This window comes from Mitsuokella multacida DSM 20544, from assembly GCF_000155955.1.
GTDB classification, from domain to species: Bacteria; Bacillota; Negativicutes; order Selenomonadales; family Selenomonadaceae; genus Mitsuokella; species Mitsuokella multacida.
This window is the reverse complement of the sequence record NZ_GG697141.2, coordinates 1-230,686: the sequence shown is the minus strand read 5'-3', so window position 1 is coordinate 230,686 and position 230,686 is coordinate 1. Positions and strand designations below refer to the sequence as shown.

General features: G+C 53.1%; 228 protein-coding genes, 7 tRNA genes, 1 rRNA gene and 1 pseudogene (1 of these 237 cut by a window edge). 35 read left to right on the top strand and 202 right to left on the bottom strand.

What is annotated here, in order from left to right; all coding sequences use genetic code 11:
- The 5 genes from addA to MITSMUL_RS01170 form a co-directional block, all read right to left on the bottom strand.
- A protein-coding gene (addA, locus tag MITSMUL_RS01190; RefSeq protein ID WP_005839186.1) for a helicase-exonuclease AddAB subunit AddA crosses the window boundary here: on the bottom strand, positions 1-2,380 show its 5' portion. Its footprint begins 1,472 nt before the window's first position; only the first 2,380 of its 3,852 coding nucleotides appear in the window; the start codon lies at positions 2,378-2,380; its stop codon lies off the left edge, out of view.
- Positions 2,346-5,978 (bottom strand): PD-(D/E)XK nuclease family protein, encoded by a 3,633-nt coding sequence (locus tag MITSMUL_RS01185; protein ID WP_005839185.1) that lies wholly within the window; start codon positions 5,976-5,978, stop codon positions 2,346-2,348. Before MITSMUL_RS01185 ends, addA begins: the two co-directional genes overlap by 35 nt.
- A gap of 7 nt (positions 5,979-5,985) precedes the next feature.
- A complete protein-coding gene (locus tag MITSMUL_RS01180) occupies positions 5,986-9,057 on the bottom strand; it encodes an AAA family ATPase (RefSeq protein ID WP_005839183.1) in 3,072 nt (1,023 codons plus the stop codon).
- Entirely contained in the window at positions 9,054-10,208 is a 1,155-nt protein-coding gene (locus MITSMUL_RS01175; RefSeq protein ID WP_040635243.1) for an exonuclease SbcCD subunit D, read from the bottom strand. The genes MITSMUL_RS01180 and MITSMUL_RS01175 overlap by 4 nt, the downstream gene beginning before the upstream one ends.
- Before the next feature lie 130 nt (positions 10,209-10,338).
- Positions 10,339-10,414: transfer RNA gene (locus MITSMUL_RS01170), tRNA-Ala, on the bottom strand.
- 165 nt (positions 10,415-10,579) lie between these two features.
- Between MITSMUL_RS01170 and MITSMUL_RS01165 the strand changes: the two genes are divergently transcribed.
- Positions 10,580-10,867, top strand: coding sequence for a hypothetical protein (locus MITSMUL_RS01165; RefSeq protein ID WP_040635241.1), 288 nt, complete (start codon positions 10,580-10,582; stop codon positions 10,865-10,867).
- A 107-nt stretch (positions 10,868-10,974) separates the two neighbouring features.
- Here MITSMUL_RS01165 and rfbB read toward each other — a convergent pair whose 3' ends face one another.
- From rfbB to MITSMUL_RS13155, 11 genes and pseudogenes are all read right to left on the bottom strand, one after another.
- Entirely contained in the window at positions 10,975-12,018 is a 1,044-nt protein-coding gene (rfbB, locus tag MITSMUL_RS01160; protein ID WP_005839177.1) for a dTDP-glucose 4,6-dehydratase, read from the bottom strand.
- Positions 12,019-12,140: 122 nt separating this feature from the next.
- On the bottom strand, positions 12,141-14,306 hold the full coding sequence (locus tag MITSMUL_RS01155; RefSeq protein WP_005839175.1) for a DUF262 domain-containing protein: 2,166 nt from the start codon (positions 14,304-14,306) through the stop codon (positions 12,141-12,143).
- 20 nt (positions 14,307-14,326) lie between these two features.
- Complete coding sequence (locus MITSMUL_RS01150) at positions 14,327-14,866, bottom strand: hypothetical protein (RefSeq protein ID WP_005839173.1); 540 nt, start codon at positions 14,864-14,866, stop codon at positions 14,327-14,329.
- Complete coding sequence (locus MITSMUL_RS01145; protein WP_211205201.1) at positions 14,866-16,863, bottom strand: AAA family ATPase; 1,998 nt, start codon at positions 16,861-16,863, stop codon at positions 14,866-14,868. The genes MITSMUL_RS01150 and MITSMUL_RS01145 overlap by 1 nt, the downstream gene beginning before the upstream one ends.
- A 20-nt stretch (positions 16,864-16,883) precedes the next feature.
- On the bottom strand, positions 16,884-17,057 hold the full coding sequence (locus MITSMUL_RS12645; RefSeq protein ID WP_005839169.1) for a hypothetical protein: 174 nt from the start codon (positions 17,055-17,057) through the stop codon (positions 16,884-16,886).
- A gap of 4 nt (positions 17,058-17,061) precedes the next feature.
- The gene (locus tag MITSMUL_RS01140) at positions 17,062-19,257 is read right to left on the bottom strand and encodes a DEAD/DEAH box helicase family protein (protein ID WP_005839168.1); all 2,196 of its coding nucleotides are present in this window, start codon (positions 19,255-19,257) and stop codon (positions 17,062-17,064) included.
- 10 nt (positions 19,258-19,267) lie between these two features.
- Positions 19,268-20,413, bottom strand: coding sequence for an aminotransferase class V-fold PLP-dependent enzyme (locus MITSMUL_RS01135; RefSeq protein WP_040635239.1), 1,146 nt, complete (start codon positions 20,411-20,413; stop codon positions 19,268-19,270).
- Positions 20,414-20,424: 11 nt separating this feature from the next.
- Entirely contained in the window at positions 20,425-24,030 is a 3,606-nt protein-coding gene (locus MITSMUL_RS01130; RefSeq protein ID WP_005839164.1) for a hypothetical protein, read from the bottom strand.
- Positions 24,031-24,040: 10 nt separating this feature from the next.
- A complete protein-coding gene (locus MITSMUL_RS01125; RefSeq protein WP_005839161.1) occupies positions 24,041-24,928 on the bottom strand; it encodes a DUF4007 family protein in 888 nt (295 codons plus the stop codon).
- Positions 24,929-24,971: 43 nt separating this feature from the next.
- Positions 24,972-26,618 carry a phosphoadenosine phosphosulfate reductase domain-containing protein gene (locus MITSMUL_RS01120; protein ID WP_248614800.1) on the bottom strand — a complete coding sequence of 549 codons (1,647 nt, stop codon included), beginning with the start codon at positions 26,616-26,618 and terminating at the stop codon, positions 24,972-24,974.
- 281 nt (positions 26,619-26,899) lie between these two features.
- Positions 26,900-28,248: pseudogene (locus MITSMUL_RS13155) on the bottom strand (IS701 family transposase).
- A 132-nt stretch (positions 28,249-28,380) separates the two neighbouring features.
- Here MITSMUL_RS13155 and MITSMUL_RS01110 point away from each other — a divergent pair.
- Entirely contained in the window at positions 28,381-28,779 is a 399-nt protein-coding gene (locus MITSMUL_RS01110) for a helix-turn-helix domain-containing protein (protein ID WP_040635236.1), read from the top strand.
- A 73-nt stretch (positions 28,780-28,852) separates the two neighbouring features.
- Here the strand turns inward: MITSMUL_RS01110 and ilvB are convergent, their stop codons facing one another.
- The 6 genes from ilvB to ilvN form a co-directional block, all read right to left on the bottom strand.
- Complete coding sequence (ilvB, locus tag MITSMUL_RS01105) at positions 28,853-30,517, bottom strand: biosynthetic-type acetolactate synthase large subunit (RefSeq protein WP_005839153.1); 1,665 nt, start codon at positions 30,515-30,517, stop codon at positions 28,853-28,855.
- A 42-nt stretch (positions 30,518-30,559) separates the two neighbouring features.
- Entirely contained in the window at positions 30,560-31,627 is a 1,068-nt protein-coding gene (gene leuB / locus MITSMUL_RS01100) for a 3-isopropylmalate dehydrogenase (protein ID WP_005839152.1), read from the bottom strand.
- Positions 31,628-31,667: 40 nt separating this feature from the next.
- The gene (locus MITSMUL_RS01095) at positions 31,668-32,159 is read right to left on the bottom strand and encodes a 3-isopropylmalate dehydratase small subunit (protein WP_005839151.1); all 492 of its coding nucleotides are present in this window, start codon (positions 32,157-32,159) and stop codon (positions 31,668-31,670) included.
- A gap of 1 nt (position 32,160) precedes the next feature.
- Complete coding sequence (gene leuC, locus MITSMUL_RS01090) at positions 32,161-33,423, bottom strand: 3-isopropylmalate dehydratase large subunit (RefSeq protein ID WP_005839150.1); 1,263 nt, start codon at positions 33,421-33,423, stop codon at positions 32,161-32,163.
- Between the two features lie 116 nt (positions 33,424-33,539).
- Positions 33,540-34,556, bottom strand: a complete 1,017-nt coding sequence (gene ilvC / locus MITSMUL_RS01085; protein ID WP_005839149.1) for a ketol-acid reductoisomerase — start codon at positions 34,554-34,556, stop codon at positions 33,540-33,542.
- Complete coding sequence (gene ilvN, locus MITSMUL_RS01080) at positions 34,537-35,067, bottom strand: acetolactate synthase small subunit (protein WP_005839148.1); 531 nt, start codon at positions 35,065-35,067, stop codon at positions 34,537-34,539. The genes ilvC and ilvN overlap by 20 nt, the downstream gene beginning before the upstream one ends.
- Positions 35,068-35,464: 397 nt before the next feature.
- Here ilvN and MITSMUL_RS01075 point away from each other — a divergent pair, with 397 nt between their 5' ends.
- The gene (locus MITSMUL_RS01075; RefSeq protein ID WP_005839147.1) at positions 35,465-36,577 is read left to right on the top strand and encodes an A/G-specific adenine glycosylase; all 1,113 of its coding nucleotides are present in this window, start codon (positions 35,465-35,467) and stop codon (positions 36,575-36,577) included.
- 66 nt (positions 36,578-36,643) lie between these two features.
- Here the strand turns inward: MITSMUL_RS01075 and MITSMUL_RS01070 are convergent, their stop codons facing one another.
- The 9 genes from MITSMUL_RS01070 to MITSMUL_RS01030 all read right to left on the bottom strand — a co-directional run bounded on the left by MITSMUL_RS01070 (position 36,644) and on the right by MITSMUL_RS01030 (position 50,666).
- Entirely contained in the window at positions 36,644-37,951 is a 1,308-nt protein-coding gene (locus MITSMUL_RS01070; RefSeq protein ID WP_005839146.1) for a DUF445 domain-containing protein, read from the bottom strand.
- Positions 37,948-39,186 carry a DUF445 domain-containing protein gene (locus MITSMUL_RS01065; protein WP_005839144.1) on the bottom strand — a complete coding sequence of 413 codons (1,239 nt, stop codon included), beginning with the start codon at positions 39,184-39,186 and terminating at the stop codon, positions 37,948-37,950. The genes MITSMUL_RS01070 and MITSMUL_RS01065 overlap by 4 nt, the downstream gene beginning before the upstream one ends.
- Before the next feature lie 10 nt (positions 39,187-39,196).
- Positions 39,197-40,072: a UTP--glucose-1-phosphate uridylyltransferase GalU gene (galU, locus tag MITSMUL_RS01060; RefSeq protein ID WP_040635235.1), complete on the bottom strand. Its 876-nt coding sequence runs from the start codon at positions 40,070-40,072 to the stop codon at positions 39,197-39,199.
- Positions 40,073-40,227: 155 nt separating this feature from the next.
- A complete protein-coding gene (locus tag MITSMUL_RS01055) occupies positions 40,228-42,477 on the bottom strand; it encodes an alpha-galactosidase (protein ID WP_005839140.1) in 2,250 nt (749 codons plus the stop codon).
- A gap of 29 nt (positions 42,478-42,506) precedes the next feature.
- Positions 42,507-45,656, bottom strand: a complete 3,150-nt coding sequence (gene lacZ, locus MITSMUL_RS01050; protein ID WP_005839139.1) for a beta-galactosidase, LacZ type — start codon at positions 45,654-45,656, stop codon at positions 42,507-42,509.
- Positions 45,657-45,839: 183 nt separating this feature from the next.
- Entirely contained in the window at positions 45,840-47,252 is a 1,413-nt protein-coding gene (locus tag MITSMUL_RS01045; protein WP_005839138.1) for a glycoside-pentoside-hexuronide (GPH):cation symporter, read from the bottom strand.
- 45 nt (positions 47,253-47,297) lie between these two features.
- Positions 47,298-47,903, bottom strand: a complete 606-nt coding sequence (locus MITSMUL_RS01040) for a cytidylate kinase-like family protein (RefSeq protein ID WP_005839137.1) — start codon at positions 47,901-47,903, stop codon at positions 47,298-47,300.
- Between the two features lie 324 nt (positions 47,904-48,227).
- A complete protein-coding gene (htpG, locus tag MITSMUL_RS01035; protein ID WP_005839136.1) occupies positions 48,228-50,183 on the bottom strand; it encodes a molecular chaperone HtpG in 1,956 nt (651 codons plus the stop codon).
- 198 nt (positions 50,184-50,381) lie between these two features.
- The gene (locus tag MITSMUL_RS01030) at positions 50,382-50,666 is read right to left on the bottom strand and encodes a diaminopimelate epimerase (RefSeq protein ID WP_248614795.1); all 285 of its coding nucleotides are present in this window, start codon (positions 50,664-50,666) and stop codon (positions 50,382-50,384) included.
- Between the two features lie 176 nt (positions 50,667-50,842).
- On the opposite strand from MITSMUL_RS01030, the gene MITSMUL_RS01025 reads away from it, so the two are divergent.
- Positions 50,843-51,730, top strand: coding sequence for an AraC family transcriptional regulator (locus MITSMUL_RS01025; protein WP_050751612.1), 888 nt, complete (start codon positions 50,843-50,845; stop codon positions 51,728-51,730).
- On the opposite strand, the gene MITSMUL_RS01020 is transcribed toward MITSMUL_RS01025, so the two are convergent.
- The 17 genes from MITSMUL_RS01020 to map form a co-directional block, all read right to left on the bottom strand.
- Entirely contained in the window at positions 51,691-52,536 is an 846-nt protein-coding gene (locus MITSMUL_RS01020) for an Mrp/NBP35 family ATP-binding protein (RefSeq protein ID WP_005839133.1), read from the bottom strand. The two genes, MITSMUL_RS01025 and MITSMUL_RS01020, sit on opposite strands and share 40 nt — an antisense overlap.
- Positions 52,537-52,649: 113 nt before the next feature.
- Positions 52,650-56,687: a DNA-directed RNA polymerase subunit beta' gene (gene rpoC / locus MITSMUL_RS01015; RefSeq protein WP_040635233.1), complete on the bottom strand. Its 4,038-nt coding sequence runs from the start codon at positions 56,685-56,687 to the stop codon at positions 52,650-52,652.
- A gap of 18 nt (positions 56,688-56,705) precedes the next feature.
- The gene (gene rpoB, locus MITSMUL_RS01010) at positions 56,706-60,428 is read right to left on the bottom strand and encodes a DNA-directed RNA polymerase subunit beta (protein ID WP_005839130.1); all 3,723 of its coding nucleotides are present in this window, start codon (positions 60,426-60,428) and stop codon (positions 56,706-56,708) included.
- A gap of 271 nt (positions 60,429-60,699) precedes the next feature.
- On the bottom strand, positions 60,700-61,068 hold the full coding sequence (rplL, locus tag MITSMUL_RS01005; protein WP_005839128.1) for a 50S ribosomal protein L7/L12: 369 nt from the start codon (positions 61,066-61,068) through the stop codon (positions 60,700-60,702).
- A gap of 91 nt (positions 61,069-61,159) precedes the next feature.
- A complete protein-coding gene (rplJ, locus tag MITSMUL_RS01000; RefSeq protein WP_005839126.1) occupies positions 61,160-61,699 on the bottom strand; it encodes a 50S ribosomal protein L10 in 540 nt (179 codons plus the stop codon).
- A 205-nt stretch (positions 61,700-61,904) separates the two neighbouring features.
- Positions 61,905-62,585, bottom strand: a complete 681-nt coding sequence (gene rplA / locus MITSMUL_RS00995; protein ID WP_005839125.1) for a 50S ribosomal protein L1 — start codon at positions 62,583-62,585, stop codon at positions 61,905-61,907.
- 64 nt (positions 62,586-62,649) lie between these two features.
- The gene (rplK, locus tag MITSMUL_RS00990; protein WP_005839123.1) at positions 62,650-63,075 is read right to left on the bottom strand and encodes a 50S ribosomal protein L11; all 426 of its coding nucleotides are present in this window, start codon (positions 63,073-63,075) and stop codon (positions 62,650-62,652) included.
- Positions 63,076-63,117: 42 nt separating this feature from the next.
- Complete coding sequence (gene nusG, locus MITSMUL_RS00985; protein WP_005839121.1) at positions 63,118-63,672, bottom strand: transcription termination/antitermination protein NusG; 555 nt, start codon at positions 63,670-63,672, stop codon at positions 63,118-63,120.
- Positions 63,673-63,688: 16 nt separating this feature from the next.
- Positions 63,689-63,868 (bottom strand): preprotein translocase subunit SecE, encoded by a 180-nt coding sequence (secE, locus tag MITSMUL_RS00980; RefSeq protein WP_005839120.1) that lies wholly within the window; start codon positions 63,866-63,868, stop codon positions 63,689-63,691.
- Positions 63,869-63,900: 32 nt separating this feature from the next.
- Positions 63,901-64,050, bottom strand: coding sequence for a 50S ribosomal protein L33 (gene rpmG, locus MITSMUL_RS00975; protein WP_005839118.1), 150 nt, complete (start codon positions 64,048-64,050; stop codon positions 63,901-63,903).
- Between the two features lie 181 nt (positions 64,051-64,231).
- Positions 64,232-64,308 (bottom strand) — tRNA-Met (locus tag MITSMUL_RS00970).
- A 9-nt stretch (positions 64,309-64,317) separates the two neighbouring features.
- Positions 64,318-64,393, bottom strand: a tRNA-Thr gene (locus tag MITSMUL_RS00965).
- 11 nt (positions 64,394-64,404) lie between these two features.
- Positions 64,405-64,480, bottom strand: a tRNA-Met gene (locus MITSMUL_RS00960).
- Positions 64,481-64,513: 33 nt separating this feature from the next.
- A tRNA-Met gene (locus MITSMUL_RS00955) sits at positions 64,514-64,589 on the bottom strand.
- 180 nt (positions 64,590-64,769) lie between these two features.
- Entirely contained in the window at positions 64,770-66,071 is a 1,302-nt protein-coding gene (gene pfp, locus MITSMUL_RS00950; RefSeq protein ID WP_005839116.1) for a diphosphate--fructose-6-phosphate 1-phosphotransferase, read from the bottom strand.
- 237 nt (positions 66,072-66,308) lie between these two features.
- Positions 66,309-67,634, bottom strand: a complete 1,326-nt coding sequence (locus MITSMUL_RS00945; RefSeq protein WP_005839113.1) for a DEAD/DEAH box helicase — start codon at positions 67,632-67,634, stop codon at positions 66,309-66,311.
- Between the two features lie 37 nt (positions 67,635-67,671).
- Positions 67,672-68,544 carry a type I methionyl aminopeptidase gene (gene map, locus MITSMUL_RS00940; protein ID WP_040635232.1) on the bottom strand — a complete coding sequence of 291 codons (873 nt, stop codon included), beginning with the start codon at positions 68,542-68,544 and terminating at the stop codon, positions 67,672-67,674.
- Between the two features lie 262 nt (positions 68,545-68,806).
- Here map and MITSMUL_RS00935 point away from each other — a divergent pair, with 262 nt between their 5' ends.
- Positions 68,807-69,652, top strand: a complete 846-nt coding sequence (locus MITSMUL_RS00935) for a polysaccharide deacetylase family protein (protein WP_005839109.1) — start codon at positions 68,807-68,809, stop codon at positions 69,650-69,652.
- A 77-nt stretch (positions 69,653-69,729) separates the two neighbouring features.
- Here the strand turns inward: MITSMUL_RS00935 and clpB are convergent, their stop codons facing one another.
- The 63 genes from clpB to MITSMUL_RS12000 form a co-directional block, all read right to left on the bottom strand.
- Positions 69,730-72,330 (bottom strand): ATP-dependent chaperone ClpB, encoded by a 2,601-nt coding sequence (gene clpB, locus MITSMUL_RS00930; protein WP_050751611.1) that lies wholly within the window; start codon positions 72,328-72,330, stop codon positions 69,730-69,732.
- Positions 72,331-72,463: 133 nt separating this feature from the next.
- Complete coding sequence (locus tag MITSMUL_RS00925) at positions 72,464-73,039, bottom strand: UbiX family flavin prenyltransferase (protein WP_118176470.1); 576 nt, start codon at positions 73,037-73,039, stop codon at positions 72,464-72,466.
- Between the two features lie 123 nt (positions 73,040-73,162).
- Complete coding sequence (locus MITSMUL_RS00920; protein WP_005839103.1) at positions 73,163-73,867, bottom strand: thiamine phosphate synthase; 705 nt, start codon at positions 73,865-73,867, stop codon at positions 73,163-73,165.
- Complete coding sequence (locus tag MITSMUL_RS00915) at positions 73,864-74,202, bottom strand: MTH1187 family thiamine-binding protein (RefSeq protein WP_005839101.1); 339 nt, start codon at positions 74,200-74,202, stop codon at positions 73,864-73,866. Before MITSMUL_RS00915 ends, MITSMUL_RS00920 begins: the two co-directional genes overlap by 4 nt.
- 75 nt (positions 74,203-74,277) lie before the next feature.
- Positions 74,278-75,105, bottom strand: a complete 828-nt coding sequence (gene thiM, locus MITSMUL_RS00910; RefSeq protein ID WP_235269285.1) for a hydroxyethylthiazole kinase — start codon at positions 75,103-75,105, stop codon at positions 74,278-74,280.
- 173 nt (positions 75,106-75,278) lie between these two features.
- Positions 75,279-76,373, bottom strand: coding sequence for a hypothetical protein (locus MITSMUL_RS00905; RefSeq protein ID WP_005839097.1), 1,095 nt, complete (start codon positions 76,371-76,373; stop codon positions 75,279-75,281).
- A 141-nt stretch (positions 76,374-76,514) separates the two neighbouring features.
- A complete protein-coding gene (locus MITSMUL_RS00900) occupies positions 76,515-77,087 on the bottom strand; it encodes an anthranilate synthase component II (RefSeq protein WP_005839095.1) in 573 nt (190 codons plus the stop codon).
- 63 nt (positions 77,088-77,150) lie between these two features.
- Entirely contained in the window at positions 77,151-77,312 is a 162-nt protein-coding gene (locus tag MITSMUL_RS13150; protein ID WP_005839093.1) for a helix-turn-helix domain-containing protein, read from the bottom strand.
- A gap of 3 nt (positions 77,313-77,315) precedes the next feature.
- Positions 77,316-79,796, bottom strand: coding sequence for a helix-hairpin-helix domain-containing protein (locus MITSMUL_RS00890; RefSeq protein ID WP_005839091.1), 2,481 nt, complete (start codon positions 79,794-79,796; stop codon positions 77,316-77,318).
- Positions 79,797-79,883: 87 nt separating this feature from the next.
- The gene (locus MITSMUL_RS13145) at positions 79,884-80,384 is read right to left on the bottom strand and encodes an HNH endonuclease (RefSeq protein ID WP_419537978.1); all 501 of its coding nucleotides are present in this window, start codon (positions 80,382-80,384) and stop codon (positions 79,884-79,886) included.
- 382 nt (positions 80,385-80,766) lie between these two features.
- Positions 80,767-83,064, bottom strand: a complete 2,298-nt coding sequence (locus MITSMUL_RS00880; protein WP_005839085.1) for a PHP domain-containing protein — start codon at positions 83,062-83,064, stop codon at positions 80,767-80,769.
- Positions 83,065-83,414: 350 nt separating this feature from the next.
- Positions 83,415-83,714: a hypothetical protein gene (locus tag MITSMUL_RS00870; protein WP_040635230.1), complete on the bottom strand. Its 300-nt coding sequence runs from the start codon at positions 83,712-83,714 to the stop codon at positions 83,415-83,417.
- A 294-nt stretch (positions 83,715-84,008) separates the two neighbouring features.
- The gene (locus MITSMUL_RS00860; RefSeq protein WP_040635228.1) at positions 84,009-84,524 is read right to left on the bottom strand and encodes a hypothetical protein; all 516 of its coding nucleotides are present in this window, start codon (positions 84,522-84,524) and stop codon (positions 84,009-84,011) included.
- A 108-nt stretch (positions 84,525-84,632) separates the two neighbouring features.
- The gene (locus tag MITSMUL_RS12925) at positions 84,633-84,902 is read right to left on the bottom strand and encodes a hypothetical protein (protein WP_005839073.1); all 270 of its coding nucleotides are present in this window, start codon (positions 84,900-84,902) and stop codon (positions 84,633-84,635) included.
- Positions 84,903-85,225: 323 nt separating this feature from the next.
- Positions 85,226-85,495 (bottom strand): hypothetical protein, encoded by a 270-nt coding sequence (locus tag MITSMUL_RS00845; RefSeq protein ID WP_005839069.1) that lies wholly within the window; start codon positions 85,493-85,495, stop codon positions 85,226-85,228.
- Positions 85,492-85,800: a hypothetical protein gene (locus MITSMUL_RS00840; protein ID WP_040635227.1), complete on the bottom strand. Its 309-nt coding sequence runs from the start codon at positions 85,798-85,800 to the stop codon at positions 85,492-85,494. Before MITSMUL_RS00840 ends, MITSMUL_RS00845 begins: the two co-directional genes overlap by 4 nt.
- A gap of 13 nt (positions 85,801-85,813) precedes the next feature.
- On the bottom strand, positions 85,814-86,038 hold the full coding sequence (locus MITSMUL_RS00835) for a hypothetical protein (RefSeq protein ID WP_040635226.1): 225 nt from the start codon (positions 86,036-86,038) through the stop codon (positions 85,814-85,816).
- 14 nt (positions 86,039-86,052) lie between these two features.
- Positions 86,053-86,319 carry a hypothetical protein gene (locus MITSMUL_RS00830; RefSeq protein WP_005839064.1) on the bottom strand — a complete coding sequence of 89 codons (267 nt, stop codon included), beginning with the start codon at positions 86,317-86,319 and terminating at the stop codon, positions 86,053-86,055.
- 38 nt (positions 86,320-86,357) lie between these two features.
- The gene (locus MITSMUL_RS13005) at positions 86,358-87,029 is read right to left on the bottom strand and encodes a DUF3310 domain-containing protein (RefSeq protein ID WP_005839063.1); all 672 of its coding nucleotides are present in this window, start codon (positions 87,027-87,029) and stop codon (positions 86,358-86,360) included.
- A complete protein-coding gene (locus tag MITSMUL_RS00820) occupies positions 87,026-87,238 on the bottom strand; it encodes a hypothetical protein (protein WP_040635224.1) in 213 nt (70 codons plus the stop codon). The genes MITSMUL_RS13005 and MITSMUL_RS00820 overlap by 4 nt, the downstream gene beginning before the upstream one ends.
- Positions 87,235-87,585: a hypothetical protein gene (locus tag MITSMUL_RS00815; protein ID WP_005839061.1), complete on the bottom strand. Its 351-nt coding sequence runs from the start codon at positions 87,583-87,585 to the stop codon at positions 87,235-87,237. The genes MITSMUL_RS00820 and MITSMUL_RS00815 overlap by 4 nt, the downstream gene beginning before the upstream one ends.
- Positions 87,582-87,923 carry a hypothetical protein gene (locus tag MITSMUL_RS00810; RefSeq protein WP_005839059.1) on the bottom strand — a complete coding sequence of 114 codons (342 nt, stop codon included), beginning with the start codon at positions 87,921-87,923 and terminating at the stop codon, positions 87,582-87,584. The genes MITSMUL_RS00815 and MITSMUL_RS00810 overlap by 4 nt, the downstream gene beginning before the upstream one ends.
- A 570-nt stretch (positions 87,924-88,493) precedes the next feature.
- Complete coding sequence (locus tag MITSMUL_RS00805; RefSeq protein ID WP_040635222.1) at positions 88,494-88,784, bottom strand: hypothetical protein; 291 nt, start codon at positions 88,782-88,784, stop codon at positions 88,494-88,496.
- A gap of 99 nt (positions 88,785-88,883) precedes the next feature.
- On the bottom strand, positions 88,884-89,030 hold the full coding sequence (locus MITSMUL_RS12920) for a hypothetical protein (protein ID WP_005839055.1): 147 nt from the start codon (positions 89,028-89,030) through the stop codon (positions 88,884-88,886).
- Positions 89,011-89,538, bottom strand: a complete 528-nt coding sequence (locus MITSMUL_RS00800; protein WP_005839053.1) for a hypothetical protein — start codon at positions 89,536-89,538, stop codon at positions 89,011-89,013. Before MITSMUL_RS00800 ends, MITSMUL_RS12920 begins: the two co-directional genes overlap by 20 nt.
- 219 nt (positions 89,539-89,757) lie before the next feature.
- Positions 89,758-89,991, bottom strand: coding sequence for a hypothetical protein (locus MITSMUL_RS12635; RefSeq protein WP_005839052.1), 234 nt, complete (start codon positions 89,989-89,991; stop codon positions 89,758-89,760).
- Positions 89,992-90,121: 130 nt separating this feature from the next.
- Complete coding sequence (locus tag MITSMUL_RS00790; RefSeq protein WP_040635219.1) at positions 90,122-90,679, bottom strand: hypothetical protein; 558 nt, start codon at positions 90,677-90,679, stop codon at positions 90,122-90,124.
- A gap of 2 nt (positions 90,680-90,681) precedes the next feature.
- A complete protein-coding gene (locus MITSMUL_RS00785; RefSeq protein WP_050751649.1) occupies positions 90,682-91,239 on the bottom strand; it encodes an N-acetylmuramoyl-L-alanine amidase in 558 nt (185 codons plus the stop codon).
- A gap of 29 nt (positions 91,240-91,268) precedes the next feature.
- Positions 91,269-91,580, bottom strand: a complete 312-nt coding sequence (locus tag MITSMUL_RS00780; protein ID WP_005839046.1) for a hypothetical protein — start codon at positions 91,578-91,580, stop codon at positions 91,269-91,271.
- Positions 91,577-91,822 (bottom strand): hypothetical protein, encoded by a 246-nt coding sequence (locus tag MITSMUL_RS00775; RefSeq protein WP_005839044.1) that lies wholly within the window; start codon positions 91,820-91,822, stop codon positions 91,577-91,579. The genes MITSMUL_RS00780 and MITSMUL_RS00775 overlap by 4 nt, the downstream gene beginning before the upstream one ends.
- Positions 91,823-91,999: 177 nt before the next feature.
- Positions 92,000-92,380, bottom strand: coding sequence for a hypothetical protein (locus MITSMUL_RS00770; protein ID WP_005839043.1), 381 nt, complete (start codon positions 92,378-92,380; stop codon positions 92,000-92,002).
- Between the two features lie 14 nt (positions 92,381-92,394).
- Positions 92,395-95,193, bottom strand: coding sequence for a phage baseplate protein (locus MITSMUL_RS12010; RefSeq protein ID WP_005839041.1), 2,799 nt, complete (start codon positions 95,191-95,193; stop codon positions 92,395-92,397).
- Between the two features lie 17 nt (positions 95,194-95,210).
- Positions 95,211-99,818 (bottom strand): phage tail protein, encoded by a 4,608-nt coding sequence (locus tag MITSMUL_RS00755; RefSeq protein WP_005839039.1) that lies wholly within the window; start codon positions 99,816-99,818, stop codon positions 95,211-95,213.
- A gap of 12 nt (positions 99,819-99,830) precedes the next feature.
- Positions 99,831-100,601, bottom strand: a complete 771-nt coding sequence (locus tag MITSMUL_RS00750) for a baseplate hub domain-containing protein (RefSeq protein ID WP_005839038.1) — start codon at positions 100,599-100,601, stop codon at positions 99,831-99,833.
- A 17-nt stretch (positions 100,602-100,618) separates the two neighbouring features.
- Entirely contained in the window at positions 100,619-101,035 is a 417-nt protein-coding gene (locus MITSMUL_RS00745) for an NlpC/P60 family protein (protein WP_005839037.1), read from the bottom strand.
- The gene (locus tag MITSMUL_RS00740; protein ID WP_005839035.1) at positions 101,035-101,727 is read right to left on the bottom strand and encodes a hypothetical protein; all 693 of its coding nucleotides are present in this window, start codon (positions 101,725-101,727) and stop codon (positions 101,035-101,037) included. Before MITSMUL_RS00740 ends, MITSMUL_RS00745 begins: the two co-directional genes overlap by 1 nt.
- A 764-nt stretch (positions 101,728-102,491) precedes the next feature.
- On the bottom strand, positions 102,492-107,402 hold the full coding sequence (locus MITSMUL_RS00735) for a CHAP domain-containing protein (RefSeq protein ID WP_040635216.1): 4,911 nt from the start codon (positions 107,400-107,402) through the stop codon (positions 102,492-102,494).
- 251 nt (positions 107,403-107,653) lie between these two features.
- Positions 107,654-109,771 carry a phage tail tape measure protein gene (locus MITSMUL_RS00730; protein WP_005839030.1) on the bottom strand — a complete coding sequence of 706 codons (2,118 nt, stop codon included), beginning with the start codon at positions 109,769-109,771 and terminating at the stop codon, positions 107,654-107,656.
- Between the two features lie 77 nt (positions 109,772-109,848).
- The gene (locus MITSMUL_RS00725; RefSeq protein ID WP_005839029.1) at positions 109,849-110,229 is read right to left on the bottom strand and encodes a hypothetical protein; all 381 of its coding nucleotides are present in this window, start codon (positions 110,227-110,229) and stop codon (positions 109,849-109,851) included.
- Between the two features lie 269 nt (positions 110,230-110,498).
- Entirely contained in the window at positions 110,499-110,915 is a 417-nt protein-coding gene (locus tag MITSMUL_RS00720) for a hypothetical protein (protein WP_005839025.1), read from the bottom strand.
- A gap of 79 nt (positions 110,916-110,994) precedes the next feature.
- Positions 110,995-111,738 (bottom strand): hypothetical protein, encoded by a 744-nt coding sequence (locus MITSMUL_RS00715; RefSeq protein ID WP_005839024.1) that lies wholly within the window; start codon positions 111,736-111,738, stop codon positions 110,995-110,997.
- A 17-nt stretch (positions 111,739-111,755) separates the two neighbouring features.
- Positions 111,756-112,157 carry a hypothetical protein gene (locus MITSMUL_RS00710; protein ID WP_005839022.1) on the bottom strand — a complete coding sequence of 134 codons (402 nt, stop codon included), beginning with the start codon at positions 112,155-112,157 and terminating at the stop codon, positions 111,756-111,758.
- Entirely contained in the window at positions 112,154-112,711 is a 558-nt protein-coding gene (locus tag MITSMUL_RS00705) for a hypothetical protein (protein WP_005839020.1), read from the bottom strand. Before MITSMUL_RS00705 ends, MITSMUL_RS00710 begins: the two co-directional genes overlap by 4 nt.
- A complete protein-coding gene (locus MITSMUL_RS00700) occupies positions 112,708-113,238 on the bottom strand; it encodes a hypothetical protein (RefSeq protein WP_156779526.1) in 531 nt (176 codons plus the stop codon). The genes MITSMUL_RS00705 and MITSMUL_RS00700 overlap by 4 nt, the downstream gene beginning before the upstream one ends.
- A 26-nt stretch (positions 113,239-113,264) precedes the next feature.
- Positions 113,265-113,834 carry a hypothetical protein gene (locus MITSMUL_RS00695; protein ID WP_005839016.1) on the bottom strand — a complete coding sequence of 190 codons (570 nt, stop codon included), beginning with the start codon at positions 113,832-113,834 and terminating at the stop codon, positions 113,265-113,267.
- Positions 113,831-114,037 carry a hypothetical protein gene (locus MITSMUL_RS00690; RefSeq protein WP_005839015.1) on the bottom strand — a complete coding sequence of 69 codons (207 nt, stop codon included), beginning with the start codon at positions 114,035-114,037 and terminating at the stop codon, positions 113,831-113,833. Before MITSMUL_RS00690 ends, MITSMUL_RS00695 begins: the two co-directional genes overlap by 4 nt.
- 75 nt (positions 114,038-114,112) lie before the next feature.
- Positions 114,113-115,087 (bottom strand): hypothetical protein, encoded by a 975-nt coding sequence (locus MITSMUL_RS00685; protein WP_244944605.1) that lies wholly within the window; start codon positions 115,085-115,087, stop codon positions 114,113-114,115.
- 170 nt (positions 115,088-115,257) lie between these two features.
- Entirely contained in the window at positions 115,258-116,136 is an 879-nt protein-coding gene (locus tag MITSMUL_RS00680; protein ID WP_248614793.1) for an ATP synthase subunit B family protein, read from the bottom strand.
- A gap of 38 nt (positions 116,137-116,174) precedes the next feature.
- Positions 116,175-117,443: a phage portal protein gene (locus MITSMUL_RS00675; RefSeq protein WP_005839010.1), complete on the bottom strand. Its 1,269-nt coding sequence runs from the start codon at positions 117,441-117,443 to the stop codon at positions 116,175-116,177.
- 34 nt (positions 117,444-117,477) lie between these two features.
- Positions 117,478-119,118, bottom strand: coding sequence for a phage terminase large subunit (gene terL / locus MITSMUL_RS00670; protein WP_005839008.1), 1,641 nt, complete (start codon positions 119,116-119,118; stop codon positions 117,478-117,480).
- A gap of 30 nt (positions 119,119-119,148) precedes the next feature.
- Positions 119,149-120,054, bottom strand: coding sequence for a Rha family transcriptional regulator (locus MITSMUL_RS00665; RefSeq protein WP_147653055.1), 906 nt, complete (start codon positions 120,052-120,054; stop codon positions 119,149-119,151).
- A complete protein-coding gene (locus MITSMUL_RS13090; RefSeq protein ID WP_005839004.1) occupies positions 120,015-120,143 on the bottom strand; it encodes a hypothetical protein in 129 nt (42 codons plus the stop codon). Before MITSMUL_RS13090 ends, MITSMUL_RS00665 begins: the two co-directional genes overlap by 40 nt.
- Before the next feature lie 11 nt (positions 120,144-120,154).
- Positions 120,155-120,802 carry a hypothetical protein gene (locus MITSMUL_RS00660; RefSeq protein ID WP_040635210.1) on the bottom strand — a complete coding sequence of 216 codons (648 nt, stop codon included), beginning with the start codon at positions 120,800-120,802 and terminating at the stop codon, positions 120,155-120,157.
- A gap of 103 nt (positions 120,803-120,905) precedes the next feature.
- Complete coding sequence (locus MITSMUL_RS00655; protein ID WP_040635209.1) at positions 120,906-121,199, bottom strand: hypothetical protein; 294 nt, start codon at positions 121,197-121,199, stop codon at positions 120,906-120,908.
- Between the two features lie 32 nt (positions 121,200-121,231).
- Positions 121,232-121,306, bottom strand: a tRNA-Thr gene (locus tag MITSMUL_RS00650).
- A 6-nt stretch (positions 121,307-121,312) separates the two neighbouring features.
- Positions 121,313-121,429 (bottom strand) — tRNA-OTHER (locus MITSMUL_RS12630).
- 460 nt (positions 121,430-121,889) lie between these two features.
- Entirely contained in the window at positions 121,890-122,501 is a 612-nt protein-coding gene (locus MITSMUL_RS12625) for an HNH endonuclease signature motif containing protein (protein WP_005839002.1), read from the bottom strand.
- Positions 122,502-122,755: 254 nt separating this feature from the next.
- Positions 122,756-123,346, bottom strand: a complete 591-nt coding sequence (locus tag MITSMUL_RS00635; RefSeq protein WP_040635208.1) for a phage antirepressor KilAC domain-containing protein — start codon at positions 123,344-123,346, stop codon at positions 122,756-122,758.
- A 292-nt stretch (positions 123,347-123,638) separates the two neighbouring features.
- Positions 123,639-123,839 carry a hypothetical protein gene (locus MITSMUL_RS00630; protein WP_040635207.1) on the bottom strand — a complete coding sequence of 67 codons (201 nt, stop codon included), beginning with the start codon at positions 123,837-123,839 and terminating at the stop codon, positions 123,639-123,641.
- Positions 123,832-124,488: a phosphoadenosine phosphosulfate reductase domain-containing protein gene (locus tag MITSMUL_RS12260; RefSeq protein WP_084778520.1), complete on the bottom strand. Its 657-nt coding sequence runs from the start codon at positions 124,486-124,488 to the stop codon at positions 123,832-123,834. Before MITSMUL_RS12260 ends, MITSMUL_RS00630 begins: the two co-directional genes overlap by 8 nt.
- Before the next feature lie 286 nt (positions 124,489-124,774).
- Positions 124,775-124,963, bottom strand: a complete 189-nt coding sequence (locus MITSMUL_RS00620) for a hypothetical protein (protein WP_005838997.1) — start codon at positions 124,961-124,963, stop codon at positions 124,775-124,777.
- Positions 124,956-125,129 carry a hypothetical protein gene (locus tag MITSMUL_RS12620; RefSeq protein WP_005838996.1) on the bottom strand — a complete coding sequence of 58 codons (174 nt, stop codon included), beginning with the start codon at positions 125,127-125,129 and terminating at the stop codon, positions 124,956-124,958. The genes MITSMUL_RS00620 and MITSMUL_RS12620 overlap by 8 nt, the downstream gene beginning before the upstream one ends.
- 19 nt (positions 125,130-125,148) lie before the next feature.
- Positions 125,149-125,811 (bottom strand): PhoH family protein, encoded by a 663-nt coding sequence (locus MITSMUL_RS12000; RefSeq protein ID WP_005838995.1) that lies wholly within the window; start codon positions 125,809-125,811, stop codon positions 125,149-125,151.
- A 2,396-nt stretch (positions 125,812-128,207) separates the two neighbouring features.
- Here MITSMUL_RS12000 and MITSMUL_RS00605 point away from each other — a divergent pair.
- The 20 genes from MITSMUL_RS00605 to MITSMUL_RS00520 all read left to right on the top strand — a co-directional run bounded on the left by MITSMUL_RS00605 (position 128,208) and on the right by MITSMUL_RS00520 (position 137,200).
- Complete coding sequence (locus MITSMUL_RS00605; RefSeq protein ID WP_005838992.1) at positions 128,208-128,666, top strand: hypothetical protein; 459 nt, start codon at positions 128,208-128,210, stop codon at positions 128,664-128,666.
- Positions 128,667-128,682: 16 nt separating this feature from the next.
- Positions 128,683-128,943: a hypothetical protein gene (locus tag MITSMUL_RS00600; protein ID WP_005838990.1), complete on the top strand. Its 261-nt coding sequence runs from the start codon at positions 128,683-128,685 to the stop codon at positions 128,941-128,943.
- A 5-nt stretch (positions 128,944-128,948) separates the two neighbouring features.
- Positions 128,949-129,197 carry a hypothetical protein gene (locus tag MITSMUL_RS00595; RefSeq protein ID WP_005838988.1) on the top strand — a complete coding sequence of 83 codons (249 nt, stop codon included), beginning with the start codon at positions 128,949-128,951 and terminating at the stop codon, positions 129,195-129,197.
- Position 129,198: 1 nt separating this feature from the next.
- Positions 129,199-129,666 carry a JAB domain-containing protein gene (locus MITSMUL_RS00590; RefSeq protein WP_147653053.1) on the top strand — a complete coding sequence of 156 codons (468 nt, stop codon included), beginning with the start codon at positions 129,199-129,201 and terminating at the stop codon, positions 129,664-129,666.
- A gap of 5 nt (positions 129,667-129,671) precedes the next feature.
- The gene (locus MITSMUL_RS00585; protein ID WP_156779525.1) at positions 129,672-130,328 is read left to right on the top strand and encodes a DUF7227 family protein; all 657 of its coding nucleotides are present in this window, start codon (positions 129,672-129,674) and stop codon (positions 130,326-130,328) included.
- 68 nt (positions 130,329-130,396) lie between these two features.
- A complete protein-coding gene (locus MITSMUL_RS12615; protein WP_005838983.1) occupies positions 130,397-130,564 on the top strand; it encodes a hypothetical protein in 168 nt (55 codons plus the stop codon).
- A 6-nt stretch (positions 130,565-130,570) separates the two neighbouring features.
- A complete protein-coding gene (locus MITSMUL_RS00580) occupies positions 130,571-131,011 on the top strand; it encodes a hypothetical protein (RefSeq protein ID WP_005838981.1) in 441 nt (146 codons plus the stop codon).
- Positions 131,012-131,095: 84 nt separating this feature from the next.
- Positions 131,096-131,395, top strand: a complete 300-nt coding sequence (locus MITSMUL_RS00575; protein ID WP_005838980.1) for a hypothetical protein — start codon at positions 131,096-131,098, stop codon at positions 131,393-131,395.
- 3 nt (positions 131,396-131,398) lie between these two features.
- Positions 131,399-131,743, top strand: coding sequence for a hypothetical protein (locus MITSMUL_RS00570; protein WP_005838978.1), 345 nt, complete (start codon positions 131,399-131,401; stop codon positions 131,741-131,743).
- Between the two features lie 12 nt (positions 131,744-131,755).
- Positions 131,756-131,926, top strand: coding sequence for a hypothetical protein (locus MITSMUL_RS12610; RefSeq protein ID WP_005838976.1), 171 nt, complete (start codon positions 131,756-131,758; stop codon positions 131,924-131,926).
- 4 nt (positions 131,927-131,930) lie between these two features.
- Complete coding sequence (locus MITSMUL_RS00565; protein WP_005838974.1) at positions 131,931-132,110, top strand: hypothetical protein; 180 nt, start codon at positions 131,931-131,933, stop codon at positions 132,108-132,110.
- A 195-nt stretch (positions 132,111-132,305) separates the two neighbouring features.
- Positions 132,306-133,103 carry a tyrosine-type recombinase/integrase gene (locus MITSMUL_RS00560; protein ID WP_005838972.1) on the top strand — a complete coding sequence of 266 codons (798 nt, stop codon included), beginning with the start codon at positions 132,306-132,308 and terminating at the stop codon, positions 133,101-133,103.
- Positions 133,104-133,122: 19 nt separating this feature from the next.
- Positions 133,123-134,025, top strand: a complete 903-nt coding sequence (locus tag MITSMUL_RS13130) for a BRO-N domain-containing protein (protein WP_187115569.1) — start codon at positions 133,123-133,125, stop codon at positions 134,023-134,025.
- A gap of 614 nt (positions 134,026-134,639) precedes the next feature.
- Positions 134,640-134,912 carry a hypothetical protein gene (locus MITSMUL_RS00550; RefSeq protein WP_005838969.1) on the top strand — a complete coding sequence of 91 codons (273 nt, stop codon included), beginning with the start codon at positions 134,640-134,642 and terminating at the stop codon, positions 134,910-134,912.
- 209 nt (positions 134,913-135,121) lie between these two features.
- Positions 135,122-135,328: a hypothetical protein gene (locus tag MITSMUL_RS00545; protein ID WP_040635203.1), complete on the top strand. Its 207-nt coding sequence runs from the start codon at positions 135,122-135,124 to the stop codon at positions 135,326-135,328.
- A gap of 2 nt (positions 135,329-135,330) precedes the next feature.
- Complete coding sequence (locus MITSMUL_RS00540) at positions 135,331-135,591, top strand: hypothetical protein (protein WP_005838965.1); 261 nt, start codon at positions 135,331-135,333, stop codon at positions 135,589-135,591.
- Between the two features lies 1 nt (position 135,592).
- Positions 135,593-135,877: a hypothetical protein gene (locus tag MITSMUL_RS00535; protein ID WP_005838963.1), complete on the top strand. Its 285-nt coding sequence runs from the start codon at positions 135,593-135,595 to the stop codon at positions 135,875-135,877.
- Between the two features lie 84 nt (positions 135,878-135,961).
- Positions 135,962-136,342, top strand: a complete 381-nt coding sequence (locus tag MITSMUL_RS11990; protein WP_147653049.1) for a zinc ribbon domain-containing protein — start codon at positions 135,962-135,964, stop codon at positions 136,340-136,342.
- A 15-nt stretch (positions 136,343-136,357) separates the two neighbouring features.
- Positions 136,358-136,900 (top strand): hypothetical protein, encoded by a 543-nt coding sequence (locus MITSMUL_RS00525; protein ID WP_040635201.1) that lies wholly within the window; start codon positions 136,358-136,360, stop codon positions 136,898-136,900.
- Between the two features lie 24 nt (positions 136,901-136,924).
- Positions 136,925-137,200 (top strand): hypothetical protein, encoded by a 276-nt coding sequence (locus MITSMUL_RS00520; protein WP_005838959.1) that lies wholly within the window; start codon positions 136,925-136,927, stop codon positions 137,198-137,200.
- Between the two features lie 36 nt (positions 137,201-137,236).
- On the opposite strand, the gene thyX is transcribed toward MITSMUL_RS00520, so the two are convergent.
- The 23 genes from thyX to MITSMUL_RS00395 all read right to left on the bottom strand — a co-directional run bounded on the left by thyX (position 137,237) and on the right by MITSMUL_RS00395 (position 153,472).
- Positions 137,237-137,938, bottom strand: coding sequence for an FAD-dependent thymidylate synthase (gene thyX / locus MITSMUL_RS00515; RefSeq protein ID WP_040635199.1), 702 nt, complete (start codon positions 137,936-137,938; stop codon positions 137,237-137,239).
- A gap of 62 nt (positions 137,939-138,000) precedes the next feature.
- Entirely contained in the window at positions 138,001-138,561 is a 561-nt protein-coding gene (locus tag MITSMUL_RS00510) for a sigma-70 RNA polymerase sigma factor region 4 domain-containing protein (protein WP_005838957.1), read from the bottom strand.
- The gene (locus tag MITSMUL_RS00505; RefSeq protein ID WP_040635197.1) at positions 138,558-138,872 is read right to left on the bottom strand and encodes a hypothetical protein; all 315 of its coding nucleotides are present in this window, start codon (positions 138,870-138,872) and stop codon (positions 138,558-138,560) included. The genes MITSMUL_RS00510 and MITSMUL_RS00505 overlap by 4 nt, the downstream gene beginning before the upstream one ends.
- Positions 138,869-139,915 carry a dUTP diphosphatase gene (locus tag MITSMUL_RS13085; RefSeq protein WP_005838955.1) on the bottom strand — a complete coding sequence of 349 codons (1,047 nt, stop codon included), beginning with the start codon at positions 139,913-139,915 and terminating at the stop codon, positions 138,869-138,871. Before MITSMUL_RS13085 ends, MITSMUL_RS00505 begins: the two co-directional genes overlap by 4 nt.
- A gap of 392 nt (positions 139,916-140,307) precedes the next feature.
- Positions 140,308-141,297 carry an RNA ligase family protein gene (locus MITSMUL_RS00485; RefSeq protein ID WP_005838952.1) on the bottom strand — a complete coding sequence of 330 codons (990 nt, stop codon included), beginning with the start codon at positions 141,295-141,297 and terminating at the stop codon, positions 140,308-140,310.
- A complete protein-coding gene (locus tag MITSMUL_RS00480; RefSeq protein ID WP_005838951.1) occupies positions 141,294-141,536 on the bottom strand; it encodes a hypothetical protein in 243 nt (80 codons plus the stop codon). Before MITSMUL_RS00480 ends, MITSMUL_RS00485 begins: the two co-directional genes overlap by 4 nt.
- A 2-nt stretch (positions 141,537-141,538) precedes the next feature.
- On the bottom strand, positions 141,539-142,003 hold the full coding sequence (gene nrdG, locus MITSMUL_RS00475) for an anaerobic ribonucleoside-triphosphate reductase activating protein (protein WP_005838950.1): 465 nt from the start codon (positions 142,001-142,003) through the stop codon (positions 141,539-141,541).
- Positions 142,000-144,183: an anaerobic ribonucleoside-triphosphate reductase gene (gene nrdD, locus MITSMUL_RS00470; RefSeq protein WP_005838949.1), complete on the bottom strand. Its 2,184-nt coding sequence runs from the start codon at positions 144,181-144,183 to the stop codon at positions 142,000-142,002. The genes nrdG and nrdD overlap by 4 nt, the downstream gene beginning before the upstream one ends.
- An 11-nt stretch (positions 144,184-144,194) precedes the next feature.
- Complete coding sequence (locus MITSMUL_RS00465; RefSeq protein ID WP_005838948.1) at positions 144,195-144,581, bottom strand: hypothetical protein; 387 nt, start codon at positions 144,579-144,581, stop codon at positions 144,195-144,197.
- Entirely contained in the window at positions 144,574-144,951 is a 378-nt protein-coding gene (locus tag MITSMUL_RS11985; protein WP_005838947.1) for a RusA family crossover junction endodeoxyribonuclease, read from the bottom strand. The genes MITSMUL_RS00465 and MITSMUL_RS11985 overlap by 8 nt, the downstream gene beginning before the upstream one ends.
- Positions 144,944-145,312: a hypothetical protein gene (locus MITSMUL_RS00455; protein WP_005838946.1), complete on the bottom strand. Its 369-nt coding sequence runs from the start codon at positions 145,310-145,312 to the stop codon at positions 144,944-144,946. The genes MITSMUL_RS11985 and MITSMUL_RS00455 overlap by 8 nt, the downstream gene beginning before the upstream one ends.
- Positions 145,309-145,500 carry a hypothetical protein gene (locus tag MITSMUL_RS12910; protein ID WP_147653046.1) on the bottom strand — a complete coding sequence of 64 codons (192 nt, stop codon included), beginning with the start codon at positions 145,498-145,500 and terminating at the stop codon, positions 145,309-145,311. The genes MITSMUL_RS00455 and MITSMUL_RS12910 overlap by 4 nt, the downstream gene beginning before the upstream one ends.
- A gap of 415 nt (positions 145,501-145,915) precedes the next feature.
- A complete protein-coding gene (locus tag MITSMUL_RS00445; RefSeq protein WP_040635191.1) occupies positions 145,916-146,815 on the bottom strand; it encodes a hypothetical protein in 900 nt (299 codons plus the stop codon).
- Between the two features lie 241 nt (positions 146,816-147,056).
- On the bottom strand, positions 147,057-149,078 hold the full coding sequence (locus MITSMUL_RS00440) for a DnaB-like helicase C-terminal domain-containing protein (RefSeq protein ID WP_040635189.1): 2,022 nt from the start codon (positions 149,076-149,078) through the stop codon (positions 147,057-147,059).
- Positions 149,071-149,478 carry a hypothetical protein gene (locus tag MITSMUL_RS00435; protein ID WP_005838939.1) on the bottom strand — a complete coding sequence of 136 codons (408 nt, stop codon included), beginning with the start codon at positions 149,476-149,478 and terminating at the stop codon, positions 149,071-149,073. The genes MITSMUL_RS00440 and MITSMUL_RS00435 overlap by 8 nt, the downstream gene beginning before the upstream one ends.
- Positions 149,479-149,694 (bottom strand): 3D domain-containing protein, encoded by a 216-nt coding sequence (locus tag MITSMUL_RS00430; protein ID WP_040635188.1) that lies wholly within the window; start codon positions 149,692-149,694, stop codon positions 149,479-149,481. It abuts the gene before it with no gap.
- Positions 149,695-149,891: 197 nt separating this feature from the next.
- Positions 149,892-150,182, bottom strand: coding sequence for a hypothetical protein (locus MITSMUL_RS00425; RefSeq protein ID WP_005838935.1), 291 nt, complete (start codon positions 150,180-150,182; stop codon positions 149,892-149,894).
- Positions 150,175-150,345 carry a hypothetical protein gene (locus MITSMUL_RS12600; RefSeq protein WP_005838933.1) on the bottom strand — a complete coding sequence of 57 codons (171 nt, stop codon included), beginning with the start codon at positions 150,343-150,345 and terminating at the stop codon, positions 150,175-150,177. Before MITSMUL_RS12600 ends, MITSMUL_RS00425 begins: the two co-directional genes overlap by 8 nt.
- Before the next feature lie 292 nt (positions 150,346-150,637).
- On the bottom strand, positions 150,638-151,387 hold the full coding sequence (locus MITSMUL_RS00415; protein ID WP_005838930.1) for a phage antirepressor KilAC domain-containing protein: 750 nt from the start codon (positions 151,385-151,387) through the stop codon (positions 150,638-150,640).
- Positions 151,388-151,400: 13 nt separating this feature from the next.
- A complete protein-coding gene (locus tag MITSMUL_RS00410; protein ID WP_040635186.1) occupies positions 151,401-151,874 on the bottom strand; it encodes a helix-turn-helix transcriptional regulator in 474 nt (157 codons plus the stop codon).
- 212 nt (positions 151,875-152,086) lie between these two features.
- Entirely contained in the window at positions 152,087-152,251 is a 165-nt protein-coding gene (locus tag MITSMUL_RS12595) for a hypothetical protein (protein ID WP_005838924.1), read from the bottom strand.
- Positions 152,248-152,850: a BRO-N domain-containing protein gene (locus MITSMUL_RS00400; RefSeq protein ID WP_084778519.1), complete on the bottom strand. Its 603-nt coding sequence runs from the start codon at positions 152,848-152,850 to the stop codon at positions 152,248-152,250. The genes MITSMUL_RS12595 and MITSMUL_RS00400 overlap by 4 nt, the downstream gene beginning before the upstream one ends.
- Positions 152,851-152,866: 16 nt before the next feature.
- Positions 152,867-153,472 carry a DUF2815 family protein gene (locus MITSMUL_RS00395; protein WP_005838920.1) on the bottom strand — a complete coding sequence of 202 codons (606 nt, stop codon included), beginning with the start codon at positions 153,470-153,472 and terminating at the stop codon, positions 152,867-152,869.
- 168 nt (positions 153,473-153,640) lie between these two features.
- On the opposite strand from MITSMUL_RS00395, the gene MITSMUL_RS11980 reads away from it, so the two are divergent.
- The 3 genes from MITSMUL_RS11980 to MITSMUL_RS00380 are packed head-to-tail and all read left to right on the top strand — an operon-like array spanning position 153,641 to position 155,449.
- A complete protein-coding gene (locus MITSMUL_RS11980) occupies positions 153,641-153,967 on the top strand; it encodes a helix-turn-helix domain-containing protein (protein ID WP_005838918.1) in 327 nt (108 codons plus the stop codon).
- The gene (locus MITSMUL_RS00385) at positions 153,936-154,343 is read left to right on the top strand and encodes an ImmA/IrrE family metallo-endopeptidase (protein WP_084778517.1); all 408 of its coding nucleotides are present in this window, start codon (positions 153,936-153,938) and stop codon (positions 154,341-154,343) included. Before MITSMUL_RS11980 ends, MITSMUL_RS00385 begins: the two co-directional genes overlap by 32 nt.
- 2 nt (positions 154,344-154,345) lie before the next feature.
- Positions 154,346-155,449, top strand: coding sequence for a tyrosine-type recombinase/integrase (locus MITSMUL_RS00380; protein WP_040635184.1), 1,104 nt, complete (start codon positions 154,346-154,348; stop codon positions 155,447-155,449).
- A gap of 90 nt (positions 155,450-155,539) precedes the next feature.
- Here the strand turns inward: MITSMUL_RS00380 and MITSMUL_RS00375 are convergent, their stop codons facing one another.
- The 6 genes from MITSMUL_RS00375 to MITSMUL_RS00350 form a co-directional block, all read right to left on the bottom strand.
- A complete protein-coding gene (locus tag MITSMUL_RS00375) occupies positions 155,540-157,042 on the bottom strand; it encodes an anthranilate synthase component I family protein (protein WP_040635182.1) in 1,503 nt (500 codons plus the stop codon).
- Between the two features lie 49 nt (positions 157,043-157,091).
- Complete coding sequence (trpA, locus tag MITSMUL_RS00370; protein WP_005838911.1) at positions 157,092-157,895, bottom strand: tryptophan synthase subunit alpha; 804 nt, start codon at positions 157,893-157,895, stop codon at positions 157,092-157,094.
- Complete coding sequence (gene trpB / locus MITSMUL_RS00365; RefSeq protein ID WP_005838909.1) at positions 157,895-159,082, bottom strand: tryptophan synthase subunit beta; 1,188 nt, start codon at positions 159,080-159,082, stop codon at positions 157,895-157,897. The genes trpA and trpB overlap by 1 nt, the downstream gene beginning before the upstream one ends.
- Before the next feature lie 55 nt (positions 159,083-159,137).
- Positions 159,138-159,935 (bottom strand): indole-3-glycerol phosphate synthase TrpC, encoded by a 798-nt coding sequence (trpC, locus tag MITSMUL_RS00360; protein WP_040635181.1) that lies wholly within the window; start codon positions 159,933-159,935, stop codon positions 159,138-159,140.
- 2 nt (positions 159,936-159,937) lie between these two features.
- Positions 159,938-160,561 (bottom strand): phosphoribosylanthranilate isomerase, encoded by a 624-nt coding sequence (locus tag MITSMUL_RS00355; protein ID WP_040635180.1) that lies wholly within the window; start codon positions 160,559-160,561, stop codon positions 159,938-159,940.
- A gap of 431 nt (positions 160,562-160,992) precedes the next feature.
- On the bottom strand, positions 160,993-161,700 hold the full coding sequence (locus MITSMUL_RS00350; RefSeq protein WP_005838903.1) for a hypothetical protein: 708 nt from the start codon (positions 161,698-161,700) through the stop codon (positions 160,993-160,995).
- Positions 161,701-161,913: 213 nt separating this feature from the next.
- Between MITSMUL_RS00350 and MITSMUL_RS00345 the strand changes: the two genes are divergently transcribed.
- On the top strand, positions 161,914-162,120 hold the full coding sequence (locus MITSMUL_RS00345) for a hypothetical protein (protein ID WP_040635179.1): 207 nt from the start codon (positions 161,914-161,916) through the stop codon (positions 162,118-162,120).
- Positions 162,121-162,182: 62 nt separating this feature from the next.
- On the opposite strand, the gene MITSMUL_RS00340 is transcribed toward MITSMUL_RS00345, so the two are convergent.
- The 7 genes from MITSMUL_RS00340 to MITSMUL_RS00310 form a co-directional block, all read right to left on the bottom strand.
- On the bottom strand, positions 162,183-164,240 hold the full coding sequence (locus MITSMUL_RS00340) for a beta-galactosidase (RefSeq protein WP_005838900.1): 2,058 nt from the start codon (positions 164,238-164,240) through the stop codon (positions 162,183-162,185).
- A 17-nt stretch (positions 164,241-164,257) separates the two neighbouring features.
- Positions 164,258-165,502: an MFS transporter gene (locus tag MITSMUL_RS00335; protein WP_005838898.1), complete on the bottom strand. Its 1,245-nt coding sequence runs from the start codon at positions 165,500-165,502 to the stop codon at positions 164,258-164,260.
- Positions 165,503-165,526: 24 nt separating this feature from the next.
- Positions 165,527-167,197: a glycoside hydrolase family 43 protein gene (locus MITSMUL_RS00330; protein WP_005838896.1), complete on the bottom strand. Its 1,671-nt coding sequence runs from the start codon at positions 167,195-167,197 to the stop codon at positions 165,527-165,529.
- Between the two features lie 154 nt (positions 167,198-167,351).
- Complete coding sequence (locus MITSMUL_RS00325; RefSeq protein ID WP_005838894.1) at positions 167,352-168,119, bottom strand: helix-turn-helix domain-containing protein; 768 nt, start codon at positions 168,117-168,119, stop codon at positions 167,352-167,354.
- A 35-nt stretch (positions 168,120-168,154) separates the two neighbouring features.
- Positions 168,155-169,309, bottom strand: a complete 1,155-nt coding sequence (locus MITSMUL_RS00320; RefSeq protein ID WP_040635664.1) for a PP-loop family protein — start codon at positions 169,307-169,309, stop codon at positions 168,155-168,157.
- Positions 169,310-169,363: 54 nt separating this feature from the next.
- The gene (locus MITSMUL_RS00315; RefSeq protein ID WP_040635178.1) at positions 169,364-170,356 is read right to left on the bottom strand and encodes a GGDEF domain-containing protein; all 993 of its coding nucleotides are present in this window, start codon (positions 170,354-170,356) and stop codon (positions 169,364-169,366) included.
- A gap of 214 nt (positions 170,357-170,570) precedes the next feature.
- On the bottom strand, positions 170,571-171,365 hold the full coding sequence (locus tag MITSMUL_RS00310) for an MBL fold metallo-hydrolase (protein WP_040635177.1): 795 nt from the start codon (positions 171,363-171,365) through the stop codon (positions 170,571-170,573).
- A 126-nt stretch (positions 171,366-171,491) separates the two neighbouring features.
- Between MITSMUL_RS00310 and MITSMUL_RS00305 the strand changes: the two genes are divergently transcribed.
- Positions 171,492-172,391, top strand: a complete 900-nt coding sequence (locus MITSMUL_RS00305) for a LysR family transcriptional regulator (RefSeq protein ID WP_005838883.1) — start codon at positions 171,492-171,494, stop codon at positions 172,389-172,391.
- Positions 172,392-172,571: 180 nt separating this feature from the next.
- Here MITSMUL_RS00305 and MITSMUL_RS00300 read toward each other — a convergent pair whose 3' ends face one another.
- Together MITSMUL_RS00300 and MITSMUL_RS00295 are read right to left on the bottom strand one after the other, a co-directional pair.
- Positions 172,572-173,087 (bottom strand): nitroreductase family protein, encoded by a 516-nt coding sequence (locus MITSMUL_RS00300; RefSeq protein ID WP_040635176.1) that lies wholly within the window; start codon positions 173,085-173,087, stop codon positions 172,572-172,574.
- A gap of 44 nt (positions 173,088-173,131) precedes the next feature.
- Positions 173,132-174,094, bottom strand: a complete 963-nt coding sequence (locus tag MITSMUL_RS00295) for a metallophosphoesterase family protein (RefSeq protein ID WP_211205200.1) — start codon at positions 174,092-174,094, stop codon at positions 173,132-173,134.
- Positions 174,095-174,316: 222 nt separating this feature from the next.
- Here MITSMUL_RS00295 and MITSMUL_RS00290 point away from each other — a divergent pair, with 222 nt between their 5' ends.
- Positions 174,317-175,237 (top strand): C45 family autoproteolytic acyltransferase/hydrolase, encoded by a 921-nt coding sequence (locus MITSMUL_RS00290; RefSeq protein ID WP_040635174.1) that lies wholly within the window; start codon positions 174,317-174,319, stop codon positions 175,235-175,237.
- Between the two features lie 61 nt (positions 175,238-175,298).
- Here MITSMUL_RS00290 and rpsI read toward each other — a convergent pair whose 3' ends face one another.
- From rpsI to MITSMUL_RS00110, 36 genes are all read right to left on the bottom strand, one after another.
- Entirely contained in the window at positions 175,299-175,691 is a 393-nt protein-coding gene (rpsI, locus tag MITSMUL_RS00285) for a 30S ribosomal protein S9 (protein WP_005838873.1), read from the bottom strand.
- A gap of 24 nt (positions 175,692-175,715) precedes the next feature.
- Positions 175,716-176,156: a 50S ribosomal protein L13 gene (gene rplM / locus MITSMUL_RS00280; protein ID WP_005838871.1), complete on the bottom strand. Its 441-nt coding sequence runs from the start codon at positions 176,154-176,156 to the stop codon at positions 175,716-175,718.
- A gap of 163 nt (positions 176,157-176,319) precedes the next feature.
- Positions 176,320-176,946 carry a histidine phosphatase family protein gene (locus tag MITSMUL_RS00275; RefSeq protein ID WP_005838869.1) on the bottom strand — a complete coding sequence of 209 codons (627 nt, stop codon included), beginning with the start codon at positions 176,944-176,946 and terminating at the stop codon, positions 176,320-176,322.
- 29 nt (positions 176,947-176,975) lie between these two features.
- Entirely contained in the window at positions 176,976-178,070 is a 1,095-nt protein-coding gene (gene cobD, locus MITSMUL_RS00270; RefSeq protein WP_147653044.1) for a threonine-phosphate decarboxylase CobD, read from the bottom strand.
- Positions 178,071-178,081: 11 nt separating this feature from the next.
- Entirely contained in the window at positions 178,082-178,936 is an 855-nt protein-coding gene (locus MITSMUL_RS00265) for a GHMP family kinase ATP-binding protein (protein WP_005838865.1), read from the bottom strand.
- Between the two features lie 4 nt (positions 178,937-178,940).
- A complete protein-coding gene (gene cobS, locus MITSMUL_RS00260; protein ID WP_005838863.1) occupies positions 178,941-179,717 on the bottom strand; it encodes an adenosylcobinamide-GDP ribazoletransferase in 777 nt (258 codons plus the stop codon).
- A gap of 12 nt (positions 179,718-179,729) precedes the next feature.
- Positions 179,730-180,680 (bottom strand): adenosylcobinamide-phosphate synthase CbiB, encoded by a 951-nt coding sequence (gene cbiB / locus MITSMUL_RS00255; protein ID WP_005838861.1) that lies wholly within the window; start codon positions 180,678-180,680, stop codon positions 179,730-179,732.
- Positions 180,677-182,215 (bottom strand): cobyric acid synthase, encoded by a 1,539-nt coding sequence (locus MITSMUL_RS00250; protein WP_005838859.1) that lies wholly within the window; start codon positions 182,213-182,215, stop codon positions 180,677-180,679. The genes cbiB and MITSMUL_RS00250 overlap by 4 nt, the downstream gene beginning before the upstream one ends.
- A gap of 48 nt (positions 182,216-182,263) precedes the next feature.
- Positions 182,264-182,809, bottom strand: a complete 546-nt coding sequence (gene cobU, locus MITSMUL_RS00245) for a bifunctional adenosylcobinamide kinase/adenosylcobinamide-phosphate guanylyltransferase (protein WP_005838857.1) — start codon at positions 182,807-182,809, stop codon at positions 182,264-182,266.
- Complete coding sequence (locus tag MITSMUL_RS00240; RefSeq protein WP_040635173.1) at positions 182,797-184,152, bottom strand: cobyrinic acid a,c-diamide synthase CobB; 1,356 nt, start codon at positions 184,150-184,152, stop codon at positions 182,797-182,799. Before MITSMUL_RS00240 ends, cobU begins: the two co-directional genes overlap by 13 nt.
- A gap of 65 nt (positions 184,153-184,217) precedes the next feature.
- Complete coding sequence (locus MITSMUL_RS00235; protein ID WP_040635172.1) at positions 184,218-184,853, bottom strand: precorrin-8X methylmutase; 636 nt, start codon at positions 184,851-184,853, stop codon at positions 184,218-184,220.
- Positions 184,853-185,644, bottom strand: a complete 792-nt coding sequence (gene cobK, locus MITSMUL_RS00230) for a precorrin-6A reductase (RefSeq protein ID WP_005838851.1) — start codon at positions 185,642-185,644, stop codon at positions 184,853-184,855. Before cobK ends, MITSMUL_RS00235 begins: the two co-directional genes overlap by 1 nt.
- A complete protein-coding gene (cobJ, locus tag MITSMUL_RS00225) occupies positions 185,641-186,396 on the bottom strand; it encodes a precorrin-3B C(17)-methyltransferase (protein WP_005838849.1) in 756 nt (251 codons plus the stop codon). Before cobJ ends, cobK begins: the two co-directional genes overlap by 4 nt.
- On the bottom strand, positions 186,378-187,448 hold the full coding sequence (locus tag MITSMUL_RS00220) for a cobalt-precorrin 5A hydrolase (protein WP_005838847.1): 1,071 nt from the start codon (positions 187,446-187,448) through the stop codon (positions 186,378-186,380). The genes cobJ and MITSMUL_RS00220 overlap by 19 nt, the downstream gene beginning before the upstream one ends.
- The gene (gene cobM, locus MITSMUL_RS00215; protein WP_005838845.1) at positions 187,445-188,200 is read right to left on the bottom strand and encodes a precorrin-4 C(11)-methyltransferase; all 756 of its coding nucleotides are present in this window, start codon (positions 188,198-188,200) and stop codon (positions 187,445-187,447) included. The genes MITSMUL_RS00220 and cobM overlap by 4 nt, the downstream gene beginning before the upstream one ends.
- A 3-nt stretch (positions 188,201-188,203) precedes the next feature.
- Positions 188,204-188,782, bottom strand: coding sequence for a precorrin-6Y C5,15-methyltransferase (decarboxylating) subunit CbiT (gene cbiT / locus MITSMUL_RS00210; protein WP_040635663.1), 579 nt, complete (start codon positions 188,780-188,782; stop codon positions 188,204-188,206).
- Positions 188,779-189,438, bottom strand: a complete 660-nt coding sequence (gene cbiE / locus MITSMUL_RS00205; RefSeq protein ID WP_005838841.1) for a precorrin-6y C5,15-methyltransferase (decarboxylating) subunit CbiE — start codon at positions 189,436-189,438, stop codon at positions 188,779-188,781. The genes cbiT and cbiE overlap by 4 nt, the downstream gene beginning before the upstream one ends.
- Entirely contained in the window at positions 189,431-190,540 is a 1,110-nt protein-coding gene (gene cbiD, locus MITSMUL_RS00200) for a cobalt-precorrin-5B (C(1))-methyltransferase CbiD (protein WP_005838839.1), read from the bottom strand. Before cbiD ends, cbiE begins: the two co-directional genes overlap by 8 nt.
- 10 nt (positions 190,541-190,550) lie before the next feature.
- Entirely contained in the window at positions 190,551-191,537 is a 987-nt protein-coding gene (locus MITSMUL_RS00195) for a lysylphosphatidylglycerol synthase transmembrane domain-containing protein (protein ID WP_005838837.1), read from the bottom strand.
- A 35-nt stretch (positions 191,538-191,572) separates the two neighbouring features.
- On the bottom strand, positions 191,573-192,361 hold the full coding sequence (gene folE2 / locus MITSMUL_RS00190; RefSeq protein ID WP_005838835.1) for a GTP cyclohydrolase FolE2: 789 nt from the start codon (positions 192,359-192,361) through the stop codon (positions 191,573-191,575).
- Positions 192,361-193,044 (bottom strand): 7-cyano-7-deazaguanine synthase QueC, encoded by a 684-nt coding sequence (gene queC / locus MITSMUL_RS00185; protein ID WP_040635169.1) that lies wholly within the window; start codon positions 193,042-193,044, stop codon positions 192,361-192,363. Before queC ends, folE2 begins: the two co-directional genes overlap by 1 nt.
- Positions 193,045-193,076: 32 nt before the next feature.
- The gene (gene rpe, locus MITSMUL_RS00180; protein ID WP_005838831.1) at positions 193,077-193,721 is read right to left on the bottom strand and encodes a ribulose-phosphate 3-epimerase; all 645 of its coding nucleotides are present in this window, start codon (positions 193,719-193,721) and stop codon (positions 193,077-193,079) included.
- Positions 193,718-194,614 carry a ribosome small subunit-dependent GTPase A gene (rsgA, locus tag MITSMUL_RS00175; protein ID WP_005838829.1) on the bottom strand — a complete coding sequence of 299 codons (897 nt, stop codon included), beginning with the start codon at positions 194,612-194,614 and terminating at the stop codon, positions 193,718-193,720. Before rsgA ends, rpe begins: the two co-directional genes overlap by 4 nt.
- A 55-nt stretch (positions 194,615-194,669) precedes the next feature.
- Positions 194,670-196,454: a Stk1 family PASTA domain-containing Ser/Thr kinase gene (gene pknB / locus MITSMUL_RS00170; protein ID WP_005838827.1), complete on the bottom strand. Its 1,785-nt coding sequence runs from the start codon at positions 196,452-196,454 to the stop codon at positions 194,670-194,672.
- A gap of 66 nt (positions 196,455-196,520) precedes the next feature.
- Positions 196,521-197,915, bottom strand: coding sequence for a peptidoglycan D,D-transpeptidase FtsI family protein (locus MITSMUL_RS00165; RefSeq protein ID WP_005838824.1), 1,395 nt, complete (start codon positions 197,913-197,915; stop codon positions 196,521-196,523).
- Positions 197,908-199,176 (bottom strand): FtsW/RodA/SpoVE family cell cycle protein, encoded by a 1,269-nt coding sequence (locus tag MITSMUL_RS00160; protein WP_005838822.1) that lies wholly within the window; start codon positions 199,174-199,176, stop codon positions 197,908-197,910. The genes MITSMUL_RS00165 and MITSMUL_RS00160 overlap by 8 nt, the downstream gene beginning before the upstream one ends.
- Positions 199,173-199,877 carry a Stp1/IreP family PP2C-type Ser/Thr phosphatase gene (locus tag MITSMUL_RS00155; protein ID WP_040635165.1) on the bottom strand — a complete coding sequence of 235 codons (705 nt, stop codon included), beginning with the start codon at positions 199,875-199,877 and terminating at the stop codon, positions 199,173-199,175. Before MITSMUL_RS00155 ends, MITSMUL_RS00160 begins: the two co-directional genes overlap by 4 nt.
- Before the next feature lie 5 nt (positions 199,878-199,882).
- A complete protein-coding gene (locus MITSMUL_RS00150; RefSeq protein WP_005838818.1) occupies positions 199,883-200,335 on the bottom strand; it encodes an FHA domain-containing protein in 453 nt (150 codons plus the stop codon).
- Positions 200,336-201,070, bottom strand: a complete 735-nt coding sequence (locus MITSMUL_RS00145) for an FhaA domain-containing protein (protein WP_040635163.1) — start codon at positions 201,068-201,070, stop codon at positions 200,336-200,338.
- A 90-nt stretch (positions 201,071-201,160) separates the two neighbouring features.
- Positions 201,161-202,204: a dual-specificity RNA methyltransferase RlmN gene (gene rlmN / locus MITSMUL_RS00140; RefSeq protein WP_005838814.1), complete on the bottom strand. Its 1,044-nt coding sequence runs from the start codon at positions 202,202-202,204 to the stop codon at positions 201,161-201,163.
- Between the two features lie 4 nt (positions 202,205-202,208).
- Positions 202,209-203,567, bottom strand: a complete 1,359-nt coding sequence (gene rsmB / locus MITSMUL_RS00135) for a 16S rRNA (cytosine(967)-C(5))-methyltransferase RsmB (protein WP_005838812.1) — start codon at positions 203,565-203,567, stop codon at positions 202,209-202,211.
- Positions 203,568-203,613: 46 nt separating this feature from the next.
- Positions 203,614-204,414 carry a DUF116 domain-containing protein gene (locus MITSMUL_RS00130; RefSeq protein ID WP_005838809.1) on the bottom strand — a complete coding sequence of 267 codons (801 nt, stop codon included), beginning with the start codon at positions 204,412-204,414 and terminating at the stop codon, positions 203,614-203,616.
- Positions 204,415-204,417: 3 nt separating this feature from the next.
- On the bottom strand, positions 204,418-205,356 hold the full coding sequence (gene fmt, locus MITSMUL_RS00125) for a methionyl-tRNA formyltransferase (protein ID WP_005838808.1): 939 nt from the start codon (positions 205,354-205,356) through the stop codon (positions 204,418-204,420).
- A complete protein-coding gene (gene def / locus MITSMUL_RS00120) occupies positions 205,353-205,820 on the bottom strand; it encodes a peptide deformylase (RefSeq protein ID WP_005838806.1) in 468 nt (155 codons plus the stop codon). Before def ends, fmt begins: the two co-directional genes overlap by 4 nt.
- Positions 205,821-205,901: 81 nt before the next feature.
- Positions 205,902-207,167 (bottom strand): peptidase T, encoded by a 1,266-nt coding sequence (gene pepT / locus MITSMUL_RS00115; protein ID WP_005838804.1) that lies wholly within the window; start codon positions 207,165-207,167, stop codon positions 205,902-205,904.
- A 63-nt stretch (positions 207,168-207,230) separates the two neighbouring features.
- Entirely contained in the window at positions 207,231-208,154 is a 924-nt protein-coding gene (locus MITSMUL_RS00110; RefSeq protein ID WP_005838802.1) for a LysR family transcriptional regulator, read from the bottom strand.
- Between the two features lie 489 nt (positions 208,155-208,643).
- On the opposite strand from MITSMUL_RS00110, the gene MITSMUL_RS00105 reads away from it, so the two are divergent.
- A complete protein-coding gene (locus tag MITSMUL_RS00105; RefSeq protein WP_005838798.1) occupies positions 208,644-209,924 on the top strand; it encodes an MFS transporter in 1,281 nt (426 codons plus the stop codon).
- Between the two features lie 91 nt (positions 209,925-210,015).
- On the opposite strand, the gene MITSMUL_RS00100 is transcribed toward MITSMUL_RS00105, so the two are convergent.
- The 12 genes from MITSMUL_RS00100 to MITSMUL_RS00045 form a co-directional block, all read right to left on the bottom strand.
- Positions 210,016-210,849, bottom strand: coding sequence for an amidohydrolase family protein (locus MITSMUL_RS00100; RefSeq protein WP_005838796.1), 834 nt, complete (start codon positions 210,847-210,849; stop codon positions 210,016-210,018).
- A 29-nt stretch (positions 210,850-210,878) separates the two neighbouring features.
- Positions 210,879-212,012, bottom strand: coding sequence for an amidohydrolase (locus MITSMUL_RS00095; protein WP_005838795.1), 1,134 nt, complete (start codon positions 212,010-212,012; stop codon positions 210,879-210,881).
- A gap of 157 nt (positions 212,013-212,169) precedes the next feature.
- Positions 212,170-213,690 carry a lysine--tRNA ligase gene (gene lysS / locus MITSMUL_RS00090; protein WP_005838794.1) on the bottom strand — a complete coding sequence of 507 codons (1,521 nt, stop codon included), beginning with the start codon at positions 213,688-213,690 and terminating at the stop codon, positions 212,170-212,172.
- 26 nt (positions 213,691-213,716) lie between these two features.
- Positions 213,717-214,187: a transcription elongation factor GreA gene (greA, locus tag MITSMUL_RS00085; protein WP_005838792.1), complete on the bottom strand. Its 471-nt coding sequence runs from the start codon at positions 214,185-214,187 to the stop codon at positions 213,717-213,719.
- Between the two features lie 38 nt (positions 214,188-214,225).
- Positions 214,226-214,489 (bottom strand): GIY-YIG nuclease family protein, encoded by a 264-nt coding sequence (locus MITSMUL_RS00080; RefSeq protein ID WP_005838790.1) that lies wholly within the window; start codon positions 214,487-214,489, stop codon positions 214,226-214,228.
- Positions 214,489-215,124 carry a peptidylprolyl isomerase gene (locus MITSMUL_RS00075; protein WP_005838788.1) on the bottom strand — a complete coding sequence of 212 codons (636 nt, stop codon included), beginning with the start codon at positions 215,122-215,124 and terminating at the stop codon, positions 214,489-214,491. The genes MITSMUL_RS00080 and MITSMUL_RS00075 overlap by 1 nt, the downstream gene beginning before the upstream one ends.
- 19 nt (positions 215,125-215,143) lie before the next feature.
- Complete coding sequence (locus MITSMUL_RS00070; protein ID WP_005838787.1) at positions 215,144-215,878, bottom strand: MBL fold metallo-hydrolase; 735 nt, start codon at positions 215,876-215,878, stop codon at positions 215,144-215,146.
- A 28-nt stretch (positions 215,879-215,906) separates the two neighbouring features.
- Positions 215,907-216,839, bottom strand: coding sequence for a YitT family protein (locus MITSMUL_RS00065; protein WP_005838785.1), 933 nt, complete (start codon positions 216,837-216,839; stop codon positions 215,907-215,909).
- Positions 216,836-217,471, bottom strand: a complete 636-nt coding sequence (locus MITSMUL_RS00060; RefSeq protein WP_005838783.1) for a hypothetical protein — start codon at positions 217,469-217,471, stop codon at positions 216,836-216,838. Before MITSMUL_RS00060 ends, MITSMUL_RS00065 begins: the two co-directional genes overlap by 4 nt.
- A gap of 32 nt (positions 217,472-217,503) precedes the next feature.
- Entirely contained in the window at positions 217,504-218,733 is a 1,230-nt protein-coding gene (locus tag MITSMUL_RS00055; RefSeq protein ID WP_005838782.1) for an aminopeptidase, read from the bottom strand.
- A gap of 22 nt (positions 218,734-218,755) precedes the next feature.
- A complete protein-coding gene (dtd, locus tag MITSMUL_RS00050; protein WP_005838780.1) occupies positions 218,756-219,199 on the bottom strand; it encodes a D-aminoacyl-tRNA deacylase in 444 nt (147 codons plus the stop codon).
- Positions 219,196-220,155 carry an alpha/beta hydrolase gene (locus tag MITSMUL_RS00045; protein WP_005838779.1) on the bottom strand — a complete coding sequence of 320 codons (960 nt, stop codon included), beginning with the start codon at positions 220,153-220,155 and terminating at the stop codon, positions 219,196-219,198. The genes dtd and MITSMUL_RS00045 overlap by 4 nt, the downstream gene beginning before the upstream one ends.
- A 206-nt stretch (positions 220,156-220,361) precedes the next feature.
- Between MITSMUL_RS00045 and MITSMUL_RS00040 the strand changes: the two genes are divergently transcribed.
- Positions 220,362-222,047, top strand: a complete 1,686-nt coding sequence (locus tag MITSMUL_RS00040; protein WP_005838777.1) for a glycoside hydrolase family 13 protein — start codon at positions 220,362-220,364, stop codon at positions 222,045-222,047.
- Positions 222,048-222,229: 182 nt separating this feature from the next.
- Here MITSMUL_RS00040 and MITSMUL_RS00035 read toward each other — a convergent pair whose 3' ends face one another.
- The 4 genes from MITSMUL_RS00035 to ileS form a co-directional block, all read right to left on the bottom strand.
- A complete protein-coding gene (locus MITSMUL_RS00035; RefSeq protein ID WP_040635657.1) occupies positions 222,230-223,897 on the bottom strand; it encodes a 2-isopropylmalate synthase in 1,668 nt (555 codons plus the stop codon).
- Between the two features lie 389 nt (positions 223,898-224,286).
- The gene (locus MITSMUL_RS00030) at positions 224,287-224,808 is read right to left on the bottom strand and encodes an acyl-CoA thioesterase (protein WP_005838772.1); all 522 of its coding nucleotides are present in this window, start codon (positions 224,806-224,808) and stop codon (positions 224,287-224,289) included.
- Positions 224,809-224,948: 140 nt separating this feature from the next.
- The gene (locus tag MITSMUL_RS00025; RefSeq protein ID WP_040635154.1) at positions 224,949-225,299 is read right to left on the bottom strand and encodes a metal-sensing transcriptional repressor; all 351 of its coding nucleotides are present in this window, start codon (positions 225,297-225,299) and stop codon (positions 224,949-224,951) included.
- A gap of 139 nt (positions 225,300-225,438) precedes the next feature.
- Positions 225,439-228,570 carry an isoleucine--tRNA ligase gene (gene ileS, locus MITSMUL_RS00020; protein WP_005838768.1) on the bottom strand — a complete coding sequence of 1,044 codons (3,132 nt, stop codon included), beginning with the start codon at positions 228,568-228,570 and terminating at the stop codon, positions 225,439-225,441.
- A gap of 414 nt (positions 228,571-228,984) precedes the next feature.
- Here ileS and lgt point away from each other — a divergent pair, with 414 nt between their 5' ends.
- The gene (lgt, locus tag MITSMUL_RS00015) at positions 228,985-229,794 is read left to right on the top strand and encodes a prolipoprotein diacylglyceryl transferase (protein WP_005838766.1); all 810 of its coding nucleotides are present in this window, start codon (positions 228,985-228,987) and stop codon (positions 229,792-229,794) included.
- A gap of 69 nt (positions 229,795-229,863) precedes the next feature.
- Positions 229,864-230,322: an S-adenosylmethionine decarboxylase family protein gene (locus MITSMUL_RS00010; RefSeq protein WP_005838764.1), complete on the top strand. Its 459-nt coding sequence runs from the start codon at positions 229,864-229,866 to the stop codon at positions 230,320-230,322.
- Positions 230,323-230,457: 135 nt separating this feature from the next.
- Here MITSMUL_RS00010 and rrf read toward each other — a convergent pair.
- Positions 230,458-230,574: ribosomal RNA gene (rrf, locus tag MITSMUL_RS00005) — 5S ribosomal RNA — on the bottom strand.
- Between the last annotated feature and the right edge of the window lie 112 nt (positions 230,575-230,686).

Here is a 230,686-nt window from a genome sequence, read left to right as displayed (position 1 = left end):
GCATGCGCAGATTGGCCTGGCGCAGCAGGCCGCCCTTGAGGCCGCCGACGTAGTCGTAGTAGCCCGTCTCGCGGTAGAGCTTCCAGATGAGCTCCGGCACGCTGTGGCTCACAGCGTAGCTGCGCCAGCGGTTGAGGGAGGCGCAGAAGTCGGCCGCGCGGTCGGCGAGCCCCTCCTCGAGCGGCGTCTCCGGCGAGTGGCTACGCAGCAGGGCGCCGAAGAGGTCTTCATCGGGGACGGACATGCGCAGGCGCGCGAGCTCCTCCATCGTGAAGCCGCCAATCGGTGAGACGAGCACGGCCGCCAGTGGGATTTCCTGCCGCGCATTGTCGATGGTCTTCAGCAGGGCGAGCACGAGCCGCACCTCATTGGCCTCGAAATAGCCGCCATCGACGTCGGCATAGGCCGGGATGCTGTTCTTGCGCAGCAGTTCGAGCAGGGTATTCGCCTTGCCCTTGACGGCGCGCAGCAGCACGGCGATATCGCGGTACGCGAGCGGACGGTAGCCGCCCGCATCCTTGTCGAAGACGCGGTAGCCCGACTCCATGAGACCTGCGATGCGGTCCGCGATGTGCTGGGCCTCGAGCTCGAAGCCCTCAAGCTCCTCGCCGCCCGTCTCATCTCCCGCATCTGCCGCCTGACTGAGTCCCTCTACGGGCTGCTCCGGCTCGCCGCGCAGGATGATGTCAAGCTCCATGGGCCCCTTGAGCGTATGCTCGGCCTCTGGATACGAAGCGCCCGGATAGAGCCGGCTCTTCTCGTCGTACTCAATCTCCATGGCCTCGCGCGTCATGACCTGGTCGAAGATGAAGTTGATCGGCGCGAGGACCTCGGCGCGGCTGCGGAAGTTCTGCTTCATCGTGATGAGCTGGTCCATGTCCTCTGCGCCCGGGTTCTCGGGATAGGCGTCGTACTTCGCCTGGAAGAGGTATGGGTCGGCGAGGCGGAAGCGGTAGATGCTCTGCTTGACATCGCCGACGGTGAAGCGGTTGTCCGCGCGCGCGATGAGGTTCAGGATGGCCTCCTGGACACCATTCGTATCCTGGTACTCGTCGACCATGATGACGGCATACTTCTCGCGCAGGTCCTCCGCCGCATCCGTGCGCAGTGCCTTGCCCCGCTCGCCGCGGAAATCTGCCTCAGAAGCTCCAGCAAGCGCCTCCGAGTCGCGGCAGAGCACGGCGAGCGCGAAGTGCTCGAGGTCGCTGAAATCGAGGACATTGCGCTCCTTCTTGGCCGCCTGCAGTGCGTCGATGAAGGCTGTCGTCAGGTCGACGTAGCGACGCACGGTCGCGCTGCACGCCCTGATATCTTCCAGCACGGATGCCTCCATCTCGGCCAGATAGCGGTCGCGGGCATCCGTGAAGATCTTCTTGGCCTCGTCACGGCTCTTCTCGAAGGCCTTGCGGATGTCCGGGAAAGCATCGCGCAGCGCCTCATACTTCTTGCCGCGCAGCACGGGCTGCTTCCATCCCTTAGCCGCGGCGCAGAGCGCATCCCAGCCGCCCGCCTTTTTCTCGGCAAGCGCCGTGCGGTAGACTGTCTGCACCTCTTCGAGCTTCTCGATGCAGCTCTGCAGGTATTCGACATACGGCTGCCAGGCCGCGAGCAGAGCCGCCTCTTCCGCCTCAGGGCGGCCACCCGTGCGGACAAGCGCGCAGGCCGCCTCATAGGCATGGATGCTGCGCTCAATCTCCCGGCCCACCGCCTCCACGATGGTCGCGGTCCATGGCGTCTGCCAGAAGTCCGCCGCCTCTGCCTCATAGCGCTCCTGTTGCTGGCGCAGCCACGCCTTCGGGAACGGCTGGCTCTGGCAGAAGTGGTAGAGCTTGAGCACGGCTTCGTAGACGGCCTCATCGCCGTGGTCGTCACCGTAGTCGTCGACGAACTCGAGGAAATCCTGCCACTTCGCCTTCCCCGCCTCGTCTTCTGGCATCTTATAGGAGCTCTCGAGCAGTTCCTCGAGCACATCGCGGCGCATCAGGACCATCTCCTGGTCGCTGGCCAGCCGGAACTGCGGGTCGACGTCGATGGCGTCGATGTTCTGGCGGATGACCTTCTGGCAGAACGCGTGGAACGTGCAGATAGAGGCGCCGGACAGCAGGACAATCTGGCGCTCGAGCCAGGCAGCTGTCTCGCGGTCATCCGTCTCCAAGAGCTTCTTCTGCAGGGCCTTGTCGATGCGCTCGCGCATCTCCGTCGCCGCCGCATTCGTGAACGTCACGACGAGCATCTCGTCGACGCTGCACTCGCGCGCCAGGAGCTGCGCGATGATGCGGTCGACGAGCACGCGGGTCTTGCCGGAACCGGCCGCCGCTGCGACGAGGATGTTGCGGTGGCGCGCCTCAATCGCTTTCTTCTGATCCTCTGTGTATTGCATCGAGCAAATCTTCCTTTCCTGTACACGAAGCCATCTTCTCTTCCAGCACCGCATCGTCCTCCGGACCGATGTCGCGGTACGCATAGCCCTCGATGTCGGGGTCGAAGCCGCAGACATCGCGGTATTCGCAGTAGGTGCAGGCCGTCTGTTCCTTCTTCGCCTTGAGGCGGTACGGGCTCGCGCTGATATCGCCGCCGAGGATGGCCCGGCCCGTATCGCGCAGGATGTAGTCGACGTACGCGAGCATGAGCTCGAACTCCTCCGGCTTGCGGATGTAGCCGCGCTTCCTGCTGTTGCTGTCGAAATCCATGACGGGCTTGCCATCAGGGCCGATGACGTCCTTCTTCTTCTCGTCCTTGACCTTGCTGAGTCCCGGCTTGATGAAGGAGAAGCTCGCGTCAATGGCCTTGGCGACGTCGAGGTCGGCCAGCACCCAGCCCGGCATGCGCAGTTCGGCATTGATGCGCTTCTCGAGCTCTGCCTGCGTGTACTTCTGCCGCGTCTGCAGCAAAGGATTCTGCAGGAACGCGTAGAGGATGCCGGCCGGCAGGCGCTTCTCCCCCTTCTCCTTCAGGAGCTCGCGCCCAACCATCATGTAGACGAGCAGCTGCAGCCTGAGGCCGTAGTAGACCTCGAAGAGATTGATGGCGACATGGCCCGTCTTGTAGTCGAGGATCAGGTAGTACGGCGCGCACTCGTGCAGGTCGAGGCGGTCGATCTGCCCCTTGAACGAGAGGGCGTAGCCGTCGCCGAGCGGCAGTGGCTTCAGGTGGACCTCGTCGTCCGGATGGCCGAACGCCTCCTCGAAGAAGGCCGGCTGGAAGGCCGAGACGGCCGCCCAGGCCGACAGATGGCCGACGGCCTGCTCCGCCGTCTTCTCGATGCGCTTCTTGAGGTGGCGGTAGTTGTCGCGGCTCAACAGGATCTCGCTCTGCAGACGCGGCGCCAGCGTGTTGACGAGCTCCTCGCAGAGCGCGGCGCGCTTTTCTTCTGGCACATCCTGCCAGCGATTCGCGTAGTCGCGCTTGACGATACTGCCGTACTCCTTGAGCACGGCATGCAGCAGCTGCCCGAGGTCCATTGAGCGGAACTGGTATTCGCGGCGCTCCTGCAGCTTCAGGCCGTAGGCCGCGAAGTGCGCAAAGGGGCACTGGCGGAACTTCTCGAACTGCGTCACGCTGCCGCGCAGGACCGTGCCTTTGGCAAAGATTTGCTCCGCCAGTTCCTTCGGTATCCTGCCCGCGCCCGACCGCGCAAAGAGGCCTGCGAGGGCGAGCTGCAGCGGACGCTGCCACTCCTTTTGCCCCATGGCCCAGTTGTAGACATCGCGCCAGCAGGGCTGCATCGCCTGGTGCTCGCGCTCGCCGCGCAGGGCATTGGCGAGGCCAGAGAGAGCCGGACGCGGTGCCGCCAGCAAGAGATCGTCATCGCGCCGCACGGTCTCCAGCGGGATGGAGAGGAACGCGGCCTTCGGGAAGAGCTCGCGCATCTTCTTGACGAGCGGCGACGGCTGCAGGCCATTGCCCTCGGCATCGGCCAGCGCATAGGATATCCAGAGGTAGTCGCGCGCCTCGGTGAAGCCGCGGTAGAGCAGGAATTTCTCGCCGAAGCTCTTCTCGTGACCGCCGCGCGAGATCGTGTGCTCCTCCTCACCCTCTTTCTGGAAGGCGGCCAGTGTCTCCGCGATGTGCAGGCGGTCGGCATCCGAGAAGATGCCCTGCTCGCGCACGCGGCGCGGCATCGTCGCGGCGTCCGCGCCGAGGATGTAGAGGCCGCGCATGTTGTCGAGGCTGTTCTGATCGAAAGAGGCCAGTGTCACGTAGTCGAGTCCCGGCGGGATCAGCGAAATCTGCAGGGCATCGAGGCCGTCGCTGAGGACAGCCTCGTAGTCGGACAGCGTCATCTTCTCTGTGCCACTGACCTCGACGAGCTGGTCGAAGAGCGCCATGCTGTCGTCCCAGAGCTGGCGGTGTTCCGCCGCGTCGGCGAGTCTTCCCTCCCGCTCGGCGACCTCCGCCCACTCCTGCAGGCGGGCCGGCACCTCGAGCTGCACGAGGAAATCGTAGAGCGCCAGCGTGTAGCCGCGGACATCATCGGCCGCGCGCAGGGCGTCCTCCAGCGCGGAGAGCGCCTCGACGGACTGGCGGCGCAGCGAGTCGATGAGCGCGAGCGTCGAGGCCGTATCCTCGTCGACCTGCTCGCCGTCGTCTAGGCTGTAGCGGCGGTGCCAGTCCCAGGGCTCCTGCTGCTGCCAGCGCTTGCGGCCGCGAATGCCAAACTCGAGCACGTAGTTCTCGAGCCGGTCAATGTCCTCGCGCACCGGCGGGAAGAAGCCCGTGCGCAGGCAGCGGAAGACCGTCTCATAGCGCCAGTCGCGCGCGACGACCTCGATGGCCGACCGCATGAGCTCCGCCAAGGGGTGGTGGATGCTCGGCCGCTTCGCATCCTCGAAGAACGGGATGCCGTAATCCTCGAAGACGAGGCGCACGAGGTCGCCGTACGCTTCGCCATCGCGCACGAGCAGGCCTATCTCGCGGTAATGCCAGCCCTCGTCGCGCACGAGGCGCAGGATATCCGCCGCCGCGCTCTCGACTTCAAGCCTCCTGTTGGCGGCCTCGACGAGCTGCACGCCCTGCTCCTCCGACTGAGCCGAGCCGCCGTAGCGGAAGAGCTCCTGCTCCATGCCGTGCAAGATGCTCTGCGGTGCAAAGCGGTGCTGCTCAGCGAGCAGGTGGATGGGCATTGGGCCGCGATAGGCGAGCTCCTCGCGCGCCATGCGGCGGATGGCCTGCAGCGTCCGGTACGGCCGGTTGAAGAGCGCCGTCTCCTGCAGGTTCTCCGGCAGGTCGAGCCGGACGCGGCCATCGCCTTCTGCAAGGCCGGTCATCGGCAGGGCGACGTGGACCTTGGCGGCCGTCATGATGAGGGCACGCAGCACGGCCATTTCCTGCGGATTGAAGAAGATGAAGCCGTCGAGCCAGACCTCCGCCCCCTTTATGAGCGGCGCTTCGGGGATGGCTTCGGCGAGCTGGTTCATCATGTCCTCCGCATCGTTGGCCTTGCCCTGCATCTCTGCCGCGAACTCATCCGTCAGGAGTGCCATCTCCTGCAGCTTGCCCGCCAGACGCTCATTGCCTTTAGCAAGCTCGTCCGCCGCTTCACGCAGCACATCCGTCGTCAGCCGGTAGCTCTTGAATTCCTGTATCACATCCGAGAGGCTCTCAGTAAAGCCGCGCTGGCGCACAGCGCGCGCGAAGACCTGCAGGTCTTTCTCCTTCTGGTGATGCACGAGGATCTTGCGCAGGAGCAGGCGCCGCCCGACCTCGCTGATGCGCGGCACCTTCATGTGCCCCGTCTCCAAGAGCACGTGGCGCGCAAAGCGGCGGAAGCCAAAGACGTAGCTCCTGAGGAAGCCCTGCCCCTTCGGGATGCTCGCGGCGAGCTCGCGCTCCACCTTGAAGGTCATGTGCTCCGGCAGGAGCAGGATGAGCGCGGGGCCCATCGGGGCCTCAGCCATGCGCTGCCGCATGGCCGCAAGGCAGGCGTGCGTCTTGCCCGTCCCCGCCCTGCCGATCGTGAAATCAAGTTCTGCTGTCATATCGTCCTCAACTTTCTGCTGTGCCCAGCTCGAAGTGAGCCGTGCTGCCGCCGCTCTTCGTCTTCGTGACCTCAAGCCGCGCCGGGATGCGGCTGCGGAGCTCCTCGACATGCGAGATGATGCCGATGAGCCGCCCGCTTTTCTGCAATTCAAACAGGGCCTTGAGCGCGACGTCGAGCGTCTCGCTGTCGAGCGTGCCAAAGCCCTCGTCGATGAACATCGTATCGAGGCGCACGCCGCCCGCGCACGCCTGCACGACATCAGCGAGGCCGAGCGCCAGCGCGAGCGAGGCGAGGAAGGACTCGCCTCCCGAGAGCGTCGCCAAGGGCCGCGCGTAGCCGGAGTAATGGTCGAAGATCTCCATGTCGAGGCCGCCCTGCTGATTGGCGCGCTGCCGCTGGCCGGCGTGGAGCTCGTACTGGCCGCGGCTCATGATGAGCAGGCGCTGGTTGGCCATCTCCATGACATCGTCCAAGAGCGAGTGCAGCACGTACGTCTGGAACGAGACGCGGCTGCCCGTCTTGCCGCTCGCGAGCTCCGAGAGCCCCGTGATGCGCGCATACGTCTGCGTGAGCTCGCCGCTCTGCTCGCGCAAAGCATCGAGAGCCTTCTGGCGCTTCTGCCACGAGCGCAGCACTGTCTCGGCCGCAGATGACTCGCGCAGGGCCTGCTGCCATGCCGCCTGCGCCGCACTTGCGGCATCTTCCGCCGCTGCAAGGTCCGGCTTTTCCAACTTCTCGATTGTCTTCTGGCAATCGGTGAGATTGGTCCGCGCCGTGTGCAGGGCCTGCTCGTGCGAAAGGAGCTCGCGGCGCACCTTGTCGCGGTAGTCAGATGCGCGCCAGCTGCCCTGCAGGGCCGCCTCATAGGCCGCCTCATCTGCAAAGCCCGCCTGCACCAGGCGCCCGGCAAAACTCTGCTGCAGCGCTGCGGCCTGCTGCTGGCTGCGCAGCAGCTCTTCGCGCTTCGTCTTCCAGGCCGACTGGGCTGCATGGTAGCGCGTATCGAGACTGTGGTAATCCTGCTCAGCTGCGACGGCCGCCTTTTCCGCGGCCTGCCAGGCCGCCTCGCGCTGCTGGTACTGGTGCGCGAGCTCCTTAGGCTCTGCCGGCAGTTCCCTGCCCGCGAGCTGCGCCTGCTTATCCTGCACAAGGGCCTTGGCGGCGGCTGCCTCGGCTGCACTAGCCGCTGCTTTCTGCTCGAGGGCAGCGGCTTTTTCCTGCAGCTGCGCCTGTTCCTGCTGCTTGCGCTCGATGGCCTTCATGAGGCTGCCGTATTCCTCAGCGGCTTTCTGCGCGCCCTGCAGGGCAGTCTTGACCTTGGCGAGCTCTGCGGCCAGCTCGGCCGGCTCTCTGCCCGCGAGCTGCTTCACGAGTGCTTCGGCCTCTGCCTTGGCGGCGGCGAGCATGCCGGACTTTTCCTGCGCTCTGGCAGCAGCGGCCTGATGCCGCTGCTCGAAGCCGCTGACGTCCGCTTCCTTTGCCTTGAGCATCTCGTCCGTGACGATCTCCGTCACGGCCTCGGCGAGCTTTGGATGGTGCGTCGCGCCGCAGACGGGGCAGGGCTCGCCTTCCTCGAGATGTTCGGCCAGCAGCACGGCGCGGGCCTCCTTGGCCAGTTCGCGCAGATGCGCGAGCTCTGCGCGGGCCGCCTGCCACTCCGTCTCTGCCTTCTTAGCAGCCTGCTCCGCCTGCTCATAGCCGGCCGCAGCTTCTCGGACAAGAGCCTCGCTCCTGGCGGCAGCCGCCGCCTTTTCCTGCTCCGCCAGGAGATTCTGCTGGCGGAGTTTCAGCGCGTCAACATTGAGCGCTTCCTTCTGCAGGGCTTCGACCTCCTGCTGCAGCGCCTTGAACTCCTGTTCTGCTGCCAAGAGCTGCTGCTTGGCAGCGGCGGCCTCCTGCTGACCTTTCTCACTGGCAGTCTGCTTGGCTACCGCATCTCTTTTAGCCTGCTCGAGTTCTCTTGCGACCTTCAGCAGCCCCTGCAGCACGATGAGCTCTTCTCGTTCAGCGGCATGGGCCGGCTTCTGCTGCTGGACCATGACAAAGCGTTCCTCTGCCTGCTTGTAGGCTGTGGCGAGCTTTTTCCCCTGCTGCTTCAAAGCCTCGAGGCCCTGCCCGCGCTTGGCTGCATCCTGCCGGGCCGCCTGCAGCTGATTGGCGAGGTCCATGAGCGCCGCGGCACGGTCCGCGCGGTCGAGCATGGCCTTTGCTTCTTCGTCCTCAGGCACGATGCGCTCCCACTTCTGGAGCTCTTCCGCGGCTTTGTCCACCTGCGTGAATTTCGCCATCGTCTCGCGAGCCGCATCGCGCTCTTTCTCGCACGCCTCCTTGCGGGACTGCAGAGCCGCTGTCCGCTTGACGAGCGCCGCCGTCTGTTGCTCGCGCGCCGCGAGCAATGCAGCGAACTCCGCCTCATCTTTGGCATTGGCCTCTGCGAGGTACATCCTCTGCTTCTCGGCGATGCCATCGTACGATTTGCTGACTTCCGTGGCCTTCTCCTTCAGCTTGTCCTCGAGCTTCTGGTAGATTTCCGTGTTAAAGAGGACCTTCATGATCTCCTTGCGCGCGCTCGTGTCGGCCATGAGGAAGCGGCGGAACTCGCCCTGCGGCAAGAGGACGACCTGGCGGAACTGCTTGCACTGGAAGCCGAGCAGCCGCACGATGCGCGCCTGCACCTCGCCGTCGCGCGTCCAGGATTCTGCGACCCTGCCATCTTCCAGTCGCTCGAGCACGACTTCCGGCGCCTGGCGCGCGAGCCCCGTGCCGCGCTTGGCCTTGCGCATGTACTCTGGATTGCGCCGGATGTGCCAGTGCGTGTCGCGCACGCAGAACGTCAGGTCGACATATGTATCGACCTCCGGCCCCGCCTCGCGGTTGCGCAGCATGCGCGGCGTGCGCGCCTCCGTCGCCGCCTCGCCGTAGAGCGCATAGCAAATGGCATCAAAGATGCTCGTCTTGCCTGCGCCCGTCGCCCCGTGGATCAGGAAGAACGGTTGCTCAGAAAGGATGGAGAAATCGAGACAGACTTTTTTCTGGTACGGCCCGAAAGCACAGATGGTCAGGATTTCTGGCTTCATTTCGCATCCCTCTCTTCCCGGTAGATTTCCTGCAGGCAGCCGTGCACGATGGCCTGCTGCTCCTCGCCGAGCTTCTCGCCCGTCATGTCCTCATAGTACTGGGAGAACAGCGTCTCCTCCGTGAGCTTCAGCACGGCCTGCCCCTCCTGCTCGCGCATCGTCCCCTCGCGCTGCAGGTTCGGGTAAAGCACGTGCATGAGGTTCGGATAGATGGCCTTGAGCTTGTTGAACACATCGAGGATGATGCCGCGGTCCAAGAGCTCCACCTCGATGTAGTCGTCCGACTGCGGATACGCCGCGCGGTCGCCCTCGATATCCGCGAAAAGACCGCGCACGCGCCGGATGTCATGCGGCGGCACGAGTGGCACGAACTTCTGCTCCACCTTGCCGCTGCCGTCAAGGTCCACGAGGAAGAAGCCCTTCTTCTGCTCCGCCTCATCAAAGGAGTACTTCATGAGCGAGCCGCTGTAGCGGATCGTGTCCGCACCGGCGCGCTGCGGATTGTGCAGATGGCCGAGCGCCGTGTAGCAGAACGGGCGGAAGATGCCGGGCCGGATGTTCGACGAGCCTCCTACTGCGAGCGGCCGCTCCGAGTCCGAGCTCGTGCCGCCCGCTAAGAAAGCATGCGCCACAGCAATCGAGCGCATCTTCTCCGGTGCGCCCGTCAGACTCTTCTCGATGACCAGCTCATGCGCTTTTTCAAAGTCGAGTGCCTCCGTCACGCCAAAAGCCGCCTTGACCGACGCCGGCTCCATGTACGGATAGAGGTAGATGGCAACGGGGTCGAAGTCATCCTCAACGATGATAGGGGCCATCGCCGCATCGAGCCGCCCGCGCGCAAAGATGCCCGCCTCTCGCATGAGACGGCTGCCGAAATTCAGCCGCGACTCGCTGTCGTGATTGCCCGCGATGTAGAACACCTTGACACGCAGCCCCGCCATCTTCATGAGGAATTCGTCAAAGAGGTCGACTGCCTCGACAGGCGGCACGCCGCGGTCGTAGATATCCCCCGCGATGATGACCGCCTCCACGCCCTCCTCGCGGACAAACGGCACAATCTGACCCATGATGATCTCCCGCTGGTCCGCTGTCAGATGCATGCCATGGAAATACCGCCCGAGATGCCAGTCCGCCGTATGAATGAAACGCAAGTGAATCCCTCCTCATCGATTATCTATCTTCATTTATCTATCGTGATGTTTTGGGTATAAATCTGGTTATAGATACAAAAATAGGGCTAGCTGGAATCGTTGAGATTCCCTCTAACCCTTGATATTCAAATGGTGGAGACAAGGAGGATCGAACTCCTGACCTCTTGCATGCCATGCAAGCGCTCTCCCAGCTGAGCTATGCCCCCGTCTTCGCGTTACCGCTGACGACAGATATTATTATAGAGGACGCCGCGCGATTCGTCAAGTATTTTTTTGCACCTCACCTCGATTTCTCTCAGACTTTTTTCCGAGCCGGCTTTCTGGTACAATGAAGGCAACATTACATGCAGTGCAAGCAGGAGGAAACTATCATGGCCATCAAGATCACCGGATTCTATCAGCTGCCGCATCAGACGATGCCGGAGCTCGTCGACTTCAACGAGGTGTTCGACACTTCGTTCATGCGCAAGTACACCCGCTTCCGCACCTTCGAGAAATTCCTGCAGGGCAGCCGCTTCAAGATCGAGAATCAGCGGGACTTCGAGGCCCTGCCCGAAGAGAAGATGGATGCCTGGGTCCGCAAGGCTACGAAATTCTCCTCATGGCAGGAAATGCTCGACACGGCAACGGACAAATACGTCATGCACAAGAATCTCTGAAACGCATTCAGCCCCTTGATGCAGACAAATGCAGAAGAGGAACTCCTCATCGCTCCAGATGAGAAGTTCCTCTTTTGTGTCATATAGAAATCGACTCCTGTCTGCCGTCAGATCTTGGCGTACTCGAGGATGGCGCGCTTGTCGTACATGCGCTCGTAGTAGGTCTGGTAGTCGCCGCTGATGATGCCCATCCACCAGTCGCGGTGCTCGAGGTACCACTTGACGGTCTTCTTGATGCCGTCCTCGAACTTCGTCTCCGGCTCCCAGCCGAGTTCCGTGTGGATCTTCGTCGGGTCGATGGCGTAACGGCGGTCGTGGCCTTTGCGGTCGGTGACGTACTCGATGAGGTCTTCGGGCTTGCCGAGCTCCTTGAGGATGGTCTTGACGACGTCGATGTTGGCGCGCTCATTGTGACCGCCGATGTTGTAGACCTCGCCAACGCGACCCTTCTGCAGGATCAGGTCGATGGCATGGCAGTGATCCTCGACGTAGAGCCAGTCGCGAACATTCTTGCCGTCGCCGTAGACCGGCAGCTTCTTATCGGACAGCGCGTTGATGATCATCAGTGGGATGAGCTTCTCCGGGAAATGGTACGGGCCGTAGTTGTTCGAGCAGCGCGAGATCGTCGTCGGGATCTTGTAGGTGCGATGGTAGGCCATGACGAGCAGGTCAGCACCGGCCTTCGAAGCCGAATACGGGCTCGACGTCTTGAGGTTCGTCTCCTCCGTGAAGAAGAGGTCCGGACGGTCGAGCGGCAGGTCGCCGTAGACCTCGTCCGTCGAGACCTGATGGTAGCGGTCGATGCCGTACTTGCGGCAGGCGTCGAGCAGCACGCTCGTGCCGATGACATTCGTCTGCAGGAAGATCTCCGGATTCTCAATGGAGCGGTCGACATGCGACTCCGCTGCGAAGTTAACGACGATGTCCGGCTTCTCCTGCTCGAAGATGCGGTAGACCGCCCGGCGGTCTGCGATGTCCGCGCGGATGAACTTGAAGTTCTTCTTCTCCATCGCGCTCTCGAGCGTCTCGAGGTTGCCCGCATACGTCAGCTTGTCGACGCAGATGATGCGGTCACTCGGATGCTTCTTGAGCATGTAGTAGATGAAGTTCGAGCCAATGAAGCCGGCACCGCCGGTCACGATGATATTCATATATACTTCCCCCTATGTCTAAACAGCACAAAAGCCTTCTGCGCCGTTTTCTTTCTATGTAATATTATATACGACGCAAAAGGCTTTTTCCCTTCTTTTATTTATTGCTTCTTGTTATCATATTAATTTGAACAATATGACGAATAGCCACTATTGGCGAGTAGTTCCCCCACCCTGTTGCGTATCAAGCCCTGTAATCTGTCAAAGCGTTCCGAGAGAAAATCTTTTACATCATCATCATTATATTCATCATTTTGGAACTTTGTCAACATCAATCTACTTCTTGCTTCCGATGTAATTTCCTGAATATAATCATTGACGCTTTTATCTGATATAGAATTATTATCTTTTTTCGTGATATAGATGAAATTAAGTGGAGAATTATAAATACTACGTACATCTCTTCTTAAAGCACCGGACACTTGCCCTATTTTCTTTACCGATCCCAACGGAATGATATGATGTGCTTCCAATGATGTATTATCAGACTTTGTTTTTTCTGAGAATACACTCATTACTTCTTCAGAGTCAAACATACTTGGACATGGCTCTGATAAAAGGAATTGACATATATAATCTGCTAAATTTTTCTTAGGATAACGTTCATCATCTACTTTTTCATAGAGTAGAAGCTCTTTATCAGAATAGTTCGGTGCGTTTAAAATCATGCTTTTCATATTTTTAAGCCACTCAATATCTTGTGAATCCACCAGGGACTTTGTCAACAGTTGGATATTTTTGATAAAGTTTCTGTTTTGGTCCTTATCAAATTCACCACTAAAAATAACGCACCAATACCACGCTTCTAGCAAATTATGTACTTTTTTATCATGAAACCACTTATCCTTAAGAAATATACACGCCAGGAGTACAAGAATGAAAAGATTATTTACCTCTGACAGTTTTCGTATACCGCAGCGTGTCTGCAAAAAAAAGCTAGCTCTATCAATTCCCTTACAGACTATCTCAACGTTTTGATTGATATTCTCCGGATTGAGATCAAGGATTTTATCTTGTTTTATATAATCTAATTTATATTCACGTGGGATAAAATCCGGATTATAGCAACGAAGCGATATAACATCAAGGAAAGCGTTCAAATACTTCGGGGCAATCGTATTATTATTTTCGTTATAGCAGCCGAGTCTCAAAGAAGCATTGTAATTCGTCAGTTTGGCAACTTCCGCCTCCATACGTTCTGGAACAACATTCTTATCGATTTCTGTTGGTTCCAAAATATACTTGATGAGTCGTTGATACAAGCCTTCTGAACTAACCACCGCAACTTTAGCTGTCATCAAATCAAAAGTATTTAGACTAACGCCGCCACGATTTAAATTCTCATATATATCAATGGCTCTGCCTCTTTGTGCCTCCGATACAACAAGTTGGCTCAAGGCAGTCATCTTAATACAATCTTTTAAATATTCGTTAAAAGATGTCCACCATGCATTGAAGTTCCCAGCAAAAATATCTTCAATTTTCCTATCTTCATCAGGTTCATCCGTATATTTTTTTATAAATTTCTCCTGTTCATCTTTCGAAAGTCTATCATAATAGTCTTTCATATCTGAAACATAATCATCCTTTATCTTTGTAGCTATGCGCGATATTTTTCTGTTAGTTTTTTGATCATTTGATGTAATCAAATAAAGCGGAATTAGATAGCTGTCTTTTTTACTAATACAAAATTTCGCTAAATCATTTGGTGTCGCTTTCTCCTCCGAAGTGAATGGATTGAACACTTTTCCATCATTCTTGTTAAATTCTATGACCTCTAGAATTGGCATAATCTCCCCTGATAAATATGTTGGGTTATCAATATTATTAGTAGGAAAATTCAAGTCATGAAACCCAAATATATCTTCTTCGCTATTCTCAGCAGATTTCCATTTTGGCAGTTTGATAAAAAAACGTCGTTTCAAGGCCATTGGTGCTACTAAATCATTGACAGATGTCAATCCCTGAAATATGGCATTTGAGAAAACATTAGTCAGTACAGTCATACGTTGCTGTCCATCTAACAGGTACTCGACATTGCCGCCAAGTTCGCTTGTATTGATAATCTGCTTTCTGCCCAAGGCCTTTGATGAAAATTCTTTTGGATTAGAAGACTGGAGAAGCAGGATACTGCCAATTGGCATACGTGCCAGGACTGAGGCAACCAATTGTTTCTGCTGTTCTACATCTTTCCAAACAAATTCTCTCTGAAAATCCGGAAGCAGTATTTCATTAGCTTCAATCTGCTTAATGAGTTCCGTCAAATCGGATATGTTCTTGTTTTCCATGATTCTTTCCCCTCAATCCCTTAAATACCTGCTTCCCTGCAGAATTTATAGATGCACTCTGGATCATCTTCATGCTCAAACTGGCCGCAAAGAACTACAAAATCCTGCAACTTTTGAATATCGTCACTTTTTGTTTCAGCGCCTTGAATCAGCTGCTCATAAAGGACCTCTATACCACCACGAACATATCCTTTAAAAATTTCATCACCTTTTCTACGCTTCTCTTCATCACGGTCATAACGGAATGCGCGATTCATTCGTTCATCCAAAGAGACACTATCTGATTGTGCTAGAAGTACAATGGTTCGATAGATAAGTTCCAATTGGTCAATATTATTGATAAGCTGTTCAACGAATATTTTATTTTCCTGTATGTTTTTGTCATTGTCCTTTGGGCTGAAACGATGATACAAGAAGCCAATAACTGGAGCAGCCATTAGGACTTGATAATTCATTTTAAAAGGCCAATCATGATTGGGATCGGGTTTACCGCTGCCTTGTGCTAATGCTCGAAGATATTCGGCATGTTTCCCTGTAAAAACAACATTTTTATCGAACATTATACACACGCCCTTTCTACAACAGTAGAGCGGGTTTTCGTTTCCTGCTCTAAAAGCCATTTCTTACCAATAATATCCTGCATGTATTTTTCGGCAATCTCACCATCAGTATCCTTGATGAAAATGATAACCTGATCAGCAATATGCGGTAAGACAGTACAGATTTTCTTGATTCTGTTCTTATCAAATGCCGAAAGTGGTGCGTCCATGACTAGTGGGAAGCCTTCATCTTCCCGATAAATCTTCTCGCCTGTCACTTCTCTGCCCTCTTTGGCCATTTTAATGATTCCCGCAATAAAAGCAAAAATGATAGCATAACTTTGCGCCGTATTTTTTTCTATTTCATCGCCACTTGCTGCATCGGTATCAATAACGGTAGTCACAATATTATAGTTCTCACTGACTGAAATCTGTATACCGCCATCATAGATATCTTCAAAAATCTGATTGATGCAGTTTTCAAGATCCTCTCGAACCTGCTCTTCTTTTTTCTTATAACTCGTTTCCAGCTCATCTTTAATTGCCTGTGCATAAGCCAAATACCGTAATTGTTTACGATTTCTCACAGAGGCCTGTCTATAATGAAGCCGTTCTGCCTCTAATCGCGTAATTTGCGACTCTTTTTCGTGAACAATTCCTGCCAACTGATATATCTCATCATTCAATCGCTTAGCATTTACTTTTGCTTCCGCAATCCGTCCATTCAGATTTTTTACTTTCTCCTGGTCAGGCAGTAATTTCTCAAGATCATGCATTCGATCCTCTGCTTCTTCAATATTTGTTAGATGCTGTGCGTAATTTGCCATGCGCTCTTGAAAAGCTCTAGCGAACCCACTTGCCCCACGTGTTTGACTCCTTGCACGGTCCGTATACTGACCAATCATATTACCAATGCTGTACGGAGGAAGCGAAGATATCAATTCATTGAGATGTTGTACTGCTTCCGGATGTTCTACTAAATTTGTCCCGCAAATGCATTTACCGCGCTCAAGCAGGAATTTTATAGTATCGGCATGAATATGTGGAATACCCTTATCCAGTTTATTTTCTCCATCCAGTTCATTCAATGCTCGTCTGAGAAGCGGTATCAAAATGTACATGCCAATATTTTTACCAAAATATTCATATATACTTTTACGAGCTTTTTCTTGTTCTGCTTCTTCACGCTCCTTTTTCAGCTTGCAGTTTTCATATTCATTTTGGCGCTTGATCCCATCCTGCATATCCTGTAATTCTTTCCGAAATCTGCCAATATCCTGTTGATATCGATCGTGTTCCGGTTTAATCTCTTCTAGACGATTATTCTGATTATCCCGCTCCGTCTGCAGCTTCTCGATCTGCGAACTTAGCTCTGTCTCATCTACATCACCCTGCGCATCGATTTCTGAATTAATCATGCCAATGACACTTCTCTTCAAATTCTCTCTGCCGAGATGCTCTATCGCATTCATCATAGCAGTTAATCCTACTAAACCACGAACAGCTCCCTTAAAATTACTACTCTTACCATGGTTTAATAATTCTTCGCTCATATGATCTAAGCGTTCGCCATCAAAAAAGAAAAAACCGGACAGTTCTTCGGGCAGGAATTCACGAATCATAGCTGCGCCCTTCGTACTAGTCAAAGGAGTATAGTCACCATTTTCATTCTGTTCGTATACCCAGAAATTCTCCTCCGGGTTCTTATCAAAACGAACACCTTGTTTTTTCAGTCGTTGTTTACGTACAATCTTATAATTCTTCTGATTATGGCTTATCATCAAAGTCACGGATACTCTTTCTTCATCACCGCTAATCATAGTATCTCGTACTTCACGATTAATAAGTTCCTTTAACCGAAATGTATTTGTTCCATAAAGGCACCACATAAAAGCCTGTTCTAGCGTCGTCTTTCCTGCACCATTTTCTCCCATAATGACAGTAACATTTTTATGAGAATCTGTGGCGAAATCCAGTGTAGATTCACCTTTAAACTGGCGGAAATTCTCCAGTGTCATGCTTTTAATAATCACGTCATTCACCCCTTTGAAACTTCATCGACAATGTTTTGGTATATCTTCTCCGCCATTTTATTGTCAGGTGTTCTTTGGTTGTATGGAAATTTCAGGTTTTTATTTTCATCCATGATAATCCTGAATATCAAGCGTTTGACAATATCCTGATCAACTTTAAAATCCTGCTGTCCATCCATATGACTACCCCCACTCTTCTCTTTCATCAACAAATCCAGTTTCTGTTATCGGAATATTGTACGTATCCCTTATTTCATCAATCAAATGATCCGATACATAAAAATTCCTAGCAAGATTACGGAATTCTACCATTCTGTTGAGCTCATTTTTTACCAAGGCCAGTTCATGCCATCCTAATGCTGCATCTGAATTTCGAACTTCGTCCAAGGAACGTGGCAAGGTAATAAAATCATAGATAACTGCAGATTCTTTCCCTGGATAACGCCTTAATACACGACCCCGTCGCTGGATATATTCTTTCGGGTTTGTCGTACTAGCTAGAATAAACGCCGTGCGAATACTCGGAATATTGACGCCTTCATCAAGACATTTAATGGCCACTAGGGCTTGTATGTCATGTGACTTGAATTCTTCTATCCGCCGAGCTCTTTCGTCCATAGACTCTTTGGATGTGAACTGTGCCGTTCTCATTTCTAACTCAAAATTCAACATACGCGAGATGTAATCAATTTGCCGGATATCCAAATTTTCATCTTCTATGCCGACTTGTGCTGCGCCGCAATAAATCAACATGTCATGCTTATCTTTAAATTCTAGCATCATTTCGCGCAGCTTTTCGACTTTGTTCATTGCCCCAGCAACTATACGCGACCTCTTTAGCAGCAGCGTTTTAGCCTTTTGTGTAACAATGATTTTTCCTTTCTTTTTATAGATGCCTTTACCTATCTCGATGGTCAGCTGTTGATATTTTTTCAATTCTGTTTCCGTGAGGTAAATGACAACAGGATAATAGTCATACGGCACAAGCTTTTTTTCTTGAATTGCCCGTCCAAGGTCATAATGAATGCATACATCGCCAAAGAATCGATACAGGCACTCTGTTCCCTCCGGATCATTATGTCGGTCCATCGTTGCGGAAAGTGCTAATCGATAGGTATAGTTCTTCTGCAGCGTCTGCATTAATTTTTCAGCACCAAAATTATGTGCTTCGTCTACCACTAAAACTGATGGTTCCTTCAGTTTGGCGAATTCTGCTTGTGCCCAATCAGCAGCAAATGTCGCATTCGTGCAAATAAAGCAGAAAAAATCTCGAGCTTCTAGGTTAAAGCTGAATACTGCCCATCTGAGTCTTTCCTTATAATTATGCTGTGGTGATGCGCTATGTCCGATAATTGGATGCACCTTGAATTTTTCGATATCCTCACCCCACTGGTCAACCAAATGCTGATAAGGACAAACGATAATAACAGCCAGACGCGGCTTCTGCTCACATAAAGCCGCCAATGCTCCCAATCCAGTCAGCGTCTTACCTGTTCCTGTCGCCATATCAAAGATGCCACGATAGCCATGCTGCCGCCATGAATTAATTGCCTGCTGCTGATAGGAATAAAGCCTCAATTCTTTAGGGATTTGAAATCCTGACTTTTGAGACTCGACTTTAGCCTCGTTATCGTCAACCGTTTCTGCGATTTGTTCATCTGACTGAGGATGATATACAGGATAAATTTCTTTTATCGGTTTTACTGGGCCTATACGATATTTATCTACCAGATATGATGTAACTTCAGGAAATGTTTGCACCGATGCATGGGAATCAAGATTATACCATAAGCGAGTAAAGTCAGCTGATTTCTGCATGACTCTTGCAGCATCTGCTTCTTGCCATGAACAAAAGACATCGAAGGATTCATAATTCTGCTCCAACGCATTACCGCTCTCATTCATCGATCCTGAAAAGGCCACAATATTGCCAAAAGAATCTTCAAGCAGACCAACTTTCTCATGATACATGCCAATACCTTTTCTGCCTTTTGGCACCACAATCTTGATATCAAGACGTTCATCAGCAATAAGATTTGCCAGCAAGTTCAAGCGATTCAGCGTACAGAAATCTTCATAATCCAATAATTCCCGCCTCAAAGATCGCTCGATAACGGTTTCTCTTGCAGCATATCCCTGTTCAATAGCTTCTATGTCTTTTCTTGAAAGTTTAGGCGATGCCAACAATTCGATTTTGCCTTCGTGCTGATAAAATTCATACAAGCCTGCTGTTATCATTGACAAAATGGATGAAGAGAAAAAGCCCACTGCCCTTTTATATCTGACGGCCTGCTTCAAAGCGGGGATATAAAAATCCTGCGCGATATCATCCTGAAAGGAACGATATTCTGTTTTCAGTGCAATATCCTGTAAACTCATATCTGACCTCTTATATATCTTCTTGTATTTCATCCAAAACGGACTTCAATGCTTCAAAATCCCTTTCTGTCGTGAAATAACTGACACTAAAGCGAAGTGTCCCTGCGGGGAATGTCCCTAAAAACTTATGTGCCAAGGGTGCACATTGCAGGCCTGTCCGGATGGCAATGTCATGTTCATCAAAAAGTGGTCCCGCACTATCACTGCTGATTCCATCAATAAGCACCGATACCACACCAATGTACTCTCTTTCCGGATTAACCCCAACCAACTGTAAATAGTCATATCCTTCAAGAATTTCCAACAGCTGCTGACGATTTGCATGTTCCCGTTTGCGTATATTGTCAATCCCTGTCTCCAGCAGCCAGCCTAACGCTGCATGCAGCCCAGCGATGCCTGAGATATTCATTGTTCCCATCTCATAACGTGCTGGCAAATCCTGCGGCATATCTTGTTCTGCCGAAGCCACACCAGTTCCCCCGAATAGAACTGGCGGTAGCGAAATCTCCGGCTTCATAAGGAATCCTGAAATACCTGTAGGGCCGTATAATGTCTTATGTCCAGCAAAAACGGCAAAATCACAATCAGAACGTTGTATATCGATATCTACCAGTCCTGCGGTCTGTGACATATCCAATAATGTACAAGCTTGATATTTTTTTGCTAAAGAGAAAATATCCGGCGCTGGTGCAATCAAACCAATAACATTGCTTGCATGCGATACAATAACAAAATCTGGTGCCTGTTTATCAAACTGATAACGGATGCGTTCCATATCATAAGCAAGATTATCTCTGACTTTGAGTTGATGAACAGACAGCGTGTATTCTTTAGCCAAAGCATGGAGCACTCGGGTGACTGCGTTATGCTCAAATGGCGATATATAGATATTACGAGCCCCAGCTTTAATCATTCCTTGAATAATCATATTCAACGCCAATGTAGCTGTCGGTGTAAAGATGACCTCATGATTCGGCGCATGAAAAAGGGATTTAAGCCGGTCTCTGGTCTCAGCAATCAGCATTCCTGCGGACTTCGCTCCTTCATGGGTTCCCCTGCCGGCACTGCCACCATGACTGCGGTAAAAGTTGTCCATTTCATGATAAACACATTCTGGTTTAGGATATGTTGTCGCTGCATTATCAAAATATTCCATAGCTTCCTCCCTTAAAAGAGCTTTTGCAGGATTTCTGCCACTACTTGACGTTTTTCCTCAGGATTGATAGCCTGTCCCATTGCTTCAATATCTGCCGTGATGCTGTTCAACAGCAGCTTAGCTCTAGGAGAATATGGCACCTTGACGAAATGTCTGCGTACCATTTGTCCGGCTTCCGGATAAGAGAAGTAATATCCATCTTCCACTTCTTCTGCTGTTTCTGCATTTTCCTGATTTACAGGCTGAAATTCTTCTGCCGTCTGTTTATAGCGTTTTACTTTCGTACAGAATTCTGAATATGTCCTATCTGACCAATCTTCCAGGCGCAGCCCTGTTACCTCTCGGGCTAACTGCCGAATGAGCTGTACATCACCTAAGAGGTCACCCTGACAAATTTTAAGGAAGATAGTTGTACCATCCGAAAAAACTTCTTCTCCAATAGCAGAGGGCAGCTGCTCATACCAGTCCATCAAAATGGAATGAAGAGATGCTCGTTCAGGCTGTGCGTTTCTGAAGACTTTTATCATAAATTGACAAATTTCATTTACCAACGCATCCAGCGCATTATCCAATTCGGTCTTGATATTTTTTATTGCATCAATAAGAACACCTGCATCATTTATTGTCAACTGACATGCTTCAGGCATTTTGACAAAAAGCAACTTGCTGCTGCTTCGCTCTGAGCTTACAGCCTTGCGAAATGCCCTGATTTTTTTCTCTAGTTTTTCACCTGTTGGCTTTTGCTGTAATTCTTTAGTATATTTCGGAAGAGCAAGATACCAGGCCATAATAGCATGTGCTGTTGCATCGTAATCGACTCTGCCCTGAACATGATCCTGCAGTGATGCGTTAAAGAGCTGCCCCAAATCTTCGATATACGTTTCTTTTTCCTGCGACCAATTAAGTCTTCTCAATTGATAATTTTCTGGATGAGCATTAATCTGCTCCAGCGTGTCAGCCTGAATCGGCAACTGCTCATCCTTTTCATAAATCAACAGCGACTGCAAGTATGGACGCATTGCCACCGCTAATAAAATCGGTATAACGCCCCTGCGCAAACCAATACGTCCAGTCGGTGACATCAACTGATAATACAAATCAGCAAAAGACTCTGGCTGGTTTTCACCTGCATGCTCCAGAAATGCACTAATAGTGGCCATCGTATAATCCATTTCCGCATCTCCGGTATGCTTATGCCACTGCCATTTATCATTATCTGCTGTCAAAATCCCTGTACGCATCAAAGTGCTGCGCATAATAGACATATCCTGCCCTGAGCCTATCAAACCTAAATTTGGCTCTGTTATCGGACGCAGTATGGCTGTTACAACTTTATGACGACTCCTAGCTGCCATTACCGTGATTTCATTTTTATTGATGACTTCATTATTAATAACCGGCGTCATCGGGTAAGTAAAGTCACAGATTTTAGATAACAATGTCGATAACTCTGCACGTCTGCGAATATGCAGACGCTGTCCCATATGATAATAATAGGCCTGTTTCATTTCCGGACGAGTATAGCTCTGCAGGAAAGACCTCACTATGACATAATAATCTTCATAAATCAGATTATATTCATCGCGAAGAACATAATCTTCTCCCGCTGCATCTCTTAGCTGTCCTGCTGCATAGAAACCGAACAAGGTATCACGAATAGGCTGATAATGCTTTGGTACCACAAAGACAAATCTTTTTGTCTCATCACCAGATTTTTGCAATACATCCGCTGTTTGTTGAATCTCGGCCTCTTCATTTGGCAAAACTGCATAAATGACACCATCTGCTGCTATCGATTCGCTTTTTACCTGCCAATTCACGTCTTCCCTGACTTCTTCAGCCGTAATAAATTCAACTGCAAAAAAGCGGGTAATTTCTCGTTCATCGTTATACCTTGCTGGATAGAGATAGCGGTTAAAATTCATGCCGTTGAGCAGCGTCTTCATATCTATATCCTGATGTGAAGCGATGAAATCTTTTATTTTCTGCTGTACATCAACACCCGAGCTCTGTTTCAGGCAAAGATACCCGTTGCTGCGTTTCAGATATACAACATATTGACGTTCGATTAAATCATCAAGTGCAGAATCAATCGCTTCTGCCGAATAAGCAAAACGCAGGATATTTGTCAATTCTTCTCTTGTCGGTGGCAACACATCAAACTGTTCTACCATGTAAAACAGCGCCAGGATTTTAACAATTTTCTGCTGCAATTCATTCTCATGAACTTTTTGCAGAATGGATTTTGCCAGCAGATAGCGCTGGTGAATTTCTCCGTCATAGGCTTCCTTTTCCATCAAAGGATGGAAATAATCAAATAAAAGGTCTGCCGTAATAAGATGAAAATCATCCTGGCCATACCGACGCAAAAAATCCCGCAAAGTCGCAGTACCATCTGCCGATAAGAAGGTAAACAGCGTTCTTTCGTTCTGGGCAATACGCTCTGACAAGCGCGGCAGAATAAAGACAGATACCGGATGCAACGGATAAGATTCCAAGATAACACGCGCTGCTACTTTATGATTTAAATCGGCAAATATCGAATGGTTTAAGTATTGCCTCATCAGCAACGTAAATTGGTCATGATATTTTTTAGTGAACGATTTCCACAATAATTCTTCTTTTTGAATGACGTTATCAATCAGTTCATACGTCTGAGCGTATTCTGCACGCATATGGACGTGTTTGAATCGTTCCGAGACACCGCGCCAGCCATCGGTCTTCTGTTTTGGCAGACGGTCGATATAATTCGCAATCTCCTTATGCGATATCAACAAAAGATGAAGCTGTTCTTTGCCACTGCGATTGCATTTCTCTGCGAAATCCTGCAGCATCTTTGTATCACTGACAGAAGCTTCCTGTATGTTCGCTTCCAGATACTTGCTAAATTCATCATAGACGACATAAATTCCTTGATACCCCTTATCTTTCAGGGAACGCACTACGCTGCTGTAAAGTTCTGCAATATCAAAACCAAGGAATGGATTAAATACACTTCCTGCCGTCAGCTGTGGATACAAACGTTCAAAAATTTCATAGGCCTGCACATCATACTGTGCCAGGCGTTTGATAAAATCTTCTGGCTCATCAGCAATCATATTGATATATGCCTGATACGTATCCGGATATTCCTGCTGCCACTTTTGAATGCATTGTACCGCTGCCTTATAATTTGTGTCTGGCATAATATCCAAAAGATTATTATCTCTTAAGGACTGCTCCAAGGCCGTCAGGAACGACTGAGGAATACTTGTACTGCTGCCTGAGATGATGACCGGCAGAATCTTCCCCGAACTGCTATAATAGCGGTCAATCTCCTTTGCTAAGGCCTTATGCTCAGATAATTTAGGCTGTAAATGCTTGAACTTCTGCAAATCTTTTTTCAGCAGCAATCCCAGCATTGTCAGGACCATATGAGATTTTCCTTTACCATAAGCCCCGACTAAGACTCTCGCCCGTTCTGTAGAATTTTCTCTGATAGACTTCATGATGTCTTCCATAAAATCCAATGCAGCCGAAGTCGGAATGAAGTTCTCTATTTTATCCTCACGATTAAGGTCATAACGCAGATTCACAGAATACTGGAATCCCGATGCTATGTGTATCATTTCACTCATAATTTTCTCTTCATTCCTTTAAGATGTCTTGATAATACTGTTCTATACACTCTTGTGCCGTATATTCTGTCATAATGTGCACTACATCCAGACCTGCCGTACGTACGACTTCGACTTCCCCCAACTGCTCTAATTGTTTCAGCAGCTGCATCAAAGTTGTCATATCAAGATTAAATGCTCTGCCAATACTTTTAGACGCATGAAGCAGTGATTCCAAGGAAACCTCTGTATTATCACCATGCTGCAAAAGAATCATGGCTAAAGCAATATATGGAGATAACATCTGCGGCTGGACCATCGTCTTGCGATAAATCGTTCTATCTTGACTGACGTAATCAATCAAGCCCAATTCTCCCAAGGGACAGGCAATATTGTTCTCAGGAGAAAACTGCAGTCGGCCGCCTTTGATTCTAGGAATGTATGTGTTGATGATGCAGCTAAAATCATCTTGATATGAACGATCCGCTACACTTGTCTCTTCATCCTTCATTAAAACATAATTTTTAAGGCTTCTGATGAAATCATCTCTCGTGAATTCCAACATCTGAAATTCATTAAAGAAAAAATACCACGCTGTCGCTTCTTCCTGATTCGAAGCCAACTCATATTGCAGTAATGAAAGCGTTCCCTGTTCCTCGATGTAGCGATCATAACGATAGATAAGTTCTCCTAACGGTGTAAACTGCTGAGTTCTCTTACCATGTGTCGGCTCTTTTGTGATGCCAACAGCCTGCATCCAATAGCGAAGAGATCTAACCATATTAGAACCAATTCCCAGGACATCCATGGGCTTTTCTTCTTTGCTGACAAATACGTCTGGATGACGCTTTACATATTTCATCCCTTTGGTAAGCCAGCCTTTACGGATAAAGAATGTCTCATGGCCCCTGAATTTCATACTTGATTCTCCTCACTCATCTATTTGCTATAGTAACGATACGTTACTTCGTTCTTAAATATTTATCCATCATACAGCCGCCCGCTAAATATTTTGCATTCATGCACTTCTGACAGTGTATGCATTTCTGTGGATCAATACAATAAGAATCTCCAATGATAGAAATAGCCCCTGTCCGACATAAGGATTCACATTTCAGGCAGCGGCGGCATGCGTTGAACTTTCGTATCTGATATCCTGCCATTCTCTGCAGTGCATCATGGTCCTTGACATTCATTGTCTTGACCTTGACTGCATGTTCATAATCATCCTGCTTAAACGGCTGAATGGACAAAATAGGAACATTGGTATGGATATCCAACACTACAGTCTCATGCAGTAATCTTCTGCCAAGTTCCGGTGCTAATTTTCCGAACGGCACAAACATATTCACCAGTTCATCATCATATGGCCGGAACAGTTTATATATCTTTGAATGTTCTTCTGAAGTACAGTTCGTATACTGCAATTTGACAGTTTTAGCTGCAGGAAGTCCATTTCCGCCCTGTCGTGCCTTCCACTTGCCCGTACCAACATAAACCTCGGCATCTTCCTTGCCGATCTCATGGGCAAAGTCAATCAAAAAGTTACGCCACTTCGTCGAACGCTCTGGCATATATATATTGGAAAGAAACTGCGCTCTTTTATTATTGTTAGGGCAGCACCAACAGCCAACACGGTCATATCCCAAGCGATAAGCATCATTAAAGTCAATTTTCTCACCCAAGATATAAAGCCAGACATCAATATCCTTCCAATTGAATATAGGGGCAGCAACCGTCTGCTGCTGTATCTTTACCGACTCTGTATTCTTCTCAACGCGATTGTATTTACTGCGGCTGACAGACTCATAACGACGGATACCATAAAAAGTCAAAATCTGCTGATTTCGATACAGATTACTAATGACTCGTGTAATCGGTCCTGTTTTGAACATAGAACAGCACCAGCGCATCATCCTGGCAGGCGGGCCAATTACTTTGCACATATCCATGAAATTTTGTTCCCGATTCTGGGCAATCTGAAAAATGGCCTGTGGATGATTCTTACGGAACCGCTCTGCGTATGTCAATGTTGTCGGGAATTCCAATGTTGTATTGCCAAAAATATGAACAAGACTCGGATTGCTCAGTGCCTTTGTGACAATGTCTGCCGTAACTGTCGAATCTTTGCCACCTGAAAATGACAATACTATATTCTCTGCAGGATATTTAGAAGCTTCCTCTCTGATAAACTGATGAGCCTCGTCGATGATAGACTGCAGATGATGACGATTGACTGTCAAAAAGTCTTGGATATGACGCTTAAAGGCTCCAGAATATTTTTCCTGAGCATGTTCCTGCAGAATTTTCCTTACCTGCTCAATATCAGCTGCTTCATAGTTCTTGGCTGTAATTACCTTGGAATGACCGTCAATGTAATAGCGGTTCTTATTTGCCCAGATAGATTTTTCAGCCAAGCTCAAGGGCTCAAATTTCAAGAGCAATTCCAACAGCAGTCGCTCTTCTGGAAAAACTGGGCGCAGGTCAGATGCCATATACTTCGTCTTTTGTCCGCAAATCGGGCATTCTGACTGACCGGACTGATTGACTCGACGGATAATCGGTACCTGGCAATGCTCGCACCAATAAATTTCTGTAGGAACATTCATTTCTGTTTTTTGCCCGCAAATCGGGCATTCTTTTTCGTTTGTCTCTATCTCACAGTGTTTGCACCACATTTTTATATGTTACCTTTTATTCTATACACAACAAAATTCGTTAATTACCTGTAAAAAAGGGCAAAAAGCCACATATTTTGAGCTTAACTCAAGATATACACTTTTATTATATAACGAGTTACGTTATTTTGCAACAAAACGGCAATTATATTCTCATATATCGTCAGGTTTATAACATTTAACGTTAGATTCTGTATAGCAGTTTACAGCTTTTAAGCCGCTTGCCCATCGCCCCAGGCCAAGACCTGCAAGGCTTTGAGCAGAGCGCTTGAATTTATGCTACTTTGGGCTTTGGACACCAAAGTGGCGAAAAATACTTCCTTGTGGATCTGTTGACTCAGCGCGTGCCGCAGCTCTTGCGGGCTCTTGTCCTGGTAGGTGCTTAGCTTCTCGTCCTCATACGGCAGGATCTTCATGAGAGCGTGCCCGGCATTCGTCAGGTTTAGCAGGTGCTCAATCGCAGTCTTCGTGCGAACTTTGTAGCTGCCGAGCTCCCAGAACATCTTCTGCTCGTAGTAGTTCGTCTCAATGCCCCAGCGGAGCTTGTAGAGCTTGAGTGGGTAAATCGCCATATGCTTGGAGCTGGTGTTGCGGAGCGTCTTGTTCTCCTGCCAGGCAATGCTCATGTGCAGGGCCATCGAATCTACGGTGCTGAAAAAGAGACGGTATGAGCCGCTCTTGCTCAGCGTCACATAGGCATGGACGGTGCGGTCACCGAAGATGCGTGTCTTCACCAGACGGTGGGCGACAAAATAGTCGTCCATCCGACAAAGATAATTTGTGAGATCATCGGCAATCTCATCCAGCATCAGTCGCTTGCCGTACTTCGGCGGCCTGCCGTCGAACCCGGCAGTTCGAACATCGCCGTATCATGACGTGCATTGCAGATCACGTTGAGATTCGGGTAGCGGAGTGCATGCGCGAGCAGCTCACGCTTGGCATACCAGCTGTCGAAGAGCAGGATGACCTGGCGCTTTTCAAGGATTGGCATGACTTCATCGAGAAGCTGGCAGGTAAGCGTCAGCTTCGAGGCTTCGCCGTTGCTCATGACGTAGCCAATCGGCACCGCGATATAACGGATCTGCTGCTTGCCTGCGTTCTCATGGAGGACCGGCACGCTCATCGTCAAGCTGACAAATACATGGCCATTGAAATAGGACTTGCCATCGTGTTTGGCGTGGTCGTACAGGATCCCTACACCGTCGAAGTGCTTGCCCCACTTGGCAATGGACGTGTCGTCCACGCTGAGCAGGATAGGCTCCTGCCGCATTGCCTCTGGCACTATGGCAAGCGCCTGCAGCGCCAAGGCCTGGCGAATGGATGCATCCGTGACGAGGCCGTTGCCAAGGGCACGGTAATAGCTGTTGAGCGATGCGTCCGTCTGCTTCGACAGGAACTGCCGGAACAGGCAGCGCACCGACGAAGCCGACTCCAGAGCCAGCTGAGCGATGAGGAGCCACGCCAGCAGATGGCGTGGCGGTCTCGTTGCAGCGAGAAACAAGGAAGAAAAAATCGTCAAGAGTTTGTCAACTGTCGACTGACTGGTGTATAATTGAGACATCACGTAGCACCTCTCGTGTTTGGTTTGTGGTGAATCTATTATACACCAGCAGGGGCTACGTGATTTTATTATGTCTCAAAAGCTGTAAACTGCTGATTCTGTATAATGAAAAGTATGGAGGTGTGCAGGCTCATGTCTATCGGCGACAACATCAGGAAAAGGAGAAAAGAACTAAAACTCACCCAAACCAAACTTGGTCAGATGGTGCATAAGTGTTCGCAGGTAATTTCGAATTGGGAGGGAGGTTATACCACAGGCATTACAATTGAAGATTTAATCGCTTTAGCAGATGCATTAAGAATATCCATTCTTTCCCTGATACCTTATGTAAAAGATGATAGCAATTCGTATCGAGAGGAACAGGCTTCCTTCGAAACGGATTATATAAATACAACCAAGGTTGCTGAAAACATCACGAATAAACGTTTGTTACAACTCATCAACGAATATCCTCATCTAGATGAAAAGTCAAACGCCATCATCGATGCCATCATTAATTTATCTAAAGATGATGCTCATTCACATATTTAAACAAAAAAGAAGCTCTATCCCTCGCATAAAGAATAGCGCTTCTTTTTATATATTATTATTATGTATTATTTTATTACTTGAATTCGACGAACTCATCGATGCGGGCGCCGCCCTTGGTCATGGGTTCGACGAAGCTGCGCCAGACGTTGAGGACGATGACACGCGGATGGTCGCGGTCCTCGAGTGCTTTTTTAAGGGCCTCGGCGAATTCGTCCTGGGTGGAAACGGACTCAGCCTCGATACCGAAGCACTCGGCGTACTTGACGTAGTCCATCGGGTAGTCGAGCTCGCAGGCGATGTAGCGCTCCTTGTACATGACTTTCTGGAGCTGGCGGATCATGCCGAGGCTCCTGTTGTTGACGATCAGGGAGATGATCGGCAGCTGCAGGCGCGCGATCGTGTAGAACTCGTTGCCCGTCATCTTGATGCCACCGTCGCCGGCCACGTGGATAACGCGCCGGTCCCTGCCGTAGTAGAGCTGTGCGCCCATGGCGGCCGGCAAGCCGAAGCCCATCGTGCCGAGGCCGCCGGAGGTCAGCCACGTGCGCGGCTCTTCGATGCGCAGGTGAAGCGCCGCCCACATCTGATGCTGCCCGACATCCGTCGCAAAGGCGTACGGCTTGCCCTTCGTGCGCTGCATGACCTGATGCATCGCCCAGGGGACCGTCAGCCGGCTCTGATGGTAGTCGTAGGCGTACGACTCCTCCCACTTGTCGATCTGCTGCCACCAGTCCGTCAGGGCGGAATTCGGCTCGTGCTTCATGAGCAGGGAAAGGATGGTCTTCATGTCGCCGGCGAGGCCGAGCGAGTTGCCCACGTTCTTGTCGATCTCGGCGGGGTCGATGTCGATGTGGATGAACTTCGTGTTCTCCGTGTACTTGTCGAGGTTGCCCGTCTGGCGGTCGCCAAAGCGGCTGCCGATGGCGACGACGAGGTCGGCCGCGGCAATCGCGTGATTCGCGGCCTTCTCGCCGTGCATGCCGGCAAAGCCGAGCGACTGCGGATGGGAGCGCGGTATCGCGCCGAGCCCCATGAGCGTGTGGACGACAGGCAGGTGGTACTTCTCGATGAAGGCGATGACCTCTTTCGTCGCACCGGCGGAGATGACGCCGCCGCCGACAATCGCCACGGGCCGCTTGGCCTGGACAATCTCGTCGGCCGCCTCTGCCGCGCAGATCAGGAAGTCAGCATCCGGTTTCCCGTGATGCTCGGGCTGCACGGCCTGCGGCTTGTAGTCGACATCCGCGAAAAAGAGGTCACGCGGCACATCGATGAGCACGGGACCGGGACGGCCATGGCGCGCCAGCGCAAAGGCCTTGCGCACGGTCGGCACGAGCTGGTCGGCCTTCTTGACCTTGAAGTTGTGCTTCGTGATCGGCATCGTGACATCGAGGATGTCCGTCTCCTGGAACGCATCGCGCCCCAGGAGTGAAGTGTCGACCTGGCCCGTGATGGCGACGACCGCCACGGAGTCCATGAAGGCCGTCGCAAGGCCCGTGACGAGATTTGTCGCGCCGGGGCCCGACGTCGCGATGCAGACGCCGACCTTGCCCGAAGCGCGCGCGTAGCCGTCGGCTGCGTGCGCGGCATTCTGTTCGTGTGTCACGAGGATTTCCCGGATGTCCGGGTTCTCATAAAATGCATCGTAAAGCGGCAGGATCATGCCGCCCGGATAACCAAAAACCGTGTCGACTCCCTGTTCCTTGAGACAGAGAGCGACAGCCTTCGCTCCCTTCATCTGCCTTCCCCTTTCTGCCGTCTCTGCTGGCGCTCTGCGGTATCAGATGCGCTCGCAGATGACCTTCGTGATCTCTTCCGTATTGGCCTTCTGGAAGCCTTCCTTCCAGAGGTCCGGCGTGCGGTAACCATCGGCCAGCGCCTTGTCGACGGCTGCCTCGATGGCCTTAGCCGCCGCTTCTTCATGCAGCGAGTAGCGCAGCAGCATGGCAGCCGAGAGAATCGTGCCCATCGGGTTGGCGATGCCCTTGCCGGCGATGTCCGGCGCACTGCCGTGAATCGGCTCGTAGAGGCTCGTGCTCGTGCCAATGGAGGCCGACGGCATCATGCCGATGGAGCCGCCGACGACGGCCGCCTCGTCGGAGAGGATGTCGCCGAAGAGGTTGCCCGTGACGATGACATCGAACTGCGTCGGACGGATGGCCAGCTGCATCGCGCAGTTGTCGACGTAGAGGTTGTTGAGCTCGACATCCGGATACGACTCTGCGACCTTGGCCACCGTGCGGCGCCAGAGGCGCGACGTCGCGAGGACGTTGGCCTTGTCGACCGACGTGACCTTGCCGCGGCGCAGCTTGGCCGTCTCGAAGGCGAGCTTCGCGATGCGGTCGACCTCAGGAACGGAGTAGTTCTCGAGGTCCCAGGCGCGCTCGGCGCCGTTGTGCTGCTCCGACTCGCACTTATCGCCGAAGTAGATGCCGCCGATGAGCTCGCGCACGATGACGAGGTCGACGCCCTTGACGAGTTCCGGCTTCAGTGGGGAGTACTCGACGAGCGCATCAGCCACCTTGACCGGACGCAGGTTGGCGTAGAGGCCGAGGTTCTTGCGCAGGCCGAGGATGGCCTTCTCGGGGCGCAGCGCCGGGTCGACGTTGTCCCACTTGTCGCCGCCAACGGCGCCGAAGAGGACGCCGTCGGACGCCTTGCAGGCCTCGATCGTGTCATCCGGCAGCGGCGTGCCGAACTTGTCGTAGGCCGTGCCGCCGGCGTCTTTATAGGTGTAGGAGAGTCCGAGGCCGAACTTCTCATCGACCTTCTCGAGGACTTCTACCGCCGAATCCGTGATTTCCTTGCCGATACCATCGCCCGGTATCACTGTGATCTTATATGACATATGTATCCCTCTCTACTCTGACAAACGCAACAACAGGGGCTCAGTCTTTCTGGCCCTTGATGTAGTTGATGAGGCCGCCTGCCTTGGCGATATCCTGCACGAAGCCCGGCAGCGGATGCGCGTGGAAGACGTCGCCCGTCGTCAGGTCTTCGATCGTGCCCGTCGCCGTGTCGACGCGCAGCTTGTCGCCCGCCTTGATCTTCTCGACATCTGAGCCGATCTCCAGGAGCGGCAGGCCGATGTTGATGCCGTTGCGGTAGAAAATGCGCGCGAAGCTCGCAGCGATGACAACGGGGATGCCCGACGCCTTGATGGCGACCGGCGCATGCTCACGCGAGGAGCCGCAGCCGAAATTGCGGCCGCCGACCATGATATCGCCCTCTTTGACATTCGGTGCGAAACTCTCATCGATGTCGACCATACAGTGCTTGGCAAGCTCTTTCGGGTCGAACGTGTTGAGGTAGCGGGCCGGGATGATGACATCCGTATCAACATTGTCGCCGTAGCGCCATACTTTGCCTTCTAATTTCATATTATTTAACCTCCTCCGGTGTTGCGATGCGTCCCAAGATTGCACTCGCGGCTGCGACCTGCGGGCCGGCGAGGTAGACTTCACTGTCGACATGGCCCATGCGGCCGCGGAAATTGCGGTTCGTCGTCGAGACGCAGCGCTCGCCGGCAGCCATGATGCCCATGTAGCCGCCGAGGCACGGGCCGCAGGTCGGCGTCGAGACGGCACAGCCGGCGTCGATGAACGTATCGATGTAGCCGCGCTTCATCGACTCCTTGTAGATAGCCGGGCTACCCGGGATGACGATGCAGCGCACGCGGTCTGCGACCTTGTGGCCCTTGAGGATGGACGCCGCAATCTCCATGTCCTCGAGGCGGCCGTTCGTGCAGGAACCGATGATGACCTGGTCGATTTCGATTGGCTCCTTGATATCCTCGACGCGCTTCGTGTTGCCCGGCAGGTGCGGGAAAGCGACGACCGGCTTGAGCTCGGAGAGGTTGATATCGACTTCGCGGCAGTACTCGGCATCATCGTCAGCGGCAACCGGCTCATACGGCTTCGTGACGCGGGCATCGACATACGCCTTCGTGATCTCGTCGAACGGGAAGATGCCGGCCTTGCCGCCCGCCTCGATGGCCATGTTGGAGATGGTCAGGCGGTCCGTCATCGTCAGGGCCTTGACGCCTGGGCCAGCGAATTCGAGGGACTTGTAGAGCGCGCCGTCGACGCCGATCATGCCGATGAGCGTCAGGATGACATCCTTACCGGTGATGTCGGCCGACTTCTCGCCCGTCAGGTTGACCTTGATGGCCTCCGGCACCTTGAACCAGGCCTTGCCCGTCGCCATGGCTGCGCCGAGGTCGGTCGAGCCAACGCCCGTCGAGAAGCCGTTGACGGCGCCGTACGTGCACGTATGTGAATCCGCGCCAATCGTCAGCATGCCCGGTGCGACGATGCCCTTCTCCGGCAGGATGACATGCTCGATGCCCACACGGCCCTGCTCGAAGTAGTTGACAATCTTGTACTTGTGCGCAAAATCGCGGACGGTCTTCGCGAGTTCTGCCGACTTGATGTCCTTGGCCGGCTGGAAGTGGTCCGGCACGAGCGCGATCTTCGTATTGTCGAAGACCGGGCGGCCGATTTCCTCGAATTTCGCGATGGACGGCGGCGCCGTGATGTCGTTCGCGAGTACCATATCGAGCTCACAAGTCACGAGCTGACCGGCCTTCACGGAATCGAGGCCAGCGTGTTTCGCGAGAATCTTCTCGCTCATAGTCATACCCATAATATGCCCTCCTAATATATGAATATCTATCGAGTATTGTCCGGTTATTGGAAAAAACTTCCCCGACGTATAGTTCGCCGGGGAAGCGTTGATTTCCTGTTCAGTTAGAAGGTGAATCAGTCTTTGGAGAGATCTGCACCATCTTTGAGCCACGGCATCATAGCGCGCAGTTCCTTACCGACCTTCTCGATCGGATGCTCAGCATGCAGACGGCGCTCCATGAGGAAGTTGACGCGGCCAGCAGCCTTGTTCTCAAGCAGCCAGTTGCGAGCAAACGTGCCGTCCTGGATTTCTTTGAGGACTTTCTTCATTTCCTTCTTCGTGTCTTCCGTGATGATGCGCGGGCCTACCATGTAGTCGCCATACTCAGCCGTATCGGAGCAGGACTGGCGCATCTTCGTGAAGCCGCCCTCGTAGCAGAGGTCAACGATGAGTTTCATCTCATGGAAGCACTCGAAGTATGCCATCTCTGGCGGATAACCTGCCTCAACGAGGACTTCGAAGCCCGTCTGCATCAGCTGGCAAACGCCGCCCATGAGGACTGCCTGCTCGCCGAAGAGGTCTTCTTCCGTCTCATCGCGGAACGTCGTCTGCAGTGCGCCGGCACGCAGAGCGCCGAGGCCTTTTGCATAAGCGAGGGCGAGGTCGAAGCACTTGCCCGATGCATCCTGGTGTACAGCGAAGACAACCGGAACGCCGGAACCTTCCGTATACGTGCGGCGAACGAGATGGCCCGGGCCTTTCGGAGCGACCATGAATACATCAACATCAGCCGGCGGAACGATCTGCTGGTAATGGATGTTGAAGCCATGTGCGAAGACGAGAGCGCTGCCCGGCTTGAGGTTCGGTGCGATTTCCGTCTTGTAGACATCAGCCTGCTTCTCATCCGGGATCAGGACCGTCGTGATGTCAGCCTGCTTGACTGCCTCAGCGACCGTGTAGACCTTCAGGCCGTGCTCTTCAGCGACCTTCTTGGACTTGGAACCCTCATAGAGGCCGACGATGACGTTTGCACCGCTGTCCTTGAGGTTCAGGGCATGAGCGTGACCCTGGCTGCCGTAGCCGATGATCGCGATCGTCTTGCCATTCATGAGTTCCCAATTTGCATCCTGATCATAGTAAGTTTTTGCCATAATACTCTCTCTCCTCACAATGTTCATAGATTGTATGCTCTCCGCGTTCCAACGCTATGAGGCCGGTGCGTATGACTTCCGCAATCCCGTAAGGCTTCACGAGTCTCAGGAAAGCCGTGACCTTGTCGTCACTGCCCGTGATCTCGAAGACCAGCGTGTTGGATTCGACATCCACCACATGAGCCCGGAAGAGCTCTGCCATCTTCAAGACATCGAGCCGGTTGTTGTCATCCGCCTTGACCTTTATGAGTGTCATCCCGCGGCAAACAGCATTCTTCTCATCCAGGCGCTGCACTGCACGGACAACCGGCATCTTCTCGAGCTGCTTGATCATCTGCTCGATGAGGTTCTCATCGCCATGCACGACGACCGTGATGCGCGAGAAATCCGGTGTCTCCGTGACGCCCACCGACAGGCTGTCGATGTTGAACTCGCGTCTGGAAAACATGCTTACAACACGCACGAGAACACCAGTCTGGTTCTCGACAAAGACCGACAAGACGTGTTTCATTGACCCATCTCCTCTTCGAATTGCTGATGCCATGAATATTATATCACGGCGCTCCAGCAGATTCAATCTGTAATGCTGTAAACATGTATACATTATTACTCTATGCACATGATTTGTCAACACGTTCCTGTAACTTTTTTTTGATTTTCCAAGATTTTTTTATATCATCATCCCGTTATGATAGACATTTAAAGAGGTCTTTATTGTTCTACATGAATTTCTGTCCATTTCGGAGAGAGTTTCCCGAACCGATGCGATGATGCGTCAGACACGGCAGTCATAATGTCCATGTATGTAATGCATAGTGCCTTTCTTGGCCACAAACACAGATTCATGCTACAATAAAACACAACCAATATTCCCGCATTCCATTTGCATAGAAAGGATTCTTCCTATCATGAATACCAAAAAGAAAGCACTGCCAATAAGACTGCCGCATGCCGAGGTCCTCTCCTCGATTGTGGGGCCGCTTCTTACCTGGTACGAGGGGCAGTCGACGCTGCGCTGCCTGCCCTGGCGCGAGGAGGTCACGCCGTATCACACCTGGCTCTCGGAGATCATGCTGCAGCAGACGCGCGCCTCGGCCGTCATCCCCTACTACACGCGCTTCCTCGAGGCACTGCCCGACATCGAGAGCCTCGCGCGCTGCGACGACGAGCTCCTCATGAAACTCTGGCAGGGACTCGGCTACTACAGCCGGGCGCGCAACCTCAAGAAGGCCGCCGGCGTGATCTGCCAAGAGTACGGCGGCAAGCTGCCCGCAGATTTTGCGGCGCTGCTCGAGCTGCCGGGCATCGGCCGCTACACGGCCAGCGCCATCGGCTCGATTGCCTTCGGCCTGCCCCTGCCCGCCGTCGATGGCAACATCCTGCGCGTCACCATGCGCGTGCTGCAGTGCGGCGAGGACATCGCCCAGCCCGCCGTCCGCCGTGCCGTCGAGGAAGCGCTCGCGCCATATTACCCAAGCGGTCAGGCAGCAGGTGCCCTGAATCAGGCCTTCATGGACCTCGGCGCGACCATCTGCCTGCCGCACGGGGCGCCGCACTGCGCCGCCTGTCCGCTTGCCCGCCTCTGCCTCGCACACGATGCGGGCTCAGAGCAGCAGCTGCCGGTCAAGAGCAAGAAGGCAAAGCGCCGCGTCGAGCAGAAGACCGTGCTCCTCTTGCACCAGGGCAGGGCACTGGCATTGACGAAGCGCCCGAACAAGGGGCTGCTCGCCGGCCTCTGGGAGTTGCCGAACCTGCCGGGCCATCTCACACAGGCAGAAGTCGAAGCATGGCTCGCGGCCCGCGGACTTCGCACCCTCACCATCGCTCGCCTGCCCGATGCGCGCCATATCTTCTCCCATGTCGAATGGCAGATGCAGGGCTGGGCCGTCGAGCTCGCATCCCCCGATGCAATGGTCGCCGAAGATGCGAGCCCGCTTGTCTGGGCCTCGCCCGAAGAACTCGCCGACACCTACAGCATTCCCTCTGCGTTCCAGTACTTCCTGCACGAACATCACGGATGACTCCCCACGCCTAATGCGCACAATAAAAAAGACGCCACCAAGGGCGTCTTTTTCTTTTATCGAATATCATGGCACGAGCTGAAGCAGGATGAAGATGACCAGCCCGATGCCCGAACCGACGATGGAACCGTTCATGCGGATCCACAAGAGGTCGGGCTCTACCTTGTCGTAGACGAGGTGGTTGAGCTGCTCGTCCGTCAGGCGGGCGAGCACGCTCTCGACGACGACGCCGACGAGCGTCTGCGCATGGAGCGCCGAACGCGCGATGAGGTCGTAGAGGAAGCGGCCCACCGTATGGCGCAATTCATCATCTTCCTGCAGGAGGTGCAGGCCGCGGTCATACTCCGCCTCGATGATGTCGGCCAGCCGGCTGCGCAGCATCGGCAGATGCTCTTCGACGGCGTCGACCTGACGCGCAGCGTCGGCCTCAAGGTGGTCGCGCATGTGCGCTGCGGCCCGCCGCACGACCTCCTCGATTGGCAGATCGGCCACGAGGCTGTCGCGCAGCTCGTGCACGAGCTGATGGAACTCCGGCTCAGCATTGAGCACGGCCGTCTTCTCGTAGAAGAGCTCCAGCATATCCTGCTGCAGCTGTGAATCGCGCGTGCCGAGCTCCTTGAGCATCGCCACGAGCTGCTTCTGCATGATGTTGGCCGCATCTTCGAGGTTGACGAGGTCCATGGCCTCCGCCAGCCCCGTCAGGAAGAGCGCTAAGGTGCTCTTGGCCTTCTCTTTCTCGTACTGCTCGAGCATCGACTCGATGGCCTTGGCCGTCTCCGGCCGCTCGGCCCGCACGCGCAGGTAAGCCGAGACGCGCTCGAGGAAGTCCTTGTCGCGCCCGCTCTGCTGCAGCCAGTGGCCGATATTTGCAAAGAGGTCCTCCGGCTCCATCGTGCTCAGGTAAGTGCGGATGCGCCGCGCAAACTCCGCCGCCCGCTTCTCGCTGTCTTTCTTGAGCAGGAAACCGCGCACGTAGTGGTAGAGATGGTGCGAGACCTTGGCCCGCGTGTCGGGCTCGCCGAGCCACTTCATGAGCATCGGCATGAGGTGCAGGCGCTCCAAGTGGCGGAACACCTTGCGCCGCGAGAAGAACTCCTTCTGGACCATTGTCACCGATGCCTTGATGAAGGACTGGCGCCGCCGCGGCAGAATGGCCGTGTGATACGGGAAGCCGAGCGGCTTGCGGAAGAGTGCCGTGACGGCGAACCAGTCGGCAATGCCGCCGACGAGCGCCGCTTCCGCGCAGAAGAGGAATCCCGAGGCGAAGACCGAATGTGGCAGCTGCAGGTGCGCAAATAAGGCGAGCAGGAACACGAGGAACGCGAGGAAGAGCACGCGGTCCGCCTTGTTCCAGGATTTCGTCATGGCTCTCATAATCCCCACATCCTTTCTGCTGCCCAGACGAGGACATAGAGGCCCATGCCGACGAGAGAACCGACGATCGAGCCGTTGATGCGAATCATCTGCAGGTCGTCCTGCACCTTGTCCTCCACGAAGGTGACGAGTGCGTCATCGCTGAACTCGTCGAGGCGCTCGCGGATGAGTCCCGGGATGAGCTCGTGGTGTTTCGTGAGCTCGCTCTCGATGAGGTCCTTGAGCATCTTGTCGAAGCGGTGCTGCCAGTTCTCCGAGTGTACAAAACCATCGATGCGCTGCTCGACGAAAGCGTTGAGGTTCGGCAGCCAGAAGGGCGCCTCTCCCTTGAGCGCATTCTCGATCCACGAGGCGATCAGGCCCTCGATGTCCATCTGCTCGAGCCATCTCTCCTTCCACTCCCCGAGCACGCCGCGCAGCGACGCATCGTTGCTGAAGGAGAGAACCATGCCCTCAAAGCCTGCCTTGAGGCGCGCATAGCCCTCGGTCTGCTCGCTCAGGAGGTCCTTGATGCCCTGCTTCGCCTTCTCGTTGAAGATGGCGAGGATCTCCTTGTCGTCGAGGCCGAGCGCCGACAGGACGAACGCACGGCCAGCCGATTCACCCTCGTACTCCTTGCGCAGGACCTTGATGTTGTCGAGCAGGACCTGCTGCATGGCAGGTGACTGCAGGACCTGCTCACTGATGCTCAGGACGCTGTGCAGGATGCGCTTGGCATGGCGTTCCTCGCCGAGCATGCGCACGAGCTCGATCAGGATGTTCTCGAGCGCTAGGCCCTGAAGGCCCTCGCGCACGGCAGGGGCCAGTTCCCTTGCGAGGCTCTCGCTGTCAAGATCGTTGACGATCTTGAGGACGACGGCATCGACGACCTCCACAACACCCTCGCGGCCGCCGCGGTGCTCGAGGTAGTCGACGAGCAGGCCCGCTGTATCCTGATCACGGATGACGCGCATGATGTTCTCCGTGCTCAAGAGGTCATCGCTCGCGAATGTCACGATGGCATCCATGATGCGCTTCCTGTTGCGCCGCAGGACATCCGTGCGGTACGAGATGCCGAGCGGCTTGCGGAAGAGCGCCGTGACGGCAAACCAGTCCGCCAGCCCGCCGATCGTCGCGGCCAGGAAGCCGTGATGGAAGAGCCCCGCCGCAAAGCCGGAGCCGCCGGCCGCCAATGTGCCGGCAAAGCCGGCAGCGCTGATGCCCAGTGCCAGATTCGCCTTATTTTTCTTCTGCAACCTTCACACCTCAGATTCTCGCGACGAGATCCTTGAGATACTTCTTGAACGGCGTGCCGAGGTCCTCGCGGCGCAGAGCGAACTCCACCGTCGCCTTGAGGAAACCGAGCTTATCGCCGAGGTCGTAGCGCTTGCCTTCAAAGTCGTAAGCGTAGACGGCCTGCTGGCGCGCCAGTTCCTTGAGCGCATCCGTGAGCTGGATCTCGCCGCCCTTGCCGGGCTCTGTGTGCTCCAGGATGCCAAAGATTTCCGGACGGATGATGTAGCGGCCGAGCACGGCCATGCGGCTCGGCGCCTCCTCGAGGCTCGGCTTCTCGATCATGTCGCGCACGCGCATGAGGCGCGGGTCATCCGTCTTGTCCCCCGCGACGATACCGTAGGACGAGACCTTCTCGTCCGGCACCATCTGGCAGCCGAGCACCGAGCCGCCCGTCCTGTCGTAGACGTCGATGAGCTGGCGCAGTGCCGGCTTCTCCGGATTGTAGACGACATCGTCGCCTAAAAGCACGGCGAACGGCTCATCGCCCATGAACGCCTTGGCGCAGAGGATGGCATCGCCGAGGCCGCGCATGTAGCGCTGGCGGATGTAGTGGATGCGGATGTTGGCCGTGTCCTGCACCATCTTCAGGAGGTCGAGTTTGCCCTTCTTCTTGAGCTCTGCCTCGAGCGTCGGCGCCGAGTCGAAGTGGTCCTCGATGGCGCGCTTGCCGTGGCCGCTGACGATGAGGATCTCCTCGATGCCGCTCGCGAGCGCCTCCTCGACGATGTACTGGATGGTCGGCTTGTCGACGATTGGCAGCATCTCCTTCGGTGTCGCCTTCGTGGCGGGCAGGAAGCGCGTGCCGTAGCCGGCTGCCGGAATGACTGCTTTTCTGATTTTCTGCATGTTGAATTCCCCTAACATCTTGTTTTTTTAGATTGTGGCAGTTCCCCATCTGCCACTTATACGATAACAATATATTATTATACACGATGCACGCCTTTTCCTGCTATGAAAAAAGCTGTCACAGTGATGTGACAGCTTCTTTTTGCAGATTTTGCTTATTTTTTGTGGAACACCCACATGTAGGCGGCGAAATCCGTGTCGATTTTCGGCACCTCAATGCCGCTGTACATGAGCTCATCGCCGTAGAAGGACTTGCCCGCGAGGCTCAGGGCCTTGCTGCCTGCACCGTCATGCGAGAGTCCCTTGGCCGGGTAGTAAGCGGCCACTTCGTACTCTGCATCGGCGTCAAGCTGCTCGAGCTTCAGCGTGCGCAGCTCTGCTGCCGGCGTCGCGAGCGCCTTGAAGTAGACGAGGACGATCTCCTCGCCGTCTTTGGCGACAAATTCCCAGGCCGTCTCATTGCCCTTGCCTTCAAACGGCGTGAGCAGGCGGTAGAACCGGCCGAGCTGCATCGTCGGGCGGATCTTCTTGTAGAGCGCGATGTGGCTGCGGACCTCGGCCTTCTCCTCCTCGCTCATGCGCGTGATGTCCATCTCGTAGCCGTAGCAGCCCATCATCGCGGCGAACGCGCGCGTCTGCATCGGCGTCACGCGGCCGACCTGATGGTTCGGCGTCACGGAGACATGCGCGCCCATCGTGATGGGCGGGAAGACCATGCTTGTGCCGCTCTGGATGGAGAGGCGGCAGATGGCGTCCGTATCGTCGCTCGTCCAGGTCTGCGGCATGTAGTAGAGCATGCCCGCATCGAAGCGGCCGCCGCCGCCCGAGCAGCTCTCAAACAGGACATCGGGATGCGTCTGCGTGATGCGCTCGAGGACGTCGTAGAGGCCGAGCACGAAGCGCGTGCGCACTTCGCCCTGGCGCTCTGGAGGCAGTTTGGACGAGAAGGCGTCCGTCAGATGGCGGTTGAAGTCCCACTTGACGTAGTCGATTGGCGCCGTGTCGAGAATCTTGCAGACGGAGTCGACGATGTAGTCGCGGACATCCGCGCGCGAGAGGTCGAGCACGAGCTGATGGCGGCTGAACGTCATCGGGTACGACGGTGAACGCAGCGCCCAGTCTGGATGCGCGCGGTAGAGGTCCGAGTCTACAGACACCATCTCTGGCTCGAACCAGAGGCCGAACTTGAGGCCGCGCTTGTGCGCACTCTCCGCCACGCCCTGCAGGCCGCCCTTGAGCTTCTCCATGTTGACGACCCAGTCGCCGAGCGAGCTGTTGTCGTCCTCGCGCTTGCCGAACCAGCCGTCGTCGAGCACCATGAGCTCGATGCCGAGGTCTTTGGCACAGGCCGCGAGGTTGTCCATCTTCGCATCGTCGAAGTCGAAGTACGTCGCCTCCCAGTTGTTGACGAGGATGGGACGCACGGCGTCGCGGAACTTGCCGCGCACGATGTGGTGGCGCACAATCTCATGGAAGGCCTGACTCATGCCATTGAGACCCTCGGCGCTGTAAGCAAGCAGCGCCTCTGGCGTCTGGAAGGATTCGCCCGGCTCCAGATGCCAGCGGAACTCGAATGGGTTGATGCCGCCGACGACGCGCGTCGTGCCGAACTGCTCGACCTCCGTCTTGAGCGAGAACTCGCCGCTCCAGACGAGGCTGAAGCCGTAGACCTCACCGCTCTTCTCGCCCGCGTCCTTGCGCAGGAGCGCGAGGAACGGCGATGCTTGATGTGAGCTCGAGCCGCGGCGGCTCGCGCTCTCCTCGATGCCGTGCATGAGTGGCACACGCTCTGCCGTGCGCTCAGCGGCATGGCCGCCCCAGAGGTTCATGCGGTCGAAATCGTGGTCCGGCAGGTCAAGCGCGAAGCTCGCCGCATTGAGCAGGTCCAGTGGCTCCTCGCCGCTGTTCTTGAGGCAGGCGCTGCGCGCGATGACATCTGCATCCGCAAAGATCGTGTACGAGAGCTCTGCCTCGAGCTTGCCCTTAGAGTCGGCCAGCGTGATCTTGAGCGTCTCCGCCTCATCATCTGCTGCGTACGCGGCCGGCAGGCCCGCGAGCGCCGGCTTGCCTTTCGTGATGGTATAGTCCTTGTAGAAGAGCTCCGTCGTCGTCGTGCCGTCTGCAAGGCGCACCTCATAGGCTGGGATGCGATAGTCGACATGGCCGTAGCCCGGGTACTCCTGCGGCAGCACGTCGAGCGAGAACGTGCGCTCATTTTCATAGGCACCCGGCTGCGGCGAGAAGCCGCGGTCGAGCTCCTGGAACGGGCGGCTGTCGCGGAAGGCCCGGAGTTTCCTGCCCCAGTAACGGTGCATGAGGTAGCGGCCGCGGATGACCTGCAGCACATAGCTCATCTTCACATTGCTCAGATGGAAGATGCCTGTCTTTTCATCAAACTGGATCATATGCTTATCGTGTCCTTTCCCTGCGTCAATCAGATGCCCTTGAAGTAGAACGAGAAGTGCTTCGTCTCATTCTTCACCGTGTATTCCGGCAGGACCGGCGCACCCCAGGTGTCGTCGCCGCCGACGCCGCACTGGCCGAGCGATGCGCGCAGGAAGGTGTGATGGACTTCTGGCAGATCGTAAGGATGGCGCGCGTTCTCGAGCTCATGCGCGCTGTACGGCAGGGCCGAAGCCTCGAACGGCTCCTCGTCCATGGCGAGGCGCACGCCGCGGCCGCGGTGATCCGTGACCTCGATCCAGCGGATGCCGCCGTGGTTGCCCGTCTCCTGCGGCTGCAGGTACGGCTCGACCTCATCCTTGGCTGTCGTCTCGAAGATGCCGAGTCGAGCGCCGCGCTGGCGGTCTGCGTAGTTGTCGAGCGGGCCGTAGCCGTAGAAGCGCACCTGATCGTAGTCAGCCGGCAGCGTGAAGAGCATCGCGAAGTCCGGGATTTCCGGCAGACCCTCGACAGCATCGTAGTCGAGCTCGACTTTGATGGAAGTATCCTCGGCGACCGTATAGGTCATGCGGCAGGAAGAGAGCGGCTGCGTAGCCAGCTCATAGGTGAAGCGGACGGAGACGGAGCTTGCCTCGTACTCCTTCTGGCCGAGCTGGCCGAACCAGTCGAACTCGTGCCAGTTGCCCGCCTCGTCGAGCAGTTCCTTCTTGACGCAGCGGCGGTAGAGGCTCGCGAGCTTCCACTGTGCCGTCATGAAGTCGCGGCGGCTGCCGTAGTCGTTGTCGACCGGTGCGCGCCAGAACGACGGTTTCGGCGCTTCCTCGATGAGCTCCACGCCATTGCACTTGTAAGACAACAGGTTGCCTGTCGCGCTCGAGAACAGGATCTCGAAGCCCGTGCCGCGCACGCCGAGGTTGATGTCGCCGTGGACGATGTGCAGCGGCTTTTCGGGCTGCGTCTCGAGCGGCATGTTGTGCTGGTAGTGGAAATGGCGCTCTGCCGTGGCGAAGTCCGTCGCAGCCACAGCCTCCTTCGGCTCCGGCACCTCGACTTCGTCGACCTGCCACGTTCCCTGACCGAAGGCGATCTCAAAGCCCTTCTTGGCCCAGAGCGTGTCCTCCTTGAGGCGCAGCGATGCCGTGACCGTCTCCTCGCCCGCATTCGTCAGCGGCAGATCGTCAAGAGCCACCGTGCCCGTCTCACCCGGCAGGATGTGCGGCGCATCCGAGGACGATTCCCAGATGACCTTGCCGTCGAGCATGAGCTCCAGATGCAGCGCATAGGCAGCGACATCCGTAAACAGGCTCTTGTTGTGGATCGTGACCTTCTCTGCCGTGACATCGAGATCGAAGTTCTGGTAATTGAACTTGACTTCCTGCATCTTCGTCGTCAGCTTACGGTCTGCAAACAGGATGCCGTCACCGCTGAAGTTGCCGTCGTTCGGGCGGTCGCCGAAGTCGCCGCCGTACGCCAGCGCATCCTTGCCGTAGCGGTCCTTGTGCCAGATGGCCTGGTCGACGAAATCCCAGATGAAGCCGCCCTGATAGAGCGGTTCCTCGTCCGTCAGGTCCGTGTACTTGTGCATGCCGCCGATGCTGTTGCCCATCGCATGCGTGTACTCGCAGCAGATGAATGGCTTATCGCGGTGCTCCGCGAGGAACTTCTTGATGGAGGCGACCGTCGGGTACATCTGGCTCTCCATGTCGCTCGTGCCGTTGTAGCGGCGATCCCAGAAGATGTTCTCGTAGTGGACGAGGCGCGTCGGGTCTGCCTGACGGAAGTACTCGCTCATCACGTAGAGGTCCTTGCCGCCGCAGGACTCGTTACCGCAGGACCAGATCAGGATGGCCGCATGATTCTTGTCGCGCTCGAACATGGATTTCGCGCGGTCGAGGATGATATCCTGCCACTCCTCATGGTCATTCGGCAGCGTATCCTCGATGATATCCTTCTTGCCGTTGCGCATCCAGCTGCCGTGCGTCTCGAGGTTCGTCTCGTCGATGACGTAGAGGCCGTAGCGGTCGCAGAGCTCGTAGATGTAGCTCGAGTTCGGATAGTGCGAGCAGCGCAGTGCATTGATGTTGTGCTGCTTCATCACGATGATGTCCTTCTCGATCTCCGAAGGATCTGCCGCGCGGCCGCTGTAACAGTCGAACTCGTGGCGGTTCGTGCCCTTGAAGACGATGCGCTTGCCGTTGAGCTTCATGATCGTGCCGTCCATGCAGAATTCACGGAAGCCGATGTTCTGCGGGATGACCTCGAGCAGATGGCCCTCCGCATCCTCGACGGAAATGACGGCACGGTAGAGGTTCGGCTCTTCCGCGCTCCAGAGCTTGACGCCCTTGAGCTCTGCCTCAAAGGAAGAGCTCAGGCCCTCGACCTGCTGCTCCTCCGCGAGAAGGCAATCGCCTGTCTCCGCATCGTAGAGCTCGATTGCTACCTTATGGGCTTCGCCGCTGTTCCACTTCATGTCGAGGTGGAGCTTGCCATCCTGATAATCGTGGATGGGCTCTGCCGTGACGCGCAGGTCATCGAGATGGACGGCCGGCTTCGTGTAGAGCATGACCTCGCGGAAGATGCCCGAGAAGCGCCAGAAGTCCTGGTCCTCGATCCAGCTGCCCGAGCTGAAGCGGAAGACCTGCAGGGCTAGGCGGTTCGTGCCCTCCTTGAGGTACGGCGTGAGGTCGAAGTCGGACGGCGTGAACGAATCCTCGCTGTAGCCGACATACTGGCCGTTCATGTAGACGGCGACAGCCGACTCAACGCCCTGCAGCGAGAGTACGGCGTTGTCCCAGCCCTGCGGCAGGATGAAATCCTTGACATACGAGCCGACCGGGTTGTCGCGTTGCGGCACCTGCCCCGGATGCACGACCTCATGGCCGTCCCACGGGTACGTCTGGTTCGTGTACTGCGGCACACCGTGACCTTCCATCTGCCAATGGGCCGGCACGCGGATGGTCTCCCAGCCGCTCACATCGTAGTCCGGCTGCTCAAAGCCCTGCGGGCTGGCGGCGAGATTGCGCGCGTAGTGGAACGACCAGATGCCATCGAGGCTGCGGCGCAGCGAGGACACGCCCTCTGCCATCTCCATCGCATCGGCGAAAGACACATGGTCGCTGTGGGCCGGCAGGCGGTTCTCTTCAAAGAAAGTAGGGTCTGCAAGACGATCGACTGTAAACATCAGCTATTTCCTCCTTTAATCATTCATACTCATATTTATCTTTATTTTATCTTATTTTGTCGACATAGTCAATCAATAGAAAGGGGCCGCTGTATCAAACTGGTACAACGGCCCCCTCCTAAGGTCACATGTCAAGCGATTGCGATATCCATGACATCCATGACTCTGTTCACTTGTAGCATATTATTTGCTGAGGTCTTCCCATTTCTCCTCGAGCTCGCGGACGATGCGCGCATGCTCAGCTTCCGTCAGCGTTACCTTTGCACGATAGATGAAGGAAGCGATGACCATGAGGACGATTGGAGCTGCGAACATGACGATCTGGAAGTGGAAGAGTGCGTCCGGCTTGATGTCAGCAGCGGAAGCACCGCCCGTCATGCCGACCCAGACAGCGACGAGGCCGATGATGCCGCTCGAGACAGCACCAGCGAATTTATCGACGAGAGGACGTACGCAGAGGCAGACAGCTTCATCGCGATGGCCGATCTTGAGCTGGCCATACTCGACGGAGTCCGTGATCGTCATGAGGACGACGAGGAAGATGAGCGGCTGCGGCAGAGCGAAGAGGCCTGCACCGATGAGGGCCATCGTGACATTCGTGCCGGAACCAGCATAGATGAGGAGCGCGACGAGCATGATCGCGATCGAAGCGAAGAAGAGCTTGCGGCGGCTGAACTTAGCCGTCAGAGCCGGGAACAGGGCAACAGCGATGAGGCCGATGACCGTGTTGATGACACCGAGGATGGAGAACTTCGTAGCATCGCCGATGACGTAGATGAAGTAGTAGAGGTTGAAGTTGTTGACGATGTTGATGCCGATGCCGTAGACGAGGTAAGCGATAGCCGTCCACATGAGCTGGTCGTTCTGCGTCAGGACCTTGAATACGTCTTTCGCGGAAGTCTCCGTCTTGTTCTCACGCAGTGCAGATTCCTGCTCGTGCGTGCCAAGGCCGAGGATGATGGCACCGAGCGTTGCGATACCGCCGCCGACGCAGGCGAATGCGAACCAACCAGTCGGGTCACCAGCACCGCCGTTCTGGTTCAGCGAGAAGTAGAGGACGACCGGCATGACGATGACCGTAACGAGGTTGGCACCGAAGACGGAACCGATACGGGCAATCGTAGCCGTGATATCGCGTTCATGCGAATCGAAGGAAAGAGCCGGGATCATGGACCAGATAGCAACGTCTTTTGCACTGTAGAAGATATCCATGATGAAGTAGACAATGGCAAACAGGATCAGGTAGAGCGTCGGGTTCGTGACCGTCAGGCCGCCGAAGTCCGTGAACAGGAATGCCAGCGTGATGGCTGCGACGAACGCGCCGACGATGACCCATGGTTTGAAGCGGCCCCAACGCGTCTTCGTCTTATCGATCAGGTTGCCGATGAACGGATCGACGAAGAGCTCAAGGATACGGAGCACGAGGATGATCGTCGTGACGATACCGATCATGTAAGCATCATGGCTCGGGTTGTCCGAGTGGAACAGGTTACTCGTGACGAAAATCATGAAGTACGTGCCGATCATGGCGTAGAACACGTCATGACCAAACGTGCCGCACGCATAGCAGATGCGCTGCAGTAATTTGCTATTCATTATGAATGCCTCCCCAAATAAAACCCCATTTTCTATCAGTCCAGCTTATGCCTTGACTTTATTGATGTACGCGATGATGCCATCCGCAATCGTATCGAGCGAAGCGCCCTTGCTCGTGTTGACGACGAGGTCGTAGTTCGCACCGTCGCCCCACGTGCGGCCCGTGTAGTAGTTGTAGTAGCGGGCGCGCTTCTCGTTCTCGCGGTTGAGCTCTTTGAGGCTCTTGCCTTCGTAGACTGTCTGGCCACGTTTCTCGCGGTACTCATCGTCAGCGCAGACGAAGATGTCGAAGTGGTTGTCGTTGTTGCGCAGTGCGTAGTCCGCGCAGCGGCCGAGGAAGATGCACGGGCCATCCTCTGCGATCTTGCGGATGACAGCCGACTCGCTCATGAACATGCCCTGGCTCGATTCGCCCATGTGCGTGCCGAACGAATGGAACGGGATGAAGCTCATCGAAAGCGGCTTGACCGTGTTCTCCATCTCGAGCAGTTCATCTTCGCTGAGGTCGTGGATGCCGAGCTTGGCCGCAGCCAGATGGACGAGCTGGCGATCGTAGAGCTTGACGCCGAGCTTCTCGGCGAGGATGCCGGCCAGCTCACGTCCGCCCGCACCATACTGACGGCTGATCGTGATGACGAGATTCTCTTTCATGGTGGATTTCCCCTTTCAAAGCGTAAACGTTTTCATTGTCTAGAAGAAAAGCTTCCCCTTGCGAGGTAGAACGAAAATAATTGAGATGAGTTCTCTTGGCTACCTTATTGTCTTTTCTTTCAGCAGTAGCAAACGTTTTCTTTTGTTTACAGTTTGTATTATACGCTAGAAAATAATAAAAAGCAAGAGGGTTTTTAGGATTTTTTCTTTTTTATCTGTTTTCTAAATTGTACATGCAATTCAGGGTTTTGAGCGCAGAAAAAAGGAGAGATACAGTAAACGTATACTGTATCTCTCCCATAACAACAATCTGTTATCTCTGCATCATTTTGCCATGAGTTTGGCCACTTTATTGGCGAAGTCGACCGGATTCTCCGGCAGGATGCCCTCGATGAGCAGAGCCTGCGTGTAGAGCATGTCGCAGTAATCCTTGAACTCCTGGCTGTCCTTGCCCGTCTCATGGATTTCCTTGAGGCGGCTGAAGAGCTCGTGATGCGGGTTGATCTCAAGGATGCGCTTTGCCTTAAACATCGGGTTCTTCATCTGCGAGAAGGCCTGCTCCATCGCGAGCGACGGGCCCGCCTCATCGGCCACGAGGCAGACTGCACTCGATTTGAGGCGCGCGGACACCTTGACGTCCTCGACCTTGTCGCCGAGCGCTGCCTTGATGTCCTTCATGAGGTCGCTGTTGTCCTTCTGGATTTCCTCCGTCTCCTTCTTGACCTCCTGGCTCTCGGCATCGTCGAGGCCGAGGTCGCCGCGGCTGATGGAGTGGAACGGCTTCTCCTCATACTGGTGGATCGTCTCGATGGCAAATTCATCGACCGGATCGAGCAGGTAGAGCACCTCGATGCCCTTGTCGCGCAGCGTCTCCATCTGCGGCAGCTGCTCGATGGTCTCCTTGTCCTTGGCCGTCGCGTAGTAGATCTTCTTCTGGCTCTCCGGCATGCGGTCAACGTATTCCTTGAGCGTGACGAGCTTGCCGTCCTTCGAGCTCATGAACAGGATGAGGTCCTTGAGCTTGTCGACCGTGTCCGAACCGCTGTAGATGCTGTTGTAGATGCCGATCTTCAGCGACTTGCCGTACTCGTTCCAGAACTTCTCGTACCACTCGCGGTCGTTCTTGAGCTTGCGCGCCAGCGTCTTGAGAATGTTCTTCTCGAGCGCGCGGCCGATGGCCTTGAGCTCGCGGCTCTGCTGCAGGAGCTCACGCGAGATGTTCAGCGAGAGGTCCGGCGAATCGACGAGACCCTTCATGAAGCGCAGGTAGTCCGGCAGCAGGTCCTTGCACTTGTCCATGATGAAGACATGGCGGCTGTAGAGCTGCAGGCCCGGCTCGTAGTCCGTCTGATAGAGGTTAAAAGGCGCATGTGCCGGGATGGCCAAGAGTGCCGTGTACTCGACCGTGCCTTCGGCCTTCGTGTGGAAGACCTCCATCGGGTCTTCCCACTCGTAGAACTGATGCTTGAAGAACTCGTTGTACTCTTCTTTCTTGATGTCTGACTTGTTCTTCGTCCAGAGCGGCTGCATGGAGTTCAGCGTGCGCGTCTCAACCTTCTTGATCTTATCGGCGCCCTCGATCTCCTTGCCGTCCTTGTCCTTCGGCGTCTCCTCGAAAGTGAAGTCCATCTTGATCGGGTAGCGGACGTAGTCGCTGTACTTCTTGACGAGGCGCTCGAGCTCATAATTGTCCGTGAAGTCCTGCTCTGCCTCCTTGCCGCAGAACTCTTTCTTGAGGTGCAGCGTGATGGCCGTGCCGCGCTTATCGAGCTCGCACTCCTCGATCGTGTAGGAGCCGTCAGCTGCTGACTCCCACTTCCAAGCCTGCTTCTCGCCTGCCTTGCGCGTCACGATCGTCACGTGGTCGGCCACCATGAAGGCCGAGTAGAAGCCGACACCGAACTGGCCGATCATCTCTTTGTCGGTCAGGTCCTTGTTCTCCTCCTTCGCCTTCTTGAGCTGCTCGAGGAAGGCCTTCGTGCCGGACTTCGCAATCGTGCCGATGTTCTCGATGAGCTCTTCGCGGTTCATGCCGATGCCGTTATCGGCAATCGTCAGCATGTGCTGCTCGGCATCCGGCGTCAGGAAGATCTGGAAATCCTCATCGCCTTCGAGCAGGCTGCGGTCCGTCAGGCTCTCGAAATGTGCCTTGTCGATTGCATCGGATGCATTGGAGATGAGCTCGCGCAGGAAGATCTCGTGATTCGTGTAGATGGAGTGAATCATGAGGTCCAGCAGCTGTTTCGTCTCCGCTTGGAATTCATGTGTTTCTTTTGCCATGGAAATCTGCCTCTCTTTATCTGGAAAATCTAGAAATGGTATTGCCTCGATTCGGTGTTAGCACTCCATGTGTGCGAGTGCTAACGTACAGATAATAATATACACCATAAACAACAAAAAGTCAAAGATATTCCAGAAAAAAAGCCACTGCTTCAGCAGTGACCTCTTCGTTCAAATGTTTCTTTCGTTTCGTGCCGTTCAGCAGGCGGCTGCCATCTTGCTGCCGTCCGCCGCACGGAGCCTCCGCACGAAGGAATCCGTCAGATGGACCTCAAAGTCCTCCTTGACTTTAGCGAGCGCTGCATAGTCCGCTTCCTGCATCTCCTGCTCTTCCCCGTCAGCCGTGAAGGCCTTGAAGGACGGGATCTCCTCACTGCCCGTGAAGACGAGCACGCGGTCCGCGCCGACACCGAAGCGGCGATGTGCGAGCAGGCGAATGGCAGCCGCTCCCGGCATGAAGCCCGTCGTGCCATCCATTACCATATATTCCTGTTTCTCTACCTTGCAGATCCGAACGATCATCATACCGGTCACCCTTTCTTTCTTGCTTGCGATGGTTTTATTATAGCAGGCATGGATATGCAATAAAATCACAAAATATGCTTTATATATTGCAAAAAGTGTCATATCCCTCTATGATGGAAGCAGGAGGGATATGTATGCAGAACTATCCGAAGAAGGGCTATCTGAGCAGCGACTTTCGCGTCTTCCATCTGCACGATGAGAAGCTGCGCACGATTCCCTTCCATTACCACGATTTCCACAAGATCATCCTGTTCCTCGGCGGGGATGTCGACTACATCATCGAGGGCAATTCGTATCACCTGCAGCCAGATGACATCGTCTTCGTCGCAGCCGGCGAGATTCACCGCCCCGTGTTCGGCGGGGACGGCGAGAAGACACCGTACGAGCGCATCGTCATCTACATCGCGCCGGACTTTCTGCAGCGCCTCGACGAGCGTGCCAAGCTCGCCAAGTGTTTTGCGGCGGCTCGCGAGCAGGGACGCGTCATGCACCAGTTGCCCAATCGCAGCCACGACCTGCTCTTCCACATGGACAAGCTCGAAAAAACAGCCCATGGCGAAGGGTTCGCCAATGGGCTGTACACAGAGATTCTCTTTATTGAATTCCTGATCCTGCTCAACCGCAGCATCGAAGACCACGAGCTTGAGTCGCTTGACACCGTCTCCTACGATCCCAAGATCCAGCAGGTCCTGCGCTACATCAACGAGCACCTCGCGGACGACCTCACGATTGCAACACTCGCGAATCAGGTCTTCCTGAGCCGCTACTATCTCATGAAGCGATTCAAGGCCGACACAGGCTACAGCTTGCACGCCTACATCCGCAGCAAGCGGCTGCTCTTCGCGCGCGACCTGCTGCGCACGGAGACCTCCATCCAGGAAATCAGCCGCGCCTCAGGCTTCCGCGATTACTCGACGTTCTCACGCGCCTTCCGCACACTCTTCCACTGCTCGCCAAAGGAATGGCGTGCCGAGCACGTGCCTCAGTCCGCTGCCTTCTCCTCGCGGTCGAGCAGCTTCTGAACGGCATCCTGCATGTGCGTGTCGGCGACCGTCTCGATCTGGCCGGCATCGCACTTGGCAGCGAGCTGCGGCTCGATTGGGATGCGCGCGAGCACATCGAGGCCGTACGACTTCGCGATCTCTTCGATATGGCTGTGGCCAAAGATCTCGTGGCGCTTGCCACAATCCGGGCACTCGAAGTAGCTCATGTTCTCGACGAGGCCTAGGATGGGCACCTTCATGCCCTCTGCCATCTTGACCGCCTTCTCGACGATCATCGAGACGAGCTCCTGCGGGCTCGTGACGATGATGATGCCGTCGAGCTTGATCGACTGCATGACCGTCAGCGGCACATCGCCCGTTCCCGGCGGCATGTCGACGAACAGGTAGTCGATGTCCTCCCAGATGAAGTCATGCCAGAACTGCTTGACGACGCCGCTGATGATTGGGCCGCGCCAGACGACCGGGTCCGTCGAGTTCTCGAGCAGGAGATTCATGCTGACGACCTCGATGCCATCGGCCGTGCGCACAGGATAAGCACCGGCCTGATTGCCGCGGACCTCGCCCTTCGTGCCGAACATCTTCGGGATGGATGGGCCCGTGATGTCTGCGTCGAGGATGCCCGTATGCTTGCCCTTGCGGCTCATGGCCACAGCCATGAGGCCCGTGACGAGCGATTTGCCGACGCCGCCCTTGCCGCTGACGACGGCGATGACGTGGCGGATCGTGCTGAGCTCATTCGGCGCCTCGTGGAAATCCTTCTTGCGCGTATCCTGGCCGCAGGTCGTCCCGCAGGAGCCGCAGTCATGGTTGCATGTTTCTGCCATAGTGATACCTCCAGACTATATAGACTAGTATTTCTCAATCTTTCTCGATGATAAGCAAAAACCCTCCCCGCCTTGGCGGGGAAGGTTTTGTTTTTATTGTTGGGGTTCTTGGCTTATGCGCCCGTTGTCTCGGTGCTCACCGTGTCCTCCGCCGTCTCCGTGGAAGTCTCCTCCACAGCTGGTTCATCAGCCGAGGTCTCCTCCACCGGCTTCGGATCGTTATCAATGACCTTGAGGTTGCGATAGCGGCTCATGCCCGTACCAGCCGGGATGAGCTTGCCGATGATGACGTTCTCCTTGAGGCCGATGAGCGGATCGACCTTGCCCTTGATGGCGGCATCCGTCAGGACACGCGTCGTCTCCTGGAACGATGCAGCCGAGAGGAAGGAATCCGTAGCAAGGGAAGCCTTCGTGATACCGAGCAGGATCGGCTTGGCAACAGCCGGCTCGCCGCCTTCCTCGATGGCCTTGGTATTGGCCGACTCGAAGGCATTGATGTCGATGTACTCGCCCGGCAGGAAGTCCGTCGTGCCGGACTCCTCGATCTTCACCTTGTGGAGCATCTGGCGGACCATGACCTCGATGTGCTTATCGTTGATCTCAACACCCTGGGACTTGTATACCTTCTGTACTTCGTACACGAGGTAGCGCTGCGTAGCCTGCAGGCCGCAGACGCGCAGGATGTCGTGCGGGTTGACCGAGCCCTCTGTGAGCTTGTCGCCCGGCATGAGGTGCATGCCCTGCTTGACGTGCATGCGCGCGCCGTACGGGATGGCGTACTCACGAGCCTGACCCTCGCTCGGGTGGATCGTGACCTTGCGCATGCCCTTGCCCGTATCCTCGACCTCAGCGTCGCCTTCGATCTCTGCGATGATGGCATGATGCTTCGGCTTGCGTGCCTCGAAGAGCTCTTCGACACGCGGAAGACCCTGGGTGATATCGTCACCGGCAACACCGCCGGAGTGGAACGTACGCATCGTGAGCTGCGTGCCCGGCTCGCCGATGGACTGTGCGGCAATCGTACCGACAGCCTCGCCGATCTCGACCTCTGCCTGGTTGGCCAGGTCGCGGCCGTAGCACTTGACGCAGACGCCGAACTGCAATTTGCAGGTCAGGACGCTGCGGATGGAAACGCGGGTGCGTACCTTCTCGATGCGCTTCGCGAGGTCCTCATCGACCATGTCGTTGATGGAGGCAATGCGCTCGCCCGTCTCCGGATCGTCGATGTTCTCGGCGAGGAAGCGGCCGACAATGCGCTCTGCCAGCGACTCGATGATGCCGTCGCCTTCCTTGATGGCTTCGACGGCAATGCCGCGGACATTGTTGTTGCGGATGTGGATTTCCTTGGCATCGCTGTCGAGGATGGTCTGGATGCTTTCCTGCGTGAGCGTCTCGCCAGCAGGCAGGACGACCGTGCCGTCGAGAGCGACGACATCGTGCGTGATCTCCTTGCCGTTCATCTCCTGGAAGATGGCCTGGCGCGTCTTCTCACGCTCCTTCTCATCCGGCTCGCCGAGCGTGACCACTTCCGTGATCATCGCGTTCGAGAGCGCAGCTTCCGATGCCAGCGAAGAACCGCGGACCATGATCTCGCGGATGTTCTTCTCGCCGATCGTCGTGAGCTTCTCCTCGTCAAGGATCGTATCCTTCGGGAAGAGTACCTCTTTCGTCTCCGGGTCGAGCACATCGGCACCGAGCAGACGGCCCATGAGGCTGTCGTTGAGGAGCTCGAGTGCATCGAACGTCGACGGCATCAGGCGTGCGCGCGCCTGGACGAGGTTCAGCGTCGAGACGTCGCAGTCCTCTTCGCGGACGATGACGTCCTGCGCGACGTCGACGAGACGACGCGTGAGGTAACCCGAGTCAGCCGTACGCAGTGCCGTATCGGCCAGACCCTTGCGGGCACCGTGCGAGGAAATGAAGTAATCGGATACCGACAGGCCTTCGCGGAAGTTTGCCGTGATCGGCAGGTCGATGATCTTACCGGACGGGTCAGCCATGAGGCCGCGCATGCCGGCGAGCTGACGCATCTGCTGCTTGTTACCACGGGCACCGGAGTCAGCCATCATGAAGATTGGGTTGAAGGCGTCCATGTTGTCCATCATGGCGTCAGCGACATCGTCCGTGGCCTTCGACCAGAGGGCGACGACCTTGTGGTAACGCTCGTCCTCGGTGATGAGACCGCGGTCGTACTGGCGCTCGACCTTGTTGACGATCTTCTGCGTATCGCCGATGATGACCTTCTTCTTCGGCGGCACGATGACGTCGGAGATGGCGACCGTCATGCCGGCGATGCAGGCGTAATGGTAACCGAGGTTCTTGACACCGTCGATGACTTCTGCCGTTTTCGTGGCGCCAAAGTGGTTATAGCAGTTGGCAACGAGTTTGCCAAGCTCTTTCTTGTTCATGAGGATGCCGAGCTTCCACTCGCCATTCTCCTTGTCCTGATGGTAGTAGCGCAGCTCCGGCGGCAGGATCTCGTTGAAGATCATGCGGCCGAGGGACGTGCGGACGAGGCCGTAGCCCTTGATGCGGCAACGGATCTCCGCCTGCAGCTCGAGGTCGTGCTGCTGATAAGCGAGCAGTGCCTCGGCAATGCCCGTGACGACCATGCCTTCGCCCTTGGCGCCCGGCTTGAGGATCGTCAGGTAGTAAGAACCGAGAACCATATCCTGCGTCGGGACGATGATTGGCTTGCCGTCCTTCGGTGCGAGGATGTGGTTGGCTGCGAGCATCAGGATGCGTGCCTCAGCCTGTGCCTCTGCCGACAGCGGCAGATGGATAGCCATCTGGTCACCATCGAAGTCGGCGTTGTAAGCCGTGCAGGCCAGCGGATGCAGCTTCAGGGCATGGCCCTCGGTGAGAACCGGCTCGAAGGCCTGGATGCCGAGGCGGTGCAACGTCGGTGCACGGTTCAGGAGCACCGGATGCTCCTTGATGACGTCCTCGAGGACATCCCAGACTTCTGGACGCGCGCGCTCCACCATGCGCTTTGCGCTCTTGATGTTGTGCGCAGCGCCCGAAGCGACGAGCTTCTTCATGACGAACGGCTTGAAGAGCTCGAGTGCCATGACCTTCGGCAGGCCGCACTGGTGCAGCTTGAGCTCCGGGCCGACGACGATAACGGAACGGCCAGAGTAGTCGACGCGCTTGCCGAGCAGGTTCTGACGGAAGCGGCCCTGCTTGCCCTTGAGCATGTCCGAGAGCGACTTGAGCGGGCGATTGCCCGGGCCCGTGACCGGACGGCCGCGGCGGCCGTTATCGATCAGGGCATCGACAGCTTCCTGCAGCATGCGCTTCTCGTTGCGCACGATGATGTCCGGCGCACCGAGGTCTAAGAGGCGCTTGAGGCGGTTATTGCGATTGATGACGCGGCGGTAGAGATCGTTGAGATCCGACGTCGCGAAGCGGCCACCATCGAGCTGTACCATCGGGCGCAGATCCGGCGGGATGACCGGGACGACGTCGAGGATCATCCACGACGGCTTGTTGCCCGACTTGCGGAATGCCTCGACAACCTCGAGACGGCGGATGGCGCGGACCTTTTTCTGGCCGGAAGCCGTGCGGACTTCCTTGCGCAGCACCTCGCTCATGCGGTCGAGGTCGAGCTCCTCGAGGAGCTCCTTGATGGCCTCGGCACCCATGCCGACGCGGAACTTGTTGCCGTATTTCTCGAGTGCTTCGTGGTAGTCCTTCTCGGAGAGCAGGCTCTTCTTCGTCAGATCCGTCTCGCCCGGGTCGAGCACGATGTAGTAAGCGAAGTAGAGGACTTTCTCGAGTGCACGCGGCGAGATGTCGAGGATCAGGCCCATGCGGCTCGGGATACCCTTGAAGTACCAGATATGGGAGACCGGAGCGGCGAGCTCGATGTGGCCCATGCGCTCACGGCGGACTTTCGCCCGCGTCACCTCGACGCCGCAGCGATCGCAGATGATGCCCTTATAACGGATGCGCTTGTACTTGCCGCAGTGACATTCCCAGTCACGCGTCGGTCCGAAAATGCGCTCGCAGAACAGGCCGTCACGCTCTGGTTTGAGCGTGCGGTAGTTGATGGTCTCCGGCTTCTTGACTTCGCCGTAGGACCACTCCCGGATCTTCTCCGGGGAAGCAAGCCCGATGCGCATCGAATCAAAATTATTTACATCCAGCAAAGAGATGACACTCCCTTCTTATTTCTCATCTTCTCCATCATCGGACGGATCTACGATCGAGCCGAGGCTGCCGATATCGGCGATGATGTCATCCGGCTTCTCGTCGTCGGACGGAGCACCCTCGTCGTAATGATCTGCGGCATCAGCCTTTGCAGCGGCATCCTCGCCCTTCGTCGGGTCGACACCTGCTACATCGAGATCGAGGTTCTTTGCTTTCTCATTGATGTTCTCATCATCGTCATCGTCGTCCTGGATCGTGATCTCTTTGGCATCCTCATTGAGGACCTTGATGTCGAGACCGATGGACTGGAGCTCTTTGATGAGGACCTTGAAAGATTCCGGAACACCCGGCTCTGGGATGTTCTCGCCCTTGACGATGGCCTCATAGGCCTTGACACGGCCGACGACATCATCGGACTTGACCGTCAGGATCTCCTGCAGCGTATAGGCGGCGCCGTACGCCTCGAGTGCCCAGACCTCCATCTCGCCGAAGCGCTGGCCGCCGAACTGTGCTTTACCACCGAGCGGCTGCTGCGTGACGAGGGAGTACGGGCCCGTGGAGCGGGCGTGGATCTTATCGTCGACGAGGTGATGCAGTTTGAGGAAGTACGTGCAGCCGACGGTTACGCGGTTCTCAAACGGCTCGCCCGTGCGGCCGTCGTAGAGGACGGTCTTGCCGTCGACTGGCAGGCCGGCAGCCTTGATCGTGCCGAATACCTCTTCATCGCTGGCGCCGTCGAAGACCGGCGTTGCGATGTGCAGGCCGGCGACATCCGGCTTCGGCATGCCGAGGCGGTCGACGTCGTAGCCGAGGTCGCGCAGGCGCTGCTCAATCGTCGGATTGTGCTCCTTGATCTGCTTGCCGATCTCGAGGACGGCACGGCCGAGGTGTGCCTCGAGGATCTGACCGATGTTCATGCGGGACGGGACGCCCAGCGGGTTCAGCACGATGTCGACCGGCGTGCCATCCGGCAGGAACGGCATGTCTTCCTGGCGCATGATGCGCGAGACGACACCCTTGTTACCGTGACGGCCTGCCATCTTATCGCCGACCGAGATCTTGCGCTTCTGAGCGATGTAGACGCGGACGAGGCGGTTGACGCCTGGCGGCAGCTCATCGTTGTTCTCGCGGCTGAAGATCTTGACGTCGACGATCTTGCCCTGCTCGCCGTGCGGGACGCGCAGCGACGTGTCGCGGACCTCGCGTGCCTTCTCACCGAAGATAGCGCGCAGCAGGCGCTCCTCTGCCGTGAGCTCCGTCTCGCCTTTCGGCGTGACCTTGCCGACGAGGATATCGCCAGGACGTACGTCGGCACCAATCGAGATGATGCCTTCTTCATCGAGGTCCTTCAGAGCTTCTTCGGCGACATTCGGGATGTCGCGCGTGATCTCTTCAGGGCCGAGTTTCGTATCACGTGCATCGCACTCGTATTCCTCGATGTGGATGGACGTGTAGATATCGCGTTTGACGAGGTTCTCGGAGAGCAGGACAGCATCCTCGTAGTTGTAGCCTTCCCAAGGCATGTACGCAACGATGATGTTGTAGCCGAGTGCCAGCTCGCCGTGGTCCGTTGCCGGGCCGTCTGCGATTGGCTGCTTCTCCTCTACTTCGTCGCCTTTATAGACAATCGGGACCTGGTTGATGCAGGTGCCCTGGTTGGAACGCAGGAATTTCTGCAGTTTGTAGTGATCGAGTTCGCCGCTCTCCGTGCGGACATTGATGTAGTCCGCCGTGACTTCCTCGACGACACCGGCGCGCTTGGCGAGGACCATGACGCCCGAGTCGCAGGCAGCCTTGTACTCCATGCCCGTGCCGACGAGCGGAGCCTGCGTGCGCAGAAGAGGTACGGCCTGGCGCTGCATGTTCGCGCCCATCAGGGCACGGTTCGCATCGTCGTTTTCGAGGAAGGGGATCATCGTCGTCGCGATGGAGAATACCTGGCGCGGGCTCACGTCCATGTAGTCGACGGTCTCGCGTGTATGCAGGCCCGTCTCTTCGTTGTAGCGGGCCGTGACGCGCTCGTTGACGAACCACTCGTTCTCGTCGAGCGGCTCATTGGCCTGTGCGATGACGAGCTCGTCCTCTTCATCGGCCGTCAGGTAGCGGACTTCGTCCGTCACGCGATGGTTTTCCTTGTCGACGCGGCGGTACGGCGTCTCCATGAAGCCGAACTGGTTGACGCGCGCATACGTGGCCAGCGAGCCGATAAGACCGATGTTCGGACCTTCTGGGGACTCGACCGGGCACATGCGGCCGTAATGGGAGTTGTGGACATCGCGGACTTCGAAGCCTGCGCGCTCACGGGAGAGACCGCCCGGGCCAAGGGCCGAGAGACGGCGCTTATGCGTGAGTTCAGACAGCGGGTTGTGCTGGTCCATGAACTGCGAGAGCTGGGAGGAACCGAAGAACTCCTTGACCGCAGCGACGACCGGACGGATGTTGATGAGGGCCTGCGGCGTGATGACGTCGACGTCCTGGATCGTCATGCGCTCGCGGACGACGCGCTCCATGCGCGAGAGGCCGATGCGGAACTGATTCTGCAGCAGCTCACCGACCGCGCGGACGCGGCGGTTGCCGAGATGGTCGATATCGTCCGTCGTGCCGAAGCCATCCATGAGGTTCAGCAGATAGCTGATTGATGCGAGGATGTCGTTCTTCGTGATCGTGCGGTCGTGGATGTCGAGCGTCGGCGAGCAGAGCAGGCGGACCTTCGTGCCGTCCTTCTTGAGCAGGAACAGCGTGATGAGGTTGCCCTCACCGAAGATCTGCTTCTCGCGCTCCACGTCGACAGCGTCGAGCATGTCTTCCGTGACGACTTCGCCCTGCGGGATGACGATCTCACCCGTCTCGTGATCGACGATCGGCTCTGCGAGGACCTTGCCGAGGATGCGGCGCTTCCAGCCGAGCTTCTTCGTCAGCTTGTAGCGGCCGACCGTCGCGAGGTCGTAGCGCTTCGGGTCGAAGAACAGCGAGTTGAGGAGCTGCGTTGCATTGTCCTCATTCGCCGGCTCGCCCGGACGCAGGCGCTTGTAGATCTCGATGACAGCCTTGCCCTGCGACTTGACCTCCTCGCCATCGCGCTCAATCGTGTTGAGCATGCGCGGGTCGTCGCCGAAGAGCTCGATGATCTTCTCATCCGTATCGAAACCGAGTGCGCGGATGAAATACGTCACCGGCATCTTGCGCGTGCGGTCGATGCGGACCGAGACGACATCATTCGTATCCGTCTCGAGCTCGATCCATGCGCCGCGGTTCGGGATGACCGTCGCATTGTAGAGGTGCTTGCCGGTCGGATCGATCTCCTCGCCGTAGTAGGCGCCCGGAGAACGAACGAGCTGGCTGACGATGACACGTTCTGCACCATTGATGATGAACGTACCCGTATCGGTCATGAGCGGGAAATCGCCCATGAATACTTCCTGCTCTTTGATTTCGCCTGTCTCGCGATTGATAAGGCGGACATTCACCCGGAGAGGTGCTGCCAGCGTCACATCGCGCTCCTTGCATTCGTCGAGATCGTATTTCGGCTCGCCGAGCGAGAAGCTCTCGAAGGACAAGACCAGATTTCCGGAGAAATCCTGGATTGGTGAGATATCATGGAAGATTTCCTGCAGTCCTTTATCGAGGAACCACTGGTAGCTGTTCCGCTGGATGTCCAGCAGATGCGGCATTTCCATGACCTCTTTGATTCTGGCATAGCTATACCTGGTTCGTTTGCCCACCGGCACAGGATTAAACATTAAATCCTTCACCCCTTAGCCTGATTTTACTAGAATGTTTTTTGAAAGATAGAGATACAACACAAATAGACGCGGAATCATAGAACAAGAAAAAAACAAGGTTCGCTTATTTTTTTGCACCTTGCTTCCGTTCCTTTCCACTTACGCATAGTTATCCCTATTCAATTTCCTGTAGTTTAACACTATACCATAGCTTTTCTCAACTGTCAAGTCAGATGGCATAAAAAAAAGACCGTCCCCTAAGGGACGGTCTCATGATCAGCAAACTGAATTACTTCAGCTCAACCGTAGCGCCAGCCTCTTCGAGCTTAGCCTTGAGGGCATCAGCATCAGCCTTGGAGACGTTCTCCTTGACCGGAGCCGGAGCGCCATCAACGAGAGCCTTAGCTTCCTTCAGGCCGAGGCCCGTAGCTTCACGGACAGCCTTGATGACGTTGATCTTCTTGTCGCCAACAGCGGAGAGAACAACCGTGAACTCGGTCTTCTCTTCAGCAGCAGCACCAGCAGCAGCGCCAGCAGCAGCAACTGCAACCGGAGCAGCAGCGCTTACGCCGAACTTCTCTTCCATAGCCTTTACGAGCTCGGACAGCTCGAGGACAGTCATGTTCTCAATGGCTTCCATGATTTCTTCTTTAGTCATTTGATTTTCCTCCAATGTTTTGTTATTTTCGATTTGAATTCTTCGCGTTTATTTCTTAAAACCTCAGGCAGCGGCGCTGCACTGGATGGAATTAAGCGGACTCTTTCTGCGAGCGGATTGCGTCAAGCACATAGACCGCATTGCGGATAACGCCCTGCAGAACGTTGACCGTATTCGAGATCGGTGCGTTCATGCTGCCAAGCAGCTTGGCAATGAGTTCCTCGCGGGACGGCAGAGCTGCGAGAGCTTTGACCTCGTCGACGCCGATGACCTTGCCTTCGACCATACCGACTTTGACCGTCAGTACCTCAGCATCCTCGAGCTTGTTCTTCTTGATGAAGCCGCAGATGACCTTTGCCGGAGCAACAGCATCCTCCGTGGAGAATGCGAAAGCCGTCGTGCCCTCGAGGTGCTCTTCGATGCCCTCGATGCCTGCCTCTTTGGCAGCAATGCGGAGCATCGTGTTCTTTACGACATGATAGGAAACGCCAGCCTCGCGGAGTTCGCGGCGGAGTTCCGTATCCTGTGCAACCGTCAGACCTTTGTAGCTCGTGAGAACGACGCCCTTAGCGGACTCGAGCTGCTCCTTGAGCTGAGCGACAACAGCCTGTTTTGCGGAAGTAACACCCATTCTATTACACCTCCTATCTTCTTGGATTTTAAAACAGATCAAAAAACCTCCGGCTGTCCGCCGGAGGTCACATTTTCAAAGTTAGGTGACTCCGGCCTCGGCAGGCGACATGATCGTCGTTAGATGATGAAATATCAAACCTGCTGTCTACAGCCTTCGATATGCGATTGGAGACCGGAGTCTCGCCTGATCCCTAGGGCCGTGCTCAGAACTGAACCGGTACGCCCGGGCCCATCGTGGCGCTAACCGTGATGGAGCGGATGTACTGGCCCTTTGCAGCAGCCGGCTTAACGCGGATCAGTGTATCAATCAGGGCCTGGAAGTTCTGCTGAAGCTTCTCAGCGTCGAACGATGCCTTGCCGATCGGGCAATGGACGTTGCCAGCCTTATCGGTGCGGTACTCGACTTTACCTGCTTTAATCTCGCTGATTGCCTTCGTGAGATCCATCGTTACCGTACCGAGTTTCGGGTTTGGCATGAGGCCGCGAGGGCCGAGGATCTTACCGAGACGACCAACCGTACCCATCATATCCGGCGTAGCGACAGCGACATCGAAGTCGAGCCAGCCACCCTGGATCTTCTGGACGATTTCATCGGAGCCAACGAAGTCTGCACCTGCAGCTTCTGCCTCCTTGACTTTCTCGCCTTTTGCAAAGACGAGGACGCGCTTGGATTTGCCCGTGCCATGCGGCAGGACCATAGCGCCGCGGACCTGCTGATCAGCATACTTCGGATCAACGCCGAGGCGGACGTGGAGCTCGATGGTCTCATCGAACTTCTTCGTAGCCGTCTTCTTGACGAGTTCCATTGCTTCAGCGGCCGTGTAAAGCTTGCCAACCTCTACGAGTTTGGCAGCTTCCTGATATTTCTTACCAGCTTTAGCCATTTGTGTTGTTCTCCTTTGTTGTGGTTATAACGGTATTGCCTCCCACAGGAGGAAAGGGCCTGGATCAGTCGACGATCTCGATGCCCATGCTGCGAGCCGTACCCTCGATCATGCGGGTAGCAGCCTCGATATCGCCAGCGTTCAGATCTTTCATCTTGCTCTCAGCGATTTCCTGTGCTTTTGCACGCGGCAGCTTTGCGACCTTGTTCTTGTTCGGCTCACCAGAAGCCTTTTCAAGACCAGCAGCCTTCTTCAGAAGGACAGCAGCCGGCGGAGTCTTCGTGATGAACGTGAAGGATCTATCCTCAAAAACCGTGATCACGACCGGGATCGTAAGACCAGCCTGTGCCTTAGTTCTCTCGTTGAATTCCTTGCAGAAGCCCATGATGTTGACGCCAGCCTGGCCCAGTGCAGGACCTACCGGAGGAGCCGGATTGGCTTTGCCAGCCATAACCTGAAGCTTTACAATCTTAGAAACTTTCTTAGCCATTGTGTGTTTCACCTCCTAAAAATGATGGAATGATGGTTCCGCTCAAAGCGTTTCGACCTGATCGAAACCAAGCTCAATCGGCGTCTCTTCGACGATGACCTTGAGGCGCGCCTTTTCCGTATCGATCTCGGAAACCGTGCCCGTGTAGTTCTCGAAGACACCGGAATTGATGCGAACGACATCCCCGACTGCGACATCGAGTTCGGGTTTGTGTTCCTGCTCTTCTCCCATGGATTTCAGAATACGTTTTGCCTCAGCATCGGTAAGCGGTATCGGATGCTTCTCAGAACCGACGAAACCGGTAACACCGGTGGTGTTGCGCACAACGTACCAGGAATGTTCATCGACGATCATATCGACGAGCACATACCCAGGGAAGACCTTGCGTGGAACGACCTTCTTCTTGCCGTCCTTGATCTCGACCTCGTCTTCAACCGGTACGACCACGTTGAAGATCATGTTGCCCATGTTGGCCGTGTGGATCAGGCGCTCAAGATTGGCCTTGACCTTGTTCTCGTAGCCCGAATACGTATGGATTACATACCAGGCTCTGCCAGGGTTGTCCTGACGAAGATCCATCTCGTCTTTTTCTGCCATGCTTATCTCACCCAGCTCACCTTAAAATGATGTGGAACAATCTCGCGAAGAACGTATCGCAGATCCAGATCAAGGCGCAAACAATCGCTACTGCGATGCCGACGACAACCGTATAATTGACGAGCTCCTTCTTGGTGGACCAGGACACTTTTTTCATCTCTGCGACTACTTCGTCCAGGAACTTCTTCACAATCACTTCACATCCCCGTTCGTACTGACAACGCGTCCTTACTTCGTTTCCTTATGCACCGTGTGCTTCTTGCAGAACTTGCAGTACTTATTGAACTCCAGACGATCCGGGTTGTTCTTCTTATTCTTGTTCGTACGGTAGTTGCGGCTGTGGCACTCCGTGCACTCCAACGTGATATTGTTGCGCATCCTTTATTACACCCCTTACGTTGCAAAAGTTGACTTTTTCATAATGTCACTAATACAATTTAGCACAGTTGACAGGCGCTGTCAACACAAAATCCTTGACGAAAGGAAATCTTTTTGCGAAAGCAGCAATCTGCCAGATGGCATAAATAAAACCCCTGCAACAGGGGTTCAGTTGATGAATTGGTGGCGGCACAGAGATTTGAACTCCGGACACTGCGGGTATGAACCGCATGCTCTAGCCAACTGAGCTATGCCGCCATGTATGAATGGAGCTGATAACCAGGATTGAACTGGTGACCTTATCCTTACCAAGGATACGCTCTACCGACTGAGCTATATCAGCGACCTCACATTTGGTTGCGGGGACAGGACTTGAACCTGTGACCTTCGGGTTATGAGCCCGACGAGCTACCGACTGCTCCACCCCGCGATGAATCTATAGCAATTATGTGGATTATCAAATTGGTTGCGGGAACAGGACTTGAACCTGTGACCTTCGGGTTATGAGCCCGACGAGCTACCGACTGCTCCATCCCGCGATATCGTCTGCCGTCGCTTTATCACTTCCGGCTGACAAGATATAATTATAGAGCCTTTTCCTCGCCTTGTCAACTGTTAAAATAAAAAAAATCGAGAAAAACGCAAAAAAATCAGAGCAGGAATATTTCCTGCCCTGACTGGCTCTTTTCTATTTTTTTATATAGAAGCAAACCATCACGTTATGCCTTCTTCTCGCCTGCATCCTTCGCCGCTGGAGCTGGCTGCTCCTCGCCCGTCTCAAAGAGATAAGCATAGCGCGCCTTGAATTCCTTCGGCGTCATGCGGTAAGCATTGGCAAGACCCGGATCGTCGAGATCCTCCTTCTCCATGCGCATCATCGAGCCGCGCGCGATGCGGTACTGGACGGATTTGATGTTGACCTTGCGCACGCGCGTCTTGCCCGTGGCCGGGTCCTTGATGTCCTCGAAGCGCATCGGCACAGCCTCATTGTTCTGGATGGAGATCAGGGCGCCGCTGTCGCCGCGCATGAGGAAGCGGACGGCCGAATAACCGAGCGAGCGCGCATAGTCGATATCGTAAGCAATCGGCGCCGTGCAGCGCAGCTCATAGCCGATTTCCTTATCGATGATGGAGACCTTGATGCCGATCTTCTTGACCTCGGCGAGCACCGCCTGCTTGAGGATCTCACCAAAGTCGAGCTCGCTATAGCGGATGTGGCCATGCTCATCCGTCACGACCTCGCCGAGCTTCTTGAAGTCCTCCGGCGCGATCTTCTCGATGACGCCTTCGGCAATGACAGCTACGCCGTAGTTCTTACCCGTCAGGTAGCGCTTGACGATGGAGCCCGTGATGATGTCGACGAGCTGCTGCAGTGGGATCTTCTTCTGCGGGAACTCCTCCGGGATGATCGTGATGGCAGCGCCGGCACTGCGGCCCATGCCGAGTGCCAGGTGGCCAGCCGTGCGGCCCATGGCGATCGTGAAGTACCAGCGGTTGTTCGTCGTGCGCGCATCTTCCATGAGGTTCTCGATCTCCGTCGTCGCAAAGGCGCGGGCCGTCTCGAAGCCGAACGTCGGCACGCCCTCCGGCAGCGGCAGGTCGTTGTCGATGGTCTTCGGCACATGGACGACATTGATCGTGCGGCCCATCTTGCGCGCCTCTTCCGAGACAGCTGCCGAGCTGTAGGCCGTGTCATCGCCGCCGATCGTCACGAGGTGCGTGACGCCGAGCTCCGTCAGCGTCTCGACGACCGTGCGCAGGTCGGACTCCTTCTTCGTCGGGTTGAAACGGCTCATCTTGAGGATGCAGCCGCCTGCCATGTGGATGTGGCTGATGTCTTTCGGCTCGAGGCGGACGTAGTTCTTCTCACCACGCGCGAGTCTCGAGAAGCCATCATAGATGCCGAGCACATCCCAGCCATGGCGCGTCGCCTCATTCGTGATGCCAGAGATGACGCTGTTGATGCCAGGAGCCGGGCCACCGCCGCAGACGATTGCGATAACGTTCTTGATGCCGATCATGGAAATTCCCCCTTAAGTCTTTTGGTGCGTTCGGTACTTCATATCATCGATATACTCGTACTCGAATCTGATTACAGTTACATTTATTCGTCTTTTTTCTCCATATTCCTGCTTGCATTCTATTGTTATGTAAAATTTTTGACAACTTTTTTCGCAAAAACAGCGCAAAAAGCAAAAAAATCAGCCGCCCGGGTAGTCCGGGCAGCTGATGTCTTGCTCCATCGTGATGCAGCTGTCTCAGTGCTTGCCGGAGCGCCCCGGCTTGGCGCGGTGGCCGAGGTTCGACTTCGTGCCATGTGCCTTCTGGCGGCGGCTGCGGTCGTTGCGGCCCTTGTGCGAAGCGCCCTTGCGGTTGGCGTACTTCGAGAGCGGCTTGCGCTTAGCCTTCTTCTCCTCGCGCTTCTCGCGGATTTCCTTGAGGATCTGCTCCTGCTTCTCCTTGTGACGGCGGCCGCGCTCCGAGCGCTGCTTGCGGATCCTGTCCTTAATGCCGCCCTCAATGCGGCGCAGCAGGTCGTACTGGCGCGCGTTGACGAAGGTGATGGCCTTGCCGCGCTCGCCCGCGCGGCCCGTGCGCCCGATGCGGTGGATGTAGCTCTCCGCATCGTGCGGGATGTCGTAGTTGAAGACGTGTGTGACGCCCTCGATGTCGAGGCCGCGCGCCGCGATGTCCGTCGCGCAGAGAATCTGGAGCTCTGCCTTGCGGAAGCGCTTGAGGACGAGCGTGCGCTGGACCTGCGAGAGGTCGCCGTGCAGCTCATCGACGAGGTAACCGCGCGCCGCGAGCGCCATCGTGACCATGTGTGCGCGCTGCTTCGTATGGCAGAAGACCATCGCGAGGTACGGCTGCTCCTGATTGATGATCTCGCAGAGCTTGTCGATCTTCGTCTCCTCGCGCGTGTCGATGATGACCTGGTCGATGGCATCGAGCGTCACGTGCTCCGACTTGATCTCGAGATTCTGCGGCGCTGTCATGTAGCGTGCCGAAAGTGCCTTGACGCGGTCCGGCATCGTCGCGGAAAACAGCATGAGCTGGCGGTCCGCGGCCGTCGCCTCGAGCAGCGTCTCGACGTCCTCGATGAAGCCGAGGCGCATCATCTCATCGGCCTCGTCGAGGACGACCTTGTTGACCTGCGAGAGGTCGATTGTCTGGCGGCGCAGGTGGTCGAGCAGGCGGCCCGGCGTGCCGATGATGAGCTGCGGGTGGCGGCGGAGCTTCTGCTTCTGGCGCTCGATGTCCTGCCCGCCGAAGATGACGAGCGAGGAGATGTCGGCTGCAGCAGAGAGCGACTGCGCGACCTTGGCGATCTGGATGGCCAGCTCGCGCGTCGGCGTGATGACGAGCGCCTGCGTGACAGCGGCCTGCGGCTTGATCTTCTCGATGATCGGCAGCAGGAAGGCGAGCGTCTTGCCCGTGCCCGTCTGCGCCTTGACGATGCAGTCATGGCCGGCGCGCACGAGCGGCATCGCCTTCTCCTGCACCGGCGTCGCCTCCTTGATGCCGTGACTGCGCAGGACGTCGCAGAGTGCGGGGCGGATGCCGAGTTCCTGGAATGTTGTCATATCTCTATCCTCTTATCCTTTTTATTCTTCCTGCCCATCAGGACGAGAGGACTTCCGTCCCCGTCTCCGTGACGAGCACCGTGTTCTCCCACTGCGCGGAGAGCTTGCCATCCTTCGTGCGGACGGTCCAGCCATCGCCCTTGTCGACGACGACCTTGTAACTGCCCTCGTTGATCATCGGCTCGACCGTCAGGATCATGCCCGGCACGAGCAACATGCCCGTGTCCTTCTCGCCGACGTGCGGCACGAACGGCTCGAGGTGGAAGTCCTTGCCGACGCCGTGGCCGCCGAGGTCCGTGACGACAGAGTAACCATTCTCATGCGCGTGCGCCTCGCAAGCGGCGCCGATGTCGCCGAGGAAGTGCCAGGGGCGGATGGCCTGGACGCCGAGCTCCATGCATTCCTTCGTGACGCGCACGAGCTTCTCCGCTTCCGGCGAAGTCTTACCGACGATGTACATGCGCGAGGCATCGGCGTAGTAGCCGTTGAGGATCGTCGTGATGTCGATGTTGACGATGTCACCTTCCTTGAGGATGGTCTTCTTCGACGGGATGCCGTGGCAGACGACCTCATTGATCGAGATGCAGACGTTCTTCGGATAGCCTTCGTAGTTGAGGCAGGCCGGGATGCCGCCGCGCTCACGGATGTAGTCCGCTGCAGCCTGGTCGAGCGTCGCCGTGTCAATGCCCGGACGTACCATCTCGGTCATGAGGTCGAGCGCGCCGTCGTTGATGACGCCGGCTGCACGCACGCCTGCGATGTCCTTCTCGTTATTGATGATCTTCTTCGGCGGGCGCACCTGACCGCGGAAGATGTCAAACTTCATCTCCGCAATGCGCTCATCGAAATCTTCGTGGCATTTCTTGTACTTCTTGCCGCTGCCACACCAGCATAAATCGTTTCTCATCATATGGTGAATTACTCCTTTATCCATGCGATATCCTTGAGATGTTCCATGGGATGAACGGCAATCTGCCGCCAAATCCTTATGCATGTCATACCTATATCATTATAAGCCGATTTGACGATTTGTAAAACCTTTTCTGCTCCGCTGAGCTCTTCTCCCCTTCCTTGACCTCATTTCCCGCTTGTTATATACTAAACGATATGTATATAGATGGGCGCGTTCCCATCGCAAGAGCGTATTGTATGAATGAAAAGGATGTGTCTCGATGACTACCTGGATCAAACGAATCCTGCTGTTCCTGTTGATAATCTTCTTGGCGGTGCTTGGACTCTGTGCCTACCGCATGCATTCGGCCACCCGTGCCGTGCCGGTGCTCAACTACCACCAGATCAACGACCGCGACGAGAATTCCCTGACGGTCCACTCCGACGAGTTCGACGAGCAGATGAAATACCTCTCCGACAACGGCTACCACACGATTACGCCGGAAGAGATGATGGATGCCTGGGAGAACGGCACGCCACTGCCCGAGAAGCCCGTCATCCTGACCTTCGACGACGGCTACGTCGACAACTACAAGAACGCCTACCCGATCCTCGAGAAGTATAACCTCAAGGGCACGATCTTCCTGATCTCGGACTTCATCGGCACCTACCCCAATTACATGACCTGGGCGCAGGTCGATGAGATGCAGCAGAGCGGCCTCATCGATTTCGAGAGCCACACGCTCTCCCATCCGGAACTCGACAAGATTCCGGCTGACCAGGTATGGCATCAGCTCGACAGCTCCAAGAAGGCGCTCGAGTGGCGCCTCGGCAAGCCCATCAACTTCATCGCCTACCCGTGCGGCTCGTACGACGAAGAGCTCGAGCGCATGACGAAGGAAGCCGGCTACCGCGCCGCCTTCACCGTTCACTACGGACTGGCCAACCCGGACGAGAACCCCTACATTCTCGACCGCGTGCCAATCTTCGGCTGCAACTCGCACCAGTTCCTGCGCTTCCGCCTGCGCCTCGAATACGCGCCGATCTTCGCGCCGCTCGACGCGCTGAGCCGCAGCCTCGTCAAGAACGGCCACACCATCCTCGCAAAATTCGTCCCGGCACCATAACACAATAACGCGAAAAAATCCGAGAGCCATGAGGCTCCCGGATTTTTTATTCAGGGGGTTGTATGAGAAGGGGCAGCTTATGCTTCCTCTTCCGTCTTGACACGGGGGAGTGTCTTGAACGTGAAGTTCGTCCCGTCGTAGCCGATTTCGACGGTATCGCCCTCGCGGACGTCGCCGCGGATGATCTGCTTCGACAGAGAGGTCTCGACCGTATGTGTCAGCAGACGGCGCAGCGGACGGGCACCGAAGTTCGGGTCGAAGCCCTTGTCGGCCAGTGCCGTCAACGCCTCGTCCGTCCACGTCAGCGAGATCTTGATCTGCTTCTCGAGGCGGTCGCTGAGGCTCTTGAGCATGATGGCCGCGATGTTCTTGACCTGCTCCTTCTGGAGGGCCTTGAACACGATGATGTCATCGACACGGTTGAGGAATTCCGGACGGAAGTAATCCTTGAGGATTTCCTTGACCGCGCCCTTCGCCTCTTCGTAGCTCTTGTTGAGGATCTCATGCGAGCCGAGGTTCGAGGTCATGATGATGACCGTATTCTTGAAGTTGACCACACGGCCCTTGCCATCCGTCAGGCGGCCATCGTCGAGGATCTGCAGCAGCACGTTGAAGACATCGCGATGCGCTTTCTCGATCTCATCGAGCAGGATGACGCTGTACGGACGACGGCGCACGGCCTCTGTGAGCTGGCCGCCCTCATCGTAGCCGACGTATCCCGGAGGCGCGCCAATGAGGCGCGATACGCTGTGCTTCTCCATGTACTCCGACATATCGATGCGGATCATGCTGCGCTCATCATCGAAGAGTGCCTCAGCAAGGGTCTTCGCGAGCTCCGTCTTGCCGACACCCGTCGGGCCGAGGAAGATGAACGAACCGATCGGGCGGTTCGGATCCTTGATGCCGGCGCGTGCGCGCAGGATGGCCTCGCTGACGGCCTTGACGGCTTCATCCTGACCGACGACGCGGGCGTGCAGCACATCTTCGAGGTGCAGCAGCTTCTCACGCTCGCCCGTCAGCATCTTCGTCATCGGGATGCCCGTCCAGCGGCTGACGACCTGTGCGATATCCTCTTCGCCGACTTCTTCTTTGAGCAGGCGGTTGTCCTTCGACTTCGCCGCGATGATGGTCTCTTCTTCCTTGAGCTTCTTCTGGAGCTCTGGCAGCTTGCCGTACTTGAGTTCCGACATGCGGTTGAGGTCGTAGGCGCGCTCGGCGGCTTCCATCTCGCTGTTCACGCCGTCAATCTCTTTCTTGATGGCACGGACGCGCAGGATGGCGTTCTTCTCCGTCTCCCACTGGGTCTTGAGCTCGCCCTCCTCCTTCTGGAGTTTCTCTTTCTCCTTCGTGATCTTCTGGAGCTTCTCCTTCGAAGCTTCATCCGTCTCCTTCTTCAGAGCCTGCTCCTCGATCTCGAGCTGCATAATCTTGCGGCGGATCTCATCGAGCGGCTGCGGCATGGATTCAATCTCCGTGCGCAGCTTTGCCGCGGCTTCATCGACGAGGTCGATGGCCTTATCCGGCAGGAAGCGGTCCGAGATGTAGCGGTCCGAGAGCGTTGCCGCGGCGACGAGAGCCGCATCGCGGATGCGCACACCATGATGGACCTCATAGCGCTCCTTGAGGCCGCGCAGGATCGAGATGGTATCCTCGACGCTCGGCTCACCGACCATGACCGGCTGGAAGCGGCGCTCGAGGGCCGTATCCTTCTCGATGTACTTGCGGTACTCGTTGAGCGTCGTCGCACCGATGCAGCGCAGTTCGCCGCGGGCCAGCATCGGCTTCAAGAGGTTGCCGGCATCCATCGCGCCTTCCGTCGCGCCAGCGCCGACGACCGTGTGGAGCTCATCGATGAAGAGCAGGATCTGGCCGTCCGACTTCGCGATCTCGTTGAGCACGCTCTTGAGGCGTTCCTCGAACTCGCCACGGTACTTCGCACCGGCAATCAGAGAGCCCATGTCGAGCGAGAAGAGCGTCTTGTTCTTCAGCGACTCCGGCACATCGCCCGCCACGATGCGGCGCGCGAGTCCTTCGACGATGGCCGTCTTGCCGACGCCCGGCTCACCGATGAGCACCGGGTTGTTCTTCGTGCGGCGGGAAAGAATCTCAATCGTGCGGCGAATCTCCTCATCACGGCCGATGACCGGGTCGAGCTTGCCGGCGCGCGCCGCTGCCGTGAGGTCGCGGCCGAACTTCTCGAGGGACTTATAGCCTTCCTCCGGGTTGTCCGTCGTGACATTCTGCTTGCGGTTCTTACGAATTGACGCCTGGATCGCGGACTTCGTCAGGTGGAACTGACGGCAGATGTCCTGTACTTCACTGCTGCCATCCGTCGCGAGAGCCAGCAGCAGGTGCTCCGTCGACACATAGTCATCCTTCATGGACTTGGCGTATTCCTCAGCGCGGCCGAGCACGCGGACCATGTCCATGCCCATGCCGAGGCGGTCCGTGCCCTTGACGCTCGGGATCTTCGCGAGCTCCTGCTCGAGTCTTGCCTTGAGCATCGGCATATCCGTCTGGCACTCCTCAAAGATCGTGGCCAGCAGCCCCTCCGGCTCTTTGGCCAGAGCCAGCAGGACGTGTGCCGACGTGATCTCCTGATGGTATTTCATGGCTGCGATCTGCTGAGCGGATTGCAGGGCCGCCAGCGTCTTCGCTGTGTATTTTTCTTGTCCCATAATCGTATCCTCCATAATCGCTCTTATTATCTTCATTATTCTGAAACTTGATCGTTTCTATATCCTATTATAGCGAATAAAGTCAAAAAGTCAAATGGTTTTTCTGACTTTTTGACTTTATTTTTAAATTTTTTCAGCGGCCCGCTGCATCGCTGCCCTGCCAGGGCACGAAGTCGCGGGAATGGAGGTGAAACTGCATGAGGACCTTGCCGATGATGTGCTGGATCTGCTTCTCGACCGTATCCGCGCCGTTGTAGAACGTCAAGACAGGCGGCACGACACAGCAGCCGTAATCGGCTGCCTCCTTGATGTTGCGCAGATGGATGCGGCTCATCGGCATCTCGCGCGGCACGATGACGACCTTGCGCCCTTCCTTGAGGCAGACATCGGCCGCCCGCAGCAGGAGGTCATCCGTATAGCCGCTGACGATGCCGGCCACCGTCTTCATGCTGCAGGGGATGATGATCATGCCATCCGTCTCGTACGAGCCGCTCGATATCGAGGCCGCCATGTCGTGGTTATCGTGCACGACGTCCGCGAGAGCACAGACCTCCGCCAATGAGAGCTCCGTCTCATACGGGAACGTCACTGCCGCCCCCTCGGTGATGATCAGATGCGTCTCCACCTCCGGCATCTCATGCAGCGCCCGCAGGAGATACCAGCCCATGATGACACCGCTGGCTCCCGAAATCCCGACAATCAATCGCAAGATACATCCCTCTTTTCTCTATCCTGTACTTCTCTTCTCATTTTATCCATTTTATCATAGGCTCTGTCGAAAAAAAAGACGAGTGCCATGAATGGCACCCGTCTCTCTAGGCTCGGTCAGGTATCACGAACGCGGTGCAGCTTTCCAGGTCGCCACGAGCTCGCGTGCGGCGGCCGCCGGGTCCGCGGCTCCTGCCACGGCGCTGACGACGAAGAAGCCATCGACGCCCGTCTTGCGCAGGGCGGGCAGGTCGCGCGCCTTGACGCCGCCGCCGACGACGACCGGCACGGGGCTGATGGCATGGAGCTCCGTGAGTTCCTCGAAACTGCGCGTGATGATGTGTCCCGCAGCATCGCGGCCGCAGTCGGGCTTCGTCGCCGTCTCGTGCAGCGGGCCGGCGCCAAAGTAGTCGATGTCCCGTGTATCGGCCTGACGGACGTAGTTGAGCAGCTCCTGCGTGCGCGCCGACAGCCCGATGACTGCCTCAGGGCCCAAGAACTTGCGGCAGACCGCGACGGGGATGTCGCTCTGGCCGACGTGGATGCCATCGACCTTGATGCCCGCCTCGCGCGCGGCGAGCACGACGTCGAGCCGGTCATCGACGAGCAGCACGACGTCTTCCGCCTTGCCGAGCGCCTGCAGGACATCCGCTGCCTCGCAGCAGAGCGCGATGAGCTCTCTGGCCGAAGCCGTCTTCGAGCGGATCTGCAGGCAGGTGAAGCCATTCTCGACCGCCGCCCGGATGATGTCCCCGACGGGCCGGCCCAAGGTGTTCTCCGGTCCCACCACGAGATATGCAGAGATATCGAGTTTCTTGCGCATGTTCATTCCTGTCTCTCCCCTTCATTGTTCCCAGCATCCGTGTCTTCTGCCAGGCGCTTTTCGAGCCGCTGCAGCTTGCCGTGCATCATATCGTGATAGCCCGGGCGGATGTCAGCCTTGAGCACGACTTCCGTCCGGATGCCCTTCTCGGCCAGGACCATCGTCGCGCGCTTGACCACATCCATGACTTCATCCCAATCGCCCTCAATCTCCGTGAACATCGAGTTCGTGCGATTCGGCAGGCCTGACTCCTGGATGACGCGGACGACTTCGCCGACATAGGCGGACATCTCCTCGCCAGTCCCGCACGGTGCAATCGCCACTGCAATGAGCGTATTCATCAAAATCCCTCTTTTCTTCAATAACAATCCAACAATCCGTCAAAACAATCCGTCACAATCCATCGCCTGCTCTGCTCAGAGCACGACGAACGGATTGGCCGCGATTTTCTCAGGCGTTGCCGCGTAGAGGGCATCGAGGAAGGCCGCGGTAAAGCTGCCGGGGCCCTTCGCCTCGCGCGCCGCCCGAGTCCCTGCCAGATTGTAGGCCTGGACAGCGGTCAGGGCTGCAATGAACGGCGAGGTTTCGGCCAGATAGACGGCCGTGACGCCGCCGAGCGAGCAGCCGGCCCCCGTAATCTTCGTGAAAAGCTTCGAACCGCCCTCACTGCGGACGGTCAGCGTGCCGTCGGTGACGAGGTCGCGCTCGCCAGAGACCGCCACAGCGCCGTGAATGAAGGACGCCAGTGCCTCAGCAGCGGGGCGGGCTGTCTCGACGCTGTCCGTCGCATCGACGCCGCGCACGCCGTCCCGCGCCACACCGCTATCGAGCCCCCAGAGATTGGCCAAAGCGATGATCTCAGACGCATTGCCGCGCACGACAGACGGCGGCAGGGCGCGGAAGCACTGCAGCAATCCCTTGCGCAGGCCGCCGATGCCGATGCCGACAGGGTCGAGCACCCACGGGCGACGGTGTTCCTGCAAGGCTCTGGCCGTGCGCGGCAATGTCTCTGCATAGAATGGCATCAACGTGCCCATATTGATGTAGAACGCCTCACCAGCCGCTGCGATGGCCTCGCCTTCATCCGGCAGATAGACCATCGCGGCAGAGCCGCCAGCAGCCAGCTGGGCATTGGCGACCAATTCAATCGTCACGGTGTTCGTGATGGACGGCACGAGCGGGCAGTCTTCCTTTGCCCGGTGTACGGCCGCGATGATTTCCTTCTGTATCGTCTCGTGATTCAAAATAGATTCCTCCTTAAATATAAAAAAGAAGGAGACGCCAAGCGGCAACTCCTTCTCATGAATTTGTCTCCCTACGCAAGTCTTGGCTCAACAGGTTCTAAGGGTCAGGCAATGCCTTCTCAACACGTGGTTCCCCCGCAAATCGTATGCAATTGTGTCGAGCGGATGATTGCTCAGTCGCCCAGCGGCAGCTCCGTGGCCTTGGCATTGGCCAGGACCTCGGCCGGCACCTGCACGTCCTCGAGTTCGTTGAAATCGCGGCCCTGCAGGTGGAAGTCCACCGTGCTCTCCCGGATGTCCTTGAGAATCTTATCGCGCTCCGAGCGCGGCAGGTCGCGCCGCTTGACGATGATGGAAGCCGCCTTGCGGATGGGCTCCGTCAGGTTGGCGTGGACATCCGTCAGCAGGTTCTTCTCTGTGTCAATCGTGACCGTGTAGGTAAAGTCCGGCAGGCTGCGGCAGATCTCTGCCACCGTCTTCTGCATCGCCTCGTCCTTTGCCGTCGGCTTGATCTGCTCCTCGAGCATCTTGCCGAAGACCTTGCCGTCGACCGTCACGAGATACGTCTGGTTCGCGCCGTCCTGCACGCCGAATTCGACATCCTTCGCGATGTCCATGAAGCCGTTCGAGAAGGCTTCTGACCAGAAGTCATTGACCTTCTTGTCCGCCGGCTTGCGCGGCGTGACGGACTTCTCCCAAGCGCCATGGCCGAGCTTGCAGTAGAAGGCCGTCGCCTTCTCCGTCTCGCGGATGTAGTAATCGAGCTCGCGCTCAAAGACGGGCGCCCCCGGCAGCGTGAAGGTGATCTGCATCGTGCCCTTCGCCCGCGTGTACGGCTCCGAGACGAACGTGATATGGCTCGTCATGCTCGTGCTGCCCATCGGCGCCGAAGCGGCGAGGTCCATGTCATAGGTGCCGTTCTTGACTTCTGCCAGTTGGTCGAAGGACTGGTCGAGCGAACTCCTCGCATCAATCGTGACATCCTCTTTTACGGGGCTTGACTGCGCCTCCCCTTTGGCCGCATCCTTTACGGCCTTGGCCTCTTCGCCGGCACTTACGGCATCTTTTGCCGCTGCCGCATCAGCAGGAGGAACAACGGCCGTGACAGCTAGCGCGGCCTCTGTGCCGCTCTTTGCTGCTGCCTCTGCGCCCGTCATACCATACGGTGCCAAGGCCAGTGTCAGCCCCAGCAGGATGGCGGTCATCTTCTTCTTGCTGCTCGTGGCACACATCGTGCCATTCATGAAATGGAATTTCTGGAACTTCATCAAAATGTCCCTCCTCTATCCCGCATGCCGCAGGCGCCTGCGAACTGCTGTGTTCTTTGTTTTGGTCTTGATATTACACTATTCTCTGAGATACAAGAAAAATCCTTCTCGAAAGAAGGATTTCTCTTGTCTTAGCAGATTTTATTTGCGCAGGTGGTCGAGGAAGTTCTGCATCATCGTCCGGCCCGTGGGCGTCAGGATGGACTCAGGATGGAACTGGATGCCCTCGATGTCCATCTCCCTGTGACGCACGCCCATGATCGTGCCGTCGGCGAGCTCGCTCGTGACCTCGAGGCAGTCTGGAAGCGTCGCGCGGTCGATGATCAGGGAGTGATAGCGGCCGACCGCCACGTCCTGCGGCAGGCCCGCATAGAGGCCGCGGCCATTGTGGCGGATGGGCGATACCTTGCCGTGGATGATCTCCGCGGCCCGCACGATCTTGCCGCCGAACACCTCGCCGATGGCCTGATGGCCGAGGCAGATGCCGAGGATTGGCACCTTGCCGCCGAGCGTCCGGATGAGGTCCTCGCTGATGCCAGCGTCTTTCGGCACGCCCGGGCCCGGCGAGATCACGATGCCCTCGTAATGCTTCGCCTCGACCGCGGGTACCGTCGTCTGATCATTGCGAATGACCTCGACGTCCGCCCCGAGTTCCGACAGCAGCTGGTAGACATTGTAGGTGAAGGAATCGTAATTATCTAGTAAAAACAACATAAAGAGCACCTCAATCCATTGTATTTCAACGGTTGCACTGGATTGACGAGTGCTTAAAAGTGCTTACTTCATCAATCTCTCGATGCATTCGTCCAGGTCTTGTTTACGAATACGGACATGCTTCCCCATCTTAAACGATGGAATGACATGGTTTCTCACATACTCATACACGGTAGACTCTGGAATCTTGAGCATCTCAGCAACATCTTTGACTGTATAGAACATAGTTTAGCACACTTCCTTTACATCGACAATATCCGTATACTGGCCATTCTTCTTCAGCATGAAATCATATGTCTTCCCCTGAACAACAAACAGCTTGCTGCGTCCATACCGTGTCTTGCCCTGTCCCCACAGGAATGGTGCGATGGAACCCTTGAAGTCTCCATAGTCGGTCTTGAACGTAACCAATGCCATCTTGTTGCCATTCTTTGTTGTAATCTCATGGACAGACGATGCAATACCTGTGAGGATGTCAGGCAGACTCGAAAAAGAGAACCCAAGCACCTTCATCTCTCCTGCGGCGTTATCAAAGGAAACCTCTGGCTTCTCGTGGAGAATCGTTGCATTGATCTTGTCGTTCCACTGATTCGCCATACGGATTGCCCGAGCCTTGTCCTTGTCATTCGTTGCGTTATCATACTGGTCACGATAATAGTTGAACCTCTCCTCGCACTGCGCCATGCGTTTCGTGAATCTCTGAGTCTCCAGTAGGTTGCCCATCATCCAACCACGAGACTTCTTCAGGAAGTCCAATGCTCCTGCACTGATAAGGCTTTTCACAACATCGCTGCTATTGTATGCCACAATGTCCTTCCATGTTGTAAGCATTTCCCTGTCATTGAACGCACCGTACTTCTCCGTGACCAGTTTCTTGCCAACACCCTTGATGTACGTGAGTCCGACACGGATTGCATTGTTGCCGACAATCTCCCACTCACGGTTCCCTTCAAAGAGACTCGGTGGAAGGATACGGATACCCATGGCCTTACAGTTGGCAACATACGGCAATATATCCTCTTGCTTATCCTTGGTATTTAACAAAGCGCACATAAATTGTACAGGGTAGTGAGCCTTGAGGTACGCCGTCTTGTACGAGAGACGACCATAGGCAACAGAATGGGAGTTACATACGACAATACCATTGCTAGTCACAAAGTTGTGATATGGGTCATCCATCTCAACGTCGTAGCACATCTCGTCGCACTCATAGGAGATAGCCGAGACCTTCTCAATGTGTGTATTGAGTACATCAGATACATACACAGAGTCCCCAACGGACAGCTCCACCAACAACTTGGTTCCATCTGGTGTTGGAATCTTATGGTTCAACGTGCATCTTACCTGTTTTCCAGACTCTGTTACAAGGATAAACACGGGCATGATACCAGACTCTCTAACGTCAACAATATAGTTCTCCACCATCTTGCCATCGTTATCCATCGAACACGCCTTGACGCCATTGACATTCCAAGGGTCAAGCTGGCGTTTGTTATACTTGTCATCGTGAAAGAACCTGTACAACTCACGGATAGACCGCTTCGTCCTTGCTCCTGTATGCATAACAACACACTCACGGCCACTCAGGCATTTGTTGAACAGGTATCGGCCCGCCGCCTTGATTTGCATACCAACCTTCTCTGCAACCTCATGGGAATACCCATGCTTCATGCAGCGAGTGATGAACTCTTTGACCGCAGCATCAATCTTTGTCATCTCCTTGCGTCCAATGACCTTACGTAGCATATCCGCTTCGCCCAGTGAGTACCCTGCCATCTTCATAGCGAGCTTCATACACTGCTCCTGATAGACAATGACACCGAATGTATTCTTCGTGACCTCTTTATATGCATCACAGAGGTAATCTACAGCAGCACCATTCTTTCCGTCGATGTACTGTTGCATCATCCCTGAGTCAAGAGGGCCTGGCCGGTACAAAGCGACGAGTGCCGCAACGTCATCAAAGCATGACACGTGTAGCTCCTTGGCAACCTTGCGCATACCAGGAGACTCCATCTGGAACACTCCATCGAGGTTGCCGTTGGAATACATCTCATACGCCTTTACGTCATCCATCGGGATGTCATCGAGGTTCATGTCATTGCCGATGTACTTCATGCACTTGTCGATGAGGTCTAACGTGTTGAGTCCAAGCAAATCCAGTTTGAGATTGCCACGCTGCTCTAACTCATGGAATGAATAACATGCAGTACGGATGTATTCGCGCTTCTTCGTAGATGTATCATTGGAATAGCATCCTTCTACTGGTGTATAGTTCACGAGGTCATCTGGAGTGACAAGGACAGCCGATGCATGAACACCAATCTTGTCGATGCGTCCACAGAAATGTTTTGCCACATCAATGAGTTCTGCTTTCTGTTCCTCGTTGAGTGAAATGGGTGCGTCCTGTAAATCATCAATGGAAGACTCGACGTATTTTGATGCCTCAGTCTTGAACTTCGGATTGTATTCCCATGACGGGTCAATCATAAGGCCACCCTGTTCTTCACAAGGAATCATAGGGGCATTGTCTTTGTACTTGTTGAACAGTGCCTGCCATGCTTTTAGTACAGCTTCTTTGCCTGCGCTTGGTTTATCAGGGTCTTTCGTGTATCCCAGTGTCTGTACCTTGCAGACGTTACCATACATCTCTTTGACGTGTTCAATGACACGTCCACGGTTTAATGTAGAGAGATCACTATCAACCATTACTACCCTATGTTACCACAGGGATTAGACTATCTCTTTACCATGCCATTTCTGGTTTAGGTATCTCGCACTTCGAGTGGTAATTCATTACCCCACCCTACGTCCCAACGGACTAGTCGTTACACTTTTAATTTCGCAGCCTTTACTTTTAAGATTCCTATTAAGCCCACTATATGAAGCTCCGAACAGCTTATGTCCTTCCCTACTTGCTTCACATATTGATTGATACCTTCCGACGAACGTTCCATTGTAAAACAATGAGCACTCTCGAAAGTTTCGAACTAACCCGCATGAGCTATTCTTTAGATTGCCAATTCGATTAATCCATCTTAGGTTACTAACATTGTTATTCATAATATTCCTATCTATGTGGTCAACCTCTGGGAGGTTATCTGGGTTAGGAATATATGTCATAGCAACTAACCTATGAACTAACTCGTAATGTACTTTATTGTTGAGCGATAACTTGATGCAGAGGTAAGGACATGTTGTTGTTGGACTTGATATTAGGACTCTCTTTTTACTGTAAGACCATATTTCTCCACTAGTAGAGATACCATATAGCCCTTGATACCCTGGTATATCCATGAATCCATTTTTTCGTTCATGTCCTTTTTCTGGAAATACAACCGAATACCATGTTTCAACTGATTTCACATGCCCAACACCGTTCGCGTCATAAAGCCGATAACTAGGCAATTTCATCTTACCTCTTACCTTGGGTAAGATTCTCTTTTGGGATATGGCATTCCATACATCTCCATTATCATACATGATGTATTTCCCGTCATACCCAGGAATATTTCTATATATCCTCATCATCCTTTCTGTAGATGACAAGGTTGCGAAATTACTTAGCACGGTATTGTCCTTAATCATAAGGAGTTCCACCGTTAGCAGGGAGTTCCCCCACACCGCTGAATTAAGCGTTCACGAGAATTAACACCACTTGTTTCCAAGCAGCTCGACATTAATATTTATCTGCTGGACTTCTTCTCTCTCTATTGCAAAACCGAAAGAACTCCGTGTGGTACTTTATCGGGTCAATCTTATGGATACCCATGAGATAGCCAACGAGACATCCGGCTGAACTATTATGGACAACCGTATTGTTTGCAATGTAGCTATGGTCTACATCTGTAGTGAAGTCATAAACATATCCTTTAAAATTATCAATATGCTTTACATCCTTCACCTCGGTGTGGAACATGTTGTCTCCGTGCCATCTCGACGTCGAGTGCAGGACAAGTTTATAAGACGTATGCCAGTTTTTATGCGTTACGTTCCTAATTCTAATCACTGCGTCTCTCCCCAGGTACGACCACAGAGTTTTGATTTGACAGACAAGGTTGTACGAAATAGAATCGTATGTTGTTCTACCTCCCGCCACAGAACCATCGGTTCTCATCAATCCTTCAAGCAAATGTACTGTCCATGATGGATTATCAACCATTAGAATATCTGGGATGTGCTTGTTGATTGCATGGACGCCGCACAACTTGGCAAAAAGCATGGCGATGATACTTCTATAACAATGTATCTGGACACAAGTATTCCTTTTGTTTGGTTTAACCGAGGTATCTGCATCAAATATCTGCTTGAGTAATCTGCGACAATCCTCTACGTATTCCATATGAATTGTCGGAAAAGCAATGCCGAGTTTATATCCTCCCGAAACCCCATCTTTGTGCGTGCCCTTTGTTGCCCATCCGTTACCAATGAAATAACCAATGAGCCTGCAAAGGTCTGGAGTAATGTCGATATATCGAGGAATTTTTCCTTTTTCCCACTGCGCATCATTACTAAATACATTAACGTATCCATCCTTCTCAATGACATCTTGGAATAGTTCCTTCACATCTATTCTTGTCTGCTGGGGTTTAGGTAAACGAACCTGCGGGAAGCATACGAGGTCATCCTTCTCTACTTCATCCATTGGAATCCATTCGTATGAACCATACTTTCGACAAGACTGTGAACATGTAGGTCTGCAATACTTATACCCAGTTGATTCTTTCTTGTGGCAACGTGATCCTCTGAATACGAGAATTTTATGGTCACAAGTGAACGTCATTGGATTTCTCTTCTCAACCGTCACCTGAATCATTGGCTCATTGACCTCATACTTGAACGTATTGGTTACTTCACGAATCTGACCAGTATGAGAGATAACCTTGTCGCCAACAACAATATCTTCTATGTTTTTCACTGTGCCATTCCACATAAGAACCTTGGTTCCAGAAATCGAGCAACCCCTGCCTTCTCCCAACGGAATACGCTGTTCTTTACACCAACTCAATACAGACCAGATAATCAGTAGATACTCAAGGTAATTCGTTGCTTCAAGGTCTTTCATCTCCATCTCAAAGCGTTCAGCGTATTCCTTGTATTTCCCTTTCGGCACAAGTTCTTTCCAGTGCCTCCTACAGATTTCCCTTACCTTTTCCTTAGGATTGGAACAGGGATACTTTGGATAGTGACTACCAGAGTCGGGGATTGTGACGTTGCAAAGGCTCGCAATGTGTTCTGTGTTCTCGATGCACTCATCAATAACATCCTGTGGAATCCACTTTGTGCTCCGTATCTCGTCATCTGACCAGATGTAGTTCTCGTCATCGTGATACTGGTTGCCATTGATACGAATCCAATGGCTATGATATACCTTATCCTCTGGGATAGAGTAATGAGCATCTGTTGTTACAACAAGGGGAACATCGTATTTCCGTGCCAATCCAATGACCTTGTCGTTGTACTCCCACTGTTTCTCGAGGTTGAGCGGCTGAATCTCTGCATAGAAACGATCTCCAAACAGCTCTTTGTATTTCTCGAACCACTCCTCGCCATTCTCTGTGTTGACAATGGACGCCATGCATGCAGACAGACAAATGAGTCCATCACTATGTTCCCGCAGGGCTTCCCAGTCAATTCTGGGCTTGTAGTAGTACGAGTCCTCATTGTACGCAAACGTATCGAGTTTCTTGAGGTTCATGTATCCTTCATCGTTCATTGCAAGGATGACCAAATGGTGTGTCAGTGACTTATCCCTGATATTCACATCGGGACAGAAGTAGAACTCGCAGCCAACAATAGGCTTGATGTCGTTTTTCTGGCACTCCTCGTAGAAACGAATGGTATTCCGCATTGTTCCATGGTCAGTCAGAGAGATTGCAGGCATACCTAATGACTTTGCACGGGCTACCATTTCCTGTACAGTCTGGTAGCCATCGAGTAGACTGCCGTCACTATGGTTATGTAATGAGATATACATTGAAATTACTCCTTGTGAATCTTACTGATTACAATATGATATAGCGCACCGCCAAGTTCAAAGCCGAACCCGACGACGATTGCAAGCACAAACCAATCAACATATGATTCAACTAAATGCATCATTTACCCCACTTCCTTCCATACAAATCATATCTGCAACCAACGCAATACATATACAGTGACTGGTCCATGTGGTGTTCTCTTGCCCACATTATCTTCTTATCAATGACTCGTTGGATAGCCATTGCCTTTCTCCTGTCCTTTACACTGTCCCGCCACTTGATTAACTGGACAACTGCCCATGAAAATTCACCGGGAACTTTCATGATAGGACGTTGATACCCACCGTTACTCATTGCTGACCAACCGCTCCCCTTTGAATTTACACAGAATAGCACTCTCTAAGAGATGTGTACGTGTTTCTGACTCCACATAGTAGAGATGATAGATAGGACCAGTGACTAACGGGGAAACACTACTCTCCCAGACCACTTTTTCTACCCTAGCTAATAGTGGGCCGCCAATGGTCTTCACATAGACATAATCGTTTGGCTCGTACTTGTTCTTCTTGACTAGCCGTGCAGTAGCATGTCCTAAAATAGTGAAGACAATGAGGGCTGTGACTGCCCCGAGAATTACGTTAATCATGCTTTGACTCTCCATAAAATAACGCTAGTATCAACAGAATCGTGATAGATGAACCAAGCCATCCAAAAATAAACCCTGTAATCAAAACAGAACCAACCTCCGCTTATCCTTCATAGCACGGCATACATGAACCATGTCACCGTTCTCTGTGTACATATAAACCATTTCATCCGATGGATATTTCTGTAGTTCCCATACAAGATCGTGTACGGTCATCCCATTGGGTTTCGTATGGGTGAATTTACCACCATGGATTCCTTGAATCTTATTGACATTTACAGCGTTCAATAACATTCACCTCTTTGCAATACATGCGTCCCGCAAGGAATTTAATGCAGTAAGCGTAGAATTAAGCATGCATTTACCATCCTTATACAATGGGCATTTCTTGCGGTCAGGTTTCGCCGTATACTCCTCGCAGATACCTCCACCATTACTGAAGATTGTGTCATGAGCCTTTACGAGAATACGATACAATCTGTCGAACTTATTGGTATCGCTATCATTAGATATCTTATCTATGAGTTCCTGGACTCTTACAAGAGCATCCCATGTCTTTTGTGTATCCTCAAAATCATCGGACGTTTTTACATTCTCTACGTCATTGACAAACTCCGTGATAAACTCAATATCTACATCAGGGATTAGTTCTTGGAGCTGTTCGTCAATAGACTCTGGGTAAATCGTAGACTCTCCACCAATACACACTTCGTTCTCAGTGTATTCCTTGCCATCAATAGTGATAGTTGTCTTGAACCCATATTGGTTTATTTTGATATATCTCATCTCTCGCTTAATATGTTCAAGCATCTCAATACCTCCAAAATAGTGTATAGTACCCATAGTATATTGCTCCACTATACGGTGAGCATGGGATAGCCCATGCAACACCATAAGGGACACTGTAGTCACAATTTGTCATTTGACCTCTACCACCTCGACAATATCCATGTTATCTTCGTCTTTCCATCTATTACGCACAGCCTGTTCGGATAAGTCATGCTCATACATGATGAATGTAATGTATTCTCCCATACACTTCTCTTTGTACGTCACCTTATATAACCTACGTGTTTCTATGGCGCGATTCACAAGTCTCCAACGGTCATTCCTGTGTTTGGCGCACCCAAATGCACGATAAGGAATGGAATGGTCTATAATATTAGCCTTACGTTTCAGATTATTCATTGTAATTCAACCCCTCAACATATTCCAATATCTCCTGTACGTCATTCACTCCGAAATCATTGTTACATCTACGGATTGCATTGACAAGGGCAGTGATATGTGATGATTTGACCTTAGGGAATAATCGAGTGAACACATCATTAAAAGTGCATCCGTCAACGAAATACTCCGTTACCTTTCCATTGATTCTACGAATGCAATGCTCTGAGCACTCACGGCCATCAATAGAAATCTTAGTCTCGTAATCATATGGCGTCATTCTCTTTTCAATATAATCAACAGTCATTTTGATCCTCCATTCTCTGTATTTTTTCTTCGATATGTTACTCGCCGTAATCTAATATATCAAGCTCTATATCTTCCTTGAAACAATCGATGCCCTTATCAAAGTCATGCTGAACATAATTCCAAGTGAAGTTCTTAGAGAATAACCATAACTTTTGCCAAAACACACATCGCACAGCAGGGTTTTTATTACAGTTTATCCGACACGCCACATCCTCAAACATCTCCTTGTAGGTATCTGCATCTGTTTTGAATTGAGACTTATGTTCATCTAAATTATCATTAACTTCCTTACCGGATAATTTCATTGTTTCTTCTCGTCCTTTCCATTAAACTTGCACATGATTTCAGACTGCTCAAAGTCCCAATACTGACCAACCTCATTGAGAAGTTTGACGTGATACTCAGGTTTAGCACCGTATTCATTGCGGTAGTAGCACCGCCATGTAATGCTGATTACCTCTGCAATCTCTAAAGCATCTCCTACTCTAACCCAGATGATATCACCAACCCTATATTTGTTCCTACCAACCATACGATAGAAAACACGGTAGCAAATATCTCCTACTAGTTCAAATGCTAGCAGCACTCCAAACAAAACTGTGAGGTTCATAATGAAACTCCTCCTAATCATCCAATTTATCAATAGCATAGTAGGTGTCCCTGATATGGCAACAATCTTTGTTCGAGTGCTCATCATAGTAATAAACAGGACACTCGTAGCACTTCTTGTAGAAATCCTTATCTTCATTCTCGTTCCATACATGGCCTTTACATGGAAGGTTGTCCTGAAACGCATCGACGATACGGCCTACGCCTTCGCATATGCGGTCTGTATCTTTCCAGCTCATGGTTACTCCTCCTCTTATTTTTTATTCTCCTGTATTTCTTTTATGAACTTTACGGCTAACTCCACGTCATGATGAAAATCACAATTGGTAAAGTCAACATCCATAATACGGAGGTACGTAAGCAGATAAACAACATCCGCGTAAATCTCTTTCCTTATATCCTCTCTTTCTTCCTTGAAATAGGAGTAGTCCTCAATCCTGTCCCTTATATCTCTCAGGAACTCATCAATACATGCCTCGCAATTAGTGGTGTTTTTCCGTAAAAACTCAATGTCAACCATAATTATCCTCCTCTACTCTTACAATCAAATCCCCCAAGTTATTTCTCCTTCTCAATACGTGCAATCTCTCTATCCAGATACCAACGTGCTTTATTCAAGTCCTCAATTAGCTTATCTGGATTCTTCTTACCAGCTCTACTGATGTATTTTACACAGTTGCCTAGATTAAACCCGAGGTGTTTGTCCTCGATAAAGTCAATGACCTCAATCCTGCCCTGGTAATATGATGGATGGTCAACAGCGGGGTCTTTGGGCTTCTCTACAGGCTTCTTGATGGCAATAGCATGGATGTCTATCGTTGGGCACGGGATATTAAAGTCTATCCTATTAATCTCATCGCGAATAACATAGTTGTCATCTACTATATTCGTGATTCTGTACACCGTACCATTAAAACGGATTTCATCACCTACATTGTATTTCATCTTATTACCTCCATTGTGATTACCATGCTCTACATCGACACGACTTTCCTTGACCACGCGACTCAACCACCATTCATTGACAGTGCCTCGGAGATGCTTTGGCTTGCCTTGTTCATCCCATTGAATATCTACATCATACAATCTAGCCAATGGATTAGTGAACGCATTTGAATGGTTCAGAATAATTTCCCTGTCGTACTCAATACCAAGGATTCTCATTTTAACATCTCCGTCTGGCAGATGAAATGTGATGATATCCCCAGTATGGTATGTCCAGTCACTCATTTGACCACCTTAAGTTCATCTTCTGTAAAGAACAATGCATCATCAGTCCAAGATGTTTCCACTAAATACGTGAAATATCCTAAATGCGGCATAAAGGTTCTCCCAATCACTCGTCCTGTCATATCATTATACAATCGTACAAAAGACTTGCTACGACAATGCTTCCCCTCTATCAGGCGTGTCACTACTGTATCTCCGACTTCAATCATTTGACTACCTCCAACATCTTCTTGGCTGCTTCGATAGCTTCTTCCTTGGTCTTGAAAATCAAACCTCGTTTCTTATACAATCTATCAAAATAATCATCTCCATATGTTAACTCGCCGCACAGGTTACAATTAGAAATAGTTGGTATATAATACACATCCCCTTTTTCAGGCCACATCTTTTCCTTTGTATCTTCTATTGCTTTTGCTATACAGTCAGATACATGCCCAACAAACACCGATACTGGTTCATCGTTATATTCTTTAGGTATAACTGAAGTACCGCAATACTTATTGTCTATTGATACTACAACAACATTATTGCTGATTTCAATATTGATGTTACTCATAGTTCTTCTCCTAGTAGTTCCAAGGTCAAATAAAGCCCAAGACTCATTTTTGCCAATATAGCCTTTTCGTACTCATTAAACCTATCATTTGGAACTTCACTACCATGCCGATGAATGGTTTTAACTGTAATCATTCTTTCCAACTCCATAGCATAGAACCTAATAGAGTATCCGTGTAAATCGTACTCTTCAGATGTGACATTTATCCCAATCATAGCGTCGAGACCAACACGGAACGCCCATTGTTCTGCATCATCAAACTCCCAATCATCAAGAATATCGTCATTATCGAATCGTTCCTTGAGTCTGCATAAATCACTAAATGTATATTCCTGCACCTACATTACCTCCTAGCGCAATATATTAGATACATCCGAATAACCATTTAAAGAAAGATACGAGAATAACAGCTGACAAGCATAAGCAGCCTGTCGCTAAAACCATATAGATACATATCATTAGAAATGACTCTGCATTATACTCTAAATTATCAAGTCGCATTAGTGTTCCCCGGGACAATCATTAATAGAAATCATATAGTTATACATGATATGCATCGTATCCGTCGGTATCACTTGTATCTATCATTCCGACACATATCTCTAACAGTATGACAAAAAACTCAAGCATTGACATACCTCACTTCATTGTATCCCCAACCATGCACCCACAAACAAATACAAAAAATAACTGCTACAGTTGTGAAGCATCCCGCTACGAATCCGATGATGTTATCCTGATTGATTACCAGAATGTCCATTACTTACCCCTCGTTCCGTCAGATTGTTCCAAACAACCATCTGCATAAGACGACCGTGCTGATTAAAGAGAATACAGCAGCAGATGTCGCTATCATTACCCCGAACACGAAACTAACAAAATCAAGAATGTCCTTCATATTCAACACCTCACCCCGCACAATGAAGTTCATCGGGCGATACCCAGACCGTTTCCTTGACCTCTACGGGGATGACTTCTTCGCACTCGATTTCATCCTCGTCTTCCCATGGCTGCATTTCCTGTTCTTCCGTTGCAGGCTCCTCGTAGTACACGCGATATGCCTTGTCATTGTCCTTGAAAATGAGTCTATGTACGATACTCCATCTCTCCTTGTCAATTATGGTATCCTCGATAACACAATCAGAATCATATGGAAGTCCAAGTTCATTCACTAAGTAATCTTTACTAAAAGTCTTCATGTTAATTCCTCATTTCTATTTTATAGGCAACATACATACCAAACAGTGCTAATACCGTGCCGCATCCCATGATGAACATGAACGCAATGGTTTCCTCTTTCATAACATCATCATCACCAATCGAATGAACATGGCAACGTAAAACGCCGCGATCGCTACAAACACAAATACAACGGATGCCACAATGAACAATGCAGTACTCCATCCGATGATTCCTGCAATACCATCAATGATTCTCTGCTTCATGTTTATCCATGTCCTTTCGTATGCTCTTTCCCCTTGTTAAATACATAGGGTCTATCGAACCTACAATATCATCATATGGAATTCCATCGGAGTCTGCAAAGAGTTTATCTTGCCATTTCCGCAGCAACGTATACATGTCACCGGCAGGGACGCTATTGGCGACATATGCAGGGAAACAATTGCCAGACATGTAATTCGCAAAGTCCTCTAGGCTACCTTTCCATTCCATGACAATGTATGAATATTCCGCGTTGTACCCGGCAACAATGTAATACTTCTCTCCGCGTCTTGGTTTGAATTTCTTGCGGCTGATAACATATTTATCATAGAGGATTCCGCAAATTACATCGTTTTCATCGTCATCTGACAGAACGATAATTCTATCAGCATCCGACGAGAACTTACAATGCACACTATGGCGAGTTTTCGGAGAGATAGCGTAGAACTCTTCTCCTGGGTTAATGCCATATCTAGTTGATAGTAACGAGAATATCGTCCAATTTGTCATTGCATGCCCTCCATCATCATCCTACTTGTCTCTCTATGAATATCCGATGCCTTATCTCTGAGTACATCAAAGAAGCATTCGTTATCCGAGGAAAGATAAGATGGACATTCCTCACACTCTTCTTGTTTACACGATCTCCAATTTGGAGAATCACAAATACGGTATCTTAGACAGAACACGATTTGCATCCCATCGATTTGCCCTAGTATCTCTAGTGCATCATGTCGAATCTCCTTGACGCCCATACTTACCCTCCTTGATAAACTTAGAAACTACATCGGACAACCAGTTCTTCCTCCTGCGCCAGATACGATACTTTTCTTTATATGAACATTCAGATATTTCAATGTCATACCCATCGTAATGCATTATTCCGACCACAGGTGTACTCTCGCTATTCTTGAAACCCCTTGCGACTTCATTGTTTCCAACGACAAACTTCAAGTAGCGCATTTCCAAATCACCTCCCGTCTGACAATATCTAGTATACATCGTATAACTATCGTTGTCAACGGAAATTTTGTGTATACAATAAAAAAAGAGGGAGCCACCAGCGTCTCCACTGATGAACTCCCTGTATATATTAGAAGAGAAGGACACCAAATGCGCCTACTCCTGCACCTGTAAGGAATGCACCGAGTTCGTGCTTGTGCCGCTTCTTGGTCTCCTCGGACTTGACCTTGGCAACCTCATTGTCTTTCGCCTTGGTCATCTCCTTAGTGTTCTGGTCGACCGCAGTCTGTACCTCTTTCTGTACAATTGGTGTAACATCAAGAGTTACCTTGGATGCCTGGTCAACCTGTAGCTTTCCCTTGTCGAACTTCTGAGTCTCATTGTCTAACGTCTCAAATTTCGTCTGCTGTCCATTGTAGTCCACTACGACTTCTGGTGCAGGCTTAGTGATCTGTACATCGGCATCCTGTGGAGTCTCCTTTTCGACGTATTGAATCTCCGTCTTTGCCTGTGTCTCCACTGGAACCTTTACCTCGCGAACCTCAACCTTTGTCACAGGAACCTCTACAACGTTCTTGTTGAAATGAACACAGGCTTTCCATCCACAGACAAAGGATAAGACAATGACAAAAACGAACGCCACAATGAGCTTCCAATGGTCAACAAAGAATCCCTTGACCTTCTCCATAGTCATACCCCCTGATTGTGATACCAGATAGCCTTGCCGCGCAGTACGTCACCACCACGGCTGCCATTGGTTGCATACGGATTGAACGATGGAGACTCACTGGTTCCCAGGTATTCCAAGTCCCACCTCTCACATGTCGATTTAGGACCATACGGATCGTGCGGGTAGATACCATCTTCATTATCCGCAGCTTCACCATGAGTCATCACATGGTCTTTGTCAATGGTCAGCCAGAGTCCATCTGCAACAACAGTGATGACCTGTGCCATGACCTCAATCTGTTCAGCCGTAGGTGGTTCACTGCCAAGATCGTCGGATGTAGCACCGACACAACATGCAAGTGTAATACCAACTGCACCTGTATTTCTACGATACGTATGGGCAAGCACCTCGTCCAGGTCGTGTTCTACATAGATGGAGCCGTCATAGTCAATGGCAATGTGGTAGTCATTCAAATAGTATTGACCATAGTGCCCTGCTGTCCAGTGCAAGTAAATCTTAGGTTCCCTACCGTATGCCTTTGCCTGTTCCCAGATAGATTCACGGCAATTCTCTGCCATATCCTTGATTTCTTCCAATGAAACTTGTCTCACTTACTATTACCTCCCTTGTACGGCATGATACTCATTGGTGTATTCACGGTACTGTCAGTGTTGTACTTTGCCTGCGCTGCTCGTGCAATGCCATACACTGTAGCTCCTGCCGTGGCAATCGTGGCAATCCCACTGATACCCACATTCAGTTCAAAGTGATAACCAAAGAGTCCATTGAGCCAGAAGCACATCAAAATAGACAGACTCCAAAGACTCAACAGTGCTAATACCCATGCTCCTGCAAGGTATATCAGTGTCATATGATTAGATTCTGCCCATTTACCAAACTGCAATATCTTGTCTTTCAATGAAGCACCCCCCAAGCTGCAATGAGGGTTGCAACGCCCCACACAAAGAGGTTCTTCGTCGTGAACATTTGGGTATCTGATTGTTCCAGTTCACGGATGCGTTCTTCGTGCTGCTCTAGAGTTTCCACTATCTCACTGGTTGCACGGGATCGTTCATTGAGTATTACTTCGACTTTTGCTAGACGTTCAGAGATGTCACTGAGCTTCTCTAGCATCTTCACAACATCGTCTTGTCCCATCATTTATTTTCCGTATTAGACGTGTCCGATGTATCTTTTGTCTTCTCTGGAACATACCCGATAATGCACTCTGGATTCTGACATGTACCATCCGCGCGAAGTTTATGTGCGCAATACGGGCATCTCGGCGGTAATGTAAATTTCTTTCTAGCCATTTTATATACACCTCATTTCAAAAACTCAATTCTCTCCGTAGTATTCCTGCAAATCGGCATAGTCCTGACGTACAGACGCAATGGCTTTATCGTCGTTTCTCAGCATAGCAACGTTGAGATTGTTAATGCACTCGTTCTGCATAGATTCATACTCTTCTTTTGCAATCTGCTCATCGGTTTTCAGTGGCTTTGGCACATACACACGATACTGCCATGCACCGTTCTTCCAGATGAGTTCATATCCCTTCTTGGAAAGCGGCGGGACAACCGGAGTTGTTCTCGTTGGATAAATCCAGTCGCCATTTTCTGCTCTGTCTGTGGCGTCCAGCACAATAGCCTTGAGCAAAACACCCTCAGCATCGTACTGATAGACCACCTTATTTTCTTTAATGTCAAACGTAAGCATTACCTCGCTTTCTATTAAGCTGTCCGTTGCCAGATATAACAAACGATGTATGGCGGCATATTGTTATGTGGCTGGGAACCACCAGCAGGCAAAAGGTGATTTTCATTACTTTTCCCATCGCCACAGAGAAAAGATTTATTTGTAAGAGCAGTGGCGATTGCGGATAAGAACTTGCCTTGTCTAGCATCACCTTGGCTAACTCCGTAATCACCAACATACAAGTCATAGTTATGAAAATGGCGTGGCATCTCATCAACCGTCAGCGTATGTGTAGCCTCGCCGCCAGTTGCTCCTGCCTTATAGGCACTATCATCTGCACCCAAAAGCATACGCCCCTGACTAATACGTTCCCATGTACCAACACCAAACAAGTCATGTGGGTTCGTCGCAACCATGCTCATGTAGATGCTACCAACCGGATATATCTTGCTTATAATGTCGCTAACATGATAATCATCCACCGTGTCTGCATTATCAGCAGTAGAAGCGGCGACTTTGCTCCATGCTGTCCAGTTCGAGTTATTATATTCGCGCGTGTAATAGACTGCCGCATTGTCTGGCCTATATTCCTGTTTTACCGTGCCGATAGAATAAACCGTGAGGATACCCCAACTATTATGCGGCCGGTTAGTGTACGTATCTTGAGTGCAATAGTAAATACCCGTCGTCTTGACGTCATTAAAGTCTGTACCATTCGCTAAATAGCTGATATGCATATAAGCGTTCGTATCCGTAAAGGCGCGCCCGTTCGTGTCCTGCGTCGCCTTCGTTGCGTGAGCACTCTCGCTGACCGTCGCGTTGATTGTTGCGTTGCCGCTACCATCAAATGTGGCCGAGCCGCTTGCGTTGCCACTGAGGGCAATCGTGCGGGCAGTGGCGAGTTTTGTTGCCGTCGCGGCATTACCCGCGATATTAATACCCCATGTACCGGAAGCGCCGGAGCCGGTATTTGTGGGAGCAAAGTTATTATAGTTCCGGCTGTCGAGCACGATATCTGTCGTAGTATTATCGCTTCGCAAGTTCAGCAAGTCCTCGCCGTTCGACAAACGCTTGCCGACGGCGCCGAGGAATTTTGACTTAGAAGAAAAACGAATGCCGCTCATATTGTCATCAGATGTTTTTTTGACTTCGGGGAGCGCGTTCAAGTCTGTTGAATTGAACGTTATCTTACCTGTTGCAGTATCTCCTGTTTTCTTCAAGTACGTTGCCGCAATATCGGCGCCGTTCTTGTCGTTCGTCGCTTTGTCTGCTGTGCCCTTCAAGTCACCTGTGAAAGTCGTAGCCGTGACAGCATTAAAACGAACGTCCTTACCAAGTTCAGCGAATAGGCTCATATCTACAGTACCACCAAGGTTGTCCCAGTCCGTACCATTCCATACAAGGTTATCTCCTGCGTTTACACCATGTGTTTTGTCGGCGTTCTTAACATTATACGAATAGCCAACCTGAGGATTTGCCGGCAAATCAGAGTAATTATCTACAGACCCCTGATACGTCATCATTTTAGCTAACGAATCTCTTACGGCTTCTACGTCAGCAACACACTTCTCCGCATCGGCTTTAGCAACGTCAACAACAGACTGGATTGCTTTTGCGGACTCATAGGCAACCTGTGCTTTCTCCATGTACCCCTTCGTGTTACCTTCGCTCGTTGCCGCATTAGTCTCACTGGCCTTTGCATTAGTCTCTGATGTCTTAGCGTTCGTCTCTGAGGTCTTTGCGTTAGATGCAGACGTAGCAGCGTTGGTCTCACTTGTCTTTGCGTTGGTAGCACTAGTAGCGGCTTCTTCGGCACTATTTGCACTGGCTGTTGCACTGGACGCTGAATTGGTAGCACTGTTGGCCGCATTTGTTTCTGAGGTTTTAGCGTTGGTCTCAGAGGTCTTTGCATGAGTCTCTGAGGTGAAGGCACTAATAGCACGGTCTTTTGAATAGATTGCCCACGTCTTAGACGATTGAGTTTTGCCAGTTGTCGAATCTGTATCGTTTACCGAATCAGGAGAATCACTGGACTCTGCCCATGCCTTAGCTAAATCAGCACTATTGGAAGAATTAATGGAATACTGTTTAGCATTCGTCTCACTGGTCTTGGCGTTGGTTTCCGACGTTTTACTCGCTGCCTGCGATGCTTTTGCGTTTGTCTCACTAGTTTTCGCATTCGACTCACTAGTTGCCGTAGCGTCCATATGAGCCTTTGCATTAGATTCACTTTTAGCTGCGTTGGTCTCGGATACCTTGGCATTAGTCTCACTTGCCTTAGCTTTGGTTTCCGATGCTTTAGCGTTGGTTTCACTCGTAGCCGCATTTGTAGCACTGCTGGCCGCGCTCTTAGCTTTATTTGTCGCCACCGTGGCAGAATCAGAAATAGACTGTTCAAGTGTCTTATTGGACTCATTGAGTGCTTCTGCTTTTTCGATATAGGACTTAATCTCTGCAATGGTATTATTGACTTCCGTAGATTTTGTCGTAATATCATCATAGTATGTCTTAGCGTTCGTTGCAGATTCTAGCGCCGCCTGTGCCTGTTTCTTTGCTTCTTCTGCTTGAGCCTTAGCCGTTGCTTCACCAAACGAAGAATCGTTCTTCATGGTGTTATACATATCGGTCACAGACTGTTTGATGGCTTCTAGGTCAGACGTGTCTTTCACATCATCTATATTCTCTTTGAGCCATCGTAAATCTTCTGCAATTACATCATAGATACCACTGTTATCCGGCGCAGAAAAGGGGCTATTCTTGCCAACTACACCATTTTTTGTGATGGTATCATTTGCGTCTCGTTGTTCTAGATATTGAAATCCTGCGTTTAACATATTGTATCACACTCCCTTTAATCTGTAACCGTATACAATCCGTTACTCTTGTTCACAATAAAGAACGCTCCTGTTCCATCGTTATCAAGTACCTGTTCACCATCAATCCTACAGTCAATTGAATCAAGTATAAATTCAATATCCAATGAGTCGTTACCGTCGCCTGGATGTAAAACGCACGGGTCGATTGTCAGCGTACAGTTTAGTGCAGCTCCCTTTGTAACTGAGATACTACTGGTTGTAATAGACGTGTATATATCTGTATTCTTTTGTATTCCGACCTCTCCGTCTCCACTATTCCACAGAACGTCAGAGTACGTAGTTGTGCCATTACATTTTACTTCCAGCCTTTGGTATCTTGTCGAACTTGGTATCTTCATCTGTGGTTCTCTAAAGTGAGCATTTGTCCGTAGTCTTCCGTGGAATACAACCGAACTTGCATTGCTCGGCATTGACACGTTGAAGTTTATACTCTTACTACCAAAGATTGGATTCAAATCATTCCAAGCATCATACGAACGTCCAATTGTCCATGTCATTGTCCCACAACTTTGATTTTTTGCAATTGAACCAGCACCATCCGCAATGCCACTATAAGCGCGCATCCTGAATCCATTCACGGATACCTCATCGGCATAACAATGCAATCTTACCGTTGATGTGCTGTACGCAGGGTTGTTTGTCTGGATGTTCTGTGGCGTAACAATGATAACAGGGACTTCCGTCCACGGATTCGAGAATTTCACATACTGACCATTTTTAGCTACGCCCATCATGCACTGAGAAAGTATTGCAAAGCTGTTCCCGTTTTTGTCTTTTGAGGTCATGCCGTCCTGTCCAAACTGTATGGTTGTACCGCTAGAATCTGTACATGCCATACCATTGGAATCAAGTATTACGTTACCTCCCTTGATACCCTGATTGTTGCTCAATGCTAATGTGCTAGCACTCAGTTTATCAGCAGTAATGGCTCCTGCGGCTATCATGCCACGCACAACGACATTATTGTCAAAATGAGTATCGCCAGTGATATGTATCTTTTTGCCGTCGATGAGAATAGATTCTTTGCTAATATTGATTTGATTGATAACATCGTTTTTAGATACCCTAAGTGCAATATCGTTATCTAACTGAGCAATAGCAGAGTAATTTGCCTTTGCTTTGGTCGAATCGGAGAGATTTGTGACAACCGACGTGATACTATTTGCGTTCTGCTCGATTTGCGATGACAGTCCAGAAATCTGATTGTTAGCATCTGTATGATAGTTTTGCACAGTAGAGCTTAATGAATTTGCATTCTGTTTGATTTGAGAAATCTGAGTGTCTGTTGCAGACTTATTATTCTGTACAGTTGTGGTCAATCCATTAATATCAACCTTAAGCTGCGATATAGATTTATATACGCTTTTCGACGGGTCGGTGTTATTGAGGTTATTCTCGATTGTAACTTTTACGTTGTCCGCTTTTTGTGATACTTGAGAGATAGCACTGTCGGTTGTGTCTTTGTTCTCTTGGACTGTAGTCCTGATTTCATCGGCTGTCTGCTCGATTTGACTAGCAAGTGCGGCGTCAGAGTTCTCGGCGTCCTTCTTGTTCTGTACAATGGTTGACGTCAGCTCTGTGTCTGTATGACGCAACTCAGAGATATTCGTGTTAATAGTCTCGATGTTCCCATCTACACTATCTAATCGAGGGATAGCTTCTTGCGCATCAGCAACCGCACTCTGGATGGTTTTGTCTACCTTCTTGAGTGAGATAGCTTCGTCCTTGAGCCATTCTGGATTCAACTCAGGCTTAATCGTGTAAGCATATTTTACAGATGTGTAACCTTCACCCATAAGGTCAACGTAAGACGCCCAGAAATTATAAATGTCAGGCTCACCATAGAATGTATACGATGCATTGTCTAAGTCAAATACCTTGGAGATATTGTGTCCTTCCACGTAGAGCCGCATGGACTTCACATGAGCGGGAAATGGAGCCACTAGTACATTGACACCGCGTAGAGCCTCAGTGAAGTGAATGTAACTCGGTGCATCTGGCTTTGGATAATTATATGTTACTTTTGCAGGATAGCTGTATTTCTTTAGCGTATTTACACTGTAGACATAGACTGTACCATTGCGCTCCATGATATTCACATCGAGAGAAGTAGATTGTGTCTTACCGAGCAACCCATTAATACTTCCTACGTTCGTATCCGTTCGGACTTCATAGTACACCACATCAGAATCAGGGACGTCAGACCATTTAAAAGTGAACGCCTTAGTAAAATCATAGGTCAGGTTATACGGTTGTGACGGTACTGTCTCTTTGGCCGTTACCTTAATAGTCACAGTAGGTGCATTAGCTTCACTAGAGATTAATCCATCGGTTGTACGGCTCTGCACACGGAACTCATAGATATCGCCGACTTTTGCGTTGGATATAACGATTTTCGTAGGAGAATCCCCTGCATATATCCATTCCCTCGATAAGCCAACGGAATCAACTATTTCGCCCTCTTTAAACGTCCCGATTTGAGCCGCTGTCATATGATTGGTCTTATAGTAGACTAGCCCTGTCTCTACATCGTAGCGTTGTGGTAACTCATATGAGCAGATTACGTCGTATCCCGTTGTGCCATCTTCATAGCGTCTATACTGTGTATATGCTTTTAGGTTTGCAGGATTTGACGGAGTGCGCTTCTCGACTGTCTGCGTAGTATCCGTGTAGTTATACCAGTGAACACCACCGCCAAGCGCATCGCCATAGATGGTATCATTGTACTGACGGCCTGTCAGTTCAAATTTTCCATCGTCATCCTGTTTGATTTCCGTGATACGTACAGGGAGATCGGTAAATACCTTGTGATAGCTGATGGTAACAACATCGCCTGGTTCAAGGTGCATACCATTGATTCCTGTTTTCCACGATAAAGTCAACGGACATGCTAAGTTCTGGTCACGGTAGAAGCGCGCCAACCTCAATGCCTGATACTGAGATGTAGTGCCGTTCAGATTAACCTCTTTGGTGATAATCTTCTGGCGTTCCTTCTGGTCTGCATAGTCCTCTACGTTACATGCAACGGAACTCCAGTTGTTTCTCGGGTCAATGATTTTCACCGTGTACTTATTTGGCGTATCGTTGAGACTCAACGGAGTGACACTCAGGTCAGAGCAGTTGTCGTCATTGAATTTGTACGAGACATCCGTCTGCTGTTCAATGTGCAGCTTGAACTTGCCATTAGTGAGTGTAAGATAGCCTTGGAAGTTAGCAAGGATTTCCTGTACCCAGTCCAATGCACTGTTCTTCTGGTCAATGACCATGTTCAGCTCAAAGCGTTTTGCCCTGATGATTGCGCCGGATGCGTCAAGGAAACTGATTTCTTCATCACAGTAATCAGCAACACGATTCCATGAGTCCTCGTCAAGATCGTCTGCTGTAATCCAACGGCCTAATCCATATCGTTTCGATAACATGAAGTCACGAAGACACATGGCAGGATTCGTTGAATAAGCCGTAGTCTTGGTACGAGTATCATAGACTTTCTTGCCCATGACAACAGCAGTAACACTAGGATTGCCGTTGAGTTCATTGGACACAATGAAATTCATGTCGAGCCATGCCATTGCAGGGTAGCCACCGACTTCATTGTAATTCGATGGGGATTCACAGTCATGGAAAGTGTAGTTCGTGCCGCCCCTGATTGTGTCAGCGCAGAAGTTGATGAAACTATTCTTCGCGTCAATGGTCACATAGTTCTGCTCGTTGTACTTATCCTGATTCTCGAACAGCTTACTCCAAGGCGTCTCTACATAGACATTGCCCTCGGCGTCCCATAAATCACCAGGGTAATTGTTGGTAGATGCAACGGGGAATGCCTGCCATCCCTCGGCATATAACTGATTGATATACGAGATAAGAGACGATACAGATACCTGGTATTCCCAGTACGTATCGTGACTATTCTCTACTTCCTTCTTGGTACACAGATGGATGTGATGATGATTGTCTCCTGCCCACAAGTCAAAGTCCTGACCATGTTTCCGCACACGAGCATCGGAATACTTGTTGTTCATAATCGTGAACACCGTATTGCCCGTCTGGGAGCCTGTAGGGATAATCATGTCACTTGCCATGACAGACACAACACCTTCGATGCCACCCTCACAGAGGACAACGTGCTTATGCAGCGTGTTTGCATCGGCATTCGTCTGGTGGAAGGTCTGATTGCCACTGATTTGTCGCGTGCCATAGACAATAGGAATCTGAGCATCAGAGCTCATGGTCTCCTGCGCACGGTCAAATCGAGATACATCGGCAGAGCCATTAGAGTCTACATTCTGCTGATGCGTTGCGCTCCATACAGAACCAAAGAGAGACGCACCCATGACACCAGCTGCGAACGCTTTTGCGCCAAACAGCCATGGAGTTGTAAAGCCAACAATGAATCCTGCAATACTCGCAAAAATCTTACCGCCAGACTTACCATGATGGTGTCCGAAACGCTGTAGGTCAAACGCTGCGGTATGACCCATAGCATGTTCATAGAGATACCGTAAGTGGCCGTCAGACATAGTATTGCGAGCGTTCTGAAGGTTCGTTTTCTTATCCATAAGGAACTCTAAATCAAATTTATCCAATTGCTCACCTCCTTAATGGTAACTATTTTCAAATGGAATTGCAGGGAATCCACTGAAGTGTTTCATGTTGTTATACGCGCGACACATATCGACGGTCTTATTGCAACCTCTGCGTAACGTTGCGGAATGTCCTGTGATATCCTGCACGAAATTGACATTGAGTGTCACGGTATTGCCAGAGGACTGTACAACGATTCTCGACTCGCCCCCAACGGTAATCACACCGTCTTTCCAATAGTTGTCTGCGTGACTCTTGTCGAGTGTCACGTTATTCGAAGATACGCTCTGGACAGTCATGGTTTCTTCTGCAAGACTCATGCCACACTCTTCATCGCCAAACTCACTGTTACAAGCAAGGCGGAAGTCACGGTTCGGACATTCAATCTCAGGGAGCCTGCTCTTGACCTTGCATGTGAACTCACCATTGGTGTACGATGGTTCATCAATGTATCCTGCAAAGACTGGTTGGAAGATCGTCGGGTCCTTCAATGAGTCTGGATACTGGATGCGGAAGATGATAGCATTACAGCCACGGAAGTCGAAGCCCTCCATGACATACCGCAGAGCCTCATAGGTACAGTCACCAAGAGATACCTCACAGGAGTCCGTGAGATTATCCATGCTTGTCGTGATTTCTCCACGCTGAAATGGGACTGCTGTGTACTCCTCGTTGTTGAACAGAACATTCTCGTCTGTCGCAGCAATACGCATGACGCCATCGCGGAGCTGCAAGATATATAATTCAATGAAAAATGGATTACCAGATTCCTTTGCCTTTGCCATAGAGACTGGTAACGTTATCAAAATAATCCCTCCTTGCGAAATGCATACTTGAAGAACGGTGTCCACCATGCACGATGATAGATTGTCGATGTGGACGCACCGTATACCGTTGGAACCTGCATGGATAACAAATCACCATACCCAAGATAGATTCCCGTGTGCAAATCACCATCTATCTTGAAGATGACAAAGTCACCAAAGGACAGTTCATCATAAAACACCTGAGTCATATTGAGTAGGCAATATTTATACAATCTGCGCCAAACTGATGGTTCGGAAAAATGGTCTTTGTCTACAGGTTTCCCATCTTCAATCGGATGGCTCCATCCGTGGTTGCGATAGAATAAACGGCACAAACCAATGCAGTCACATTTTTTGAATGAGGACTCACCGAAGTAGTGCGGAATCCCGATGTATTTATTCACGTTTTCCATTAGACGATTGTCACCTCCATCTGGCACTCATAGCCAACGATATTGTGTCCTTCACGATAATCCGTGATTTCCATTGTATCTGGGAGAATCACAGAGATTGTATTATGGTCATACTCCATCTTTAACGGAACACGACAATGAGAATTGAATAGATTTATCATCGTATCCCTCTCTGGTTTCAGTCCGCTCCATGTTGCATTGAGCTTTTCGTGCTTCCTATCGGACTTCGCACGTCTATCCGTAGCACCCATTTCAAGCACTTGGACGTTCCAGTCAATCGTCCGCGTGAAGTCCTTGTATGGCGATGGCAATATATCATCGGTTGATGCATCGGGATAAGACACGGACTGTGCTTTGACTTCCAATGCAACATCACAGGAAAACATCTGAATCTCTTTCATTGCTACGGTCTGTTTTACGGCAAGTGTACTAGAGAAATAGCACAAGTCCTTGATTCCGTCGTACTCAAAGAAGAATGGATCGAGCTGCCCATGATGTGCATTGTAAAAATCCATGAGTTTATCCATGTCTTCACGGATGCCCTGTATAGTGAAGCTATATGTTTTCTTTGCATGGATACGTTTGCGACGATAGAGTTTCGTACCATTCTCCGATTCATATTCATCGGATGACCATGCATATGATATTTTGACTTTTCCATAAGGAATCAGTGTGAATGTATCAATGGCCATTCCATACCTCCTTTCATTGGTATTTCATGGTATTCATTGTATTCAATGGAGGAACCAAGGTTTAATACTAAGGTTCTATCCATTGTCATCAATGATATTCATGTTATTTGAATGGGAGGGACATGCTTGTCTTGATTAAACAAATCACTTACGAAGTAAGTATTTGCGTAAGCAAATCAAATCAAAGAGATATATTTGATTCATTGTACAAAAAGAAGCTATTGAATTTTCGTTGTTTGTCTATGAGATATATCTCATAGTATTTCAACTACTACTCAATAGCTTCTTTAAGGACAATGCTTTCAATGTTATCTCCTTGAAGGATTTACTTCGTAAATATTTGCTATCGCAAATGATTTTATAAACAGGAGAATGTCAAAACCATTCAGTATCCATTCATTACTCTCATAGCTTATCGTGAATCTCAATGGAAGGACCAAAGTCAAATCTCTAAGGCTTCATCCATTGTTGTTCACGAAGTCTGTATGGAGTTTCAATGTATATCCAATGATACCCTCTTTATTTGTCCCTCTATATATAATGTCTTTTTTCGGGCATATTGTTCGGTAAATCTTGAAAGTTTAATCAAAGTTTTACTTATCGTTCTAAAGCATGTTCTATTTTTGCCATATTTAATGCGCCCATATGCCTTTTCTATGTGTTTTCTCAGCATATTTTGTACACTACCGATGGACATTTATTTCAAGATACCATAGAAATATGCATAGAAACATATAGCTCCTATGCATACATGCTATAGTATCTTAACTACGGAAACCGTGACGTTTCTGTCTTTGTGTGATAGCCTGGAATGCCCTTGGATTCTTCTGGATTGCATTTAAAACATCATCACTAGATGCGTGTGTATTCAACACAATCACATTGCCAGAACCATCGGAATTACCCATATTCCGAATGGTATCCGTCTGCTCCTGCATGAGTTTTTCCATGCGTGCATTAGGATTATTCGGTGTGATATTCTCAATTCTCCTTGCAATTCTAGGGGAAATTTGTGGGACATAAGGAGTTGGATTCAACGCACCGCCATCGGCAAATTTACCGTAATTCATGGCATCTAAATTGTCTTTTCCGATGCGATTCGTTGCTTCTTCCGTCATGACGTATTCGCCATTAGAGAGGTATACAAACTTATCCTTATTGGCAAGATACGCAAGAATACTATCGGATTTCCCTGTGCCTGCTCCACGGATAAGCCCTGCGCTTGCATAGCCTGGAATAGAGCCGCCATTAGCATATGCTGCGGTAAGCAGACGAGAGGAAATAGAGCCACCATTGGCAAACTGAGTAATTGGGGTTCCTGCCATTATCCTTGCCTCGGTATTAGCCTGCATTGCCAAAGTATTAGCCTGAGTTGCCATAGTCTGCGCTGTGGTAGCCGAAGTATTCAATGCACCCTTTGCAGTTGCTGTCTGCGTCAATGTATTCGACACGTTGGTAAGCGCAGTTGCTTTTTGTGTGACGTTACTGAGCTTACTGGTGGCCTGCACGGACTTATTGATATTCGTCGCAAGTTTATCAGAAGCACCACTGGATTTCATGGGGAAGAAGTTGCCATTCGTTACGCCATTCGCCATATCAAGATAACGATTACCAGTAGCAACCTGATTCCATCTCTTTGGCGATGTTGTGAACCTCGATGCAAGCCCGACGCCTGCATTGATAGCAGCGTTTTTCCCTGCATTCCTATTGTCAATCGCATCGTCAATCGTCGTGCGCATCTTGAACAGCCATTTGTTGACCGTCATGCGCATGATTTGTTGCAATGCAATCTTGGCAACGTCATCCCAGAGCTTTTTCCAAGACTCTTTGAACGAACCACCCTGCTTGATAATATCGAAGAACATATCATCAATATCATTCTCAATGGTATCCCAGAGATTCTTCGTGACTTCATTGTCTTTCTCAGCGATCTCACGGATTTTCGCTTCGGTATCTTCGACTTCCTTCTGTACTTTCTGGAAATTCTCACTGCCATGCTTTGCAAGTTGGTCGGTGTTCTCCTTGAGGTCCTTGATTTTAGCCTTGAGCTCTGCAATCTTATCCTTGGCTTCATCTGAAGAATCACCATTGTACTGGTCAAGTCCCTTCTGTGTGACTTCGCCCTTTTCATTCCTCTTGCCATGCTCTAGCTCATCAATCTGGTTATAGTAGTCTTCAAGCTGCTCTTGGTCACGTCTACGAATGTCCATGAGCTTTTTCGTTTGGCGTGCACGGCGTTCCTCATAAATTTCAAGCTGTGCTTGGTAATACTCATGAGTATCCGTATACTTCTCTCCATCTGTCTTATTGGCCGTTGTACGGTTATACCATTTGTCCAGACGTTTGAGCCTATAATCCTCATCTTGTTCAGGGTTCATATAACCGTTGCGAATCTTCTCAGCAGTACGGGCTTCAACGAGTTTACTATCGGTATTACTGAGTCGTTCACGTACCTTGAACAGATTGTCAACGAGTTGCTTAAGCTCTGGGTCATCGCCTTTGGACAGGTCTAAGAGCTTATTCAGCTCATCCTGTGGCATATCAAAGATATTCTTGCCGTCGAGCTTCTGCTTGATTTCTACGTGTTCATTAAGATTCTGAGAGATAGCATCTGTGAGTTCATCGTATTTATCAGCCCAGCCCTTGCGGTTCTTCTCTAAGGCTTCATAGTATGCTTTCTCGTTTGCATCGTTAGCACGAAGTAATGCATAGGTCTCACCGTGAATCTTCATCTGATACTCAAAGTTCTTCTTACGAGCCTCATAGAGTTTCTGCTGACGGTCTTGGTCATAGATGGTCTCTGCAATCTGGTCTCTCGTGAAGTCAGCAAGGGAACTCTTATGGCCATTCCAGAAGGAGGGCTTTCTTGGAGTCGCATACCCAGATACAGTCTGTCCGCCAGTTAACTTTGCCATATCAATATAACCAGCATAGTTATATCCATTCCCACTATAGTAGGAATCAAGGCCAGTGTGATGCTTGAGTCCGTGTGTATCCGAAGAAATCCAACCGCCTTGGCCATCGGAAATACCAATATGCATCCACGGATTACCATCCTGTTCTCCTTCGCGGCTCCATACAACCAACGAGCCTTTAGGAGCTGTCTGTCCACTAGAAGAATCAACCCATGCGCCATTCGCTTGAGCCTTATCAACCCAATTCTTAACTAATGGGTCATCAATACCTGTGTTTGCACCGATACCGCGAGTGACATAAGAAACAAAGGCAGCGCATGTGTTTGCGCCAAGGGCTTGTCCTTTGCGTTCTGCGGACTCTTTTAATGCTTCGTCATATACAGCATCTCCAATGGGTGCAGACGATACACCAGTGCCCTGGTTGTTGCCACCGCTAACGAGACCTTCATTCTTAATCCCCTCAAGGTCAGACTGATATGCTTCAGCATCACCTGTGAAATAGCCATGAGTATACATGCCATAGACAAGTTCTCCAATATTGTTCGGTGCAGACGTAAACATTCCATCGAGCGTTCTAGCGAAAGTGCTCGCAAAATTAGCATCGGTCTGCATGTCAACTCCTGAACCGCCACCAAGACCAGCGAAGTTATGATTTGCTACAGATGTACCGTCTTTACCTCGTCCAGACTCATGCATCATGATAAGCCAATAATACAATGGGTCCTTTACAACCTTTGCCTGATTAGCCGCTATGACTGCAAGTTCCCATAAGTGGCCTTCATCAACATCATTGCCGACATAGTCTTCGTCTCCTCCACCAGACGTAGGTGCACCACCGAGGTCATAGAGTCCCCCTGATTGCTCATTAGGGTCACTGAATCTCTGGTCATTCTTGGTGTAATTGTATTTGTTACGGAGATACAGTGCTTTATCATCGAGCCATGTCTTCCATTCCTCGTCGGTGATACCAGGAGTCAGATGGCCAAGTGCTTGGGGCACACTGAGCCCCTGTGCTAAATACGGAGCCATCTTCTGATAAAACAAACGTCCAGATTCCCATGTATTGCGTCCACCAGTACCGAATGGGTCAGACACCCCGTCAAAGTCCAAAGTGTTGATACCAGTCAATTTCGTGACGATAGCAGACAACGTAGCCATATCAAGGCCATTCTTTGTATCGAACTTCGACTCGAATTTCTTGGACAGCTCTGCAAACATCTGGGAAGTCGTGTCTCCATACTGCCAGTCTTCCTTGACATAATTCGGGTCCTTCTTCTTGCGCTCATGGTGTTGCTTACTGGTTGGTGTATGGTTATACTCGTCGCCACCTGCGCCTTCTCCTGAACCCCACTTTTGTAGAAAGTCATCAGGACTCATGACGCCACCAGGATTAACAAGATTAGCTCCACCTATATCCATAAAGGCTTTCCTTGCGGCTTCTTCTTCCTTTGCAAGTTCCGCGCCTGTCTGCTCCCATTGAATAGTATGTCTATCATTATATATTTCTTTGTTTAGTCTATCAACATCGCCATTCAATCGGCTGACCATGCGATTAGCATTATCTAATGCCTCTTGGTCACTACTTGTCCATTCATGGTTTGGGTCATTTTGTAGTTGACTGAGTTCATATTGTTTCTGCTTGAAGTTCTCAAGACCTTGTTCTGCACTTGATTTTTGTAATTGATGAACCTTTTCCTCGACCGTGGCAACTAATTCCTGTGCAGATACATATGCGTGTAGTGCATTAATCTTGTCGCCAGTTGCCCTACAAAATTGGTCAGTTTCTTCTTTCCAATTCTGCATGTTCTCCGTGGCAATTCTATAGTTTTTAACTGCTTCTTGTTGTTTTGCCGACAAGAATTGCGCCAAGGATTTTTTCTTAGCTTCCGTTGCATTTACATAGTTGTCCCTTACCTTTTTGGTTGATGCATCCGTCCAGTTATCGGCTTGCATCTGTTGTACTGCAGACCCCCCAACAACATTTGCCATCTGGTTCTCTGTTTCAATACGATCTTCAAGTAACTTCTTTTTCTTCTCGTCGCTAACTGTAGAACTCTCAATTTCAGCTGTGAGTTTTTGATGGGCAACAAACAATGCGTCAAGGAAATCCTCTTGTTGGTTATACATCTCAATCTGTTGACGCTTTACAGCCATATCGTTAGACACGGCTTCCGTCTGTTTTTCTACGGCATTAGTTGTGTTGTCGATATAATCTGTCAGTGCTTCAAGCCCAAGGTCAATCGCAATGGATACACCAACCGTTGCAGCGGCTTTCAGAAGATTAATGGAGTGCCTCAGTGCAATGATAGCAGCCCTCAGTCCCTCTGCTGTGGTTGTAGCCGATGCAAATGCCGTAGACATACTAGTAATCGTCGCTGTTGCACCACTAGTTGTAATCATATTCAATGACGTTCGCAGGAGTCTCGTTGCCTTATTTACAAGATACATAATCATGAGCAACTTCGTGAAGCTGCCAATGAAATGATATGTAGATGTGCTGACTGTCGATAAGAACTTAGCGAGGTTGTCTAATTCCGTGACACATTCCTTGAGCCACTGCGTTAAGCCGCTATTACCACCCTGTGCAACCAAGCCAGTCAAGTCAGCCTTGAGTTTGTTGATACGGCGAGACAGAGAATCCATCTGGTTCTTTACCTGATTATCAGTAAATCCCATGGAGTTTACGGCGAGACCCCAGTTCTTGATGATTTCCTGATAGTTACTGAACATTGCTGCTGCTTTTGCCCACTGGAATTTCATGTTGTTACTCATAAAAATAAGCCATGACTATTTATCATGACTTATAATTACGGGCATGGTCATTTCTGCCATGCTCTCACGTTTCATTTGTTGGCTATATCGTGAGATCGGACTATACATTCATCCTTCACCATTACATGTTAAGGCGGTTATTTGTAGTCTCTACGGTTCCCCTTATGGGTTTTACCACGGTCTTGTCCTGCCATTGGAGTTTAACCGTTATTAAAACATACTAATGATATATTTCTATATCATGCGGCAAATCGTCTACCGCCACTCATTTGAATCCAGAGGTCTTTCAGGTCTTTATTAGTTCCCTGCGCGGCAACTGCAACGTCCATCAATACAGCCTGCGCAGAACGTACCTTTTTCACGCCATTGACTGTCTCTGTGGTTGCAATGCCGAGTTTCTTGAGTTCCTTCACAGCCTTATCACTGTTGAACGATGCAAGCATTGTCTTGAGCATATTACCGATTTCCGCACCACTCAATGCCGTTGCACGAGTGCCCTGTGCAATGAGCGCATTGAGGAATTCAAAGGAGATTCCTGCCTGTTTAGCGACAGAACCAGAGCGTTCTACGCCTGCTGCAAGGTCCTGTGCGGAAACACCGGCATTATGTGACAGTTTTGTATATACATCGACAATCTTATTAGAATACGCCAATGCTTCTGCACTGTTTTTCGCAACAAGTCCATACTGGAACATTGCGGCTTCTACGGCTTTCGTCGACTCTGCCATAGAGAAGTTATCGGCAACTGCAAGTTTAGCCGACTGTGATACCAGTGTATTGACCGTTGCTTGGTCTTTGTACATACGTCCCCAGAGTCGTGCGGATTCCATGACATCCTTTACAGATGCACCGTATTCACTGGCTGTATTGATGAGTTCTCGCTGCTCTGCCTGGTATTTTTTGACAGCTTCTTCGGATTGTCCCTCAAGTTGTGGCATTACCGTTGCCAAGTTATGCATCTCTTCATCGAGTTGAACAAGAGAATTGAATGTCTCCGTTGGTACAGCAAAGGCAGCTCCAAGCAACGATCCTGCGGTAATCCAATAAAGATGACTACGGAGCTTCTGTGTAAACGACGTGAAATATCCATTGGTTTTATTGATGTTTGCTCCGGCTTTGCCAATGGATTTCTGGAATTCCTCATACTCTTTTCGTACCGACGCAAGGCTTGCCTTTACATTATCCAATGCAAGTTTATTAGCAGCCGTTGGGTCACTCTTCCATGCCGCAAAGACTTTCTGTTGTACCTCTTCAAGTCTACGGAGTTCACGTGTATACGATTGGAGTCCCTCTGCCCATTTCGTTGACGGGTCTACGGGCTGAGTCACAGGTCTTGTCGAGTTCTGATAGGCTTCTTGTTCCGCACGGACTTTTGCAATACTCTCAGCGAGCTTATTAAGGTTCTCTCGTGCTTCTTGTGTACCATCATGACGCCAAAGGATGTACATCTGCTCTTGCAGTGCCATCAATCGTGATAGCTCCTGAGAATATGTCTTGAGTCCCGTAGACCATGCTTCGGCGTTCTGTGCCATGATAGCCTTGTTCTGTTCACTGGACGTTTTAAATGCAGAGAACGGAGATGTAAACTGTTTGGTTCCACCAAGCTTGTTGTATTCAGCAAGGAGCTGCTGTAGCTGTCTCATGGATAAATCAAAGTCAGCTTTTTTAACTTGCTGGCCACGCTCCATGGCAACTGTCTGTCTATCAATGACCTTCTCAATCTGGCTCTCTAGCTCCAAACGGCGTTTCTGTGCCTGAATGTATCCTTCAATGGATGACTTATGGGTGGCATACTGTTCGCTACGGTATACGTTGTCACGAACAATGCCGTATTCCCTGAGTTTTGCAATGACACCATCAAGAGAGTCCCTGCGGTTATACCATGTTGACTCAGGAATGACCTTGCGGTTCTGCGTTGCACTATTGAATGTCTGCGTTAGTCTCTCGTACTTCTTCATTAGCTTGTCAATGGCATCACTATCTTTCTTTGCGGCTTCTTGCAGTTTTGCCATGTCATTAGCAACGTTGTTGAAAGAAGTAGCCTTGATGTTTCTCAGCGTATCCTCTAAGGTCTTCTCTAAAGCACGAAGCGACTGTTCTGTCTGAGGTACGCCAGAAATATTAATGGTCGCACCTTTGTTCAGCAATTCAATGCCACGTCTGACCTCACGCAAGTCCTGCGAAATCGTGTGCATCTTCGACTCAAAATCACCGTTGACACCAATCTTGAGGTTGGTGTTATTCATTTTATCGACAAGGTCTTTTGCACCTTCGAGGGACTTCTTGACACCCTCAATTTTATCCGTACCGTTGGCAATGATATTAATCTCATATACCAACTGTTGTTTATCTGCCATTTTATCCCTCCAAACATAAAAAAATAAGGGATACCATGTTTTACCATGATACCCCTTTTCGTTATTCTATTGTATATTCACTGCTCGGGTGGATGTTTTTCCTTCCACACCCTGTTCATCTTTGCTATATCGAACCTATTCCAAACATCGCTGTCACCGATGCCGTCGTATACTGAATCTGGTTTTCCGTCTTGGAACCAGTAGTTTCTGAATGACATTCCACCGAACTGATTAGGTACTTCCAAGGATATTACGCATAATCCTTTTTCGACGTTGTCCTTGTCTGTTGCATCGACTGCTTTGAAACGTACCTTGCTATTATCTAGGAAGGTATACCACTTGTCAATACAATCATACGCAAACTGTTCATCGTGATCCAATACGTCTTCATTGCCATCTGCGAAACATACTGATGAGAATGCGAATAATGTCATGAAAATGATGAGTAGCCGCTTCATTTTTGTAATCCTCCTTTACACAACTATTAACATTTTTTCCTTGTTTTCTTCGATTATACGTCGTATATCAAAAGTTGTCAACAGTTATTTTCCAAGGAGTGCATGGATAGCATCATCACCTTCAAGCTGTTCCTTGCCACCATTGCCGTACTTCTTATTCAGTTCCTCGTTATTCTCACTGATACCCTGCAACAGGTCCTCCATTTCATTGATACGAAGTTCCTCAATGTCATGTACGTTGAGACTCGTGTTCTGAACAAGGCTTGCAATCAGATTTCGCCAATGAGTCTCTTCTCCAGATTTAATGGATTGTTTTTTTTAAACTGAGAAACGCGAAGATAGACCATGATGATATTCCGAGCAACCTCTACATCGAGCCATTCTTCGATCTGCTCACGAGTCTCACGATGGTCAAGTGCCATCTCAATCATCTCCATGAGGTCATCATAGAATCCGTTGTCATAGTTGATGTTGCCCTCTGCATCCATGTCTACCTCGCCATCCTTGTCAATCACAGGGGCAAGCATGTAGAGGCCAAAGGAATCTGGGCTGTAATGCTGAGTGAAATTCATAATCGTATGCAAGTCCTTGAACTTTGCACTATATACTTTATGTTTCTTGCCATAGCGGTCACGGACAATCTCATAGAGTCCAATGACATTATCGTTACTCTTTTCTTCTGCCATGTATTGTTACCTCCTTGTAACTTGGTAGTTTAAACAAAGGACTGACCGTAGTCAGTCCCAAAGTTAAGCTACTAAATCATCAAGCAGCAAGCGGCGTGATCGTGACAACTGCAAAGTCATCATGGCCATCACCTGGGTCAAGAATCTTAATCTTGAGGGACGGAGTGGTTGCCTTGTCACGAGCCGTCTCAATCTTGAGTTCGCCATCAGCACGGACACGGCGAGCATAGATATCAATCTGATACTTGTTGCCCTCGGAATCCTCCGTGGTAAACATCCAGTTGAACGTTGCAACTTCCGGCATTGCATTCTTGAGCATCTCGGCCTTAACACTGTTAGCATCCGTTGCCTTGAACCATACAACATACTCACCGGCAACCGCAGCTTCGCCAAAGGTTACAGCGCCAGTATCCGTGACCGTAACAGCAGCCGATGCATCGTTGCCATCCGGACCGATGACTGCAAGGGCTTCAACACCAGTCAGAGCACCGTCCTTGATGAGCTGCTTATCGTCCTTCGTGATGAGGACACGGTAGTTACGCTTATTGCCCGTTGCCGTAATCTTAGTACCCTGTGCAATCTGTACCTGAGAGAGCTTAAACTCAGCGTTCGTAATCTCAACCGTACCTTCCTTCTTGGAAATGTACGTATAGAGCGGGAACAGGCCGTCACCGCCATAGACATCCTCTGTCGTTGCCGTAATGTTCATATTCATGCTCTGGGAAGTAGTCATCTCAGCGATCTTGCCAGTGACACTCTTCAGAACGCCTGCACCAATACCATGCAGGAGCAGTCCTTTATTCAGAAGGTCTTTAACTGCCATCTACACATCATCCTTTCTCATGTGAAAATCAATGGAGTAAACTCCAGTCTATATTTGTATACATTGGTGATACCCGAACTCCTCTGTCCTTCCGCACGGACACGCTCGTCGAATCTCTCGTGGATGATATCAACGATACGTTTACGGATTGGCTCTACGTCATCTCGATAAGATGTGTAGATGTCAATACGTAGAAGTCCGAGATTCAAATAGTCATTCACGGTAGAGCCTGCGTCTGCAAAGTAAAATGCAATGGACGGCAAGTTCTCCACATTAAAAAGCTCTGGTGCTACATCTTCTTGTCGATAGTGCTTTACATACGATGATTCATCGTCCACATCGACATCCAATAGCTTCACCAGAGTCTCGTCATTCGTGAATAGATTCCAGAGTTCATTACCAAACTCAAATGCGTTCATGATTTACGCACCACCTTTGCAATGGACTCTTGTATTGTTGCGCCAAACGAATTCAATAAATCTTGTTTGAATTGTTCGTTATATACCGTATTGCCAGTCAAGGTCTCTTTGATGGTATGCTTAGGCTCATGTGGCTTGACTGCCATATCTCCAAAAGTAGTCTTACTTTCAAGGCGGAGTCCATGCGGCATACCAATGCCAGAACCTCTATGATTATTACCATCAAGGTCTTGGTAGTAATGACCAGACGGCCTTGTACGGATTGCATATTCAAAACCAGTATCATTTAGGCGTTCCCTGTTGAATACCGATGAACTGGTGTATTGGGATAAAAACGGATTGCTACGGTCTAGTCTAGAACCAGAGCCATATTCATTCATCCACATCTTCTGTCCACTCGCGGTAAATTCACCTGTGACTTCATCGGGGCTGTCCTTCGTGATCTTGAAATTTATTTCTGCGTTACCTTCAATGGTTGATTTCCCCCATTCGCCCTTAATGTCCGCGATATTCTTATTTGCCCACTGAGTGACGGCCTTAGAAATATTACTCATTGTCGTGTATCCTCTGATAATTGCAGCTCATACAATCCGACATACTTGGCCGTATCAATGTTGTCTACCTGATAGTTCCGTTCACCGAACGAAACACGGTCAAGGAGTTTCACCTTGATAGAATTATGGATAACGATGCGCTTCACGGTTTTCGGTAAAAGTCCTGCGTCATACGTGTGCATTGCCGCCGACACATCTTGATAATACGTTGGACAGTCCGTAATAATCACGGTTTCTTCTGTGCCAACCTTTTTATGATTCACATATTTGTCCGTTAATGCACTGATATTGACATGGGCATTCACTCGTTTACCCTGAATCTGAACACAGTCTGAACTCTGCTGTTTTGATACGATGAAATACTGCTCACCATTCTGTCGCGATAAGATATCACCGCCAACAAATTGTGTCCCAAGGTCTACAAGCATCACTCTACCGTCTGCAATCGTCTGTGGACTCATTGTCTTACCTCTGCGCAATACCAGGGCTTGTTCCGTTGCTCCATGTTCATTCGTCAATGGTTCCATTCGGTCAGTATAGTAAGCCAGTACATTCATTGAATCTCTACACCTCGCAATATATTCTCAATCTCTGGAGAGAACACACCAGAGTCACTAAGTGTTACCTTGACGTCATAGTCATCACGGCTTTTCCACCGTAATGTACCGCCCATCTGCTTGATGTTACAGGCAAGGATTCCACATGCCCGCTTTACTGCTTCTGGGATTTCCGCATAACCACTCTTATAAGTAACCTTAAGATACTTCGGTGGCTTACGGAACATGAACGACTGAGGGAACTCAAAGGTAAAATACAGGGACTCATCATCGTCGAAATCCAGTGTGTCTGCATTCAGAGTCAATGTGTCATCTCCAAAAAACCCATGTGTCTTTGCCGTGACCTTCTCAATGGAAACACGAGGAAAATGCTTGAGTTTCCCACGGAATTCATGGTCTACACGCTTATGCTTCAACTCAACACGCTCTGTATGCTCCATTGGATAAAATGAACGTCCTTTAAATGCATCAATGAGCGTTGTAGCCGCTTCGATGTGTTCCATCTTGACGCCACTGATAAGGCCACAGTACAGGGGGATTTCATCCTCAGTCAGATACGTTTTCATTTCAGGAACCCACTTTTCTCAAAGATTTCCTTTGTCTTTGCACTGATTTTGACCTTACCACCAACAATCGGAATGAAGTGAGTGCCAAGCATGATAGAACCATGAGATTTCAAAAAGTCTTTCACTTCACACTCCACTGGTTTATCCGTTGCTTCAACAACTGGCTTTTCCGTTGTTGCTGCTGCTTTTGCTGTTCTTGCCATCTAACTACCTCCTATAAAAGCCGCATGGTTTGTTTATTTGTTGGTTGAATGCCAAGCGACGATTTCACTTAGTTATCAGTTCTTCACCGTTTTCGTGAGGATGAAGTGCATACCCGTGTCAACACCATGGACGATGTAGTTGGCAAAGTCGAGTACAAACTTATCCGTGAGGAGTCGGTCATTTGCAAGCGGGAGCTCCGGGTTAGCAATCTCATAGACCTTCGGGGCGTCATTAAAGAGCCAGATACGGTCAATCATAGCCGAATTGATTGCAACGATCTGGTGCTTCGTCGTACCAGCGGAGGAATCAACCGTCGGCTTAATGAACGGCGTAAGGACAATCGGGAGCTTGCCCATCGGTGTGAAGAATGCCGGAACTTTGACGCCCGGGACAATTTCCGTCGTGATATCACGCTGATACAGGGAACGCTCTGCTTCTTCCTTGATGAGAATGTCATACGTTGCAGGGTTCATTGCAATGACATCCGGGTAGCCAGTGTAGTCAAGGCGAGCCATGAGGTTTGCAATCTTCGTGTTGAGTGCATCGGCAATCTTCGTGCCATCAGCAATAGCCGTAACATTGTCCTTATTCTCAGAAATCTGAGCGATAACACCGTAGTACGTAAATGCATCCGTTGCGTCAAACTTCGTTGCGCCATTCCAGAAGTCATTGCACGTAGTCTTCGTGAAGTCAACGAACATGTCGTTGTAGTCCTTCTCGGTCAGATTCTCGAACGTACCGTAGTTATTCTCCATCTGGCGCGTGAAGTAATCATAGCGGATACCCGTAGAATAGCAACGAGCAAATGCCTGCTTCCAGTTATCACGCTTGTATTCCGTGGAGAGCGTCTTCGGACGATAAGACGGAGCATCCGTCGTGCCAAAGCCGACCTTCGGGTCAACAGCCTGCGTATTTGCAGGGAGACCCTTCTGCTCATTCCATACATGCGGATAGCCCGATGCACGGACACTGTTGACCTTAACAGCAAGTGCAAAGTCACGTTTCAGATAATCATGGAGGACCTTGTCATAGTCCCCGACGACCAACATATGGTCTTCATTGTAAACGCTAATCGGATTCGATGCAGCCTTAATCGGCTGACCTTTGTCTGTAGTTGCGATAGCCGCACTAAAAAGTACACCATTACTCATTATTCACATCATCCTTTCCAATAAAAAAAGACCATTGCAAATGCAACAGTCTTGTCTGTTAGTCTAAATTACTTACCGTAGCGAATCTTCGTGATCTCATGGAGCTTATCAGCGAGAGACATGTTGGAAGCATTGATTTCTGCAATCTTCTCTTCCTTGGACTTCTCCTCGCCACCCTCAAACGGGTTCTTTGCAGGCTCCTGCGTTTTCGGCTGCGGAACAGCAACAGATGCCTTGAACTCATCCTTGGCCTTCTCCATATCTGCCTTGACTTCCTCAATCGAAGCCTTTACGGATTCATCAACGTCACCCTTAACCTTCTCGACGGACGCCTTGATCTCACCAATTTTCTCCTCGTAGCCTTTCAGCTTCTCATCCAAACCAGCCATAATGCTGTCGATAATCTCTTTCTTTTCCTGTTCATTCATAGAATTATCACTCCTATTCTTTTTATCTCTGCTTGCTGCAAGAGTCTCAATAAACGTGTCACTAAAAGCTGCGCAGTTCTTCCAAAGGATTGCACAGCCAGCACCCTGAAATTCATCCATATAGACATTTTCTTCATCTTCATGTGTCTGCGTTGCATACCACTCAACGCTAAAGCCGAGTGCTTCTGCGCCATTCACAATCATGAATGCTTCTTCAGGGAATTTATCTTTCCATACGACGATTTCTGCCATAAGGTTATCGTCTTTCGCTTCAACACTGCGGATATAACCAATGTTCATATCGCCGTGATTCGTAAACAAATCCGTACCATCTGCAAACCATCCATCAGGATATGTGCAGTTCAATGGCATACCGACGAATGTATCGGCGCATTTCTTAATAGATTCTGCGGTAAACACAGCGAGCTTTCCATCAGTACCACAAGGAGCACCAGTAGATGCTTTGCCAATCTTCGTAATGCAGCCATTGATAACCATCTTACCAAGTTCCGAGGACATTGTGACTTCTGTCAAGGAACTCTTCATCAATTCTTTACTCAACCACTATCACCATCCTTCTTGCTACCATCATCTTTTGTTGTATTCTTAACATCACCAACACCATTGAAGCCGCCACCGCCTGCGATTCCAAGGTCAACATTGAGATTAGCTGTCTTTTCAACGTGTGTCATATTGGCGTATTTCGACTGACTCTCTTCGTATCCGCAAAGTGTACGGAACTCATTCTCCGTAATAAGGTCAGCTTTATATTCATTGACAAGCCGTGTACTCTTTGCTGTTTTCTGATTCTCACTATCCTCATGGATGAATCGGAATTTTAGTACACCACCAAGTCCCATCTTTGCAATGACGTAGTTGTTATACAAGTCCTCAAGGAGATAGGCGTATGGTTTGATTGCACCCTCTGTCATGGAGTTATCACGGTCATCTTCAGTACTTCTATCGTTCTGAATGGTAATACCGAGTTCTTCAGGAGGGATACTGAAAGACATAGCAATGATTTTTGTCAGCCTGTCAATCCAGTCGATACCAAGGTTGTCCTTGTTGATGCTACGAATCTGCCTACTATCAATATCCGTACCACCAACGACAGGGATATGACCTGTACCTTCAATCTCATTTGTCATGTAGTCACGGAACTTCTCAACCATCTCTGGAGTTGCATCCTTGAGTCCGACAATAAAGCTCGACGTTGTATTCGTCGCAATATCGTTAGCTCTTGCACAGGCTTCAATGTAATCACTGATGTATTTGTATGCATAGCGGACAGGAGAACAGCCATAGTGTGTATCCGTGAAATTCTGACGAGTGCCATAGAAGATCGTGTCTGCCGTGAACTTCTGAGCACCATGCTCTTGGTCCTGTACATAGCGGAATCCATGCGGATTCGTGTAATCCCATGGTTCAAGCAGCTTGATTGTCCCTGCATCTACAGGGTAAAGGTAAATGGGATGATTACGGTCACTTCCTTTGGCCGCTTCAACAACCATCGCATCTAAGACCAGTGCATCGTCCATGATTCTCTTCGTGAAGCTGCGCCGACTATCAATGACGTTCGGATGCTCGATGATATTCTGAATCACAGCAATCTCTTTGACATACTTCTTGCGTCCTGGGGCAATCACATCAATGGTGTATGGCATTGATGACACGGCATCACTGATGATATTCATGGCTTTTCGCACGATAGGTTCACGGGAGAGGTTACGGAGTCTCCGTTTGTCTGGGGGAGGTAACGTCATTTTCCGTGCCTTATTCTCATTTGGGATATTCATGCCATATCGGTCAGTCCACAAGAGTTTCATGGATGGAATCTTGGATGCAAGGAATCTCTGTAATTTATTCGTAAGTTTCACCTCCCCATTTCTTTAATTGTTCACCGAGCTGCCTTATGGTCATCCTAGAGCCGTTCTCGTTGTGTGTCGTGTTGCCGCCAAAACTGCCAAAGGAGAACTTGGCGATTGACGATTCGAGCATTGGACTGATTGCCATATGGAGTGCATCAGGGCAATCATCATGAGTCCTAGGGTACATACGCAGCTGATATAGTAACAAACTCTGGTCCTTCTTGAATTTGATGTGGCCTTGACGGATATGGGGCGCAAGGCTTTCGATACGAGTTTTCTTTTTATCTTTACCCATATGCATGACATCAATCCATTCCAAATAAATACCAGAGTCAATCAAGTCTTTTTGTAATGTTGTCGAGAAGAATGCCTGAAACTGATTGGTCTCACAGATAATCTTCGGACGATATCTATAGTATGTTGCAATAATTTTCTTTGCATCATCAATGAGCTTGTCGCCGCTTCTCTTCTGAGCATCGCACTCAAGTACATAGAAGTAATTGTCTGTTCCTCGCCCTAATACAAGGATGACCGAATAGTCTGCGGTACGGGACGTACTGACAGCAGGGTCAAGCGCAATGTTGACCTCTTTGATATCAGGAGTCTCCTCGTAATAGTTGTTCTCAAGCCACTCTGTTTTGAATACACGAAGATTCTCTGTCATCGGGTCATTCTGATACTCACTAGCAAAGGACTCCTCGGATTCCAAGCGCTTTTCCATGAGGTACAGGTACTGGTCCTTTCTCTGGTCAGGCCAAAGAACTTTAGCACCATCAAGCATCTCTTCTTTATGTTCGTTGTAAAAATTCTTGGCTTCTCGATAGGCATTGTCACCGCGTGACAGGTCTGTCATGATGCTTTCCCATTCAGCCCAAAGGTTGCTCGGAGAAAATTCAATGACTGCTTGGAATCTCTTGCGCTCCCACGATGCAAACCTTGCTTCTGTCAGGAGTCTCCAGAGAACAGAGTTGTAACTCAGTACCGTTCCGATGAAGATCGCGTCTCCATCAACGGAAAGCATCGGGATGACATCTGCTGTCAACCAGTGTTCCAATGAATCAACCTGTGTTGGACTATCGACTTCTTCCTGGGACTCCATATCATCAAGGAGTGCCAGGTCAGGACGAGTGCCGCCAAACTGAAGTCCACGGAGCTGTGCGTTTGCGCCTTTACAGATGATATAAGCACCAGTACGAAGAAGCAGCTCCTGAGAGTTCCACAGACTATCATTCTTGAGACTGCCGAAATCACGCTTAATCAATGGATTAAATTCAATCGCATCACGGATATTCAGGATGAACTGTTTAGCAACAATGGCCGTTGCCGAGATGATAACGATGAACTTCTTATAGCCATACAACGCGCACCAGAGGACAAACGCAAAAGATGACAAGGTTGACTTAGCATGACCTCGTGGGGACGAGACGCAGACCTTGTTCTGTTCATCCTTGTGATTGAAGATGATGTCTTCGTATTTGTGTATAAGCCATTTGTGGAACGCTTCACTCCATGGGGATGTAAAGTAATCAGCTAGATAATACTCGCAGAAAAACTGAAAGTCGTGCGCTGCTCGGTCTTTAGGGGTCTCTTTTTCTCCCGTGCGTCTAAGGGAATTACCAAAGATTTCCTTCATAATATCAGTGGACAATCTTTGACACCTCCCTTACATCTTGTATTTGTTAATATGTCTTTTTATCGCATTGAAACGGGACTCTGTATAGAATGGTTGACTCTTAAACCATCGCTCCCAGTTGTACCGTAATTTGCTATGGTTACAATCAGAGCAGCTAGGAACAACATTCTGAATCCTATCGACAAGCTCTGGATGCTCCTTACTGAGCACTGTTTGCGGAATGATATGCTCTGGCAACAATGGCTTCTCTTCGCCACAGTATGCGCACTTTCCATGGAATTCATTGACAATCTTGTCCCATTCAACGGTGTTGTTGTCGAATCCGCCAAGACAAATCCAATGCCCTCGTTCGCTACGGACAATGGTGTGTGATTGAATACCTGTGACGAATTCCTTGATTTTCTCAATCGGGATATTCTGTAAAATCCAATCCCGTACAGTGATTTTCAAACGATGGCTATAGGGTACATTGATACCCATCCAATCACCGATGGAATCATAGAAACCTCTCGGCGTATCATCACCAGTCACATCCTTGTAGATGGACTTGAGATTATCAAGCTGATACCTTGGATTAATCCATGGACGGACAACACCAGATTCATTAAGATCGTGACGTAATGCATTGAGCTGTTTATCAATAGTTGTTACGGATTTAGCCATGTCATAACGATGGAGAATCCTGAGTCGTTCATCGACGCGTCCTTGTATATTCATCAAGATAAAACCATCACGAGAGACAAGATATGACGTTCGTCTTTTCCCTTGTTTGTCTATATAGTAAGAATCAAGGGAATCCGTTGTGTACCTACGTACCTTTTCGAGGATATCCTTGTGAGCGCGGTGCAACTCCCATGCAATCACACGGCTGTCCATATAGACATCTCCATCAACAATCACCGTGTCTTGTACTGCATGATTTCCTTTTTCGCCCATTTCTTATCCTCTCTATTCTTCACGGTACGCCGAACATCTTTGCCTTTCTTCACATGGTTCATGCGCCTGTTCTTCTCTTCCATCGACATGGTTATCCTCCTTAAATGTTAGATGGTGCAACTTCACGTAATGCTTCACAGAGAATCGGGTCCTGGCGAAGCATATCTTTGAGTTCTTCATACTGTTCTGGTGTAATCCATACAGATACCTTTGCCATCACTGTGCCAATGATACGAGAGATCGTCTCGTATTTGTATACTTTCTCCTGCATCTCTCCGATGGATGCCGTGAGCGTTTGACGGCGCAGTGTGAGCTTATCCAACGAGTTAATCATGACACTCAGGTCCTTTACATTGACGGAACCCTTGCCAACCTGTTTATTCATTTCATCGAGTTGTACAGAGATGATATCGAGAGCTGTGTTGATGTCATGGAGAGATTTACAATTCTCTCTATATACATTCACAGCTTCATCATTGGATTGCTCAGAGACATCCCCGCCAAGTCCGTGGTCTCTACAGTAACGCGCAATAGAATTGTGTGAAATCTTATAGTTGTTCGGAATGAGTCCCTTTGTGTTATTGATGTAATCCGTCAACTCACGGTAACTCATGCCCTGCATGCGCTTTTCACGGACAAGGTTTGTCAGGTTGTACTGTTCGACCAATGTCATACCCGCAGATTCAAAATGCGGATGGTCTGCTCGATTGATTCTCGGTGGTGGTGGCACTGGATGCTTGTTTGCCATAGAAATTCCTCCTTGTTTTTCCAATAGGTCTAACTATATAGGCCAACGGAAGGACAAGGCAAATATAGGTTGTATTACCTAAAAATTTGACATAGAATTGAAATTACTTTCCTTTCATTTTTCTGTTCTTCGCTAATTGTTCTCTAGCTTTTTTCTTTTCTTCATCGGAAAGATTCTTTTTCATTACCTTAGAGCGAAACGACAGTAGTCTCTTATCAAACTCATAGTACGCCGCAATGGGCTTTCTATTAACATAATCCTGTTTGACACGCTTGTATTTCTTATCAAGCTTTGTCATCACAGTGAGGTCTGTTGTATAGACATGGCAAACCGTGCCATTGCGGTCAAATTGAATAACTGTCTCCTGTTCATCCGTTGGTACTCTGTAGTCATCCATATGATAAACCCTTTCTGTGTATTGTTTTTTAATGGAGCCAATGGTCAGGATTGAACTGACAACCTTCGCATTACAGGTGCGCTGCGCTACCATTGCGCCACATTGGCATAATAAGCCATAGACGGGACTCGAACCCGTATCAAGGATTAATTAACGATGTGCACCTCGTTAAGCATATGCTCCTTTGCTCTCGCCACAGATGGAATGTCCATCCCTTGAGCTACTACGACATAAGCAGGGGTCGCGTCTTACGACCCCAGATACTCGATTCCGCATTGTTGCGGACGAGCTAAATAGGTTACAGCTGAATTTTCAGCTTTCACATATCATGTTCGCAATCACAAGGCGTTAACCTTGTTCTTGTCATAAATAACGGTGAGCTGACAGGGGAAGGAATGGAAACCTGTCTATGGGGAGCTACCCCGACTCACCGTGATGAACACCATATGGGTTAGCAATGATTCTCATAGCGAACCATGCTTTTATGCATACAGTGTAATAATCTATGTAGTCATCGGAATCCCTGTGAAAACCCCGATGACATTTACGGTTAGATATTATAGACCCCTCCGCAAGGTCTAGGAATGCCAACGCCCATTCTACGGATTCTGTTCACAGACATACCGATGGCTATTTCATGTAATTTCATATTGGCAGAAGTGGTTGGATTCGAACCAACGGATGCAGGACCTAAACCCCATATTTTTTATAGGATTTCTCCCACTTTCTTATAGCACTATCAGAAATACCATACTTTCTTGCCATCGCACAATAGTTATTATTAAATTCCGTTAATTCTTTCTTAAATTGTAAATAGCTTGGCCTAGCTACCCGTCTAAGCCCTAGTCGAGGGTGTTGATTTATCTTACTCCGTTCTTCTTTTGTTAGTGCTCTATCAATATTTGATATATGCTTACGTCTCCTCGCACTATGTTTACGATTTTTCCTCCCTGCAAAATTATCTGTTTGACTATGGCAATTGGGGCATAACATTTGTAGATTATCTAATGAATTATTAGTATTATCTCCATCTTTATGGTGTAGTTGACAAGAAATTGGCTTTCCATTCCATTCTGATATGCCGCATATTTCACAAACATTTTCTTTCAAATGCTCTTCTAGAAGTCTATTTTTTAATTTCCATGAAGATATTTTTCTGGTATTATTTAAATAATCTTCTATAGGTACTTTTTCAAGGCTCCTGCCCTTGCTCCATCCTTTCCCTTTAAAATGACTTGTGTCCAAATCAAATTCGTTAATTTTTCTTTTTAACGTATTATGGTTTGCACCCTTCGTAGTCATTCCTAAGGCTCTTGCAACATCAGAAATAGATTCAGACTGAGAGACTATTTTAGCTAAGTTCTCTCTACTATAATCGTATTTTGTCAATATTCATCACCAAGTATTAAAAAACATATCAATGGCGGAGATATTCAGAATCGAACTGAAATCTATTGATTCAAAGTCAATCGTTTTAACCATTAAACTATATCCCTATAATATTCATATCTTTAACACATAGCCACTTGGCTACACTCCTATAAAACAAAAGAGCGTCAGTTGTGACGCTCTAGAGATTCCATCAACACCAACGATCCTAAACTCGTGATTTCCGTATAGGACCTATCGTCTTTCAGCGGATTGACAATAAACCATCCATAGTCAATGTAACGCTGATATGGCATGTATTTGTTCTCAGGTGTCTTATAGATATATCCATGATTCACCATCCAACGATACAGCTTGTTGTGTCCAATACTGAATCTATTCCATACAGTTCCTGCAAACTGATTCATGGAGAATACCTTATCATCATCAACATGATTCATATACTCTCGTCCATCACGTACATTGAGGTACTTGAGTTTCCGATGAATCACATCAAGGAAAGCCTTGCCATTTCCTCTAGGGAAATATTCAAGGATTGTTTTTGCAGCTGTCCGCAATGTATAATACGGCTCATTGTTTTCATCACGATATGGACTGATACCCAACGTCTCAACCATGACCTCTGTACGGCCTAACCGATGGTCAATCCAATCAGCTAAGTCCATTGCCTTAACAAAGGGCATCCGTAACGTTCCATAAATACTAACGGTCACTCCGTAAGATTCAACATGAGCGACCGCGCCAAAATTCTCATTCATATCAATTCCCTTTCTACACATCCCCATTCTCGTTCAATGCAGATTCAAGGCATTAACCTTGTCCCTGCCATGGTAACGGCATATGAACGAAAGGGGAAATCCATATACCGTGTTCGTCGTTATGACGGTAGGTGGTGGGAGTGTACAATAGTTTCCCACCTATGCCTCTTGGACATGAAAATAGACACGGTAAGGAGGCGAACCGTGTCTACGAGTGATAATCATATAAAATTACCCCTCTATATATAATGTATAAAAATGGGGGTAATTGTTCGGTGTTTTGTAATTTTTTTTATTTTTTTTCAAAAATTTCATCGAGAGCCGATTTCAATATCTTTGAACGCCTAGAAGCCACCCTTGCACGCTCTATGAGTTGGTTTTTAGCATCAGATTCAGGCATATTCTTCATCATCGTGGCTGCAATATCATACGGAACACGCATTATAAGGCACTCACTGCCACAATCTGCAAAGCAGCTAATCTTATCATACATAAAGCTTTTCACATCCAGTATGTTCTTGGATTGCATCAAGTAGTTCTTTCATTCCTAGTTTGTTCATGCAATAGTCGTACAGCTTGGGATGCGTCTTAGACAGTCGCACAAACCTACGGCTATCTCCCTTTTCAAGATGACATCCAATCGGGCAAAATACACAGCCAGTCCTATCTTCCCCCGTTGTTGCGTATTTCCCATTCTTAGATTTTACAACATTCCCATAGACGCTAGGGATTTTCACACGATGATAAGCAATGTATTCAAGGACATCTTGATTTGTCCAAAAACTCATTGGCTTAGACGATGGATACGTCGCATCAAACGCATTGCAGCCTGTCTTTATCCATGCATTATACCTCAGCCTGGACTCGGAAGCCATTGTTGCTAGTATCGGAAACTCACCAGTCTGTTTTGTGTACTGATGAGCGGGTTTCTTTTTCATTATGTCGCAACAGAAGGGGCTAATCTTGTACGGCGAACCAATCAACCATTTCCATTTCATACTGGACTGCTTGTAGGCATCCTTGTTTCCATGCCTATCAAGCCCATTAAATTTGTTGATTGCCCACAGAGAGCCTTTTCGAGCATAATAAACGTCTAGAGCAACCTCCTTAGACGGAAATACCAAACCTTCATCTTGAATCACTTGAGCAAAGGACTTCTTTGGACGTATGATTGTAATATTTTCAAATGACTTTACATGGTCTTTAACTTCTGGAAACTCTAAGCCAGTATCAACAAATACCCCCCCACTTCTGGGTAAATTTCCCTTGCGATGTGAAGTAATACAGAGGAGTCCTTGCCGCCACTAAAGCTTACATACACTTTGCCGTTATAATGCTCGTGCCATTCAGTGATTCTTAACTTTGTTAACGCCACCTTATCTACCAAGGGGAGCGACTGGAGTTCCTTTAATTCGTCTTTTGTGTGGTTCATTTTTTCTCCTCGTCATCCCCGTCTACGACCTCAAAACTAGCCGCAACGAGTGCCAAAATACCAATATTTGCTACGAGGAGCATAACACACACGGTTGCTCTGAACATCTGCACGCTATTTGCACAGAGCAGAGATACAACTGCCATGAGAACACCAAAGAGAATTAGTAATGCGCCATTATTCATCAGGCTCCACCTCCATACGCTTATTATTCCAGTCCGTAAACAGCTCGTTGGCTTTTTCTTGGACTTTGTGCGAAACCTCTGCGGGATTTCCATTATCATCCACACGCACCGTCATATCCTTCAACGCACCCTCAATGCTATCATCATGAATCGTGATATATATCAAATAAACATCCCCTTATAATTCAATCTAATGGTTCGTATTCCTCTGCAATCCTCGATAAACGTCCACGGAAGTTCCGTGTCAGCTCAACCTTGCGTCCAATGTGCTCAACCATGTAGTTTCCATAGTCAACAAAGCAATGCTCCTTGTTGCCTGGATTGTCACTCTGTCGAGAATCACCAAGCAATACACACTTAGAATCATCATGAATGCGCGTCAACACCAATCGTAAGTCACTCACGCCCATGTTCTGTCCCTCGTCGATGATGACAAGGCAATCCATAAGGTTCACGCCACGGAGATTATTGTCTGTAATGAGCATGACCTGTTCTGTATTGATGAGTGCCTGGATATCCCTCTGTGAAAATCCAAGGACTTCCAGTGCGTCATATGCAGCATAGTATAATTGCGCTGTTTTCTGTTCAAGGTCTCCTGGTAAGTATCCGTTGGCATAGCTGCGCTTGGATGGCTTGATGATATAGATGATTTTACTGATGACACCATTGGCGAGCATATCAATGCCAGCAGCAAATGCAACAGTTGTCTTGCCAGAGCCTGCTTTGGCTTCTACAAAGGTAAATGGAACCTCAAGGATGCTATCGAACATCACATGTTGTTCATTGGACATCTTCTTATAGAAACGGTCACGATCCTTGTTGAACAGCGGAATTTCTTTGTCATTCATGTTATGTCCTCCTAATAAAAAAGACCATAGAGTTCTATGGTCATGGCTATACTATGTATATACATTGTATATCTATAGTATACAATGAGTGTTATTGTATTCTGTTGTAAAGACTATGTTCTTTAAACATAGTTCACTAACGGTTTCCAATCAGATTCATTGGAACACTATACTCATCTCAATGAGTACATAGGTATATCAAGGTTCAAGTTTGCTATCGCAAACACTTACTTCGTAAGTAATTTATTTAATCAAGGGAAGGAATGCAACCCTATTGCCTTACATTGTCTAACCATTAACTCTATAAGAATCATTGTTATCAACGGAAGGACTATGTTTAAAGACTATACGCTTATCGTTGAATACAATGTTATCTATAGAGATTCAATGTATATCCAATGAGTTACTATAGTATACTCTATTGTATCTCTATGTCCCCCTGTAATCCCCCGTGAAGATACACTATCCCCGGGGCACTTCCTTTTCTTCTCTCTTTACGCTGTCACTGCTGCCCAATGGGTATCTATGCATGACTCTGACTTACGCCATGGACGTAAAGATTGAATAGCCCGACTTCCTACGGTCAGGCAGGGAGGTTTCTGACTTACAATGTAGGCCAAGGAAAAGAAGAGAGAAATGCGATGGCTCACGCCTGCGTAGCATTGACACTCAACGCATACTACGGCTCCACCTTCACTCGACTTGGTAATAAAATTACCCCTCTATATATAATGTCGAAAAATGGGGGTATTTGTTCGGTAAATCTCAAAAAAATATAAAAAATTTTTCTGAACGTCCAGATTGTCCTGTGTGCCCATTTAGGAATCACCCGTATCACCTTGTATAAACCCTTGATTTACAAGGGTAGAGCACGATTCTGCAACGAAATGGTAACGGATTACCCTGTTTCACCTTCGATAAACCCTTGTGGCACAAGGGGATTGCGGTGTTTTTTAATGAAATTGCATGAAATTTAATGAGACACAATGAATACGGTGCATGACGTAGAAATTCCAATGAGGTGCGCGGTTTGTGTTGGGACTATGCCGCGAACTTTCCTGACAACGTTTCCCAAATTGGTACGATGAAATGCACCGCCCCATCAGTGTATCCGATTTGCGGACGTATCGATCTCCATCGCGATAACCCATTATATTACGCCATTTACAACCTAATATTACATACAGTAATGTGTCATTGCCTTGTGCGCTGCTGTCATTGTGATACCAATGATGACAATTATATGATAATGCATCTCAATGAATGACATAGATATTCATTGTAACCAGGCGAATTACAACGAGATACCATCGTCAGGATCAATGACTATTCCCTTGATAACATATTGATGAACGTCAATATATTAGTGGTATAGAACGCGCGTCAATCTGTCAACACGCCTGTCATGACAATGGAATATACAACGGTATCTCGTTGTAATCTCATTGGCTACACAACGGGAACTCAACGTAACATCAACGCATACAACGGAAACACAATAAGGATCAATACATGTGAACGGCCATTCATGTGTATTTGGCTGCTTTCATCCATTGAATCAAATTGAATTTAGAAAAACAATTCTACTGATCCCCATCGCGCTTGCGTCGGAATACAATTTCATAGCCAATTGAGTCAAGCATATCTGATAATTGGTTGTAACGCATATTGTTACTATTTACCATTCTATAGAATGTCTGAGATACCATTGACTTGTCATATGCTTTATTATATGCCTTCATTATGTCTAATAATGTTATATCATTATTAGCACATAGTACCTTTAATTTGTGTTTTAATGACATGTTATACATCTCCTATTGCATACTATACATATATGCATTGCATATTGACTGATCCGCTACGTGTCCCCTTGTACTGCACATCTGTTTTGACGCCTTTTTGAAATCAAGAGCATTAATGCGATCGAGTGAGATATGCAGCGATATTGCGATATAATGTGTGTTAATAAGCTGTAACAAGTGATTCTATTGATGTACTATACAGCTATTTTGCGGTATACTATAGTCAAGATAAAGAGAGAGATAAAGAAATAAGACAACCAAATAATGTAAACGCTGTAATGTTGCAGCGAACCAAAATAACGTAGTGAACCGTCGAAAGACTGATTGTGCATGACACGGGCTATGCCTCAGAGATGAGACTACAAACCCGCACGATAGCGATGACAATCCAATGTTAACCTTGTATATACAGTGCTTAATATTGGTACTCAGCGAACACACAACGGATTTTATCCTGCGTCCCTGATTGAGTAACTGAGATTCCCGATGTTGCCAAAGGATCAAAACGGAGGAACGGACAGAATACATCAATATTAAGCCCTGCAATATGATGTTAACTCTATTATAACACATCTGAAAGGGGTTTTCAAAATGAAAGGCTATGAACAGATTTCCATTCAAAACCGTCCGTGCGCTATCGTCTACAAGGGCGAACACTATGCCATCCGTTGGGCGTCTGGCCGTGTCGAACGTATGGCAAAGGCGGACATCGTCAAGAAGTTCCATCTACATCGTGATGCACTTGACCGTCACATCGCTGGCGGCTTCAAACGTCACTGGGCGATGGCCGATGAAGACGTTGTGCGCGTCAATCGTTCCCTTAATTACGTTGAGAATGTCACGTTCTTCATCGTGTCGGCCATTGTCATGATTCCCCAGGTGTTCCTGATTCTCGCCGTTATCATTGGATACATCGACGGCCATGCCTTGCGCCCATATGTCGCGCCCATGGTAGCATTGTCATTGGCTGCAATGTTTGGGGCCGTTGTGATTCCTGAGATTCTTGCCGATAAATTCGACTTTGTATTAGGTATTAAGAGAGAAGCATGAGAAAGGGGATTTAATCATGAAGAAGTTTATGAACACACTCATCAAGTGCAGAAATTGGGAGATTCAAGTATCGAATATATGGCCAGATGGACGTATGTCGGGATGGCTTGAATATGTCGGGGTTATCATTCCTAGCTTTGGCACTTGCATGTCCTTTGCCGCAGACAAGAAAAATGGGAAGATTGTTATTTCTGCTGACTTTCCAGAGTGCCTTCCGAAATATCTGAGGAAGAAAATCAAGTCTGAATATGCTAAGGCATATGGAGATAAAGGGTGACTAATATGAAGAGGTTTATTTACGAGAGCTACACAGAATATTACGGTAACAACTACATCACAACAACAAAAATCTATGCCGTGATCCCCAAGGCGGCACGTAATGCCATTGCGAAAGCAGAGAATTGGGATGGTTGCCATTGGGATGCCCCTGCTGTCGTGTACAGCGAGTCTGTAGAGGGCACAACGATGAGTGACCAGGCCGCCACTGTAATCGACGCGCTAAAAGCAGAAGAATATGAGGAGGATGAGTAATATGAAAACCATTATCAAGCGTATGAGTGTACAGCTCGTTAAGGAATCCTCGCACAAGTACGACGTCCCAAGAACCTTGCATTCTCCAGAAGACGCCGCCGAATTCATTAAGAGCGTTATCGACTTTGACACAGTCCCTTGTGAACTGTTCATTGTCGTGCCCATTGACTCTAAGAGTAAACCCTTGTGTGTTACCGTTGTGACAAAGGGAACGCTAAACTGTTCTCTCGTACATCCTAGAGAGGTTTTCCAGCCTTGTTTGTTGGCAAACGCGGCCGCTTGCTTCGTGTTTCATAATCATCCAAGTGGAGACGTTACGCCAAGCCGTGAAGACAAGGCGATTACAGAAAGACTTGTCAAAGCGGGACATATTCTTGATGTACCTGTTCTTGACCATATCATTGTAGGAGATAATTTCTATTCATTCCGTACGGACGGAACTGAGAGGAGATGTAATATCATATGGTAACCAAAATGAAGTACGTCGCACATTCCTGCAACACGAAAACAGGAGATATTTCACAAACGTATAGTGATCCCCACACCTGTCCAAAGTCCTGCCCGTTTAAGTGTCACGGATGCTATGGTGAAAATTTCACCACTCGCCGCCATTGGGTGCAGAGTAATTGCACATCAAAAACCCTTGCTGACATGATGGAATCAAAAGGCCATACAAAAGTGTTGCGCCACAATGTGGCCGGCGATATGTGTATCCATGACACTGACGAACTTGACGGCGAATTGATTCGCGATTTGTCTAGAGCATATAAGGGTGTTAAGGCATACACCTATACGCATGCTAGCAAGTCGGCAGAGAATTTTCAGCTGATTCACAAGGCGGCAGAAAATGGCTTTGTCATTAATATGTCATGCGAGACATTAAGCCAGGTTATGGAATGCCGTGAAAATCATGTGCCTGCTGTATTGGCGGTATATGAGTGGACACAGAAAGACAAGGCCGCTCGTCGTATTGACGGGATAACCTATAGACTCTGTCCTGCAAGTCATGACAAAAACATGACATGCCGTGATTGTGGCAAGTGTTGGAAGAAAGGAAGGAAAGAAGTCATAGTATTTCCTGTCCATGGAACGAACAAGAAGAAGACGCGAGCATTTCTGATGGACTTTTGATTGCTCTTTGTACGGATTATCCCCATGATAGTCCGCACACTAGAACAATTAAAAGGAAGTGGATAAAAATGGAAAAGGTCATGCTTGTTGTTTTGCTGATCCTGACGATGGTAGCAGGATGGTTTTCCCCTATCGCGCCAGTATTTGACGTAGGTGGGTTTGTTCAGTCCCATACGCTTTTGGGATTGTATGTAATCGGATTAGGTGTTTACATGTATCATAGCCAGAAAGGATGAATTGAAATGAAAAAGATTACGCTGTATTCCTACGAGGAACTGGGCAAGAGTGCCAAGGCAAGCGCATACAGAGTTATGGCGGGCGATCATAACCTTATCATTAAGCAGGAACTTGCAGACTGCGCGAAAATCATCTGCAAGGCGTTCGATGGCATCTATTGGACTGGTGCTAGATTCCTTGGCAAGCAGAATTCTGACATTAACCTGGCTAGCGCATTGGCTACACTTGACGAAATGAATAACGTCGAGCTGAAAAACATTATCATGTCAAATCTGCTCGTTGACCTGAAGTGGAATCAGTACGGCTATTCCGTTGCAGAATGGTTAGACAATGCGTATGTTAAGTATTTCCACAAATATCAGGCTACACCAGAGTGTATCGCGGAATACTGTAAAACCTGCAAGGTTTGGTTCTACGTAAACGGCGCAAGATGCTATGACTTCTAATTGGTAGCCAGAGCCTACAAGGGATAACACTTTTGTAGGCTCTACGGTATCAACTAGTGGTTAACTTTATAGGAGGTAATTGAAATGAGAATGTACTATGCTGAGTATTACGAGTATGGCGTTAACATCTCTTACGAATCGTTTGGAGGTAGAGGAAATGCCTTTACCTTTTACGCATTCGACTCCAAGAAAAAGCGTGATGAGTGGGTTTGCGATAACGAGATGGGCGAATGCTGGAATAAGGTAGCAGCGACAACGAGAAGAATTGTAGAGCATTGCTGTGGCAAGGATTTTGCTATGGTTGAGACGAGAAATAAAGGTGTTTACATCTGCTGCAACAAAAAAGAAGAAAACTATGTGGCCTTGGAATTATTGGAGGGATGATATATGACTATTCTAGAGGTACAGAAGTTAATTCGTTCGCGCTTTACTATGGCGGAAGCCGTAGAGATCGAGAAGGCTATAGAGCATTACATCTCTCGTCGCGTCGATGAAGAGGTTACGGAAAGACATAGCGAGCTAGAGGAAGAGAATGCATCCATCCGCCTGGCTCTAGAAGAGCTAGAGGAAAGCATTAAGGACGTCAAGAAGTCAATGGAGGTTGACGATAAAGTCCAGGAGCTTTTCCCATATGCCAGGGTAACGCATACAAACGTATCCTGCAACGAACATGCCTATAACAGTGGCGTAAACGATGGACATAACGCTATGAGAACACCTGCTATTGGTTAAGGAGGTATAAACATGAAGGAATTCAACACGTTTATTCGTGAATTCACGGAAGATGTACGGAAGGAATACAGGAATCTTGCAAGAGGAACGCCATGCGATGACGTGTATACACTAGGGAAAATCCAACGGATAGCCCTGGAACGTGTTGCGGATCGCTATAAGGTGCATAGGAAGGCAGGGTAATGACATGGAGAGGATTATTTTAGAAGCATATTCTAAGCGGGAAATGTTGGAGAAAATCAAGCGTTTCTACATTGATGGTATCTGGAAAATTGGAGAAGGTGGCACAGTATACAACACGATTGACGGCAAGGAATCCCATTTTCACGTAGAGGAAAGCAACGGCGTTTGGAGGTTTGGCAAATGAAACACGTGTTGACATATAGGCTTATTGGAGAGCCTGAGTATAACAAGGATAGAAAAAGGAAATGGCGTGTCCCCTGCTATTGTCTGGAAACAGAGCACAGGGTATGGGCACTGTATAACCTTGGGGAGCGTCCATTGATTCGTACCATGAAGGATAAGGTTGTACGTTCGGCTGCTGAGAGGAGATGGGAAGAACATGGGAGACATGAGTTTATGGCATGACTTCCTGGATGATGTTCATGCAACGAAGTCGGATAACACATATAAGAACTATCGGAATGCCTTGAGATACTTCAAGGATGGTTCATTGGATGAAATCAAGTTGTTCTTGGAAAATGACCTTGCAGACAGTACGAAAAAGCAAACGCTTAAAGTGCTCTGTATTGCCCTTGAGTATAATGACATGTACGACAAGGCACATAAGAAACTCATCAAGTCCTATAGGCCGAACGTGACTATACAGGAGTGCCCAACGGATAAGGACGTTGAGCTTGTCTGGGGCAACCTGTTAACGCATAGAGATCGAGCTATGTTCGCGCTGATGGCTTACAATGGGTTGCGCGTTGGAGAAGTTGTTGGTTTAGACATGGATGACATACTGAATGGGCATAGGCTGAGACTACGGAACACCAAAGGAAAGCGCGATGCTATCATCCCGTTAGTCCATCCGCGCGTCCTGTCGAGTCTCAAGGCATATATTAAGGAAAGAAAAAGTGAGTCCCCTGCCCTCTTCCTGAATCACAGAGGGGTGCGCATGAGCTGCAATGGCCTTGCACAGTTCATCCGTAACGAGTTCCATGATAACGGCCTGGCATTCCATGCGCATAGCCTGAGAAGGTACTTTGCTAATACCTTGTCGCGTAATGGGATACCCGTGCAGGACATACAGGTTGCCATGAGACATGCGAGTATCACAACGACAATGGGATACTTGAATATAGACGAAGATAAGACAAGGGATATTTTAAGGGAGGTATATGGTCATGTTCTATAAAGGTGAACGAGTATACACTATGAAGGAATTCAAGAAGATTATCGGGGTGAGTTCATACAACGGCGTTCATTCATTCTGTAAACGCCATGGGATTGAACCTATGAAGTTAACACGGGCAGAGTCGGTCATGTTTGGGGATGAGAATAGGACTAGCAGGAAATACCCTAGAGGAATCCTGTTATTCACGACTGGCGACATGGATAAGGCATTGAGCGTACAGGGATTTGGCAGGGAGTTGGTTCAGGCAAATCCAGTTGGAAATGTCATGTCATTTTCGTGTTCGGAATTTCAGCAGCTACGTGTCATTGAGGATGCGAATGGGAATCCCTGGTTTGTTGGCAAGGATGTTGCCGAAGACTTGGGGTATTTAAAGGAAAGGAATGCTATCAGGGAACATGTTTACGATGAAGATAAGGCGTTACTGAAGCAAAAGAATGGCATGGGAATTGTTGTAGTAAATGAGAATAGTTCTAAAAGCCCTGTTTTAGGGCGTTTAGGCAACAATGGTAATTCTAAAGGTCGCAAAACGCGACGTTTGGAAATCAATGGTATAAATGAGAATGGTTCTAAAGTACGGGAATCACGTACTTTGGGAAATCCATTCCCCTCTCCTATCAATATCACAGGACTCAATGTGCCGCCGAGAGGACTCACAATAATCAATGAGTCAGGTATGTACAGCCTTATCTTTGGCAGCAAACTGGAATCGGCGAGACGGTTCAAGCATTGGGTAACATCGGAAGTCTTGCCGTCCATTCGTAAGACTGGCAGCTATTCCATGAAGGAATCTGATGACTCTACGTCGAATACAGTGGATGAGAAACTGGACGAGATCGTGAAGCAGATTCGGAGTATCAAAGCATACCTTATAACAAGGGATACGGCACAGGTATTGGTCAGCAGACAGATGATGAAGGAATGATTGCAGCTGTTATTTTGTTTACCTTTTTTGATTGTATGGTCAACTGGTGAATAAAAACAGGAAATTTAAGCAACTGAAAGGATGCTCAAATATGAATAAAAGTGTAGCAATATGCTAAAGACTCAAAGAATCCATTGAGTTAGTTTGTGCTGACTTTACAGCAGTCGGAACGGCTGGAAATAAGCCAGAGGCGGTTGAAACAGTCCGTCTAACTACGGGATAGAACCCTGATGGTAGCCGTTGGACAGTGGTAAATGCGAGAACCAAGCAAGGTTGGCGAACCAATACGCAAAAACAAAATATTATGAAAGGAGAAAGCTACTAGATGTAATTGGCAGAATATCACAAACAAGATACTGTCAATATGTACCGATGGCTAGTCGGGAATTTACGCCTTTGGAGTATCACTCAAACGTTAGTAGCCTGTCTTTTGACGGCGAGGACGGATATGATGAACAAGGAACTACAAATCGTGAGATTGTAGCAAAACATCTTAGCATAGGCACATTTATCTATGTTTTAAGTAGCAGATGATGAAGGAATGATTACGGCAGGGATTATATTTACGTTTTTAGTAGTATGGGCAACTAGTAAATGAAATAGGAGTGATTACGATGAAGAAATTCAAGAGGGAATATCTTATTGAGGAGCTTGGTCTCCCATATAGTTTGTGTAACGAATATTTCATCGAGGATACAATTGACTACGCTGATTGTGGCCTGGTCGACCATACGTTGATTTTCAGGGACGTAGACGGAAAGACATATCGAGCTAGTTATGATAAACCAGAGGAGCCAGAGGATTGGACGCCTTGGGAAGACGAAGAGGAAGTCGAATGTCAAGAGGTTGTCCCTGTAAAGACAATCAAATGGGTAGATAAGAAGTAATAGGAGCGAGTGTTATGACAAGATTGGAAAATATAATTAAAGAAGTAGAAACTATGAAGGAAATTACTTGCGATGCCGTACTACTACTCACGAACATCAATGTGGTAGATGTCCACTTTATTCGTCGGTTCATGGATGTAGGTTTGATTATGTGTTAGACGAACTTGAATACATCCGCAGGAAGTAATAGGAATAGGAGGATGATTACAATGAAAGCAACGATTGAGATTGATATCAATGCAGAGAACAAATACGGCCATACGACTTTATCATTCGGACCAGGGAATACTATTGCGGCTGACCTTATGGATGATGAATTTGACAGCGTATCTGCTATTACGGATGCATTGAAAGAAATCATGGCCGACTACATCGAGAAGGACATGAGAAAGAAACTGGAAGAGGAGGATGATTGACAATGCTTTGGACAGATGGCAATGGAAATTGGACGAACGACGTTAGAACCGCAAGGAATGAAAACTACTACAATCCGTCCGCAAGAGAATTGTATGACTATATCGAAAAGGAAACAGACAAGGCTGACTCCTGGGATGTCGTTGACAGCGATGCATACGACCAGTTAGCTTATTATTGTGGCCGTGATATTGATGACTACGACAATAGAGAAGACCTTATGGGTGATTGCTTGTTGTCTATCGAGAAAGAGGAGGAGAAATAAAATGACTATGGACAAGAACACCAACAAGAAGAACCTATTCTATGCAAAGTTCTGGAGCCGTGGTGTTGGCTGCGGCGGTTTTAGTTCTTATGCGTTCACGAGCGACGAGGAGCGTGAGAAATGGATGCATCAACGTCGTTTTGTCATTGCCGAGGAAGAAGGCGACCCTGTAGTATGCTATGCAGACTACGAAGATATGCAGAAGTCCTATGGGAACAACTTCTGTGTTATACTTGACAGGATGAGCCAGACCATTACGTTTGCACTCGCCGTGAAGCGATTATGATTAATAGGGAATTTGATGTAGAGTATATCTGAGGAGGTAACTGATATGACTTGAGTCGCGTATGGATTGGATTATAAATAAGGAGTGAGTACAACGAAAAATATATTGAGATTTATCGTCGGTGCACCAATCGTTCTGTTTATTGATGCCCTTTACTATGAGACGCTTGTTCGCCCTTACTCGAACTTTTTTGACTTTGGCGGTTTCTTGGTGTCCTTGGCGTTTCTCTGTTTTGGGTACTGGCTTTTGTCTAGTATCATTGTTGACATTGCCGAGCAGAAGAACTTCACGGATTTAGGCTTGTGGCGAGTGTTTGGGATTCTCTTTTTCCCGATTGCCTTGATTTGCGTCCTTGCTAAAGACCCTAAGCCAAACATGGCTGACATGAAGGTCTGCCCGTATTGCGCGGAGTACATCAAAAAAGACGCCAAGGTTTGTCGGTACTGTGGCAGAGAAGTAGAATAACAAGGAGTGAGGACTATGAAAAGAGTATTTGTATCAATAGTTTCAACCATGATGATATTGTTGTCTAGCGTTGCCTTTGCAAGTCCACAACAGGTTGAACTAAACGAAACATACAGTGTAGAACAGACTAAAGCAGCTATTAATTCACGTTTCACAGACGATGTGAAGTTCTACGTGCCCATGCGACAAGTAGAAGGTCCGAACGACTATACGCGGATGTACATCACGTACAATCTAGATGAATGGGTTATGGCTGTATTCCAGAATGAGCCTGGGTACGTTTGTGGACTATCAATGACTGTTCCAGACTCTACGAATTCAATGGCATTGGAGCACATTGCCACTACTCTACTACTCACTGCCGTTGGAACTGATTCTGAAAACTATACTTGGGATAGCGAAGAAATACGTCAGTTATGCAGAGCAAGAGATAATGCGAAGGAATATGGGCGTGGCTTCTTCTACTGTCACGATACACAAAGATACTATCGGCTGGTAACTGAGCACGATAGGGTTAGAAGCCACTGGTATTTTGAGGTGAAAGCGTACGTTAACTAGTATCAAGAACAAGGAGTGAGGACTATGAAGGTTACAATGGATACGACCGTATACAACATGACTATCAGAGAGATTCTTGAAGATGTAGGTCATAGGGATGGCGATTACATCCCCTTGTCTGACCTTGAATGGAATGAAGGGACATGGGAATCAGATTGTATTCGCCTTGGGGATGACATTGAGAACGGATATGTACCTCTCTATCATCTTGTATGGACAGACATGGAACACGGACCATGTACAGCTTACAGGATCGACAAGGGAAAGAAGTTAAATCTGGAGACAGGGGAAATTGAGTAACGCAAAAGGGACTACCATAAGGTAGCCCCTGTTTTTTTATTTGGAACGATACACACTCAAGAGTTTTTCAATTGTCGGTGCTCTGCCGCAGCTCATTTTTCCTTCTGGGCAATAGCCAAGGGATTCACAATGCGCACCAGCGTGTTCAAAGAGAATCGGAGAGACTTCTTTGCAGAGAATTAGCATCTGGTTTGCAAGTTCACGAATCTCTGTCTGAGCACGAACACAGCAACGAAGGTTGAAGAAATGTAATAACTCACGCAGGTTCATCGTGAACACCATGCGGGTACAACAGGCGTTAGGGAGTACAGCTCGTGCATCCTCGTTCTTAACACCGAGTCTCTGCAATCCATTGTATGCGTTCTTCGCATCTACAATAGCATCACGGAAGATTACCCGCTTCTTCGGGTCCTTGTCTATTGAATCTGGTATAACAGCCTTAAAGGTTTCCTCTGAGCAATACCTCTGGGAACGTACAGAGAAGGATGCAAGGCGATGCCTTGTGATTTGTGCGAGAAGGGCACGGGATACATCCTCAACGGCAAAGGTGAAGGACACGTGTTCCAATGGACTCTCATGGTGCATGGACATCAGCTTAGAGATGAATGTTTTCACCGTATCTGGTTCAAGGCCATCCATAAGTGATTGAATGTCAGCTTTCTGGGAATAACAGAGCTTTGCAGCGGCAGCAATGATTTTCTCTGGCTCTGGGGTATGGGTTAACAGAATAACGTTCAAAATGATTCTCCTCTCAATCAAGTGAATTAATAGGGGCTACTTATTAGGTAGTCCCCTATTTTTTAACACTGGGAAGTCTTACGAGTACAGTTTTGGCAATAGGTACAGATAGAGTCACAATCCTGGGTATGGAGGTATTCAGGAAGGTGGCAACGGACTTTACCGTCTGGGTCAGTGACCTTCCGTGCAATGTCCATGGGATACCGCAGCTTATCCTTTGGCGTATCCGCGAAGTACATTGGGGTATCCTTTTTCAGTAAAGTACGTAACTCAGGTTTGATCTTGGCAATGCGCTGCATATGCCGTATGACTGAACTGCGGGTATAGTGTAACTTGTTGGCGATTTCCTCTTGGGTACAACCATTGGCCGTCATGAGAAACATGTTCCAGTCATCATCTGAGAGGTTCATTTTTAGGTCATGTAATGCCGTAGCGAGGTCATTAGACTTCTCTCTGTTAACAAGGGTTTCACATGGCTCCTCACTGGATTCGATATAATCCATCGGCATTGCCATCGGCTTATTCTGGCTCCAATCCATATAATTGATTCGCCTTTGGAGTGCGTTGACGTCAATGCGCCCTGCTTTATAATCATCTAGGAATTGTTCAATAGAATCCTTCATACCATCACCGCCTGACGAATGAGATTCATACGGTTTTCAGATTTGTTAAAGGCTGTGTTGGCTGATACCTTGTCACCAAAAGCAGTCGCACCGATGATAATGGAGCCGTCCGGGAGTCTACGGTTGCCCTTGTCGTTCTTCCCTGCTCTCTTCTTGGTGTCCAGATATCGAACATCATGGGAATACCCTTTCATGCACTGAAAAAGCATGTCTTTATCCTTTGTGGCAATGGTCATGCAGTAAAGAAATCCAGAGTCGCCGTAGTCAACCAGGAGTCTTACGATGGTCATGCCATTAATATTCTGTTTCATCTTCCTGTACTCCCAAAGCCGCCACGAGATACATCATCAAGATGGTCAACGGATTCTGCATACATAACGGGTTGCTCTTTTGCAATCCTAAACTGTGCAACTCTATCCCCTTTATGGATTTCTCCATCCCTTACTGCAAGACATGGCATTGCCCACCAATCATCATTTCCCGAGTATGCGGAGTCGATAATTCCCATAGAATTAGTCATAATCAAGCCATATCTCTTAAATGTACTTGAACGAGGAAGTAGATGTGCTTCATGTCTTTCTGGTAATTTAATACAAACACCTAAGTCTATCATTATAAAATCTCCTTTTTTGTAAGAGTAATCTTGTGATGCTCTCAGGTCTATCCAACTGCCATTTTGTTCTAATTGGCAAAGACTATCTCTATACTTTACTTTGATAACGGCTTCTTCTTGACGCTGTAAGGGAGCAAACAGGGCTTTTTCTATAGGCCATTTACTGGTATTAATTCTGCCCCTCAAGGTGGAATACTTTATGCCAACCTCGTCTGCCCACTCTGCCATAGTTTTGGATTCCCCGTGGTACGTAATAATGTGATTTCTGGAAGTATTATTGGATTGAACAAGAGGTGTCACCCATCTACAGTTATCTGGCCCGTAGTCTTTATTACTATCAATTCTATCTATAGATAGTCCTTCCTTATATCCGTTATTCAGCGACCATGTACGAAAGGCCACAAAATCGTGCTCCCACTGCTTGCATACTTTTATCCCTTTTCCTCCGTAATATTTGTAACTATTGTGACCCTTACTGTAACATCTGCTTTTCATTCCCTTCCAGATTCTATATAGTTTTGTCTTAGAAAACCCGTGCTTTGTACTCTTCTCTCTGTGTATTTCCCTTCCAAGACACCCACATGATTTAGTTTTACCTAATTTTAGGTCTGTACCTACTACAGAAGTTATGTTTCCGCAGTCACATTTGCATATCCAGTGTGAACCTCCTTTGTTTTTATCCCTCTCAATAACAGTAAGTTTTCCGTATTTATTTCCTTCTAAATGGTCTTTGATATTCAATATAATTCCTCCCGTTTTACAATCTGAGTCTTGGTCACTTCATGAATTCTATATCGGATTAGAGGATGAGCTGCATGCAACTCCTCTGCTTTTTCCATTGCAGCGGCAATGGTGGAACGCATTGTCCACACATTGCCATGGTTATCTGCAATGAGGTATGCCTTAATGGGCATTGTCACATGGTACTAGAGTACCAACGGGACAGGACATGACTAGCGTAAGGTAGGCTTCTTTGGCTGCCTCTTTAGCGGATTCATTATCTGTCTGTCTGGCAATCTCCAGCTTGACAAAGTAGTCGTTCTGTAACTCCATAAGGATATTTACGATGCGCTTGTCTACATGTTCATCCATGCAAGTCTCGAAATCAAACTTTGCTACACGTCTTCTCATAATCATTCCCCTTTCTTCATCTGATATTCAGGGTTGATAACCTTAAAGGAAAAACGATTGCCTGGGAATCCAATGAGTCCTTCAATCGGTTCAATCGGACGAATTACAATGCCCTCTCTAGGGAAATTGCCAAAGGTACTATTGCCAATAGCACGTTTCACCAGTGCATCAATATCGTCGGTCAAATTGAATTCATCAATGACTGGCACGGTATCAACATCATGGGAACCAAGGAATACATCCATTGAGTCTTGGTCGAAGTACCCCTGTTTATTGATGTCATATACTGAGAAGATGTAGATGTGCGGCTCGGACAAATGCAGATGGTTCCCCTGTTCTTTTGGTCCTACAAACTCACCCTGCAATGCAAAGTCCCAATCGTGTTCGGCATATGAATTTCCAGAGTCTTTAAACGTGAGAAACTTAATAAGTCCCTGTTTTTCTGCTGTCTGGTACATACGGGATGTATTGTCAACCTCACGCTTTCTAGTACAGACGCCTATATGCTTTCCCTTGCGGTAAATAGTGCACGACGATCCGTCTAGCTTTTCCGTTGCATAACACGGAACACCTTTGTACTTCGTAAGCAGCTCAAGGATATTCTGTGCTCTCACCTCGTCAGTCTTAGGAATGAATGAAGGGAAATCACCAATGGTGTCCTCTGGCTGCTGTGGAGGTTCATATTTGGTAATCCCAAGTACTTCTGTCATGTCCGTGCCAACAGGTGCATCCCCATGATATTCTAGTGCAATGCCTTGTGAGTATACGCCACGGATTTTCTGGAGTTTGATATGAGATTTACCCTTGAGAAACGCAAATGTCTCATTCTTCGGACAGATACTGTCTGTTTCAATGTAGATAACCTTGTCTCCAACATGGCGGCCTTTGGGAACAACACATTGAAATCCTTCAATATGTGCTAATTCAATGCGGTCAGCGTCTTTGATTGGGGATAACTTACGGATGACCTGTACAGATGCCAGCTTTCTCAATGGAAATCACTCTCCTTCTTGACGAGGTTCATTGGGCTGAACCATGATTTCGTTACGCCACAAATATCTGTTTCAAGGACTTCTACCTGGACACGCTGCTTGAGTACATTTGTGCTCGGGTTGAGAAGTTCCTTGAGTCCAATAATCATCCCTTCCGATTCAAACGGCTTATGGATGCGGCTAATGATGACAACCTTGTCTCCAATAGACAAGACATGATTGGCAATATCCTTAATCATGGTTATTCCTCCTTATACCAATGATTGTCCTTGTCTTTCTTCCAGATATACTGATTGGATGAACCACGGAATTTCAACGAGAAGTCTTTGAGGCTATCAATATATTGACCATCGACAATTACATCGACAAATTCAAGGATGGATTTACATGGGATTTCATTAAAGATGTACCCAGTGTAAAGCCATATCGGTTTATTGATGCCCCTACACAGTTGCTCCACTTCAAGGTAATTCTCAGCTGCTAATGGTTCGCCACCGAGGATTGAGACACGAGATACATATTTATTCCTCGCGAGATTCAGGAAATGCCTTTTCACATCAATGGTGAACGGCTTCCCCCCATCGAAATTCCATGTGGATTGATTAAAGCAATTCTTGCAATGGAAATGACATCCCTGAACAAACAGGGCAATTCCAATACCTTCCCCATTGGAAATATCTAATTTACGAATCTGTGCGTATCTCACATTTCATCATCCTCGATATCTGTTAAATGAACATAGCGTTCTGCGATTTCCTGTGTCCTACCCTGATTCCAGTAATTGGTTCCAATGTAGCCGCATGTGCGCCTTGCGACGTTCATTTTGGACTGGTCTGTGTTACCGCAGTTTGGGCACTGCCATTCTAATTTACCATCCCTGTCGATAATCTTGATTTCCCCATCGTATCCGCATACCTGACAATAGTCACTCTTAATATTCAGCTCTGCATACACCATCGTGTTATAGATGTGTTTTAGTACGGATAAGACAGCAGGAATATTATGGGTAAGGTCGCCACATTCAATATAACTGATTGCACCACCAGGACTCAGTCTCTGGAAACGGCTCTCGATATCCAGTTTCTTGAACGGGTCAATCGCTTCGCGTACATTGATATGATAGCTATTGGTAATATAGTCATGGTCGGTGATTCCCTTGACAATACCAAAACGCTTCTTAAGGCATTTAGCGAACTTATATGTCGTACTCTCGATAGGACTTCCATAGACACTATAGTCAATGTTCTCGGCATCTTTCCATTCGTTGCACTTGTCATTGAGTCGCTGCATGACCTTGAGTCCAAACGATTCACCTTCACCCATATCTGCATGGGACTTCCCTGTCATGTACTTTACACATTCGTAGAGTCCCGCATATCCAAGAGAAATCGTCGAATAGCCATTGTACAGCAGCTTATCAATCTTCTCGTGTGGAGCGAGTCTGGCGAATGCACCGTCCTGCCAGAGAATTGGTGCAACGTCACTTAATGTTCCCAACAAATGCTCATGGCGAATCCGCAGAGCCTTATGGCATAATTCCAGTCGCTTATCAAGGATTTTCCAGAATGCATCCATGTCTTTGCTAGAACTCAATGCGACGTCTGGAAGGTTAATAGTAACAACGCCCTGATTTACACGGCCATAGTATTTATTGCCTTTCTCCCAATTCTTTGCGTTCGCAAGGTTTTCCGTTGTACGGTCTTTAGTAAGCCAGCTGCGACAGCCCATGCTCGGGAATACTGCACCCTTGTATTCCTTCATGATTTTTGCACTGACATAGTCTGGATTCATTCTCTTGGCCGTACAACGAGCTGCCAGTTCAGTCAACCAGAAGTATTTAGTACCCGGCTCTACGTTATCAGAATCAAGGACATAGATGAGTTTAGGAAATGCCTGAGTGACGTATTCACCAGATTTATTCTTCATACCTTTGATGCGCTGACGAAGGAATTCCTCGATAAGCATTGCGGTCTCCTTTTCGTATCCCTTACGCTCATTGACATACATGAATACTGTAATGAAAGGACTCTGGCCATTCGTCGTTGTCATCGAATTGATTTGGTAGTTGAATGTCTGTACGGCATCTTCAATTTCCTTTTTGATATCTTCCCATGCAAACTTCTCACATTTAGACTCGCTGCAATTACGAAGTTTATATTTTGCATAGTAACGGTTAAAGGAATCGCGAACGAACGGGGCAAGGTGTGATAAGGTAATCGTTGCGCCACCATACTGAGAGCTAGTAACGGCTGTAATAATCTGTGTTGCAAGTGTAGTTGCCGTAATAAGTCGATGCGGCTTGTCAATTTTCACCTTGTTGATGACAGTGCCATACTGCAGCATATCATCAAGGTTAATCAAACAACAGTTCGTGAGTGCGTTCTGTCCCATGTAGTCGATATCATGGAAATGGATAATACCATCGTCATGAGCCTGAACAACGTCCGGGGTAAGAATGTATTTCCGTGTGATTTCCTTTGAAATAATCCCTGCCATGTAGTCGCGCTGAGTTGTAACTAGCTTGGCGTTTTTATTGGAGTTCTCGTTATTCCAATAGTCACTATCTCCATTTACAAGTTCCTTCACCTGTTTTTCAATGGAATTGCTAGCCTTTCTCTGGAATTCACGGATTGAGCGGTATCCTTCGTAGGCTTTTGCCGTCATCTGCTGACCATATTTACAGAGTTCATTAAATACAAAGGTTTCAATATCGGAGATACTGACCTTTTCTTTGTCTTTGTATTGATGTTCTGCGTCATCAGCGATCTGGCTAGCAATAGACTCATTGATTGTGTTACCAACAGTCATTGCCTTAAGGATTGCATTGGAAATCTTTGACTTATCAAAATCGGCAAGGCTTCCATTGCGTTTCACGACTTTTACCATTTACACACCACTCACTTTCTATTATTCAGTATAACTTGAATCTTATTACTATACTCCCTGGCTTCGTCCTTGTTCTTGAATACATTGCCAAAAATACCAAGGTGTTTACACTCGTTCATCCAATACCCATACTTGATGTTTCCATCAATATCGATATAGTAGAAAATATCGCCCATATGCATTGCCTCGCGCTTGTTTTCGCACGGTACAATCTTGGTTGTTCCAGAGAACATCGCCCCAAGCTCATTAAGCTGTGCACGGTTGCCACTTCGGTCATAGATGCCGTTCTCAGTAACCCTGTATGGACACCCAAAGATGTACCCTGTGGCCGCTTTGACGTTGAATGGAGCGTTCATTTCTACGCCGAGATATTTTGCCATTTTCTCATATTTACTCATTGTTAAATCTCCGTATTCTCATTTCTAGCCGAGGATTCTCACGGTCAACACTGAAATCCTGTTGCCTACACAAGAGCCATCGGTCATTATTGACAATCCCTGCATTCTGAATGGAATCACAGAGCAGCTTCAATGAGTTGGAACAATCACGTACACGCTTATCAGGCCAATAATGCCATAGCTCTACGATGACCTTTTCGTTGTTAACCGTTTGCCATCCCTGTTCTTCCATTGCAACACGCATGGAATCCTCTGCGTTTTTCATCCACTCTTTCCCGCGCTTATTAAGGATTTTCATGCCCTTTCGATAGAAAAAGGCATGGTTTTCCGTGATAGGCACGGGAATGGTGATGAATAGTTCTTTAGTCAATCCCGAGCATTTCCTTTGCTCGTGCAATGGCTTCTTCTTTGGTTTTGTAGACAAGGCCACGCTTTTTCATGTTCTTGTCTTCGTCATCATTAAACCAAATGGCTTCAGCGTAGAGGCTCTTACCCATGATATCCGGGACAAAGTAATGGTCACACATCTCAATGTCATCTGTGTTGCTTTTATTGTAATTTTCCAATGCTCGTTCCATGGCGATATTTGCACCCACCATGAAATCAAACTTATCACACTCGTTGCATCTTGCGACACCTTCATAGGAATTCCATTTGTCATCAAAGACATATGCTTTGACTTTTCGAGTGTCTTCATTAGATTCAATCATCATTGAAATTCTCTTGTTCATTCTTTTTTCTCCAATTTCAGTTGGTCTTTATCAAAGATGTATTCATCGCCAGTATTCAGTCCTACTCCATAAACACCATTGCCAAAGTCAGACACAATCACTCCGACGGGCAATGCATAGTCAATGTATCCCTTCATATAGAGTGGTGGACGATACTTGATAATTACCTTGTCTCCGATATTAAACATGACTACCTCCTTAGATATCTTCAGGATCACAATCATCACAACATGATTCTGACGGAACTCCTCCGCATAACCATTCGCATAGCGTGCAGCAATACCTAGCTTCCCATGTGTCGCAATCTCTATCACAGTATTGACATGGATAGTCCACGTCGTTCTTATACGAGCTATCCTCGTCCATATGGTATCACCCCAAAATTGTCATTGAAAACTATCGTTGTCAATCAAGACATAGTTAATCAATCTATTTCCCACGTATCCGGCGTGTCATGCAATGCGCAGCCCCAGTGAGTTGTTTTGTTCGCAAACAGGAACTCAACACTCAACGGACAATTCTCACATGGGTCCTCTTTGCTCCATGTCCGTTTATCGCAATACTGCTTGATTTTACACGCCATGTCGTATACTTCCTGTTGTGTCACTCTGTATCCATCCCCTTGTTATGATTGCCACACCAATGCGTCTTATAGAAATCACACTGTTCGTTCACGCTACACCAGAGAGCACATCGCCTGTTTGGGAAACTCTTGCTGCTGTTCCATCGTTCCGTCGAGGAGCATGGTGGGGGACACTTGTCTGACTCAAGGGCTTCCTGCAACATTCTATTCTTTGTCTCAAAGTACAGCCGCACCCATTTCAGTGAGATGAAATTGATAGGTACAATGTAACTTGGCTTATCCAGTCCCATCTTCTTGGCTTCTGCATCGACTGAACTACGCAGGAACATATTGACACGAATGGCTTTTACAGGTAATCCTTCGTTTTCCATCATATAGCGATAGTAGTTGAGCTGTAGGGCAATATCCATGACTTCACGGACACCACCTGGCTCCCATACCTGTTCCCATCGCTCCTGTCCTTTGTATTTTCCCCTTGTCACCACTTTCTTCGTCCATCTTGGCTTCATTCCCAGACACCTTGCGATTCTTGCACTACGGAAAAACTTAAAATCCCATAGCACCTGATTCTTAATGTCGTAGGCATCAAATGCACCGCTTGTGATGTCATCGGTCATTCGATGTTCTGTCATCCAACCATCTGGAGACGAATCCTCGAACGCCTTGTGGCTATTCGTACCTATCATAGCAGCTATGCCACCTAACGGGTCTACATAGTAGTCACGAAGATGTTCGAGATATACCATACGGGTTGGCTTGAGCAACGTTGTTACACTGAACTTCCCGTACCAATGGTGCGTTGACTTCTCTGCTGCATTCAGTGCAGGTAATGCCATACACCGATGGCCACAGTTGCCATTCAGGCATTCATTGAATTTCACGGTGTCTCCATTAGGGCATCTGAATCCTATTGCTGGCATTCAACTTCCTCCTTTCAGCTGACATCTACAATTATACATCGTATAACTATCGTTGTCAATGAAAATATCAAAAATCATTTCCACAACCACTTCCTCGTACCTTCATCGAGTGCATCGGAGAACCATGTAAAAAGCCAACCGACGATATGTGTGATGTAAATGATACTCACAGGGAAAAGACAAAAAATGAGCTTTGCACGCTTCTGGGGATACTTACGCCAAAAATCCTTGAATCCACTAATCATTCTTTACTCACTCCTAGAAAATTCTCGTCAACCACTTCGGACACCTTGGATGTTGCAGGGTCATACCGCATCTTGAATATGGTGTTGCCATTCTTGCTCTCACGAGCTTTGCCCACTTTGATATAGGAGATGTTACGGTTTTTCTCCCTGTCAATCGGGGAAAGACTCGTGTCCACATCGGCTTTCCATAGCAGCAGTATGGTATCTGCGGATGCTCCCTGTCCTCCAGCCCCTTTGATGTCATTCATTGTCGGCTCTGGGATGCGCCCCTTGTCTTTGTTCTGGGACGCCTTGTTGAGCTGTGAGAGCATGACAAAGAGGATATTGTTGCGCTTGGCAATGGCTTTCATCTTCTTTGCCGTAGACTCCTGTTCCTCAACCGTGTCTGTATGACGGAGATAACCAAAATAGTCAACGATGACAACATCAATCTGCCCAATGTGTGTATTGGCAATCTTCAGGTACGACTCAATGTCATCAATGGACAAGTCATTGCGGTCAATGATATACAGGTAGTCCGACAGCTTGTCGCTGATTGTCTGATAGGTGTCCCTGTGCTCATGAATGAAGTTCAGCACCTTATGCCTTGGAATACCCATGATTTGTGCAACAAGAACCTGCATGACACGCTGCCTGGGCATTTCCAATGAGAAAAATAAAACCTTCAGTTTCTGCTTGATACACCAATTGAGAATCATCTGGCACGTTGTACTGGTCTTACCAGAGAACGAATATCCGGCAATCATAGTTACATCTGTCTTAATCATGGTGATAGCATCGTCGACATTCATGAATCCCGTAGTGATAGCCTTACCCTCTTCCATCTTGTCCAGTGCAGTATATGCCTGTTCTACCGTAACAAAGTCCTTGAGCTTCTCGTCAATGGTGTCCTCTTTTACGGACAGCAGCTCACGTACAAGAGTGACATCCCTGTTCCATACCTTGGCCAGATACTCTGCAATATCTGCGCGAACTACAGGATTAGACACGGACTTCATGTACTCAACAATAAGCTTCTCCTGAACTTCTGGGTCAGACTCACCTTTGATAACCTCTTTAGCACAGTAGTAATCCAACGACTCGTATGTACAATTCTCGGCAATATCGAGACCATTCACGAGCATGTCATTGAGGTCCTTGTTGCCATCTGGGATGACAGCGACCTTCACGACAGTCTGCGGATGGTATTTACGGAAGATTTCACGCGCACGCAATACAAACTTTGATGCTTTCCCATCGTTGTCCGGCACAAGGATTACCTTGCCACCCTTGATAGGCCGTAGAATCTCCGTGACCTTATCCGCATGGCTTCGTGTAATACTGATGCCACAGTAGGCCATACAACAGAGTCCCTGTTGTGTTGCACTAGCAGCGTCCAATGAACCCTCACAGAGCACGATACTCTTGGTGTTCCGTAGATTCTTGATGGTCTCGTTGATGCCATACAGGAATTCACCTTTGACAAACAGCCCAGGAACGTTCTTGGAGTTCTTATACTTAGCTCCGCCATCAAAGTGACGATACAGAAATGCTACACAACGTCCAAACTCATCACGCATTGGAATGGACAACACCTGATTCTTGGTGCTATATCCAAATCCGTAGAGCTTGATGGTCTCGTCTGTGAATCCTCGGTTCTTGAGATACTTGTAGATGACAGGGAGATTCCGCTGCATCCCCTTTGCCCATGCTTCATTCCTCTGTACAATATCCATGTGAGTATTGAACGAGTCATCAGAATCAATGGTGAGTCCAAAGTCATCACACAGAGTCTTTACGGCCTGCATGTACGTACAGGAGTCACGATGCTGTACATAGGAGATAACACCCTTACCCTGTGCATGGCATGAGAAACAGTAAAATGTATTTGTATTGGGGAATATCGCAAAACTTGTAGGATTCGTTGCGCCTGCATGGAATGGACATACACAGCGATACGTTCCATCGGATTGCAATACTGCGTCACTGACGTACTCAACGAGACTTCTACGGTTCAACGATGAAATGATATTACTCATCGCCATAGCCCCTTACGGAATCATTGTAGAAATCATTGAGTTCTTTCTTGACTCTCTCAATATTGCGCGATGCAGCTTTCTGGGTCTTGAACACGTTATTCGACTTATACAGCGAGAGACATACAGGATCGTAAATGTCAAATACATCTTTGCGCACGTAGTCTTTGCCATTGATGTGCTCGATATACCAGAAGTCATCCCCATAGCCTACGTTGTCATACACATCGTCCAATGTACATCTCTTTGCAAGCATATCCATGAGCGTTCTGGGGTCATCCGTTGTCACGCCATTAAATACACGTTTCAATGCACTTGGCGTAAAGAAGAATTCGCCACCACGGTCATTGAGAAGAAAATGCTCACCATATGCTACACCAAAGAGTTTAATGATTTCGTCCATTCAGATTCCTCCTACTATTTCTACGTCAACATACTGTCTGCCAAAGTCCCAACAGGATGATTCATCGTCCATGTAGATATCAAAACGTTCAATGCCATAGTTACCACCGAAACGATCCTTGACTACGTATTCTCGCCCATTGATTTTCACAACGGTTCCGAACGGCAACACATCGTTTGCTACGGCTCCTACATGAGGGCGTTCACCATTTGCCATAACGTATCCCCCTGTATAGGCACTGACATTCCCTTGGACAATCCGTGTTTGGTCCTGTGCCAATTCTTGGACTGCTTTAATTTCCACGCTCTCCACGTAGTCTGGATGCAATACCGATGCGTTTGCTAACGGTGAAGCCATGGAGAGTAACAGTCCTGCGGCTAATATGATTCCCTGCTTAATACAATCACCACCCCTTAGAAGTCAAATAAATGGTTTGTTTTTACAGTATCGGTAGCAAGGGCGAACATGGTTGCGCCAGTTGAGTTACCAATGGCAAACACTGCATCATACAGCTCTATGAAGTCCTTGAGCTTTTTCTTTGAATACCCCTTATCTTTAAGGTGCTCCTCGACAGCGCTGCGGAAATCGGCACACATGTTGAAACGTTTCTCAGCAATCTTTGCTACGTCGAATACCGCTTCAAGGTCATCGTCTCTCATGGTTGGGAAGCACTTCTTGATGATGTCTTTATACTCGTTATTCATGTTTCTTCTCCTTCTTGTGCTTGGCATTTTCCTCGGCAACCCTCTTAGCAACCACCTTGAGATTTTCCCTAGCATGGTGTGGAGCAATCTCTTTGAATCTACCATTCATGTTTCTGCGTCTATTCATGATAATCTGGAATCGTTTGAGTTTATTGTCTGTCATAAATTACATCTCCTTGAGTAGTGCAAAGTAATCTGTTTCGTTTGTCTTGGTAATCTTGGCTACCTTAGTCCCCGTGTTCCAGTTGCGAGCTTCATAGAAAAGCTGTGACATGTTCATATTTTTTCTTGGTTTCGTCTCCAGGAATTCATGGAGCAGATTCAAGACTTCCAATGGCTGCTTTTTGAAGAAATTGTAGAGTTTGAAGAAGCTCTTTGTTGGTCTACCATTGGTAAATCCATTGATATGCTGAGACCTCATGTATTCTAGTGTCAGCCTGTGTGGCTTATTGCAATCACTCCACGATTTCATTGAGTTCACGCTCCTTCAAGAGAATCTTACGGATATAATCAATGCCCTTCTGTTTGACATAGGTACATTTGTATACAACGTCGTTATCCCCTGCCTTGCAATGATCCTCAACGAGTCTCAAGTATCCTGCATCGACATATTTCTGATATGGGTGATTGTCCTTATCAAGGATACCCTTGTTACGGAGAAATGCAAAGAGCTTGTTGCGTCCAATGCCCATATCTAATGTTTTGGCAACATCAGCCATGGAGAACAAGGACTCTGTATTAGCAACCGTGTCATAGAACTGTGCTTTCGGCAGCATCTCCTTATTCTCAGCGCGGAGCTTCTGGCGCTCCGTCTCCTCTTCAATCCATTTCTTGGCACGCTTTACAGGATCGGTAATCATATAGGAGTCCGTTCGCTCCTCAATGATTTGCTCTGCCATCTTATTGAAGATTTCTACGTACTTTGCCGTAAACATGATACCCTTCTGTCCTGTGAGTTTATTGGCAACCATCTCGCATCCCATCTTGGTAATGTCGTAACGCTTGTACTGCTTGCCTGTGCCTGCCGTATAGGTCTGCTTGATGAAGAATTTATCAGAATCCAATTTTGGATTTTGACTCATGACGGCGATGTATCCATCAATATCACGGCAAAGATGTGCATGTGTTTTACCAATCATCTCTGCCACTCTACGGCTGTCCAACACACACTCGTTTGCAATCTCAGAAATTACCAGGTCATTCATTTATGTTTCCTCCTTACCAATAAAGAACCTTGTTTGTAGTGGCATATTTAGCTGCACACATTAAGTACCTATTCTTGAATGCCCTCACAAATGCCGTCTTAGAACCGTTTACACTCTGGCACATAGAGATTACATCTTCTCTTGGCATTACTAAATCAAGGGAATACTCAGGAGAATACGGAATAGTCACAAGGTAATTATTGGGATTATCAGTCATTCTCTCGATGCCGCAACCGTCAATCGAATTGATGAAATCCGAGCAACTGTCGATTGTCATGTCTACGGGATAAGGCGAACATAACACATCAACTGGTATATCGAAGATTTTGGATAATTTAATGAGGTTACTGAGTCTAGGCTCTCGTCTGCCATATTCATAACACGTATAAGCCTGCATGGTAATCCCTAATTTCTCAGCGACTTCCTTGCGCTTCATCCCAGAACGCTCTCGTACCTCTTTGAGTCGATTTGCAAATACCATATCCATTTTATATTCACTCCATATCATGCATCCAGTGACACTTTATGACATCTTCACATGAAATATAACACTCTGGAAAATCTACATTTCTGCAAACCTTTTCCATTTTACACTTAGAGCATAGAGCTGCATTCCTGTACTCTTTTGCTGCGAGATTCAGTGCATCATTCTGAGAGTCAATGGTTCTCGATAGCTCAAGGATTTTCTTCTTAAGAATTTTATACTCGTCCATTCTTCACGTCATCCTCCACGATCTTTGCAATGGCATCAAGGTGTTCACTGATGAACACTAATGCTTCTGGATTCTCAAACGGAGACTCGGCAATCGCATAGACAATCTGTGCCATTCCCTTGAGTTCTATTGCAAGGTGCTCATAGTTCATTTCTTGAATCCCTCCGCTTTCATCATCTCTTTGATGAACTCATAGCCAACTCGTGTGAACTTATGGTTGTCAATGAAAATCCCCTTGTTCATCAAATGGAAGTTTGTGTCCATGAAATTATGATTCATAAGGAAATCGGATAACACATTAGTGTTTACGTCGAGCCGCTTCAGGATGTCCTTGTAGGTATATACAGGAGTCATCCAGTAGTTATATTCGTCCTCAACTCTGAGTGCCTGACGGTATCTCACGGCATCTGGTAATACTTTTGAGTTAAACCAGTTACGTACCATGGGAACCCACTGTGTACTGCGGCACGTATTGATAAGTTCCAATGCACCTTCTACGGAGATGCAATTGGTCTGCTGCAATACCCCACGGTCATCAGGGATAGCACATGTCTCTTTATTGTGTTTCCGTACATGATTACGGATTGCATCGCGCTCATTCTTGTATCCAAGGATTTTGGCAAGGTCTTTTCCGACGAAATAGATATCGTCATCCAGTGCTACAGCACGAAGTTGAAATGAATCTAAATGGTAAATCTTCATGGTTTCTCCTTTTGGGTAAAGTAAAAGGGAGCACAAGATTTTTCTCATGCTCCCCAATCATCAATCAGATAGGAATATCATCTTCGGACAGGAAAGCATCATCTGTACCAATACCGAACTCACTGAAGTCATCATCACCTCCGCCGAACTTCACCCATTTATCTACGACAATCTTCGAGAGATAAAGGTTGATACCATTGGATGACTTGTTCATCCAGTAGGCACTCGGTGTGAACTTGATGCGAACCATCGAACCGTTGCCGATGGACTCGTCCTTGTTCAGTTTGCGTTTCTCTTCATTGGAGAACACAGGGATGATTTTCTGGACTTCCTCTCCAGTCTCACGGTCACGCATGTAAGCCTTGGTCTGGAAATGGAAAATCAGATTACCAGTCTCGTTGCCATCCTTGTCGGTTTCATTGTGGTAGCTAAGACGCTCCGTGTCATTGCGCCAGACCTTACCAGTGTACTCTGGACTGTTCTTGGCTTCGTTGAGTGCATCGTTGATGATCTTGAGCATCTTCTGCTCGCCATCTTTGTTGAACACAACATCAACGCTGTATTTCTTCTTGCCCTCATACTCGTCAACGCGAGAGTTGATTTTCGCCCACATTGCTTTACCCTGTGGGGATACAGCAGCGTTGAACGACTTGTTGATAATGTTTGCCATAAAAATTCCTCCTTGAAACTAGGCAATTCTGTGACAAGTGGAGTTATCTATGGTACAATCATAATATAAACCGTTATATGATTGTTGTTGACAACCTCTCTTGTCGCTTGACAAGTATTATTATACGTCGTATAACCATCGTTGTCAACAGGGTTAGGAGGATTTTTTATGAATCGCATCAAAATGTTACGAGAAGCCAAGGGATTAGGCTTGAGAGAACTTGCGGCTGACCTTGAGAGACATGGGACGCCACTGAGTTGGATGACCATCAATAAATGCGAAAGAGCAGACTCGAATCCGAGTTGGAAGAGTATCCGTATCCTCAGTGATTACTTTGGAGTGTCTGCTGACTACCTCATGGGGACCGACATGACTGTCGCAGCACACAATGAGAAGGGTACGTCGTTACCGCCAGAATTACAATTAGCTGTCGAGAAATTCTATAGAGAGCAGAAACTGAAGTATGAAGAAAATGATGGAACTGGCAAAGAATGAGCATATCATCGTACAGCCCGCAGACTTCCCCTATCCATTGCGAGGGATATACATTGATGACGGTAGACTCAAGATGATAGGGATTGCGAAAGACATCGAAACACTCGCGGAAAGACGTTCAGTTTTTGCAGAAGAACTTGGACATCATTTCACATCTGTCGGGAATGCTACGGTATGTCATTGCTATGCCGATCGTATATTCATGGACAAGACAGAGCACAAGGCTATGGTCTGGGCAGGGCATTACCTTGTCCCAGAGCGTGATTTAGACGATGCAGTCAAACAAGGCCATATCTCATTGTGGGACTTGGCTGACTATTTCACTGTCACGGAAAAGTTTATGGCGTTCTGTGTCAAGATGTACAAAGGAGACTAACGATGCGTAGGCGTTCTTCATTGGGTAGTATACAGCAGCTCCCTGACAAGCGATACAAAGTCACAGTGACCGTTGGCTACGTCTATACAAAAGACGGTAAGAAGAAGCAGAAACGCCATAGTCGTATCGTGAAGTCTATGCGTGAAGCTAGGGAATTACTACGAGAATACGACAAATCCTCATCGAAAGACTATACACTACAAGAAGTCATCCATATGTACTTCCATGACAAGGATATCAAGATATCCACGCAAAAGACAATAGAGAGTGTGTTTAATACATGCCTGTCCAGTCTATACAAGAGAAATATCGGGTCTATACGAGGGAAAGACATTGACTCTATACTGAGTGACATGGACGCTGCTGACACGACTATGAGAACGAGGTCTACCAAGATACAGTCCCTGTTTCTCTATGCCAAGCACAAGGGAATCATCGAGCATGTCCCTGAATTCAGTGCAAGGGGCAGTATGTTTCATACCAGGACAATGAAGATTCTCCCGTCTGTGAATGAGATACAGCACATCCTAGAGTATGTCCGTGAGCACTCATCGTACCCATATCTATATCACATGATGCTCCTCATCGTGTCCTCTGGAATCCGTGTTGGAGAAGCCTGTGTACTGCAATGGAAGAATATAGACATGGCCAATGACACCATTAGTATCTTAAACACAGTGACGAGGGGACAAACCAACTTTGAACTATCGGATCGTGCCAAGACAGCCAAGTCGATACGAATCATCCCTGTTGAGTATAGCGTACTAGAGATTATCAATGAGATACCAAAGGAAAGCCCATATGTATTCTTTGGGCGCAAGAAGTCCTTTGTCCCTCCTGCGACCATCAATCGTAATGCACGGAAACTCTTTGATGCACTTGGATATCCAAAGCTGCGTATGTACGACCTTAGACATTTCCATGCCACACAACTGCTTGCCAACGGTGTTGATATAAAGACCGTATCGCATCGCCTAGGGCACACATCTCCAATGACTACGCTGAACGTCTATACGCATTACGTAGAGGATAACGACAGGAAAGCTGCTGAGATGATAGGAGATTTAGTGCTAAAAAAGTGCTTAGATACCAGAGATAAGCACTAAAACCCATAGAAACCAGAAAACCCTTATGGCTACAAATATAGTAACCATAAGGGTTTCGTGTTATTCAGATACAGTCATAGATGCTATTAATTATCTAGTAAAAGTAATGACATCGTTCTCGACCTCCTCCACTACTTCAAACAGAGCCTTCGACTTCTGCAGGATCTCCTGGTATTCCTTCTCCGGCACGGAGTCGGCGACGATGCCGGCGCCCGACTGGATGACGGCTGTGTCGTCGTTTTCGATGCGCATCGTGCGCAGGGTGATGCACATGTCCATGTTGCCGCAGAAGTCCATGTAGCCGACCGTGCCCGAGTACGAGTTGCGCTTGACGGGCTCAAGCTCGTTGATGATCTCCATCGCGCGGAGCTTCGGCGCACCGCTGACCGTGCCGGCCGGGAACGTCGCGCGCAGGACATCCATCGGCGTGTAGCCCTTCTTGAGCTTGCCGACGACCTCCGAGACCATGTGCATGACGTGGCTGAAGTACTCGACCTGACGCAGCTTCGTCACATGGACGGTGCCGGGCTCGCTGATGCGGCCGATGTCGTTGCGCGCGAGGTCGACGAGCATCGAGTGCTCGGCGCATTCTTTCGTGTCGCCCTTGAGGTCCTTGGCGAGCGCGGCATCCTCTGCGGCATCGCGGCCGCGACGGCGCGTGCCGGCAATCGGGTAGGTGTAGACCGTGTCGCCCGCGACCTTGACGAGCATCTCCGGTGAGGCACCGACGAGCTTGACAGGGCCGAAGTTGAAGTAGAACATGTAAGGCGACGGATTGACCTGGCGCAGGCGGCGGTAGAAGTGGAAACACGGCTTTGTGATCTTCTCGCGGAACTGGCGCGAGGGCACGACCTGGAAGATGTCGCCGGCGAAGATATGCTCCTTGGCCTTGTGGATGGCCTGCAGGAAATCCGCTGGTGCCTTGCCGAAGCGCTTAAGGAAGTCGACCTTCTCGCGGCGCTTCGTTGCTTCACCGACCTGCGACGCGAGCGGTGCAGCGAGGCGCGCCTCGACCTTGGCGATCTTTTCGGCCACGGCATCGTACGCCTCATTGGCATCGCGCCCCTTCGTGTCAGCCAGGCAGATGAGACGGGCGCTGTTGTGCAGCGCATCGTAGACGACAAGGACGCGGCAGATCATGAACTGACCCAAGAGTTCCTCCTCGCCGATCTCCATGCCGCGCACACGATCGAAGGTCGCGACGATGTCGTAGTTGAGATAGCCGACCATGCCGCCGTTCGCCAATGGCAGCGAGGCATCCTCAACGGCCGGCCTATAGCCCTGCATGTAGGTCTTGATGGTCTCGACCGGCTCGCCCATGATGCATTTCATCAGGCCGTTCTCGTTGATCATGAGCTTGTCCTTGAAGACCTGCAGCCTTGCAAAAGGCTCCGCCCCGATGAAGGAGAAGCGGCCGAACTGCTGATGCGTCGTATCGACAGACTCGAGGATGAAGCCCTTCTTCTCGCCGACGAGCTTATAGTAGACGGAGACGGGCGTGTCGAGATCCATGTTGATCTCCTTGGCGACAGCGATGAGATTCGTCTCCGCCGCCAGTTTGCAGAACGCCTCCCGCGATGGTTTGAGTTCCATGATGATTGCTCCTCTCATGTCACGCATAGGATAGGATAACGGATGCGCGTCAGGCCTTCTTGCCGTACGCCGCATCGAGGGCCTCGCGCATCGCGCCGATAAGCGCCATCGCCTCCGCGAACTTGCCGTCCATGAGGCGCTTGACCACGGCGCTGCCGACGATGACGGCGTCGCTCTTCGCCGCAGCCGCGACGGCCGCCTCCGGCGAGCCGATGCCGAAGCCGACGGCCAGCGGTGTATCCGTGAACTTGCGCGCCTTCTCGCAGACCTTGCCGATCGTCGAGTAGTCGATCTTCTTGACGCCTGTGACGCCGTTGTTCGAGACGCAGTAGATGAAGCCCGTCGCGTCCTTGCACGTCTCTGTCATGCGCGCCTCCGTCGTGCCCGGCGTGATGAACTCCGCCAGATGGAAATCATGCGCTGCGCAGATCTTGCGCATCTCGCCCGACTCCTCATGCGGCACATCCGGCACGATGATGCCGTCCATGCCGGCTGCCTTGAAGTCCGTGACGAACTTCTCGAAGCCGTAGTGGTACATGTTGTTGATGTAGCCCATGCCGATCAGCGGGATGTCGGAGAACTTGCGGATCTCGCGCACAATCTCGAGCTCCTTCTTGAGCGTCATGCCATTCTTCAGGGCGCAGACCGAGGCCGACTGGATGACCGGGCCATCCGCCATCGGGTCCGAGAACGGCAGGCCGAGCTCGATGACATCGGCGCCTGCCTTCTCCGCCTCGCGGACGGCCTTGAGCGTCGTCTCGACGTCCGGCGCACCAGCCGTGATGTAGATGAAGATTCCCTTTTTGCCGGCTGCCTTGAGGTCAGCCATCTTTTTATCCAAACGCGTGCTCATCACTCAATATCCTCCCCAAGAACTTTTGCTACCATCTGTACATCCTTATCGCCGCGGCCCGAGAGCGTGACAACGACCGACTCATCCGGGTGCGTCTGCGGCATGAGCTTGTCGAGATAGGCAAGCGCATGCGAGCTCTCCATCGCCGGGATGATGCCCTCGACCTTCGAGAGGCGCTGGAAGGCATCGAGTGCCTCCTGATCCGTGACTGAGACGTACTTGACAATCCCTTCATCCTTATAATAGGAATGCTCTGGTCCGACGCCCGGGTAGTCGAGGCCGGCCGAGATGGAGTACGCCTCGACGACCTGGCCGTCCGGGTCCTGAAGCAGGTAGCTGAAAGCACCGTGCAGGATGCCCGGCTCACCGGCACCGGAGAGCGTCTTGGCATTGTCCGTCGGCGCCTCGCCGCGGCCGCCCGCCTCAACGCCAAATTTCTTGACGGAAGGATCGTTGCGGAAGTCGTAGAACGTGCCGATGGCGTTGCTGCCGCCGCCGACGCAGGCTAAGAGGTAATCCGGCAGGCCGCCGATCTTCTCGATGGCCTGCTCGCGGATCTCCTCGCCGATGACCTTCTGGAAGTCGCGCACGATGGTCGGATACGGATGCGGGCCGACAGCCGAGCCGATGATGTAATGCGTGTCCGTGATGTTCGTTGCCCAATAGCGGATGGCCTCACTCGTCGCATCCTTGAGCGTGCCCGTGCCGGAGGAAACTGGGATGACCTTCGCGCCAAGCAGCTTCATGCGGAAGACGTTGAGCTTCTGGCGCTCGACGTCGAGCGCGCCCATGAAGACGTGGCACTCCATGCCGAAGAGCGCGGCGACCGTCGCCGAAGCGACACCGTGCTGGCCGGCGCCCGTCTCAGCGACGATGCGCTTCTTGCCCATGCGCTTCGCCAGCAGAGCCTGGCCGAGCGCATTGTTGATCTTGTGAGCACCCGTGTGCAGAAGGTCTTCGCGCTTGAGGAAGATCTTCGCGCGGCCGTAGTACTTCGTGAGCTTGTCGGCATAGTAGAGGTTCGTCGGGCGGCCCGCGTATTCGCGCAGGTACGTCTTGAACTCATTCTGGAAGTCCGGGTCGTCCTTGTACTTTGCGTAGGCGGCCTCGAGCTCGTTGAGCGCCGGCATGACGATTTCCGGCACATACTGTCCACCAAATTTTCCAAATCTGCCCTTCGTGTTCATCTGTGTTCTTCCTTTCTTGCTTTCTTAACTCTATCCTGTACAGCCTGTATGGGAATCAGGCCATATCTCCCTTTTCTTCTTCGCCGGCATTTGCCATCAGGCGCGTCTGCGCGGCGACATCATCGGCGCGGACGAGGCCCTCGCCGACGAGGATGCCATCGCAGCCCGCAGCGCGCAGGCGCTTTGCATCCTCCCCCGTGAAGACGCCGCTCTCACTGATGAGCGTGCGGCTCTTATCCGCGTACGGCAGCAGCTCCATTGTCTGCTCAATCGAGGTCGTGAACGAGACGAGATTGCGGTTGTTGATGCCGATGAACTCCGCCGGCGTCGCGAGTGCCGCCTCCATATCCCTGCGGTCGTGGACCTCGATGAGCGCGTCCATGCCGAGGCTCCAAGCCGTGTAGAGGAAGCGCTTGAGCGTCTCCGGCGTCAGGATACGCGCAATCAGCAGCACGGCATCCGCGCCGAGCATCCGCGCCTCGTAGATCTGGTATGCATCGATGATGAAATCCTTGCGCAAAAGAGGCAGGCTGACCTCCGCGCGGACCTTGCGGAAATCCTCGTTGCAGCCGAGGAAGTGTGGGTCCGTGTGTACGGAGAGCATGCTCGCGCCGTTGTCCTCGTAGATCCGCGCGAGCTCCGTGACGGAGTAGCGGCGGCAGAGCCTTCCCTTCGCCGGGCTCTGGAGCTTGCACTCGGCGATGAGGTTCCAGTCGCGCTCGCGGAAGCGGTGCGTCATCGCGAACGTCCCGCAGGTGAGCGAGCGCTTCACCTCATCGAGCGGCATCTCGCGCTTTGCATTGGCGACGATATCCTTCTTCTTCTCGACAATCTCTGCTAAAATATCCCGCAATTTCAATTCCTCCTGTTGATTTCGTGTACCTGCTCCATGAAGGCCGCGATGCGCGCGGCTGACTTCTCCCGGTTGACTTCGAGGCTGCCGGAGACATCGACGGCAAACGGATGGAAGATCGTATTGACCTCGGCGACGTTCGCCTCGCTGATGCCGCCCGCGATCAGCACGGGCTTCCTGACGGCTGCGACCTCGCGCTTTGCCTGCTGCCAGTCGAAGCACGTACCCGTGCCGCCCGCCGCGCCCTTCTGGTAGGCATCGACGAGGATCATCGCGGCGGGGAATGCATTGGCCGCCTCCGCTGAGAAGCCGTCGCCATAGCGATAGGCCTTGATGACGGGGACTTCTATCTGCTTTGCATAGGCCACATCCTCGTGGCCATGCAGCTGGACAAAGTCGAGATGGCACTGCCTTGCGATGGCGTTGACCAATGCAGGATCCTCATCGACGAAGACGCCGACCGTCTTGACACGCTGCAGCGCCTCCACGATGCGGGCGGCCTGTTGCGGCTCGACGAAGCGATGGCTCCTGCGCCAGAAGATGAAGCCGATAAAGTCGGCTCCCGCCCTTTCGGCCGCTCGGGCTGCCTCGATTGCCTTCATGCCACATAATTTTGCCTTGAGCATCCTTCCATCCCTCACAATCATTCGTTCATTCAGGTTGCATTCACCAAGAATGCAATCAAAAAGCCCCGCCGAGCTCATTGCTCAGCGGGGCGAAAAATCTTCGCGGTGCCACCCGGTCCAAATGGCAAAGCCATTCCTCCATTCCGGTACGGGAAATGCTTCCGATACCGTAGCCCTTTAACGGTGGCGGCCGTCCCAGCCTACTCTCCTCTCGTTCCACGGAAAGGATTTCGGTGAGCTCTCGCAGGACCATTCACATAGCATATCGCGCCGTACCTTGCACCAATCGACGGCTCGCTGTCGGGATAGTGGCTGTGCTACTATTTCCTGTTCGATGATTTCGTGTAACACTGTTAACTTGTTGATGGCTCTTATCTTACTCGTCTTTGAGCGAGCTGTCAAGCCTTTTCTCGAAAAAAATTCTCAGCTGCTCAATCATCCATCATCGGGCCGCCCATCATATCGGGGCCAAGGCCATCGTGCCGACCCATGCCATGCGGGCCAGGGCCGTGGAACTTCTGCAATTCCCTGCGGTCCACGCCGAGCTGGTCTGCGACATCGCCCCAGCGGTTGTTGATCTTCTTGAGGTCGAGGACCGACTGGATGTCCTTATCTGCCGCCTTCGCGAGGATTGCCGCACAGGAGATATCCCACGGCTCATAGCCGTCCTTCAGGAGCTTCAGGGAGACGGCCTCATCGATATCGCCATCCTGGCTCAGGTCCTTGGCTGTCATCTCGATGCGCACCTGCTCCACCTTCTCGCGCGTCACGCCGAGCGATGATTCGATGTCGCGCCAGTCCTTGTCATCCGTCTTGAGCGCCATGACATCTGCGAATGACTTGCCGCTGATCTTAGCCAGCATGGCGGCCCGGCCGATGTCGCGGAAATCCTTCTGCTCATCGAGTGCACTCTTGACCTGCTTCGCATCAACGCCAAACGATTCGGCGATGTGCTGCGCCACCTCGTCCGTTGTCATCTTCGGCGGCTGGCCGTCCGGCCGCTCATCCTGCGTCACACAGTAGCGTGGTCGAAGATCTGTCTTGTCCTGCGACTGTGCCGAGAGCATGCCGAACCCCCCGACCGTCAGCACAAGACCAGCCACGACACCAGCAGCAATCTTACGCTGTGTCCATCTCATATCAATCAACGCCTTTCTATCAGCTGAATCTCTTCTTCTTGATACTTCTATCATACGGAAGGGGATTTAAGTTGACTTTAGCAAGGAATTAGAAATCGAGTAAATTTACCCAGAAACAAGATTTCCGCAAGTTTATTTCAAAAAAACAAGGAAAAAACCATCAGGATGTCGTATAATAATAAATGCAGGTTATTATGGAAAGAGGTGACTAGGATGACGGAACAGGAAATCGAGAAGCTCGTCCAGGACAAACTCAACGAAGCTTATCAGGAAAATGTACCCCCAAAGAAGTTCTTCCTCACGGAGAACGGCCGCGGTGTCGTCGATGGCGGTGACATGTACAACTCGGTCGTCGAGGATGTCCTTCGCATCGTGCAGAAGGCCATGACGGAAACGCTCAAGGCTGCGCTCAAGAAATAAGGCATGAAAAAACCGGCAGGAACAGCACCTGCCGGTTTTTTCATGCCTTATTCGATTCTCGTTTATGCATCTTCTTCTACAATCCGGACGCCCCATGGTCTCAGCGTGAGGGCGTTGCCGTCTTCGACGCGCCGTCCTGTCGTCAATTCCTTGGCCGCCCTGCCCGCATACGCGATGCTCTGCTCCGTATCCGAATAGTTCAGGTAGTACGTCAGGCGATGGCCTGCCGCGTTATAGCCCGTGCGGATGATGCGCGGGAACACCGCATCATAGGGCCGGATGGCGGGCAGTGCTTTCGCGATGACGGCCCGCACGAACTGCTCGAGATGCACTGGCGAGAAATAGCAGCCGAGATACCAGGCCTTGCCTTTGCCATACACATTCTCCGTGACGGCCGCATACGGCTGCCAGGCAGGATTGTCGTACGAAGCCAGCACCTTGGCCGTCGTCGGCATCAGGAGTTCCTCCCAAGCAGAGCAGGTCGCGCCCGACAGGCTGTTCTCGCCCCAGAGTCTCATGTCAGGGGTATCCGTGAACTCCTGATAGCGCAGGCCGAAGACCTCCGTCAGATGATGCGGCTGGTCGTCGTGCCAGACCTTTACATTCTCGTCCGTAAAGCCCGTCTTGAAGGTGGCTAGCAGATGGCCGCCATCTGCCACGTACTGCTTGAGCGCATCTAAGAGCGCCTCCTCCGCCGTGTAGAGCGCGGGAACCAGGACGAGGTCATACGCTTGGAAATCGCGCGTCGTCGGCGGCAGGAAATCACATTCGATGTTGCTGCGGTAGAAGGCATCGTAGAGCCAGCGCATGACATCGTTGTACTTGAAGTCGCGCTTGCGCAGCACGTCGCCGATCGGGTGATGCTCGAGCGCCGAGAGCGCCTCATTGCTGACGAGCATCGCCACGCGGTTCTTCTTACGCAGGCCCTGCAGGTGCGTACTGAGGCGCGCCATCTCGCGCCCGACTTCCTGCACTTCCCGGTAGATGCGGCCTGGCTTGAGGTCATGCGAGAGCACGCCCTTCCAGTACGTTTCCCACGAATTGTGCAGGGAATGCCAGTGCCAGTACATGACGCCGCAGGCGCCGCTGGCCAGATGGCTGAACGCCTGCAGGCGAAGCTGCCCCGGGTACGGCGTCCACTGCGGGAAGCCCTGCGCCTCCGTCTCGACGACGAGATAATTCTTCTGCTTGAGGGAGCGGCTGATATCGCCGCCGAAGGCGATCTCCGTGCCCGTCAGGGCCGACTGCGTCGGGTGGTAAATGTCGACGCCCGCAAGGCTCACGGCCTCCGCACACTGAAAGTGGTCGACCTGCGGCTGCAGGCCGAACGACCAGCCGCGCCACGCGTAGTCGAAGTTCTGCGTGATGAACTGGCCCTCACGCAGGTACTCCCGGACGATCCCGGCCTGCCACAGGAGGAATTCCTTGACCGTTGTGCGGCGGAATTCATCAAAGGCCGAGGCGAGGCTCGCATTGATCGTGCCGCGCACATCGGGGAAATCCTCCCAACTGTTGATGCGGTTGCTCCAGTAGTTGAGGCCGAAGGCGCGGTTGAGCGCCTCCAGACTGCCGAAGCACGCCTTGAGCCAGTCGCGGAACGCCCGCTGTATCCGCTCATTTGCATTGCCGTAGTACTTCGTCTCGTTGTCGAGCTGATAGCCGATGATAGAGCGGCGATCCCTGACGTGCTCCATCAGGGCGCGGATCATCTCTTCGGCACAGGCGCGGTAGTACGGATGGCCGATGTCCATGTTCTGGCGTCTGCCGTAGAGCTCATGGCCATGGTCGAGCACCGCGCCATTGCGGACGGGGCCGGCCTCCGGCACGAGCAGGACATCGGGGCACTCCCGCGCCATCCACGTCGGGATGGCGTAGGTCGGCGTGCCGACGATGACCTGCAGGCCGTGCGCCTCCGCCGCATCGAGCGCGCGGTCGACATGCGAGAAATCGAAATGGCCGCGCTCCGGCTCCATCGTGCCCCAGGTCGATTCGGCGATGCGGATGGTATTCATGCCCGCTTCCTTGATGAGCTTCATGTCTTCCGCCAGCCGCTCACACGGCATGTACTCGTCGTAGTACGCCGCACCGTAGAGAATGGGATGGACAGGATGTTCTTTCATCGTTCAACGCTCCTTTCTCAGCGCGTCACACTGCGGATGGAGAAGATGCAGAGGCTCGCGATCAGCGCGAAGACCATGGAGACCACGAAGACGCCGGAGAAGCCGATGATGCCGATTGCTGCTGCGGCGATGACCGGGCCGATGGCCTGCGGCAGGGAGTTGCCGACATTGTAGATGCCGAGGAAGAAGCCGACGCGGTCCTTGTCCGGGATGACCTGCAGGTTGAGGTAGTTGTCGAGCGAGTTCCAGAGGCCCATGCCGATGCCCGCGCAGAATGCGTAGATGGTGACGCCCGTCATGTCGTGGAAGAGATAGAGTGCCAGTGCGCCGAGTGCCAGGAAAAGAGCCGAGCAGGCGACAGGCAGCTTGAGGATCTTGAACTTATCGGCAATCGGTCCGGCGAAGAAGCCCATGAAGACGCCGATGAAGAACATGATGGAGTTGACGAGCTGGATGCCCGACTGCGTCTGGTCGCCGAGCTTCAGGAAGTCCGTCATGATGTAGAGGATGTAGCCCGTGATGGCGAAGTTGCCGATGCCGAGGAAGACCTTGCCGATGAGAGCCAGATAGTAGTCACGGCCGATGTGCCATGCTGGGAAGACCTGGCGCAGGCTGTCCATCGAGAAGGAATAGTGCTGCTTCTCCTCGCGGGCCTCCTCTTTCTCATTGAGGTTCGACGGCTCATGGACGAGCAGCGTGGCCAGCAGCACGCCGATGAAGGTGATGACACCGAAGATGATGAAGCCGAGGCGGAACTGGCCGAGGAACATCGCACCGATGACATTGAAGCCGTTGTTGCCGAGCGCCATGCCGAGGCCGCCGTACGCCGACGAGGCCTTGCCCTTGTGCTCATCTGCCGCAAAGTCCAGCCAGGCAACCATCGGGGCCACGATGAAGTTCAGCGCGACCTGGCCGATGCTCCAGCAGACGAGCAGCATGGCCACGCCTTCCGAGAAGGCCGCACCGATCATCGAGAGCATGAAGAAGAAGGCACCGCCGACAATCCACGGCGCGCGCTTGCCGAAGCGCGAATGCGTGTTGTCCGAGAGCGCGCCCGCCACCATGTTCGAGATGGCCGAGATGATGCTGCCCGTCGCCGCGAACAGCGCGAGCATGGCGACCTTATTCTCAGCATCGAGTTCCTGCAAGAGCGCTGGCAAGAACAAGCCCAGCATGACGATATACGGTCCCAGCCAGCTTGCCGGGCCGATGATCAGCGCCGGTACCAGGCGCTTGATGGAAATGATGACTTTCTGACTCATGATGAACTCCCCCTATATTCTCTCTTATTGATTTGCTTGATCTGACTTGACCTGATAATAGAAAAACTCCGCCTGTGAATCGTGCTGATAGGCATCGACACTGCCGATGAAATTGAAGAGTGCCGTAAAGCCCCCGATTTCGCCCGGCTCGCCATTGACCCCCTCGTCTGAGAGGTACGAGACATCGCAAGCATCCGCGATGGCCTGCCACTCAGCGCCCTCATCGAGGCGGTAGAAGGCCTGCGCCTTGCCGTAATGATACTGCCAGCGCAGCTCTGGCACAGCCCCATCGGGAATCCGCACCGTGTCAAAGTCAAAGGCGATGCGCTGCCCGAGCTTCGCCTGCAGGATGGAAATGACGCGCTGGTCCTCCTTGTCACTGAGGCCGACATAGGCGTAGATCCAGTTGTTGGAATCGTAGTAAAGGCCGCCTCCCGCCGTTTGTGAATAGTGCACGGGATGGAAGTCCAGCTTCGTCTGCAGCTGGTACGAGAACGACGTCGCGCGCGTCGCGAGGATGGACGGGTCGTTCTGCGAGAAGAAGGACTCGCGGCCACAGAGTACGAGGTGCCCATGCTGCACGCTGACCCATGACAGATCGGGCTGATGGTACGGCGCCATGAACTTCTTGCTGAGCACCCCCGACGAGAAAGCGTCGTAGACATCGTCTTCCTGCGCATCTCGCGGCTCTGATGGCTGGCTGCACGGTGCCTCTGTCGTCATCTTGGCGACATTGGAGCCGTCCGCCAGCTCCAGCCAGCCGTCCTCCGTCCAATGCATCTTCTGCAGGGCCGTCTCGCGCCCCAGCGGGTTGAGCTTCGTGCCGGGCAGCGGACGCGCCATCAGATGCGCGATGTACCACTCATGTTCCGGCGTCTCGACGAGCGAGCCGTGGCCGGCTTTCTGCATCAGCGATTTCGGATTGTACATCTCAAAGTGGCCGGCATCCGGATCGCCGAGAGAGAACAGGTGACGCGGCGACGACGTCAGGATGGGCTCCCCCGTCGGATTCGGCTCATACGGGCCGAAGATCTTTTCCGCGCGCCCCATCTCGACGCCGTGAGCATAGCCCGTGCCGCCTGAGGCTGCCAGCATGTAGTAGTACGCTCCATGCTTGTAGATCTGCGGCGCTTCGACACAGCCGCGCGTCGTGAAGCCGTTTGTGATACGGTGCCAACCATCCACGAGCTTGCCTGTCCGCAGGTCGACTTCCGCCATGACGATGGTGCCCGGTGCCTGATAGCCGCTGCGCGTCTCCCACTCGAGGATGGCGAGATAGTGATGGCCGTCCTCGTGATAGAGCGACGGGTCAAAGCCGATGGAAGTCAGGTAGACGGGGTCCGACCACGGCCCCGTGATATCGTCGGCCGACATCGCGTAGCTCTCCGCATTGAACTCGCGTCCCGCCATGTTCTTCATGTGGCAGAAGACCAGCCAGTACTTCTTCGCCTGTGCATCGTAGGAGAGATGCGGCGCCCAGATGCCCGCCGGCGTGTGCGTGCCGCGCAGATTGACCTCTGTCCCCTTGAGCACATGTGTCAGGAGTTCCCAGTCCGCAAGATTCCTTGAGTGGTAGATGGGGATGCCCGGCAGCCAGTGGAAGGTGGACGTCGCCAGATAGTAATCGTCGCCGACGCGCAGGATACTCGGGTCCGGTGCCATGCCCGAGATGATTGGATTACAGATGATGCCCATATACGTATGACTCCTTTCTCGAGAAATCAGATGAAAATCATTTCACACTGCGTGCGTTCCTGTGCACGCCTTATCTTTACGATTATCATAACGAAAAAACAGGACGCATTCTATAAAAAACGCGTCCTGAATATAAGAAATACGGTATCGATCATTATTCTTTGTATTTATTCCGATAGATTTTTGGCGTCATCCCCATGTACTTGCGAAAGACCTGTCCGAAATGACTCTGTGACGAGAACGATAGATACGAACTGATGACATTGATGGGATAATCCGTATAGCGCAGCAGGTCTGCTGCCTGACGGGCCTTCTCCTGCAGGATGTACTCCTTGAGCGGCACCCCCGTGATCTGCGAGAAATGTGCCGACAGATAGTCCGTCGACAGCCGGAAGGCCTTCGCGATGCCGTTCAGGCGCAGGGGTTCCTGGATGTGCTGCTGGATATACGTCTTGCAGCGTGCCGTCAGGTCGTCATCGCGCCTGGCCTGCCGCAGTTTTGCCACCTCTGCTGTGTAGTAGAATTCTGCCTCTCGCGCCACCCTGTCGACTTCCTCTTCCGTCTGCAGTTTCTCGATCTGCTGCGCATAAGCATCTTCAATCGTGAAGGATGTCTCGGGGTCCATGCCGCCGCGGATGGCCGCCCGTGAGGCCAGCGTCAGGATGACGATGCCGATGTTCTTGGCCGAGCGCAACGGGTCATCTGCCAGCTTCCCCGTCATCGTGCCCGTCCGCTTCTCCGCCAAGGCCCTCTTGAGCGCCTCACGGTCTCCCTGCTCGATGCTCAGGCACTCGCGCTGTTCCTGGTCATACGGATTGTGCGGCAGCTCCATTTCCCGCCGCTCCATGTTGATCTGCGAGATCTTCCGCTGGATATCCCGCCGCATCTGCTCCCGTTTCGACACATTCCCATCCCACAGCATATGTTCCCCTCATTTCTATGGTGTGTTCTCTTGTATTATTGATCGTAATGCTCCAGGAAACTGTGCTCCTCGCCCGCCTGCTTGTACTTCAGGACGGTGTCGAGGTTGACGTTCTCGAGTGCGTGGAAGATATTGCCCGGGACCTGGCTGTTCGTCTCAGCGAGCTTCGCGATGAGCTTCTTGACCTCGAGGCGCTTGGAATCCGTCGTGCCATCCGTATGGCAGGTCGAACACGTCTCGGTGAACTTGCAGGCACACTGGATGAAGTAGAGGCCGTTGTCGTCGCGCCAGCGCTTGATGTCCGCCTCGTGGATGTAGTAAAGCGGCCGGATGAGTTCCATGCCGGGGCAGCTCGTGCTCTTGACCTTCGGCATCATCGTGCGGATGGCGCCGGAGTAGAGCATGCTCATGAGATTCGTCTCGATCACATCGTCGAAGTGATGGCCGAGCGCGATCTTGTTGCAGCCGAGCGCGCGAGCCTTGCGGTAGAGGTAGCCGCGGCGCATCTTGGCGCAGAGATAGCACGGCGACTCCTCCACATGGAAGACCGACTCGAAGATGTCCGTCGAGAAGAAGGTCAGCGGCACGTGCAGGAGCTTCGCGTTCTCCTCGATGATGCGGCGGTTCATCTCGTTGTAGCCGGGGTCCATGCAGAGGAAGACGAGCTCAAACGGGAACTTGTTGTGGCGCTTGAGGTCCTGGAAGAGCTTCGCCATGAGCATCGAGTCCTTGCCGCCCGAGATGCAGACGGCAATCTTGTCGCCGGGGCGCACGAGCTCGAACTTGCAGACGGCCTCGACGAATTTGCTGTAGATCTTGTGCTTGTACTTCTTGCGCAGGGAGTTCTCGATGCGCTTGAGGCGCTCCGAATCCTCAGCCGCCTCAGCCGTCTCGCGTTCCAGTTTGCGCTGCAGCCAGAGCGAGTAGCCGCCCTGCAGTGAGACGGCCGCATAGCCCTGCTCGCGCAGATTCTGCGCGAGGCCAAGACTGATCTTGCCCCACATGCAGATGCAGACGATGAGCCTTTCCTCCGGCAGGTCGTAGCCGCCCTGCTGCAGTTCCAGAGGATTGAGGTTCTGCGCGCCCGGCAGCGAGCCGCGCTCAAACGCCACCTCATCGCGGATGTCCACGAGATAGACCTCGTCCGGGCTCAGCTCTGCCAACTCCTCCACCGTGATTTCCTGTTTCATCTTCCAATCGTCGATAATAGCGGTCATATTGCTTGCAATCTTCCCTTTCATTTATTATTGGTCAAAGTCCGTGACAATCTGGTCCTCTTTGCGCTTCTTGGCCAGATACATGTAGTGGTCCGCACGCGAGACAATGGACTTGACAGTATCGTCGTCGCGCACCACCGTGATGCCGATTGATGCGCGGCAGGATATGGTCTTCCCATCTTCCGTTACTTCACAGTTATGGGCAATCTTCAAGAAGCGTTTTGCTGCGCCCTCGATGTCCTCCGGATGCCTCAGGTGCAGCAGGCCCACGAATTCGTCACCGCCCCAGCGGCAGAACTTGTCGGCCTTCCTGCCGTACTTGCGCAGGGCAATCCCGAACGCGCGCAAGAGGTCATCGCCCGCTGCATGGCCATACGTGTTGTTGATGTCATGGAAGTTGTTGACATCGGCGAAGAGCACGGCAAACGGCTGCCCCGTCCGCCGGTAGATCTCCATCGCCTCATCGATGCAGACCTCCATGAATTTCCGCCCGGGCAGGCACGTCAGCGGGTCGCGCGTCGCCGTCTCGTAGATGGCCTTGATGAGGCCCTGGTCGTAATTCGCATCCGTCAGCGGCACGAAGAACGAGACGAGCTCCTTGACCTCCCCATTCTCGTCGGCCAATGGCACCAGCGTATTGCGCAGCAGGATGTCCTTGCCATCCTTGCGCCGCATGAACATCTCGAGCGTCTTGGCCTTGCCTGTCGCATAGGCGACGATGGCCGGGCAATGCGCACCGATACGGCTACTGTTCGTGAACGAGCAGCCGAGCGGCATGTCCACGCAGCGCTTGCCCCGCATCTCCTCCGCCGAGAAACCCAAGAGCTTCTCCGCCGTAGGATTCCAGTACAGCACCGTGTGGTCCGGCCGCAGCACATAGCAGCCAATCGGCATGGCATCCATCAGCGTCTTCAGCATCCGGTTGCCCTCCCCGAAGCCTCCTGCCACGCCCTGCAGCATATCCACGCGCCCCGGTTCCGTTGGATGTGCCTCTATTTTTTCCCCCGAAATATCGTCCATGATATTGCCTTTCTGCGTATCCGTTCTCAGCACCGCTTCGCCAGCTTCTCGTCGAAACGGTCTTTCTGTCTTTCTATCTCCATTCTACTAGGAATCAGAGAGATTGACAACACACAAAAAATCCCACCGGCCAATGACCGATGGGATCTGTATGTTCGTGTAAAGCGAGCGATTAACGCTTCGAGAACTGGATAGTTTGATTGATTGGTATCCATCAATATACAACGCTCTCGCCATCGGCTGGCATATCGTAATTCACGACGCCACGAGAAGCCAGGCGGCCGCGCATCACATGGCGAGTGATGGATGCATGAGCAACATTGTCCATATGCGTGATATAGAGTCTGGCATCAGGAGCTGCAAGCGACACATTCCAGACATCTTCATCCCCCATGATCAGACGGCCATTCTCGAGAGTCTCCGCTGCACAGGCATTGAGGGCGATTACTCCTGGTCGGAATTTCTCAATGGTTGCAGCGACTTCCTCATACCAGATGGTATCGCCAGCAAGATAGAATGTCTTTTCGTCTTTTGCTTCAAAGAGGACGCCCATGGCATTCCCGCAGGGGAGGTAGGTGCCGTGGAGAGCGGGAACCTGACGGATGCTGGCATCTCCTATTTTCATCCATTCTTTCGGAAGGATGGTGATCTCCTGAAATCCAGATTTCTTCAGGACAACCGCATCTTCTTCGTTCTGGCAGAGAATGGGTACAGCCTTATCGAGTGGGGCGCCTACAGTACCGTCGGCGAAAGAAATGTCAATGTGGTCCGGATGGAGGTGCGTGACGATAACGCAGTCGACATCTTCCAGGATTTCTTCTGTAGACATGGGAAGGTCATAGAACGGCATCGGCAGATGCTCCTTCACCTGGTCAGGGATATGGTAGGGATGCCCGGGCACGTCGGCGAAAGTGAACATGTGGCTCGGGGAAAGCCAGGGATCGATGAGAAACGTCTTACCGGCATATACTAAGCGGTTAGTCGCGTTGCGGATCTGTGTGATTTTCATAGTATGCAAAACCTCCTCGTTCTTTATATGCCTCATTATAGCGGAGTCATGACACAGGGAAAAGAAGATAAAGAGATGATTGAAGCAACTATATAGTTGCGCTATAATGAACACAGGAGGTGCTCTATGAATCAGAAACAGCTTCAGTATTTCGTAACCGTCTATCAGACACAGAACATAAAGACAGCCGCAGACAGGCTATTTGTCTCAAGGCAAGGCGTGAGCAAGGTAATCCGTCTGCTTGAGGAAGAGCTGGGGCAGCCGCTTTTTGTACGCAGCATAAAAGGAGTCATGCCAACAGACTACGCAACAATCCTGCTGCCTCATGCAAAACGTCTCCTAGAGGAATACGACGCCATATGCGGCCTCCACACGCTCGCAGCGCAGTCAAAAAGTGTGGTCACCATTCATGCACTCGACCATGTGCTCGCCTATCTTGGTGCGCCCCTGATCAACGACTTCCATGAGGCGTATCCTTCCATCATTCTCAGCATCGTAGATACGACAGATGCCATGGCTCTAGCCGCATTGACGGCGCAGCAATGCAACTTTGCCATCGTAACGGGGCCGCTGGACGAGACGCGTTTTGAGGGAATCCCCCTCTTTTTCAGCAATTACAGTGTACGGATGCACAAATCACATCCTCTGGCGAAAAAAACATTTCTGACCTATGACGACCTAGACGGTCAGACTATCATCAGCAAAGGCCGTGCCTATGACTGCTTCCGCCACAATATCGACCAGCACATCCTCGTGCCCGGCCGACAGATCCACATCCTTGCGGAAACGGCTGATGAAAACATCATCCGCGCGTTTCTCCTTGAAAACAAGGCCATCAACATCGGCTACGACTATGCGGATGCCCTATACCCACATCCAGATATCGTGAGCCGAAGACTGAAAGCAGAAAATGGCGGGCAGATGATCTATCTCGTAGCAAACCTGCAGGTCCGCACGACAAAGGCAAGCCGCCTTTTCCGTGACTTTCTTTTAGAGTGGATACATAAAAAAAATCCCACCAGCTGATGCTGATGGAATCTTGTGTGCTCGTGTAAAGCGAGTGATCAACGCTTCGAGAACTGGATGACGCCGAAAAGCCCTTATTTTGATGCGCAGCATCTCGATCAGGCTGTCCTGTGTCTTGCGATTGCCGAGGTACAGCATGACGACATTCAAGAGAATGTACTGCCACTGCTCTGCGCGATACTACAATACCCTTACAAGCTCGTCATTACTCCTACGCTGCGCGTGCTGAGGGGCAGCCTTTGCTCCTGCCGCGACGTAGCCAATAGGCAACAACAGCAAAGGCACTTCATTCAGTTCCAGCTGGAAGGCATCCGCCGTCTTCGTCACCGGGAAAAAGTTCACCCAGCAGGACCCGATGCCAAGATCCCAGGCTTCCAGCATCATATGAGTGGCCACGATGCTGGCATCCTGTTCACCCGCACGGATGCTGTGCTCAAACGGGTTGACCCATTCCTCATCCTTGCGCACCGTCACCATCAGCACGACCGGCGCGTTGAACGCGCAGCGAGTCAGCCCCCGGATCTTCTCCAGTGCTTCCGCGCTCTGCAGCACATACACCCGATAAGGCTGGTAGTTATGCCCCGTCGGAGCAATGCGCCCGGCTTCCAGGATAGCATCCAACTTTTCCTTCTCAATGGGCTTGTCGCTGAATTTCCGTACCGAATATCTAGACTTAGCCAAATCCATAAATGCCATGTTCATCAACCTCCTATTCATTATCTATCCTAACTTAGTTTCACTCAATCATCAAGTCTTATCTGTCGATCATAGTTTTCGATCCAGTCCTGACTTCTATGGTCGAATGTCCGAATATCGATATGATCGCCATAAATATACAGCGAATTCGTCCAGATATGTTTCCTGTCCATATCGCTATTGTGTATATTCATGATCCGCGAGCCATACATATTGATTTCTGGAGCCGCAAAGCTGTCATTTGTAGCCGGTGTATGCGTATGTCCCGAAATCCAGAGACGCACTTGCGGATTGGACATGAGCAAATCATGCAGCTCATTGACCGGTTGAGCCACGGTCGATTTCTTGTTCACCGAGTTGTTATAGTTCAGCAACGTCCCCATGAGTGGTCCATGGAAGAATATCAGCGTAGATTGCGGGTGCTCTGTCAAATCGTTCTTTAGCCAGGCGAACTGTTCAGCACCTATCTGCGTAGGCAATGGCCCCTCTGTCGCCAAGAATATCAGATGACATCCGCCAAGCTCAAGACTGTAATAGGGTTTCGAAAGTTGCCAGAACTCGCAGAAATGCTGCAACTTGCGCCGCCTGGATTCGGCATCACCTTTCACGAGCTTGCCGTTCTCATTCGGTTCATCCTCATACAGAATCTCATGATTGCCATCGATGACGTACAGTGGCACCTTGACACTTGAAAAATACTGACGAATGAAATCATACTCACTCGGGATACTATAGCGGGCCACGATATCGCCCACAACCGCTATGCTATCGACATCCGGCCAGGAATTTATATCGGCTATGGCGCGCAGTTTAGCCGCTACGATAGCCTGACGCTTCGCTTTGTCCGGATGCTTCTCCACGCGCACCGGCAGATGTGGATCACCGAGCACAACGAGACGTTTATAGGCACGCTCGCTCCCCCGCACTGGCATCCAAGATTGCCACGGCCACAAATACAAGGCTCCAGCTCCCAATAGTGCTCGTTTTATGAATGTACGCCTGTTCATCATGCATCTATCCATCTCCCCCACAAGTGATAAGACAGTAGTTTACCACTAAGCAGCTACTTCATCATCCCACGCCAATGTCTGCGAAGCCTCCAACTTTTATCAATTATACCATACCGTCTTTTAGACGTACAACCACAGCTGTGAAAAGCTGCGACTCTTGCAGGATAAAGTTTTTTGTGTTATGTTGGCGATATAACGTACGATTTGGAGTGATATAAAATGAATAAAAGCCAGCTACATGGTGAGCCAGGACGGTCTGGCAAAGGCTTACGGGGAGCGCTAACAGGCCTGCTTGGAGCAGCGTTGCTATGTATTCCTGTGCCAGCATTGGCCTGTACGCTTTATGCGGCGCAAGGAACGGCTGTGGCAGACGGCGGTACGATAGCAGCAAAGAACCGCGACTGGCGGCCGCAGGAACAGTCACTGCATCTATCGGAACCTCGCCAGCCAGGCGGTTATCGTTATTATGGTCTCTATGGTGGGCCGTTCGAGCGTCATCAGCTGCGTGGCGGTGTCAATGAGGCGGGACTCGTGGCCTATTCGGCGGCAGTCAGCTCGGTGACGAAGAAGCAGAAGGCCGCAGCTGCTGAAGCTCATCCGCCGGTCCAAGGAACACTGCGCAAGGTGCTGGAGCGCTATGCAACGGTCGAGGAGGCGGTGCAGCATCCGGAACTATTCCAGGGCGTGCGATTCGTCATGCTGGCTGACCGCAGTGAGGTCGCCTGGATAGAGGGCGGGCTGGACGGAGAAGTGCGCATAGAGAGGCGTCAAAATGGCGTCCTGGCCCATACCAACCACTATCTGATCGCCGATCTGGCGGCGCAAAATGAGAAGTATTATGAGAGCAGCCATAAACGCTATGACCGGGTCATGGAACTACTTCAAGCACAGAAACAATATACACTCGCTGATTTCATTCGCATCGGCGAGGATCAGACCGCCGGTCCGGTCAATTCGCTATGGCGTACAGGCGATGAGACGAGTCATACTCAGACAGTGGCTCAAATGGTAGTCTGGCTGCATCCGGACGGAGATTTCACGGTCTATGTGAAATACCGGGCCGCAGCTGACGATGCCGGACATGAGCAGACGGTCCAACTCACGAAACAGGAGATATTCGACAGTACTGCGCAACAATGAACGCAAAAAATCCCGCCAGCCGTAGCTGACGGGATTTTGTATGTTCGTATGCAACGAGCGATTAACGCTTCGAGAACTGGGAAGCCTTGCGGGCTTTCTTGAGGCCGTACTTGCGGCGCTCTTTCTCGCGCGGGTCGCGCGTAACGAAGCCAGCCTTCTTGAGGGCCGGACGGAGCTCTGCGTTCATCTCCATGAGAGCGCGCGTGATGCCGTGGCGGATTGCGCCAGCCTGGCCCGTGACGCCGCCACCAGCAACGTTTGCGATGACGTCGTACTTATCAACCGTCTCCGTGAGGTTCAGCGGCTGACGAACGATGAGTTCGAGAGTCTTGAGACCAAAATACTCTTCCATGTCACGACCATTGATCGTGACTTTGCCCTCGCCTGGAACCAGACGAACACGGGCAACGGACGATTTTCTGCGGCCAGTGCCGTAGTAGATGACTTCTGCCATGTGTTATGTTCCTCCCTTTCCAGATTAGCGGATGTTCAGCTCAAGCTTCTTCGGCTTCTGAGCTGCATGCGGATGCTCCGGGCCAGCGTAAACGCTGAGCTTGCGGTACATCTGAGCGCCGAGACGGTTCTTCGGCAGCATGCCCTTGATTGCATGCTCGAGAACGCGCTCCGGGAAGCGCTCCAGCATGTGGCCAGCCGCCGTGAACGTCGTGCCACCCTGGTAGCCGGAATGACGGAAATACGTCTTATCCGTGAGTTTCTTACCCGTGAATTTTACTTTCTCTGCATTGATGACGATGACGTAATCACCCGTATCAACGTGCGGAGTAAAGGTCGGTTTATTTTTACCGCGAAGAACTTTTGCGACTTCAGCTGCGAGGCGGCCGACAGTCTGGCCTTCAGCGTCTACAACGTACCATTTGCGCTCGATATTGGATGCATTTGCCATAAACGTTGTCTTCATGCGATTTCCCCCCTAGAGTTTTTTCAGTATCAATTTTCCATGTTGTATGATGTATTGAAACAGGCTTCCGGGGCTAATGGAAACGCTCGTCCGTGACATCACATAGAACTATTCTAAAGAAAAGTCCCGAGAAAGTCAAGGGATTTTTCTCCGAAAAACAAATTTAATCCACAGGTTCCTGTGTATACTTCAGGTGGCCCGTGCCGTTGATGAGCTCGACCGTCGTGCCGTGCTCGGTGTAGGTCACGATGTTGACGGCCGTGTTGAACTGGCGGATGGTCCAGACGTACTGGAGATCCATGTGCAGGGCCGCCGTCAGGATGGTGCGCAGGATGGCGCCGTGCGCGAAGACGGCGACGGTCTGGTCGGGATGACGGGCCACGATCTCCTCGATACAGGCGAGCGCGCGCTCGCGGAGCTTCGGGAAGCTCTCGCCATGCGGAATCTCGAGGACATCGGGATGCTGGAAGAAGTTCTCGAGGGCGTCGGGCCACTTGGCGACGATTTCGTCGTACGTCAGTCCCTCCCAGTCGCCGAAGTTGAGCTCACGCAGCTCCGGGCGCGGCTCGACCGTCAGGCCGAAGCGGTCGGCGACGCAGCTGGCCGTCTTCATCGCGCGCGCGAGGTCGCTCGAGTAGACGGCCTCGATCTTGTCAACCGGGAAATGTGCCGCGAGCTTCTCGGCCTGCTCGATGCCGAGTGGCGAGAGCGCGACATCCGTCTGGCCCTGATAGCGGCCGAGCACATTCCACTCGGTCTGGCCATGGCGGACAAAAATGATCTTTGTCATAAGAATCTCCAATCTATTTTATCTCTATATCAAGATACAGCATCAGTCATCTGGTCAAAGCTGCGCCAGGCGGCGAGCAGTGCCTCATTCTCCTCGCGCGTGCGCACAGCGAGGCGCAGGAATCCCCCGGTGAGCCCCGGGTAATGCTGGCAGTCGCGCACGAGGATATGATGCGCCCGCAGATACGTTACGAGCCGTTCCGCCCGCCCCGCAGGCAGCTTCACGAGGATGAAGTTGACACTCGGCGGGAAGACCTTGACATCGTGCAGAGCGGCCAGCGTGGCAGACAGTCTCTCCTTCTCCTCTTTGACGAGCGCACGCGTCTGCTGCTGGTAGGCCGTGTCGGCGAGTGCCGCCACGCCCGCGGCCTGCGCGAGCACGTTGACGTTCCAGACGTCTTTGGCCGCCTCCATCGCCTGCAGCAGCTCCGGGCTGCCGATACCGAAGCCGAGCCGCAGGCCGGGCACGGCGAAGAACTTCGTCAGCGAGCGCACGAGGAAGAGATTCGGCAGCCGTTCCTGGCGCACGGTAAAGCGCGCCTCGTCCTCGCGGAAGTCGAGGAAGGACTCGTCGATGACGAGCTGTGTGCCGGACGGCAGCAGCTTTTTCGCGAGGTCTGCGATGGCCTCGCGCTCCACGAGCGTGCCAGTCGGGTTGTTGGGGTTGCCGAGCACGATGCAGTCCGCCTGCACGCGCTGCGCCTCCTCGGCGAGGAAGATTAGGTCCGGCTCAAAGCCCGCCCGCTCCTCGAGCGGGCTGTACGACACGGCAGCACCAGCGGCATGCGCCGCCCGCTCGTACTCGCTGAAGGCAGGAACGGGCAGGAGGACGCGCTTCGGCCGCGTGACGAAGGTGTAGAGGTAAAAGAGCTCCGCCGCGCCGTTGCCGAGGATGAAGTCTCCCGGGGCTCTGTCGTAGTGGGCAGCAAGTGATGCCCGGAGTTCACGCGCCCTCGGGTCCGGATAGTGGATGGCCGCATCGATGTGCGCGAGGATGGCCTCTTTCACGCGCGGCGAGAGGCCGAGCGGATTGATGTTGGCCGAGAAGTCGAGCCACGGCTCTCCATCTGCCGTCGGCTCGTAGACATTGCCGCCATGGACAAAGCGCGGATCTTCCTGCATCATATCTCTTCCTTTCATAGTATCTCTATGCCGCCGCTGCGCATCAAAGAGATGCCGAGGCACTCGAGCTCGGGGAACTGCTGCGCAAGCTTTGCCGAGCGGTACGCTATCGCATCGTGCGCCAGCTGTGATGGCCAGATGACGCCGATGACTGTGCCGCTGTGCGCGGCGACGAGGCCCAACGCTCCGCAGGCGCGCGCCTCTTGCAGCAGCGCCTCGAACGCGTCTTTTGGCAGGATGGCCTGATTCCAGCGCGCGCTCTGCGTGGCGGCCTCGGCCAGACGGCGCTCGCCCTGCGCCAGCGCCGCGAGCAGCGGCTCCCACGGATGCGCCTCCTGCCCCATGGCCTCTGCATGGCAGGCCGCCGTGTCGACCGTGCCGCCCGTGTCGAAGATGGTCAGCTGCGGATAGGAAAGACTGCGGTATGTCCGCTGCACGCGGCCCGTCACCTGATTGAGACAGACAATGCCCGGCATGAAGACGGCATCCGTCGGCTCGACCTGCACGGCGAGCCGCAGGATAGCCTCGGGGGCGAGCGGCTGCCCGAGCGCATGCGAAGCCGCCGCGAGGACCGCGGCGATGTCTGCGCTCGACGAGGCCATGCCCTTGCCGCGCGGCAGTTCCGACGTCAGGCGCATGCCAAAGGGAAGCTTCTCGATGTCTGCCCCACGCAGGTAGAGCTGCAGGGCGCGGCGCGATTTCTCGCCGAGGCCGACGAACCCCGACAGCGTGACAGAGGCCCGCACCGTCGTATAGCGCGCGATCGGGCAGGTCACGAGAAACGGCCCTCCCGCGTGCCAGCCCTGCAGGAGCTCGCCGCAGGAGCCCGGCACGCGCACGGTCACGTCCTTCACATCGGTCGCTCTCATCGCATCACATCCAAAGGAAGCAGTCCATGCGGTCAAACGGCAGGACGGCGAAGAGGAAGAAGACGATGAGCACGAGCGTCTCCGTCATGAGCTCGATGGCGCCGTAGACATCGCCCGTGAGGCCGCCGAGCTTCGCAGTCGCATAGCGGCCAAACACGAAGGCAAAGATAAGCCCCGCGAGCAATGCGGCGATGGCGGCGATGCCCCAGGGCGCGACGAAGACGAGTGAGGTGACGAGGCCGATGACGACGGCCCTGCGATCTGCCGCCTCAGCAAAGGCCTGCCCCATGCCGCTCGGCCGCGCATAAGGGAAGTGCGCGACGGCAAAGAGCATGGCCATGCGCCCGATGACGGGCATGACGAAGACGGCGATGAGCAGGACGGGCGCCGGCAGGTCGAGCAGCAGGGACCAGTCGAGCAGCAGGATGCTGCCGAAGGCCACGACGCCGAACGAGCCCGCGCGGCTGTCCTTCATGATCTCGAGCATGCGCTCGCGGCTGCGGCCCGAGAAGAGGCCGTCCACCGCATCCATGAAGCCGTCGCAGTGGAGGCCGCCCGTCAGCAGGATGGGCAGGATGACGAGGATGGCCTTGGCCGTGTACGATGGCAGGCCAAGGAGCGCGAGGCAGGCGAGCGCCGCCAGCAGGTAGAGGCAGCCGAGCACGGCACCGACAAGTGGGAAGAAGCGCGTGCTGCGGCCGAAGTCCTCGGCCGTCAGGTCTTCCTGTTTGACGAGGTGGATGCGCGTGAGAAACTGAAGGGCAGTGATGAAACTTCGCAATTTAGGTCTCCTTTAATACCCCATGCACTTCAAGAGCGCATAGACAAAGATCAGGAACAGGACGGTTGCCGTGTACATCATGCGGATGGCCTCCATGATGTGCTTGGGGGCCGTGCGCTCGATGGCCTCGCCCATGTAGGCGCGGAACGTTTTCTTGCCGAAGTACGAGTTGATGCCGCCGAGGCGGATGTGCAGGGCACCGGCCACTGTCGCTTCGGCGTAGCCGCCGTTCGGGCTCGGATGCTTGGCCGCATCGCGGCGCATCATGCGCAGAGCATTGCGGGAGTCGAAGCCCAAGAGCCAGGCCGCGATGATGAAGAGCACAGCCGTGATGCGCGCGGGGATGTAGTTGAGCACATCGTCGAGCTTGGCCGCCGCCTTGCCGAAGTAAAGGTACTTCTCGTTCTTGTAGCCGATCATCGAGTCCATCGTGTTGGCCGCACGGTAGAGCACGGCAAGCGGCACGCCGCCGAGCATGAAGAAGAAGAGCGGCGCGATGACGCCGTCGACCGTGTTCTCCGCAATCGTCTCGACGGTCGCGCGCGCGACCTCCGACTCGTCGAGCTTCGCGGTATCGCGGCCGACGATCCAGCCGACAGCCTTGCGCGCCTTGTCGAGTTCATTCGTCAAGAGCAGCGCGTAGATGCCGCGGCCGGCCTTCGCGAGGCTCTTCGGCGAGATCGTGAAGGCGAGCAGCAGCGCCTCGACGGCCATCGTGCCCCACTCCCACGGGATGCTGTACGAGAAGTAGATGATGCCCGCTGCCACATCGTAGGTGATGAAGAGCACGAGCAGTACGAGAATGGCGCCACAGAAGAATTTCTTCTGGTCGCTGTCCTCTTCGCGGTAGTAGATGCGCTCCAAGAACGAGATGAGCTTGCCGATCAGCACGACGGGATGGAAACGCGAGCGCGGGTCGCCGATGATTGTATCGATGATAAAGGCAAAGATCGCAATATTCATACGCGCTCCTCCTCTCTGCGCTCTTCTGCCATCTCCGCCATGATGGCCTTGAGCTTCTCCATGTCGAGGGCGCGCTCGACGACATCGGCCAGATGCTCGTAGGCACGCTCTTTCGCCTGGTTGCGGTTGCGCTGGATGGCGAGCGGCCGGAGTCCCTTGTGGATGCGCAAGGTGTTGATGAGCTGGCGGCGGAAGGCGTCATCGTCGAAGAGGCCGTGGATGTAGGTGCCGAAGACGAGTCCATCTTCGCGCAAGGCGCCGTCCCAGCGGCTCGGCTCACCCTTGGCCGCATGGATGTAGAAGGGATGGCGCACGGGTGCGGAGAATTTCGTCTCCCCCATGTGGATCTCATAGCCCTTGAGTCCTCTGCCGAGCAGCGTGCAGCCGAAGAACTCCATGCCGGGGCAGTCGGCTGTGACCTGGCGCGTGTGCTTTGTCTCTGCAAATGTGGTCTTCATCGGCAGGTAGCCGAGTCCCTTGACTGCGCCGTGCTCCGACTCCACGTGATGCGGGTCTGCAATCTCTTCGCCGAGCATCTGGTAGCCGCCGCAGATGCCGACGAGCGGCGTGCCATTCTCGACGCACGTGCGGATGGCTCTCTCTAGGCCAGACTCGCACAGGAAGAGCAGGTCCTCCGTCGTATTCTTCGAGCCGGGCAGGATGATGAGGTCGGGGCTGCCGAGTTCCAACGGACGGCGCACATAGGTGACTTCGACATCGGGCTCGTCGGCAAGCGCATCGAAATCCGTGAAGTTCGAGAGCTTCGGCAGCTCGATGACGGCGATGCGGATGTCCGCCCGCTTCTCCTGTTTCTCATCCCGTTCTTCGAGAGAGACAGAGTCCTCGTCGTCGATGCCCATCTCCTCGATGTAGGGCACGATGCCGAGCACCGGCTTGCCCGTCTTCGCTTCGAGGAAGTCGACGGCCGGCGTGAAGAGCGAGACATCGCCGCGGAACTTGTTGATAACGAGACCCTTGACGAGCGCGCGCTCCTCCTCGTCAAGGAGCTCCAACGTGCCGACGAGCGAGGCCAGCGCACCGCCGCGGTCGATGTCTGCGATGAGCAGCACCGGCGCATGCAGGTACTTGGCCACGCGCATGTTGACGATGTCGTGCGATTTGAGGTTGACCTCGGCCGGACTGCCAGCCCCCTCGACGACGAGCGTGTCAAACTGCTGCTGCAGGCGCTGCAGGGCCGCCTTGACCTCTGCGAATGCCTCGAGGGAATAGCCGGCGTGGTACTCGCGCGCGCTCATGTTCCCGATGGGACGGCCCGCGAGGATGACCTGTGAGCGGGAATTGCCCGTCGGCTTCAAGAGCACGGGATTCATGTCCACCATCGGCTCAAGGCCCGCCGCCTCCGCCTGCGCGACCTGCGCACGGCCCATCTCAAGGCCGTCCTTCGTGACGTACGAATTGAGCGCCATGTTCTGCGCCTTGAACGGCACGACGCGCTGCCCCTCGCGGTAGAAGATGCGGCAGAGCGCCGTCGTCAGGATGCTCTTGCCGACATGGGAGCTCGTGCCCATGAGCATAATGGATTCCAAGGTATTGCCCCTTTCTCTCTGATCTCTCTGAAACGATTACTTGATGCGCAGCGGGATGCCGCAGAGCACGGCGTAGACCGCATCGGCAGCTGCAGCGAGTTGCTGGTTCGCGAGGCCCGCAAGGTCGCGGTAGAGGCGCGCGAGGCGGTTCTCCGGCACGATGCCGGCCCCGACCTCATTCGTCACGAAGAGGACTGCCGTCTCCTCCGGCAGTCCCTGCACAGCCTCAATCAGTGATGCCATCGCGCCCTGCACGAGCGCGGCCAACTGCGCTTCGTCATACGGCTCCGCCTTGCGGCAGAGCAGGTTGCTGAGGTAGATGGTCACGCAGTCGAAGAGGATGGTGCCGTGCTCCTGCCCCGCCTCGCGGATGACCTTCGCCGCTTCGCGCGGTGCCTCGTACGTCTGCCAGTCGGAAGGCCTGCGGCTGCGGTGTAAGGCGATGCGGTGCTCCATCTCCGCGTCCCAGACTTCTGCCGTCGCGATGTAGGCCACCTTGCCACCGCTCTCTCTGGCCAGCTTTTCGGCAAAGGCGGACTTGCCGCTGCGCGCGCCGCCCGTGACGAGGATCATCTTGCCCATGCGCTGCAGGCCTCCACGAAGTGCGCCGCCTCGGGGCAGCCGGCGAAGTGCAGGTGCAGATAGCTGCCGAGCACGTTCTTGCGACTTTCTCCCGCCTCATAGCATTCACCCGTGCGCAGTTTTTTGAAGCGGAAGGGGCTCTCTCTTTCTGCCTCATCCTGCGAGAAGTGGAACTCGTGGCCGCGCAGCTTCGTGCCGGCCTTGCCGAGCACTGTGTCCTCTAGGAGCTCCGCCTCGACGTAGCCGACCATCTGGAGCTTCTCGGTCATCGCGGCCCGACCGGACAGGGCGCCGCACATCGCGTATTCCCTACCCGCGAAGTCCTTGAGGGACTGCAGTAGGTACATGTAGCCGCCGCACTCCGCATAGATCGGCATGCCCTTCTCGGCAGCCTCGCGGATGGAGCGTCGCATCGTCTCATTGGCCTCGAGCTTCGCGGCGAACATCTCGGGGAAGCCGCCGCCGATGAAGAGGCCGTCGACTTCCGGCAGCTCCGCGTCGTGCAGCGGGCTGAACGGCACGAGCTCGGCGCCGCAGTGCGCGAGGATGGCGAGGCTCGCCGTGTAGTAGAAGGAGAAGGCCTCGTCGCGCGCGATGCCGATGCGGCAGCGCCTCGGCTGCATCTTGCGCTCTGGCATCGCGACTTCGAGCTCCGGCGCCAGGCAGGCCAGGTGCAGGATGGCCTCGATGTCAAGCGACTTGGCGACGGCTGTGCCCATCGCCTCGATGGCCTGGCGCTCGCCCTCGTTCTCGGCTACGGGCACGAGGCCGAGATGGCGCTCCGGCATCTTGAGCGAATCGTCGCGGCGCAGCGCACCGAGCACGCGGATGCCCGCATCCTTCATGGCGCGGCGGATCATCTCCTCATGCGTCGCCGAGCCGAGCCGGTTGAGGATGACGCCGGCCAGGTTGACCTCCGGGTCGTAATCGCGGAACCCGCAGGCAATCGCCGCGGCCGAAGCGCCCATCGACTTGACATCGAGGACGAGCACGACAGGTGCCTTGAGCAGCTTGGCGATGGCAGCCGTCGAGCTCACGCCCTCGCGCCCGCCGTCGTAGAGGCCCATGACGCCCTCGATGACGGCGATATCCGACCCCTCCATCGTCCTCGTGAAGAGCTCCGGCAGCACCTGCTCTGGCACGAGCCAGCTGTCGAGATTGTGTGCGGGGCGGCCGCTGGCCATCGTGTGGTAGCCGGGGTCGATGTAGTCGGGGCCGACCTTGAAGGACTGGACCGCGATGCCCTGCTCGCGCAGGGCCGACAGCAGCCCCGTCGCAATCGTCGTCTTGCCAGAACCGGACTGCGTCGCCGCAATCACTAAGCGTGGAATCGAATAGCGCATGGTAAACCTCCTGTTGAATATCTGAATGTCATGTCCGTGCATTTAGTGAATCTTACACAATGAGCTCAGTCGCGGCTGTCGTCAATCTCGTAGAGCATCGCATTGACGGCAGCGGCGGCAATCGGGCTGCCGCCTTTCGTGCCCTCGACCGTGATGTACGGGACGAGGCCATTCTCAGCCAGCTCCTTCTTGGAGTCGGCCGCGCCGACGAAGCCGACGGGGATGCCGACGATGCAGGCCGGCCGCACGCCTTCCTCGCGGACGAGCCGCAGGACCTCAAAGAGCGCCGTCGGCGCATTGCCGATGGCGATGACGCTGCCCGTCAGCGCCGCGCCGAAACTGCGCATGGCCATAAGCGAGCGCGTCACGCCCTCCGCCTTGGCGCGCGCCGCGATCTCAGAGTCCGCTATCCTACAGTGGACCGTGCCGCCAAACGAGGCGAGCTTGCGCTTGTTGATGCCCGTGCGGACCATCTCGACATCCGTGTAGATGTCCGCGCCGCCGCGCAGGGCGGCGAGGCCCGCCGCCACGGCCGTCTCAGAGATGCGGATGATCGGCGCGTATTCGACATCGCCAGCCGCATGGATGATGCGCGAGTAGACCTTCTTCTCCGCTTCGCTCAGCGAGAGTCCCGCAAGGTACGGCGCAATGAGCTCCATGCTGCGGTGCTCGATTGCCATCGGCTGCTTGATAAACTCCATCATGAATCCTCCCGATTCTCTATCGTTTCTACAAATGCCAGAACTTCTTCATACGTGTGCACGAGATGGTCGTACGGAAGGACAGGGCGGTCGATGATGATGACGGGGATGCCGAGCGCTGCGGCAGCCGCAATCTTCGTATCCGTCCCACCAATCGTGCCGCTGTTCTTCGTCACGATGACATCTGCGCGGCACTGCCGGAACATCTCATAGTTGAGTTCCTTCGAGAACGGGCCCTGCATGGCGACGACCTGCTTCGGCGAAAGGCCGAGCTTCTCGCAGAGCAAGAGGACCTCAGCTGTCGGCAAGACACGCGCGATGAGCGTGCAGTCCGCAAGCGCCTTCGACTCCGTGAAGCGCTGCAGGTTGCGGCTGCCCGTCGTCAGGAAAACGACCTTGCCGCATTTTGCGGCCGCCTCAGCCGCCTCCTCGTACGAGTGGACGCAGATGATCTTGGCGGCAGTCTCCGCGCTTAGATCCGTCAGCGAGCGCTCGTAGCGCAGGTACGGGATGCCGAGCGCCTGGCAGGCCGCCATCGCATTCTCCGAGACGTGCACGGCATAGGGGTGGCTCGCATCGACGAAGCAGGTTGCCCGATGTCCGCGCAGGTACGTTTCCAGCGCCTCGCGGTCAAGCGGCTTGTCGTTGATGGTCAGTCTCTCGCTGCCGCAACGCTCGAGCAGATGCTCGCCATAATGGCTGACGACGGAGGCTGTCACCTTGTATCCCGCATCGAGCAGGAGCCCCGTGAGCTCGCGCCCGTCCTGCGTGCCCGCTGCGACGAAGATCATAGGCCGCTCTCCTTCTTGCCGTAACCGCGCGGCGTCAGCATCCAGCCCTCTTTGACATACGTCTGCGAATTGCCGATGATGACGAGCGAGAACATGTTGATCGTCTCCTTCGTGAAGTCCGCAAGCGTCGAGATGGTCTTCGCCTGCTCCGCGCGGCTCGCCGCCGTCACGATGCCGACCGGCGTCTCCGGATCTCGGTACTTCAAGGCGATGCGACGGATCTCCTCGATGTGCTGCACGCGCTTCTTGCTCTTCGGGTTGTAGAGCGCGATGACGAAGTCGCCGGCCGCCGCCATCTCCGCACGCTTGCAGATGGTCTCCCAAGGCGTCAGCAGGTCTGAGAGGCTGATGACTGCGAAGTCGTGCATGAGTGGGGCGCCGAGGATGGAGGCCGCTGCATTGACGGCCGAGACACCGGCGATCACGCCGCCAAAATGTGGGCGCTCCGCCACCTCTCGCTGCAGCACGAGTTCGAGCACGAGGCCGGCCATGCCGTAGACGCCGGCGTCGCCGCTCGAGACGACGACAGTCTCTTTGCCAGATGCCGCGGCCTCGACGGCCATGCGGCAGCGGTCGATCTCGTGCATCATGCCCGTGCCGATGACCTCCTTGTCCGCGAGAAGCGGCTCAATCAGGCGGATGTAGGTCGTGTAGCCCGCGACGACCTCCGCATGCTCGATTGCGGCGCGCGCCCGCGGCGTCATGTCGAGCAGACTGCCCGGGCCGATGCCGACTACTGTGATTCCTGCCATTTCTGTCTTTGCTGCCATACGAGTGCCACCGTCACTTTCTCAAATCTTGTCTTGCCGAGCGCCATGCGCCCTCCTCCTGCGGCCAGCGCCGCTGCCTCACAGACGTTGCCGATGCCAATCGTCTGCCGGACGAAGTCCGATTCTCTAAGGCCGTACTGCTCGATGATGCGCTGGAGCGCATTATTTTCATAGAAATACAGCGGGCGGCGAAGCTCTGCCGCCGCCTCGTGAAGGCCCCGCTCCTCCCGCTTGAACACAGTGGAGCCGAGCGAGGTGATCGCTTCCATCGGCATGCCGATGCGCGCTGCCGCTTCTTTTAGTGCTGCAAGGATAACTTCTTTCGGCGTTCCCCTGCGGCAACCGACGCCCGCGCGCAGTGCCATCGGGCGCAGGAAGAGGCGCCCCGCCCGCGCCTCCGTGCACGCGGCGCTGATGATGACCTGTGGCCCCGTTTCGCGCTCCCGCTCTGCCATCCCGCGCACCGTCAGACCGCGCCGCGCGAGTTCTTCTCGATAGAACGAAGCCAGCGCACAGGCGGGGTCCACGTAATACGAGATGGATTCACCGCGAAGCAGAGCGCTGTTGATGGCGAGGATGGCCGCGTGCGACTCGGGGAAGAGCCCGAGCTCCGCCGCCAATGCGTCGGGCGCCACAAGGCCCTCGACGTCCGTCGCCGTCGTGATGACGGGCTCCGCGCCGAGGGCGGCCGCCAGCGCGCGCGTCAGGCGGTTCGCGCCGCCGACATGACCGGATAGCAGGCTGATGACGTGGCGGCCCTGCTCGTCGAGCACGACGACCGCCGGGTCCTCGAGCTTGCTCACGAGATATGGCGCGATGCTGCGCACGGCGATGCCCGCCGCCATGATGAAGACGAGCGCGTCGTAGCGGTGGAAGTTCTCCTGCACCGCTTCGCGCAGGCGTCCGAAGGTCTGCACCCCAAGGGTGGCATGGCGGCTGCTGACGAAGAGCGTCGCCTGATCGCCGAGAGCGCCGCCGACCCGCCTTGCCAGTTGCGCGCCCGCCTCGGTCAGCGCAAAGACGGCCGTCCTCATCGGCTCGCCTTGCGGAACATGTGCGAGAACTCTGGCGCGTAGAGGCGCGAGAGCTCGTAATCCGCCCCGAGGCAGTGGCTGACGACGATCATCGCCGTGCGGTCGATCTGCGCCCCTTCCACCTTGGCGACGATCGTCGCGAGCGTGCCGCGCACGATCTTCTGCTCGGGCCACGAGGCCTTCTGCACGATGGCGATTGGCGTGTCCTCTGCATAGCCGCCCGCGATCAATTCAGCGACGACCGTCTCGAGCATCGTGATGGAGAGGAAGATGCACATCGTCGACTGATGCGCGGCGAGCGCGCGGAGCTGTTCGCGCTCCGGCACGGGCGTGCGCCCCGGCTGCCGCGTGATGATGACCGTCTGCGAGATACCGGGCAGTGTGTACTCCTGGCGCAACGCAGCGGCTGCTGCGAGAAACGAACTGACGCCCGGCACGACGTCGTAGGCGATGCCCTTCTTCGCCATCGCATCCATCTGCTCCTGGATGGCCCCGTAGATGGCGGGGTCACCCGTGTGCAGGCGCACCGTCATCTTGCCGGCTGCCTCAGCCTCTTCGATGACTGCGATGACCTCGTCGAGCGTCATCTTCGCCGAATTGTGGATGACGGCATCCTCACGGCAGACCGCGAGCAGCGCCGGATTGACGAGCGATCCCGCGTAGATGACGACGTCGGCCTCCTCGAGATAGCGCCTGCCCTTGACCGTGATGAGTTCCGGGTCGCCAGGGCCCGCGCCAACGATGTGTACCATGAACTATGCCTCCTTCGTGCATGTGATGATGTAGATGGGATTCTGTGCCTCGGCCATGTCGTAGGGGCCCACGCGGCGCAGGCGGCTGACCTGCACCTGGATGGTCTCGTAGCGGTAGAGGTCCACATGCGCGTGCAGGTACGAGAGCGCTGCCGCGAGTGTCTGCACCGTGATGCAGTTGAGTACGAGGCGGCCGCCCCTGCGCAGCTTTCTCGCCGCGCAGTCGAGTATCGCCTCAAGATGACCGCCGCTGCCGCCGATCAGGATGACGTCAGCAGCGGGGAGCGCCTCTATGCCCTCTGGCGCCTCCGCTTCGATGATGGAGAGGTTCCGCAGGCCGAAGTGCGCGCCGTTCGCCTCGATGAGCGCGACTGCCTCTTTCTTGCGCTCGATGGCGTAGACATGGCCCGCTGGCGCGAGACGCGCCGCCTCGATTGACAGCGAGCCCGTCCCCGCGCCGATGTCGTAGATGATAGCATCGGCTTCAATATGAGCCTTGACGAGCGTCAGGATGCGGATCTCCTGCTTCGTCATCGGCGCCTTGCCGCGGATGAATGCCTCATCGCTGAGTCCCAGCTTCATTGCCATCCCCCTCCCTCGCCTTCTTCCATTTTCGCGTCGACTGCAATCAGGATACAGCTGCCCGTCTCCGGCAGCGCCGGAGCCTCCGCCAGCGTCGTCTCTTCAATGCGCTCGTCCTCATAAGAAAGACGCGCACAGATGAAGAGGCGCGTCTCTGGCGGCCAGCCGTTCGCGAGCAATACGGCCGGTATGGTCTTTGATGTGAATGTCCTGTCGGTCAGCATGCCAAGCACGCTACCGCTCTGGTACGCGAGGCGCTCCGCCGCCGGCTTCCTGCCGTGGAACGACAGCAGGCGTGCCTCGTGCCACGGCAGAGCGAGCCGCGCGAAGGCCAGCTGCATGGCGCTGAGCCCCGGAATCACGCGGATGCATGCGGTTGAGAAGTGGCGGCGCAGGGCGTCGAGCAGCGAGTAGTATCCCGGATCGCCCGAGACCATCACCACGACGGATGACGTTGCGAGCGCCTCACGGATGAACTGCATGACCGCAGCGATGTCACCCGTCACCGCCATCGTCCGCTGGCCCTCGCGCGCAAACTGCGAAAGAGCGCGCCGCCCGCCCACGAGGACTTCGGCCTCGCGGATGGCCCGTGCGGCCGCCGGCAGCATGTAGTCGGGATGGCCCGGCCCGATGCCGGCCACGATGATCTCATTCATGTTCCCTCTCCTGTTCTGGCAGACGCCAGTGATACGCCTCCCCGATCTCACGCGCCACTTCGTTCATGCCGAGCAGCCTGCCCTGCAATGTCACCATGACGACGCCGACCTTCATCTTGCCGAACAGATAGCGCTCGGCGCGCAGGCCCGCGCGCTCGGCGATGCTCGTGCAGACCGCCTGCTCGAGCCCCGCTTCGCGCAGGACAGTCAGTGCTTCCTCTGTCGCATTGCTCGCGAGGACGCGGCGCGTGCCCGCGGTGCTGAGCCCCGCGGCCGCCGCATAGGCGGCAATCGTCTCGAGCCGCGCGTCCGCGATGCGGTTGTGCGTGTAGAAAACGCCGGCCGCGACCTTACAGAGCTTGCCGATGTGGCCAAAGAGCAGGACGCGCTTGATGCCGCGCTCTGCTGCCTTCTCGAGCATGAAGCCGATGAAGTTGCTCGTCTGTACAAGAAGCTTTTGCGGCAGGCCCCACGCCTTCGCCAGGTTCTCGCCGATCTTGCCCGGCACGAAGACGAGCTCCTCGGCACCATCGGCGCGCGCGACGTCGATCTGCGGCACGAGCGAGTTCTTGAACCCCTCCTCCGACATGGGCCGCAGCACGCCGGTCGTGCCGATGACGGAGATGCCGCCCTTGACGCCGAGGACGGGGTTCAGCGTCTTCTCGGCCAGCTGTTTCCCCGCAGGGATGGCGATTGTGACGTGCAGGCCGTCGCTCGTGCCGATGGTTTCGCACGCCGCGCGGCGCATGAGCTCGCGCGGGCCGGGATTGATGGAGGGCTCGCCGACGGGGACCGAGAGCCCCGGCTTTGTCACCGTGCCGATGCCCTCGCCAGCCGCGAAGGTCATCGCGCCGCCCGCCACGTGGCGCACCGTCGTGAAGACGGAGACGCCGTCCGTGATGTCGGGGTCGTCGCCCGAGAACTTGACGACCTCTGCGCAGATGCCCGCCTCCGTCCGCGCGACCGCCTTGACGGGAATCGTGAGCTCCGTGCCGTCGAGGGCCGTGAGCGTGACGGTCTGCCAGTTTTTCCCCGCTTCAAAGAGCAGGGCCGCCTTGACCCCCGCCGCCGCACAGGCCCCAGTCGTATAACCGCTTCTCATGCGCGTCACCTCAGCGCAGCTGACGGTTGAGGAAGTCGCGCCCAAAGACCGTCAGCGTGTAGTAGAGACCGATGAGGAACGGGATGTACTCGGCGATGAGGCGCCAGCAGACTGCGACGATGCCGACGGTACCGGCAGGCACCGTATCGCTGAACAGCAGCACGAAGCCGCCCTCCGCAATGCCCGAGCCGCCCGGCGTCGGCGTGAAGTAAAGCAGCATGTTGAGGAAGATCATGCGCCCCATGACGCTGTACCAGTCCGCATCCGTGACGCCGAGCCCCAAGAGCAGGCACGGCACGATGGCGTAGATGCAGAGCAGGTTGAGCCCCGACTCCGCAAAGACGAGCAGCATCGCCTTCGGCGAAGCCGCGAGGAGCGCGATGGCGCTCTTCGTGTCGCGGTAGAAGGCGATGATCTTGCAACGCCGCTCCTTCTTCGCATGGCGCGCGATGCGGATGACCAGGTAGTCGAGGTAGCCGCGCCTTGCGCCCACGACGATGGCGATGATGACAACGAAGGCCGTCAGCGTGATGGCCATCAACGTGTCGTTCGAGATGCCCGGCACGATGCCCGCATCGTGCATGAAGATGAACGGCATGCAGAGCACGAGGAACAGGATGGACAGCAGCGTGCGCACGATGACGAGCACGGCCGCCTTGCCGGTCGGCACGCCCGCATGGCGCAGGAACATCAGCTGTGCGACCGCGCCGCCCGTCGCGCCCGGCGTCAAGAGTGCGAGGAAGTAATTGCCGAAGACGACCTGTACGGCCTGGTACAGCGTGATCTTCTCGTCCGATATCTTGACGAGATGCATGAGGCGGCTGCCGTCAAAGAACAGCCCGAGAGACACGGCAAGGATAGCCAGCGCGATTGACCACGTCTTGAACTGAGTCAGGTTTTTAAGCGTATTGATGTCCACCGTCGTGTAGATGACGGTCCCGGAAATCACAAGCACCAGGACAATCAATATAAGGAATCGCTTGTAAAACTTATTCATGAAAACTCCAATCCAGCTGTCGTGCCGCCTTATCTTCAGACGACGGTTTCTTCATGAGCCGCAAACGCATTGTGATTGTGGATGGACTCATAATTCTCACATTCAATCGAGAACCAGGCGATGCCCGGCAGGCTGCGCAGCGCGAGGACCGTGTCGCGCAGGATGTCCTCGACGAATTTCGGATTCTCATAAGCAGCTTCTGTCACGTACTTCTCATCCTCGCGCTTCAGGAGCGGATAGATGGGCGAAGACCCTTGCTTCTCGATGAGCGCGGCGAGGTCCTCGATGAAGATGCACTCCTGCCCCTCGCGGAAGCGCACGGCCGTGCGGCAGACCGAGCGCTGGTTGTGCGCTCCGTACTCTGAAATCTCCTTGCTGCACGGGCAGAGCGAGGTGAAGGGGACGTCGACGCCGAGCGTGAACGCCATCTTCTCGCCGCGCACCTTCGTGCCGCGGAAGAAGCAGTCGAGGTCCAGCACGGACTTGCGGCGGCTGACCGGCGCCTCCTTATCGATGAAGTACTTGAAGGAAAGCTCGACTTCGGCCGACTGCGCGTCGAGGCGCTCGAGGGCCTCCTCGAGCATGGCCTCCATCTCCGGCTCAGCCAGCGGCTTCTTGCTCCACGGCATGAGGATCTCGAGGAAGCGGCTCATGTGCGTGCCCTTGTACTCCATCGGCAGCGCGACCGTGAAGAGGATGCGCGCGAGGACCTGCTGGAAGCCGCCGTCCTTCGTCTTGATCAGGAACGGCAAATGCGCGTCCTTGATGCCGACGCGCTGGATGGCGATGCCGCGCGCATCGGCCTGATTCTGTACGTCGCGCATCAGACTTCCCTCGTCTCGTAGGCGATGGGGTCCTCGACACCGGCCTCAGCAAAGCCGCGCAGGCGCAGCTTGCAGCTGTCGCAGATGCCGCAGGCCTTCTCGCCGCCCTTGTAGCAGCTGTGCGTGAACTGGAACGGCGCGCCGAGCTTCGTGCCGAGCAGCACGATGTCCTTCTTGGAGAGGTCCTGCAGCGGCGTCTCAATCGTGATCTTCTGGCCCTTGACAGCCGTCGCCGTCGTCGCGTAGTCGGCGAGGGCCTGGAATTTCTCGATGAATTCTGGACGGCAGTCCGGATAGCCCGAGTAGTCGACGGAATTGACGCCGATGTAGACGTGCGTGGCACCGAGCACCTCGGCGTAGCCCATCGCGTACGAGAGGAAGATCAGGTTGCGCGCCGGCACATACGTCGGCGGCACCGAATGGCGGTTGACATCGCCCTCCGGCACCTCGATCTTCTCATCCGTCAGTGCGGAGCCACCGATGGCCTCCATATTCGTCTCGATGATCAGGTGCTTCTTGACGCCGTAGTATGAGGCAATCTTCTTCGCGCCCTCGAGCTCGATGCTGTGGCGCTGGTGGTAGTTGAAGCTGATCGGGTAGACGTCGTAGCCCTTGCTCTTGGCCACGGCCATGCACGTGCAGCTGTCAAGGCCGCCTGAAAGTAAAACGACTGCTTTTTCCATGATGATTACTCCCTGCTATTTTTGAGCGGCGCTCAGCCGCGGATCTTCTTGATGGCTTCTTCGATATTTTCTGCGCCGTAGATGGCCGAACCCGCCACGAGCACATTGGCGCCGGCCTGACGGACGAGACGGCTCGTCTCCTCGTTGATACCGCCGTCGACCTCGATGTCGCAGTCGAAGCCCATGTCCTGGATCGTGTGGCGCAGCATGTGGATCTTTTCGAGCTGCGACTCGATGAACTTCTGGCCACCGAAGCCCGGATTGACCGTCATGATGAGGACCATGTCGAGGTCCTGCAAGAGCTCTTCGATCATCGCGAGGCTCGTGCCGGGATTCAGTGCGATGCCAGCCTTGCAGCCGGCAGCCTTGATCTGCTGCACGATGCGGTGGCTGTGCTTGGCCGCCTCGATGTGGAATGTGATGATGTCCGCGCCGGCCTCAGCGAAGGCCTCGATCTGCGTCTCGGGATGCTCGACCATCAGGTGGACATCGAAGACGCCCTTCGATGCCTTGCGCAGGCTCTTGACGACAGGTGAGCCCAGCGTGATGTTCGGCACGTACGTGCCGTCCATGACATCGATGTGGATGTAATCGGCGCCGGCGTCCGTGACACGCTTGACCTCATCGGCCAGGTGAGCAAAATCGGCGGAAAGGATGGACGGTGCAATCTTGATCATTTGTATTCCTTCTTTCTGGCAAGCATCTGTGCTTCCTTGACTTCTTGCAGAATCTGTTCATAAGCATCATACCGCTCGCGCGTGATGCTTCTCTCTTCTACGGCCGCTTTGACCGCGCAGCCCGGCTCGTGTGTGTGGCTGCAGGGCGAGAAGCGGCAGGCGCCCTCATACGGGCGGAATTCCGGAAAATAATGCGGCAGGTCGGTCACTTGAAGTTCCGCCATCTCCATGGCGCTGAAGCCCGGCGTGTCGACGATGTAGCCACCCTCGTAGGGCAGGAGCTCCGCGACGCGCGTCGTGTGGCGGCCGCGCTTGATCTTCTCGCTGACATGCCCCGTCGCCAGCGTCAGAGCTGGATTGACCTGATTGAGCAGCGAGGACTTGCCGACGCCGGACGGCCCCGCGAAGACGGAGACCTCCCCCCGCAGACGGCTGCGCAGTACATCGATGCCCTGCCCCGTCTGCGCAGAGACGCGCACGACGGGGTAGCCGATTGTCTCGTAGTCGCGCAGGAAATCCTGCCAGGGCCCCTCGTGCAGGTCCATCTTGTTGACGCAGATGACGATTTTCGGGATGCCCGACCACTCCGCTAGTACGAGAAAGCGGTTAAGGAGAAGCGGATGGAGGTCAGGTGCTGCCGCCGCAAACGTCAGGATGACCTGCGTGAGGTTGGCCACCGCTGGCCGGCGCAACAGGTTCACGCGCGGCAGCTGCTGTTCGATGACGCCCGTGCCGTCGGGCAGCAGCTCGATGGCGACGCGGTCGCCCGGCACGACGCCCGTGCTCTGCCGCCGCTTCTTGAACTTGCCGCGCAGCTTGCAGCTCACGAGCCCCGCTTCCGTCATGACATAGAAAAAACTGTTGTACGCCTTGATGACGCGACCTTCTACCATGTACCCTCCTGCTATCCTTGTCTATTACAATTATAATACGTGTGCGGGCAATGCGTCACCGCTCTTTGCCTGTCTCATTCTGCTTGGATGGGACTTTTGCCTCGCTGTTGCTGTTCTTCTCCGGGTCTTTCTTGTCGGTCTTCTGGACCTGCTGCTTGGCCGGCTCGGCGATGACCAGGCTGATGCTCGAGCCCTCTTCTACCTCACCGCTCGCCGGCGACTGGCTGACGACAGTCCCTGCCGCCTGACGGCTCTCCTGCTTCGAGACGCTGCCGACCCTGAGGCCGCGGCTCTGCAGAGCGGCCTTCGCTGCATCGAGCGAGACGCCCGTCACATCCGGCACGCTGACCTTGTGGCTCTGCTTGCCCTTGCTGACCGTGAGGTCGACCGTCTGGCCGCGGCTAATCTTCGTGCCCGCCTTCGGGTCCTGTTTGATGACCGTGCCCGCCTCTTCATTCGAGTACTTCTCGTAGACTGAGCCGAGCTTCAACCCCATCTTCTTGAGCTGGGCCTCGGCATCCGACTTCGAGAGTCCCGTGAGGTCCGGCATCTCGATCTCTTCGCCGCCCTTGCTGACGTAGATCGTGACGAGACGCTGCTCCTTGACTTTGGAGCCAGCCGTCGGATTCTGTGAGACGACCTGTCCCGCCGGCACATCGGCATTGTAGGTCTCCGCCACGTTGACGCGCAGCTTCTTGTCTTCGAGGATCTGGCGCGCAAGCGTCATCTGCTTGCCCGTGACATCGGGGACTGTGACTTCCGCCGTGCTCCAGAACTTGCCGTAGCTCATGAACGCGCCTACAAAGAAGCCAGCCAGCAAGACGACGAGCAAACCTGCTATGAATTTCTTCGACTTGAAGATGGACTTCTCCTTCTCGGGTTCGTCCTCGTCATAGCCTTCATCTTGCGGCGCGCGGCGCGGAGGTATGGGCTGCTGCGTGGGCTGGACGCGCGGCAGGACCTGCGTCGCATCGGGGTCCTGCGCCATCGGCGCCATCTGCGGCATCGGCTGCGAGCCCGCCATGAGCATGCGCTCGGCCTGGCTGATGTCCTGCACGAGCTCCGCGCTCGTCGGGCGCATGGCCGGGTCCTTGCTCATCGCCTTCGAGACGATGGCCTCGACGACGGGTGGGATGGCGGGGTCGATCTGGCGTACAGGCACCGGCTCCTCCTGCAGGTGCTTGACCGCGATACTGACAGGGTTATCGCCCGTGAACGGCAGCTTGCCGGTCAGCATCTCGTAGAGCACGACGCCGAGCGAGTAGACATCCGACTTCGGCGTGATCATCGTGCCCTTGGCCTGCTCCGGTGAGAAGTAATGGACCGAGCCGATGACATTGCCGCTGTACGTCATCGTGGACTCTGTGACCGCGCGCGCGATGCCGAAGTCGGCCACCTTCGCATGGCCGTCGGCCATCATGAGGATGTTGTGCGGCTTGATGTCGCAGTGCACGAGGTTGTTCGCATGCGCGTGCGCGAGCGCTTCCGCGATCTCGCGGGCCACGCGCAGGGACTCGCTGACCGAGAGGTGCCCCTCCTGGCGGATGCGGTCCTTGAGGGTGCGGCCCGGCACGTATTCCATGACGATGTAGTGGTCGCCGTCCGCTACGCCGACATCGTAGATGTTGACGATATTCGGGTGCGAGAGGCGTGCTGCCGCCTGGGCCTCACGCTGGAATTTATCGATGAATTCCTTGTCCTGCTTGAACTCTTCATGCAGGATCTTGACGGCCACAGGCCGATTGAGCAGGCAATCCTTTGCCTTGTAGACATCGGCCATACCGCCTCCGCCGATCAGCTCTTCGAGTTCATAGCGCTGATCCAAGATACGCTGTACCATATCCGTTCCCCCTACGATTCCAGTATTCCAAGTGGATTATTCCAGTATCTAACGATCTAAGAAGAGTCACATCAGGCTCTCAATGATGTCTCGTGCAATCGGCGCGGCTTCTGTGCCGCCTCCGCCGCCATTCTCCACGATGATGGCAAAGACGATCTTGCGCGCCGGCAGTTCGGCCGAGCCGGTGAACCAGGCGTGATCCTTGCCTGCGGGATTCTCGGCCGTGCCGGTCTTGCCCGTCACGCGGACGCCCTGTACCCGCGCCGCCGTGCCCGTGCCCTTCGTCACGACATCTTCCATATAGCTGTCGATGACGGAGGCCATCTCCGGCGTCGTGGCCGTGAGCCAGCGCGAAGGCTGTGCTTTGTAGACGACCGTGCCGCCCGGCGTGATGACATCCTGCACGAGGTACGGCTTCATGACCTTGCCGCCATTGGCAAAGGCGTCGGCGAGCAGCGCCATGTGCATCGGCGTGACGAGCAGCGCGCTCTGGCCGATGGCCGTCTGGGCCTGATCGCCCTTGGACAGCTTGCCGAAGTCCGGGAAATGCGACTTCGTCATGAGGATCTCATCGCCGATCTCGCGGTCGAAACCGAAGCGCGAAAAAGCATTCTTGAGCTTCTCATCCCCCATGCGCATGCCGAGCGTGCCGAAGGTGATGTTGCACGACTCTGTGACAGCCTGCCTGAGGTCGACGCGGCCGTGGACTTCTCCGTGGCTCTCGCGTATCGTGTGACCACCGCCGACGTCGAGGACGCCGTCGCAGTCAAAGATCTCCGATGCGTTCGTCACGCCGTCCGTCAGCGCCGCGTCCGCAATCATCGGCTTGATGGTCGATCCCGGCGGATAGAGTCCCTGGACCACGCGATTGAGGAGCGGACTGTCCTCCTGAGAGGACAGCGACTTCCAATTCGACTCGATGTCATTGGGGTCGTACGAAGGCGAGCTCACCATCGCGAGCACGGCCCCCGTCCTCGCATCGAGCGCGACAACGGCGCCGCGTCGGTTGCCGAGTCCCTCGACTGCCGCCTTCTGGGCAGCCGGCTCGATCGTCAGCTTGACATCATTGCCGCGCTCCGACTGCAGGAGCTGCGAGAGCGGGCCGAGCCGGCTCATGTCGGCCGTCAGGCCGAGCAGGGCCTGATTGGCATGGCCCTCGATGCCGGCACTGCCGATGTTCTCGCCGTTGTAGCCCGTGACGGCGGCCATGCTCACGCCGAACGGGTAGACGCGGCGGCCATCCGGGCGCGTCTCGGCCAGCACCTGGCCGTCCGCCGCGAGGATGGACCCGCGCTGGATATCCGACTGGGCTGCGGCGCTCCTCATGTTGAGCGGATTCTTCGCGAGGTCATCCGCATCCCAGGTCGAAAGATAGATGATATAAACAGCCAGCAGGCCGAACAGGGCCATCGCAAACGATGCCGCCCTGAGAACCTGCCGCTTGATTTTCCAGTCAGACATTTTTCCGCTCCTTTGACAGGGATAAGAGCATGCCGAGCAAGATGAATCCCGACACCATCGAGCTGCCGCCATAGCTGATGAAGGGCAGCGTGATGCCCGTCAGCGGCAGGAATTTCGTCACGCCGGCGATGATGATGAAGGCCTGCATCAATAAGAGCGCACTGCAGCCAGCGGCGAGCAACAGCTCCTTCTCCTGCGGGCAGGAGAGCGCGATGCAGATGCCGCGCCAGAAGGCCATGACATAGCAGGCCATGAGCATCAGCGAGGCGATGAGGCCCATCTCCTCTGCGATGGCGGCGAAGATGAAGTCCGTGTGGACCTCGGGGATGAAGCCCGGATGGCCGTAGCCAAAGCCGGTCCCCCAGACGCCGCCCGTGCCGAAGGCAAACAGGGACTGGACGACCTGATAGGCCATGCCGTTCGGGTCCTGCCAGGGATTGAGCCAGATATCAAAGCGCACGCGCACATGGGCAAAGCCCATGTAGCAGATGACTGCGGCGATGCCCATGAAGAACAGAGCCAGGAAGACATAGGAACGGCTGCCCGTCGCCATGTACGTCATGAGCACGGCGATGCCGAAGAACAGCAAGGCCGAGCCAAGGTCTTTCTCCACGACAAACATCAGGACCGCGATGCTCCAGATGCAGATGAGCGGCGCGATGAAGCGAAGCGGCGGCAGCTGCAGGAACAGCAGTCTGCGCTTCGGCAGCGTGAGCACCTTGCGGTGATCCGAGAGGTACGCCGCGAGGAACAGCACGATGAGGATCTTTCCGAATTCCGACGGCTGCACCGAGAACGGACCGAGCACCAGCCAGTTGCGGCTGCCGCCGATCTCCGTGCCGAACAGGATGGGCAGGAAGAGCACGACGACGCAGCAGATGCCCGTGATGTACGGGTAATCGACCAGCCTGCCGATGCGATTCCAGAAGCGGATGACGAAAAACATCAGGACCATCGCGATGAGCAGCCAGCGCAGCTGCGGGATGAGAAGTGTGGGCTTGAGGCGCGCGATCTCGACGACGCCGACGCTGGCGAGCAGCATGACGAGCGGAAAGAGGCACGTATCCATGTGCCGCCGCACGAGCACGCCCTGCATGACGACGGCCGCCACGATGACGGCCGCGAGCCACGGCAGGTACGAGATGCCGAGCAGGCTCTCTGTGTGGATGATGCCCGACTGCGGATGTGCCTTGAGGTAGAGGACGATGAGCCCCGAGAGCAGGATGCCAAAGGGCGCCAAGAGCAGACTCCAGTTCTTCATACGGCATACACCACCACGACGGCTGTGACATTGTCGCGCCCGCCCGAGCGCAGCGCGGCCTCTACGAGAGCCCGCGCTGGATCAGCTGTGCCCTGCTGCAGGATGGCCACGATCTCCTCTTCCGAGACCATGTTCATGAGGCCGTCCGTCGCCAAGAGCAGTACGTCGCCCAGCTGGACCTCGAAGCAGCCGCTGTCGACCTCGAGCGATTCCTCAACCCCCACGGCGCGCGTCAGCATGTTCTTCTGCGGATGGATGCGCGCCTCTGCCTCCGTGAGCTCACCGTGCTCGACGAGGTCCTCGACGTACGAGTGGTCGCGCGTGATCTGCTGGAGGCTCTCGCCGCGCAGCAGGTAGAGCCGGCTGTCCCCGACATGCGCCCAGACGGCCCGTCCTTCCTCGATGTGCAGCATGGTCGCCGTCGTCCCCATGCCCTGGCAGTCCGGATTCTGCGCCACCGTGGCGAGGATCTCGTGATTGGCACGATGGATTGCCTCGCAGAGGTCCTGCTCCTCGATATGCGGCAGTCCCGAGAGAGACTCCCGCACGGACTTGACGAGGATGTGGCTCGCGACCTCTCCGGCCGCATGGCCGCCCATGCCGTCGGCTACCACATAGACCTCCGGGGCAAAGACAGCGGCGCTATCCTCATTGATCGGCCTGACACAGCCGACATCGGTCGCTTCATAAACCTTACTCAAAATTCTCACCTCTCGAACCGAAGGGTGACGAGACCAATGCGGATCTTGTCACCAGGGCGCAGATACGCCCTGCCCTCCAGGATTTGACCGTTCACATACGTATGGTTGATGCTGCCGAGATCCTCGATGACATACTGATTGCCATGACGATAAATCTGCGCATGATGGTGCGACACGTAGCCCTCGGGGATCACGATGTGATTGTCGCGCCCGCGTCCGACCATGAGCTGCTCACCGAAGGCAAAGCGCTTGCCCGCGAGCTCCGGCTCCGGCGCTTCCAGCACAGAGACGACGGCCTCCTGCGGCTTCGTCTCCGGCTCCCGGATCGCCGCTGCCTTCTTGCGCACATCTCCGAAGAGACGCCGCGCGAGTGTCACAGTAAACCACAGGAGCCACAGGAGCATGCCATATTCGAGCACCACGCGGATGCCCTTGAGAAAAACGGCTGTCACCGCCAATTATATCACCTCATATCGAAGGACCGTCATGCCGATCCGTATCGTATCCCCATGCTGCAGGCGGCAGGAATCGATGCGCCGCCCCTCGACAAATGTGCCATTCGTGCTCTGCGCGTCGTAGAGCACATGGCGATGATGCTCATAGGAGATCCAGGCATGCAGCCGCGAGGCATTCGTGTCCGTCAGGATGAATTCATTCTTGTCCCGCCGCCCGATGTAGACCTGCTTCTCCCCAATCTCGAGGTAGGCATCGAGGTCAGGTCCCTCGACGACCGTCAGCGCCGCCATCGCGTGGAAAGCCGGCAGGTTGAGCGGCACGTGGCCGTCGAGCGACGGCCGCTTCTGCAGGACGAGCGTATTGGCCGAGACGTCCTCCATCTCATCGGACCGCCCGCAGCGCAGCTTGTAGACGCCGCGGCTGAGTCTCTCATCCTGCTCCATGCGCACGGTGATCACACCGTCTGCCGCGCAGTCCTGCAGGATGATCTGCTTGGCCGCCGTCGTCCGCAGGTCCTCGATGACGCGCCGCGCACAGAGGCGGTGGTAATCCTCGGGATTCAGCGAGAAGATGAACGCCGTGTCGATGTCCTGCCGCTTCTTGCCCGAAGCCTGATGGCGGACTTCCCGTTCCATGCCATTCATGAGCTCGACGGTCTCAAGGCTGCTGCTGAATTTCTTGTTGAAGAAACCTTCTATGTGATTGGCCAGATACGATTCCCATGTCCCTAGCCCCATGGTTTTCGCCTCCGTTTCTTTTACAATGACCACTATCCGTACATTATACCAGATATCTGCTGAAAAAGCTGTGAATTTATCGGAAAACGGTCATCCCTCCAGGTGCTTGTTGCGCAGCTGCCCGCAGGCCGCCTGGATGTCCGTCCCCATCTCGCGCCGCACGGTGACATTGATGTGATGTGCAGTGAGGTAGTGCTCGAACCAATCGATGCGCGCAGCCGACGGGCGCAAAAGATGGCGCTCCGCCACGGGGTTGATGGGGATGAGATTGACGCTGGCCAGCTGGCCGCGCAACAGGGAGACGAGCTCCCTCGCCTGTTCCTCACCGTCGTTGACGCGGTCGATGAGGATGTACTCGTACGTCACGCGGCGCTTCGTCACCTCGGCGTAGTGGCGCGCTGCGCGCACGACATCCACGAGCGGGTACTTGCGGTTGATTGGCATGAGCGTGCTCCGAAGTTCTTGCTCTGGTGCGTGCAAAGAGACCGACAGCGAGATGGGGATGCCCTCCTCGGCGAGCTTGTACATCTGCGGCACGATGCCCGACGTCGAGAGCGTGATGCTGCGGTAGCTCAGACCGAGGACGTAGTCCTCGTGCAGCAGGCGGATGAAGCCGAGCACGTTTTCGTAATTCATCAGCGGCTCGCCCGAGCCCATGATGACTACCGTGTCGACTTTTTCACCCTGCCCCTCCGCGCGCAGCATGTCACTTATAACGATGGCCTGTGAGAGGATCTCGCCCGTCGTCAAGTTGCGCGCCATGCCGTGCAGGGTCGAGGCGCAGAAAGCGCAGCCCATATTGCAGCCGGCCTGCGTCGAGACGCAGATGCTATTGCCGTAGGGCTGGCGCATGAGCACCGTCTCCACCGCCGTGCCATCGGTAAACTCCAGCAGGAACTTCGTCGTATGACCGTCGGACGAATCGAGCCTGTCCTTGCACTTCGGCCGGCCGATGACAAAGGCACCGGAGAGCTCCTCACGGAGCTTCTTCGAGAGATTCGTCATGTCCGCAAAGCCGGTGGCGCCGCGCTGGTACATCCACTCCGCAATCTGGCGGGCGCGGTACTTCGGCAGCGAGAACGGCTGCAATGCTTCCTGGAGCTCCTCAACGGTCAGTCCAAAAATATCCTTCAACGTCTTATCCTTTCTTATCCGTCTGATCCATCTTCTTCATGCGGCAGATGAAGAAGCCGTCCGTGCCGTCAATATGCGGCAACAGCTGGACCATCTTCGACTCGGCATGCTTCGTCGGCAGTGGCAGGTAGTGGCCCGTCGTCTCCAGCTCGAACTCCGGATGCTGCTCGAGGAAGCGGCTGACCACGCCCTGATTCTCGGCGAGCTCAATCGTACAGGTGCTGTAGACGAGCACGCCGCCCGGCTTGACGGCTCTCGCCGCGCTCTCGAGGATGGCGAGCTGCAAATCTGGCAGCGCCGCGATCTCCTGCTGCGTCTTGCGCCAGCGGGCGTCCGGCTTGCGGCGCAGGACGCCGAGGCCGGAGCACGGCGCATCGACGAGCACGCGGTCGGCCATCGCCTCATACTGCTCACCAATCTCACGCGCGTCGATCTCTTCTGTCTCGATGCTCTGGATGCCGAGCCGCGCCGCGTTCTCCTCGATGCGCTGGAGCTTGTGGCTGTAGATGTCGCCGGCAAGGATGCGGCCCTCGTCGTGCATGAGCGCCGCCATGTGCGTCGTCTTGCCGCCCGGCGCTGCACAGCAGTCGATGATGAATTCACCGGGCTGCGGTCCCACGACGTGTGCGACGAGCATCGAGCTCTCGTCCTGCACCTGGCAGCGCCCCTCCTGCAAGGGAGCGAGCGCGTCGAGTGCCCCATGATGACGCACGAGGATGCCCTCGGGAGCCCATTGCGATGGCTCTGCCTCAGCACCGGCCGCCGCGAGCTCAGCGAGGAGCGCTTCGCGGTCTGTGCGCAGGGTATTCGCGCGCACGGAGAGGACGGGCTGTTCATTGTCAAATGCGCAGAGCTTCTCCGCCGCCTCGAAGCCGAAAGTCCTGACCCAGTGGCGCACGAGCCACTCGGGGTGCTGGCTGCGCAGCGCGAGGTTCTCCGTCGCATGGCCCTTGCCGCTCGGGAAGGCCGCCTTCTCGGGCTCGCGCACCGCCGTGCGCAGGACGGCATTGACGAAGCCCGAAAGCCCTTTCACGCCCATGCCCTTGGCGAGGTCCACGGCCGTGTTGCAGGCAGCGGAGGCCGGCACCTTGTCGAGGTAGAAGATCTGGTAGAGGCCGAGCCGCAAGATCTCGCGCACGAACGGCTGGATCTTGCGGACGGGGCGGCTGACGTAGCGGCGCAGGATCCAGTCGAGCGTGCCGCCCGCCTTCACAGCGCCGTAGACGAGCTCCGTGACAAAGCGGCGGTCCTGCTCGCCGAGGTCCAGCTGGCGCAGCGCCTTTGCAAGCGCCACATTGGCGTAGGCGCCGTTCTCATGTACTTCATATAGGATGCGGACTGCCGTCTCGCGCGCTTTATCCATAAATCCACCTCATTCATCTTATCTGTATTTATATTTATATCTATGTTTATTTTTTATCCTTTGGCTTCGGGATGATGATCTTCTCGAGCTGAGCCCGCACTTCCTCGATGTCCACATGCGTGTTGTAGCACGGCCCGTTGGGGCGGATGTTGAGGACGCCGACAGCCGGCAGCGGATAGACATCCTGGATGCCGCTCATGAGATCTCGCTCACAAGCGATGGCCAGCACGGCCTTCGGCTTCGTCTTGTAGACAATCTGGCGGGCGAGCGTCCCGCCCGTCGCCACGAAGAAGTGGAAGCCCATCTCGTGCGACAGCGTCACGAGGGCACCGATGTCACAGGCGCCGCAGCGCTTGCAGTTCTCCGGGTCCCGCGTGATCTTATGCGGGCACGAAGCGAGCTGCAGGCAGTGCGGTGTCACGACGAGCAAACGGTCAGCTGGCACGCGGATGCCCATGCGGTTGAACAGGAGGTTGCTGACCGCGATGAACGAGCCTTCGAGCTTGCGGCGCCGGATGCCAAAGACGGTCCCTAAGCGCACGGCCAGCGGGAAGAGCAGGTTGATGAGCTCGTACGTCTGGCGCTGCAAGAACGGCAGGTACGGAAGCCCCGCCACCGCGAGGACCATGTTGAAGATGCTGAAGAACGCCCCGAGCACCAGGACGGTGAACACCGCGCCGATGATCCAGGGCAACATGGGCTGGATGGACCGGAGTCCCGGCACGCCGATGTACCAGATGGCGTAGAGGATGGCGGCCATCAGCACGGCCGTCAGAGACAGCATGCCGATGAACAGGCGCTTCTTCGGGCGCCCCGTCATCACGTAATCGTTTTTTGCCTTTGTCATAGTTCAGTCCTCAAACTGAGCGGGCAGCGCGATGGCATGGCCGTTGAGGTAATCCCGTGCCGCCATGCGCTTCTTGCCAGGAGCCTGGAGCTCCGTGACCTCCAGCACGCCGTCGCCCGCTGCCACAAAGAGACCTTCTTTCTTGTCGGCCCGCAGGATGGTGCCCGGCTGCTCGGCTGTCTTCTCCGCCGTGCAGCGCGTGCGCCAGATCTTGTACTTCTTGCCGCCGAGGAACGTGTAGGCACCAGGCCACGAATCGAGACCGCGCACGAGGTCGTGGATCTTCTTGGCAGGCTCTGCCCAGTGGATGTGCCCCGTCTCCTTCGTCAGCATCGGCGCGTAATTCGACTCACCCGTCTGCGGGATGCGCTTGAGCGTGCCAGCCGAGAGCGCTTCGAGCGTCTCGATAAGCACCTTGGCGCCGAGCTCCATGAGGCCGTCATGGACCTCCTCGAGCGTCGTGTCCGGGCCGATCGGGAACTCTGCCTTGAGCAGCATGTCGCCCGTATCGAGGCCGGCGTCCATGAACATCGTCGTAACGCCCGTCTTCTTCTCGCCGTCGATGACGCACCACTGCATCGGCGCCGCACCGCGGTAGCGCGGCAAGAGCGAGCCGTGCACATTGATGCAGCCGTACGGCGGGATATCGAGGATGCGCTGCGAGAGAATCTGGCCGAAGGCCACGACGACCATGAGGTCCGGCTTCTGCTCCTCGAGGAAGGCCGTGAATGCCTCTTCCTTGATCTTCTTCGGCTGCCATACGGGCAGGCCGTGAGCCTCGGCCCAGGCCTTGACTGGCGACGGCACGAGCTTCTGGCCGCGGCCTCTCGGCTTGTCCGGCTGCGTCACGACGCCGATGACGTCGCAGTGCTCGTAGAGGGCCGCAAGGCACGGCACGGCAAACTCCGGCGTGCCCATGAAAATGACGCGAAACTTCTTCATGCCTGATTCCCCCTGTGCAGACTCTTGGCGATGTCGATGAAGAGCTGGCCTTCGAGATGGTCGAGTTCGTGCTGGATGCAGCGGGCCAGTAGTCCCGTTGCCGTCAGATGCTGCTTCTTGCCGCGTCGGTTGAGGAATTCCACCTTGACCTTGGCCGCACGCTCCACCTCACCGTAGATGCCCGGCACGGAAAGACAGCCCTCCGTGTCCGTCGCCGTGCCCTCACGGAACGTGATGACGGGATTGATGAGCTCGATGAGCCCGTGGTCGTCCTGGCAGTCGATGACGACGACGCGGATGGGACGGCCGACCTGCGGCGCTGCGAGGCCGACACCATCGCTCTCATACATCGTGACGGCCATGTCGTCGAGCAGCTTGCGCAGATCCTTGTCGATCTTCTCCACTGGAGCGCAGACCTCCTTGAGGACCGGTGCTCCTGCCTTCTTGATTTCCAATATTGCCATAAAGAAAATTCTCCTTTTATACTCTTATACAATAGCACGGACGCGCCAGGCTGCCTGACGCGTCTATCAATCACTGCATTCTCATTTGCGTTCCTTGGCCGTCTGTCCGACCTTGACCATGATGGCGAGGACTACCTCCGCCGCCTTCTTGAGCGACGGCAGCGGCAAGTACTCAAAGCGGCCGTGGAAGTTCGCGCCGCCCGTGAAGAGGTTCGGGCACGGCAGGCCCATGAACGAGAGGCGTGCACCATCCGTACCGCCGCGGATTGGCTGGACATCCGGCTCGACGCCCACCTCTTCCATGGCCGCACGCGCGAGATCCACGACGCACATATTGCCATCCTCGATCTTCTCGAGCATGTTGTAGTAGACATCGCGATGATGCACCTCGACAGAGCCCTCGCCGTACTTCTTGTTGAAGAACGCGGCCATATCATCTAGCAGCGCCTTGCGGCGCTCGAAATGCGCGCGGTCGTGGTCGCGCACGAGCATCTCCATCGTAACCGTCTCGACGCCGCCATGGATCGTGTGGACATGGAAGAAGCCCTCATGGCCTTCCGTGTACTCCGGCTTTTCGCCGGCCGGCAGCATCTGCTGCCACTCCGCGGCCATCGAGACCGCATTCTTCATCTTGCCCTTGGCATCGCCCGTGTGGACGCTGCGGCCGTGGAAGACGATTGTCGGGTTGGCCGCATTGAAGTTCTCGTACTCCAGGCCGCCGAGTTCGCCGCCGTCGACCGTGTAGGCGAAATCCGCGCCGAACGCCTTGACGTCGAAGCGGTCCGCGCTGCGGCCCGTCTCCTCATCCGGTGTGAAGCCCAGGCGGATCTTGCCGTGCCGGATTTCCGGATGTGCCATGAGGTATTCCGCCGCGCTGACGATGGCCGTGACGCCGGCCTTGTCATCCGCGCCCAAGAGCGTCGTGCCGTCCGTCATCATGATATCCTGGCCCTTGTAGCGCTCGATGCCTGGGAAATCCGCTACTGAGAAGACGATGTTCTTCTCCTTGTTCAGCACGATATCGCCACCCGGATACGCGCGGATGATCTGCTCGTGGATGGGACCGCCCGCCGCATCAGGACTCGTATCGAGATGCGAGATAAAACCGACGACCGGCGCATCGCCGTCGTCGTTGGCCGGCAGCGTCGCCATGACGTAGGCATGCTCATCCACCGTCACCTCCGTGAGGCCGATAGAGCGGAGCTCCTCTGCCAGATGCTCTGCGAGCACCATCTGTCCCTGTGTCGAAGGGCATTCCTTGTCATTTGCCTCATCCGACTGTGTATTGAAGGAAATATAATCACGGAACCGCTTGACGACGGTCTCCATCTTGATTTCCATTTTCATGTCGATCACCTCGTACTATTAAATCATCATATCATTATACCAAGAATCGCAGACAGCGACAAGTCAGCGCGCCGCCTTTCCGCCGTCCTGCGACTGCGTCAGGGGAATCTCGCCGTCATGCACGAAGTGATGGATCGTGAACTGCTGGAACGTCATGGCGGCCGGCGAGAGCGGCCGCGAGGTATTCCAGGCGATGCCGACGGCGCGCTTGCAGAGCGGGAACGATATCGGCACGAAGACGACGCCGAGGTGTTCCGTGCACGGCACATGCGGCAGGATGCTGACGCCAAGGTGCGCCGCGACGAACGAGACGAGCGTGTGGACCTCATCCCCTTCGAAGACGATCTGCGGATGGCTCTCCGCAAGGTCGAGGAACTGGTTGACCTGCTGGCGCAGCGTGTACTCCGGCTTCAAAGCGACGAAAGGCTCGTCTTCGATCTCGCGCAAGTTGACGCGCGACTTCTGAGCGAGCGGATGATCCTCCGGCACGACGAGGAACATTTCCTCCGACCAGAGGTACATCCAGGCCGTGTCGGGCTCATTCATCGTCGAGCAGAGGCAGATATCCGTCTCGCCACTCGTCAGCTGCTCCGAGAGCATCGACGAGTTCTGCTGGTTGAGCTTGACATCGATGTGCGGGTAGCGCTCGTGGAACTGGCGCAGGATCAGCGGCAAAAAGGTGTCGCCGAGCGAGTGCAGGAACGAGAGGTGCACGACGCCTGCGCCGCCGTTATCAAGCTCGATCTCCTGCTCAGCCAGGGCGAGTTCGCGGATCACGCGGTCGACGTGGAACAGGAATTTCTGTCCGGCCTCGGTCAGCTCCGACGTGCGGCCATGGCGCTCGAACAAGGTGACACCGAGCTCCTGCTCCAGCTTCTGGATGGAGCGGGAGAGTGCTGACTGCGAGACGGCCATCTCTTCCGCCGCCTGCGTGAAATGGTGGCACTTGGCCATCGCCTGGAAATACTTGAGTTGTGTCAATTCCATTCTATTGTTCCTCGTTTCTTACTTTCTTGCATACTATGCATAATTACTTTAGGTTATAGTCTATTATATGCATGGGTGCATAGACTGACAACGTTTTCCTGCTTCTTTTCCATGAGTTTTTTGCAATGTATCCATGTATACAAAGCATTTATCATGAATTTCCTGCAAGAATTGCGAGGATTTGCCTTGATTATGCACAATTCGCATCTTATTTGTGAAAATAATACATTAGACGGCCCGGAAAAAGACGACTATACTGAGTTTCAGATTTCATCCATAAGTATTTCCGATAAGCGTTTTAATCATTTGATAAGCAGGTGAGAGATTTTGAATAACCGTATCCCCTTGGATTATGTTGAAGAGCTCTGTGCAGAGACAGGCATGTCAGAGAGCGATGCCTACCGCATGCTGACCGTCGCGCACTGCACGGCAATCCATCATCCACGTCATCACAAGAAACTTGTTTCAGCTGGAAAGGAGTCTTCTGATATGGCAGATGTAGCTGCCCCGACGCGCCTCTGGTCGCGCGATTACGTATTCGACATTGGCGTCAACTTCCTCGTCTATTCGGTCCACTTCCTCCTGATGCTCTGGTCCACGGCCTATGCCATCTACACATGGAATGCCTCCATCAGCATGGCCGGCCTCGCCTCGGGCCTCTTCATCGTCGGCGCCCTGTTCGCCCGCATCCCGGCCGGACGCTTCATCGACTTCGTCGGCCGCCGCAAGATGTTCCTCGCGGGAACGCTGATGTTCTTCCTGCTTGTCCTCTGCTACGAGCTCGCGCCGACGCTCGAGGTCTTCATGGTCGTCCGCTTCCTGCACGGCCTTTCGTTCGGCACGACTTCGACGGCGGCGAGCACGGTCGTCGCCGCGCTCGTCCCGCTCAAGCGCATGGGCACGGGCATCGGCTACTTCACGCTCGGCGTCACGATGGCCTCGGCCATCGGCCCGTTCATCGCCATGAATCTCACTTCTGCGCATGAGTTCACGCTCGCCATCGAGATCTGCTCGGTCGCCACGTTCGTCATCTTCGCGCTCTCCTTCTTCATCAAGGCACCGGAGCGCACGATCCTGCCGGAAGAGAAGGCCGACCTCCACAAGGTATCGTTCGACCGCTTCTTCTCCATCAAAGCCCTCGCCATCTCCTGCATCGCCCTGATGGCAGGCGTCTGCTACTCCACTGTCCTGAGCTTCCTCGGCGCCTACACGGCCCACATCGGCATCACGGGCATCGGCGCGACGGGCTTCTTCCTCTGCTTCGCCGCTACGTCCTTCATCAGCCGCCCGCTGACGGGATACCTGCTCGACCACTTCGGCGGCAACGTCGTCATCTACCCGGCACTCATCTGCATGGCCATCGCCATGGCCTTCATCGGCACGGCCAGCACGGATGCTGCAATGCTCATCGGCGCCCTGTTTCTCGGCTTCGGCTACGGCACGACGACGGCTTCCTGCCATGCACTCGCCGTTCACTGCGCACCGATGCATCAGGTCGGCGTCGCGACGAGCACCTACTTCGTGCTGCTCGACTTCGGCATCGGCGTCGGCCCGTACACGCTCGGCAGCTTTGTCCCGAGCTTCGGCTTCTCCTTCGTCTATCTCGCAGCCGGTGCCATCTCCCTCGGCGGTATCGCGCTCTACTACTACCTGCTCGCACGCCATCATCGCTTCACGCGCCATCAGATGGACCGCGATAGCGAGGCCAAGACAATCATCGCCGAGCGCCGCCAGCGCTTCTACGAGAAGCGCCTCGCCGCAGCGCACTGACCAAGACTCCCACGATTTCCAATACCCCATACGAAAATACGGTATCCATCCTTACGATGGATACCGTATTTTCGTATGGGGAGCCGCTGCCTCATCGGACAGCGAGCATCGACTCCGGCTTCAGATGGTAGATGCGCACGGCGTTCTCATAGAAGACTTCCTGCCAGTGCTCCTCTGGGATGATCTCCTTCGTGAAGGCGATGTAATCCCCGAGGTTGGCAAGCGGCCAGTCCGTGCCGAACATGAAGCGATCATAGAGGTCGAGATACTCGAGCCAGCCCTTGAGCCGTTCGATGTAGAAATGCTTCTTCTCGCAGAACGCCGCAAAATCCGGTATCTTGCGCTCCAAGAGCCCCGAGAGATCTGCTGCGACATTGGGGTTCTTCTCGATGACGGCTGCCGCGTCAGTGAACCACGGCTCGCCGAAGTGGCACATGACGAACTGCACCTCGCGGAACTTCGTCGCCGCCTCATCCATGACGAGCGGGTGGCTGTACTTCAGCAGCGCCTTATCCGTCGCCGTCAGGCCCGTGTGGACCGCGACTGGCTTCTTATAGCGCGCGGCCAGCTCATAGATGGGCGTGAGCCGGTCGTCGTAGAGATAGAACGAAGCGTAGCCCGGATAGAGCTTGATGCCGACGCAGCGCTCGCTCCTCAGATGCTGCTCGATGAGATGGAGCTTTTGCGGCAGCTTCGCCATGTCGAATACCTGGCTGTCGAGCCCGATGCAGTAGGACAGGAACGGCGGGTAAGCGGGCTCGAGCTCCTCGACGGGCAGATTGCCCATGACGATGCCGTGCACCATGCCGCGCATCCTGTACTGCTCGAGCAGGTGGTCGGCGCTGTTCTCGTGCTCTGCCGCCTTGGCAATCTCGTCAAAGTAGGCATCCGTCGCAAAGTGAAGATGTGCATCGATAATTTTCATAGACTTTCACCTTATCTCGGCGCATCGCCTCAGAGGCGTGCAAAGGCCTCTTTGGCGAGACGCGCCATGTACTTGGCAGCCGGTCCGAGGGCTGCCGGATCAACGTGGAATTTCGGGTTGTGGTTGGCCGGCGACTTGCCCGTGCCGACGAGCACGAAAGCACCGGGGATCTCCTCCTGATAGTAGGCGAAGTCCTCACCGGCCAGATTGACGGGGGCCGGCTCCACGGTCAGGCCCGACTCCTCGGCCATTTGGATGGCAAAATCTGTCCAGGCGGGCGTGTTATTCGTCGCCGGTGGTCCGGCATACCAGGTCAGCTCAGCATGACCGCCGAAGGAAGCCGCCTGCCCCTCTGCGAGTTCGTAGATGCGCTGCTTGATGCGCTTGCGGTCCTCCGCCGTCAGGCAGCGGACCGTGCCCTCAAGCCACGCGGATTCGGGGATGACGTTCCAGGTGTTGCCGCTCTCGATGTGCGTGATCGAGACGAGGCTCGGATGTGCGGGGTCGATGTTGCGCGAGACGATGCTCTGCGCCGCCGTGACGAAGCTCGCCGCCATGACGATCGGGTCCGTGCCGCGCTCTGGATGCGCCGCATGCGTGCCCTTGCCGCAGAATGTCACCGTGAACTTGTCGACGGAAGCCGTCACGGCGCCCGCGCGGATGCCGAGCGTGCCGACATCGTAGAGCGGCGACGTGTGCAGTCCGAAGATGGCCTGCACTTCCTTGAGCACGCCTGTCTCCATGACCTTGCGCGCGCCGCCCGGCGCTTCCTCCGCCGGCTGGAAGATCAGGTAGACCGTGCCAGCAAGATCCTTTTCCTGCGCCTTGAGCAGGTAGGCTGAGCCGAGCACCGTGCTGATGTGGAAGTCATGACCGCAGGCATGCATGCGTCCCGCGTGCTCCGAGGCGTAGTCGAGGCCCGACTCCTCCTGGATGGGCAGGCCGTCGATGTCGCAGCGCAGCGCGATGAACGGCGCCTCTCCTGTGCCGACCTTGGCGACGAGGCCTGTATTGAGCGGCAGGTCGAGGACCTCGATGTCTGCCGCCGCGAGGTCGTCTCTGAGGCGCTTCGTCGTCTCGACTTCCTCGTAGGAGAGCTCCGGATGGCGGTGGAACCAGTAGAATTCGTCGGTTATCTTCTGGAGGATTTCTCTTTCGTTCATGTCTGTCCCTCTCAATCTATATACATAGTTAATTAATATGTTTTACCGATATTGTAATATAGCGCAGGGCTCGTGTCAATCGTTCTGTTGCCTGATATAGAAAAAACTCCTGGCACCTAACGGTGCCAGAAGTCATTTCAATCATTCGTATTCTGCCTTATTCGGCAAGCGGCTTCATCGTCGGGAACAGCAAGACGTCACGGATGGACGGCGCGTCCGTCAGCAGCATGACGAGTCGGTCGATGCCGATGCCGACGCCGCCCGTTGGCGGCAGGCCGTACTCCATGGCCGTGATGTAGTCGCGGTCCATGACGTGCGCCTCATCGTCGCCAGCCTCGCGCTGCTTGAGCTGGTCGAGGAAGCGGCCTTCCTGGTCGATCGGGTCGTTGAGCTCCGTGAAGCCGTTGGCCAGCTCGCGGCCGTAGATGAAGAACTCGAAGCGGTCCGTGATGCGCGGGTCTTCCGGATTGCGCTTGGCAAGCGGCGAGATCTCCGTCGGATGGCCCGTGATGAACGTCGGCTGCATCAGGGTCTCCTCGACCTTCTCCTCGAAGGCCTGGTTGAGGATGCCGCCGATGCCATGGCGCTGCTCGTACGGGACGCCGATCTCATCGGCCATCTTGCGGGCCTCTTCAACCGTCTCGCAGGAGAGGAAGTCCTTGCCCGTCGCCTCTTTGACGGCGTCGTTCATGCTGATGCGCTTGACCTTCGAGAGGTCGATCTCGACGCCCTGGTAGTTGATGACCGGCGTGCCGAGAACCGACTTAGCGGCATTGACGACAATGCCTTCGGTGATGTCCATCATGTCCGTATAGTCCGCGTACGCCTGATAGAACTCGATCGTCGTGAACTCCGGATTGTGGCGGACGTCCATGCCCTCGTTGCGGAAGACGCGGCCCATCTCGTAGACGCGGTCGAAGCCGCCGATGACGAGGCGCTTGAGGTTGAGCTCCGTCGCGATGCGCAGGTAGAGGTCGATGTCGAGCGCATTGTGGTGCGTGACGAACGGGCGCGCCGCAGCGCCGCCGGCGATCGTCGAGAGCACCGGCGTCTCGACTTCGAGGTAATCGCGCGTATCGAGGTACGAGCGGATGGACTGGATGATCTTCGTGCGCTTGCGGAAGGTCTCGCGGACCTCCGGGTTCATGATGAGGTCGAGGTATCGCTGACGGTAGCGGATGTCGACATCCTGCAGGCCGTGGAACTTCTCCGGCAGCGGGCGCAGGGATTTCGAGAGCAGGTCAAAATCCTCGACGCGGACCGTCACCTCGCCGCGATGCGTCTTGAAGACGATGCCGCGAATGCCGACGATGTCGCCGATGTCGAGCTTCTTGAACTGGTTCTTGTACTTATCCTCGCCGAGCACATCGATCTTGAAGTAGACCTGGATGTTGCCCGTGCGGTCGTTGAGCGTGCAGAACGATGCTTTGCCGTGGCCGCGGATGGCCATGAGGCGGCCGGCGATGCGGACCTCGCCGCCCTCTTCGTCACCCTCGAGGTGCGCGTACTTCTCCTTGATTGGCTCGGCATAGTCCGTGACATCGTAGCGATGGCCAAACGGCGGCACGCCCATGGCGCGGAACTCTTCCATCTTTTCGCGGCGGACCTTCATCATCTCATTGAGGTCTTCCACAGGAGCCTGCTGCCCCTTCTGCTTCTTATCTGACATACTTTCCATTACTCCAATCTGACAGGATTGCTGGCTCAGCCCTTGATATCGAGAATCTCGTACTTGATGATGCCGGCCGGAGCATGCACATCGATGACGCTGCCGCTCTTCTGGCCGAGCAGTGCCTGGCCGAGCGGGGACTCGTTCGAGATCTTGCCCTCGTCCGGGTCTGCCTCCGTCGAGCCGACGAGCATGAAGGTCTCCTCATCGCCGAACTCGATGTCCTTGACCGTGACCTTGCTGCCCATCTGGACAACGTCGCCGGCACCGGCCTTGATGATGTGCGAGTTGCGGATCTTGGCCGTGAGGTCCTGGATCTCGCCCTCGAGGAATGCCTGCTCATTCTTGGCGTCATCGTACTCCGAGTTCTCGGAGAGGTCGCCGAGTGCGATAGCTGCCTTCAGGCGCTGCGCAATCTCGATACGCTTGACGCTCTTGAGGTAATTGAGCTTTTCTACGAGTTTATTATAGCCTTCTTCGGTCAGCATGACCTGTTTATCTGCCATGATAAAACGCCCCTTTTTGTTTCAGTTTAACTTACTTATTATAATTTTTTTTCTTCAGCTGTGTCAATCAAGGCGAGCTTTGCCGCGCGCGTGAGCTTCTTGATAGCAGCCTCGCGCGCGAGCGCTTCTTCCTTCGTCGCAAAGGACTCGAAGTAGACGAGATGGACTGGGCGGTGCGAGCGCGTGTACTTCGCGCCGCGCCCCTCGTTGTGCGCCTTGACGCGCCGCGTCAGGTCATTCGTCCAGCCCGTGTAGAGGCTGCCGTCCTTGCACTCGAGGATGTAGGTGTACGCCTCTGCCATCACTCCGGATACTTGATCTCGATGGTCTTGATGACGACGTCCTCGAGCGGGCGGTCCGCCATGTCCGTCTCCGAATGGCCGATGCGACGCACGACGTCCATACCTTCCTTGACCTTGCCGAAGATCGTGTGATGACCGTTGAGCCACGGCGTCTTGTCGAGCGTGATGAAGAACTGGCTGCCGCCCGTGTGCGGCATGCCCGTGTTGGCCATCGCGAGGATGCCCTCGCCGTCAAAGCGCAGGTCGTCGCGGAACTCGTCCTCGATCGTGTAGCCCGGGCCGCCCATGCCCGTGCCCTCCGGGTCGCCGCCCTGGATCATGAAGCCGTCGATGACGCGGTGGAAGATGACGCCGTCGTAGAAGCCCTTCTCGGCGAGGTCGATGAAGTTCTCCGTCGTGATCGGCGTCTCGTCCTCAAAGAGCTCCACGCTGAAGTTGCCGAGGTTCGTCTCAAATACTGCGATGCGATTTACCATTTTCTTATCTCCTTTATGAACGTCTTTATGGACATCCTTGACGGCCGGACCGTCTTGGACGCTTGTTGTTCTCTCATTGCCGGATGCATTGCCAGATGCGGCAAGGCAGCTGCCCGTCATCAAGACCATGGCGAGCAGCAGCAGGAATACCTTCTTCATTTTACCCTATCCTCTCCTGTCATTTCAATAGTCTGCCGTCTTTGAGGCAATTCTTTTCGCCCGACTTGCGCGGCGACCAGACGGGAATCTCGCGGCCCGGCGCGAAAAAGCCCGCCGGCGGCTGCCAGGCCGAATAACCGATGGAATGCATCGTGACGAGTGCGCGGATTTCTGTCTCAGCACAGAAGACCTTGGCCCCCTTGTCGAGCCTCGGCCCCATGCGGCCGTCGACGGGGAAGAATGCGACGTCTGCTTCTAACCCCTCGAGCTTCTTCATCTGCTTGCGGAAGGCGTTCTCCGCGAGCTTCCGCTGCTCGGCTGGCTCCCCCGTCCAGTCCCACCAATTGAAGTCGCCGGCGTGGAAGATGGTCGTGCCTTCCTCTTTGAGCGTGACGCAAAACGAGGTGCCGAGGTCGGTCGAGTCGAAGGATTCGACCGCGAGGACATCGTCCTGCCAGCTCGCATACGGTTTGAGGAACGTGAGCTTTTGGGGGTTGAAGGCGCTGCAGTCCTTCATGCAGCGGATGTCATCGCTGAGGATGTAGCGGTCTGCCTGCGCCTCGTAGCGCCGGATGTGCGCATCGAAGTGGTCGAAGTGGCTGTGCGATGCGAAGAAGTAGAGGTGGTCGAAATCGGCAGCTGCCACGGCCGCGTCGACGGCACCCGCCGGGTCCTTGAAGTCATCGAAGACGAGCAGCGTGCGGCCGACGCGCACGAGGAAGCCGCTGTTCAAGAGATAGGTCATTTCAATCATAAGGAGTCCTCCTGTAAAAAATCAATGCTCAGCGGTCATCGTGCCACTGCAGGTGCTCCGGGTGCACCAACTGGTTCTTGTCCTTGTGGATGAAGCGCCGGAAGGCGATGCCCGGTTCGCTGAAGCCGCGGCCCATGACCTCGTTGGCCGACATGATGATCATGAAGGCATGCGGGTCGACGGCATGCGCGATGAGCTTAATCTTGCTGACCTGCGTGAGCTTGACGACGACGAAGACGACGTTGCGCTCCTTGCGCGTGAAGGCGCCCTGCCCGTGCAGGAAGGTCACGCCGCGCCCGACTTCCATGATGCCGTCCGCGATCTGCTGCGCGCGGTCGGAGATGATCAGCACGGCCTTGCGGCTGTTGAAGCCCGCGATGACCTTGTCGGTGACCATCGCGTTCATGTACATGCAGATCAGTGTGAACATCGCGGGGGCCACGCCGAACAGGAACGCCGCCACGCACATGATCATGCAGTTGAAGGCGAAGATGACGCCGCCCATGTTGAGCGAGTAGTACTTCTTGGCGATGGCGCCGACGATGTCGAAGCCGCCCGTGCTGCCGTTCATGCGGAAGACGATGCCGTAGCCGATGCCGTTGAAGACGCCGCCGAAGATGGCGGCGAGCATGAGATCATTGACTGGCGCGTACGCATTGAGGAAGCGCGTGAGGTCGAGGCACAGCGAGAAGATACCCGTGCCGATGACGACGTCGACGGTGTAGCCATGGCCGAGCGTCTTCCAGGCGGCCATGAGCAGCGGGATGTTGTAGAGGAAGGTCTGCAGGCCGATGGGCAGCTGCGTCAGGTAGTAGACGATGATCGCGATGCCCGTCGCGCCGCCCGTCAGCAGGTGCGACGGCACGAGGAACAGGTTGATGGAGCAGCTCGCGATTAGGCAGCCCAGCGTGATGCCGACGTAGCGCAGCAGCCGGTGGCGCATCATCTTGAGGTGGATCATGGCTGCGCCTCCTTGAGGATTGGCGCCTCCGCCTTCCCGAGAGCGGAGATGTCGATCTCCTTCTCCGCGAAGCGCGGATCGAGTGCGCCCTCTTCCGCGTCATCCTCGAGTGCGCGCTTCTCCGCCTCTTCATCGGTCAGCGGCAGCGAGGTGATGCGCATCGACGTCAGGTAGCCGTCCTGCGCATCGACGCCGAGCAGCAGGTGGTCGTGCGGATGGCCCTCGCGCGTGTAGATGTAGTACGGCATGCCGTCGATGCGCTGGCGCTCTGCCTTGCCGTACGTCTTCTGGATCCAGTACGAGGTCGCGCCGAGCCTGATTCCACCCCGCGCCTCATAGCGGTCGTTCTTGATGACGAAATCGACGACATGGCCGCTCTTGTCGACGGCGGCCTCATAATGGTCCTTGTAGACATAGACCTTGACCGTCACGCCCTGCCGGCGCTCCGCCTTGTCGAAGAGCGGCTCGCCCCAGGCCTTGAAGAGCTCCTGCTCACTCGCGCCGAGCGCGACACCGCGGCAGGAGAAATCGCTGTCCTGCAGCCCTGCCGCCTCAGAGCGGCCCGTCGGCAGGCCCAGCGCCGTGAGCGCCAGCAGGAGCGCCATGAGGATACCGAGAGTCCTTTGCATCATTGTATCTCCTCCCTGATCTGATAAAGCCATCCTCAGAAGGCGAAGTTGCCCTGATGGAATACCTGGACCTTTGTGCCGTCGCGGCGCGTGCCGACGATCTCGAGGTCACGGCTGCCGACCATGAAGTCCTCGTGCATCAGCGAGTCGTTGACGCCGTGCTGCAAGAGCGTCACGCTGTCCATCTTCTCGCCGTCCTTGAGGCAGGTCGGATACGCCTTGCCGAGTGCCAGATGGCAGGCGGCATTCTCGTCGAACAGCGTGTTGTAGAAGAGCACGCCGCTCTGCGAGATGGGCGAATCGTACGGCACGAGTGCCACTTCACCGAGGAAGTGCGAGCCCTCATCCGTCTCGATCAGGCCCTTGAGGATGGCCTCGCCCTTCTTCGCAGCGAAGTCTACGACACGTCCGTTCTCGAAGCGCAGCCAGAAATCCTCGATGAGGTTGCCGTTGAAGTTCAGCGGCTTTGTCGCGTAGACGATGCCGTTGACGCCGTCGCGCTTCGGCAGCGTGTAGACCTCTTCTGTCGGCATGTTCGCCGCGAATACCGTGCCTAGCTCCGACTTCTCGGCGCCGCCCGCCCAGATGTGTCCTTCTGGCAGCTCGATGGTCAGGTCCGTGCCGAGACCGTTCGTGTAATGGAGTTCCTGGAAGTCGTTCGCATTGAGGAAGTCGGCTGCCTTGTGCAGGAAGGCGATGTGCTCCTGCCATGCCTGGATGGTGTCGATACCCTCGCCGACGCGGACAGTCTTATAGATCTCGCGCCAGAGGCGTGCGACGGCCTCATCCTCCGAGAGGTCGGGGAAGACCTTCTTCGCCCAACCCTTCGTCGGCACCGAGACGACGCACCAGGTGTTGCGGTTGTTCATGAGGCGCTCGCGGTACTCCATGAGCGCCGCGCCGGCCGCCTGATTGGCCAGCTTGAGCTTCTCCGGGTCGATGTCGCCGAAGATTTCGGGGTCGCGCGCCGCAATCGAGACGAATGCCGCGCCCTGCGCCGCGTAATCCTCGTAGAACGCGCGCCGCCATTCGGGGAACTCCGTGAAGAGCGCCTTCTTGCCGCCCGCATAGCGGATGTGCGCGAGCTGCTCATCACTCCAGCTCACGACGACATCGTGCGCGCCCGCCGCAAAGGCCTGCTGCGCGATCATGCGCGCAAACGCCGCGCATTCAATTGGCGCATTGATGACGAGGATCTGGTCCTTCTGCAGATTGACGCCCACGCGCACGACGAGGTCCGCATAAGCTCGCAGTAAATCCTTCATATCCTTACCTCCTGTCAAATTCTCATAAGTTGTCCGTATCAAAAAGAAGTGTCACCGGGCCGTCGTTGACGGAGGCGACCTTCATGTCAGCGCCGAACTCACCGTGCTCCACGCTGAAGCCCTTCGCGCGCAAATCCGCCATGAAGCGCTTGTAGAGCGGCTCGGCGAGCTCCGGCTTGGCCGCATGCGAGAAGCCGGGGCGCCTCTTCTTGAGGTCGGCGTAGAGCGTGAACTGCGAGATGACGAGGAAGGCGCCACCGACCTGGTCGATGCTCAGGTTCATCTTGCCCGCTTCATCGGAGAAGACGCGCACATGCGCGACCTTCTCGGCCAGCCGGTCACAGGTCTCCTCATCATCTTCGGGGCCGACGCCTAAGAGCACGAGGAATCCCTGGTCAATCGCACCATGGACCTCCCCCGCAATCTCGACGGATGCTTCCCGGACTCTTGTCACAACTGCTTTCATTTGTTTTCCTCCATATAGGGTTGTACGAATTTCCGGATGGTCCGGAAGTACGTCTGCTGGTCGGCCTGGCTCGCGGCCGCGTGCACGGCTCCGGGGATCATGAGGATCTCCTTCTTCGGGGCATTGGCCGCCGCATAGAGCTTCTCGGCCATGTTCGGCGGCACGAGCGTGTCCTTCGTGCCGTGGATGAAGAGCAGCGGCACGCGGGCATGGCGCACGGCATCAATTGGCGAGGCATCCTTGAGGCTGAAGCCCGCCATTTTCTCGCAGCGCCAGTTCAGGAGATTCATGGCCGGGAACGAGGGCAGGCCAAAGGAATTCTCCATCTGCAAGGCGATGAGCTCATCCGCATTCGTGTAGCCGCAGTCCTCGACCACCGCGACGACCTCTGGCGGCAGGTCCTCGCGGCCCGCCGCCATCATGACCGTCGCCGCGCCCATCGAGACGCCGTGCAGGATGATCTTTGCCTGCGGATTTTCCTGCGCGATTCTCCTCGCCCAGAGCACGATGTCCTCGCTCTCGCGGTAGCCGAGCGTCAGGTAGCGGCCGCCGCTGAGCCCCGACGCCCTGAGGTCCGGCGTCAGCACGTGATAGCCCATCGAGAGATAATTCTCGGCAATGTAATAGGAATTCTGCTGCGTGCAGCCGTAGCCGTGCACGACGATGACCCACTTGTCCGTCTCACGCTCCGGCTTGAAATGCGTCGCCGCGAGGTAGATGCCGTCCTCCGAGTCGATGTTCCAGTTCTCCGAGGCGTAGTTCGGCTTGTCGAACTGCCGCGCCTCCGGCGGCATCAGGAGCGCATAGGCCCGCGGCGGCTCCTGTGGGTTCTCCGCCGTCCCGCGTTCCAGGCCGAAGTGCACGCAGTAATTGCCAATAAAATATCCTGCCTCGATGACCAGCGCCGCCGTCACGATGACGGCCGTCAAGAGGCAGGATATGAGGATCTTCTTCATAGAACCACCCTTCTGCCAAAATGTGATTCCATTATATCATCTTATCTGGAAAAAGGCACCGAAAAGAAAACTGCCGCAGAAAATTTTGCGACGGGTATCTGGAACGAGATTCGCATTCTGTATCACTTTCCCGTAGGAAATCGGCAAGAACAGCGCGAATACAGGATATATCTCAAGAAAAACGAACGCACAGGAGGTATTCATTCATGGCAGAAGAACAGAAGGCCTGGTGGAAAGAGGCCGTCATCTATCAGATCTATCCGCGCAGTTTCCAGGATTCGAACGGCGATGGCATCGGCGACCTGCCGGGCATCACGCGCCGCATCCCGTATCTCAAGGAGCTCGGCGTCGACGTCATCTGGCTCTCCCCGATCTACCAGTCCCCCAACGACGACAACGGTTATGACATCTCCGACTACCGCGCCATCATGAAGGACTTCGGCACGATGGAAGATTTCGACACGCTTTTGAGGGCGGCACATGAAGCCGGCATCAAGCTCGTCATGGACCTCGTCGTCAACCACACGTCCGACGAGCACGCCTGGTTCATCGAGAGCCGCAAGTCCCGCACGAATCCCTACCGCGACTTCTACATCTGGAAGGATGGCAAGGACGGCAAGGCGCCCAACAACTGGGAGTCGTATTTCAGCGGCCCGGCCTGGCAGTACGACGAGGCGACGGACCAGTATTATCTGCACTGCTTCTCGAAGAAGCAGCCGGACCTCAACTGGGAGAACACGAAGGTCCGCGATGCCGTCTTCGACATGATGAACTGGTGGTGCGAGAAGGGCATCGACGGCTTCCGCATGGACGTCATCTCGATGATCTCCAAGGACCAGACCTTCCCGGACGGCCCAGTCAAGGCGGACGGCTACGGTGACCTCTCGCCGCACGTCTGCAACGGGCCGCGCGTTCACGAATTCCTGCAGGAGATGAACCACCGCGTGCTCTCGCACTACGACCTGCTGACGGTCGGCGAGGCCGCCGGCGTCACGATCGACGAAGCCAAGAAGTACGCCCGCAGCGACGGCAAGGAACTCGGCATGGTCTTCCAGTTCGAGCACGTCGGCCCGGAAAACGGCAAGGGCAGCGTCATCGACAAGTGGACGACGGGCAAGCCGCAGATGCCGAAGGTCCGCGCCATCCTCAACAAGTGGCAGCAGGAGCTCGAGGGCAAGGCGTGGAACTCGCTCTACCTCGACAACCACGACCAGCCGCGCTGCGTCTCGATGTTCGGCAATGACAGCCCCGAGTGGCGCGTGCTCTCGGCCAAGATGCTCGCGACCTGCCTGCACATGCAGAAGGGCACGCCCTACATCTACCAGGGTGAAGAGCTCGGCATGACGAACACGACCTTCCACTCCCTCGACGACTGCCAGGACCTCGAGGAGATCAACGCCTGGCACCAGTACGTCGACGAGCAGAAGAAGGTCTCGCCTGAGACGATGCTCGCCTGCTTCAACACGGTCGCACGCGACAACGCGCGCACGCCGATGCAGTGGACGGCCGGCAAGAATGCGGGCTTCACGGACGCCACGCCCTGGCTCGCCGTCAATCCGAACTACAAGACCATCAACGCCGAGGCCGCGCTCAAGGACCCGGACTCCACCTTCTACTACTACCAGAAGCTCATCCGCCTGCGCCACGCCTACCCCATCATCGTCTACGGCATCTTCGAACCGCTCTTAGAAGATGACCAAAATGCCTACGCCTTCGCGCGCCACCTCGGCGGCGAGACGCTGCTGATTGCCTGCAACTGGACGAGCGAAGAAGTCCCCTGCAACCTGTTCGACGGGAAGGATGGCGAGGAACTCATCTCCAATTACGCCAACCACAAGACGGGTGCCCTGCAACCGTACGAGGCACGCGTCCTGCTGCTCCGCAACGCCTGATTTCTATCCCCTTACAAAAAAACGCTGGTCGGATGACCAGCGTTTTTTGTATACGCACATCACTGCACAGCGTCCGTTCTTCCCTTGCTCTCCGTCTTGAATGGCACAAAAAATGCCCTGCGCGCAAAGCGATGGACACTTTGCATGCAGGGCATGGTCAGCAGCTCTCTGCTTCTATTCTCTTATTTTCCCGCCTTCATGCGGTTGATGGCACTTATCAGGGCCTGGATGGATGCCGTGATGATATCCGTGTCCATGCCGGCGCCCCAGGTGATGTGGCCGTCTTCATTCGTGATGCCGATATAGGCCATCGCGCGGCTGTTCTGGCCGATTTCCAGCGCGTGCTCGCTGTACGTAAGGTCCTTGTAGGTGATGTCGAGGTTCGCCTGCAGGGCATTGGAGACGGCGTCGAGTCGACCGTTGCCGCGCGCGAGGAAGGTCTTTGGCTCGCCGTTGACGAAGATATCGACCGTGCCCTTGCGCGTGCCGTCCGGCTCCTTCTGGAGCAGGAAGTCGTTGAGCTTGTACGGCGTATCGACGTTGACGTACTCATCCTGGAAGATCTGGTAGATCTCATCCGGCATGAGTTCCTTGTGCTTGTGGTCGGAAACGCCCTTGACGCAGTAGCCGAAGTCCTCACGCATCTTCTTCGGCATGTCGATGCCGTACTTCTGCTCCATGATGAAGCCGACGCCGCCCTTGCCGGACTGGCTGTTGATGCGGATGACGTCGCCGTCGTATTCGCGGCCGACATCCTTCGGGTCGATGTAGAGGTACGGCAGCGTCCACTTGTCCGGATTCTTCTCCTCTTTCCAGTGCATGCCCTTCGCAATGGCATCCTGATGCGAGCCAGAGAAGGCAGCGAAGACGAGGTCGCCGGCATACGGCTGGCGCGGCGAGACGTGCATGCGCGTGACGCGCTCGTACATCTCGACGAGCTCCGGCATGTTCGAGAAGTCGAGCTCCGGGTCGACGCCGAGTGCAAACATATTCATGCCGACCGTGATGATATCGACGTTGCCCGTGCGCTCGCCGTTGCCGAACAGCGTGCCCTCGATGCGGTCCGCACCGGCCAGGATGCCCATCTCCGCATCGGCGACACCGCAGCCGCGGTCGTTGTGCGGATGCAGCGAGAGCACGACGTTGTCGCGGTACTTGAGGTGCTTGTTCATGTAAGCGACCTGCATCGCAAAGACGTGCGGCATGCTCATCTCGACCGTTGCCGGCAGGTTGATGATGGCCTTGCGGTCAGCCGTCGGCTTCCAGACATCGAGGACAGCGTTGCAGACCTCGAGCGCGTACTCAGGCTCCGTGCCCGTAAAGGACTCCGGCGAATACTCGAAGCGGTAGTTCGCACCGGCTTCTTCCGTCAGCTCCTGCAGGAGCTTGGCGCCGTCGACGGCCATCTGCTTGATTTGTTCCTTGTCCTTGCGGAAGACTTGCTGGCGCTGTGCAACAGAAGTCGAGTTGTAGACGTGGACGATGGCGTTCTTGACGCCCTTCAAGGCATCGAACGTCTTGCGGATGATGTGCTCGCGCGCCTGCGTCAGGACCTGGATCGTCACATCGTCCGGGATCAGGTCTTCCTCGACGAGGCGGCGCAGGAACTCGTACTCCGTCTCCGATGCAGCCGGGAAGCCGATCTCGATTTCCTTGAAGCCGACTTTGAGGAGCATCTTGTAGAATTCCATTTTCTCATCCAGGCTCATCGGGATGACGAGCGACTGGTTGCCATCGCGAAGGTCGACGCTGCACCAGATTGGCGCATGGTCTGGGGCATCTTTCTTGGCCCACTCCAGGTCAATCTCCGGCGGCATGAAATAACCTTTGCTGTACTTCTGATAATTCATCATTTGACAAAACCTCCCCAAATAGAAAAGCCCTTCGTCTGATGAGACGAAGGGCTGTACCTGCGTGTTACCACTCAAATTCATACTCCTTGCGGAGTACCTCTACGGATTCTAGCAAATCCTCCTGCTGTAACGGTCAGGCTCCGTCCCTGCCTAATAGTGCACCAAATACACACAAATGTAGTCTTAGCACGTTCAGTGGGCTGCTTCAAGGTGAGTTCCAGATTCCTTCCCTGCTGTCTCGCACCTACCGGCAGCTCTCTGGTGGTTCCAGAATCTTTACTATTCCTCTTCAACGCATTTCCCTGTGTTGGGTACTAGAATAGCACAGGAAAATCTATTTTGCAAGCGTTTTTTGTAAATCTGTAAACTTTTTTATCCGAGCAGGCTCATTTTTTCTCTTCTGGCTCGCGCAGCGTCTTCTTGGCCTGGCTGAGCTTCTTCTCGACCTCGCGCTGCTGGCGCTTCTGCTCCTTGTGCGCTTCATAGCGGCGGCGGCCTTCCTCAAAAGCCCTTCTCGCCTCTTCCGAGTCGATGATGAGCGGCGGCACAGCCTTCGGGCGCGAATTGCGGTCGAGCGCGACCATCGTGAAGTAGGCCGTCAGCGCGCGCTGCGGCTTGCCTTCCTGATCGAGGTCCTCGACATCGACATTGACCGTGACCTCCATCGAGCTGTGGCCGACGAAGACGATCTCTGCCGTGCAGGTGACGAGGTCGCCGACGAGAATCGGCAGATGGAACTCGAGCTCGTCGACGCGGGCCGTGACGACGTTGCAGCGCGCGTACTTGCGCGTCACGGCATAAGCCGCCGAGTCCATCATCTTCATGATATCGCCGCCATAGATATTGCCGCTCGGATTCGTCTGATTCGGCATCATAACCTGGCTGATTATGAGTTTATTCTGTGCCATGGAAAAACCTCCTGCTCTATCGCCGCAGAGCGCGTGCTCCGCTTATGCTAACATGATATACAACCTTAGGATATAGGAATAGGATATAAGATTCAATCGGGAAATACCGTGACTGAATCACAAAGCCACTGCGCGTCCACTCATTTGATGAAACGATCGATGGCCCGGTTGAGCTGCTCTAAAGCCTGCTGATCATTGTCGCGTACGGCATCGACGATGCAGTGCTCCAGATGGTCCTTGAGGATGATGCGGCTGACACCCTTGATAGCGCTGTCGACCGCCGAGAGCTGCACGAGCACCTCGCTGCAGTCGCGGCCATCCTCGATCATGTGCTTGATGGATTCCAGATGGCCGATGAGACGCGCCATGCGGTTGAGCACGGCCTTCGTCTGCGTGTGGCTGTGCTGATGGCCATGAGCGCCATGCGCGTGATGATTATGATGGATGACCGTGCCATCGGCCAGCACATGGGTGTGTTCTTTCTCTTCCATTCTTCTCGATATCACCTGCCTGATGTTCTCGTTGTAATAGACTATTGTTTTTATTCGTCCTTCTCTTCCGTTTTTCCTTCTTTCCAGCATTAAAAAAATCTCCTCGCAAGGAGGAGACTTTTCCCGAGATGGGTCTCTATCAGTCGACCGAGATTGTGACCGTCTCGCCGTTGATATTCCACTCTTTCTCGTGGCCGGACGTCTCGCCGTAAGTGACCTTGTCGGCAAGCGTAATGTCCTTGAGGAAGCTCTCGTTCTTCTTGACGAGGTTCTCGAGCTTCTCGTTGTCCTTGAGGCCGACAGCGATGTGGTCCGTGACTTCGTAGCCATTTTCCTTGCGCATCGTCTGGACCTTGCTGATGATCTCGCGGACGAAGCCCTCTTCGAGGAGTTCTTCGCTGAGCGTCGTCTCCAGAGCAATCGTCACGCCATTGTAGCGCTGGCAGTTGTAGCCTTCCGTCTGTGCCATCGTGACCTCGACGTCTTCCGGCAGCAACGTGACATCGCCATCCGGCAATGCGACGACGAGCTTGCCCGTCGTGTCGAGCTCTTCTTTGGCTTTGTGGCCGTTGACCGCCTTCAGGGCCTTCTGGATGGCGCCCATCTTCTTGCCGACCTTCGGTCCGAGAATGCGGAACTGCGGCTTGAAGCTGTACGTGAGGTACGCCTCCATGTCGTCCTTGAAGACGACTTCCTTGACGTTGAGCTCTTCTTCAACGATTTCTTTGTAGAAGTCCGGCAGTACGACAGGTGCCTTGACGTACATCTTGCCGATTGGCTGGCGGTTCTTGATGTTGGCCTCATTGCGCGCAGCGCGGCCGAGCACGACGATCTCGAGGACTTCGCCCATGTTCTTCTCGAGCTCCTTGTCGATGTGGGCCTCATTGACCTTCGGGAAGTCGCAGAGATGGACGGATTCCGGCGCCTTCTTGTCGATGCTGCAGACGAGGTTGCGGTAGATGGACTCCGTCATGAAGGGGATCATCGGCGCAGCGGCCTTGGCCGTCGTGACGAGTGCCGTGTAGAGCGTCATATAGGCGTTGATCTTGTCCTGCTCCATGCCCTTTGCCCAGAAACGGCTGCGGCTGCGGCGGACGTACCAGTTCGAGAGCTCGTCGACGAACTCCTCGAGTGCCTTGGCGGCTTCCGTCACGCGGTAGTTCGAGAGGTCGTAGTCGACATCCTTGACCATCGTGTTGAGGCGTGAGAGGCACCACTTGTCCATGACCGGCAGCTTATCGTAGTCGAGCGTGTACTTCGTCGCATCGAAGTTGTCGATGTTGGCGTAGAGCACGAAGAACGCGTACGTGTTCCAGAGCGTGCCCATGAACTTGCGCTGGCCTTCCTGGACGGCATCGTCGTGGAAGCGGTTCGGCAGCCACGGTGCGCTGTTCTCGTAGAAATACCAGCGGATGGCATCGGCGCCATGCTTCTGCAGTGCTTCCATCGGGTCGACGGCATTGCCCTTCGACTTCGACATCTTGCGGCCTTCCTTGTCCTGGACGTGGCCAAGGACGATGACATTGCGGTACGGTGCCTTGTGGAAGAGCAGCGTCGAGATGGCAATCAGCGAGTAGAACCAGCCACGCGTCTGGTCGACAGCCTCCGAGATGAAGTCCGCCGGGAAGCGCTTCTCGAAGATCTCCTTGTTGTCAAACGGATAATGCCACTGCGCAAAAGGCATGGAGCCCGAGTCGAACCAGCAGTCGATGACTTCCTTGACGCGGTGCATCTCCTTGCCGCACTCCGGGCACTTGATCGTGACCTTGTCGATGTACGGGCGATGCAGCTCGATGTCATCCGGGCAGTTCGAGCTCATGGACTTGAGTTCCTCGATCGAGCCGATGACATGCTGATGGCCGCATTCGCACTGCCATACCGGCAGCGGCGTGCCCCAGTAGCGGTTGCGCGAGAGACCCCAGTCCTGTACATGCTCGAGCCAGTTGCCGAAGCGGCCCTCACCGATGGATTTCGGGATCCAGTTGACCGTCTTGTTGTTGGCGACGAGCTCATCCTTGACCGACGTCATCTTGATGAACCAGGTCGGGAACGAGTAGTAGAGCAGCGGCGTATCGCAGCGCCAGCAATGCGGATAGCTGTGCGTGAACTCCGGCGCCTTGAACAGCAGTCCCTTCTTCTCGAGGTCTGCGAGGATCAGCGGATCGGCTTTCTTGACGAAGAGGCCCGGCCAATCCGTCTCAGCCGTGAGCTCGCCCTTGCTGTTGACGAGGTTGACGAAAGCGACGCCGTACTTCTGGCAGACGCGGTTATCGTCTTCGCCGTATGCCGGAGCCATATGGACGATGCCCGTGCCGTCCTCCGTCGTGACGTAGTCATCACAGGTCACGATGAACGCCTTTTTGCCGCGCTGGTTCTTGATTTTCTCGACGGCATACGGATAGAGCGGCTCGTACTCGCGGTACTCGAGGTCCTTGCCCTTATAGCGCTCGAGAACCTGACGCTCGCCCTCGACACCCTCGAAGACCTTGTCGACGAGTGCCTCTGCGAGGACGTACTTCTTGTCGCCGACCTGGAGCTTGACGTAATCGACCGCGGGGTTCACGCAAAGTGCCATGTTCGACGGCAGCGTCCACGGCGTCGTCGTCCATGCGAGGAACGAGTAATCGCCGTCTTTGGCCTTGAATTCGACCATGGCCGAGCGCTCCGTGACATCCTTATAGCCCTGCGCTACCTCATGCGAGGAAAGCGGCGTGCCGCAGCGCGGGCAGTACGGGACGACCTTGTAGCCCTCGTAGAGCAGGCCCTTCTTCCAGATCTCCTTGAGCGCCCACCATTCCGACTCGATGAAGTCATTCTCATAGGTGATGTACGGGTGCTCCATGTCGGCCCAGAAGCCGACAACATCGGAGAATTCCTCCCACATGCCCTTGTACTTCCAGACGGACTCGCGGCACTTCTTGATGAACGGCTCGATGCCGTATGCCTCGATCTGTTCCTTGCCGTTGATGCCGATCTGCTTCTCGACCTCGAGCTCAACCGGCAGACCATGCGTATCCCAGCCAGCCTTTCTGAGGACCTTCTTGCCCTTCATCGAGGCGAAGCGCGGCAGCATATCCTTGATGACGCGCGTCAAGACGTGGCCGATATGCGGCTTGCCGTTGGCCGTCGGCGGGCCATCGTAGAACGTGAAGGTATCGCAGCCCTCGCGCTGGTCGATTGCCTTCTGAGCGATGTCATGTGCTTTCCAGAACTCGCGGATCTCTTTCTCGCGCTCCACGAAGTTCAAGTTCGTATCCACTTTCTTATACAAACAGATTGCCTCCTCACATATGAAAAGCCTGCACCCAAATAGGATGCAGGCTCATGATACCTACAGGATAACCACCTATTTCCACGCACCACCATGCGCTGTCCCGTAACGGGGGATGCCGGCGAAGCTTACTCCATTCGTTCAGCCCGCTGCTCCGGAGTGATTTTCCCCTGCAAGTACGCACGCCCGGCTCTCACCTCTCCCGGTTCGCTTCCGCTCTCCCTGCAGTCTACTCTCTCCATCGATGCATTTACATGTTGACAGAGTTTATTGTACCACAGGGATAGACAGATTTCAAATACTATTTGAGCGTTGCAGTCTCTCTTCTCAAGCCATCTCGTTTACGCTATAATGAAGATTGTTTGAGCAAAACGAGAACAGGATTTCAATAGAATCAGAAAAGGAAGGGATCTCATGCATCAGTATCTTTTCTATATCGGAGACTTCCCGATTCGGGCCTACGGCCTCGTGCTGTCTCTCTCCATCATCCTCGCGACAGGCGTCGGCTACTTCCTGACGAAGGCAGACGGCCGCGGTTACGAGAAGTACATCGTCGACCTCGGCATCTACTGCGGCGTCGCCGGACTGCTCGGTGCGCGCCTCTGGGACGTCTTCTTCTTTGACTGGGATTACTACGGTCACCATCTGACCGAACTGCTGAACGTCTGGCAGGGTGGCATGGCCATCCAAGGCGGCGTCTTTCTCGGCGTGCTGACGGGCGTCTGGTACTGCCACCGCCATCATCTCGACACTGTCCACCTCATGGACGTACTCGCACCGGCCATCATCCTCGGCCAGGCGCTCGGCCGCTGTGCCAACCTGCTGAACGGCGATGCCTTCGGCGCACCGACGGGCAGCTCATTCGGCATCATCTATCCGACGACAACGCTCGCCTACCACACATACGGCGACCAGCCGCTCTGGCCGGCTGAAGTCTGGGAAGGACAGCTCGACGTCGTCATCTTCGCACTGCTCTTGCTCTTCCGCACGACGAACCACGCCAAGGGCCAGTGCTTCGCCCTCTACGTCATGCTCTACAGCCTCGCGCGCTTCGGGCTCGAATTCCTGCGCGGCGATTACACCGAAAAAGTGCTCGGCCTCGTCACGAGCGCCCAGGCCACAAGCATCACCGCCTTCCTGATTGCCGCCATCTTCTTCATCGGTCTCCAGCTCTATGGAAAGAAACCGAAAAAAATCAGAACGAATCCCGGCCATAAAGTTTGACGGAACCGAATCCCATCTACTATAATGGAACATGGAATCATAAAAAATGCATGAAGGAGTAACGAATTCATGAAAATCTTAGCACGTCATCTCACCGTCGATCTCTTCAACTGCAAGAACAGCAAACTCAAGGATATCGACCAGATCAAAGACTATATAGCAGAACTGCCTGAACATTTCACGCTGACAAAGATCTCCGAGTGCTCCGAGCACCTGACGGATGAGCACTACGCCATCATGATGCTCTTCCGCGAGGGACACATGGTCCTGCACGTCTACACCAAGCTCAAGTACGTCGCTATCGACATCTTCCTCTGCCAGGAAAACGCCGAGCCAGAGCACATCGCCAAGGAGATGCGCGATTTCTTCAAACCGGACAAGACGAAGACCACGCTCTTGAAGCGCGGCGACTTCGGTTCCGCCAAGGACATCCGCCCCAAGGTCAAGACGCGCGTTGCTCCGCTGCGCAAGATTCACAACACGGGTGCCAAGGTCCTGCGCGTGCTGGCACGCCGCAACCGCCAGTAAACAATTCGTCTCATCCACACATGATAAAGGGCTCTGCCTCAAAGCATTTACTTTGGGACAGAGCCCTTCTTGTATCACATTTCACTCGCATAATGCATAACAAAAAAGAGCCCCGCCTCAGCGGAGCCCTTGCTTAACCGGCAACTTCCTATCCTCCCAGTCCGTCTCCAGACAAGTACTTTCGGCCTCTGAATGCTTAACTACTGTGTTCGGTATGGGAACAGGTGGAACCATTCAGGCATCATCACCGGATATTCTATTGAATGCTTGCACATTCAAAACTATACAGAAGAAACTACTTTGCGAACATTTCAGTTCTGTTGGAACCGAAGGTTGATTCAACCTTTCGGTCCAACTCGCCTCT

What these genes read in the sequence shown, in the direction of transcription:
- MITSMUL_RS00905 (WP_005839097.1), bottom strand. Translation starts at nt 76,373, where the DNA reads ATGAAGTTCCAGAAATTCCATTTCATGAATGGCACGATGTGTGCCACG.
- cbiT (WP_040635663.1), bottom strand. Translation starts at nt 188,782, where the DNA reads ATGAAGCTGGGACTCAGCGATGAGGCATTCATCCGCGGCAAGGCGCCG.
- MITSMUL_RS01020 (WP_005839133.1), bottom strand. Translation starts at nt 52,536, where the DNA reads ATGGCAGAAACATGCAACCATGACTGCGGCTCCTGCGGGACGACCTGC.
- MITSMUL_RS00935 (WP_005839109.1), top strand. Translation starts at nt 68,807, where the DNA reads ATGACTACCTGGATCAAACGAATCCTGCTGTTCCTGTTGATAATCTTC.
- MITSMUL_RS00520 (WP_005838959.1), top strand. Translation starts at nt 136,925, where the DNA reads ATGAAGGTTACAATGGATACGACCGTATACAACATGACTATCAGAGAG.
- MITSMUL_RS00080 (WP_005838790.1), bottom strand. Translation starts at nt 214,489, where the DNA reads ATGGCAGAGGCGTACACCTACATCCTCGAGTGCAAGGACGGCAGCCTC.
- MITSMUL_RS00635 (WP_040635208.1), bottom strand. Translation starts at nt 123,346, where the DNA reads ATGAATGAGAATTTTGGCGCGGTCGCTCATGTTGAATCTTACGGAGTG.
- MITSMUL_RS00570 (WP_005838978.1), top strand. Translation starts at nt 131,399, where the DNA reads ATGACTATTCTAGAGGTACAGAAGTTAATTCGTTCGCGCTTTACTATG.
- MITSMUL_RS00565 (WP_005838974.1), top strand. Translation starts at nt 131,931, where the DNA reads ATGGAGAGGATTATTTTAGAAGCATATTCTAAGCGGGAAATGTTGGAG.
- MITSMUL_RS00525 (WP_040635201.1), top strand. Translation starts at nt 136,358, where the DNA reads ATGAAAAGAGTATTTGTATCAATAGTTTCAACCATGATGATATTGTTG.
- MITSMUL_RS00265 (WP_005838865.1), bottom strand. Translation starts at nt 178,936, where the DNA reads ATGAGAGCGACCGATGTGAAGGACGTGACCGTGCGCGTGCCGGGCTCC.
- MITSMUL_RS00335 (WP_005838898.1), bottom strand. Translation starts at nt 165,502, where the DNA reads ATGAGTCAGAAAGTCATCATTTCCATCAAGCGCCTGGTACCGGCGCTG.
- MITSMUL_RS00055 (WP_005838782.1), bottom strand. Translation starts at nt 218,733, where the DNA reads ATGAAGGATTTACTGCGAGCTTATGCGGACCTCGTCGTGCGCGTGGGC.
- MITSMUL_RS01125 (WP_005839161.1), bottom strand. Translation starts at nt 24,928, where the DNA reads ATGAAATTCAGGGGCCATGAGACATTCTTTATCCGTAAAGGCTGGCTT.
- clpB (WP_050751611.1), bottom strand. Translation starts at nt 72,330, where the DNA reads ATGGGACAAGAAAAATACACAGCGAAGACGCTGGCGGCCCTGCAATCC.
- MITSMUL_RS00535 (WP_005838963.1), top strand. Translation starts at nt 135,593, where the DNA reads ATGACTATGGACAAGAACACCAACAAGAAGAACCTATTCTATGCAAAG.
- MITSMUL_RS00800 (WP_005839053.1), bottom strand. Translation starts at nt 89,538, where the DNA reads ATGACAAATTGGACGATATTCTCGTTACTATCAACTAGATATGGCATT.
- MITSMUL_RS00835 (WP_040635226.1), bottom strand. Translation starts at nt 86,038, where the DNA reads ATGAGCTGGAAAGATACAGACCGCATATGCGAAGGCGTAGGCCGTATC.
- queC (WP_040635169.1), bottom strand. Translation starts at nt 193,044, where the DNA reads ATGGAAAAAGCAGTCGTTTTACTTTCAGGCGGCCTTGACAGCTGCACG.
- MITSMUL_RS00920 (WP_005839103.1), bottom strand. Translation starts at nt 73,867, where the DNA reads ATGAACATGCGCAAGAAACTCGATATCTCTGCATATCTCGTGGTGGGA.
- pepT (WP_005838804.1), bottom strand. Translation starts at nt 207,167, where the DNA reads ATGAAAATGGAAATCAAGATGGAGACCGTCGTCAAGCGGTTCCGTGAT.
- MITSMUL_RS00900 (WP_005839095.1), bottom strand. Translation starts at nt 77,087, where the DNA reads ATGTTGTTTTTACTAGATAATTACGATTCCTTCACCTACAATGTCTAC.
- MITSMUL_RS00095 (WP_005838795.1), bottom strand. Translation starts at nt 212,012, where the DNA reads ATGAACGAAAGAGAAATCCTCCAGAAGATAACCGACGAATTCTACTGG.
- pfp (WP_005839116.1), bottom strand. Translation starts at nt 66,071, where the DNA reads ATGATCGGCATCAAGAACGTTATCGCAATCGTCTGCGGCGGTGGCCCG.
- MITSMUL_RS00815 (WP_005839061.1), bottom strand. Translation starts at nt 87,585, where the DNA reads ATGAGTAACATCAATATTGAAATCAGCAATAATGTTGTTGTAGTATCA.
- galU (WP_040635235.1), bottom strand. Translation starts at nt 40,072, where the DNA reads ATGCAGAAAATCAGAAAAGCAGTCATTCCGGCAGCCGGCTACGGCACG.
- trpB (WP_005838909.1), bottom strand. Translation starts at nt 159,082, where the DNA reads ATGAACACGAAGGGCAGATTTGGAAAATTTGGTGGACAGTATGTGCCG.
- dtd (WP_005838780.1), bottom strand. Translation starts at nt 219,199, where the DNA reads ATGAAAGCAGTTGTGACAAGAGTCCGGGAAGCATCCGTCGAGATTGCG.
- map (WP_040635232.1), bottom strand. Translation starts at nt 68,544, where the DNA reads ATGATGAGAAACGATTTATGCTGGTGTGGCAGCGGCAAGAAGTACAAG.
- MITSMUL_RS01075 (WP_005839147.1), top strand. Translation starts at nt 35,465, where the DNA reads ATGAATACCAAAAAGAAAGCACTGCCAATAAGACTGCCGCATGCCGAG.
- cbiE (WP_005838841.1), bottom strand. Translation starts at nt 189,438, where the DNA reads ATGAATGAGATCATCGTGGCCGGCATCGGGCCGGGCCATCCCGACTAC.
- MITSMUL_RS00060 (WP_005838783.1), bottom strand. Translation starts at nt 217,471, where the DNA reads ATGATGCAAAGGACTCTCGGTATCCTCATGGCGCTCCTGCTGGCGCTC.
- MITSMUL_RS12000 (WP_005838995.1), bottom strand. Translation starts at nt 125,811, where the DNA reads ATGAATGACAAAGAAATTCCGCTGTTCAACAAGGATCGTGACCGTTTC.
- MITSMUL_RS00465 (WP_005838948.1), bottom strand. Translation starts at nt 144,581, where the DNA reads ATGAGTAAATATGAGAAAATGGCAAAATATCTCGGCGTAGAAATGAAC.
- cbiD (WP_005838839.1), bottom strand. Translation starts at nt 190,540, where the DNA reads ATGAGAAGCGGTTATACGACTGGGGCCTGTGCGGCGGCGGGGGTCAAG.
- MITSMUL_RS00145 (WP_040635163.1), bottom strand. Translation starts at nt 201,070, where the DNA reads ATGGGGCTAGGGACATGGGAATCGTATCTGGCCAATCACATAGAAGGT.
- MITSMUL_RS00045 (WP_005838779.1), bottom strand. Translation starts at nt 220,155, where the DNA reads ATGAAGAAGATCCTCATATCCTGCCTCTTGACGGCCGTCATCGTGACG.
- leuB (WP_005839152.1), bottom strand. Translation starts at nt 31,627, where the DNA reads ATGTCATATAAGATCACAGTGATACCGGGCGATGGTATCGGCAAGGAA.
- MITSMUL_RS00945 (WP_005839113.1), bottom strand. Translation starts at nt 67,634, where the DNA reads ATGACAACATTCCAGGAACTCGGCATCCGCCCCGCACTCTGCGACGTC.
- MITSMUL_RS00710 (WP_005839022.1), bottom strand. Translation starts at nt 112,157, where the DNA reads ATGAACGCATTTGAGTTTGGTAATGAACTCTGGAATCTATTCACGAAT.
- MITSMUL_RS00675 (WP_005839010.1), bottom strand. Translation starts at nt 117,443, where the DNA reads ATGAAACTCTTGTGGACTGACCGATATGGCATGAATATCCCAAATGAG.
- rplA (WP_005839125.1), bottom strand. Translation starts at nt 62,585, where the DNA reads ATGGCTAAAGCTGGTAAGAAATATCAGGAAGCTGCCAAACTCGTAGAG.
- cobK (WP_005838851.1), bottom strand. Translation starts at nt 185,644, where the DNA reads ATGATCTTCGTCGCAGCGGGCACGCAGGACGGGCGCGAGCTCACGGGG.
- MITSMUL_RS00600 (WP_005838990.1), top strand. Translation starts at nt 128,683, where the DNA reads ATGAAGAAGTTTATGAACACACTCATCAAGTGCAGAAATTGGGAGATT.
- MITSMUL_RS00745 (WP_005839037.1), bottom strand. Translation starts at nt 101,035, where the DNA reads ATGGAAAACGTGAATAAATACATCGGGATTCCGCACTACTTCGGTGAG.
- MITSMUL_RS00425 (WP_005838935.1), bottom strand. Translation starts at nt 150,182, where the DNA reads ATGAATAACGAGTATAAAGACATCATCAAGAAGTGCTTCCCAACCATG.
- MITSMUL_RS00380 (WP_040635184.1), top strand. Translation starts at nt 154,346, where the DNA reads ATGCGTAGGCGTTCTTCATTGGGTAGTATACAGCAGCTCCCTGACAAG.
- MITSMUL_RS00395 (WP_005838920.1), bottom strand. Translation starts at nt 153,472, where the DNA reads ATGGCAAACATTATCAACAAGTCGTTCAACGCTGCTGTATCCCCACAG.
- MITSMUL_RS00890 (WP_005839091.1), bottom strand. Translation starts at nt 79,796, where the DNA reads ATGGTTGATAGTGATCTCTCTACATTAAACCGTGGACGTGTCATTGAA.
- MITSMUL_RS11980 (WP_005838918.1), top strand. Translation starts at nt 153,641, where the DNA reads ATGAATCGCATCAAAATGTTACGAGAAGCCAAGGGATTAGGCTTGAGA.
- MITSMUL_RS00580 (WP_005838981.1), top strand. Translation starts at nt 130,571, where the DNA reads ATGAAAAAGATTACGCTGTATTCCTACGAGGAACTGGGCAAGAGTGCC.
- MITSMUL_RS00030 (WP_005838772.1), bottom strand. Translation starts at nt 224,808, where the DNA reads ATGGCACAGAATAAACTCATAATCAGCCAGGTTATGATGCCGAATCAG.
- MITSMUL_RS00455 (WP_005838946.1), bottom strand. Translation starts at nt 145,312, where the DNA reads ATGAACAAGAGAATTTCAATGATGATTGAATCTAATGAAGACACTCGA.
- MITSMUL_RS00160 (WP_005838822.1), bottom strand. Translation starts at nt 199,176, where the DNA reads ATGAAGAACTGGAGTCTGCTCTTGGCGCCCTTTGGCATCCTGCTCTCG.
- MITSMUL_RS00510 (WP_005838957.1), bottom strand. Translation starts at nt 138,561, where the DNA reads ATGAAGGATTCTATTGAACAATTCCTAGATGATTATAAAGCAGGGCGC.
- MITSMUL_RS01155 (WP_005839175.1), bottom strand. Translation starts at nt 14,306, where the DNA reads ATGGAAAACAAGAACATATCCGATTTGACGGAACTCATTAAGCAGATT.
- MITSMUL_RS01135 (WP_040635239.1), bottom strand. Translation starts at nt 20,413, where the DNA reads ATGGAATATTTTGATAATGCAGCGACAACATATCCTAAACCAGAATGT.
- MITSMUL_RS00790 (WP_040635219.1), bottom strand. Translation starts at nt 90,679, where the DNA reads ATGGAGAAGGTCAAGGGATTCTTTGTTGACCATTGGAAGCTCATTGTG.
- MITSMUL_RS00705 (WP_005839020.1), bottom strand. Translation starts at nt 112,711, where the DNA reads ATGAGTAATATTTCTAAGGCCGTCACTCAGTGGGCAAATAAGAATATC.
- MITSMUL_RS00385 (WP_084778517.1), top strand. Translation starts at nt 153,936, where the DNA reads ATGAAGAAAATGATGGAACTGGCAAAGAATGAGCATATCATCGTACAG.
- cbiB (WP_005838861.1), bottom strand. Translation starts at nt 180,680, where the DNA reads ATGAATATTGCGATCTTTGCCTTTATCATCGATACAATCATCGGCGAC.
- MITSMUL_RS00440 (WP_040635189.1), bottom strand. Translation starts at nt 149,078, where the DNA reads ATGAGTAATATCATTTCATCGTTGAACCGTAGAAGTCTCGTTGAGTAC.
- MITSMUL_RS00340 (WP_005838900.1), bottom strand. Translation starts at nt 164,240, where the DNA reads ATGAAAGAACATCCTGTCCATCCCATTCTCTACGGTGCGGCGTACTAC.
- MITSMUL_RS01185 (WP_005839185.1), bottom strand. Translation starts at nt 5,978, where the DNA reads ATGACAGCAGAACTTGATTTCACGATCGGCAGGGCGGGGACGGGCAAG.
- htpG (WP_005839136.1), bottom strand. Translation starts at nt 50,183, where the DNA reads ATGGCAAAAGAAACACATGAATTCCAAGCGGAGACGAAACAGCTGCTG.
- MITSMUL_RS00070 (WP_005838787.1), bottom strand. Translation starts at nt 215,878, where the DNA reads ATGATTGAAATGACCTATCTCTTGAACAGCGGCTTCCTCGTGCGCGTC.
- MITSMUL_RS00355 (WP_040635180.1), bottom strand. Translation starts at nt 160,561, where the DNA reads ATGCTCAAGGCAAAATTATGTGGCATGAAGGCAATCGAGGCAGCCCGA.
- MITSMUL_RS12625 (WP_005839002.1), bottom strand. Translation starts at nt 122,501, where the DNA reads ATGACTACGAAGGGTGCAAACCATAATACGTTAAAAAGAAAAATTAAC.
- def (WP_005838806.1), bottom strand. Translation starts at nt 205,820, where the DNA reads ATGGCAATATTGGAAATCAAGAAGGCAGGAGCACCGGTCCTCAAGGAG.
- MITSMUL_RS00435 (WP_005838939.1), bottom strand. Translation starts at nt 149,478, where the DNA reads ATGGACGAAATCATTAAACTCTTTGGTGTAGCATATGGTGAGCATTTT.
- MITSMUL_RS00275 (WP_005838869.1), bottom strand. Translation starts at nt 176,946, where the DNA reads ATGACAAAGATCATTTTTGTCCGCCATGGCCAGACCGAGTGGAATGTG.
- MITSMUL_RS01120 (WP_248614800.1), bottom strand. Translation starts at nt 26,618, where the DNA reads ATGAATGTTCCTACAGAAATTTATTGGTGCGAGCATTGCCAGGTACCG.
- lysS (WP_005838794.1), bottom strand. Translation starts at nt 213,690, where the DNA reads ATGGAAAGTATGTCAGATAAGAAGCAGAAGGGGCAGCAGGCTCCTGTG.
- MITSMUL_RS00445 (WP_040635191.1), bottom strand. Translation starts at nt 146,815, where the DNA reads ATGCCAGCAATAGGATTCAGATGCCCTAATGGAGACACCGTGAAATTC.
- folE2 (WP_005838835.1), bottom strand. Translation starts at nt 192,361, where the DNA reads ATGCGCGACGTACAGAATCAGGCCGATGCGCGCGGCATCGCCATCCAG.
- MITSMUL_RS00110 (WP_005838802.1), bottom strand. Translation starts at nt 208,154, where the DNA reads ATGGAATTGACACAACTCAAGTATTTCCAGGCGATGGCCAAGTGCCAC.
- MITSMUL_RS00345 (WP_040635179.1), top strand. Translation starts at nt 161,914, where the DNA reads ATGACGGAACAGGAAATCGAGAAGCTCGTCCAGGACAAACTCAACGAA.
- MITSMUL_RS13090 (WP_005839004.1), bottom strand. Translation starts at nt 120,143, where the DNA reads ATGTCGATGGAAGAGAAGAACAGGCGCATGAACCATGTGAAGAAAGGC.
- MITSMUL_RS00505 (WP_040635197.1), bottom strand. Translation starts at nt 138,872, where the DNA reads ATGAAACAGAATATTAATGGCATGACCATCGTAAGACTCCTGGTTGAC.
- MITSMUL_RS00130 (WP_005838809.1), bottom strand. Translation starts at nt 204,414, where the DNA reads ATGACAAAGGCAAAAAACGATTACGTGATGACGGGGCGCCCGAAGAAG.
- MITSMUL_RS12595 (WP_005838924.1), bottom strand. Translation starts at nt 152,251, where the DNA reads ATGAACTATGAGCACCTTGCAATAGAACTCAAGGGAATGGCACAGATT.
- rpmG (WP_005839118.1), bottom strand. Translation starts at nt 64,050, where the DNA reads ATGCGCAACAATATCACGTTGGAGTGCACGGAGTGCCACAGCCGCAAC.
- cobJ (WP_005838849.1), bottom strand. Translation starts at nt 186,396, where the DNA reads ATGGCAGGAATCACAGTAGTCGGCATCGGCCCGGGCAGTCTGCTCGAC.
- MITSMUL_RS00075 (WP_005838788.1), bottom strand. Translation starts at nt 215,124, where the DNA reads ATGAAGAAGGTATTCCTGCTGCTGCTCGCCATGGTCTTGATGACGGGC.
- MITSMUL_RS00100 (WP_005838796.1), bottom strand. Translation starts at nt 210,849, where the DNA reads ATGAAAATTATCGATGCACATCTTCACTTTGCGACGGATGCCTACTTT.
- MITSMUL_RS01145 (WP_211205201.1), bottom strand. Translation starts at nt 16,863, where the DNA reads ATGACACTGGAGAATTTCCGCCAGTTTAAAGGTGAATCTACACTGGAT.
- MITSMUL_RS01030 (WP_248614795.1), bottom strand. Translation starts at nt 50,666, where the DNA reads ATGGTAATGGATGGCACGACGGGCTTCATGCCGGGAGCGGCTGCCATT.
- MITSMUL_RS00630 (WP_040635207.1), bottom strand. Translation starts at nt 123,839, where the DNA reads ATGTATGATAAGATTAGCTGCTTTGCAGATTGTGGCAGTGAGTGCCTT.
- MITSMUL_RS00820 (WP_040635224.1), bottom strand. Translation starts at nt 87,238, where the DNA reads ATGATTGAAGTCGGAGATACAGTAGTGACACGCCTGATAGAGGGGAAG.
- MITSMUL_RS00320 (WP_040635664.1), bottom strand. Translation starts at nt 169,309, where the DNA reads ATGAAACAGGAAATCACGGTGGAGGAGTTGGCAGAGCTGAGCCCGGAC.
- MITSMUL_RS01150 (WP_005839173.1), bottom strand. Translation starts at nt 14,866, where the DNA reads ATGTTCGATAAAAATGTTGTTTTTACAGGGAAACATGCCGAATATCTT.
- nrdD (WP_005838949.1), bottom strand. Translation starts at nt 144,183, where the DNA reads ATGGTAAAAGTCGTGAAACGCAATGGAAGCCTTGCCGATTTTGATAAG.
- MITSMUL_RS00620 (WP_005838997.1), bottom strand. Translation starts at nt 124,963, where the DNA reads ATGAATAATGGCGCATTACTAATTCTCTTTGGTGTTCTCATGGCAGTT.
- MITSMUL_RS00840 (WP_040635227.1), bottom strand. Translation starts at nt 85,800, where the DNA reads ATGAACCTCACAGTTTTGTTTGGAGTGCTGCTAGCATTTGAACTAGTA.
- MITSMUL_RS00915 (WP_005839101.1), bottom strand. Translation starts at nt 74,202, where the DNA reads ATGAATACGCTCATTGCAGTGGCGATTGCACCGTGCGGGACTGGCGAG.
- MITSMUL_RS00685 (WP_244944605.1), bottom strand. Translation starts at nt 115,087, where the DNA reads ATGTTGGTCGTCGGGGACTATGACAAGGTCCTCCATGATTATCTGAAA.
- MITSMUL_RS00690 (WP_005839015.1), bottom strand. Translation starts at nt 114,037, where the DNA reads ATGGCAAGAACAGCAAAAGCAGCAGCAACAACGGAAAAGCCAGTTGTT.
- leuC (WP_005839150.1), bottom strand. Translation starts at nt 33,423, where the DNA reads ATGGGTATGACTATGAGCGAGAAGATTCTCGCGAAACACGCTGGCCTC.
- lacZ (WP_005839139.1), bottom strand. Translation starts at nt 45,656, where the DNA reads ATGTTTACAGTCGATCGTCTTGCAGACCCTACTTTCTTTGAAGAGAAC.
- MITSMUL_RS12925 (WP_005839073.1), bottom strand. Translation starts at nt 84,902, where the DNA reads ATGAATAATCTGAAACGTAAGGCTAATATTATAGACCATTCCATTCCT.
- fmt (WP_005838808.1), bottom strand. Translation starts at nt 205,356, where the DNA reads ATGAAGAAGTTTCGCGTCATTTTCATGGGCACGCCGGAGTTTGCCGTG.
- MITSMUL_RS00750 (WP_005839038.1), bottom strand. Translation starts at nt 100,601, where the DNA reads ATGGCAAAGGCAAAGGAATCTGGTAATCCATTTTTCATTGAATTATAT.
- ilvB (WP_005839153.1), bottom strand. Translation starts at nt 30,517, where the DNA reads ATGAAGGGAGCGAAGGCTGTCGCTCTCTGTCTCAAGGAACAGGGAGTC.
- MITSMUL_RS12920 (WP_005839055.1), bottom strand. Translation starts at nt 89,030, where the DNA reads ATGAAGCAGAGAATCATTGATGGTATTGCAGGAATCATCGGATGGAGT.
- rpsI (WP_005838873.1), bottom strand. Translation starts at nt 175,691, where the DNA reads ATGGCAGAAGTCATCTACTACGGCACTGGCCGCAGAAAATCGTCCGTT.
- MITSMUL_RS00165 (WP_005838824.1), bottom strand. Translation starts at nt 197,915, where the DNA reads ATGTCTGACTGGAAAATCAAGCGGCAGGTTCTCAGGGCGGCATCGTTT.
- rsgA (WP_005838829.1), bottom strand. Translation starts at nt 194,614, where the DNA reads ATGGTAGAAGGTCGCGTCATCAAGGCGTACAACAGTTTTTTCTATGTC.
- MITSMUL_RS01045 (WP_005839138.1), bottom strand. Translation starts at nt 47,252, where the DNA reads ATGAATAGCAAATTACTGCAGCGCATCTGCTATGCGTGCGGCACGTTT.
- MITSMUL_RS00010 (WP_005838764.1), top strand. Translation starts at nt 229,864, where the DNA reads ATGAAAATCTTAGCACGTCATCTCACCGTCGATCTCTTCAACTGCAAG.
- cobU (WP_005838857.1), bottom strand. Translation starts at nt 182,809, where the DNA reads ATGGGCAAGATGATCCTCGTCACGGGCGGCGCGCGCAGCGGCAAGTCC.
- MITSMUL_RS00400 (WP_084778519.1), bottom strand. Translation starts at nt 152,850, where the DNA reads ATGAGAAAAATCTTGTGCTCCCTTTTACTTTACCCAAAAGGAGAAACC.
- MITSMUL_RS00860 (WP_040635228.1), bottom strand. Translation starts at nt 84,524, where the DNA reads ATGCTTGAACATATTAAGCGAGAGATGAGATATATCAAAATAAACCAA.
- greA (WP_005838792.1), bottom strand. Translation starts at nt 214,187, where the DNA reads ATGGCAGATAAACAGGTCATGCTGACCGAAGAAGGCTATAATAAACTC.
- MITSMUL_RS00105 (WP_005838798.1), top strand. Translation starts at nt 208,644, where the DNA reads ATGGCAGATGTAGCTGCCCCGACGCGCCTCTGGTCGCGCGATTACGTA.
- MITSMUL_RS13150 (WP_005839093.1), bottom strand. Translation starts at nt 77,312, where the DNA reads ATGTTCTATACAGTCAAAGATGTTGCTGAGATGCTCAAGATTCCAGAG.
- MITSMUL_RS00605 (WP_005838992.1), top strand. Translation starts at nt 128,208, where the DNA reads ATGAAAGGCTATGAACAGATTTCCATTCAAAACCGTCCGTGCGCTATC.
- MITSMUL_RS00040 (WP_005838777.1), top strand. Translation starts at nt 220,362, where the DNA reads ATGGCAGAAGAACAGAAGGCCTGGTGGAAAGAGGCCGTCATCTATCAG.
- MITSMUL_RS01110 (WP_040635236.1), top strand. Translation starts at nt 28,381, where the DNA reads ATGTCTATCGGCGACAACATCAGGAAAAGGAGAAAAGAACTAAAACTC.
- MITSMUL_RS00715 (WP_005839024.1), bottom strand. Translation starts at nt 111,738, where the DNA reads ATGGCAGTTAAAGACCTTCTGAATAAAGGACTGCTCCTGCATGGTATT.
- MITSMUL_RS12910 (WP_147653046.1), bottom strand. Translation starts at nt 145,500, where the DNA reads ATGTTTAATATCGGAGACAAGGTAATTATCAAGTATCGTCCACCACTC.
- rplL (WP_005839128.1), bottom strand. Translation starts at nt 61,068, where the DNA reads ATGACTAAAGAAGAAATCATGGAAGCCATTGAGAACATGACTGTCCTC.
- rfbB (WP_005839177.1), bottom strand. Translation starts at nt 12,018, where the DNA reads ATGAATATCATCGTGACCGGCGGTGCCGGCTTCATTGGCTCGAACTTC.
- MITSMUL_RS01180 (WP_005839183.1), bottom strand. Translation starts at nt 9,057, where the DNA reads ATGAAGCCAGAAATCCTGACCATCTGTGCTTTCGGGCCGTACCAGAAA.
- MITSMUL_RS00695 (WP_005839016.1), bottom strand. Translation starts at nt 113,834, where the DNA reads ATGAAAACGTATCTGACTGAGGATGAAATCCCCCTGTACTGTGGCCTT.
- MITSMUL_RS12635 (WP_005839052.1), bottom strand. Translation starts at nt 89,991, where the DNA reads ATGCGCTACTTGAAGTTTGTCGTTGGAAACAATGAAGTCGCAAGGGGT.
- MITSMUL_RS00250 (WP_005838859.1), bottom strand. Translation starts at nt 182,215, where the DNA reads ATGCTCATGGGCACGAGCTCCCATGTCGGCAAGAGCATCCTGACGACG.
- MITSMUL_RS00665 (WP_147653055.1), bottom strand. Translation starts at nt 120,054, where the DNA reads ATGGGCGAAAAAGGAAATCATGCAGTACAAGACACGGTGATTGTTGAT.
- MITSMUL_RS00430 (WP_040635188.1), bottom strand. Translation starts at nt 149,694, where the DNA reads ATGGCAAATGGTGAACGCCCTCATGTAGGAGCCGTAGCAAACGATGTG.
- MITSMUL_RS00195 (WP_005838837.1), bottom strand. Translation starts at nt 191,537, where the DNA reads ATGAATAAGTTTTACAAGCGATTCCTTATATTGATTGTCCTGGTGCTT.
- MITSMUL_RS01025 (WP_050751612.1), top strand. Translation starts at nt 50,843, where the DNA reads ATGCAGAACTATCCGAAGAAGGGCTATCTGAGCAGCGACTTTCGCGTC.
- trpA (WP_005838911.1), bottom strand. Translation starts at nt 157,895, where the DNA reads ATGAGCACGCGTTTGGATAAAAAGATGGCTGACCTCAAGGCAGCCGGC.
- rplK (WP_005839123.1), bottom strand. Translation starts at nt 63,075, where the DNA reads ATGGCTAAGAAAGTTTCTAAGATTGTAAAGCTTCAGGTTATGGCTGGC.
- MITSMUL_RS00540 (WP_005838965.1), top strand. Translation starts at nt 135,331, where the DNA reads ATGCTTTGGACAGATGGCAATGGAAATTGGACGAACGACGTTAGAACC.
- MITSMUL_RS12615 (WP_005838983.1), top strand. Translation starts at nt 130,397, where the DNA reads ATGGAAAAGGTCATGCTTGTTGTTTTGCTGATCCTGACGATGGTAGCA.
- ilvC (WP_005839149.1), bottom strand. Translation starts at nt 34,556, where the DNA reads ATGGCAAAAACTTACTATGATCAGGATGCAAATTGGGAACTCATGAAT.
- MITSMUL_RS00300 (WP_040635176.1), bottom strand. Translation starts at nt 173,087, where the DNA reads ATGGCATTTATGGATTTGGCTAAGTCTAGATATTCGGTACGGAAATTC.
- MITSMUL_RS00680 (WP_248614793.1), bottom strand. Translation starts at nt 116,136, where the DNA reads ATGTCCTCGGAACTTGGTAAGATGGTTATCAATGGCTGCATTACGAAG.
- MITSMUL_RS00575 (WP_005838980.1), top strand. Translation starts at nt 131,096, where the DNA reads ATGAGAATGTACTATGCTGAGTATTACGAGTATGGCGTTAACATCTCT.
- terL (WP_005839008.1), bottom strand. Translation starts at nt 119,118, where the DNA reads ATGAAGGAAATCTTTGGTAATTCCCTTAGACGCACGGGAGAAAAAGAG.
- MITSMUL_RS00305 (WP_005838883.1), top strand. Translation starts at nt 171,492, where the DNA reads ATGAATCAGAAACAGCTTCAGTATTTCGTAACCGTCTATCAGACACAG.
- MITSMUL_RS00655 (WP_040635209.1), bottom strand. Translation starts at nt 121,199, where the DNA reads ATGGATGACTACAGAGTACCAACGGATGAACAGGAGACAGTTATTCAA.
- MITSMUL_RS00870 (WP_040635230.1), bottom strand. Translation starts at nt 83,714, where the DNA reads ATGATTAACGTAATTCTCGGGGCAGTCACAGCCCTCATTGTCTTCACT.
- MITSMUL_RS00480 (WP_005838951.1), bottom strand. Translation starts at nt 141,536, where the DNA reads ATGATTAAGGATATTGCCAATCATGTCTTGTCTATTGGAGACAAGGTT.
- rplJ (WP_005839126.1), bottom strand. Translation starts at nt 61,699, where the DNA reads ATGGGTGTTACTTCCGCAAAACAGGCTGTTGTCGCTCAGCTCAAGGAG.
- MITSMUL_RS12010 (WP_005839041.1), bottom strand. Translation starts at nt 95,193, where the DNA reads ATGTTAAACGCAGGATTTCAATATCTAGAACAACGAGACGCAAATGAT.
- rsmB (WP_005838812.1), bottom strand. Translation starts at nt 203,567, where the DNA reads ATGGATAAAGCGCGCGAGACGGCAGTCCGCATCCTATATGAAGTACAT.
- MITSMUL_RS00585 (WP_156779525.1), top strand. Translation starts at nt 129,672, where the DNA reads ATGAAGTACGTCGCACATTCCTGCAACACGAAAACAGGAGATATTTCA.
- cobM (WP_005838845.1), bottom strand. Translation starts at nt 188,200, where the DNA reads ATGGTACACATCGTTGGCGCGGGCCCTGGCGACCCGGAACTCATCACG.
- MITSMUL_RS00290 (WP_040635174.1), top strand. Translation starts at nt 174,317, where the DNA reads ATGAATAAAAGCCAGCTACATGGTGAGCCAGGACGGTCTGGCAAAGGC.
- ilvN (WP_005839148.1), bottom strand. Translation starts at nt 35,067, where the DNA reads ATGAAACACGTCTTGTCGGTCTTTGTCGAGAACCAGACTGGTGTTCTC.
- rplM (WP_005838871.1), bottom strand. Translation starts at nt 176,156, where the DNA reads ATGAAGACAACGTTTATGGCAAATGCATCCAATATCGAGCGCAAATGG.
- MITSMUL_RS00560 (WP_005838972.1), top strand. Translation starts at nt 132,306, where the DNA reads ATGGGAGACATGAGTTTATGGCATGACTTCCTGGATGATGTTCATGCA.
- MITSMUL_RS00785 (WP_050751649.1), bottom strand. Translation starts at nt 91,239, where the DNA reads ATGGCAGAGAATTGCCGTGAATCTATCTGGGAACAGGCAAAGGCATAC.
- MITSMUL_RS00660 (WP_040635210.1), bottom strand. Translation starts at nt 120,802, where the DNA reads ATGGCAAACAAGCATCCAGTGCCACCACCACCGAGAATCAATCGAGCA.
- MITSMUL_RS00035 (WP_040635657.1), bottom strand. Translation starts at nt 223,897, where the DNA reads ATGAATTATCAGAAGTACAGCAAAGGTTATTTCATGCCGCCGGAGATT.
- MITSMUL_RS00235 (WP_040635172.1), bottom strand. Translation starts at nt 184,853, where the DNA reads ATGGAGTTTATCAAGCAGCCGATGGCAATCGAGCACCGCAGCATGGAG.
- MITSMUL_RS00065 (WP_005838785.1), bottom strand. Translation starts at nt 216,839, where the DNA reads ATGATCCACCTCAAGATGATGCGCCACCGGCTGCTGCGCTACGTCGGC.
- MITSMUL_RS00545 (WP_040635203.1), top strand. Translation starts at nt 135,122, where the DNA reads ATGAAAGCAACGATTGAGATTGATATCAATGCAGAGAACAAATACGGC.
- MITSMUL_RS00295 (WP_211205200.1), bottom strand. Translation starts at nt 174,094, where the DNA reads ATGAACAGGCGTACATTCATAAAACGAGCACTATTGGGAGCTGGAGCC.
- MITSMUL_RS00730 (WP_005839030.1), bottom strand. Translation starts at nt 109,771, where the DNA reads ATGGCAGATAAACAACAGTTGGTATATGAGATTAATATCATTGCCAAC.
- pknB (WP_005838827.1), bottom strand. Translation starts at nt 196,454, where the DNA reads ATGGTACAGCGTATCTTGGATCAGCGCTATGAACTCGAAGAGCTGATC.
- MITSMUL_RS13130 (WP_187115569.1), top strand. Translation starts at nt 133,123, where the DNA reads ATGAAGGAATTCAAGAAGATTATCGGGGTGAGTTCATACAACGGCGTT.
- MITSMUL_RS00830 (WP_005839064.1), bottom strand. Translation starts at nt 86,319, where the DNA reads ATGGTTGACATTGAGTTTTTACGGAAAAACACCACTAATTGCGAGGCA.
- MITSMUL_RS00375 (WP_040635182.1), bottom strand. Translation starts at nt 157,042, where the DNA reads ATGGAACTCAAACCATCGCGGGAGGCGTTCTGCAAACTGGCGGCGGAG.
- MITSMUL_RS00550 (WP_005838969.1), top strand. Translation starts at nt 134,640, where the DNA reads ATGAAGAAATTCAAGAGGGAATATCTTATTGAGGAGCTTGGTCTCCCA.
- MITSMUL_RS01040 (WP_005839137.1), bottom strand. Translation starts at nt 47,903, where the DNA reads ATGAAAGAGAATCTCGTCATCACGATCAGCCGTCAGTATGGTGCGGGC.
- MITSMUL_RS00720 (WP_005839025.1), bottom strand. Translation starts at nt 110,915, where the DNA reads ATGGCAGAAGAAAAGAGTAACGATAATGTCATTGGACTCTATGAGATT.
- MITSMUL_RS00845 (WP_005839069.1), bottom strand. Translation starts at nt 85,495, where the DNA reads ATGAAATTATCCGGTAAGGAAGTTAATGATAATTTAGATGAACATAAG.
- MITSMUL_RS00350 (WP_005838903.1), bottom strand. Translation starts at nt 161,700, where the DNA reads ATGAGATGGACACAGCGTAAGATTGCTGCTGGTGTCGTGGCTGGTCTT.
- rpoB (WP_005839130.1), bottom strand. Translation starts at nt 60,428, where the DNA reads ATGTTTAATCCTGTGCCGGTGGGCAAACGAACCAGGTATAGCTATGCC.
- lgt (WP_005838766.1), top strand. Translation starts at nt 228,985, where the DNA reads ATGCATCAGTATCTTTTCTATATCGGAGACTTCCCGATTCGGGCCTAC.
- MITSMUL_RS01095 (WP_005839151.1), bottom strand. Translation starts at nt 32,159, where the DNA reads ATGAAATTAGAAGGCAAAGTATGGCGCTACGGCGACAATGTTGATACG.
- MITSMUL_RS01165 (WP_040635241.1), top strand. Translation starts at nt 10,580, where the DNA reads ATGGCCATCAAGATCACCGGATTCTATCAGCTGCCGCATCAGACGATG.
- MITSMUL_RS00805 (WP_040635222.1), bottom strand. Translation starts at nt 88,784, where the DNA reads ATGAAGACTTTTAGTAAAGATTACTTAGTGAATGAACTTGGACTTCCA.
- MITSMUL_RS01130 (WP_005839164.1), bottom strand. Translation starts at nt 24,030, where the DNA reads ATGAGTGAAATGATACACATAGCATCGGGATTCCAGTATTCTGTGAAT.
- MITSMUL_RS01055 (WP_005839140.1), bottom strand. Translation starts at nt 42,477, where the DNA reads ATGATCCAGTTTGATGAAAAGACAGGCATCTTCCATCTGAGCAATGTG.
- MITSMUL_RS00410 (WP_040635186.1), bottom strand. Translation starts at nt 151,874, where the DNA reads ATGGATATGGTATTTGCAAATCGACTCAAAGAGGTACGAGAGCGTTCT.
- rpe (WP_005838831.1), bottom strand. Translation starts at nt 193,721, where the DNA reads ATGATCAAGATTGCACCGTCCATCCTTTCCGCCGATTTTGCTCACCTG.
- MITSMUL_RS01140 (WP_005839168.1), bottom strand. Translation starts at nt 19,257, where the DNA reads ATGAGTTTACAGGATATTGCACTGAAAACAGAATATCGTTCCTTTCAG.
- MITSMUL_RS12645 (WP_005839169.1), bottom strand. Translation starts at nt 17,057, where the DNA reads ATGGATGGACAGCAGGATTTTAAAGTTGATCAGGATATTGTCAAACGC.
- MITSMUL_RS00880 (WP_005839085.1), bottom strand. Translation starts at nt 83,064, where the DNA reads ATGTATATCTCATTACATAACCATAGTGACGGCAGTCTACTCGATGGC.
- MITSMUL_RS13145 (WP_419537978.1), bottom strand. Translation starts at nt 80,384, where the DNA reads ATGGATATACCAGGGTATCAAGGGCTATATGGTATCTCTACTAGTGGA.
- MITSMUL_RS00775 (WP_005839044.1), bottom strand. Translation starts at nt 91,822, where the DNA reads ATGATGGGACAAGACGATGTTGTGAAGATGCTAGAGAAGCTCAGTGAC.
- MITSMUL_RS00415 (WP_005838930.1), bottom strand. Translation starts at nt 151,387, where the DNA reads ATGAATGACCTGGTAATTTCTGAGATTGCAAACGAGTGTGTGTTGGAC.
- MITSMUL_RS00725 (WP_005839029.1), bottom strand. Translation starts at nt 110,229, where the DNA reads ATGAAGCGGCTACTCATCATTTTCATGACATTATTCGCATTCTCATCA.
- MITSMUL_RS13005 (WP_005839063.1), bottom strand. Translation starts at nt 87,029, where the DNA reads ATGAGTGACTGGACATACCATACTGGGGATATCATCACATTTCATCTG.
- MITSMUL_RS00325 (WP_005838894.1), bottom strand. Translation starts at nt 168,119, where the DNA reads ATGCTGTGGGATGGGAATGTGTCGAAACGGGAGCAGATGCGGCGGGAT.
- MITSMUL_RS12610 (WP_005838976.1), top strand. Translation starts at nt 131,756, where the DNA reads ATGAAGGAATTCAACACGTTTATTCGTGAATTCACGGAAGATGTACGG.
- MITSMUL_RS00240 (WP_040635173.1), bottom strand. Translation starts at nt 184,152, where the DNA reads ATGCGCTATTCGATTCCACGCTTAGTGATTGCGGCGACGCAGTCCGGT.
- MITSMUL_RS00740 (WP_005839035.1), bottom strand. Translation starts at nt 101,727, where the DNA reads ATGGCCATTGATACATTCACACTGATTCCTTATGGAAAAGTCAAAATA.
- MITSMUL_RS12600 (WP_005838933.1), bottom strand. Translation starts at nt 150,345, where the DNA reads ATGACAGACAATAAACTCAAACGATTCCAGATTATCATGAATAGACGC.
- MITSMUL_RS00770 (WP_005839043.1), bottom strand. Translation starts at nt 92,380, where the DNA reads ATGCTTACGTTTGACATTAAAGAAAATAAGGTGGTCTATCAGTACGAT.
- MITSMUL_RS00330 (WP_005838896.1), bottom strand. Translation starts at nt 167,197, where the DNA reads ATGGGCATCATCTGTAATCCAATCATCTCGGGCATGGCACCGGACCCG.
- MITSMUL_RS00590 (WP_147653053.1), top strand. Translation starts at nt 129,199, where the DNA reads ATGAAAACCATTATCAAGCGTATGAGTGTACAGCTCGTTAAGGAATCC.
- cobD (WP_147653044.1), bottom strand. Translation starts at nt 178,070, where the DNA reads ATGATGCAGGAAGATCCGCGCTTTGTCCATGGCGGCAATGTCTACGAG.
- MITSMUL_RS00595 (WP_005838988.1), top strand. Translation starts at nt 128,949, where the DNA reads ATGAAGAGGTTTATTTACGAGAGCTACACAGAATATTACGGTAACAAC.
- MITSMUL_RS00735 (WP_040635216.1), bottom strand. Translation starts at nt 107,402, where the DNA reads ATGAAATTCCAGTGGGCAAAAGCAGCAGCAATGTTCAGTAACTATCAG.
- MITSMUL_RS00310 (WP_040635177.1), bottom strand. Translation starts at nt 171,365, where the DNA reads ATGAAAATCACACAGATCCGCAACGCGACTAACCGCTTAGTATATGCC.
- MITSMUL_RS00700 (WP_156779526.1), bottom strand. Translation starts at nt 113,238, where the DNA reads ATGGAACCATTGACGAATGAACATGGAGCAACGGAACAAGCCCTGGTA.
- MITSMUL_RS01070 (WP_005839146.1), bottom strand. Translation starts at nt 37,951, where the DNA reads ATGAGAGCCATGACGAAATCCTGGAACAAGGCGGACCGCGTGCTCTTC.
- MITSMUL_RS00315 (WP_040635178.1), bottom strand. Translation starts at nt 170,356, where the DNA reads ATGGACGATATTTCGGGGGAAAAAATAGAGGCACATCCAACGGAACCG.
- nusG (WP_005839121.1), bottom strand. Translation starts at nt 63,672, where the DNA reads ATGGCAGAAAAAGACGAGATGGATCTTCGTCAGGACAACCCTGGCAGA.
- MITSMUL_RS00220 (WP_005838847.1), bottom strand. Translation starts at nt 187,448, where the DNA reads ATGAGGACGGCCGTCTTTGCGCTGACCGAGGCGGGCGCGCAACTGGCA.
- MITSMUL_RS00025 (WP_040635154.1), bottom strand. Translation starts at nt 225,299, where the DNA reads ATGGAAGAGAAAGAACACACCCATGTGCTGGCCGATGGCACGGTCATC.